At 72.2% G+C, this 202,092-nt stretch carries 201 protein-coding genes, 3 tRNA genes, 1 pseudogene and 1 riboswitch; of the genes and pseudogenes, 80 read left to right on the forward strand and 125 right to left on the reverse strand.

The genetic code is table 11. From position 1 onward, the window contains the following. The 6 genes from DRV84_RS03495 to DRV84_RS03520 all read left to right on the forward strand — a co-directional run. Positions 1-188, forward strand: a 188-nt coding sequence (locus tag DRV84_RS03495; RefSeq protein WP_147298823.1) for a sulfurtransferase TusA family protein, incomplete at its 5' end; no start/stop codon positions are given. A gap of 521 nt (positions 189-709) precedes the next feature. Further along, entirely contained in the window at positions 710-1,501 is a 792-nt protein-coding gene (gene trpA / locus DRV84_RS03500) for a tryptophan synthase subunit alpha (RefSeq protein WP_115978491.1), read from the forward strand. Positions 1,502-2,003: 502 nt separating this feature from the next. After that, positions 2,004-3,416 (forward strand): FAD-binding oxidoreductase, encoded by a 1,413-nt coding sequence (locus DRV84_RS03505; RefSeq protein WP_115978492.1) that lies wholly within the window; start codon positions 2,004-2,006, stop codon positions 3,414-3,416. Positions 3,417-3,539: 123 nt separating this feature from the next. Then, positions 3,540-4,709, forward strand: coding sequence for an alpha-hydroxy acid oxidase (locus DRV84_RS03510; protein ID WP_115978493.1), 1,170 nt, complete (start codon positions 3,540-3,542; stop codon positions 4,707-4,709). A 198-nt stretch (positions 4,710-4,907) separates the two neighbouring features. Next, a complete protein-coding gene (locus DRV84_RS03515) occupies positions 4,908-6,824 on the forward strand; it encodes a hybrid sensor histidine kinase/response regulator (protein ID WP_115978494.1) in 1,917 nt (638 codons plus the stop codon). Further along, positions 6,821-7,522, forward strand: coding sequence for a response regulator transcription factor (locus DRV84_RS03520; protein ID WP_115978495.1), 702 nt, complete (start codon positions 6,821-6,823; stop codon positions 7,520-7,522). Before DRV84_RS03515 ends, DRV84_RS03520 begins: the two co-directional genes overlap by 4 nt. Before the next feature lie 12 nt (positions 7,523-7,534). Here DRV84_RS03520 and DRV84_RS03525 read toward each other — a convergent pair whose 3' ends face one another. After that, positions 7,535-7,903 (reverse strand): PRC-barrel domain-containing protein, encoded by a 369-nt coding sequence (locus DRV84_RS03525; RefSeq protein ID WP_115978496.1) that lies wholly within the window; start codon positions 7,901-7,903, stop codon positions 7,535-7,537. 122 nt (positions 7,904-8,025) lie between these two features. Between DRV84_RS03525 and DRV84_RS03530 the strand changes: the two genes are divergently transcribed. Genes DRV84_RS03530 through DRV84_RS03540 form a run of 3 tightly spaced genes read left to right on the forward strand, consistent with a single transcriptional unit; the run spans position 8,026 to position 10,889 of the window. Then, positions 8,026-8,679 carry a histidine phosphatase family protein gene (locus DRV84_RS03530; protein ID WP_115978497.1) on the forward strand — a complete coding sequence of 218 codons (654 nt, stop codon included), beginning with the start codon at positions 8,026-8,028 and terminating at the stop codon, positions 8,677-8,679. 12 nt (positions 8,680-8,691) lie between these two features. Further along, positions 8,692-9,750: a saccharopine dehydrogenase gene (locus DRV84_RS03535; RefSeq protein ID WP_115978498.1), complete on the forward strand. Its 1,059-nt coding sequence runs from the start codon at positions 8,692-8,694 to the stop codon at positions 9,748-9,750. Beyond that, a complete protein-coding gene (locus tag DRV84_RS03540; RefSeq protein ID WP_115978499.1) occupies positions 9,747-10,889 on the forward strand; it encodes a saccharopine dehydrogenase C-terminal domain-containing protein in 1,143 nt (380 codons plus the stop codon). Before DRV84_RS03535 ends, DRV84_RS03540 begins: the two co-directional genes overlap by 4 nt. Positions 10,890-10,952: 63 nt before the next feature. Here the strand turns inward: DRV84_RS03540 and DRV84_RS03545 are convergent, their stop codons facing one another. The 7 genes from DRV84_RS03545 to DRV84_RS03575 form a co-directional block, all read right to left on the reverse strand. Beyond that, on the reverse strand, positions 10,953-11,354 hold the full coding sequence (locus tag DRV84_RS03545) for a hypothetical protein (protein ID WP_115978500.1): 402 nt from the start codon (positions 11,352-11,354) through the stop codon (positions 10,953-10,955). A 97-nt stretch (positions 11,355-11,451) separates the two neighbouring features. Beyond that, on the reverse strand, positions 11,452-11,769 hold the full coding sequence (locus DRV84_RS03550; protein WP_115978501.1) for a DUF3775 domain-containing protein: 318 nt from the start codon (positions 11,767-11,769) through the stop codon (positions 11,452-11,454). 39 nt (positions 11,770-11,808) lie between these two features. Beyond that, positions 11,809-12,540, reverse strand: coding sequence for an SDR family NAD(P)-dependent oxidoreductase (locus DRV84_RS03555; RefSeq protein WP_115978502.1), 732 nt, complete (start codon positions 12,538-12,540; stop codon positions 11,809-11,811). Next, on the reverse strand, positions 12,537-13,100 hold the full coding sequence (locus DRV84_RS03560) for a DUF3833 family protein (protein ID WP_115978503.1): 564 nt from the start codon (positions 13,098-13,100) through the stop codon (positions 12,537-12,539). The genes DRV84_RS03555 and DRV84_RS03560 overlap by 4 nt, the downstream gene beginning before the upstream one ends. Then, a complete protein-coding gene (locus DRV84_RS03565) occupies positions 13,088-14,329 on the reverse strand; it encodes an MFS transporter (protein ID WP_115978504.1) in 1,242 nt (413 codons plus the stop codon). Before DRV84_RS03565 ends, DRV84_RS03560 begins: the two co-directional genes overlap by 13 nt. Beyond that, positions 14,326-15,087, reverse strand: coding sequence for a DUF1365 domain-containing protein (locus DRV84_RS03570; RefSeq protein ID WP_115978505.1), 762 nt, complete (start codon positions 15,085-15,087; stop codon positions 14,326-14,328). Before DRV84_RS03570 ends, DRV84_RS03565 begins: the two co-directional genes overlap by 4 nt. Then, on the reverse strand, positions 15,084-16,376 hold the full coding sequence (locus DRV84_RS03575; protein ID WP_115978506.1) for an NAD(P)/FAD-dependent oxidoreductase: 1,293 nt from the start codon (positions 16,374-16,376) through the stop codon (positions 15,084-15,086). The genes DRV84_RS03570 and DRV84_RS03575 overlap by 4 nt, the downstream gene beginning before the upstream one ends. A 236-nt stretch (positions 16,377-16,612) precedes the next feature. Here DRV84_RS03575 and DRV84_RS03580 point away from each other — a divergent pair, with 236 nt between their 5' ends. Together DRV84_RS03580 and DRV84_RS03585 are read left to right on the forward strand one after the other, a co-directional pair. Then, positions 16,613-17,224, forward strand: coding sequence for a sigma-70 family RNA polymerase sigma factor (locus DRV84_RS03580; protein ID WP_115978708.1), 612 nt, complete (start codon positions 16,613-16,615; stop codon positions 17,222-17,224). A 5-nt stretch (positions 17,225-17,229) separates the two neighbouring features. Further along, on the forward strand, positions 17,230-17,889 hold the full coding sequence (locus DRV84_RS03585) for a ChrR family anti-sigma-E factor (protein WP_115978507.1): 660 nt from the start codon (positions 17,230-17,232) through the stop codon (positions 17,887-17,889). Between the two features lie 301 nt (positions 17,890-18,190). Here DRV84_RS03585 and DRV84_RS03590 read toward each other — a convergent pair whose 3' ends face one another. Beyond that, a complete protein-coding gene (locus DRV84_RS03590; protein ID WP_115978508.1) occupies positions 18,191-19,588 on the reverse strand; it encodes a DNA recombination protein RmuC in 1,398 nt (465 codons plus the stop codon). 25 nt (positions 19,589-19,613) lie between these two features. Continuing rightward, positions 19,614-21,488 carry a DNA mismatch repair endonuclease MutL gene (gene mutL, locus DRV84_RS03595; protein ID WP_115978509.1) on the reverse strand — a complete coding sequence of 625 codons (1,875 nt, stop codon included), beginning with the start codon at positions 21,486-21,488 and terminating at the stop codon, positions 19,614-19,616. Positions 21,489-21,602: 114 nt separating this feature from the next. On the opposite strand from mutL, the gene DRV84_RS03600 reads away from it, so the two are divergent. Both DRV84_RS03600 and DRV84_RS03605 read left to right on the forward strand, forming a co-directional pair. After that, positions 21,603-22,502, forward strand: coding sequence for an MBL fold metallo-hydrolase (locus DRV84_RS03600; RefSeq protein WP_115978510.1), 900 nt, complete (start codon positions 21,603-21,605; stop codon positions 22,500-22,502). Between the two features lie 10 nt (positions 22,503-22,512). Next, a complete protein-coding gene (locus tag DRV84_RS03605) occupies positions 22,513-22,890 on the forward strand; it encodes a rhodanese-like domain-containing protein (protein WP_115978511.1) in 378 nt (125 codons plus the stop codon). A gap of 95 nt (positions 22,891-22,985) precedes the next feature. On the opposite strand, the gene DRV84_RS03610 is transcribed toward DRV84_RS03605, so the two are convergent. After that, the gene (locus DRV84_RS03610) at positions 22,986-24,329 is read right to left on the reverse strand and encodes an ammonium transporter (RefSeq protein ID WP_115978512.1); all 1,344 of its coding nucleotides are present in this window, start codon (positions 24,327-24,329) and stop codon (positions 22,986-22,988) included. Positions 24,330-24,364: 35 nt separating this feature from the next. Next, positions 24,365-24,703, reverse strand: coding sequence for a P-II family nitrogen regulator (locus DRV84_RS03615; RefSeq protein WP_115978709.1), 339 nt, complete (start codon positions 24,701-24,703; stop codon positions 24,365-24,367). A gap of 257 nt (positions 24,704-24,960) precedes the next feature. Between DRV84_RS03615 and DRV84_RS03620 the strand changes: the two genes are divergently transcribed. Continuing rightward, on the forward strand, positions 24,961-27,102 hold the full coding sequence (locus DRV84_RS03620; RefSeq protein ID WP_115978513.1) for a transglycosylase domain-containing protein: 2,142 nt from the start codon (positions 24,961-24,963) through the stop codon (positions 27,100-27,102). Positions 27,103-27,105: 3 nt separating this feature from the next. Here DRV84_RS03620 and DRV84_RS03625 read toward each other — a convergent pair whose 3' ends face one another. Both DRV84_RS03625 and DRV84_RS03630 read right to left on the reverse strand, forming a co-directional pair. Continuing rightward, the gene (locus tag DRV84_RS03625) at positions 27,106-27,711 is read right to left on the reverse strand and encodes an MlaC/ttg2D family ABC transporter substrate-binding protein (protein WP_192881395.1); all 606 of its coding nucleotides are present in this window, start codon (positions 27,709-27,711) and stop codon (positions 27,106-27,108) included. Continuing rightward, on the reverse strand, positions 27,701-28,450 hold the full coding sequence (locus DRV84_RS03630; RefSeq protein WP_239994972.1) for an MlaA family lipoprotein: 750 nt from the start codon (positions 28,448-28,450) through the stop codon (positions 27,701-27,703). The genes DRV84_RS03625 and DRV84_RS03630 overlap by 11 nt, the downstream gene beginning before the upstream one ends. Positions 28,451-28,686: 236 nt before the next feature. On the opposite strand from DRV84_RS03630, the gene DRV84_RS03635 reads away from it, so the two are divergent. From DRV84_RS03635 to DRV84_RS03650, 4 genes are read left to right on the forward strand one after another with little or no spacing between them, the layout of a single operon-like run. Then, positions 28,687-29,151 (forward strand): RidA family protein, encoded by a 465-nt coding sequence (locus tag DRV84_RS03635; RefSeq protein ID WP_115978515.1) that lies wholly within the window; start codon positions 28,687-28,689, stop codon positions 29,149-29,151. Then, positions 29,148-29,912: a glycerophosphodiester phosphodiesterase family protein gene (locus tag DRV84_RS03640; protein ID WP_115978516.1), complete on the forward strand. Its 765-nt coding sequence runs from the start codon at positions 29,148-29,150 to the stop codon at positions 29,910-29,912. Before DRV84_RS03635 ends, DRV84_RS03640 begins: the two co-directional genes overlap by 4 nt. A gap of 47 nt (positions 29,913-29,959) precedes the next feature. After that, positions 29,960-31,147 carry a GNAT family N-acetyltransferase gene (locus tag DRV84_RS03645; protein ID WP_115978517.1) on the forward strand — a complete coding sequence of 396 codons (1,188 nt, stop codon included), beginning with the start codon at positions 29,960-29,962 and terminating at the stop codon, positions 31,145-31,147. Further along, positions 31,144-31,440, forward strand: a complete 297-nt coding sequence (locus DRV84_RS03650) for a 4a-hydroxytetrahydrobiopterin dehydratase (protein ID WP_115978518.1) — start codon at positions 31,144-31,146, stop codon at positions 31,438-31,440. Before DRV84_RS03645 ends, DRV84_RS03650 begins: the two co-directional genes overlap by 4 nt. Before the next feature lie 72 nt (positions 31,441-31,512). On the opposite strand, the gene DRV84_RS03655 is transcribed toward DRV84_RS03650, so the two are convergent. Further along, positions 31,513-31,998 carry a peroxiredoxin gene (locus DRV84_RS03655; RefSeq protein ID WP_115978519.1) on the reverse strand — a complete coding sequence of 162 codons (486 nt, stop codon included), beginning with the start codon at positions 31,996-31,998 and terminating at the stop codon, positions 31,513-31,515. Positions 31,999-32,088: 90 nt separating this feature from the next. Between DRV84_RS03655 and DRV84_RS03660 the strand changes: the two genes are divergently transcribed. Further along, positions 32,089-33,300, forward strand: a complete 1,212-nt coding sequence (locus tag DRV84_RS03660; RefSeq protein ID WP_115978520.1) for an NAD(P)/FAD-dependent oxidoreductase — start codon at positions 32,089-32,091, stop codon at positions 33,298-33,300. After that, positions 33,297-33,851 (forward strand): 16S rRNA (guanine(966)-N(2))-methyltransferase RsmD, encoded by a 555-nt coding sequence (gene rsmD / locus DRV84_RS03665; RefSeq protein WP_115978521.1) that lies wholly within the window; start codon positions 33,297-33,299, stop codon positions 33,849-33,851. Before DRV84_RS03660 ends, rsmD begins: the two co-directional genes overlap by 4 nt. A gap of 172 nt (positions 33,852-34,023) precedes the next feature. On the opposite strand, the gene DRV84_RS03670 is transcribed toward rsmD, so the two are convergent. Together DRV84_RS03670 and DRV84_RS03675 are read right to left on the reverse strand one after the other, a co-directional pair. Then, on the reverse strand, positions 34,024-34,674 hold the full coding sequence (locus DRV84_RS03670; RefSeq protein ID WP_115978522.1) for a YiaD family glycine zipper/OmpA-like lipoprotein: 651 nt from the start codon (positions 34,672-34,674) through the stop codon (positions 34,024-34,026). 112 nt (positions 34,675-34,786) lie between these two features. After that, positions 34,787-35,620 carry a bifunctional helix-turn-helix domain-containing protein/methylated-DNA--[protein]-cysteine S-methyltransferase gene (locus tag DRV84_RS03675; protein WP_115978523.1) on the reverse strand — a complete coding sequence of 278 codons (834 nt, stop codon included), beginning with the start codon at positions 35,618-35,620 and terminating at the stop codon, positions 34,787-34,789. Positions 35,621-35,721: 101 nt separating this feature from the next. On the opposite strand from DRV84_RS03675, the gene nth reads away from it, so the two are divergent. Further along, positions 35,722-36,366, forward strand: coding sequence for an endonuclease III (nth, locus tag DRV84_RS03680; protein ID WP_115978524.1), 645 nt, complete (start codon positions 35,722-35,724; stop codon positions 36,364-36,366). Next, on the forward strand, positions 36,363-37,349 hold the full coding sequence (locus DRV84_RS03685; RefSeq protein WP_115978525.1) for an adenosine kinase: 987 nt from the start codon (positions 36,363-36,365) through the stop codon (positions 37,347-37,349). Before nth ends, DRV84_RS03685 begins: the two co-directional genes overlap by 4 nt. A 112-nt stretch (positions 37,350-37,461) precedes the next feature. Here the strand turns inward: DRV84_RS03685 and DRV84_RS03690 are convergent, their stop codons facing one another. Next, positions 37,462-38,610, reverse strand: a complete 1,149-nt coding sequence (locus tag DRV84_RS03690) for an MFS transporter (RefSeq protein WP_239994973.1) — start codon at positions 38,608-38,610, stop codon at positions 37,462-37,464. Between the two features lie 149 nt (positions 38,611-38,759). Between DRV84_RS03690 and DRV84_RS03695 the strand changes: the two genes are divergently transcribed. Then, positions 38,760-39,392 carry a 50S ribosomal protein L25/general stress protein Ctc gene (locus tag DRV84_RS03695; protein ID WP_115978527.1) on the forward strand — a complete coding sequence of 211 codons (633 nt, stop codon included), beginning with the start codon at positions 38,760-38,762 and terminating at the stop codon, positions 39,390-39,392. 56 nt (positions 39,393-39,448) lie between these two features. On the opposite strand, the gene hmuQ is transcribed toward DRV84_RS03695, so the two are convergent. Further along, a complete protein-coding gene (gene hmuQ, locus DRV84_RS03700; RefSeq protein WP_115978528.1) occupies positions 39,449-39,760 on the reverse strand; it encodes a heme-degrading protein HmuQ in 312 nt (103 codons plus the stop codon). A gap of 79 nt (positions 39,761-39,839) precedes the next feature. On the opposite strand from hmuQ, the gene pth reads away from it, so the two are divergent. Continuing rightward, entirely contained in the window at positions 39,840-40,514 is a 675-nt protein-coding gene (gene pth, locus DRV84_RS03705; protein WP_115978529.1) for an aminoacyl-tRNA hydrolase, read from the forward strand. A 154-nt stretch (positions 40,515-40,668) separates the two neighbouring features. Next, positions 40,669-41,046: a DUF2237 family protein gene (locus DRV84_RS03710; RefSeq protein ID WP_115978530.1), complete on the forward strand. Its 378-nt coding sequence runs from the start codon at positions 40,669-40,671 to the stop codon at positions 41,044-41,046. A gap of 82 nt (positions 41,047-41,128) precedes the next feature. Here the strand turns inward: DRV84_RS03710 and trpB are convergent, their stop codons facing one another. The 19 genes from trpB to miaB form a co-directional block, all read right to left on the reverse strand. Beyond that, the gene (trpB, locus tag DRV84_RS03715; RefSeq protein ID WP_115978531.1) at positions 41,129-42,355 is read right to left on the reverse strand and encodes a tryptophan synthase subunit beta; all 1,227 of its coding nucleotides are present in this window, start codon (positions 42,353-42,355) and stop codon (positions 41,129-41,131) included. Positions 42,356-42,493: 138 nt separating this feature from the next. Next, complete coding sequence (locus DRV84_RS03720; protein ID WP_115978532.1) at positions 42,494-42,724, reverse strand: N-(5'-phosphoribosyl)anthranilate isomerase; 231 nt, start codon at positions 42,722-42,724, stop codon at positions 42,494-42,496. 48 nt (positions 42,725-42,772) lie between these two features. Further along, complete coding sequence (locus tag DRV84_RS03725) at positions 42,773-43,429, reverse strand: phosphoribosylanthranilate isomerase (protein WP_115978533.1); 657 nt, start codon at positions 43,427-43,429, stop codon at positions 42,773-42,775. A gap of 7 nt (positions 43,430-43,436) precedes the next feature. After that, positions 43,437-43,787 (reverse strand): lipopolysaccharide assembly protein LapA domain-containing protein, encoded by a 351-nt coding sequence (locus DRV84_RS03730; protein ID WP_115978534.1) that lies wholly within the window; start codon positions 43,785-43,787, stop codon positions 43,437-43,439. Then, complete coding sequence (ihfB, locus tag DRV84_RS03735; protein WP_115978535.1) at positions 43,788-44,075, reverse strand: integration host factor subunit beta; 288 nt, start codon at positions 44,073-44,075, stop codon at positions 43,788-43,790. Positions 44,076-44,274: 199 nt separating this feature from the next. Next, entirely contained in the window at positions 44,275-46,041 is a 1,767-nt protein-coding gene (gene rpsA, locus DRV84_RS03740; RefSeq protein ID WP_275668719.1) for a 30S ribosomal protein S1, read from the reverse strand. 139 nt (positions 46,042-46,180) lie between these two features. Continuing rightward, positions 46,181-46,570, reverse strand: a complete 390-nt coding sequence (locus DRV84_RS03745; RefSeq protein WP_115978537.1) for a DUF4168 domain-containing protein — start codon at positions 46,568-46,570, stop codon at positions 46,181-46,183. Between the two features lie 130 nt (positions 46,571-46,700). Continuing rightward, positions 46,701-47,324 (reverse strand): (d)CMP kinase, encoded by a 624-nt coding sequence (locus DRV84_RS03750; protein WP_115978538.1) that lies wholly within the window; start codon positions 47,322-47,324, stop codon positions 46,701-46,703. Positions 47,325-47,335: 11 nt separating this feature from the next. Continuing rightward, entirely contained in the window at positions 47,336-47,815 is a 480-nt protein-coding gene (locus DRV84_RS03755; RefSeq protein ID WP_115978539.1) for a hypothetical protein, read from the reverse strand. Beyond that, a complete protein-coding gene (gene aroA / locus DRV84_RS03760; protein WP_115978540.1) occupies positions 47,812-49,170 on the reverse strand; it encodes a 3-phosphoshikimate 1-carboxyvinyltransferase in 1,359 nt (452 codons plus the stop codon). Before aroA ends, DRV84_RS03755 begins: the two co-directional genes overlap by 4 nt. A 135-nt stretch (positions 49,171-49,305) precedes the next feature. After that, positions 49,306-50,058: a tRNA (guanine(46)-N(7))-methyltransferase TrmB gene (gene trmB, locus DRV84_RS03765; RefSeq protein WP_115978541.1), complete on the reverse strand. Its 753-nt coding sequence runs from the start codon at positions 50,056-50,058 to the stop codon at positions 49,306-49,308. Between the two features lie 136 nt (positions 50,059-50,194). After that, on the reverse strand, positions 50,195-51,361 hold the full coding sequence (gene metK, locus DRV84_RS03770) for a methionine adenosyltransferase (RefSeq protein WP_115978542.1): 1,167 nt from the start codon (positions 51,359-51,361) through the stop codon (positions 50,195-50,197). A 6-nt stretch (positions 51,362-51,367) separates the two neighbouring features. Beyond that, a riboswitch (SAM-SAH riboswitch) is annotated at positions 51,368-51,416 on the reverse strand. 42 nt (positions 51,417-51,458) lie between these two features. Next, positions 51,459-52,976: an apolipoprotein N-acyltransferase gene (lnt, locus tag DRV84_RS03775; RefSeq protein WP_115978543.1), complete on the reverse strand. Its 1,518-nt coding sequence runs from the start codon at positions 52,974-52,976 to the stop codon at positions 51,459-51,461. After that, entirely contained in the window at positions 52,969-53,868 is a 900-nt protein-coding gene (locus tag DRV84_RS03780) for a hemolysin family protein (RefSeq protein WP_115978544.1), read from the reverse strand. Before DRV84_RS03780 ends, lnt begins: the two co-directional genes overlap by 8 nt. Before the next feature lie 35 nt (positions 53,869-53,903). Further along, entirely contained in the window at positions 53,904-54,428 is a 525-nt protein-coding gene (gene ybeY, locus DRV84_RS03785; protein ID WP_115978545.1) for an rRNA maturation RNase YbeY, read from the reverse strand. Further along, positions 54,409-55,374, reverse strand: coding sequence for a PhoH family protein (locus DRV84_RS03790; RefSeq protein WP_115978546.1), 966 nt, complete (start codon positions 55,372-55,374; stop codon positions 54,409-54,411). The genes ybeY and DRV84_RS03790 overlap by 20 nt, the downstream gene beginning before the upstream one ends. Before the next feature lie 130 nt (positions 55,375-55,504). Continuing rightward, entirely contained in the window at positions 55,505-55,801 is a 297-nt protein-coding gene (locus DRV84_RS03795) for a hypothetical protein (protein ID WP_115978547.1), read from the reverse strand. A 10-nt stretch (positions 55,802-55,811) separates the two neighbouring features. Beyond that, entirely contained in the window at positions 55,812-56,324 is a 513-nt protein-coding gene (locus DRV84_RS03800) for an OmpA family protein (RefSeq protein ID WP_115978548.1), read from the reverse strand. A gap of 284 nt (positions 56,325-56,608) precedes the next feature. Beyond that, positions 56,609-57,937 carry a tRNA (N6-isopentenyl adenosine(37)-C2)-methylthiotransferase MiaB gene (gene miaB / locus DRV84_RS03805; RefSeq protein ID WP_115978549.1) on the reverse strand — a complete coding sequence of 443 codons (1,329 nt, stop codon included), beginning with the start codon at positions 57,935-57,937 and terminating at the stop codon, positions 56,609-56,611. Between the two features lie 95 nt (positions 57,938-58,032). Here miaB and DRV84_RS03810 point away from each other — a divergent pair, with 95 nt between their 5' ends. Next, the gene (locus DRV84_RS03810; protein WP_115978550.1) at positions 58,033-58,902 is read left to right on the forward strand and encodes a glycosyltransferase family 2 protein; all 870 of its coding nucleotides are present in this window, start codon (positions 58,033-58,035) and stop codon (positions 58,900-58,902) included. 15 nt (positions 58,903-58,917) lie between these two features. Here DRV84_RS03810 and DRV84_RS03815 read toward each other — a convergent pair whose 3' ends face one another. The 3 genes from DRV84_RS03815 to fabA are packed head-to-tail and all read right to left on the reverse strand — an operon-like array spanning position 58,918 to position 61,469. After that, complete coding sequence (locus DRV84_RS03815; RefSeq protein WP_115978551.1) at positions 58,918-59,709, reverse strand: enoyl-ACP reductase FabI; 792 nt, start codon at positions 59,707-59,709, stop codon at positions 58,918-58,920. Between the two features lie 9 nt (positions 59,710-59,718). Then, positions 59,719-60,948, reverse strand: a complete 1,230-nt coding sequence (gene fabB / locus DRV84_RS03820) for a beta-ketoacyl-ACP synthase I (protein ID WP_115978552.1) — start codon at positions 60,946-60,948, stop codon at positions 59,719-59,721. 14 nt (positions 60,949-60,962) lie between these two features. After that, positions 60,963-61,469 (reverse strand): bifunctional 3-hydroxydecanoyl-ACP dehydratase/trans-2-decenoyl-ACP isomerase, encoded by a 507-nt coding sequence (gene fabA / locus DRV84_RS03825; RefSeq protein WP_115978553.1) that lies wholly within the window; start codon positions 61,467-61,469, stop codon positions 60,963-60,965. Positions 61,470-61,642: 173 nt separating this feature from the next. On the opposite strand from fabA, the gene irrA reads away from it, so the two are divergent. Then, the gene (gene irrA, locus DRV84_RS03830) at positions 61,643-62,059 is read left to right on the forward strand and encodes an iron response transcriptional regulator IrrA (RefSeq protein ID WP_115978554.1); all 417 of its coding nucleotides are present in this window, start codon (positions 61,643-61,645) and stop codon (positions 62,057-62,059) included. A gap of 157 nt (positions 62,060-62,216) precedes the next feature. On the opposite strand, the gene DRV84_RS03835 is transcribed toward irrA, so the two are convergent. From DRV84_RS03835 to choX, 16 genes are all read right to left on the reverse strand, one after another. After that, the gene (locus DRV84_RS03835) at positions 62,217-63,581 is read right to left on the reverse strand and encodes an NADH-quinone oxidoreductase subunit N (protein WP_115978555.1); all 1,365 of its coding nucleotides are present in this window, start codon (positions 63,579-63,581) and stop codon (positions 62,217-62,219) included. Further along, on the reverse strand, positions 63,578-65,047 hold the full coding sequence (locus DRV84_RS03840; RefSeq protein ID WP_205026721.1) for a complex I subunit 4 family protein: 1,470 nt from the start codon (positions 65,045-65,047) through the stop codon (positions 63,578-63,580). Before DRV84_RS03840 ends, DRV84_RS03835 begins: the two co-directional genes overlap by 4 nt. After that, positions 65,026-67,029 (reverse strand): NADH-quinone oxidoreductase subunit 5 family protein, encoded by a 2,004-nt coding sequence (locus DRV84_RS03845; RefSeq protein WP_115978557.1) that lies wholly within the window; start codon positions 67,027-67,029, stop codon positions 65,026-65,028. Before DRV84_RS03845 ends, DRV84_RS03840 begins: the two co-directional genes overlap by 22 nt. Before the next feature lie 2 nt (positions 67,030-67,031). Next, positions 67,032-67,334: an NADH-quinone oxidoreductase subunit NuoK gene (gene nuoK / locus DRV84_RS03850; protein ID WP_115978558.1), complete on the reverse strand. Its 303-nt coding sequence runs from the start codon at positions 67,332-67,334 to the stop codon at positions 67,032-67,034. Further along, complete coding sequence (locus DRV84_RS03855) at positions 67,331-67,828, reverse strand: NADH-quinone oxidoreductase subunit J (RefSeq protein WP_115978559.1); 498 nt, start codon at positions 67,826-67,828, stop codon at positions 67,331-67,333. Before DRV84_RS03855 ends, nuoK begins: the two co-directional genes overlap by 4 nt. Beyond that, positions 67,825-68,340: an NADH-quinone oxidoreductase subunit NuoI gene (gene nuoI, locus DRV84_RS03860; protein ID WP_115978560.1), complete on the reverse strand. Its 516-nt coding sequence runs from the start codon at positions 68,338-68,340 to the stop codon at positions 67,825-67,827. The genes DRV84_RS03855 and nuoI overlap by 4 nt, the downstream gene beginning before the upstream one ends. Further along, a complete protein-coding gene (nuoH, locus tag DRV84_RS03865) occupies positions 68,337-69,293 on the reverse strand; it encodes an NADH-quinone oxidoreductase subunit NuoH (protein ID WP_115978561.1) in 957 nt (318 codons plus the stop codon). Before nuoH ends, nuoI begins: the two co-directional genes overlap by 4 nt. Continuing rightward, positions 69,290-71,893, reverse strand: a complete 2,604-nt coding sequence (gene nuoG, locus DRV84_RS03870) for an NADH-quinone oxidoreductase subunit NuoG (protein WP_115978562.1) — start codon at positions 71,891-71,893, stop codon at positions 69,290-69,292. The genes nuoH and nuoG overlap by 4 nt, the downstream gene beginning before the upstream one ends. Beyond that, complete coding sequence (locus DRV84_RS03875; RefSeq protein ID WP_115978563.1) at positions 71,890-73,197, reverse strand: complex I 51 kDa subunit family protein; 1,308 nt, start codon at positions 73,195-73,197, stop codon at positions 71,890-71,892. Before DRV84_RS03875 ends, nuoG begins: the two co-directional genes overlap by 4 nt. Further along, complete coding sequence (gene nuoE, locus DRV84_RS03880) at positions 73,194-73,670, reverse strand: NADH-quinone oxidoreductase subunit NuoE (RefSeq protein WP_115978564.1); 477 nt, start codon at positions 73,668-73,670, stop codon at positions 73,194-73,196. The genes DRV84_RS03875 and nuoE overlap by 4 nt, the downstream gene beginning before the upstream one ends. Then, positions 73,667-75,451: an NADH-quinone oxidoreductase subunit C/D gene (gene nuoC, locus DRV84_RS03885; protein ID WP_115978711.1), complete on the reverse strand. Its 1,785-nt coding sequence runs from the start codon at positions 75,449-75,451 to the stop codon at positions 73,667-73,669. Before nuoC ends, nuoE begins: the two co-directional genes overlap by 4 nt. A gap of 5 nt (positions 75,452-75,456) precedes the next feature. After that, positions 75,457-76,065: an NADH-quinone oxidoreductase subunit B gene (locus DRV84_RS03890; RefSeq protein WP_115978565.1), complete on the reverse strand. Its 609-nt coding sequence runs from the start codon at positions 76,063-76,065 to the stop codon at positions 75,457-75,459. Beyond that, positions 76,062-76,460, reverse strand: a complete 399-nt coding sequence (locus tag DRV84_RS03895) for an NADH-quinone oxidoreductase subunit A (protein WP_115978566.1) — start codon at positions 76,458-76,460, stop codon at positions 76,062-76,064. The genes DRV84_RS03890 and DRV84_RS03895 overlap by 4 nt, the downstream gene beginning before the upstream one ends. Positions 76,461-76,817: 357 nt before the next feature. Beyond that, positions 76,818-77,852, reverse strand: coding sequence for a choline ABC transporter ATP-binding protein (gene choV / locus DRV84_RS03900; RefSeq protein WP_115978567.1), 1,035 nt, complete (start codon positions 77,850-77,852; stop codon positions 76,818-76,820). Then, a complete protein-coding gene (gene choW, locus DRV84_RS03905; RefSeq protein ID WP_115978568.1) occupies positions 77,849-78,682 on the reverse strand; it encodes a choline ABC transporter permease subunit in 834 nt (277 codons plus the stop codon). Before choW ends, choV begins: the two co-directional genes overlap by 4 nt. Before the next feature lie 63 nt (positions 78,683-78,745). Then, the gene (gene choX / locus DRV84_RS03910; protein ID WP_115978569.1) at positions 78,746-79,672 is read right to left on the reverse strand and encodes a choline ABC transporter substrate-binding protein; all 927 of its coding nucleotides are present in this window, start codon (positions 79,670-79,672) and stop codon (positions 78,746-78,748) included. Positions 79,673-79,782: 110 nt separating this feature from the next. Here choX and betI point away from each other — a divergent pair, with 110 nt between their 5' ends. Genes betI through betA form a run of 3 tightly spaced genes read left to right on the forward strand, consistent with a single transcriptional unit; the run spans position 79,783 to position 83,542 of the window. After that, positions 79,783-80,400 carry a choline-binding transcriptional repressor BetI gene (gene betI / locus DRV84_RS03915; protein ID WP_115978570.1) on the forward strand — a complete coding sequence of 206 codons (618 nt, stop codon included), beginning with the start codon at positions 79,783-79,785 and terminating at the stop codon, positions 80,398-80,400. Beyond that, complete coding sequence (gene betB / locus DRV84_RS03920) at positions 80,397-81,857, forward strand: betaine-aldehyde dehydrogenase (RefSeq protein WP_115978571.1); 1,461 nt, start codon at positions 80,397-80,399, stop codon at positions 81,855-81,857. Before betI ends, betB begins: the two co-directional genes overlap by 4 nt. Positions 81,858-81,883: 26 nt before the next feature. Then, positions 81,884-83,542 (forward strand): choline dehydrogenase, encoded by a 1,659-nt coding sequence (gene betA, locus DRV84_RS03925; RefSeq protein WP_115978572.1) that lies wholly within the window; start codon positions 81,884-81,886, stop codon positions 83,540-83,542. Positions 83,543-83,871: 329 nt separating this feature from the next. On the opposite strand, the gene DRV84_RS03930 is transcribed toward betA, so the two are convergent. After that, positions 83,872-84,693 (reverse strand): sugar phosphate isomerase/epimerase family protein, encoded by an 822-nt coding sequence (locus DRV84_RS03930; RefSeq protein ID WP_115978573.1) that lies wholly within the window; start codon positions 84,691-84,693, stop codon positions 83,872-83,874. Positions 84,694-84,958: 265 nt separating this feature from the next. Between DRV84_RS03930 and DRV84_RS03935 the strand changes: the two are divergent. Further along, positions 84,959-86,266: pseudogene (locus DRV84_RS03935) on the forward strand (IS256 family transposase). A gap of 186 nt (positions 86,267-86,452) precedes the next feature. Here the strand turns inward: DRV84_RS03935 and DRV84_RS03940 are convergent. Then, a complete protein-coding gene (locus DRV84_RS03940; protein WP_115978574.1) occupies positions 86,453-86,782 on the reverse strand; it encodes a hypothetical protein in 330 nt (109 codons plus the stop codon). Positions 86,783-86,790: 8 nt separating this feature from the next. Beyond that, positions 86,791-88,389 (reverse strand): secretin N-terminal domain-containing protein, encoded by a 1,599-nt coding sequence (locus DRV84_RS03945; RefSeq protein WP_115978575.1) that lies wholly within the window; start codon positions 88,387-88,389, stop codon positions 86,791-86,793. 595 nt (positions 88,390-88,984) lie between these two features. Between DRV84_RS03945 and DRV84_RS03950 the strand changes: the two genes are divergently transcribed. From DRV84_RS03950 to DRV84_RS03960, 3 genes are all read left to right on the forward strand, one after another. Continuing rightward, complete coding sequence (locus DRV84_RS03950; protein WP_115978576.1) at positions 88,985-89,632, forward strand: hypothetical protein; 648 nt, start codon at positions 88,985-88,987, stop codon at positions 89,630-89,632. A gap of 115 nt (positions 89,633-89,747) precedes the next feature. Further along, positions 89,748-90,557 (forward strand): hypothetical protein, encoded by an 810-nt coding sequence (locus DRV84_RS03955; RefSeq protein ID WP_115978577.1) that lies wholly within the window; start codon positions 89,748-89,750, stop codon positions 90,555-90,557. Positions 90,558-90,630: 73 nt separating this feature from the next. Then, positions 90,631-92,241 carry a hypothetical protein gene (locus DRV84_RS03960; RefSeq protein WP_115978578.1) on the forward strand — a complete coding sequence of 537 codons (1,611 nt, stop codon included), beginning with the start codon at positions 90,631-90,633 and terminating at the stop codon, positions 92,239-92,241. 473 nt (positions 92,242-92,714) lie between these two features. Here the strand turns inward: DRV84_RS03960 and DRV84_RS03965 are convergent, their stop codons facing one another. The 14 genes from DRV84_RS03965 to DRV84_RS04030 all read right to left on the reverse strand — a co-directional run bounded on the left by DRV84_RS03965 (position 92,715) and on the right by DRV84_RS04030 (position 104,845). Continuing rightward, positions 92,715-93,071, reverse strand: a complete 357-nt coding sequence (locus tag DRV84_RS03965; RefSeq protein WP_115978579.1) for a hypothetical protein — start codon at positions 93,069-93,071, stop codon at positions 92,715-92,717. Between the two features lie 85 nt (positions 93,072-93,156). Beyond that, positions 93,157-94,488 carry a type III glutamate--ammonia ligase gene (gene glnT / locus DRV84_RS03970; RefSeq protein ID WP_115978580.1) on the reverse strand — a complete coding sequence of 444 codons (1,332 nt, stop codon included), beginning with the start codon at positions 94,486-94,488 and terminating at the stop codon, positions 93,157-93,159. 35 nt (positions 94,489-94,523) lie between these two features. Further along, positions 94,524-95,867, reverse strand: a complete 1,344-nt coding sequence (locus tag DRV84_RS03975) for an FMN-binding glutamate synthase family protein (RefSeq protein WP_115978581.1) — start codon at positions 95,865-95,867, stop codon at positions 94,524-94,526. Between the two features lie 2 nt (positions 95,868-95,869). Beyond that, complete coding sequence (locus DRV84_RS03980) at positions 95,870-96,556, reverse strand: GltB/FmdC/FwdC-like GXGXG domain-containing protein (RefSeq protein WP_115978582.1); 687 nt, start codon at positions 96,554-96,556, stop codon at positions 95,870-95,872. Further along, positions 96,556-97,449: a class II glutamine amidotransferase gene (locus DRV84_RS03985; protein WP_115978583.1), complete on the reverse strand. Its 894-nt coding sequence runs from the start codon at positions 97,447-97,449 to the stop codon at positions 96,556-96,558. Before DRV84_RS03985 ends, DRV84_RS03980 begins: the two co-directional genes overlap by 1 nt. Before the next feature lie 151 nt (positions 97,450-97,600). Beyond that, positions 97,601-98,191, reverse strand: coding sequence for a helix-turn-helix domain-containing protein (locus tag DRV84_RS03990; RefSeq protein ID WP_338052671.1), 591 nt, complete (start codon positions 98,189-98,191; stop codon positions 97,601-97,603). 400 nt (positions 98,192-98,591) lie between these two features. Beyond that, complete coding sequence (locus DRV84_RS03995; RefSeq protein ID WP_239994974.1) at positions 98,592-98,975, reverse strand: energy transducer TonB family protein; 384 nt, start codon at positions 98,973-98,975, stop codon at positions 98,592-98,594. Between the two features lie 65 nt (positions 98,976-99,040). Beyond that, positions 99,041-100,345, reverse strand: a complete 1,305-nt coding sequence (locus DRV84_RS04000; protein WP_115978586.1) for a TonB family protein — start codon at positions 100,343-100,345, stop codon at positions 99,041-99,043. 238 nt (positions 100,346-100,583) lie between these two features. Then, a complete protein-coding gene (locus DRV84_RS04005) occupies positions 100,584-101,057 on the reverse strand; it encodes an ExbD/TolR family protein (RefSeq protein ID WP_115978587.1) in 474 nt (157 codons plus the stop codon). Further along, positions 101,054-101,431 carry a biopolymer transporter ExbD gene (locus DRV84_RS04010; RefSeq protein ID WP_239994975.1) on the reverse strand — a complete coding sequence of 126 codons (378 nt, stop codon included), beginning with the start codon at positions 101,429-101,431 and terminating at the stop codon, positions 101,054-101,056. Before DRV84_RS04010 ends, DRV84_RS04005 begins: the two co-directional genes overlap by 4 nt. Beyond that, positions 101,415-102,062 carry a MotA/TolQ/ExbB proton channel family protein gene (locus tag DRV84_RS04015; protein WP_115978588.1) on the reverse strand — a complete coding sequence of 216 codons (648 nt, stop codon included), beginning with the start codon at positions 102,060-102,062 and terminating at the stop codon, positions 101,415-101,417. Before DRV84_RS04015 ends, DRV84_RS04010 begins: the two co-directional genes overlap by 17 nt. Further along, positions 102,059-102,496, reverse strand: a complete 438-nt coding sequence (locus DRV84_RS04020) for a hypothetical protein (RefSeq protein WP_115978589.1) — start codon at positions 102,494-102,496, stop codon at positions 102,059-102,061. Before DRV84_RS04020 ends, DRV84_RS04015 begins: the two co-directional genes overlap by 4 nt. Positions 102,497-102,516: 20 nt before the next feature. Further along, complete coding sequence (gene hemP, locus DRV84_RS04025; RefSeq protein ID WP_115978590.1) at positions 102,517-102,696, reverse strand: hemin uptake protein HemP; 180 nt, start codon at positions 102,694-102,696, stop codon at positions 102,517-102,519. A 31-nt stretch (positions 102,697-102,727) separates the two neighbouring features. Next, complete coding sequence (locus tag DRV84_RS04030; RefSeq protein WP_115978591.1) at positions 102,728-104,845, reverse strand: TonB-dependent receptor domain-containing protein; 2,118 nt, start codon at positions 104,843-104,845, stop codon at positions 102,728-102,730. A 169-nt stretch (positions 104,846-105,014) separates the two neighbouring features. On the opposite strand from DRV84_RS04030, the gene DRV84_RS04035 reads away from it, so the two are divergent. The 4 genes from DRV84_RS04035 to DRV84_RS04050 are packed head-to-tail and all read left to right on the forward strand — an operon-like array spanning position 105,015 to position 108,787. Then, positions 105,015-106,061: a hemin-degrading factor gene (locus DRV84_RS04035; RefSeq protein ID WP_115978592.1), complete on the forward strand. Its 1,047-nt coding sequence runs from the start codon at positions 105,015-105,017 to the stop codon at positions 106,059-106,061. Further along, positions 106,058-106,888 carry a heme/hemin ABC transporter substrate-binding protein gene (locus DRV84_RS04040; protein ID WP_115978593.1) on the forward strand — a complete coding sequence of 277 codons (831 nt, stop codon included), beginning with the start codon at positions 106,058-106,060 and terminating at the stop codon, positions 106,886-106,888. Before DRV84_RS04035 ends, DRV84_RS04040 begins: the two co-directional genes overlap by 4 nt. Positions 106,889-106,892: 4 nt before the next feature. Then, positions 106,893-107,963 carry a FecCD family ABC transporter permease gene (locus DRV84_RS04045; RefSeq protein WP_115978594.1) on the forward strand — a complete coding sequence of 357 codons (1,071 nt, stop codon included), beginning with the start codon at positions 106,893-106,895 and terminating at the stop codon, positions 107,961-107,963. Between the two features lie 8 nt (positions 107,964-107,971). Beyond that, entirely contained in the window at positions 107,972-108,787 is an 816-nt protein-coding gene (locus DRV84_RS04050; protein WP_115978595.1) for a heme ABC transporter ATP-binding protein, read from the forward strand. Positions 108,788-108,907: 120 nt separating this feature from the next. Here DRV84_RS04050 and DRV84_RS04055 read toward each other — a convergent pair whose 3' ends face one another. Continuing rightward, positions 108,908-110,968, reverse strand: coding sequence for a calcium-binding protein (locus DRV84_RS04055; RefSeq protein WP_115978596.1), 2,061 nt, complete (start codon positions 110,966-110,968; stop codon positions 108,908-108,910). 259 nt (positions 110,969-111,227) lie between these two features. On the opposite strand from DRV84_RS04055, the gene DRV84_RS04060 reads away from it, so the two are divergent. The 5 genes from DRV84_RS04060 to DRV84_RS04080 are packed head-to-tail and all read left to right on the forward strand — an operon-like array spanning position 111,228 to position 119,867. Next, positions 111,228-114,209, forward strand: coding sequence for an Ig-like domain-containing protein (locus DRV84_RS04060; protein ID WP_115978597.1), 2,982 nt, complete (start codon positions 111,228-111,230; stop codon positions 114,207-114,209). A gap of 52 nt (positions 114,210-114,261) precedes the next feature. Next, positions 114,262-115,065 carry a SapC family protein gene (locus tag DRV84_RS04065; protein WP_158547743.1) on the forward strand — a complete coding sequence of 268 codons (804 nt, stop codon included), beginning with the start codon at positions 114,262-114,264 and terminating at the stop codon, positions 115,063-115,065. Then, positions 115,062-116,393 (forward strand): TolC family protein, encoded by a 1,332-nt coding sequence (locus DRV84_RS04070; protein WP_115978599.1) that lies wholly within the window; start codon positions 115,062-115,064, stop codon positions 116,391-116,393. The genes DRV84_RS04065 and DRV84_RS04070 overlap by 4 nt, the downstream gene beginning before the upstream one ends. A gap of 2 nt (positions 116,394-116,395) precedes the next feature. After that, positions 116,396-118,567: a type I secretion system permease/ATPase gene (locus DRV84_RS04075; protein WP_115978600.1), complete on the forward strand. Its 2,172-nt coding sequence runs from the start codon at positions 116,396-116,398 to the stop codon at positions 118,565-118,567. Beyond that, positions 118,557-119,867: an HlyD family type I secretion periplasmic adaptor subunit gene (locus DRV84_RS04080; RefSeq protein ID WP_115978601.1), complete on the forward strand. Its 1,311-nt coding sequence runs from the start codon at positions 118,557-118,559 to the stop codon at positions 119,865-119,867. Before DRV84_RS04075 ends, DRV84_RS04080 begins: the two co-directional genes overlap by 11 nt. 503 nt (positions 119,868-120,370) lie before the next feature. Here the strand turns inward: DRV84_RS04080 and DRV84_RS04085 are convergent. The 3 genes from DRV84_RS04085 to DRV84_RS04095 form a co-directional block, all read right to left on the reverse strand. Continuing rightward, positions 120,371-120,447 (reverse strand) — tRNA-Arg (locus DRV84_RS04085). Between the two features lie 46 nt (positions 120,448-120,493). Continuing rightward, complete coding sequence (locus tag DRV84_RS04090) at positions 120,494-120,763, reverse strand: DksA/TraR family C4-type zinc finger protein (protein ID WP_115978602.1); 270 nt, start codon at positions 120,761-120,763, stop codon at positions 120,494-120,496. A 57-nt stretch (positions 120,764-120,820) separates the two neighbouring features. Next, positions 120,821-120,896: transfer RNA gene (locus DRV84_RS04095), tRNA-Ala, on the reverse strand. A 107-nt stretch (positions 120,897-121,003) separates the two neighbouring features. Here DRV84_RS04095 and DRV84_RS04100 point away from each other — a divergent pair. Beyond that, complete coding sequence (locus DRV84_RS04100; protein ID WP_115978603.1) at positions 121,004-121,246, forward strand: TFIIB-type zinc ribbon-containing protein; 243 nt, start codon at positions 121,004-121,006, stop codon at positions 121,244-121,246. Between the two features lie 122 nt (positions 121,247-121,368). Here DRV84_RS04100 and DRV84_RS04105 read toward each other — a convergent pair whose 3' ends face one another. Next, positions 121,369-121,749 carry a histidine triad nucleotide-binding protein gene (locus DRV84_RS04105; protein WP_115978604.1) on the reverse strand — a complete coding sequence of 127 codons (381 nt, stop codon included), beginning with the start codon at positions 121,747-121,749 and terminating at the stop codon, positions 121,369-121,371. Positions 121,750-121,760: 11 nt separating this feature from the next. Beyond that, complete coding sequence (locus tag DRV84_RS04110; RefSeq protein ID WP_115978605.1) at positions 121,761-123,338, reverse strand: DUF5928 domain-containing protein; 1,578 nt, start codon at positions 123,336-123,338, stop codon at positions 121,761-121,763. 126 nt (positions 123,339-123,464) lie between these two features. On the opposite strand from DRV84_RS04110, the gene DRV84_RS04115 reads away from it, so the two are divergent. Beyond that, a complete protein-coding gene (locus DRV84_RS04115) occupies positions 123,465-124,283 on the forward strand; it encodes a sulfotransferase family protein (RefSeq protein ID WP_115978606.1) in 819 nt (272 codons plus the stop codon). 81 nt (positions 124,284-124,364) lie between these two features. Here the strand turns inward: DRV84_RS04115 and DRV84_RS04120 are convergent, their stop codons facing one another. Both DRV84_RS04120 and DRV84_RS04125 read right to left on the reverse strand, forming a co-directional pair. Continuing rightward, positions 124,365-124,820: a GAF domain-containing protein gene (locus DRV84_RS04120; RefSeq protein WP_115978607.1), complete on the reverse strand. Its 456-nt coding sequence runs from the start codon at positions 124,818-124,820 to the stop codon at positions 124,365-124,367. Further along, positions 124,817-126,049, reverse strand: coding sequence for a TIGR03862 family flavoprotein (locus DRV84_RS04125; RefSeq protein ID WP_115978608.1), 1,233 nt, complete (start codon positions 126,047-126,049; stop codon positions 124,817-124,819). Before DRV84_RS04125 ends, DRV84_RS04120 begins: the two co-directional genes overlap by 4 nt. 41 nt (positions 126,050-126,090) lie before the next feature. Here DRV84_RS04125 and DRV84_RS04130 point away from each other — a divergent pair, with 41 nt between their 5' ends. Then, positions 126,091-126,402 (forward strand): HNH endonuclease family protein, encoded by a 312-nt coding sequence (locus DRV84_RS04130; protein ID WP_115978609.1) that lies wholly within the window; start codon positions 126,091-126,093, stop codon positions 126,400-126,402. Here the strand turns inward: DRV84_RS04130 and DRV84_RS04135 are convergent, their stop codons facing one another. After that, positions 126,403-127,017, reverse strand: a complete 615-nt coding sequence (locus tag DRV84_RS04135; RefSeq protein WP_115978610.1) for an enoyl-CoA hydratase/isomerase family protein — start codon at positions 127,015-127,017, stop codon at positions 126,403-126,405. Then, positions 127,014-127,766: an SDR family oxidoreductase gene (locus tag DRV84_RS04140; protein ID WP_115978611.1), complete on the reverse strand. Its 753-nt coding sequence runs from the start codon at positions 127,764-127,766 to the stop codon at positions 127,014-127,016. Before DRV84_RS04140 ends, DRV84_RS04135 begins: the two co-directional genes overlap by 4 nt. A 129-nt stretch (positions 127,767-127,895) precedes the next feature. Here DRV84_RS04140 and DRV84_RS04145 point away from each other — a divergent pair, with 129 nt between their 5' ends. The 4 genes from DRV84_RS04145 (at position 127,896) to xth (ending at position 132,450) form a co-directional block, all read left to right on the forward strand. Continuing rightward, positions 127,896-129,416, forward strand: coding sequence for a DUF2125 domain-containing protein (locus DRV84_RS04145; RefSeq protein WP_115978612.1), 1,521 nt, complete (start codon positions 127,896-127,898; stop codon positions 129,414-129,416). Positions 129,417-129,510: 94 nt separating this feature from the next. Continuing rightward, positions 129,511-130,860, forward strand: a complete 1,350-nt coding sequence (locus DRV84_RS04150; RefSeq protein WP_115978613.1) for a TldD/PmbA family protein — start codon at positions 129,511-129,513, stop codon at positions 130,858-130,860. Next, the gene (locus DRV84_RS04155) at positions 130,847-131,632 is read left to right on the forward strand and encodes a 3'(2'),5'-bisphosphate nucleotidase CysQ (protein ID WP_115978614.1); all 786 of its coding nucleotides are present in this window, start codon (positions 130,847-130,849) and stop codon (positions 131,630-131,632) included. Before DRV84_RS04150 ends, DRV84_RS04155 begins: the two co-directional genes overlap by 14 nt. Positions 131,633-131,661: 29 nt before the next feature. Continuing rightward, positions 131,662-132,450 carry an exodeoxyribonuclease III gene (xth, locus tag DRV84_RS04160; RefSeq protein WP_115978615.1) on the forward strand — a complete coding sequence of 263 codons (789 nt, stop codon included), beginning with the start codon at positions 131,662-131,664 and terminating at the stop codon, positions 132,448-132,450. Between the two features lie 122 nt (positions 132,451-132,572). Here xth and pnp read toward each other — a convergent pair whose 3' ends face one another. The 5 genes from pnp to DRV84_RS04185 all read right to left on the reverse strand — a co-directional run bounded on the left by pnp (position 132,573) and on the right by DRV84_RS04185 (position 137,459). Further along, positions 132,573-134,708 (reverse strand): polyribonucleotide nucleotidyltransferase, encoded by a 2,136-nt coding sequence (gene pnp, locus DRV84_RS04165; protein WP_115978616.1) that lies wholly within the window; start codon positions 134,706-134,708, stop codon positions 132,573-132,575. Between the two features lie 193 nt (positions 134,709-134,901). After that, complete coding sequence (gene rpsO, locus DRV84_RS04170) at positions 134,902-135,171, reverse strand: 30S ribosomal protein S15 (RefSeq protein WP_115978617.1); 270 nt, start codon at positions 135,169-135,171, stop codon at positions 134,902-134,904. 139 nt (positions 135,172-135,310) lie between these two features. Next, positions 135,311-136,498, reverse strand: coding sequence for a calcium-binding protein (locus DRV84_RS04175; protein WP_115978618.1), 1,188 nt, complete (start codon positions 136,496-136,498; stop codon positions 135,311-135,313). Between the two features lie 93 nt (positions 136,499-136,591). Further along, positions 136,592-136,918 (reverse strand): DUF5665 domain-containing protein, encoded by a 327-nt coding sequence (locus DRV84_RS04180; protein ID WP_239994976.1) that lies wholly within the window; start codon positions 136,916-136,918, stop codon positions 136,592-136,594. Beyond that, a complete protein-coding gene (locus DRV84_RS04185; protein ID WP_115978714.1) occupies positions 136,911-137,459 on the reverse strand; it encodes a DUF1643 domain-containing protein in 549 nt (182 codons plus the stop codon). The genes DRV84_RS04180 and DRV84_RS04185 overlap by 8 nt, the downstream gene beginning before the upstream one ends. 245 nt (positions 137,460-137,704) lie before the next feature. On the opposite strand from DRV84_RS04185, the gene DRV84_RS04190 reads away from it, so the two are divergent. The 4 genes from DRV84_RS04190 to DRV84_RS04205 all read left to right on the forward strand — a co-directional run bounded on the left by DRV84_RS04190 (position 137,705) and on the right by DRV84_RS04205 (position 141,957). Continuing rightward, positions 137,705-138,880 carry a MalY/PatB family protein gene (locus DRV84_RS04190; protein ID WP_115978715.1) on the forward strand — a complete coding sequence of 392 codons (1,176 nt, stop codon included), beginning with the start codon at positions 137,705-137,707 and terminating at the stop codon, positions 138,878-138,880. 118 nt (positions 138,881-138,998) lie between these two features. Continuing rightward, positions 138,999-139,973, forward strand: a complete 975-nt coding sequence (locus tag DRV84_RS04195) for a glutathione S-transferase family protein (RefSeq protein ID WP_115978619.1) — start codon at positions 138,999-139,001, stop codon at positions 139,971-139,973. Between the two features lie 126 nt (positions 139,974-140,099). Further along, positions 140,100-141,272, forward strand: a complete 1,173-nt coding sequence (locus DRV84_RS04200; RefSeq protein ID WP_115978620.1) for a lytic murein transglycosylase — start codon at positions 140,100-140,102, stop codon at positions 141,270-141,272. Positions 141,273-141,345: 73 nt separating this feature from the next. Then, the gene (locus DRV84_RS04205; protein ID WP_115978621.1) at positions 141,346-141,957 is read left to right on the forward strand and encodes an exopolysaccharide biosynthesis protein; all 612 of its coding nucleotides are present in this window, start codon (positions 141,346-141,348) and stop codon (positions 141,955-141,957) included. A 13-nt stretch (positions 141,958-141,970) separates the two neighbouring features. Here the strand turns inward: DRV84_RS04205 and hemF are convergent, their stop codons facing one another. Next, the gene (hemF, locus tag DRV84_RS04210; protein WP_420541604.1) at positions 141,971-142,852 is read right to left on the reverse strand and encodes an oxygen-dependent coproporphyrinogen oxidase; all 882 of its coding nucleotides are present in this window, start codon (positions 142,850-142,852) and stop codon (positions 141,971-141,973) included. A gap of 105 nt (positions 142,853-142,957) precedes the next feature. Between hemF and DRV84_RS04215 the strand changes: the two genes are divergently transcribed. Next, positions 142,958-143,338 carry a hypothetical protein gene (locus DRV84_RS04215; RefSeq protein ID WP_115978623.1) on the forward strand — a complete coding sequence of 127 codons (381 nt, stop codon included), beginning with the start codon at positions 142,958-142,960 and terminating at the stop codon, positions 143,336-143,338. A 212-nt stretch (positions 143,339-143,550) separates the two neighbouring features. Here DRV84_RS04215 and DRV84_RS04220 read toward each other — a convergent pair whose 3' ends face one another. The 3 genes from DRV84_RS04220 to clpS are packed head-to-tail and all read right to left on the reverse strand — an operon-like array spanning position 143,551 to position 145,732. Beyond that, a complete protein-coding gene (locus tag DRV84_RS04220; RefSeq protein ID WP_115978624.1) occupies positions 143,551-144,351 on the reverse strand; it encodes an SDR family NAD(P)-dependent oxidoreductase in 801 nt (266 codons plus the stop codon). Between the two features lie 21 nt (positions 144,352-144,372). Next, positions 144,373-145,368: a class I SAM-dependent methyltransferase gene (locus DRV84_RS04225; protein WP_115978625.1), complete on the reverse strand. Its 996-nt coding sequence runs from the start codon at positions 145,366-145,368 to the stop codon at positions 144,373-144,375. A gap of 10 nt (positions 145,369-145,378) precedes the next feature. Continuing rightward, the gene (gene clpS / locus DRV84_RS04230) at positions 145,379-145,732 is read right to left on the reverse strand and encodes an ATP-dependent Clp protease adapter ClpS (RefSeq protein ID WP_115978626.1); all 354 of its coding nucleotides are present in this window, start codon (positions 145,730-145,732) and stop codon (positions 145,379-145,381) included. 353 nt (positions 145,733-146,085) lie between these two features. On the opposite strand from clpS, the gene DRV84_RS04235 reads away from it, so the two are divergent. Beyond that, positions 146,086-147,402: a D-alanyl-D-alanine carboxypeptidase family protein gene (locus DRV84_RS04235; RefSeq protein ID WP_115978716.1), complete on the forward strand. Its 1,317-nt coding sequence runs from the start codon at positions 146,086-146,088 to the stop codon at positions 147,400-147,402. Between the two features lie 163 nt (positions 147,403-147,565). Here the strand turns inward: DRV84_RS04235 and ccoS are convergent, their stop codons facing one another. The 4 genes from ccoS to ccoG are packed head-to-tail and all read right to left on the reverse strand — an operon-like array spanning position 147,566 to position 151,819. Next, a complete protein-coding gene (gene ccoS / locus DRV84_RS04240; protein WP_115978627.1) occupies positions 147,566-147,724 on the reverse strand; it encodes a cbb3-type cytochrome oxidase assembly protein CcoS in 159 nt (52 codons plus the stop codon). Then, entirely contained in the window at positions 147,721-149,919 is a 2,199-nt protein-coding gene (locus tag DRV84_RS04245) for a heavy metal translocating P-type ATPase (RefSeq protein WP_115978628.1), read from the reverse strand. Before DRV84_RS04245 ends, ccoS begins: the two co-directional genes overlap by 4 nt. A 5-nt stretch (positions 149,920-149,924) precedes the next feature. Then, a complete protein-coding gene (locus DRV84_RS04250; RefSeq protein ID WP_115978629.1) occupies positions 149,925-150,386 on the reverse strand; it encodes a FixH family protein in 462 nt (153 codons plus the stop codon). Further along, positions 150,383-151,819, reverse strand: a complete 1,437-nt coding sequence (gene ccoG, locus DRV84_RS04255) for a cytochrome c oxidase accessory protein CcoG (protein ID WP_115978630.1) — start codon at positions 151,817-151,819, stop codon at positions 150,383-150,385. The genes DRV84_RS04250 and ccoG overlap by 4 nt, the downstream gene beginning before the upstream one ends. 384 nt (positions 151,820-152,203) lie before the next feature. On the opposite strand from ccoG, the gene DRV84_RS04260 reads away from it, so the two are divergent. Then, a complete protein-coding gene (locus DRV84_RS04260) occupies positions 152,204-152,827 on the forward strand; it encodes a hypothetical protein (RefSeq protein ID WP_115978631.1) in 624 nt (207 codons plus the stop codon). A gap of 34 nt (positions 152,828-152,861) precedes the next feature. On the opposite strand, the gene tnpC is transcribed toward DRV84_RS04260, so the two are convergent. The 5 genes from tnpC to DRV84_RS04285 all read right to left on the reverse strand — a co-directional run bounded on the left by tnpC (position 152,862) and on the right by DRV84_RS04285 (position 156,929). Further along, positions 152,862-154,457, reverse strand: a complete 1,596-nt coding sequence (tnpC, locus tag DRV84_RS04265) for an IS66 family transposase (protein WP_115978632.1) — start codon at positions 154,455-154,457, stop codon at positions 152,862-152,864. 68 nt (positions 154,458-154,525) lie between these two features. Next, positions 154,526-154,879 carry an IS66 family insertion sequence element accessory protein TnpB gene (gene tnpB, locus DRV84_RS04270; protein WP_115978633.1) on the reverse strand — a complete coding sequence of 118 codons (354 nt, stop codon included), beginning with the start codon at positions 154,877-154,879 and terminating at the stop codon, positions 154,526-154,528. After that, positions 154,876-155,370, reverse strand: a complete 495-nt coding sequence (gene tnpA, locus DRV84_RS16130) for an IS66-like element accessory protein TnpA (RefSeq protein ID WP_115978634.1) — start codon at positions 155,368-155,370, stop codon at positions 154,876-154,878. Before tnpA ends, tnpB begins: the two co-directional genes overlap by 4 nt. A gap of 135 nt (positions 155,371-155,505) precedes the next feature. Next, positions 155,506-155,706, reverse strand: coding sequence for a hypothetical protein (locus DRV84_RS16135; protein ID WP_115978635.1), 201 nt, complete (start codon positions 155,704-155,706; stop codon positions 155,506-155,508). Then, positions 155,706-156,929 carry an IS1380 family transposase gene (locus tag DRV84_RS04285; protein WP_115978636.1) on the reverse strand — a complete coding sequence of 408 codons (1,224 nt, stop codon included), beginning with the start codon at positions 156,927-156,929 and terminating at the stop codon, positions 155,706-155,708. The genes DRV84_RS16135 and DRV84_RS04285 overlap by 1 nt, the downstream gene beginning before the upstream one ends. A 231-nt stretch (positions 156,930-157,160) precedes the next feature. Between DRV84_RS04285 and DRV84_RS04290 the strand changes: the two genes are divergently transcribed. From DRV84_RS04290 to DRV84_RS04300, 5 genes are all read left to right on the forward strand, one after another. After that, positions 157,161-157,736, forward strand: a complete 576-nt coding sequence (locus tag DRV84_RS04290; protein WP_115978637.1) for a site-specific integrase — start codon at positions 157,161-157,163, stop codon at positions 157,734-157,736. A 713-nt stretch (positions 157,737-158,449) separates the two neighbouring features. Next, entirely contained in the window at positions 158,450-158,662 is a 213-nt protein-coding gene (locus DRV84_RS15385; protein WP_147298825.1) for a hypothetical protein, read from the forward strand. Next, positions 158,659-158,847: a hypothetical protein gene (locus DRV84_RS15390; RefSeq protein WP_147298826.1), complete on the forward strand. Its 189-nt coding sequence runs from the start codon at positions 158,659-158,661 to the stop codon at positions 158,845-158,847. Before DRV84_RS15385 ends, DRV84_RS15390 begins: the two co-directional genes overlap by 4 nt. Beyond that, positions 158,847-159,176, forward strand: a complete 330-nt coding sequence (locus DRV84_RS04295; RefSeq protein WP_147298827.1) for a hypothetical protein — start codon at positions 158,847-158,849, stop codon at positions 159,174-159,176. Before DRV84_RS15390 ends, DRV84_RS04295 begins: the two co-directional genes overlap by 1 nt. Before the next feature lie 153 nt (positions 159,177-159,329). Then, a complete protein-coding gene (locus DRV84_RS04300) occupies positions 159,330-159,929 on the forward strand; it encodes a tyrosine-type recombinase/integrase (protein ID WP_115978639.1) in 600 nt (199 codons plus the stop codon). Between the two features lie 41 nt (positions 159,930-159,970). Here DRV84_RS04300 and DRV84_RS15395 read toward each other — a convergent pair whose 3' ends face one another. Beyond that, positions 159,971-160,711 (reverse strand): hypothetical protein, encoded by a 741-nt coding sequence (locus DRV84_RS15395; RefSeq protein WP_147298828.1) that lies wholly within the window; start codon positions 160,709-160,711, stop codon positions 159,971-159,973. Between the two features lie 174 nt (positions 160,712-160,885). Between DRV84_RS15395 and DRV84_RS15400 the strand changes: the two genes are divergently transcribed. Continuing rightward, the gene (locus DRV84_RS15400) at positions 160,886-161,779 is read left to right on the forward strand and encodes a hypothetical protein (RefSeq protein ID WP_147298829.1); all 894 of its coding nucleotides are present in this window, start codon (positions 160,886-160,888) and stop codon (positions 161,777-161,779) included. A 373-nt stretch (positions 161,780-162,152) separates the two neighbouring features. Here DRV84_RS15400 and DRV84_RS15405 read toward each other — a convergent pair whose 3' ends face one another. Together DRV84_RS15405 and DRV84_RS04305 are read right to left on the reverse strand one after the other, a co-directional pair. After that, on the reverse strand, positions 162,153-162,599 hold the full coding sequence (locus tag DRV84_RS15405; RefSeq protein WP_147298830.1) for a hypothetical protein: 447 nt from the start codon (positions 162,597-162,599) through the stop codon (positions 162,153-162,155). Between the two features lie 285 nt (positions 162,600-162,884). Then, positions 162,885-162,960: transfer RNA gene (locus tag DRV84_RS04305), tRNA-Lys, on the reverse strand. A gap of 102 nt (positions 162,961-163,062) precedes the next feature. On the opposite strand from DRV84_RS04305, the gene dapF reads away from it, so the two are divergent. The 6 genes from dapF (at position 163,063) to DRV84_RS04335 (ending at position 169,303) form a co-directional block, all read left to right on the forward strand. After that, the gene (gene dapF / locus DRV84_RS04310; RefSeq protein ID WP_115978640.1) at positions 163,063-163,896 is read left to right on the forward strand and encodes a diaminopimelate epimerase; all 834 of its coding nucleotides are present in this window, start codon (positions 163,063-163,065) and stop codon (positions 163,894-163,896) included. Then, positions 163,893-165,140, forward strand: coding sequence for a tRNA (N(6)-L-threonylcarbamoyladenosine(37)-C(2))-methylthiotransferase MtaB (mtaB, locus tag DRV84_RS04315; RefSeq protein ID WP_115978641.1), 1,248 nt, complete (start codon positions 163,893-163,895; stop codon positions 165,138-165,140). The genes dapF and mtaB overlap by 4 nt, the downstream gene beginning before the upstream one ends. Positions 165,141-165,592: 452 nt before the next feature. After that, the gene (locus DRV84_RS04320; protein ID WP_115978642.1) at positions 165,593-166,204 is read left to right on the forward strand and encodes a glutathione S-transferase; all 612 of its coding nucleotides are present in this window, start codon (positions 165,593-165,595) and stop codon (positions 166,202-166,204) included. A 328-nt stretch (positions 166,205-166,532) separates the two neighbouring features. After that, the gene (gene petA, locus DRV84_RS04325; RefSeq protein WP_115978643.1) at positions 166,533-167,096 is read left to right on the forward strand and encodes a ubiquinol-cytochrome c reductase iron-sulfur subunit; all 564 of its coding nucleotides are present in this window, start codon (positions 166,533-166,535) and stop codon (positions 167,094-167,096) included. 12 nt (positions 167,097-167,108) lie between these two features. Further along, positions 167,109-168,449, forward strand: coding sequence for a cytochrome b (locus tag DRV84_RS04330; RefSeq protein ID WP_115978644.1), 1,341 nt, complete (start codon positions 167,109-167,111; stop codon positions 168,447-168,449). Between the two features lie 29 nt (positions 168,450-168,478). Then, a complete protein-coding gene (locus DRV84_RS04335; RefSeq protein ID WP_115978645.1) occupies positions 168,479-169,303 on the forward strand; it encodes a cytochrome c1 in 825 nt (274 codons plus the stop codon). Positions 169,304-169,367: 64 nt separating this feature from the next. On the opposite strand, the gene DRV84_RS04340 is transcribed toward DRV84_RS04335, so the two are convergent. The 4 genes from DRV84_RS04340 to ilvD all read right to left on the reverse strand — a co-directional run bounded on the left by DRV84_RS04340 (position 169,368) and on the right by ilvD (position 172,925). Continuing rightward, positions 169,368-169,736 (reverse strand): hypothetical protein, encoded by a 369-nt coding sequence (locus DRV84_RS04340; RefSeq protein ID WP_115978646.1) that lies wholly within the window; start codon positions 169,734-169,736, stop codon positions 169,368-169,370. A 10-nt stretch (positions 169,737-169,746) separates the two neighbouring features. Continuing rightward, a complete protein-coding gene (locus DRV84_RS04345) occupies positions 169,747-170,481 on the reverse strand; it encodes a DUF6478 family protein (protein WP_239994978.1) in 735 nt (244 codons plus the stop codon). 76 nt (positions 170,482-170,557) lie between these two features. Beyond that, positions 170,558-171,181 (reverse strand): dihydroxy-acid dehydratase, encoded by a 624-nt coding sequence (locus tag DRV84_RS04350; RefSeq protein WP_147298831.1) that lies wholly within the window; start codon positions 171,179-171,181, stop codon positions 170,558-170,560. Further along, positions 171,162-172,925, reverse strand: coding sequence for a dihydroxy-acid dehydratase (gene ilvD / locus DRV84_RS04355; protein WP_115978649.1), 1,764 nt, complete (start codon positions 172,923-172,925; stop codon positions 171,162-171,164). The genes DRV84_RS04350 and ilvD overlap by 20 nt, the downstream gene beginning before the upstream one ends. Positions 172,926-173,047: 122 nt before the next feature. On the opposite strand from ilvD, the gene DRV84_RS04360 reads away from it, so the two are divergent. Genes DRV84_RS04360 through DRV84_RS04370 form a run of 3 tightly spaced genes read left to right on the forward strand, consistent with a single transcriptional unit; the run spans position 173,048 to position 176,259 of the window. After that, a complete protein-coding gene (locus DRV84_RS04360) occupies positions 173,048-173,953 on the forward strand; it encodes a CPBP family intramembrane glutamic endopeptidase (RefSeq protein ID WP_115978650.1) in 906 nt (301 codons plus the stop codon). Positions 173,954-174,005: 52 nt separating this feature from the next. Continuing rightward, the gene (gene accD / locus DRV84_RS04365; RefSeq protein WP_115978651.1) at positions 174,006-174,953 is read left to right on the forward strand and encodes an acetyl-CoA carboxylase, carboxyltransferase subunit beta; all 948 of its coding nucleotides are present in this window, start codon (positions 174,006-174,008) and stop codon (positions 174,951-174,953) included. A gap of 22 nt (positions 174,954-174,975) precedes the next feature. Next, positions 174,976-176,259, forward strand: coding sequence for a bifunctional folylpolyglutamate synthase/dihydrofolate synthase (locus tag DRV84_RS04370; RefSeq protein ID WP_115978652.1), 1,284 nt, complete (start codon positions 174,976-174,978; stop codon positions 176,257-176,259). Positions 176,260-176,555: 296 nt separating this feature from the next. Here DRV84_RS04370 and zapE read toward each other — a convergent pair whose 3' ends face one another. The 6 genes from zapE to DRV84_RS04400 all read right to left on the reverse strand — a co-directional run bounded on the left by zapE (position 176,556) and on the right by DRV84_RS04400 (position 182,053). Then, positions 176,556-177,623 (reverse strand): cell division protein ZapE, encoded by a 1,068-nt coding sequence (gene zapE, locus DRV84_RS04375; protein ID WP_115978653.1) that lies wholly within the window; start codon positions 177,621-177,623, stop codon positions 176,556-176,558. Positions 177,624-178,017: 394 nt separating this feature from the next. Then, positions 178,018-178,935 carry an ornithine cyclodeaminase family protein gene (locus tag DRV84_RS04380; protein ID WP_115978654.1) on the reverse strand — a complete coding sequence of 306 codons (918 nt, stop codon included), beginning with the start codon at positions 178,933-178,935 and terminating at the stop codon, positions 178,018-178,020. Next, the gene (locus tag DRV84_RS04385) at positions 178,932-179,552 is read right to left on the reverse strand and encodes an HAD family hydrolase (protein ID WP_115978655.1); all 621 of its coding nucleotides are present in this window, start codon (positions 179,550-179,552) and stop codon (positions 178,932-178,934) included. Before DRV84_RS04385 ends, DRV84_RS04380 begins: the two co-directional genes overlap by 4 nt. A gap of 121 nt (positions 179,553-179,673) precedes the next feature. Then, positions 179,674-180,120: a YaiI/YqxD family protein gene (locus DRV84_RS04390; RefSeq protein WP_115978656.1), complete on the reverse strand. Its 447-nt coding sequence runs from the start codon at positions 180,118-180,120 to the stop codon at positions 179,674-179,676. Continuing rightward, positions 180,117-180,947 (reverse strand): S-formylglutathione hydrolase, encoded by an 831-nt coding sequence (gene fghA, locus DRV84_RS04395; protein WP_115978657.1) that lies wholly within the window; start codon positions 180,945-180,947, stop codon positions 180,117-180,119. The genes DRV84_RS04390 and fghA overlap by 4 nt, the downstream gene beginning before the upstream one ends. Before the next feature lie 179 nt (positions 180,948-181,126). Continuing rightward, a complete protein-coding gene (locus DRV84_RS04400; protein ID WP_115978658.1) occupies positions 181,127-182,053 on the reverse strand; it encodes an AEC family transporter in 927 nt (308 codons plus the stop codon). Positions 182,054-182,178: 125 nt separating this feature from the next. On the opposite strand from DRV84_RS04400, the gene DRV84_RS04405 reads away from it, so the two are divergent. Beyond that, the gene (locus DRV84_RS04405) at positions 182,179-184,200 is read left to right on the forward strand and encodes an NADPH-dependent 2,4-dienoyl-CoA reductase (RefSeq protein WP_115978659.1); all 2,022 of its coding nucleotides are present in this window, start codon (positions 182,179-182,181) and stop codon (positions 184,198-184,200) included. 129 nt (positions 184,201-184,329) lie between these two features. Then, positions 184,330-185,235 (forward strand): LysR family transcriptional regulator, encoded by a 906-nt coding sequence (locus DRV84_RS04410; protein WP_115978660.1) that lies wholly within the window; start codon positions 184,330-184,332, stop codon positions 185,233-185,235. Between the two features lie 81 nt (positions 185,236-185,316). On the opposite strand, the gene DRV84_RS04415 is transcribed toward DRV84_RS04410, so the two are convergent. The 4 genes from DRV84_RS04415 to DRV84_RS04430 form a co-directional block, all read right to left on the reverse strand. Continuing rightward, positions 185,317-187,065 carry a SulP family inorganic anion transporter gene (locus DRV84_RS04415; protein ID WP_115978661.1) on the reverse strand — a complete coding sequence of 583 codons (1,749 nt, stop codon included), beginning with the start codon at positions 187,063-187,065 and terminating at the stop codon, positions 185,317-185,319. Positions 187,066-187,366: 301 nt separating this feature from the next. Then, entirely contained in the window at positions 187,367-187,936 is a 570-nt protein-coding gene (locus DRV84_RS04420) for a peroxidase-related enzyme (protein ID WP_115978662.1), read from the reverse strand. A gap of 3 nt (positions 187,937-187,939) precedes the next feature. Further along, complete coding sequence (locus tag DRV84_RS04425) at positions 187,940-188,680, reverse strand: GNAT family N-acetyltransferase (RefSeq protein WP_115978663.1); 741 nt, start codon at positions 188,678-188,680, stop codon at positions 187,940-187,942. Next, the gene (locus DRV84_RS04430) at positions 188,677-189,399 is read right to left on the reverse strand and encodes a competence/damage-inducible protein A (RefSeq protein ID WP_115978664.1); all 723 of its coding nucleotides are present in this window, start codon (positions 189,397-189,399) and stop codon (positions 188,677-188,679) included. Before DRV84_RS04430 ends, DRV84_RS04425 begins: the two co-directional genes overlap by 4 nt. 48 nt (positions 189,400-189,447) lie before the next feature. Between DRV84_RS04430 and sfsA the strand changes: the two genes are divergently transcribed. The 3 genes from sfsA (at position 189,448) to DRV84_RS04445 (ending at position 192,123) form a co-directional block, all read left to right on the forward strand. Continuing rightward, positions 189,448-190,155, forward strand: a complete 708-nt coding sequence (gene sfsA, locus DRV84_RS04435; protein WP_115978665.1) for a DNA/RNA nuclease SfsA — start codon at positions 189,448-189,450, stop codon at positions 190,153-190,155. Between the two features lie 74 nt (positions 190,156-190,229). After that, positions 190,230-191,048, forward strand: coding sequence for a type I methionyl aminopeptidase (gene map / locus DRV84_RS04440; protein ID WP_115978666.1), 819 nt, complete (start codon positions 190,230-190,232; stop codon positions 191,046-191,048). Positions 191,049-191,580: 532 nt separating this feature from the next. Next, entirely contained in the window at positions 191,581-192,123 is a 543-nt protein-coding gene (locus tag DRV84_RS04445; protein WP_115978667.1) for an NADPH-dependent FMN reductase, read from the forward strand. A 235-nt stretch (positions 192,124-192,358) separates the two neighbouring features. On the opposite strand, the gene DRV84_RS04450 is transcribed toward DRV84_RS04445, so the two are convergent. Then, positions 192,359-193,396, reverse strand: a complete 1,038-nt coding sequence (locus DRV84_RS04450) for an NAD(P)/FAD-dependent oxidoreductase (RefSeq protein ID WP_239994979.1) — start codon at positions 193,394-193,396, stop codon at positions 192,359-192,361. Between the two features lie 59 nt (positions 193,397-193,455). Between DRV84_RS04450 and mnmC2 the strand changes: the two genes are divergently transcribed. Further along, the gene (mnmC2, locus tag DRV84_RS04455) at positions 193,456-194,118 is read left to right on the forward strand and encodes a tRNA (5-methylaminomethyl-2-thiouridine)(34)-methyltransferase MnmC2 (protein WP_115978669.1); all 663 of its coding nucleotides are present in this window, start codon (positions 193,456-193,458) and stop codon (positions 194,116-194,118) included. Next, positions 194,115-194,981 (forward strand): DMT family transporter, encoded by an 867-nt coding sequence (locus DRV84_RS04460; protein WP_115978670.1) that lies wholly within the window; start codon positions 194,115-194,117, stop codon positions 194,979-194,981. The genes mnmC2 and DRV84_RS04460 overlap by 4 nt, the downstream gene beginning before the upstream one ends. Before the next feature lie 79 nt (positions 194,982-195,060). Here DRV84_RS04460 and DRV84_RS04465 read toward each other — a convergent pair whose 3' ends face one another. After that, positions 195,061-197,019, reverse strand: a complete 1,959-nt coding sequence (locus DRV84_RS04465) for a lytic transglycosylase domain-containing protein (RefSeq protein WP_115978671.1) — start codon at positions 197,017-197,019, stop codon at positions 195,061-195,063. Between the two features lie 125 nt (positions 197,020-197,144). On the opposite strand from DRV84_RS04465, the gene dapA reads away from it, so the two are divergent. Beyond that, positions 197,145-198,020, forward strand: coding sequence for a 4-hydroxy-tetrahydrodipicolinate synthase (gene dapA, locus DRV84_RS04470; RefSeq protein ID WP_115978672.1), 876 nt, complete (start codon positions 197,145-197,147; stop codon positions 198,018-198,020). Positions 198,021-198,101: 81 nt separating this feature from the next. Here dapA and DRV84_RS04475 read toward each other — a convergent pair whose 3' ends face one another. The 4 genes from DRV84_RS04475 to lspA all read right to left on the reverse strand — a co-directional run bounded on the left by DRV84_RS04475 (position 198,102) and on the right by lspA (position 201,968). Then, on the reverse strand, positions 198,102-199,442 hold the full coding sequence (locus tag DRV84_RS04475) for a M16 family metallopeptidase (protein ID WP_115978673.1): 1,341 nt from the start codon (positions 199,440-199,442) through the stop codon (positions 198,102-198,104). Then, positions 199,439-200,842: a M16 family metallopeptidase gene (locus DRV84_RS04480; RefSeq protein WP_115978674.1), complete on the reverse strand. Its 1,404-nt coding sequence runs from the start codon at positions 200,840-200,842 to the stop codon at positions 199,439-199,441. The genes DRV84_RS04475 and DRV84_RS04480 overlap by 4 nt, the downstream gene beginning before the upstream one ends. 79 nt (positions 200,843-200,921) lie before the next feature. After that, a complete protein-coding gene (locus tag DRV84_RS04485) occupies positions 200,922-201,410 on the reverse strand; it encodes a DUF3035 domain-containing protein (RefSeq protein WP_239994980.1) in 489 nt (162 codons plus the stop codon). A 78-nt stretch (positions 201,411-201,488) separates the two neighbouring features. Beyond that, the gene (gene lspA / locus DRV84_RS04490) at positions 201,489-201,968 is read right to left on the reverse strand and encodes a signal peptidase II (protein ID WP_115978676.1); all 480 of its coding nucleotides are present in this window, start codon (positions 201,966-201,968) and stop codon (positions 201,489-201,491) included. Positions 201,969-202,092 lie beyond the last annotated feature (124 nt).

Genomic DNA, 202,092 nt, shown 5'->3' on the forward strand with positions numbered 1-202,092 from the left:
GCCCGCTCCCCGTCCTGCGGCTCCGGAAGCGGCTCGCCGGGGCGGCCCCCGGCGCGCGGGTCGCGCTGCTCGCCGACGACCCGATGGCGGCGATCGACGTGCCCCATTTCTGCGCCGAGGCCGGGCACACGCTCGAGGCGACGGAAGCGCAGAACGACCACACCCGCTTCACCGTGCGCAGGGGCTGAGGCCGGGCGGCGCGGCCCGCGCATGAGGGGCAGAATTCAGGCGCGACCGGCGCGTGGGAGGGTCCGCGGGACGCGAGCCCCGGTCCGGGCCCCGGACGGTGGGGCGGCCCTGCGCGGGGACTTGATCCCTACTCCGGGCCCGGACGGCGGCGCGCCCGGGGTGGCGCTGCGCGCGGCGAGGGCTCCGGCTTTTGCGGGGGCCTCCGCCGTCGCCTCGTCCTGCGCGGGTGCCTCGGCCGGCAGTGCAGCCGCGGCCTGTGCTGGAGCCTCGCCCGGCGCCGGTGCTTCGGCCTGCACTGGAGCCTCGGCCTGTGCGGGGTCTCCGCCTGTGCGGGGGCCGAGGTCTCGCGAAAACATCCCCTGACCGCCGACGCGGCGGCGGCGGCCCCCGGCCGCCGGTGTCCCGGCGCCCGCGGGGCCGCGCACCGGACGGCGCCCAGCGCGGCGCCCCCCGCGCGGCGCCCATTGATTTCCCCGCGGCGCTGGGGCAGAGCGATCGCCGCGAACATGGGAGGTCACCGATGAGCCGTATCGCCGCCACCTTCGAGAGGCTGCGCGCCGAGGGGCGCCGCGCCTTCGTCTCCTACGTGATGGCCGGCGACCCGGACGCGGAGACCTCGCTCGAGATCGTCAAGGGCCTGCCCGGCGCGGGTGTGGACATCGTCGAGCTCGGCGTGCCCTTCACCGATCCGATGGCCGACGGCCCGACGATCCAGGAAGCGGGCCAGCGCGCCCTCGCCGGCGGGCAGACGCTGGAGGGCACGCTCGCGATGGTGCGCGCCTTCCGTGCGGGCGACGACACGACGCCGGTCGTGCTGATGGGCTACTACAACCCGATCTACAACCGGGGCGTGGACCGCTTCCTCGCCGACGCGCGGGAGGCGGGCGTCGACGGGCTGATCGTCGTGGACCTGCCGCCGGAGGAGGACACGGAACTCTGCCTGCCGGCGCTCGAGGCGGGGATCGACTTCATCCGCCTCGCCACGCCGACGACCGACGCGAAGCGCCTGCCCAGGGTGCTCGAGAACAGCTCGGGCTTCGTCTATTACGTCTCGGTCACCGGCATCACCGGCGCCGCGGCGGCCGAGGCCGGGGAGGTCGGCCCGGAGGTCGCGCGGATCAAGGCCTCGACCGAGCTGCCGGTGGTCGTGGGCTTCGGCATCCGCTCGCCCGAGGCGGCGGAGACGATCGCGGGCGTCGCCGACGGCTGCGTCGTGGGCAGCGCGATCGTGGCGCAGATCGCCGAGGGCAAGCCGGTGGCCGAGGTGCTCGACTACGTCGCCACGCTCGCCGCCGGGGCGCACCGGGCCTGAGGCCGGCGCCCCGGGACAGCGCGCGCACCGCTCGGCGGGTGTACGCCGTGGGCGGCCGCGCTTGGTGCGACCGGCGCGGGTCCACACGCAAGTTGCGGTCGCGGCGCAGCACGCTGTGTTTTCCGGCGCGGTCGGGCGTAGGGCTCCCCGGCGCAGCGCAGCGGCGCTTTCGCGCCTCTGGCGTATCCCCACCCGCGCGCCTTCAGCTGAAACATCCTTGCCCCTCTCCGGCGTGACTGTACTCGCGCGCCCCCAGCGCAGCGCAGCGCCGCTTTCGCGCCTCTGGCGTGTCTCCGGCTGAGCGCCTCCAGCGTAAACATCCCTGCCCGCCGCCAGCGTGACCCCTCTCGCCCGCCCACGGCGTGACTACATTTGTCCGCCTCCGGCGCCACCCCATTAGCTCGCCCCAACTTTCCCCCCTCTTACGCGACTCCGGCGCGACCCCACTTGCGCGCCTCCGGCGCGACGGGCGACAAGAGCGCGCGATGGGTAGGAGGACGACATGGCGGAGGTGATCGGGGCGCTCGGGGAGATCGTGGGCGCGGCGCAGGTGCTGACCGGCGCGGAGGCGGCGGGTCACGCGCGCGACTGGACCGGCGCCTACGTCTGCGATCCGCTCTGCGTCGTGCGGCCCGCGACGACCGGGGAGGTGGCCGCGGTCCTGCGCCTCGCCAACGCGGCGGGCGTGCCGGTGGTCCCGCTCGCCGGCAACACGGGGCTCACGGGGGGCGGCGGCGCGGACGCGGCGATCCTCCTGTCGGTCGAGCGCATGCGGGCGATCCGCGCGATCCGCCCCGAGGCGCATGTCGCCGTCGTCGAGGCCGGCGTCGTCCTCGCCGATCTGCAGGCGGCGGCGGAGGCGCACGACCTCGCCTTTCCGCTGAGCTTCGGCGCGCAGGGCTCGGCGCGCGTGGGCGGGGCGCTCGCGACGAACGCGGGCGGGTCGAACGTGCTGCGCTACGGCAACGCCCGTGATCTGTGCCTCGGTCTCGAGGCGGTGCTGCCCACGGGCGAGGTCGTCGATCTGATGAGCGAGCTGCACAAGGACAACTCCGGCTACGACCTGCGCGACCTGCTGATCGGGGCCGAGGGGACGCTCGGCGTGATCACGGCGGCGGTGCTGACGCTCGTGCCGCGGCCGCGCGCCTACGCCACGGCGACGGTGGCGGTGGCGTCGGTGGAGGACGGGCTCGCCCTCCTGAACCGGCTGCAGCGGGAGACGGGCGGCGCGGTTGAGGCCTGCGAGCTCATGCCGGGGCGCTATCTCGACGCGCTCGCGGCGCATGATCCGGCGGTGCGGCCGCCCTTCGACGCGCGCCACGCGGTAAACCTGCTGATCGAGGTCGGCGCGACCGCGCCGCGCGACGCGACGCCCGGCCCGGACGGCGCGACGCCGGTGCAGGCGCAGCTCGAGGAGATCCTCGGCGATCTGTTCGAGGCGGGCGCGGTGCACGACGCCGTCGTGGCGCAGAGCGACGCGCAGCGCGCCGAGATGTGGGCGCGGCGCGAGCGCGCGGCGGAGGTGGTGCTCGCCCCCGGCCCGGTGGCGGTCAACGACCTCGCCGTGCCGCTCGACCGGGTGGGCGCCTTCCTCGCGCAGGCGGACGCGGCGGTGGCGGCGCGCGACGCCGGGGCGGTGCCGCTCGCCGTGGCGCACCTCGGCGACGGGAACGTGCACTACGCAGTGCGCCTCTCGCGCGACGACGCGGCGCTCAAGGAGGCGATCGTCGAGGCGGTCGAGGAGATCGTGCGCGAGATGCGCGGCAGCTTCTCGGCCGAGCACGGCATCGGGCGCGCGAAGCTCCCCTCGATGCGCCGGCGCAAGGACCCGGGCGCGCTCGCCGCGATGCGCGCGATCAAGGCCGCGCTGGACCCGGCCGGCGTGATGAACCCGGGCAAGGTGCTGCCCGACTGAGGGTCCGCGCCTCCGGGTGTCCGCCCGGCCCGCCCCCGCCGCGCGGCGATGCGCCCCGCCCATCGCGCTTGCCTCGCCCCGGGGGCGTTGCTAAGCGCGGAAGGAGCAGGGGGAGGAACCCGCATGCCCGCCGTCACCGACATCAAGGATCTGCGCCGGATGCACCGCCGACGGGTGCCGCGGATGTTCTACGACTACGCCGACTCCGGCAGCTGGACCGAGCAGACCTACCGCGAGAACACCGAGGACTTCCGCGAGATCCGCCTGCGCCAGCGCGTCGCCGTGGACATGCGCGACCGCTCCACCGCGACGACGCTCGTGGGCGAGGAGGTGGCGATGCCCGTGGCGCTCGCGCCCGTCGGGCTGACGGGGATGCAGAGCGCCGACGGCGAGATCAAGGCCGCCCGCGCGGCGGAGCGCTTCGGCGTGCCCTTCACCCTGTCCACCATGTCGATCTGCTCGATCGAGGACGTGGCGGCGCATACCGAGCGCCCCTTCTGGTTCCAGCTCTATACCATGAAGGACGAGGACTACGTCCGCCGCCTGATCCAGCGGGCGAAAGCGGCGGGCTGCTCGACGCTCGTCATCACGCTCGACCTGCAGATCCTCGGCCAGCGGCACAAGGACCTGAAGAACGGCCTCTCCGCGCCGCCCAAGCTCACGCCCGCGACACTCCTGAACCTCGCCACGAAATGGGGCTGGGGGATCGAGATGCTCTCGACCCGGCGCCGGCAGTTCGGCAACATCATCGGCCACGTCGAGGGCGTCTCGGACCCCGCCTCGCTCATGTCGTGGACGAACGAACAGTTCGACCCGGCGCTCGACTGGGGAAAGATCAAGGCGATCCGCGACCAGTGGGACGGGCCGGTGATCCTCAAGGGCATCCTCGACCCGGAGGACGCCAAGGCCGCGCTGAACGTGGGCGCGGACGCGATCGTGGTCTCCAACCACGGCGGCCGCCAGCTCGACGGCGCGCTCTCGTCGATCCGCGCGCTGCCCGCGATCCTCGACGCGGTGGGCGACCGGATCGAGGTGCATGTCGACAGCGGCGTGCGCTCGGGGCAGGACATCCTGAAGGCCGTCGCGCTCGGCGCGAAGGGCGTCTGGGTCGGCCGGGCCTGGGTCTACGGGCTCGGCGCGATGGGACAGGCCGGGGTGACGAAGGCGCTCGAGATCCTGCACAAGGAGCTCGACACCTCGATGGCGCTCTGCGGGCGCCGCCGGGTCGAGGAGCTCGACCGCGACGTGCTGCTCGTGCCGCGCGACTTCGAGGGCGTCTGGCAGACGGGCTGAGACGGCGCCCGGGTGCAGGGGGGCGCTGCCCCCCGTCGCGCGCGGGGCGCGCGCGACTCCCCCCGGGATATTTCCGCCAAGAAGAAGACCCGCGCCGCGGCGGCGCGCGGCCCGGCCCGATGCGCGACGGCGCAAGTGTGCGAGGCTTTGCGCCTGCCCGCGGGAGTGCTACGTCTGCGCGCGGGAGGAGACATCGCCATGGCCCAGCGCGCCGATCGCACGCAGGCCCTGATGACCGCCGGGCTGAACCTCATTCAGCAGGCGCTGTCGATCTACGACAGCGACCTGCGCCTCGCGGCGTGCAACCGCCGCTTTCAGGAGATGTTCGACCTGCCCGGGGATCTCGTGGCGCCCGGCGCGCGCTTCGAGGACACGATCCGGTTTCTCGTGCGCCGGGGCGAATACGGCGCGGTCGCCGACGAGGAGGAGGCGGTGCGCGCGCGGGTCGAGGTCGCGCGGCGCTTTCAGCCGCATTACATGGAGCGCACCCGCGCCAACGGGCGCACCATCAGCGTCGAGGGCACGCCGCTGCCCGAGGGCGGCTGGGTCTCGGTCTACACCGACATCACGCCGACGAAGCAGCACGAGGCGCTGTTGCGCGCGCGCTCGGAGGAGCTGTCGGATCAGCTGATCGCCCATGCCGAGGAGCTCGCCGCGGCCAACCGCGAGCTCGCCGCCACCAACGCGGCGCTGGAGGAGGCCTCGCGCGAGCTCGCCGCGATCGAGGCGCGCACGCGCCTGACCGCCGAGATGATGCCGGCGCATATCGCGCATGTGGACGAGGAGCGCCGTTACACCTATTCGAACCGGCGGCTGAGCTCGGTCATGCCGGGCCGCCCGCGCGAGATCGTGGGCCGGCCGATCGCCGAGACGCTCGGGCGCGCGGCCTATGCGCGGATCGCGCCGCATCTCGACGCGGCCTTCGCCGGGCGCGAGAGCGTCTTCGAGTTCACCGACGAGATCAGCGCGCGGCGCATCCGCGTGGCCTTCACCCCCGACCGGCGCGAGAGCGGGATCGAGGGGGTCTACATCCTTTCGATGGACGTCACCGAGGAGGCGCAGGCCCGCGCCGCGCTGCAGCAGACGCGGCGGCGCGAGATGGCGGCGCAGCTGACCTCGGGCCTCGCGCATGATTTCTCGAACCTTTTGACCATCGTGCTCGGCAGCCAGGCGCGGCTCGCCGAGATGACGCTGCCGGCGGAGGCGCGCCCGCACATCGACGCCACGCTCGCCGCGGCGCGGCGCGGCGGGACGCTGCTGGAGCGGCTGTCGCAGCTCACGGGGGCGCGCGACTGGCGCCCGGAGCCCTGCGCGACGGAGGATTTCCTCGCCGATCTGGACGTTCTGGCCCGCGCGGCGCTGCCCGGGGGCGTGACGCTGACGATCCGCAACGCGCTGCCGGGCGAGCGGCTGATGCTGGACCCGGGGCTCCTGCAGGACGCGCTCCTGAACCTCATCCTGAACGCGCGCGACGCCTGCGGGCCCGAGGGGCGGATCGGCGTCACGCTCTCGGCGCTGCAGGGCACCTGGGCGGAGTTCGCGGTCACCGACACGGGTCCCGGCTTTTCCGACGCGGCGCTGCATCGCGGGTTCGAGCCCTTCTACACCACGAAGGGGGCGGAGGGCTCGGGCCTCGGGCTCGCCATGGTCTACGACATGGCCAAGCTCGCCGGGGGGCGCGTGGTGCTGGGCAACACCTTCTCGGGCGCGCGGGTCGCGCTGCGCCTGCCGCTCCGCACCGCGCCGGCGGAGGCGGCCGGGCGGCTGGTGCTGCTGGTGGAGGACAGCGCGGAGGTCCGCGCGACGATCCGCGACATGCTGACCGAACTCGGCCACGCCGTGGCCGAGGCGGCGAGCGCAGCGGAGGCGCGCACGCTCCTCGAGACGCTGCCGGAGATCGGCGCGGTGCTCACCGATCTCACGCTCGAGGGGGAGGAGACGGGCCTCGACCTCGCGGAATCGCTCGGGCCGGGGGGGCCGCCGGTCTGGATCATGACGGCGCTGCCGGCCGACGACCCGCGCCACCGGGCGGCGCGCGCGCGCTGGCCGGTGCTCGCCAAGCCGTTCTCGGCCGCGCATCTGGCGCAGACGCTCGACGCGGGGCGCGCGGCATGAGCGCGCCGCTGGTCACCATCCTCGACGACGAGCCGGCGGTGCGCGACATGCTCGGCGCCGCGCTGGAGGAGGCGGGCTTCCGCACCATGGGCTTCGCGCGGGCGCGGGAGTTCGAGGCGGCGCTGCGCTCGGCGGCGCCGGACGTCTGCCTCGTGGATCTCGGGCTGCCGGACCGCGACGGGCTGAGCCTCGTGCATCGCCTCGCGCTCGAGAGCGGAGCGGCGGTGATCATCGTCTCGGGCCGGGGGCAGGTGCAGGACCGGGTGACGGGGCTCGACCTCGGGGCGGACGACTACATCGTGAAGCCCTTCGAGCCCGCCGAGGTCGTCGCCCGCGTGCGCGCCCGGCTGCGCCGGCACACTGGCCCCGAGGCGGGCGGCGAGACGGCGCGCTTCGCCGGCTGGACCGCGCATTTCGACCGCTACACGCTGGAGGACGCCGAGGGCGCCGAGACGCCCTTCAGCCACGCCGAGGGCGAGGTGCTGCGCCTCTTCCTCGAAAGCCCGCGGCGGCTGATGTCGCGGGCGCAGATCCAAGAGGCGCTCGGCGGCGCGGCGGGCGAGAGCTTCGACCGGGCGATCGACGTGCGCGTCTCGCGGCTGCGCACCAAACTGCGCGAGGACCCGAAGGCCCCGCGGCTGATCAAGACGATCTACGGGGCGGGCTACATCTTTCTCGGCGACGTCGAGTGGAGCTGAGCGGGGCGCGGCTCACTCGTCCCACGGCGCGAGGTTCTGGAGCTGCGTCTCGGTCATCTTGGTGACGTAGTGCGACTCGTCCCAGGTGAGCGAGGAGACCGGCACCTGCACGTCCCGGTCGAAGATGCCGAGGAAGCCGTCGATGGCCAGCACGTAGCCCGCCGGTCGGCCCTGCGCGTCGATCAGCGTCTCCTCGACGGTGCCGACCACCGCGCCGTCGGGGGTCTGCACCTCTGTCCCGGCGACGGCCTGCAGGAAGGCGGAATCGCGGCTCTCGACCGTGCCGGTGCGTCCCTCGGCGAGCGCGTCGTCCTGCGCGAGGGCGGGCGTGGAGGCGGCGCAGAGGGCGGCGGCGACGGCGAGCAGGGCGCGGCGGGGCATGGGTTTCTCCTCGGGCGGTGACAGGGGATCAACGCCGCGCGGCGCGGCGGCGTTCCCGGGGAAACCGGTTTGGCAAGCGCGGGGAAATCGCCTAACCGCGGGGCGGAAAGGAGATCCGCGACATGGGCGAGATCGTTCTCATCCGCCACGGACAGGCGAATTCGGCGGCCCGCGACGAGGCGAGCTACGACCGGCTCTCGGCGCTCGGGCACCGGCAGGCGGCCTGGCTCGGCGCGCACATGGCGGAAGCGGGCGAGCGCTACGACCGCGTGCTGATGGGCGCGCTGCGCCGCCACCGGGAGACGGCCGAGGGCCTCGGGGCGCTCGGCCCCGCGCCGGAGGTCGATCCGCGCCTCGACGAGCTGGATTACTTCAACCTCGGCAAGGCGCTGCGCGACATGCGCGGCGTGCCGCTGCCCGCCCGCGAGGAGGAGTTCGCGGCCCATCTCTCGCGCCTGCTCGCCGCCTGGCGCGACGCCGAGATCATGGGGCAGGAGACCTTCTCGGATTTCGAGATGCGGGTGACGGACGTGCTGCACGAGGCGGCCGAGCCGGGGCGCCGCGTGCTCTGCGTGACCTCGGGCGGCGTGATCGCGATGATGGTGCGCGCGCTTCTGGGGCTCGACACCGAGGGGCTCGCGCGGATCATGCTGCCGATCTTCAACAGTTCCGTGCACCGGCTCCTGGTCACGGATCACGGCACGATCCTCGCGGGGTTCAACGCCGTGCCGCATCTGGACCGGCCCGACCGGGCGCACGCGCGCACGCACTACTGAGAGGGAGGGGGCATGACGCATCTCTGGGTCCGGGCGGAGGAGCGCGCGAACGAGCGGCGCGTCGGCATCACGCCCGAGGGCGCCGCGGCGCTGCTGGAGCGCGGCGTCGCGGTGACGGTGGAGGAGAGCGCCGACCGCATCCTCCCGACCGGGGGCTACGCGCAGGCGGGCTGCACCATCGCGCCGCGCGGGGCGTGGCGGGAGGCGCCGCGCGACGCGCTGATCTTCGGGCTGAAGGAGCTTCCCGACGACGGCACGCCGCTCGTGCACCGTCACATCATGTTCGGCCACGCCTACAAGGGCCAGCACGCCGGGCGCGCGCTGCTCGCCCGCTTCGCCGCGGGGGGCGGCACGCTCTACGATCTCGAGTATCTGGTGGACGCGGAGGGCCGCCGCGTCGCCGCCTTCGGCTACTGGGCGGGCTACGCCGGCGCGGCGGTGAGCCTGATCGCCCGGGCGGCGCAGGCGCGCGGCGCGGCGTGCCCCGCCGTGGACGCCTTCCCCGACAAGGCGGCGATGGACGCCGCGGTGCGGGACGCGGCCGCGGGGCTGCCCGCGCCCTCGGCGCTCGTGGTCGGCGCGGCGGGGCGCGTGGGCACGGGGGCGGCCGACCTCTGCACCGCGATGGGGATCGCGCCGACGCGCTGGGACATGGCCGAGACGGCGCACGGCGGGCCGTTCCCCGAGATCCTCGCGCATGAGCTTTTCTTCAACTGCATCCTCGCGCGGCCGGGCACGCCGGTCTTCGTGCGGCCCGAGGACGCGGACCGGGGCGACCGCGCGCTCCGGGTGATCGGCGACATCGCCTGCGACCCGGACAGCGACTACAACCCCGTGCCGCTCTACGACGCGGCGACGACCTGGGCGGCGCCGGTGGTCCGGGTGCGCGAGAGCCCGCCGCTCGACGTCATGGCGATCGACAACCTGCCCTCGCTCCTGCCGCTCGAATCCTCGCGCGACTTCGCGGGGCAGCTCTTGCCCTCGCTGATGGCGCTCGACAGTCTCGACGCCGGCGTCTGGGGCCGCGCGGCGGCGGAATTCGACAGGCATGTGAGGGAGGTGAAGCCATGACGATTCACTGGTGCGGCACGGGGCTTTCGGCGGTTCTGGGCCTGCGGCGACTCATCGAGGAGGGCCGCGCGGTCACCGTCTGGAACCGCACGCCCGAGAAGGCGCGCGCGGCCGTGGGCGACCTGACCGAGGACATCCGCGCCTTCGATCTCGACGCGCTCGCCGCGGCGCTCGCGCCCGGGGACGTCGTGGTCTCCATGCTGCCCGGGGACTGGCACGTGCCGATCGCGGAGGCGGCGATCGCGGCGGGCGCGCATTTCGTCTCCTCCTCCTACATCGCGCCGGAGATGCGCGCGCTCGACGCCGCAGCGAAGGAGGCGGGTGTGGCGCTGGTCAACGAGGTGGGGCTCGACCCGGGCATCGATCACCTGATGGCGCACCGTCTGGTGGCGGACTACCGCGCGTCGGACGCCTTCGACCCCGCGAACACGCTCTCGTTCACGAGCTACTGCGGCGGCGTGCCGAAGCAGGCCAACGCCTTCCGCTACAAGTTCTCGTGGTCGCCTCTGGGGGTGCTCAAGGCGCTGAAGTCGCCCTCGCGCTCGCTCCGCGACTTCGAGGAGTTGCGCGTCGCGCGGCCGTGGGACGCGATCTCGAGCTACACCGCGCCGCTGCCCGCGCCCGAGCGTTTCGAGGTCTATCCGAACCGCGATTCGCTCCCCTTCATGGAGGAGTACGGCTTCGACCCCGACTGGCGGGTGAAGGACTTCGTGCGCGGCACCCTGCGGCTGGAGGGCTGGTCGGACGCCTGGTCCGACATCTTCCGCACGGTGGAAAGCCTGCCGCCGGGCGACGAGGGCGAGCAGGTGCTGCGCGACCTGTCGGAACGGCTCTGGCAGGCGCACGCCTACGATCCCGGCGAGCCCGACCGCGTGGTGCTCTGCGTCAGCCTCGAGGCCACCCGCGAGGGCGCGCCCGTCTGGCACCGCACCTACGTCATGGACGCCTGGGGCGACGAGGACGGCACGGCGATGGGCCGGCTGGTGAGCCACATGGTGGCGCAGGCGGTGCGCTCGGTCGCGGCGGGCGAGATCGGGCCTGGCGTCTCGGCCGCGCCCTCGGACCCCGCGCTGGTGGCGCGCTGGATGGACGAGGTGGCACGCCTCGCCCAGCATCTCGAGATCGTGCACCACGCCTGACACGACGAGGGCGCGCCGCGCGGGCGCGCCCCTGATCCTGTCGCAGTCGCGAAACGGGCGAGATCACTCGCCGTCGGCCGGGCGCTGCTGAAGCTCGATTTCCTCGTCCTCGGCCTGATCGTCCTCGAACTCGGTGACGTCCTGCACCGCGTCCGGATCGCCGGTCTCCTCGGCGCGCTCGGTGAAATAGTGCTCGGTCAGCACGAGCGTTTCCTGATCGCCCTCGACGGGCGTCTCGGCGGCGTCGCGGGCCTGTTCCTTCGGCGTCCGGATGTTGCCGATGAAGTCGCGCTCGGCCTCGTCGTAGTCCTCCGGCGCGACCTCGACGAGCGTCACCTCGTAGAGCTGGCCGTCGTCGTCGGTCATGTACATCCGCTCTTCGACGTCGACGTCCTGCGCGAGCGCCACGCCGGCGCCGAGGCCGAGGGCGGCCACGGTCGTCATCAGGGTCTTCACGGTTCGCATGATCGGCTCCTTTCCGTCGTGTCCGTTGTCGTCGGACACACAACGAAACGGGCCGGGCCGGGTTCCGTCGCGCCGCGCGAGCGGGGCGGCACGGGCGTCAGAGCAGGTCGTCTTCCGCCTCCTGCGGGGAGATGCCGAGCGCCTCGAGCCCGGCCTCGAGATTGTCCGACAGATGCGGCGTGCCGATCAGGTAGTCGGCGGTGGGCGTCGTCGCCTCGTGATAGGCGGTCGCCCGGGCCTCGTCCCAGTCCTCGGCCTCGAAGGCGCCGCGCCCGATCCACATGATCGCGACGAGCTCGGCCTGTTCGTCCTCATCCATGCGCTCCACGAAGGCGCGCAGCTCCGCCTCCGCGCGGTCGAGTTCGCGCCCCATGATGATGACCTGCGCGACCTTGCGGGGAGAGATTGTGGGCATCGGGGACCTCCTGCGGCTCACTCGGGAGCGCGCAGGATGTTACGAGAAGATGCGATAGTAAAGCCAGTCCGGCAGGAACTGGCCGCCACGGAAGAGCCACGAAAACACGGTCGGGAAGCTGTACTTTAAGCCGCCGCGCGACATGAACTCGAACATGCGCTGCGCCGCGTCCTCCGGCTCCATCAGGAAGGGCATGTGAAAGTCGTTCTTGTCGGTGAGCCGCGTGCGGATGAAGCCGGGATTGGCCACCTGCACCTCCACGCCGGTCTTGCGCAGGTCGCAGTGCATGCTCTCGGCAAGCACCATGACCCCGGCCTTGGACGGCGCGTAGCCGACCGCCCCCGGCAGCCCCCGGAACCCCGAGAGCGAGCCCGTCAGCACCACGTGACCGCGGTCGCGCGCGACCATCGGCGGCAGGGCGACGGAGACCGCGCGCAGCGCGCCTGTGAAGTTGATGTCGCCCATGACCTCCATCTGCTCGGCGTCGATCTCGCGCGCGCTGAAGGGCCAGTAGGCGCCGGCGAGGAAGATCATGCCGTCCACCTCGCCCGCTTCCTCGGCGGCCGCCTTCACGCTGTCGAGATCGCGCACGTCGAGCGGCACGGCCCGGGCCCGGCCGGGCAGGCGCTCGGCCAGCGCCTCGAGCTTGTCGCGCGAGCGGGCCGAGAGCACGAGCTCGACGCCGGCGCGGCTCATGCGCTCGGCGAGCGCCTCGCCGAGCCCCTCGCTCGCACCGATGAGCCAGTAGCGCTTGCCGGTCCAGTCCCTCACGCCGCATCCTTTCTTCGCATGGTGGCCACCAGTTCGGCCACCTTGATCCCGTATTTGCGAAACTGGCTCCGGTTCACGATGGTTCCGGCCGGAGTCAGGTACATCCAGTCCGTCGTGTCGAGCACATGGCCCCCCGAGGCCGCGGGCAGGCGCAGGCGGTATTTCAGCCGCACGGCGGCGCCCCTCTGCACGCCCTCGCCGTCGCCCACGACGTCCTCGGCCCGCGCCCGGATGCGCCCGTCGTTGCCCAGCGTCAAGTGCCAGGCGCGGTGCTGCACCGCGCCGCTGTCGTAGTCGAAACGCTCGCGCATCTCGCCGGTGTTCCCGTCCCAAGAGACATCGAACTCGCCCGTGAAGCGCGAGGCGACGCGCCCCGTCGGCCCGTAGATCACCCCGTCGCAGACGAGAGGGCCGTTCAGGTGACGGCGGATGTCGAAGCGCGGCTCGGCCGCGGCATAGTCCTCCGGCCGCTGGGCGAGAAAGCCCGCGAAGCGCGTGCGCGCCCAGACGAGGGCGATCGCCACGGCCGCCCCGAGGAGCGCGAAAATCAGCTGGTCCATGCGGTGTCCGTCCCCGTGTCGTCGTCCATCCGCTCGAGCGGCGCAGTGGCCAGAAGCGCGATGGCGATGAGTTTCAGCGCGCAGGGCAGCCCCGCGTAGAGGAGCGTGAGCGTCCAGAGCGCGCGCGCGTCGTTGTCGGTCCCGGCATCGAAGCCCGCCGCCTCGAGCGTGGGCAGGAGCGTCGCCGCCGCGACGGCGAGCGTGGCCTTGGTGACGAAGGACCAGAGGCCGAAGCCCTCCGCCGCGCCGGGCGCCACCGCCTCCAGCCGGCGCGCGAAGAGCGCCGAGAGCACCACCATGTCCGCGCCGAGCGCCGCGCCCGTCACCACGCAGATCACCGCGAAGGCCGGCCAGTCCCCGGCCCCGAGCCCCAGCGCGAAGACGAAGCCGAGAACCGAGGTGCCCATGCCGACGAGCAGCACCCGCCGCGCGCCGAAGCGGTCGGCCGCTTTGCCCCAGCCCGGCGCGCTGAGCGCCGCGGCGAGGAAGAACAGCAGGAGGAGCGGCCCCTCCATCCCCGGCGCCTGCAGGCGGCTTTCGACGAAGAACAGAAAGAGCGTCGAGGTCACCGCCACCGGCGTCGCGTTGACGAGCGCCACGAGCAACAGCCGCCGCGCCGCCGGGTCGCGCAGCACCGGCACGAAGCCCGCCGCCTCCGGCGCGGCGAGCGGCCCGCGCCACTCTCCGCGCATCGAGAGCCCGGCGGCGAGCGCCAGCGCCGCGAAGGCCAGCGCGAAGCCGGCGAAGCCCAGCCCCTCGGGCGCCACCGCCGCCGCGCAGACGCCGATGAGCGCCCCGGTCTCGCGCCAGCGCGCCACCCGCAGGTGCCCGCCCTGCCCGAGGTCGGCCGCCGTCGTCACGCCCTGCGCGTAGAAGGCAATGGTGAGGAAGCTGAACGACGAGAAGACCAGCGTCAGCATCAGCGCAAACCACAAGAGCGGCGCGACCGGCGGTGTCACCGCGAAGAGCCCGACCATCGCCGCCGCGATCACCGCCACGGCGACGCCCACCGCCTGCGCGCGCCGCGCCTCGAGCGCGGCGGCGAGCCGGCCCAGCAGCGGGTCCTGCACCACGTCGAGGAGCCTGAGCCCGAAGAGCACCGCGCCCAGCGCCGCGAGGCTCACGCCATAGTCGTCCACGTAGACCTTGGGCGCATGGATATAGAGCGGCAGGCCCGCCGCCGCGATCATCGCGGCGAAGAGCCCGTAGGCGGGCAGGCGATGGGTCATCGGGTGATCTCGGCCTCCGGCGGCTCGGGGCGCGGGTGAAAGCGCGCGCCCTTCCACCAGAGCTTGAGCGCCTGCCAGTGGATCAGCGCCAGCACCCGGCGCGAGCCGAAGGGCCGGCGCATCAGCATCGCCGCCAGCCCGCGCCCCGTCAGCGGCACGCGCCGCCCGACGAGCGTGGCGTAGAGCCCTCCGTCGTTGCCCGATCGGTAGTCGATCCAGACGCCCAGCCGGTCGGGCCGCACGTCGAAGCGGAAGGTGTAGCCGCCCTCCACCGGCTGAAACGGCGAGACGTGAAAGATCTTGCGGGCGGCGAGCCGGTCGGACGGGCCGATGGGCCGCAGGTCGTCGTGGTGGATCAGGTAACAGTGCCGGTCGCCGAAGGTGTTGTTGACCTCCGCGATCACGGCGCAGAACCGGTCTTCGGCGTCGTGGCAGAGCCAGAAGCTCACCGGGTTGAAGACGTGCCCCATCACCCGCGGCTGCGCCAGCAGGAGCACCCGGCCCGGCAGGTCGAGCCCCTGCGCCGCCAGCACGCCGCGCACCCAGGCCGCGCCGCGCCCGTGCCCGCGCGGGCCGCCGTGGTCGGCGTCATGCAGGGAGACGAGCCCGCCGCGGTTGCGCCGGAAGAGCGCGGGCGCCTCGACCTCCGCCGCCTCCGCGTCGATCAGGACGTAGTCCACCCCGTAGCGGAAGGCGTTGTCGATCGCGCCGTGCCGGCCGTGCCACGTGTGGCCCGCGAGATGCTCGACCCGGCTCATGCCGCCACCGCGCCCGAGCGGCCGAGCAGCGCCTCGGCGACGTCGTGCGCCGAGGAGAGGCCGTCCTCGTGGAAGCCGTATTTCATCCAGGCGCCGCAGAACCACGTCCGGTTGGCGCCGTTCATCGCCGCCACCTCGCCCTGCGCGGCGAGCGCGGCGGCGTCGTAGACGGGGTGGTCGAACTGCACCTGCGCGTGGATGTGCTCGTCGCGGATGCGGGGCGTCATGTTGAGCGAGACGAAGAGCGGATCGTCCTCGGGAATGGGCTGCAGCGAGTTCATCCAGTAGCTCACGCCGATGCGGTCCGCGCGCTGCCCCGCCGCCTCGGTGTAGTTCCACGACGACCAGGCGACGCGCCGGCGCGGCATCACCGCGGGGTCGGAGTGCAGCACCACGTCGTTCGGCTGATAGGCGATGCGGCCGACGGTCGCGCGCTCCTGCGGGGTGGGGTCGGCGATGATCCGCATCGCCTGGTCGGAATGGGTGGCGAAGATCACCTCGTCGAAGGCCTCCGGCTCGGCGCCGGGCGCCTTGACGGTCACGCCCTCGGGCGCGCGGCGCACCCAGTCGACCGGCGCGCCGGTGCGGATGCCGACGCCCACCCGCGCGAGCGAAGCCTGCAGCCGCTCCACGTATTGCACCGAGCCGCCCTCGACCGTGTACCACTGATGCTGTCCCGTCACCCCGAGGAGCGCGTGATTGCGGAAGAAGTCGAGCATCGTGCGCGCCGGGAAGTCGAGGATCTGCGCCTTGGGCACCGACCAGATCGCGCCCGAGAACGGCAGGAGGTAGTGCTCGCGGAAGCGCGCGCCGCAGCCGAGCCGCTCCAGCAGGGCGCCGACGGTCAGCCCGTCCTCGCGCGACAGGTCGTAGGCGCGCGCGTTGAAGCGCAGGATGTCGCGCAGCATCCCCCAGTAGCCGGGGTTCACGAGGTTGCGCCGCTGCGCGAAGAGCGCGCCGGGCGTGCGCAGCGCATACTCGAAGCGCCCGCCGTCGATCGAGACGCCGAAGCTCATGTTGGACTTCGCCACCGGCACGCCGAGCTCGTCGAAGAGCCGCGTCAGATGCGGGTAGTTCGCGTGGTTGAAGACGATGAAGCCCATGTCCACGGGCTGATCGCCGCGCTTGCCGGCGGTGATGGTGTGCGCGTGCCCGCCGAGGCGCGGCTCGGCCTCGTAGAGCGTGACCCGGTGCGCCCCCGCGAGGAAGTGCGCCGCGCCCATCCCGGAGATGCCGCCGCCGATCACGGCGATGCGGCGGGGGGCGGCGGGGGCGGATTCGAATGGCATCTGTCGTCTCTCCTCGGTCGGTGCGCGCGTCATGACTGTTACGGAGACGCAGCATATCCGGATGCAAAAGAAAATTCGCCGCGACACGTGATCCGGTCGCGTCGGACCTCCGTACCCGTTACATGTTAAGCAATGTCGACTGGCTGGACGAGAAGGCCGCGTGGCCCGTGGCGCCGCCCGACCCGCCCCCGGGTGCCGGGACGGTCGCGTTTCTGGGCGACGCCGCGTTGGCGCGGATGAGCGACACGAACAGGTCCGGGACGGAGGGCGCCGCGACAGGCGCGGGCGACGCGGCGGAGCCCAATGCCGCCGCGCGCGCGGCGCCGGAATGGGTCGAGCACGTCACGCGCATCCGCGACGCGCGCGACGAGGCCGCCTTCGCCGAACTCTTCGCGCATTTCGCGCCGCGGGTGAAGGCGTTCCTGATCCGCTCCGGCGCGGACGGCGCGCTCGCCGAGGAATGCGCGCAGGAGGTCATGGCGACCCTCTGGCAGAAGGCGCATCTCTTCGATCCCGCGCGGGCGAGCGTCTCGACCTGGGTCTTCACCATCGCTCGGAACCGCCGGATCGACGCGCTGCGCCGGCAGCGCCGGCCGGAGCCCGAAGACCTGCCCTGGGGTCCGGAGGCCGAACCGCAGCAGGAGGACATGCTCGCGCTGCAACAGGACAGCGAACGCCTCGCCGAGGCGCTGCGCGCCCTGCCCGAGAAACAGAGACACCTGATCGAGCGCGCCTACTTCGGAGAACTCTCGCACGGCGAGATCGCTGCGGAGACGGGACTGCCGCTCGGCACCATCAAATCGCGCATCCGGCTCGCGCTCGACCGGCTGCGCCACGCACTCAAGTGACGCCCATGAAGACCGAGATCACCCATCACCTGACCCCGCAGCTGCTGATGGCCTACTCGGCCGGCACGCTGCCCGAGGCTTTCGACCTAATCGTCGCCTCGCACCTGTCGCTCTGCGACGCCTGCCGCGCCGAGGCCGAGAGCTACGACGCCGTCGGCGGCGCGCTCATGGAAGGCGAGACGTCGGAGATGTCCGCCGGCAGCCTCGAGGCGACGCTGCGCATGATCCGCGAGGGCGGCGCGGCGGAGGCCGACGCGCCCTGCGCCGCGGCCCCGCCCGCGACGGCGGAGCTGCCCCGCCCGATCCGCGACTACATCGGCGGCGATCTCGCCGACGTGCGCTGGCAGGGCATGGGGATGGGCGTGCGGCAGGCGATCCTGCCCGTCGACGGCCCGGCGACCGCGCGGCTCCTGCACATTCCCGCCGGCGCCGAGGTGCCCGACCACGGCCACAAGGGGACCGAGCTGACGCTGGTGCTCAAGGGCGCCTTCCGCGACGAGGACGGCCGCTTCGGCCCGGGCGACGTGGAAGTGGCCGACGAGGCGGTGGAACACACCCCCGTCGCCGAAGCGGGCGAGGATTGCATCTGCCTCGCCGTCACCGACGCGCCGCTGCGCTTCGCCGGCCTGATGCCGCGGCTCGCGCAGCCCTTCCTCAAGATCTGAGCGGCGAAACGAAAACCTTTCGTACGAAAGGTTTTCGGAACCCGGGTGGAGACGGCGAAGAATTTTCGTACGAAAATTCTTCACCCCCGGCGGCGCCGCAAAGGGCGCAGCCGCGACCGTTGCGGGACGCGCGGCCCATCGGGTCGCGCGATGTCGCCCGCACACCCTGCGCGCGTGACCGGTGCCTGACGCGGGAGATGCACGTCCTGCCCCCGCGTGACCTCCGTTGAGCCGGCGCGGGTTGCCTCGGCACGCAGCCCGTCCGGCCCCGTCGCGCAGGCCGTCGCCGGCGCGCCGCGCCTCAGCCGTCGTCGAGGCGCGTCAGTTCCGGCGCGGTCAGGGGGCGCGGCTCCTCGTCGAGGGGGTCGAGCGCGGCGATCTCCTCCTGCGGGGCGACCACGCCGAGCCCCTCGAACTTGCGCGCCGAGGGCAGCACCCGCCCCTCGAGCGAGCCGACGGCGCGGTTGTAGGCGTCCACGGAGGACCGCAGACTGCGGCCGACGCGGCCGAGGTGATCGGCGAATGTGCCGAGGCGGTCGTAGATCTCCTTGGCGAGACGCTGCACCTCGGCGGCGTTCTCGGCCATCTTTTCCTGCTGCCAGCCGTAGGCGATCGCCTTGATCAGCGCCATCAGCGTCGTCGGCGTGGCGATCAGGACCTTGCGCTCGAAGGCGTATTCGATGAGCCCCGGATCGGCCTCCGCCGCGGCGGAGACGAAGGTCTCGCCGGGGATGAACATGACGACGAAATCCGGCGTCGTCGGGATCGCGTCCTGATAGGCTTTCGAGGCGAGCGTCTTGACGTGCGCGCGCACCTGCGCGGCGTGGCGGGTCAGGTGCTCGCCCTGCGCCTCCGGCCCGTCGGCCTCCAGCGCGTCGAGATAGGCCTCGAGCGGGGTCTTGGCGTCGACCACGATGCTCTTGCCGCCGGGGATGCGCACCACGGCGTCGGGCCGGCGCGCGCCGGCGTCGGTCTCCACCGTGCGCTCGGAGAGGTAATCGACGTGCTCGGCCATGCCGGCCATCTCGAAGACCTGGCGCAGCTGCATCTCGCCCCAGCGCCCGCGCGTCTTGGGCGCGCGCAGCGCCTGCACGAGGCGGCGCGTCTCCTGCCCGAGGGCGTGCTGGCCCTTCGTGAGCTCCTCCACCTGCGCGCGAATCGCGCCGTAGGCCTCGTTGCGGGCCTTCTCGATCTCGGCGATGCGCGCGTCGAAGTGGCCCAGCTTCTCGTCGAGCGGCTTGACGAGCTCGCGGATCGCCTTCTGCCGCGCGGCGAGGTCGGTCTCAGCGGTTTCCTTGTGCTTCTCGAACCGCTCGGACACGAGGGCGAGGAAGCGCTCGGAGTTGGCCTTGAGCGCGCCGGAGGCGAGGTGTGCGAATTTCTCCTCGAGCTCGGCCTTCATGCCGCGCAGCTCCTCGAGCCGGGCGGCGTGGCTTTCCTTGAGCGCGGCGAGCTCGGTCTCGCGCGCGGCCTTCTCGGCGCCCGCGGTCTCGAGCCGCGCGCGCGTCTCGGCGAGCTCGGCCTCCACGGCGGCGAGGCGCTCGGCGCGCGGGCGCAGGCCCGCGAGCTCCTCGCGCAGGGCCGCCACGTCGCGGCGGTTCCGCCGAAGCGCCGCGAGCGCGCGCAGAAGGACGAGCAGGAGCCCGCCCAGCGCGGCGAGCCCCCCGAGCGTCACCGGATCGAGCGTCCCGAAATCCATGCGTGCCGTCGCCCTGCCCCGCCGTTCAGCGCCGCCCGAAGAGCCGCTCGACGTCGGCGAGCTTGAGCTCGACGTAGGTGGGCCGGCCGTGGTTGCACTGTCCCGAAAGCGGAGTCGCCTCCATCTCGCGCAGGAGCGCGTTCATCTCCTCGGCGCGCATGCGACGGCCCGCGCGCACCGAGCCGTGGCAGGCCATGCGCGAGAGGACGGCCATGAGCCGCGCCTCGAGCCCCACGGCGGTGCCCGTCTCCTCCAGCGCGTCGGCCACGTCGGCGAGCAGCCCCCGCGCCCCCACTTCGCCCAGGAGCGCCGGGGTCTCGCGCACGGCGAGCGCCTCGCCGCCGAAGGGCTCGATCACGAGGCCGAGGCGGGCGAGATCCTCCGCCGCGTCGAGCAGGCGCCCGCGCGCCGGCTCGGGCATCTCGACCACCTCGGGGATGAGAAGCGCCTGCGCGGCGACGCCGTTCTCGGCGAGCTGCGCCTTGAGCCGCTCGTAGACGAGGCGCTCATGCGCGGCGTGGGCGTCCACGATCACGAGGCCGTCTTCGGTCTGCGCGAGGATGTAGGTCTCATGCAGCTGCGCGCGCGCCGCGCCGAGGGGGAGCGCCTCCGCCGGGGTCTCCTCGGCCCCGTGCGGGGCCTCCTCGACCGGCTCGACCCGCGCGCTCCACGCGCCGGCGGTCTCGGCGAAGCCGGGCTCGGCGCCGCCCGGCGCGGGCGCCTGCGCCTGATACGACGCGGCCCGCGCGGCGGCGGAGGGGCGGTCCATCTGGTAGCGCGGCGCGGCGGGTGCGCCGGGCGCCCCGGGCCGCGCGGCGCCGAGCGCGGCGCCCGCCACGGTGGTCGCCGCGCGGTGCCCCGCCTCGGCCAGCGCGTGGCGCAGCGCCGAGACGACGAGCCCCCGCGCCGTGCCGGGATCGCGGAAGCGCACCTCGCTCTTCGCGGGGTGGACGTTGACGTCCACGAGCTCCGCCGGGCAGTCGATGTAGAGCGCCGCGGCCGGGTGCCGCCCCGCCGGCAGCACGTCCATGTAGGCCGCGCGCAGCGCGCCGAGCAGCATCCGGTCCTTCACCGGACGGCCGTTGACGAAGAAGTGCTGCGCCACCGCCGCGCCCCTCGAATAGGTGGGCAGGCCCGCGTAGCCCGTCAGGCGCAGCCCCTCGCGCTCGGCCTCGACGCGCAGCGCGTTGCGGACGAACTCCGCGCCCAGAACCCGCGTCAGCCGCCCGGCCAGCGCGTCGAAGAGATCGCCGGTCTCGGCGTCGGCGCGGAAGCTCACCTTCTCGCCCCCGCCGGAGACATCCGTCAGCGTCAGGCTCACGAAGGGTTCGGCCATGGCGAGGCGGCGCACCACGTCGCCGATCGCCTGCGCCTCCGCCCGGTCGGAGCGCAGGAACTTCAGCCGCGCGGGCGTGGCGTGGAAGAGATCGCGCAGCTCGACCACCGTGCCGCGGCGCAGCGCGGCGGGCCGCACCTGCCCGACGCGCCCGCCCTCGACGGCGATCTCGGCGGCCTCGGCCCCGGCGGCGCGCGAGGCGATGGAGAGCCGCGCCACCGCCCCGATGGAGGCGAGCGCCTCGCCCCGGAAGCCGTAGCTCGCGATGTTGAGGAGGTCGGAGCCGTCGATCTTGGAGGTGGCGTGCCGCGCGACCGCCTGCGGCAGGTCCTCCGCCGGGATGCCGTGGCCGTCGTCGGTGACGCGGATCAGCGTCTTGCCGCCCTCGGCCTGCGCCACCTCGATTCGCCGCGCGTCCGCGTCGAGAGCGTTCTCCACGAGCTCCTTGACCGCCGCGGCGGGCCGCTCGATCACCTCGCCGGCGGCGATGCGGTTGACGGCCGCCTCGTCGAGCGGGCGGATCGCCGGGCGACCGCCGGGTATCTTGTGGCTCGCGTCGTTCATGGCCCAAGACCTAGCACGCCCTGCGCCCTTTTGACCAGCGTCGAGAGACCCCCTTGGAATCCGAACACATTCCATTAGGTGAATGCCAAACGAAGCATTCCGAACGGAGGACGCATGTTCACCCGCGAAAGCCCGTCGAAAGGCCCCAATTCGCCCCGCGTGGTCGGGTTCTACGAGAAGCCCTCGGGCAGCATCCAGTACGTCGTGATCGACGAGGCCACGAAGAAGGCCGCGCTGATCGACGTGGTGCTCGGCTTCACGCCGTCGGAGGCGCGCACCGACACCGCCGCCGCGCAAGAGATCCTCGACTTCGTGAAGGCCGAGGGGCTGACGGTCGAGTGGATCCTCGACACCCACCCGCACGCCGACCACCTGATGGCCTCGGCCTGGCTCAAGGAGCAGCTCGGCGCGCCGACGGCGATCGGCACGAAGGTGCGCGACATCGCGAAGCTCTGGGAGGGGTTCTACAACACGCCCGGCGCCCTCGACCCGGACCGGGACTTCGACCGCCTCTTCGCCGACGGCGAGACCTTCATGCTCGGCGATCTGCCGGTGCGCGTGATGCTCTCGCCCGGGCACACGCTCGGCTCGATTACCTACGTGGTGGGCGACGACGCGGCCTTCGTGCACGACACCCTGATGCATGTGGACGCGGGCACGACGCGCGCCGACTTCCCCGGCGGCTCGGCCTCGGAGCTCTACGATTCGCTCATGGCGATCCTCGCCCTGCCGGACGAGACGCGGCTCTTCGTCGGCCACGACTACCCGCCCGTCGGCGACCGCACCGACCCGGCGTGGGAGGCGACGGTCGCCGAGCACAAGGCGCACAACAAGCACCTCGGCGGCGGCACGCCCCGCGAGGACTTCGTGAAGATCCGCGAGGAGCGCGACGCGACGCTCTCGCTGCCGGACCGCATGCTCTACGCGCTGCAGGTCAACCTGCGCGGCGGGCGCTTGCCGGAGGCCGAGGACGACGGCAAGAGTTACTTCAAGATTCCCGCCAACACCTTCTGAGGAGCATGCGATGAAGACGGAGCACGTGGGCGACGCCACCTTCGAAACCTGGACGCCGGAGGAGGTCCACGCGGCCTGCCGCAAGGGCGAGATCGTCGTGATCGACGTGCGCACGCCGCAGGAATACATGTTCGAGCACGTCGAGGGCGCGCTCCTGATGCCGATGCCCTTCTTCGACCCCGAGATGCTGCCGGGCCAGACCGACAAGCGCATCGTGCTGCACTGCGGCTCGGGCGTGCGGAGCGAGAAGATGGCGCGGCTCGCCATGGAGAAGGGCCTCGGCCGCATCGCGCACATGGAGGGCGGCTTCGCCGCGTGGAAGGAGAAGAAGCTCCCCTACATGGGCACCGACATGGCCTCCGGCGCGCCCAAGCGGGTGGAGCCCTGAGCGGCCGACGGGCCGCGACGCCCCGGACGACCGGACAGGAAAAGGCCCGGGCGGCGCACCGCCCGGGCCTCTTTTTTTGTCGCATCAGGGCCGGATCAGGCCGAGCCGCCCCGCGAGAACTCGGGGTAGGCTTCCATGCCGAGCTCGGACGTGTCGAGGCCGTTGACCTCGGATTCCTCGTCGACGCGGATGCCCATCACGGCCTTCAGGATCAGCCAGACGATCAGCGACAGCACGAAGCTCGCGCCGATGATGCCGACCATGCCGAGGATCTGCGGCCCGATCGAGGAGGTGCCGGTCAGCACCACCGCGAAGGTGCCCCAGATGCCGGCGAAGCCGTGCACCGGGATGGCGCCCACCACGTCGTCGATCTTGAACTTGTCGAGCATCGGCACCGTCAGCACCACGATCACGCCGCCCACGGCGCCGATGATCCCGGCGAGGAACAGCGAGGGCGCCAGCGGCTCGGCGGTGATCGAGACGAGGCCCGCGAGCGCGCCGTTGAGCACCATGGTCAGGTCGACCTTGCCGTACATCACCTGCGTCAGGATCAGCGCGGCGACGGCGCCCGAAGCCGCGGCCATGTTGGTGTTCGAGAAGATGCGGCTCACGTCGGCCACGTCGCCCACCGACCCCATGGCGAGCTGCGAGCCGCCGTTGAAGCCGAACCAGCCGAGCCACAGGATGAACATGCCGAGCGTCGCGAGCGCGAGGTTGGAGCCCGGCATCGGGTGCACCTTGCCGTCCTTGTCGTACTTGCCCTTGCGCGGGCCGAGCACGATCGCCCCGGCGAGCGCCGCGGCCGCGCCGCAGGCGTGCACGACGGTCGAGCCGGCGAAGTCGGAGAAGCCCGCCTCGGCAAGCCAGCCGCCGCCCCACTGCCACGAGGCCGTGAGCGGGTAGATGAAGCCCGTCAGCACGATCGTGAAGATCAGGAAGGGCCAGAGCTTGATCCGCTCGGCCAGCGCGCCCGACACGATCGAGGCGGTGGCGGCGCAGAACATCAGCTGGAAGATGTAGTCCGACCCGGTCGAGGCGTAGGAGGCGTCGTCGGCCTCGGCCAGCGTCACGCCCACCGGCTCCAGCACGGCCCAGGCCGGGAAGAGCCCCGAGAACCAGCCCTCGATCGCCCAGTCGCCGAGCGGATACATCAGGTTGTAGCCGATCAGCCAGTAGAAGATCGCGGCGAGCGAGAAGAGCCCGACGTTCTTCGTCATCTGCATGGTGACGTTCTTCGAGCGCACGAGCCCGCCCTCGAGCATGGCGAAGCCCGCGGCCATGAAGAACACCAGGAAGCCGCCGATCAGGAAAAGAAGCGAGTTCATGATCCAGACGAATTCGTCGGTCGCCAGCGGCGGCGCCGCCTCGTCCTGGGCCAGGGCGAGCGCCGGCAGCGCCGTCAGCATCCCCGCCAAGGCAAGCGTTTTCGTGAGTTTCATCTTGCGTTTCCCCTCTCTTGTCGCTTGCGCGGCGCTCAGAGCGCGTCCGCGTCGGTCTCGCCCGTGCGCACGCGCACGGCCTGTTGCAGGTCGAGGACGAAGATCTTGCCGTCGCCGATCTTGCCCGTGCGCGCGGTCTTGGAGACGGTCTCGACCACCTGGTCGGCCATCGCGTCCTCGACGGCGATTTCCAGCTTGATCTTGGGCACGAAGTTCACGGCATATTCCGCGCCGCGGTAGATCTCCGTGTGGCCGGACTGCGATCCGAAGCCCTTGATCTCGGTCACCATCATGCCGCGGACGCCGATGGACGTCAGGGCTTCCCGGACCTCCTCCAGCTTGAACGGCTTGATTGTCGCTACGATCAGTTTCACCAGCACCCCCTTGGCTTGGACAGGCCCGCGCCTGCGACTGTGCACCTGCAGCAAAGGACAGCGACCGGGGCCCGGGAAAGCGCAGCGCGACGCCGCGCGCGCATCCGGCGGCTCATTCGCATAATTTTTGTGCGCTCAATATTTTTCGACTATTTTTTAATCACACATGAATCGTGCACGACGCCACGCGGCGCTCTACACGCGGGCGCGCAGCGGATACTCTGGGCAAAAATGACGAAGGCGAGGCGAGCAGAGCGATGAGCAGGAAAGGGCGGACGCCCCCGCGGCTGACGGCGACGCGCGGCGCGCCGGGCCGTCCGCGCAGCGGACCAGCGCGAGGCCGCGCACCCGACGCGCCCGGCAAGCGCAAACCCGCGCGCCGAACGACGCCGCCGCCCCGGCGCGGCGGGCCGGTTCGCGGCGCGCTGCGCGTCGTCCGGCGGATCGTCTGGGGCTTCGTCTGGCGCGTGAGCCTCGTCGTCGCGCTGATGATCGCGGGCGGCGTCGCCTATTACTACTCCACCCTTCCCGCCTTCGAGGAGCTGCTCGACGGCCGCCCGCGCGGCTCGGTCACGATGCTCGACCGCGAGGGCGAGATCTTCGCCTGGCGCGGCGCGCAGTTCGGCGGCGCGGTGACCGCCGGCAGCGTCTCGCCCCACCTCAGGAACGCGGTGATCGCCACCGAGGACAAGCGCTTCCACCTGCATCCCGGCGTGGATCCGATCGGCATCGCGGGCGCGATCCGCATCAACCTTTCCGAGGGGCGCGGCCCGCTCGAAGGGCACGGCGGCTCGACCATCACGCAGCAGACGGCGAAGCTCCTCTGTCTCGGGAACCGCTTCGACCCGGCCCGCCACGAGAGCGAACGCGCATTCGAGGCCGCCTGCCGCGAGACGACGCTCTGGCGCAAGCTGCGCGAGGCGCTCTACGCGCTGGCGATGGAGATCGAATACTCCAAGGACGAGATCCTCTCGATCTACCTCAACCGCGCCTACATGGGCGGCGGCGCCTACGGGGCGGAGGCGGCGGCGCAGCGCTTCTTCGGCAAGCCCGCGGCGCTCGTCGATCCGGCCGAGGCGGCGATGCTCGCGGGGCTCCTCACCGCGCCCACGGCGCTCGCGCCGACGAACAACCTTCAGCGCTCCCGCGACCGGGCGGCGGTGGTCCTGCGGCTGATGGAGGCGCAGGGCTACCTCACCGAGGCCGAGGCGGCGGCGGCCCGCGCCGAGCCGGCCGGCCTGTCGGACGCCGCGGAGGCGCGCGCCGGCGGCTACTTCGCCGACTGGCTCATGGCCTCGACGCCCGAGTACCTCACCCGCGACACGACCGAGGACGTGGTGATCCGCACCACGCTGGACCGCGATATCCAGCGGGCCGCGGAGGAGGCACTGACGCAGGTCTTCGAGGAGAAGGTCCGCGAGGGCTCGGAGGCGCAGGCCGCCATCGTGGTGATGAGCGCCGACGGCGCCGTGCGCGGGATGGTCGGCGGCCGGGCGCTGCGCGTCTCCGGCGTGTTCAACCGCGCCACGCAGGCCGAGCGGCAGACGGGCTCGGCCTTCAAGCCCTTCGTCTACGCCACCGCGCTGGAGCTCGGCTGGACACCCGGCGACGTTGTGGTGGACGAGCCGATTACCCTCGACATCCCGGGCTCGGGGCCGTGGTCGCCCACCAACTACACCGACGATTTCGCCGGACCGGTGACGCTGACCGAGGCGCTGGCGCGCTCGCTCAACATCCCCGCGGTCAAGGTCTCCGAGCGCGTGGGCCGCGAGAAGGTGCGCCGCGTCGCGGCCGATTTCGGGCTGGAGAGCGACCTCGCCGCCGGGCCGGCGCTCGCCCTCGGCGCGTCCGAATCGACCCTGCTGGAGATGACGGGCGCCTACGCCGGCATCCTGAACGGCGGCTCCTCCGTCGCGCCCTACGGCATCACCGACCTCAGGCTGAAGGGCGACGACACCGCCCTTCTCGACAACTCGGGCGGCATCGGCGAGCGCGTGATCCGCGAGGCGGCCGCGCGCCAACTGATCTACATGATGGAAAAGGTGGTGAGCGAGGGCACCGGCGGGCGCGCGCGACTGCCCGACCGCGAGGCCGCCGGCAAGACCGGCACCACGCAGGCCGCACGCGACGCGTGGTTCGTGGGCTTCACCGCCGATTACGTCGCCGGCGTCTGGATGGGCTACGACGACAACACGCCGCTCACCGGCGTCACCGGCGGCGGGCTGCCGGCCGAGATCTGGCGCGAGACGATGGCGCGCGTGCACGCCGACCTGCCGCCCCGCCCGCTGCCGATGCTGCGCCCGGCGCCGCCCGCGGAGCCGCGCGCGCGGAGCGGAAGCCCGGCCGAGACGGTCCTCGACCGGGTGCTGCAGGAGCTCGTCGGCGGCGGCCGGCGCTGAGTCTCAGCCCATCGTGCGCAGATCGGCGATCAGCCGGTCGAGGTCGCGCCCGCGCCGGTCGAGCATCGCGCCGATCTCCTCCCGCTCGGTCAGCAGCATGTTCACGCCCTCGATGAACATGTTGAAGAACCGCGGCTCGCCGGAGCGGTCCGAGACTTGGAAATCCACGAAGAAGGGATCCTCCCCGCGCAGATAGGCGGTGGTGCGCACCTGGTAGTAGCTCTTGATCCGGCGCACGCCCTCCATCTCGAGGCGGCCGCCGATGAAGTCGCGGAAGCGGGCTCCGTACTTGCGCGCGATGTAGCCGCGGAAGGCGTCGATGTAGGCGCGCTTCTGCGCGTCGGTCGCCGCGCGCCCGTCGACGCCGAGCGTGTAGAGCGCGACCGTGGGCACATCCGCGTAAGTGGCGAAGATGCGCTCGAAGTCGCGATACATGGCCGCCTCGGGCTTGCCGGAGGCGATCACGGCGTTGATGTCGTCCACGAGCGACTGCACCAGGTCGCGCGCCTGCGCCTCGGTCAGGGCCTGCGCCGCACGCGGCGCGAGCGCCAGCGCCGCGCCTCCGGCGAGCGCGGCGAGCGTGCCGCGCCGGGTCAGATCATTCGCCATAGAGGTCCTCGTAGGGATCGGTGAAATCGGCCTCCGACGGCGCCGCGTCCTCGCCCGCGAGCTCGAACCGCCGGTTCTGAAGGTAAATGAGCCGGGTCTGCGCGTAGCTGTCCGCGCTGTCGTAGAGAACCGAATCGACCGCGCCGCCGTAGCGGCCCCGCTCGATCACGCGCCCCGCTAGCCGGGCGGCCGCGGCGGCGCGGCGCTGCTCCGTGGAGAGCACGGAGCCCAGCGGATCGGTGAAGATGTCCACGACGCGCCCGGCCGTGCGCCGCTCGGTCGAGGGGCCGAGGAGCGGCAGCTCCTGGTAGGCGCCTTCCGGCACGCCCCAGACGTAGAGCGTCTCGCCGAAATCCGTGTCGTCCGGCGCGAGCCCCATGTCGCCGGCCACGTCGAAGAGACCGCCGAAGCCCAGCGTCGTGTTGAGCGTGAAGCGCAGGGCATTGCGCCCGGCGCGGCGCAGATCGCCCTGCAACAGCCGGTTCACCGCCTGCTGCGGCGCACCGAGGTTCTCGCCGAAGTTGACGACCACGACGGCGAGGTCCGAGGGTTCCGCCTCCGGGTCGCCCCGGAAGCTGCGCGAGACGGGGCGCAGCACCGCGCGGTCGACCCCGCGATTGAAGTCGTGAACCGCCCGGTTCTGCGCCTCGTAGGGGTCATGGACAGGCCCCGCGTCCTCCGGCGCCACGGAACAGCCCGCCAGCGCGAGCAGGGCGGCGACGAGCGTGGCGGCCGCCACGCTCCGGCGTTCGTGTCTGGCGTCTCGGGTCACGGCCTCGCCTCGCGGATGGATCAGGGATTCGTCGCGGTCCGAGACATAGCAGCCCCTGCGCCGAATGCCACGCGACAGCCGCGTGATCGGGCGCGCGATCGGGCGCGCGATCGGGGCGCCGCAGGGCGGGCCGCTTCGCCTTTCCCCCGCCGGCGCGACGCTGTAGCCTCTGCGCCGCGACATTTCGGACGAGGGAGGCGCGGATGGCCGGACACACGGCGCGACTGAAGGATCTTGGGATCGAGCTGCCGGAGGCGAGCGCCCCGGCAGCGAATTACGTGCCCTACGTCGAGGCGGGCGGGCTGCTCTACGTCTCGGGGCAGATCTCGATGGACGCCGAGGGCGCGCTCATCACCGGCAAGCTCGGCGCCGATCTCGACACGCCCGCGGGCGCGGAGGCGGCGAAGCGCTGCGCGCTGATGCTTCTGGCGCAGGTGCGCGCGGCCTGCGGCGGCGATCTCGACCGGATGACGCGGGTCGTGAAGCTCACGGGCTTCGTCAACTCCACCCCCGATTTCACCGAGCAGCCCAAGGTGATCAACGGGGCGTCGGATTTCCTCGTCGAAGCGCTGGGCGAGGCGGGGCGGCACGCGCGCTCGGCGGTCTCGGCCGGGTCGCTGCCCCTCGGCGTCGCGGTGGAGATCGAGGGCATCTTCGAGATCGCATGACGCATCTCCCGCCCGAGTTCCTGCGCCGCCCCGTCGCGCACCGCGCGCGGCACGGCGCAGGTCGCCCCGAGAACAGCCGCGCCGCGGTGCGCGCGGCGGTCGCGGCCGGCTACGCCATCGAGATCGACCTGCAACGCGCGGCCGACGGCGTGGCGATGGTCTTTCACGATTACGACCTCGACCGGCTGACGGAGGCGACGGGCGCCCTCGGCGCGCAGAGCGCCGCGGCGCTCGGGGCGATCCCACTTTCGGGCGGCGACGGCGAGGGCATCCCGCGCTTTTCCGAGGTGCTGGAGATCGTCGACGGGCGCGTGCCGCTCCTCGTCGAGATCAAGGATCAGGACGGCGCGATGGGCGGGCGGGTCGGCGCACTGGAGGAGGCCGCGGCGCGCGACCTCGCAGGCTACGCGGGTCCGGTGGCGGTGATGTCCTTCAACCCCCATTCGGTCGCCGCCATGGCCGAACACGCGCCGGAGGTGCCGCGCGGGCTGACCACCGCCGCCTTCGACCCGCATTACTGGGCGCATCTGCCCGAGGCGACGCGCGCGCACCTGCGCGAGATCCCGGATTTCGAGCGCACCGGCGCCGCCTTCGTCAGCCATCAGGCGAACGATCTCGACCGCCCGCGCGTGGCCGCGCTCAGGGCGCGCGGCGTGCCAGTCCTCTGCTGGACGATCCGCTCGGAGGCGGACGAGCGCGCGGCGCGGCGGCTGGCCGACAACGTCACCTTCGAGGGCTACGCCGCGGCCCTTCCGGCTTGATCCCGTCCCTGCGCAGCCCAGATTGTGCGGGGCGCGACGGAGGCGGGATGCGCGACGAGACCATCGAGATCAGCACCCTCAAGAGCCTCGGCGAGATTTCCGCCGCGGACTGGGACGCCTGCGCCTGCCCCGAGGCAGCCGACGGCGGCCGCCCGAACGACCCCTTCACCACGCATCGCTTCCTCAAGGCGCTGGAGGACAGCGGCTCGGTCGGTCCCGGCACGGGCTGGGAGCCGCACTACCTCACCGCACGGCGCGGCGACGAGGTGATCGCGGTCGCGCCGCTCTACGCCAAGGGCCACAGCCAGGGCGAATACATTTTCGATCACAAATGGGCGCACGCCTACGAGCGCGCGGGCGGGCGCTATTACCCGAAGCTGCAGATCGCCGTCCCCTTCACCCCGGCGACCGGCCGGCGCCTGCTGGTCCGGCCGGGGCACGAGGACGCCGGCCGCGCCGCGCTGCTGCAGGGCGCGACGCAGATCGCCGCCGACGCGGGGCTGAGCTCGGTGCACGTCACCTTCTGCACGGGCGAGGAGGCCGAGGCGGGCGCCGCCGCCGGCATGCTCCACCGCGTGACCGAGCAGTTTCACTGGCAGAACCGCGGCTACGCCGACTTCGACGCCTTCCTCGCCGATCTCTCCTCGCGCAAGCGCAAGACGATCCGCAAGGAGCGGCGGGAGGCCAACGCCTTCGGCGGCGAAATCCGCATGCTCACGGGCGACGACCTGCGCCCCGCGCACTGGGAGGCGTTCTGGACCTTCTATCAGGACACCGGCGCGCGGAAATGGGGCCGGCCCTACCTGACGCGCGCCTTCTTCGACCTCGCGCAGGAGCGGCTGCGCGACGACATCCTGCTGGTGATGGCCGAGCGCGGGGGCGACTGGATCGCCGGCGCGATGAACCTCGTCGGGCGCGAGACGCTCTACGGCCGCTACTGGGGCTGCACCGAGCATCACCCCTGCCTGCACTTCGAGGCCTGTTACTACCGCGCCATCGACTTCGCCATCGCGCACGGTCTCGCCCGGGTCGAGGCCGGCGCGCAGGGCGAGCACAAGCTGGCGCGCGGCTACCTGCCGGCCGAGATCCACTCGCTGCACTGGATGGCCGAGCCAGGCTTCGCCGAGGCGGTGAGCCGCTACCTCGAGGCCGAGCGGCGCGCGGTGGAGCAGGACATCGAGGTGCTCACGGCCTACGGGCCCTTCCGGAAAGCCAACGTGGAGGAACGCGAATGACCGAACTTCTGAGCGAAACCGGGCGCGAGACGATGCTGGCGCCGCTCTTCGAGGCGGGCTGGACCATGGTCGAGGGGCGCGACGCGATCACCAAGACCTATCAGTTCGACAATTTCGTGGAGGCCTTCGGCTTCATGACGCGCGCCGCGCTCTGGGCCGAGAAATGGGACCACCACCCGGAGTGGTTCAACGTCTACAAGACGGTGGAGGTGACGCTCTCCACCCACGACGCCGGCGGGCTCTCGGCGCTCGACGCCAAGCTCGCCCGCAAGATGGACCAGCTCGCGGGCTGATCGGGGGCTCGGTCGCGCCCGTGCGGGCGCTTCTCGCGAGGAGCCCCGCCGAGGGGCGACCGAGCGCACCGCTCAGAGCGCCTCGAGGATCGCCTCGCCCGCCGAGACGTCGCAGGCGCCGGGATCGTCCTCGACGTTCAGGTGGGTGACCTTGCCGTCCTCCACGACCATCGCGTAGCGCTTCGACCGCCCCATGAGGCCCACGACCGGCGCGTCGAACTGCATGCCGACGGCGCGGGTGAATTCGCTCTGCGGGTCGGCGAGCAGGGTGATGCCGGCCTCGCTCGCGCCGGAGGCGTCGCCCCAGGCGTCCATCACGAAGGGATCGTTGACCGAGACGCAGATCACCTCGTCGACGCCCTTGGCCTCCAGATCGCTCTTCGTGCGCACGAAGCTCGGCACATGGGCCGAATGGCAGGTGGGCGTGAAGGCCCCCGGCACGGCGAAGATCACCACCTTGCGGCCCTTCACCTTGTCCTGAAGCTCGACGGGCGCGGGCCCCTCGGCCCCCATCGCCAGAAGCGTCGCCCCGGGCAGCGTGTCGCCGACTGAAATCATCGTCGTCTCCCTCGTCGCGGAATTGTCTTTCGCACTCGGTCCCATATAGGCTCCGCCCCGGGCCGCGGCCAACGAAAAGGGGACGCCGGGATGGAGCATGTGGTCGTCGTGGGCGCCGGACAGGCCGGCGCCGCGCTGGTGGCGAAACTGCGCGCGGAGGGCTACGCCGGCCGGCTGACCCTGATCGGGGAGGAGCACGCGCCGCCCTACCAGCGCCCGCCGCTCTCGAAGAAATACCTCCTCGGCGAGATGGAGCTGGAGCGGCTCTACCTCCGCCCCGAAAGCTTCTACGCCGAGAACGGCATCGAGCTCCTGCGCGACACGACCGCCGTCTCCATCGACCGGGCCGACCGCCGCGTGATCGCGGGCGGCGCCGCGCTGCCCTACGACGCGCTCGCGCTCTGCACGGGCGCCGTGCCGCGCCGCCTGCCCGGCGCGATCGGCGGCGAGCTGCCGGACGTGCATGTCGTGCGCACGCTGGCCGACGTGGACGCGATGGCCCCCGCGATCCGCCCCGGCGCGCGCGCCCTCGTCGTGGGCGGCGGCTACATCGGGCTCGAGGCGGCCGCCGTCTGCCGCACCGCGGGCATGGAGGTCACCCTCGTCGAGGCGGCGCCGCGCATCCTCGGCCGCGTCGCCGCGCACGAGACCGCCGACCGGATCCGCGACCTGCACGCCGCGCGCGGCGTCACCATCCACGAGGGCACGGGGCTCGAGCGGCTCACGGGCGACGCGCGGGTCACCGGCGCGGTCCTCTCCGACGGCACGGAGATCGCCGCCGATCTCGTCATCGTCGGCATCGGCATCACGCCCGCCACCGCGCTCGCCGAGGCCGCCGGCCTCGAGATCGAGAACGGCATCCGCGCCGACGCGCTCGGGCGCACCTCCGACCCGGCGATCTGGACCGCCGGCGACTGCGCGAGCTTTCCCTGGCGCGGCGGGCGCATCCGGCTCGAAAGCGTGCAGAACGCCATCGACCAGGCCGAGGCGGTGGCGCGCAACATGCTCGGCGCCGAGGCGCCCTACGACCCCACCCCGTGGTTCTGGTCCGACCAGTACGACATGAAGCTCCAGATCGCCGGGCTCAACGCCGGATACGACCGCGTCGTGGTGCGCCCCGGCGCGACCGGGGCCTCCGCCTCTCACTGGTACTACGCGGGCGAGCGGCTCCTCGCCGTGGACGCGCTGAACGCGCCGCGCGACTACATGGTGGGCAAGCGCCTGATCGAGGCCGGCCGCTCCCCCGACCCGGCCGCGCTCGCCGATCCGGCGACCGACCTCAAGGCGCTGCTCGCGGGATGAGGATCGTCGGCGGCGCCTGGCGCGGCCGCGCGCTCGCCGGGCCGGGCGCGGCCGGGGGCCTGCGCCCGACGCAGGACCGCGTGCGCGAGAGCCTCTTCAACGTGCTCGCCGGCGGGCGCTTCGGCGACGCGGTGACCGGCGCGCGGGTGCTCGATCTCTTCGCGGGCACCGGCGCGCTCGCGCTGGAGGCGCTCTCGCGCGGCGCGGCGGAGGCCGTCCTCGTGGACGACGGCCGCGCCGCGGCGCGCCTCATCGCCGAGAACATCCGCGCCTGCCACGCCGCCGACCGCACCCGCCACCTCCGCCGCGACGCCCGCCGCCCCGGCCCCTGCCCCGAGGCGCCCTTCGACCTCGTGTTCCTCGACCCGCCCTACGGCAAATCCCTCGGCGAGGCCGCCCTCGCCGCCGCGCAAGCAGGCGGCTGGATCGCCCCCGGCGCCCTCGTCGTCTGGGAGGAAAGCGCCCCCGTCACCCCGCCCGCGGGCCTCGCCCTGCGCGACACCCGCCGCTACGGCGACACCACCCTCGCCTTTCTCGAGGCCAGCGCCTGACGGCCTTTCCCGTCACCGCCCCGCCCGCGCCGCGGGCCGCGGCAAGCGCGCGCCCCGCCCCGGACCGGCCGCGCCCATCATCTTGGCCCAAATACTCTCGGGGGGTGAATTGGCCGTCAGGCCAAGAGGGGGGCAAACAGCCCCCCTCCTCCGCCGGCCACCCGTAGCCGCCTCAGGCGTTCGTTGGCACGATCCGCACCTCGACGCGGCGGTTGAGCTGCCGGCCCTCGGGCGTCAGGTTGCTCGCCACCGGCTGCGCCTCGCCGGCGCCGCGCGTGACGACGCGGGCGGGCTGCACGCCCGCGCCGAGCAGCACACCGGCCACGGCGCCCGCGCGGCGCTCCGAGAGGCGCTGGTTGTAGCTCGCCTCGCCCGTGTTGTCTGTGTGGCCCGTGACGCTCACCCGCGTGCCCGGGTAGCGCTGCAGGCTCGCGGCCAGCGTGCGCAGCTCCCCCTGGAAGGCGGGCTTCACCGTGGCGCTGTCCACGTCGAAGAGGATGTCGTTGGTGAAGCTGACGACCAGTTCCTCGCCGGTGTTGTCGATGCGGACGCCGTCCTGCTGAAGCTCGCGGCGGAGTTCCGCCTCCTGCCGGTCGAGGAGCGAGCCCGAGACGCCGCCCGCGATGCCGCCGAGGATCGCGCCCGCGACGGCGTTGCGGCGCCGCTCCTCCGCGTCGTCGCCGGTCAGGGCGCCGAGCGCCGCGCCGATCCCGCCGCCGATCAGAAGGCCCTGGCGGGTGTTGCGGTTCGGGTCGTCGGGCGCGGTGGCGCAGCCGGCGAGCAGGAGCGCCGCGGCGGTGCCGGCAATGATCGGTCTCTTCATCGGGTGGTCCCTTTCCTAGCGCCCCGATCGCCGGGGCGGCCACAAGTTTAATCCACCTCCCGCACGAGAAAAACCGCTATCGACCGCGCCTGCGCGACGATCCGCGCGCCGCTCATGCCTCGGCGCGCGCGGCTTCCCAGGCGAGCATGGCGCGCTTGACGGGCAGACCCCAGTGATACCCCGTCAGCCGCCCCGAGGCCGCGATCGCCCGGTGGCAGGGGATGAGCCAGGCCACCGGGTTGCGCCCCACGGCCGCGCCCGCGGCGCGCGCGCCCGCCGGGGTGCCGGCGGCGGCGGCGAGCGCGCCGTAGGTCGTCACCTGCCCCGAGGGCACGGCGAGCAGCGCCTCCCAGACCTTGATCTGGAAGGGCGCGCCGAAGACGTGGAGCGCCGGCCGTCCGCCCGGCGCGAAGGCGGCGGCGACCCAGTCGGCGACCGCCTCCGGCGCGGGCTCCAGCCGCGCCTCGGGCCAGCGCGCGGCGAGATCGGCGAAGGCGGCCGCGCGCCCCACCTCCTCGGCGAAGGCGAGGCCGCAGAGCCCGTGCTCCGTACCCATCGCCAGCACCTCGCCGAAGGGGCTCGGGAACCAGCCGTAGCGCAGCGTCAGCCCGGCGCCGCGGCGCGCATGATCGCCCGGGCGCATCGCCTCCCACCGGGGGCAAAGATCGTGCAGCCGCCCGCCGCCCGAGAGCCCGGCGGCCTCTGCCGCTTCGGCCACCGACGCCCCGGCGGCGAGGCGCGCGCGGGCGTGGCCGGGGGCGAGATACGGCAGGTAGCGCTCGGGCGAGACGCCGGCCCAGCGCGAGAAGACGCGCTGGAAATGCGCCGCGCTCATCCCGAGGCGGGCGGCGAGGTCCTCGAGCGACAGCTCCCGCTCGGCGGTGTCGATCGCGTCGAGCGCCCGGCGGATGACGTGGTAATGATATGCGTCCGCGTCGGTTTCCATGCCGCCCCCTCCCGTTGCAGTCCTGCATCGTCTAGGGTCTGTCCCGCCTGTTCGCGACCCGGATGTTGCGGAGTCCGCCGCTGGCAGGCATGACGGGGCCCATGGCCGCACAGCTCGACTTTCAGTCCGTCCGCGAGATCTTCGCGCGTTTCCGCGCGGCGGAGCCGGAGCCGAAGGGCGAGCTCGCGCACGTCAACGCCTACACGCTGCTCGTCGCCGTCGCGCTCTCGGCGCAGGCGACGGACGCGGGCGTGAACAAGGCCACCGCGCGCCTCTTCGAGATCGCCGACACGCCGGAGAAGATGCTGGCGCTCGGCGAGGAGGGGCTCATCGAGCACATCCGGACGATCGGGCTCTATCGCAACAAGGCGAAGAACGTGATTAAGCTCTCCCGCATCCTCGTCGAGGACTACGGGGGAGAGGTGCCCTCCTCCCGCGCGGCGCTGCAGTCGCTGCCGGGCGTCGGGCGCAAGACGGCGAACGTCGTGCTCAACATGTGGTGGCGATACCCGGCGCAGGCGGTGGACACACACATCTTCCGCCTCGCCAACCGGAGCGGCATCGCGCCGGGCAAGGACGTGCTGGCTGTGGAGCGCGCCATCGAGGACCAGGTGCCGGCGGAGTTTCAGCTCCATGCGCATCACTGGATGATCCTGCATGGCCGCTACGTCTGCAAGGCGCGCAAGCCGCTCTGCGCGACCTGCCTCATCCGCGATCTTTGTGCCTACGAGGAGAAGAACCTGTGAAGACCTACAAGGTGGTCGGCATCGGCAACGCGATCGTCGACGTCATCAGCAACTGCGACGACGGTTTCCTGTCCACGATGGGCATCGACAAGGGTGTCATGCAGCTGATCGAGGGCGACCGCGCCGAGTTTCTCTACGACGCGATGCAGGACCGCTGGCAGGCGCCGGGCGGCTCGGTGGCCAACACGCTCGCCGGGATCGGCAACCTCGGGCTCAAGACCGCCTTCATCGGGCGCGTGCGCGACGACGGGCTGGGCCGTTTCTACGCCGACGGCATGGTCGAGGACGGCACCGACTTCGCCAACCCGCCGGTGGCGGCGGGCGAGCTGCCGACCTCGCGCTCGATGATCTTCGTCTCGCCGGACGGCGAGCGCTCGATGAACACCTACCTCGGCATCTCCGCCGAGCTCGGGCCGGAGGACGTGGACCCCGGCGTCGCGGGCGACGCGGAGATCCTCTTTCTCGAGGGCTACCTCTACGACAAGCCGAAGGGGAAGGAGGCCTTCCTCAAGGCCGCGCGCGCCTGCCGCGCCGCCGGGGGAATGGCGGGCATCACCCTGTCGGACCCGTTCTGCGTGGACCGCCACCGCGAGGACTTCCGCAAGCTCGTCACCGAGCTCGACTTCGTGATCGGCAACGAGCACGAGTGGGAATCGCTCTACGAGACCGACCTCTCCGCCGCGCTGGAACAGGCGGCGACCGAGAGCGGCATGGTGATCTGCACCCGCTCGGGCCACGACGTCGTGATCGTGCGCGGCGAGGAGGAGGCGCGCGTGCCGGTCGAGACGATCACGCCGGTGGACGCCACCGGCGCCGGCGACCAGTTCGCCGCGGGCTTCCTCTATGGCCTCTCCACCGGGCAGTCGCTCGAGGTGGCGGGCAGGATGGGCGTCGTCGCCGCGGGCGAGGTCATCAGCCACTACGGCGCGCGGCCCGAGGCAGACCTGAAGGCGCTCTTCGCCGAGGCCGGCCTGCCGGTCTGAGCCGCCGCGGGAGGGGGGCTGTCTGCCCCCCTCTTGGCCTGACGGCCAATTCACCCCCGAGGATATTTGCGCCAAGAAGAAGGGCGAGGGCGGTCCGGGGGCGGGGCGCGCGCTAGCCGCGGCCCGCGGCGCGGGCGAGCCAGGGGCCTAGGACGAGCGGCACGAGGGCGAGGCTCGCCGCGACGGCGGCGAAGGAGACCCGCAGGCCCTGCCACTCGGCGAGGAGCCCCATGAGCGGCGGGCCGAAGAAGAAGGCGCCGTAGCCGATGAAGGAGACGGCGGCGATGGCGCGGGGGCGCCCGGCCTCGCCCGCGCCGCGTCCGACGAGGGCGAGGCAGAGCGGCACCACCACCGAGGCGCCGAGGCCCATGGCCGCGAAGCCCGCGTAGGTGAGCGCGAGACCGGGGGCCGCGGCGGCGAGGGCGGTGCCGAGGGCGGCGAGCCCGGCGGCGGCGCGCAGGAGGCGCGCTTCGTCGGCGAGGCGCAGGAGCGCCTGCGCCGCGATCCGCCCCGTGCCGAGCGCGAGGCCGAGGATCACCGGCCCGAGAGCGCCCGCCGCCGCGCCGGCGCCGAGCGTGCGCTCGAGGTGGAGCGCGGCCCAGCCGTCGCTCGCGCCCTCGGCGAGGAAGCCCACGATCATCACCGCGCCCCCCGCGGCGACGAGGCCCGGCGCGAGGGCGGCGCGTGCGGCGGGCCGCGTCTCGGCGGCGCCGGCGTCGCCGTCGCGGCCCCGGATCGGGAGCGCGAGCGCGAGCGGGACGAGCGCCGCGGCGGCGAGGAGCGCGGGCAGCGCCGCGCCCGCCTCCCGCGCGAGGCCCGCGGCGAGCGCGGCGCCGGCGTAGGCGAACGCGTAAAGCCCGTGCGCGAGGTTCATCAGCCCGCGCCCCGCGAGCGCCTCGAGCCGGGCGAGGCGGAGGTTCACCGTCACGTCCAGCAGCCCCGTGGCCACGCCGCCGAGCAGGAGCGCGCCGGCGAGCGCGAGCGGCGTCGTCGCCAGCCCGAGGAGCGCGAGCGCGCCCCCGAGGGCGAGCGCAGCGAGGCGCGTCGCGCCGAGGCCGAAGGCGCGGTCGGCCCGGCCGGCCACGAGGAGCGCGAGCGCCGCGCCCCCCGTCGCCATCAGGAGCGCGAGGCCGAGCTCCGCGTCGCCGAGCCCGGCGCGCGCCTTGAGCGCGGGCGCCGTCGCCGCCACCGCGCCCCAGAAGACGCCCATCGCCGCGAAGGCTGCGGCGGGCGCGCGCGTCAGGCGGAGATCGGCGAGCATCTGCATCGCTCCGGCCTGCCACGCCCCGGCGCGGCCGGCAAGCGCGGGCGTTTCGCCCTTGCCACGGGCCGCGATCCCGGCTATCCGCGCGGCTTCACGCGGGGTGACAGCCTTGGAGGCACCCCGCCCTTGCATATCGGAGCGACATCATGGCTGGAGAAATTCCGGATCTTGTTGTCCAGGAACGGACGGGGTCGGGCAAGGGCGCCGCTCGTCAGGCCCGCCGAGAGGGCCTCGTTCCTGGAATCGTCTACGGCGGCGGGGCCGATCCCCTGCCCATTCAGCTGCCCTTCAACGAGCTGATGCGCAAGCTCACCAAGGGCCGCTTCCTCTCGACGCTCTTCAACCTGAAGGTCGAGGGTCACGAGGACGTGCGGGTGATCTGCCGCGCGGTGCAGCGCGACGTGGTCAAGGACCTGCCGACGCACGTGGACTTCCTGCGTCTGCGCCGGACGACGAAGATCAACCTGTTCATCCCCGTCGAATTCGTCGGCCACGACGACGCGCCGGGCCTGAAGCGCGGCGGCGTGCTGACGGTCGTGCGCCCGGAGGTCGAGCTCATGGTGACGGCGGGCGACATTCCGGATCACATCACCGTCGATCTCACCGGGCTGGAGATCGGCGACACGGTGACGATCTCCTCGGTGGACCTGCCGAAGGGCGCGAAGCCGACGATCGACCGCGACTTCGTGATCGCCAACGTGCAGGCGCCGTCGGGCCTGCGCTCCGCGGACGCGGAGGAGGAAGGCGAGACGGGCGAAGGCGAGGCCGAAGAGGGCTGAGCCCGCGCACCCGGGATTTCGAGCGGCGGGGTCCGGGCGGCCCCGCCGTTTTCGTGTCAGCCGAGCTTCTGCACCGTCTCGAAGACCTCGAGCTCCGGCGCCTCGAGGTAGAGGTCGGCACTCCCGCCCGCGCCCTTGTGCGCCTCGCGGAAGGCCTCCGAGCGGGTCCAGTCGCGGAAGTGATCCTCGCTCTCCCAGGCGGTGTGCGAGGCGTAGAGGCGGTAGCCGTCCTTCTCCGGGCCCTTGAGCAGGTGAAACGCCTTGAAGCCCGGCACGCTCTCGAGGTGGCTCTCGCGGCGGGTCCAGACCTCCTCGAAGGCGGCTTCCTGCCCGAGCTTCACCTTGAAGCGGTTCATCGTCAGATACATCGCGCGTCTCCCCGTCTGGCCTTTTGCGCCGTTTCCCGGCATCTAGACTCCGAGATACCGGCCAGCAAGGAGCGGCGGCATGCAACTCTTCGTGGGCCTCGGCAATCCGGGGGCGACATACGCGCGGAACCGGCACAACATCGGCTTCATGGCCGTGGACCGGATCGCGGAGGATCACGGCTTCCCGCCCTTCCGGGCGAAGTTCCAGGGCGAGGTGGCGGAGGGCCGGCTGGGCGGCGAGAAGGTGATCCTCCTGAAGCCCGCGACCTACATGAACCGCTCCGGGCAGTCGGTGGGCGAGGCGATGCGCTTCTACAAGCTCGGCCCCGAGGACGTGACCGTCTTTCATGACGAGCTCGACCTCGCGCCCGGCAAGGTCCGGGTGAAGCAGGGCGGCGGGCACGCCGGGCACAACGGGCTGCGCTCGATCCACGCCCACATCGGCGAGGCCTACCGCCGCGTGCGCCTCGGCATCGGGCATCCGGGCCGCAAGGAACTGGTCTCGGGCTACGTGCTGCACGACTTCGGCAAGGCCGACGCCGACTGGCTCGACGACGTGTTGCGCGGTGTGGCCGACGGGGCGCCGGACCTCGCGGCGGGCGATCAGAGCCGCTTCCAGAACGCCGTGGCGCAGCGCGCCGCCCCCGCGCGGACGGAGGCGCCGGCGAAACCGGCGCCTTCGGCTGCGAAGGAGGCCGAGCCAGAGGAGGACGCGCGCTCGCCGCTGCAGAAGCTGGTGGACCGCTTCAAGTGAGCGTGTCGGGGGCGACGGCCGCGGCGCGGCCGAGAGCGGCGCGCGGGTGGACGTGGCCGGGGGCCTACCGCGCGCAGGCGCACCCCTGAGCGCGGGCGGCTTGCCACGCCGTGGCGCGCCGCTACAGTTTCAACAGACGAGAAGGAAAGACGCCATGGAGATGGACCCCTCCGAGAACGTGCTGGGCGGCGCGCTCGCGCCCTGCTCGACGCAACCGCTGACTGGCTTTTTCCGCGACGGGCACTGCAACACCTGCGCCGCCGATCAGGGCAGCCACACCGTCTGCGCCGTGATGACCGAGGAGTTCCTCGCCTACTCCAAGTACGTGGGCAACGATCTCTCGACCCCGCGGCCGGAGTTCCGCTTTCCGGGGCTGAAGCCCGGCGATCACTGGTGCCTCTGCGCGAGCCGCTTCCTGCAGGCGCACGACGAGGGCTGCGCGCCGCGCGTGAACCTCGCCGCGACGCATGCCCGAGCGCTCGAGGTGGTGCCGATGGACGTGCTGGAAGCTTGCGCGCTCAGCGAAAGCTGAACGCGCGCGGGCTCGGTCGGGGCAGGCGCGGGGGACGGCGCCCCCGCGACCGGGCCGGAGGCGCCCCCGCGACCGGGCCGGATCAGCCCGAGATATCCACGCCGAGCGCGCGGGCGACGGTGAAGATGTCCTTGTCGCCGCGTCCGCACATGTTCATGCAGATGACGTGATCGGCCGGCAGCTCCGGCGCGATGCGCATGACGTGGGCGAGCGCATGGGCGGGCTCCAGCGCGGGGATGATGCCTTCCGTCTCGCAGCAGAGCTGGAAGGCCTCCAGCGCCTCGGCGTCGGTGACGGAGACATACTCCGCGCGTCCCGATTCGTGCAGCCACGCATGCTCCGGCCCGATGCCGGGATAATCGAGGCCCGCCGAGATCGAGTAGCCCTCGAGGATCTGCCCGTCGCCGTCCTGCAACAGATAGGTGCGGTTGCCATGCAGCACCCCGGGCCGCCCGCCGGTGAGCGAGGCGCAGTGCTCCATCTGGTCGTCCACGCCCTTGCCGCCGGCCTCGACGCCGACGATGGCGACATCCGGCTCGTCGAGGAAGGGATGGAAGAGGCCGAGCGCGTTGGACCCGCCGCCGATCGCGGCCACCAGCGTGTCCGGCAGCCGCCCCTCGGCCTCGGTGATCTGGTGACGCACCTCCTTGCCGATGATCGACTGGAAGTCGCGCACCATCGCCGGATAGGGATGCGGGCCGGCCACCGTGCCGATGCAGTAGAAGGTGTCGCGCACGTTGGTGACCCAGTCGCGCAGCGCGTCGTTCATCGCGTCCTTGAGCGTGCCGCGCCCCGAGGTGACCGGCACCACCTCCGCGCCCAGGAGCTTCATGCGGAAGACGTTGGGCGCCTGCCGCTCGACGTCGTGCGCGCCCATGTAGACCACGCACTTCAGGCCGAACTTGGCGCAGACGGTCGCCGTGGCGACCCCGTGCTGGCCCGCGCCCGTCTCGGCGATGATGCGGCTCTTGCCCATGCGGCGGGCGAGCAGGATCTGCCCCAGCACGTTGTTGATCTTGTGCGCGCCGGTGTGGTTGAGTTCGTCGCGCTTCATGTAGACTCTGGCGCCGCCGAGCCGCTCGGTCAGCCGCTCGGCGAAGTAGAGCGGGCTCGGCCGGCCGACGTAATGCGTCCAGAGGTCGTCCATCTCGGCCCAGAAGCTCGCGTCGTCGCGCGCGCGGTCGTATTCCGCCTCGAGCTCGAGGATGAGCGGCATCAGCGTCTCGGAGACGAAGCGCCCGCCGAAATCGCCGAATCGGCCCTGCGCGTCCGGCCCGCTCCTGAAGCTGTTGATCCGATCCTCTGGCATGGCGCGCTCTCCCGGTTGCCCGTGACGTTCTAGCGCCGCGACCGGGTGGCAACAAGCGCAAGGCGTTTCGAAACGCCTTGCGCCAAGCGGTTTCGAAACCGCTTGGCCGAAGCCGCTTGCAAGCGGCTTCGGCGGCGCTCATCGCAGGCGCCGGATGGGGCGGGCGTTGCAGAAGACCACCATGTGGCGCCCGTTCTCCACCGCTTGGAAACCGCGGCGCTCCACCTCCGCCAGGAACGCCGCGCGCCCGGCGATACGCTCCACGTCGCGGATCTGGCGCTTGACCACGCCGCCGCGGCGCGCCTCGCCCGACTCGAAGAGTTGGGCGAGCCAGCGGTCGGGCGTGAGATGGGCGGGCAGCTGCGGCATGCCTCCGCTTTCGCCCATCGCGGTTGAGACGGGGTTAACCGGCGCGGGTCAGGCGACCGCCTCCGCCGCCGCGTCGAGGAAGGCGCGGATGCGCGCCGGGTCCTTCTCGCCCGGCGCGCGCTCGACGCCGGAGGAGACGTCGAGCTGGCGCGCGCCGGTGCGCCGCACCGCCTCCGCCGCGGTCTCCGGCGTGAGCCCGCCGGCGAGCATCCAGGGCCCCCTCCAGTCGCGCCCGGAGAGGAGCCGCCAATCGAAGGCGAGGCCGTTGCCCCCGGGCAGCGCCGCGCCCTCGGGCGCCTTGGCGTCGACGAGGATCTGGTCGGCCACGGCGGCGTAGGCGTCGATCTGCGCCAGGTCGGCCGCCTCGCGCAGGCCCACGGCCTTCATCACCGGCAGGCCGAAGCGGGCGCGCACCTCCGCCACCCGCTCCGGGCTCTCGCGGCCGTGCAGCTGCAGGAGGTCGATCGGCCCCGTCTCGAGGATCGCGGCGAGGGCGGCGTCGTCGGCGTCCACCGTCAGGGCGACCTTGGCCACCCCCGGCGGCACCGCGACGGCGAGGGCGCGCGCGGCCTCCGGCGTCAGGTTGCGCGGGCTCGGGGGGAAGAACACGAAGCCGAGGTAGGCCGCGCCGGCGGAGACGGCGGCCGCCACGTCCTCGGGCCGGGTCAGGCCGCAGATCTTCACGCGCGGATCGGAGGGGGACACGACCGTCTCAGCCCGCCTTCTTGTCGACGAGGGCGAGGACGTCGTCGGCCTCCTCCCCCTTGACCTTGGCGCGGCGCAGCTCGCGGTGGAGGCGCTTCGCCTCGGCCTCCTGGCGGGCCTTCTCGGCGCGGTGCTTGTGCTCGCGGATCCACTCCCAGACGAAGCCGATCAGCAGGCCCGCGGCGACGCCGCCGAGGATCACCAGAAAGAGCGGCAGCTCGGCCGAGACGTTCCAGCCGGCGAGCTCCTCGAGCGCCTCGGGCAGCAGCGTGAGCGTGACGATCGCACGGTTGGCCAGCGCGACCGAGACGAGCACGATCGCGATGGCGGCGAGGATGGCATAGCGGATGTAGCGCATTCAGGGCTTTTCCCCGTTGAGACGTTCGCGGAGCATCTTGCCGCACTTGAAGAAGGGCACGTGCTTCTCCTCTACCTGCACCGCTTCGCCGGTGCGCGGATTGCGACCGATGCGCGCATCCCGCTTCTTCACCGAGAAGGCGCCGAAGCCCCGGAGCTCGACCCGGTCGCCGCGCTCGAGCGCGGAGGTGATCTCCTCGAAGATTGTGTTCACAAGACGCTCGACGTCGCGCTGGTAGAGGTGCGGATTTTCCTCCGCGATCTTCTGTATCAGTTCCGATCGGATCATTCGTCCGTCCCCCGCGGATCCTCGCTCCCTGCTTTTCTCTTGGCGCGACTATAGTCACAAACCGCCGCGCGCGGAAACACGAGGGGCGCCCGGTGGCGGCGGTTTCGGCGAAAAATTCGCCCCGCGCGCGGGGGCGCGCCACGAAAAAGGCCCCCCGCCCGGAGGCGGAGGGCCGATTCGCGGTCGCGTGGCGTCGCGCTCAGTCGTCGCCCTTGAGCGCCGCGCCGAGGATGTCGCCGAGCGAGGCGCCGGAATCGGAGCTGCCGTACTGCTCGACCGCTTCCTTCTCCTCGGCGATCTCGCGCGCCTTGATCGAGAGGCCCAGGCGGCGCGACTTCGGATCCACGTTGGTGACGCGCACGTCCACCTTGTCGCCGACGTTGAAGCGCTCGGGCCGCTGCTCGGAGCGGTCGCGCGAGAGGTCGGAGCGGCGGATGAAGCTCTTCATCCCCTCGTATTCGACCTCGATGCCGCCGTCCTCGATGGCGGTGACCACCACCGTGATGATCGAGCCGCGCTTCACGCCGCCCACGGCCTCGGCGAAGCGGTCGCCGCCCACGGCCTTGATCGAGAGCGATATGCGCTCCTTCTCGACGTCGACTTCCTGCACGACGGCCTGAACGACGTCGCCCTTCTTGTACTCCTGGATCGCCTCTTCGCCGCGCTGGTCCCAGCTGAGGTCGGAGAGGTGCACCATGCCGTCGATGTCGCCCGGCAGGCCGACGAAGAGGCCGAACTCGGTGATGTTCTTGACCTCGCCCTCGACCTCGGTGCCCGTCGGATGCGTCTCGGCGAAGACTTCCCACGGGTTGCGCATGGTCTGCTTGAGCCCGAGCGAGACGCGGCGCTTGGCCTGGTCGATCTCGAGGACCATGACCTCGACCTCCTGGGAGGTGGAGACGATCTTGCCCGGGTGGACGTTCTTCTTGGTCCAGCTCATCTCGGAGACGTGCACGAGGCCCTCGACCCCCGGCTCCAGCTCCACGAAGGCGCCGTAGTCGGTGATGTTGGTCACGCGGCCGGTGTGCACCGAGCCCAGCGGATACTTCGCGGCCACCAGATCCCAGGGATCCTCCTGCAGCTGCTTCATGCCGAGGCTGATGCGGTGGGTCTCCTTGTTGATCTTGATGACCTGGACCTTCACCGTCTCGCCGATCGACACGATCTCGGAGGGGTGGTTGACCCGGCGCCACGCCATGTCGGTGACGTGCAGCAGGCCATCGACGCCGCCGAGATCGACGAAGGCGCCGTACTCGGTGATGTTCTTGACCACGCCGTCGACCGTGTCGCCCTCTTTCAGCTTGGCGATCACCTCGGCGCGCTGCTCGGCACGGCTCTCTTCGAGGATGGCGCGGCGCGAGACGACGATGTTGCCGCGGCGGCGATCCATCTTGAGGATCTGGAAGGGCTGCTTGAGGCCCATGAGCGGGCCGGCGTCGCGCACCGGGCGCACGTCCACCTGAGAGCCCGGCAGGAAGGCCACGGCGCCGCCGAGATCGACGGTGAAGCCGCCCTTGACGCGGCCGAAGATCGCGCCCTCGACGCGGGCGTCGTCGGCGTAGGCCTTTTCCAGACGGTCCCAGGCCGCCTCGCGGCGGGCCATCTCGCGGGAGAGCACCGCCTCGCCGCGCGCGTTCTCGGAGGAGCGGAGATAGACCTCGACCTCGTCGCCGACGGAGATGTCGGGCGCCTCGCCGGGGCTCGCGAATTCCTTGAGTTCGACGCGGCCTTCCATCTTGTAGCCGACGTCGATGATGGCCTGTCCCGCCTCGATGGCGATGACCTTGCCCTTGACCACCGAGCCTTCGGTCGGCGTGTCCATTTCGAGGCTTTCGTTCAGGAGGGCCTCGAACTCCTCCATGCTAGTGTTCTGCGCCATGTGGCTGTGGGTTTCCTTCGGTTCGGTTTCTCTGGCCTGACGGTTGGGTCCGCCGGTCTTTCCATTGCCCCGGGAGACAGGCGCCAACGCGAAACAGGGGCCGGATCGTCACCGCCCCCCTGCATGCGTCACGATGTCGTCGGCGCGACCGCCCGGATAAGCTCGCGCGTATAGAGGCACCGCGCCGGGGAATCAAGCCCGAGCCCCCGGCGCGGCACGGGTGGCGTCACTCGCCGCCCTGCTGCATCTCCTCGAGGCGCGTGACGATCCGCGTCTGAAGCTCCTGATCCTCCGAGGCGGCCTGCGCGATCGCCTCGTAGTCCTCGAGCGTGAGCCCCTCGGTGCCCTCGATCGCCTCGACGATCTCGGCGTTGGCCTCCTCGATGAGCGCGCGCTGCTCGTCCTCGCTGCCGGCCGCTTCCAGCTGCGGGACGTACTGCTCGCGCAGGTCCATCACCTCGAGATAGGCCATGGTGAAGGCCTCGATCTGGTCCCCGCTGTAGTCCGCCGCGCTCTGCGCCGCGGCGCTCTGCGGGGAAAGGGCCGTCATCGCGCCGGCCGTGACCGCGAGGCCGAAGGCGAGGGTCGTGGCGGTCAGGGTTTTTCTGAGGGGCATGCATCCTCCGTTAGACAGGGTCGCAGTGCGCGCCGTCGCTCGCCCGCACCACGCGCAGACGTAGCAGTCCCCCGGCGCGACGCAAACAGATGGGCGGCACGCCGCCGATGACCCGGGCCGCGGGCCGGGGTCAGCCGTCCGCGCCCCCGGCCTGCCGCGCCGCCACCTCGGCCACCGCGCGCGCGATGGCCGCCGCCACGTCGAGCTCGGTAGTGTCGATGTGCACCGCGTCCTCGGCCGCCCGCATCGGCGCATCGGCGCGGCCCGCGTCGCGGGCGTCGCGGGCGCGGATGTCGGCGAGCACGTCCTCGAAGCTGGTGGCGTGCCCCTGCCCCACGAGTTCCTTGAAACGCCGCGCCGCGCGCGCCTCGGCCGTGGCGGTGACGTAGAGCTTCACCGGCGCGTCGGGGCAGATCACCGTGCCGATGTCGCGCCCGTCGAGCACCGCGCCCCCCTCGCGCGCGGCGAAGGCGCGCTGGAAATCGACGAGCGCGGCGCGCACCTCCGGGATCGCCGCGACCCTGGAGGCCGCCTCCGCCGCCTCCGGCCCGCGCAGGCCCTCGGCCTCGAGATCGGCGGCGCAGAGGGCGCGCGCCGCCGCGACCGGCGCCTCGCCGTCGAGCATGCGCCGCCCGACGGCGCGGTAGAGCAGACCCGTGTCGAGGTAGCCCAGCCCGAAACGCTCGGCCAGCGCGCGGCCGATCGTGCCCTTGCCGCTCGCCGCCGGACCGTCCACCGCGATCGTCAGTGCCATGCGCCTCTCCCTCATCGCCGCCGCCAGACCGCCCACAGAAGGGCGAGCGCCATGACGAGCAGCGCGTATTTGCCTTGCGTGACCGCGCTCGCCCCCGCGACCATCTCCGGCGTGACGCCCTCCGGCCCCGCCGCGATCATGGCGCGCACGCGCGCGTTTTCCCAGAGATCGGCGGCGGTGTAGAGCAAAGGCAGCGGCGCGAGCCAGGGCCGCCCGAGCCGCCAGAGAAGCCCGGCCAGCAACGCGCCCAGCAGCACCGGGTAGGCCGTGTCGAGCACCGCCACCGGCCCGAGGAGAAGCGCCCGGCCGCTCTCGGTCAGCGCAGCAAGGTAAGCCTCGGCCGCCGCGTGATCGTAGCCGAGCGGGCGCAGGTCGAAGGGCCTGAGGCCCCCGGCCTCCCGCATCGCCCGCACCACGCCGACCCAGACGAGCGCGGCGTGGACCGCCGCCGTGGCGAGCGCGAGCGCGAGGAGTGCGCCGCGCGCGCTCATGCCGCGACCGGCTCCGCCGCGATCCCTGCGCCGAGGCCGCGCATGAGGGGCAGGAAGTCGGGAAAGGAGGTGGCGATCGGCGCGGCGTCGTCCACCGTCACCGGCGCCTGCGCGGCCAGCCCGAGCACGAGGAACGACATGGCGATGCGGTGGTCGAGCCGGCTCGCCACCGTGGCGCCGCCCGCGACGCCGCCCGCGCCGCGGCCGTGGACGATCCACCAGTCCTCGCCCTCCTCCACCGGGACGCCGCAGGCGCGCAGCCCCTCGGCCATGGCGGCGATGCGGTCGCTCTCCTTCACGCGGAGTTCGCCGACGCCGCGCATCACCGTCGCCCCCTCGGCGCAGGCCGCCACGGCGGCCAGCACCGGGTATTCGTCGATCATCGCCGCCGCGCGCTCGGGCGGCACCTCGACGCCGCGCAGCCCGGGCGAGAAACGCGCGACCAGATCGGCCACCGGCTCGCCCCCCTCGTCGCGCCGGTCCTCGAAGGCGAGATCCGCGCCCATCTCGCGGAGCGTCTCGTAAAGCCCCGCCCGCGTCGGGTTGAGCCCGATCCCCGGCACGCGCACCTCGGAGCCCTCCGCGATCAGCGCCGCGCAGACCGGGAAGGCCGCGCTCGAGGGATCGCGCGGCACGGCGAGCGTCTGCGCCGAAAGCTCCGGCTGGCCGGTAAGCGTGATGACCCGGCCCTCCGCGCCGTCCTCCACCGCGACCTCGGCGCCGAAGCCGGCGAGCATCCGCTCGGTGTGATCGCGCGTCGCCTCGGCCTCGGTGACGACCGTGCGTCCCGGCGCGTTGAGCCCGGCGAGGAGGACCGCGGATTTCACCTGCGCCGAGGGCACGGGCAGCGTGTAGCGCACCGGCACCGGCTCCCGCGCGCCCACCACCGTCATCGGCAGCCGCCCGCCGGCGCGGCCCACGGCCTCTGCCCCGAAGAGCGCGAGCGGGTCGGTCACCCGCGCCATGGGCCGGCCCACGAGGCTCGCGTCGCCGGTGAAGGTGGCGGCGATCGGGCTCGTCGCCATGGCCCCCATGACGAGGCGCACGCCGGTGCCCGAGTTGCCGCAGTCGATCACCCGGTCGGGCTCGGCGAAGCCGCCGACGCCCACGCCGTGGACGCGCCAGCGCCCCGGGCCATCCCGCGTGACCTCGGCGCCGAAGGCGCGCATAGCCTCGGCCGTGCGCAGCACGTCCTCGCCCTCCAGCAGCCCGGAAATGCGCGTCTCGCCCACGGCGAGCGCGCCGAGGATCAGCGCGCGGTGGCTCACCGACTTGTCGCCGGGAATCTCGGCCGTCCCCGCGAGCGCCGCGCCGGCGCGGGCGGTCATCGGCTGGCGCGTCTCGCCTGCGGACATGGGGCCTCCCTCGTGATCGCGGCCTTCGATAGCCGAGGGGGCGGAGAGCGTCCAGCGCCGCGGAGCGCGGGGCGGTTTTTCGTACGAAAAACCGCAACGGCGCCCGGACGCTCGCAAGGTGCGGCCGGGGCGCGCTCAGGCTTCAGGAGATTTTTCGAACGAAAAATCTCCCTCCGCGGGCCGGCGGCGGAAGGTCAGGTAATGCGGCCGCCGCCCCTCGCGTAGGGCCTTGCGCTCGTAGCGGGTCGAGAGCCAGTCGTCCCAGGGCTCGCGCCAGTCGGCGGGCCGCTCGGCCAGCCAGTCGAAGCCGTGGCGCGGCACCTCTTCCAGCGTCTGGCGCACGTAATCGGGGATGTCCGTGGCCAGCCGCAGCTCCGCGCCCGGCGCCATCACCCGCGCCAGCGGCACGAGGTGCTCGGGCGTGACGAAGCGGCGGCGGTGGTGCCGCGTCTTGGGCCAGGGGTCGGGGTAGAGCACGAAGGCCCGCGCGATGGAGACTGCGGGCAGCACATCGAGCAGGTCGCGCACGTCGCCGGCGTGCACGCGCAGGTTGGTCGCGCCCGCCGTCCGGATCTTGCCCAGCGCCGCGGCGACGCCGTTGACGTAGGGCTCCGCGCCGAGGATGCCGACGTCCGGGCGGCGCGTCGCCTGGTGCACCATGTGTTCGCCCGCGCCGAAGCCGACCTCCAGCCAGACCGGGGCGCCGCCGAAGAGCGCGCCGAGGTCGAGCGGCCGGCGCTCGGGGTTCTCCTCCCGGCCCACCGGCCCGGGGGCGAGGCGCGGCAGGTCCTCCTCCAGCCAGCGGCGCTGGTTGGGCTTGAGCGGCTTGCCGTGGATGCGGCCGTAGAAGTTGCGCCAGGGCGCCGCGGGGCGATCATCGTCCGTCATGCCGCGCGATCTAGCGAGGCGGGCCGCCGGGCGCAACGCGCCGCGCCCCTGCCTGTCGTGACGGCCGCGGCGCCCCCGCCGCCCGGAGCGCCGGGGCCCGGCGGGCGCGGCGCGCACCGCCGCGCCGCGCGCGTCCTCACACGGCCTTCTTCAGCGCCTCGGCGAGGTCCGTGCGCTCCCACGAGAAGCCGCCGTCGGCCTCGGGCTCCCGGCCGAAGTGACCGTAGGCGGCGGTGCGGGTGTAGATCGGGCGGTCGAGGCCCAGATGCTCGCGGATGCCGCGCGGCGTGAGCTCCATCACCTGCGGGATCGCGCGTTCGATCGCGGCGTCGTCCACCTGCCCCGTGCCGTGGGTGTCGATGTAGATCGACAGCGGCCGCGCCACGCCGATGGCGTAGGAAAGCTGCAGCGTGCAGCGCCGGGCCAGCCCCGCGGCGACCACGTTCTTGGCGAGGTAGCGCGCGGCGTAGGCCGCCGAGCGGTCCACCTTGGTCGGGTCCTTGCCCGAGAACGCCCCGCCCCCGTGCGGCGCCGCGCCGCCGTAGGTGTCCACGATGATCTTGCGCCCCGTCAGGCCCGCGTCGCCGTCCGGGCCGCCGATCACGAAGGTGCCCGTCGGATTCACCCACCATTCGGTCTTGTCGGTGATCCACTCGGCCGGCAGCACCTCGCGGATGTAGGGCTCCACGATGGCGCGGATGTCGTCGGAGGTCTGGCCCTCGTGGGCGTGCTGCGTCGAGAGCACCACCTGCAGCACCTCGACCGGGCGGCCGTCCTCGTAGCGCACGGTGAGCTGGCTCTTGGCGTCGGGACGCAGCTCCGGCTCGCGCCCGGATTTGCGCGCCTCCGACAGGCGGCGCAGGATCTTGTGCGCGTACTGGATCGGCGCCGGCATCAGCTCGGGCGTTTCGTCCACCGCGTAGCCGAACATGATGCCCTGATCACCCGCGCCGTCCTTGTCCACGCCCTGCGCGATGTGGGCGGATTGTTCGTGCAGGAAATTCAGCACATGGCAGGTGTTCCAGTGGAACTTCTCCTGCTCGTAGCCGATGTCCTTGATGCAGTCGCGCGCGACCTGGCCGAAGCGGCCCATATAGTTCTTGAGAAGCTCGGGATCGGAGAGGCCGACCTCGCCGCCGATCACCACGAGGCCGGTGGTCGCGAAGGTCTCGCAGGCCACGCGGGCGTTGGGCTCCTCGGCGAGGAGCGTGTCGAGGATCGCGTCCGAGATCCGGTCGCAGACCTTGTCCGGGTGCCCCTCCGAGACAGACTCGGAGGTGAAGATGTAGTCGCCGCGTGCCATGGGAAATGCTCCATTGGGGTTGTCCCGCCACGCCAGGAAGCCGTTGTGACGGTCGTTTGTGTGTGTCCGTCCTGCCTAGAGCCGGCCCGACGAAAGGTCAACGTCCGCCCGCGCGGCGCGCGGCGGCGTGACCGAGCAGCGCGAGCATCGCGGCGACGGCGGGCCAGCCGCCGGTGCGCGCGTAGAGCGGGGAGGCGAGCGCGGCCGGAACCGGCGCGTCGGCGTAGCCCGCCGTGCCGAGCGGGATCGTCTCCGCCAGCCCGCCACGCGCGTCGATCACCGCAGAGACGCCGGTGTTGGCCGCGCGCAGCACCGGCACCCCCTGCTCCACCGCGCGGAGCCGCGCCTGCGCGAGGTGCTGATAGGGCCCGGAGAAGGTACCGAACCACGCGTCGTTGGTCAGGTGCAGAAGCATCGCGGGCCGCTCGGGCGTGCCCATGGCGTCCTCGGGAAAGACGGCCTCGTAGCAGATGAGCGGCAACGCGTGGCCGAGCGCGCCGAGATCCAGCGTGCGCGGCCCCGGTCCGGGCGTGTAGCCCGCCTCCGCCCGCGCGGCGAGGCCGGTGATGCCGAGCCTCGCCCAGAGCGCCGGAAGGGGCATGTATTCGCCGAAGGGCACGAGGTGGTGCTTGTCGTAGATGTCCCGCGCCTCGCCCTCCGGCCCGATCAGGACGGCGGAGTTGTAGAACCGCCCCGCCTCGCTCCGCTGGATGCCGAGCACGACGGGCGCGCCGCCGGCCGCCTCGGCGATATGGGCGAGCGGGCGCGCGGAGCGCTCCAGAAGCCCGGGCAGCGCCGTCTCGGGCCAGAGGATCAGATCCGGGCGCGGCGCGGCCATCGTGTAGCTCACCTGCCGCGCGTAGAAGACCGGGATGCGGTCCGGGTCCCATTTCTCGCGCTGGGGCGCGTTGGGCTGGATCAGGCGCGCCGTCTCCGCCCGCGGATCGGGCAGCGGGCGCGCCTCCCGCGCGAGGCCCGCGCCCCAGAGGAGCGCGAGACCGGCGGCGAGCGCCGCGCCCCCCGCCGCACGCCGCCCGGCGGCCCAAAGCGCGACGGGCGCGAGCGCCAGCGCCAGCGTGGCGAGGTTCAGCCCGTGCGGCCCGATCCAGGCCGCCCATTGCATCGCGGGCGTGCCGATCCAGGCGTGCGCCGGCATCGCCCATGGAAAGCCCGAGAAGAGATGCGCCCGCGCCAGTTCGGCCAGCGCGAGGAGCGCGGCGAAGCCCCCGAGCCCCAGCCGCGCCCGCGCCGCCGCCCAGCCGGCGAGCGCCCAGAAGAGCGCGAGCCCGGTCGCCATGAAGAAAAGCGCGAAGGGCGCCATCCAGCCGTAGAGCTCCGGCTCGACGAAGAAGGGCTCGACGATCCAGTGGAGCGCGACGCCGAAATACCCCGCCGCGAAGAGAAAGGCCGCCCGGCCCGCGGCGCGCGGGTCCGGCGCGGCCTGCCAGAGCGCGGCGAGCGCGATCAGCCCGGCGAGCGTCGCCGGCCAGACGTCGAAGGGCGCGAGGCCCAGCGCCGCGGCGGCCCCGGCCGCCGGCGCGGCGATGCGCCGCAGCGCCACGGCCCGCGCGGGCCGTGCAGCCGCCTGCCCGGCGGCCGCGCCCTCGTCAGACATCCGGCGTCTCGGGGATGCGGATGCGCAGGCGCTTGATCCGGCGGGGGTCGGCGTCGACCACCTCGAACTCGACGCCGGTGGGATGCTCGACCACCTCGCCGCGCGCGGGCACCCGTCCCGAGAGCATGAATACCAGCCCGCCGAGGGTGTCGATCTCCTCGGAGTCGATTTCCTCGGCCTCCGAGAGGCTGAGGCCGATCTCCTGCTCGAACTCCTCGACCGTGGTGCGCGCCTGCGCGAGGTAGCAGCCCGCCTTCTCGCGCACCCAGAGGCTGTCCTCGTCGGTGTCGTGCTCGTCCTCGATCTCGCCCACGACCTGCTCGATCAGGTCCTCGATCGTCAGCAGGCCGTCGACGCCGCCGTATTCGTCGATCACCAGCGCCATGTGCCGCCGCTCGGACTGCATCTTGGCCAAGAGCACGCCGATCGGCATGGAGGGCGGCACGTAGAGGAGCGGCCGCAGCAGCGCCTGAATGTCCACGTCCGGCCCGTCGCCGTTGAAGCCGTGCTTCAGCGCGAAGTCCTTGAGGTGCAGCATCCCCACCGGGGTGTCGAGCGTGCCGTGATAGACCGGCAGCCGCGTCAGCCCGCTTTCGCGGAAGACGCCCACCAGTTCGTCGCGGGTCACGCTGTCGGGGATGGCCACGATCTCGGCCTTGGGGATGGCCACGTCCTCGACGCGCAGGCGCCGCAGGTTGACGAGGCCGTGGGTCTGGCGCCGGTCGTCCGGCGCGCCCTCGGCGCCCTCCGCCTCGGCGTCCTCCTCCTCGCTCGCGGGGTTGAACGCGTCGAGGAGGCGCCGCCAGAGGCCGCCGTCGTGTGAATGCCCTGATTGCGGGGGGTCGTCCTGCGCGCCGTGCGCCGCGCTAGACGAATCGTCGCTTCCGTCCATCTCTCTCGTTCCAGACCGCGGCCTCGGGGCCGCCCTCATGAATATGGGTCAGAGAGCCCCAGTTTGCCAAGTATCTCCACCTCGAGCCGCTCCATGCGTGCCGCATCGGCCTCGGTTTCGTGATCGTGGCCGAGAAGATGCAGAATTCCGTGCACGATCAGATGCGTCGCGTGGTCGCCGAGCGGCTTGCCCGCCGCCGCCGCCTCGCGCGCGCAGGTATCGAAGGCGAGCGCCAGATCGCCGAGTTCCGGGTCGGCCGGGTCGGGGGCCGCCGGCGCGGCGCCGGGGCGCGCCGGGGCGCGGTCCTCCGACGGCCAACTCAGCACGTTGGTGGGCCGCGGCTTGGCCCGGAACGTCGCGTTCAGCTCCGCGATGCGCGCGTCGTCGCAGCCGAGCACCGCGATCTCCCACGAGGCCGGGTCGAGGCCGAGATGCGCGAGCGTCGCCGCCGCCGCGCGCGCGGCGCGCCCGGGCAGGTCGGCACCCTCCCAGCGCGGGTCCTCGACGAGCGTCTCGACGCCCGGCGCAGCCTCGGCCACCTCAGCCGGCGGCGTCGGCATCGTAGGCGTCGATGATCGCGGCGACGAGCGGGTGGCGCACCACGTCCTTCGCGGTGAAGTAGTTGAAGGAAATGCCCGGCACGCTCCCGAGGATGCGCTCGGCCTCGCGCAGGCCCGAGGCGACGCCGCGCGGCAGGTCCACCTGGCTGCGGTCGCCCGTGATGACCATCCGCGACCCCTCGCCGAGGCGGGTCAGGAACATCTTCATCTGCATCGAGGTGGCGTTCTGCGCCTCGTCGAGCACCACGAAGGCGTTCGACAGCGTCCTCCCCCGCATGAAGGCGAGCGGCGCGATCTCGATCGTCTTCTCCTCCATCAGCCGCGCGGCCTGCTTGGCGGGCAGGAAATCGTTCAGCGCGTCGTAGAGCGGCTGCATGTAGGGATCGACCTTCTCGCGCATGTCGCCGGGCAGGAAGCCGAGCCGCTCGCCCGCCTCGACCGCCGGGCGCGAGAGGATCACGCGGTCCACCCGCCCGGCGAGATACATCGAGACGCCCACCGCCACCGCGAGATAGGTCTTGCCGGTGCCCGCCGGGCCGATGCCGAAGGCGAGCTCATTGCGGAAGAGCGCGCCGACATAGGCGCGCTGCGCCTCGGTGCGCGGCTCCACGAGCTTCTTGCGGGTCTTGATCTCGACCGGGCCGGCGCCGAACATCTCCATCTGCCCGCCGGGCGCCTGGCCCGCGCGCAACTCGCGGTCCACGTCGGCGCGCTCGACGCTGCGGCCCTGTTCGAGCCGGCGGTAGAGCGATTCGAGCACCTCGACCGCCTCCTGCCGGGCCGCGTCCTCTCCGATCACGGCGAGCTGGTTGCCCCGGCGCATGATCTGGACGTGAAGCTTGGTCTCTATCTCCGCGAGATGGCGGTCGTGTTCGCCGCAGAGATCGATGAGGAGCCGGTTGTCGGGAAATTCGACGAGCGCCTCGGTCAGGGTGCCTGTGCTCACGCGGGTCTCCTCAGGCGGGGCTTTGGCGCAGGGTGCCAAGCGCCGCGCCGCGATGCAACACGGCCCGATGGCGCGCGGGGCCGCCCGGCGCTTTCCGGACGGCCCCGCGTCACGCCGGCGCGCCCGCCGCTCAGATCGCGTCCGGGATCGGCGAGCCCTCCTTGAACGGCCCGGTGGCCGTCTCCGGCGGCGCGACGCCCGAGCAGACGGGCTCCCCGTAGCGGTCGAGGCGGCGCGCCATGTATCCCTCGAACCCGTCGTCGGCGATCCAGTTGTCGCAGCCCTGCGGATCGACCCAGATGCCCCACTCGAGCTCCGAGAGGTTCTTGGAATCGATCCCGCGGTCGCGCGACTTGTCCGGGCCCGTGCTGCAGGCGGCGAGCGTGGCGGCCGCGGCGGCGAAAACGGCGAATCTGACGATTTTCATGACGCCCCCCTCAGCGCACGCACAGGATTTCGACGCGGCGATTCTGCGCCCGGCCCTCGGCGGTGGCGTTCGTGGCGCGCGGGCGGCGCTCGCCGTAGCCGCGCACGTCGATCACCCGCGCGCCGGTCTCCTGCGCGACCGCCGCGACCGCGTTCGCGCGGCGGAAGGACAGCCGCATGTTGTACTCGTCCGACGCGCGCGAGTCGGTGTGGCCGACGATGATGTAGCCGAAGGCCGTCGCCTGATCGAAGAACGCGCGCAGACGCTCGCGGCCCGCGGAGCCGATGTGGTGGCTGTCGGTGGCGAAGAACTGATCCGCGTTCATGGTGCCGCACACGTTGATCTCGCGGCAGACCGGCGTGCCGTCGGGATTGACGTTCGCCACGGCGTAGCCCTCGGCGCCGTCGTCCATCACCCAGACCTCGCAGCCGTCCGGCGTGATCGAGATGCCGGGCTCGTAGCGTTCGCCCTGCACCGTGCGGTCCTGCGTCGCGATCACCGGTGTCGCGCTCGCGGCCCGCATGTCGTGTGTCGTCCCGGCCGTCGCCCCCGGGGCTCCGACGCCGGCGCCTGTCAGCGCGACGGCGATCCCGGCGGCGACGGCGCGCAGCCGTCCGGCTCGTCTCCTGACCACGGACTCGTCCCCCTTTTCCCGATCGATCCGAACGATCGACGCCGCGCCGATCGTTCGACGTATAATCGAAAGTTTATCAAAGGCGCGGAGACTGTGAAGGAAAAACAGCCGACCTTCCCCCGCGCAGGGCGCGTGGAAACCGATTGTGCGCAAGGCGGAAACGGTCGCGGCGCTCAGTCCCCGACGAGCACGCCCGAGAGGGAGTTCGGATGGCTCTCGGTCACGCGCACGCGGCCGATGCTGCCCGCCTCGGCGCGCGGGTCCTCGACGTGGACGGCGTGCAGGTATTCGGACTTGCCCGCCATCTGCCCCGGGAAGCGCCCCGGCTTCTCGAAGAGGACCGAGACCTCGCGCCCGACCATCGCGTCCTGCACGGCGCGCTGCTGCCGCCCGAGGAGCGCCTGCAGCCGCTCGAGGCGGTCCTGCGCCTCGGCCGGGTCGACCTGCGCGCGCTCGGCCGCGGGCGTGCCGGGGCGGGGCGAGTACTTGAACGAGAAGGCGTAGCCGTAGTTCACCGCCTCCACGAGATCGAGGGTCGCGCGGAAGTCCTCCTCCGTCTCCTCCGGGAAGCCGACGATGAAATCGCCCGAGATCAGGATGTCGGGCCGCGCGGCGCGGATGCGCTCGATCAGGCGGATGTAGCTCTCGGCGGTGTGCTTGCGGTTCATCCGCTTGAGGATGCGGTCGCTGCCGGCCTGCACGGGCAGGTGCAGGTAGGGCATGAGCTTCGCGCAGTCGCCGTGCGCCGCGATCAGGTCGTCGTCCATGTCGTTGGGATGCGAGGTGGTGTAGCGGATGCGCTCCAGCCCCTCGACCTCGGCGAGCGCGCGCACCAGCCGCGCGAGCGACCATTCGCCCCCCTCCGGCCCCTCGCCGTGGTAGGCGTTGACGTTCTGCCCGAGCAGCGTGACCTCGCGCACCCCGCGCGCCACCAGATCGCGCGCCTCCGACAGGACGCGCGCGGCGGGGCGGCTGACCTCCGCGCCGCGGGTGTAGGGCACCACGCAGAAGGCGCAGAACTTGTCGCAGCCCTCCTGCACCGTCAAGAACGCGGTCGGCCCGCGCGTCGCCTTCGGGCGCTGCGGCAGGTGGTCGAACTTGTCCTCGGCCGGGAACTCCGTCTCGACGGCGCGGCCGCCCTCGCGCAGCTTCGCCTCGAGCGCGGGCAGGCGGTGGTAGCTTTGCGGCCCGATGACCAGATCGACCATCGGCTGCCGGCGCATCATCTCCTCGCCCTCGGCCTGCGCGACGCAGCCCGCGACGCCGATCTTGAGATCGGGGCGCGCGGCCTTCAGCGGCTTGAAGCGGCCGAGCTCGGAATAGACCTTCTCGGCGGCCTTCTCGCGGATGTGGCAGGTGTTGAGCAGGATCATGTCCGCGTCGTCGGGGCTGTCCGTGGCGACGTAGCCCGCCGGCGCGAGCGCCTCGGCCATGCGCTCGCTGTCGTAGACGTTCATCTGGCAGCCGTAGGTCCGGACGTAGAGTTTGCGCGGCTCGGTCATCTGGGGCTCCTGTTCGCCCTGCGTCTCTAGCGCGGACGGGGCCGCTCTTGCAATGTGGCGCGGGCTGGACGAGCGTCGCCGCCGGAGGGTCAGGGATGCACTACGACGGGCTGGAGGATTTCCTGCGCCGCGGCCGCGCGGCGCTGGCGCGGGGGCCGGTGGCGGTGGTCCTCGCCGAGGACGGCGCGGCGCTCGACACGACGCTGCGCCATCATCAGCAACTGGGCTTCCGCGCGGTTCTCTGCCTGATGCCGGACGCGCTCGCCCTCGCGCCCGACCTCGTCGAGAGCGTGCACCGCATCCGCCACGACCCCTGGGCGGAGGACGCGCTGACGCGCGCGGTGAACCGGCTGACCGACGCCGCGCCCGGCACCTGGTTCTTCTACTGCCACAACGCCGAGTTCCTCTTCTATCCCTTCTGCGAGACGCGCACGGTGGGCGAAATGCTTGCCTTTCACGCCGAGGAGCGGCGCGACGCGATGCTCACCTTCGTCGTGGACCTCTACGCGCCCGACCTCGCGGAGGCGCCGGACGCCGTCTCGCTCGATCACGCGATGCTGGACCGGACGGGCTACTACGCGCTCGCCCGGCTGGCCCCGGCGAACCACGGCCACCCGAAGGAGCGTCAGCTCGACTTCTTCGGCGGGCTGCGCTGGCGCTTCGAGGAGCACGTGCCCCCCGACCGGCGCAAGATCGACCGCGTGTCGCTCTTCCGGGCGAAACCGGGGCTCAGGCTGCGGGCCGATCACACCTTCTCGGACGAGGAATACAACACCTACGCCTGCCCTTGGCACAACAACCTGACGGCGGCGGTGGCGAGCTTCCGCACGGCGAAGGCGCTCGCCACGAACCCCGGCTCGCGGGACGCGATCCGGAGCTTTCGCTGGCGCAACTCGGTGCCCTTCGAGTGGCACTCCCGCCAGTTGCTGGATCTGGGACTGATGGAGCCGGGGCAGTGGTTCTGAGCGCGCCGCCCGGCGTCAGAGGTTCTCGATCTGCGGCATCCCCAGCACGTGAAAGCCGCCGTCGACATGCACGATCTCGCCGGTGGTGAAGGCCCCCGCGTCCGAGGCGAGCCAGACGGCGGTGCCGCCCACGGCCTCCAGCGTGGCGTTGGCGCGCAGGGGCGCGTTCGTCGCCGTGTGCTTGTAGGTGCGCCGCGCGCCGCCGATGGCCGCGCCGGCGAGCGTCTTCATCGGCCCCGGCGAGAGCGCGTTCACGCGGATGCCCTCGGGGCCGAGGTCGTTGGCGAGGTAGCGCGTCGCCGCCTCCAGCGCGGCCTTGGCGACGCCCATGACATTGTAGCTCGGCACGACGCGGTTGGAGCCCTGGTAGGTCAGCGTCATCAGCGCACCGCCGTTTTCCGCCATCAGCGGCTGCGCGCGCCGCGCCACGTCGATGAAGGAATAGGCGGAGATGTCCAGCGAGTGCTTGAAGTTGTCGCGGGTCGTGTTGATGAAGCGCCCCGTGAGCTCCGCCTTGTCGGAGTAGGCGATGGCGTGCACCACGAAATCGATCGTGGGCCAGCGCGCCGCGAGCGCCTCGAAGGCCGCGTCCATCGCCGCGTCGTCGGTTACGTCGCAATCCACGAGGAGGTCCGAGCCCACCGAGGCGGCGAGTGGCTCCACCCGCTTGCCGAAGGCCTCGCCCTGATAGGTGAAGGCGAGCTCCGCGCCCGCCGCGTGCATGGCCTGCGCGATGCCCCAGGCAATCGAGCGGTCGTTGGCGACGCCCATGATCAGACCGCGTTTGCCCGTAAGCTGCCCTGCCATCGCCCGTCCCTATCCGTGATACTTGCTCAGCAGCATCGCGCCGTTCGTGCCGCCGAAGCCGAAGCTGTTGGTCATGACCGTGTCGAGCGCGACGCCGTCCACCCGCTCCGTCGCGATCTCGCCTTGGGTGATTCCCTCGTCCAGCGTCTCGACGTTGATCGAGGGCGCGATGAAGTCGTGCTCCAGCATCAGGAGGCAATAGATCGCCTCCTGCGCGCCGGTGGCGCCCTGGCTGTGGCCGGTCATCGACTTGGTGGAGCTGATGGGCGGGGTGTTCCCCGCGCCCCAGATGCGGCGCACCGCCTCCACCTCGCCCACGTCGCCCACGGGCGTGGAGGTGCCGTGCGCGTTGATGTAGCCCACCTTGCGATCCTCCGGCAGCGTCTGCAGCGCGAGGCGCATGGCGCGCTCGCCGCCCTCGCCGCTGGGCGCCACCATGTCGTGGCCGTCGGAGGTCGCGCCGTAGCCCGTCACCTCGGCGTAGATCTTCGCGCCGCGGGCCTTCGCGCGCTCCAGATCCTCGAGCACGACGATGCCGCCGCCGCCCGAGATCACGAAGCCGTCGCGATCCGCGTCGAAGGCGCGGCTCGCGCGCTCGGGCGTGTCGTTGAACTTCGCGCTCATCGCGCCCATGGCGTCGAAGAGGCACGAGAGGGTCCAGTCGAGCTCCTCGCCGCCGCCGGCGAACATCAGGTCCTGCTTGCCCATCATGATCTGCTCGGCGGCGTTGCCGATGCAGTGGAGCGAGGTCGAGCAGGCCGAGGTGATCGAGTAGTTGATCCCCTTGATGCTGAAGGCCGTGGCGAGATTCGCGCTGATCGTCGAGGACATGCACTTCGGCACGGCGAAGGGACCGATGCGCTTCGGGCTGCCCTTCTCGAGCACCGTCTGATGCGCGGCGAGCATCGCGCTGGTCGAGGGGCCGCCGGAGCCCGCGACGAGGCCCGAGCGCTCGTTCACGATGTCGGCCTCCTCCAGCCCCGCGTCGGCGATCGCCTGTTGCATGGCGATGTGGGCGTAGGCCGCCCCCGGCCCCATGAAGCGCAGCGCGCGCTTGTCGACGTGTTCGCTCACGTCGATGTCGAGGGCACCGGCCACCTGGCTGCGGAAGCCGTGCTCCTTCATCTGCTCGTTGGCGGTGATGCCGGAGCGGCCCGCGCGCAGGGACGCGAGCACCTCGTCGGCGGTCGTCCCGATGGACGAGACGATGCCGAGCCCCGTGACGACGACGCGGCGCATTGGGGCGTCCTCCCTCAGTCGCTGAAAAGCCCGACCTTCATGTCGGTCGCGGTGTAGATTTCCTTGCCGTCGGCCAGCATCCGGCCGTTCGACAGCCCGAGCTTGAGCTTGCGGTCGATGACGCGGGTGAACTCGACGATGTAGGTCACCAGCGTCGTCGCCGGCGTCACCATGTCGGTGAACTTCACCTCGCCCACGCCGAGCGCGCGGCCCCGGCCCGGCATCCCGCGCCAGCCGAGGTTGAAGCCCGTGAGCTGCCACATCGCGTCGAGCCCGAGGCAGCCGGGCATCACCGGGTCGCCCGGGAAGTGGCACTGGAAGAACCAGAGGTCCGGCGTGATGTCGAGCTCGGCGACGACGTGGCCCTTGCCGTGCGCGCCGCCGTCGGCGGAGATCTCCGTCACGCGGTCCATCATCAGCATCGGCGGCTCGGGCAGCTGCGCGTTGCCGGGGCCGAAGAGCTCGCCCCGCGCGCACTGCAGCAGGCCTTCCTTGTCGAAGCTGGTCGGATGGTCCGCCATTCGGGCGCGCTCCTGCATCGTGGCCTGCGTGTCGGGCAGGCTCTAGCACCCGCCCGACAGGTCCCGCAAGTGCGCTCGCCCGCCGCGGGCGCGGTCACGCCGTCGCGGGTTTGACGTTGAAACCTGAGGGCCGCGCACTCTATATTCGGGGCATGGAGGAAAGGCCGACCGCGATGACCCCCGATGCGATGGACCGAGGCGGCGCGTGGCTGGCGCGCGCGGGCGTGCGCCCGACCCGGCAGCGGCTGACGCTCGCCGCGCTGCTCGTCGGCGACGGCGACAACCGGCACGTCACCGCCGAGAGCCTCTTCGCCGCCGTGCAGCAAAGCGGCGAGAAGGTGTCGCTCGCGACCGTCTACAACACCCTCCGCGCCTTCTGCGCCGCCGGCCTCATGAAAGAGATCACGGTGGACGGGTCGAAGAGCTACTTCGACACCAACACCCACGACCACCCGCATTTCTTCTGGGAGGACGACGGCCGCCTCTCGGACGCGCCCTCGGACGAGCTGGAGATTCGCCAGCTGCCGAGCGCGCCGGAGGGGGCCGAGATCTCCAAGGTCGACGTGGTGATCCGGCTGCGCCGCCGCTGAGGGCGGCGCCGGGACGCACCGGGCGCGGCTCCGTTTCATCAGCCCTTGCGAGGGGCACGCCCAAGCGGCGGGGCGCCCGCCCGCGCTGTCCGGCCCGGCCCGACCGCCCGCCTTGCGCGACCCCCCGGGGCCGTCCACCGCCCCGGGCGGCGCGCCCCTAGGGCGCCGCCGCCCCCGCCAGCGCGAGAAGCGGCTCGGGGTAGAGCCCGGGCAGCACGATCAGCGCCACCGCGACGGCGAGCGTGAGCCTGGCGCCGACCGACAGCGCGGGCGCGGGGGCGGTCTCCTCTCCCTCCGGCGCGGCGAGCGCCGCGATGCCGAAGCGCAGGTAATAGTAGAACGCCACCGCCGCGCCCACCGCCGCGGCGGCCAGGAGCGCCCAGGCCTCCGCCGCCGCGAGCGCGGAGAAGAGATAGACCTTGCCGATGAAGCCCACCGCCGGCGGCAGCCCGACCATCGACAGAAGCGCGAGGCCGAGGGCGAAACCGGCCAGCGGCTGGCGGCGCACCAGCCCGCGAAGCTCCGTCCGCGACACCCCGCCGAGCGCCGAGGCGACACAAAGCGCCGCGACGACCGCCGGCGCGTAGGCCGCGAGATAGACGAGCGTCGCCTCCCCCGCGAGCGGCCCGCCGGCGGCGAGGATCATGGCGAGATAGCCCGAATGCGCGATCGTCGAATAGCCCAGCATCCGTGCGAGGCTCTCCTGGCGGATCGCCACGATGTTGCCGAGGAGCGCCGCCGCCGCCCCCGCCGCGCCGAGGCCGAGCGCCCAGACCGCGCCGCCCGGCGCGACCTCAGCGAGGCGCAGGAGCGCGACGCCCGTGGCGACCTTGGAGAGCGCCCCGGCGAGCGCCGACGCCGAGGCCGGCGCGCCCGAGAAGAGGTCCGGCACCCACATGTGGAAGGGCGCGAGCGAGAACTTGAAGGCGAGCCCCGCCAGGAGGAGCGCCCCGCCCACCGCGGCGAGGCCGCCGCTCCCGCCCCAGTCGGCGAGCGCGAGCGAGCCGCTCCCCGCGAAGGCGAAGGCCGCGCCGAGCAGCAGCGTCGCCGCGCTGACGCCGCCCATGAGGAAGAGCTTGTAGCCCGCCTCGGCCGCCGGCGCGCTGCGCGGCATCAGGGTGAGCGCGACCATGGCGAGCGTCGTGATCTCGAGCCCGAGGATCAGCGCCGCGCCGTTCGTCGCCCCCGCGAGCGCCACGCCCCCGCTCGTGGCCAGCGCGACCAGCGCCGGCCCCTCGCGCGCGCCGTCCTCGTCGCGCACGAAGGCGAGGATGCCGAGCCCGGCGAGCAGCGCGAGCGCCGCCCCGAGCCGCGCCAGCGCGTCGTCGGCGAGGAGCGCGTAGGCCGGCGCGGGTGCCGCCCCGGCGCGCAGCGCGACGAGGGCGAGCGCCGCCGCCATCAGCGTCGCCGTCGTGCCACGGATCGCGCGCAGCGGCGCCACGGGCGCCATCGCCATCGCGGCGATCCCGGCGACCCCGGTCAGCGCCAGCGGCCCGAGCGAGAGAAGCGCCGCGCCCGTCATGGCTGCACGACGATCAGGGGCTGAAGCGCGGCCTCCACGGCCGTCCAGAGCCAGCCGATCAGGAGCTGCGGGAAGAGCCCGAAGACCAGCGCGCAGAGCCCGAGGATCGCGATCGGCCAGAGCTCGTAGCGGTGCAGGTCCGGCGCGTTCTCCACCGCCGGCTTCGGCGCGCCGAAGGCGATGCCGCCGATCAGCCGCGTGGCGTAGACCACAGAGACCACGAGCGAGACGAGCGCGATCGCGGCGAAGACCCAGTTGACCTGGAACATGCCGGTGATGACCAGCGCCTCGCCGAGGAAGTTCGCCGTCCCCGGCATGGCGAGCGCCGCGGCGAAGAAGAGCGCGAAGGAGGTGGCGAAGGCCGGCGCCGTCTTCTGCAGGCCGCCCAGCTCGCGCAGGTCGCGGGTGCCCGTGCGGTGCTGCAGCGCCCCGATCAGCAGGAAGAGCGCCGAGGAGGAGAAGGCGTGCGCGATCATCTCGACGCCCGCGCCGATCAGCGCGAAGTGCACCCCGCCGCAGACGCCCATCAGCACGATGCTCATGTGCGCGACCGAGGTGTAGGCCACGAGCCGCTTCGCGTCCGTCTGCCCGCAGGCGAGGATGCCGCCGTAGACCACCCCGAAGGCGCCGAGCGCCATGCCCCAGCCGGCGAGCGCCATGAGCGCGTCGGGAAAGAGCATCGGCGGAAAGCGGAAGAGCCCGTAGGCGCCCGTCTTGAGCAGAAGCCCGGCGAGCAGGATCGAGCCCGCCGTCGGCGCCTGCGTGTGCGCGTCGGGCAGCCAGGCGTGGAAGGGCGGCACCGGCAGCTTGACCATGAAGGCGAGCGCGAAGCCGAGCAGGAGCAGGATCTGCGCGGTCTCGGAATACTCCGTCTCGGCCAGCGCGAAGGCGTCGAAGGTCACCGGGTCCGAGGTGGCGCCCATCCAGAACACCGCCGCCAGCAGCCCGAGGCCCGCCACCGCGTTGAAGACGAGGAACTTGATCGCCGCCGCCTCGCGGTCGCCGTGGCCCCAGAGCGCGATCAGCAGGAAGGCCGGCACGATCATCAGCTCCCAGAAGAAGGCGAAGATCAGCAGGTCGAACGACAGGAACACCCCGTTCGCCGCCGCCACCGTCCAGCAGATCGCGGCGTGAAAGAGCGCCGAGCGATGCGTGACGTGCCACGAGATGAAGACCGAGATGATGCCGAGCCCCGAGGAGATCGCCAGCATCGCCGCCGTCAGCCCGTCCATCGCCAGCAGCACCTGGATGCCGAAGGAGGGCGCCCAGTCGGCCCGGTAGAAGGCGAGCCAGCGCCCGTCGTCGCCGAGGGCGACCCCCGCCGCGAGCGCCGCCAGCGTGGCCGCCATCGCCGCGATCGCCACCCAGCGCTCGCGGTCGCGGCCCGTTCGCGCCGCCAGAAGCGCGGCGAAGCCGCCGAAGAACGGAAGCAGTAGCTGCGCGATCAGCGCCATGTCATCCCCCATCCGATCAAGAGAAGCGCGGCGAGCCCGAGGGCCAGCGCCAGCGCGTAGTCGCGCACCCGGCCCGTCTGGAGCCGCCGCGCGCGTTCGGCGGCCCGCCCGATGCCGCGGGCGCCCTGCATCCAGGCCATGTCCATCCGGTCCGGCGAGAAGGGCAGCAGCAGGGCGCGCCAGACCCAGAGCCCGAGCACGACCGTCGCCTGTCCCACCGGGTCGGAGGTCGCGCCCTCCGGCTGCCGGGCGTGGCGCACCGCGCCCTCGAGCTCGCGCTCGACGCCCTCGGTCCCGCGCCCCGGCGCGACGACGCGGGTGACCCATTCGCCGCGCCCGCCCGAGAGGCGCCGCACGAACCGCCGGTAGGGCCGCACGAGAAGCGCGTAATAGCGCGCGTCCATCTGCAGCCCGGCGCGCAGACGCCGCGCCCGCGCCACGCGCCCGGCGAGCGCCGGCAGGAAGGTCACCGCGGCCGATCCCGCGATCCCGAGCAGCGCCGCCGCGGCCCCGGCGAGCTCGACCCAGAGCGCGGGATGCGGCGGGTGCCCGCCCAGAAGCTCGGTCAGCGGCTTCACGCCGAGCCCCCCGGCGAGCGCCAGCACGGCCAGCACCACGAGCGGCCCGACGGCGAGCCAGCTCTCGCGCCCGCGCGGCGTCTCGGTCTCAGGCGCGCGCAGCGCGGTGAAGACCGGGCGGAAGGCGTAGACCGCCGTCAGCGCCGCTGCGGTCAGCCCCACCGCCCAGACGCCGAGGCCGAGCCAGCCCGCCTCGAAGGCCGAGGCGAGGATCGCCTCCTTCGACCACCACCCGGCGGTGACGAGCGGCAGACCGGCGAGCGAGGCCGCCCCGGCGGCGAAGGCCGCGAAGGAGATCGGCGCGCGCCGCGCCGTGCCGCGCAGCGCCGCGATCGAGGTGCCGCCCGCGCCGGCGTGCGCGAGCACCCCCGAGGCCATGAAAAGAAGCGATTTGAAGAGCGCGTGCACGACGAAATGCGCCATCGCCACCGCCGGCACGCCGACGCCCACGGCGACGAGCATGTAGCCGATCTGGCTGATCGAGGAATAGGCGAGCAGCCGCTTCACGTCGGTCTGCGCCACCGCCGAGGCCGCCCCGAAGAGCGCGGTGACGACGCCCGCCACGGCCGTCGCCGCGGCGACGCTGTCGTTCGCCGCGAGCACCGGCGCGAAGCGCGCCAGCAGCACAGCGCCTGCGGCGACCATGGTGGCCGAGTGCAGAAGCGCCGAGACCGGCGTCGGCCCCGCCATCGCCGTGGGCAGCCACGTGTGGAAGGGAAACTGCGCCGACTTGCCCATCGCGCCCACGAGCAGGAGCGCCGCGATCAGCGGGCCGCGCGCGGTGTCGAGCGCCGCGCCCGCCGGGATCAGCTCGGCGAGGCGCACGGAGCCGGCCTCGAGGAACAGCAGCAGAAGCCCCGCGAGCAGCGCCGCGTCGGCGATGCGCGTGATGACGAAGGCCTTCTGCCCGGCCGCGAAGGCCCGCGGCGAGGTCATGTTGTAGGAGATCAGGAAGAAGGAGCAGAGCCCCATCAACTCCCAGCCGAGGAAGAAGGTGATCGAGTCGGCCGCGAGCACCATCGACAGCATGCCCGCCTGAAAGAGGTTCATCAGCGCGAAGAACCGCCGCAGGTCGGCGTTGCGCGCGCCCGACATGTAATCGAGCGCGTAGATCAGCACGCAGGCCGAGACGAAGGTCACCGTCAGCGCCGTCACCGCGCTCAGCGTGTCGAGCCCGACGGCCAGCGCGACCTCGTAGTTGCCGACGTGGAGCGTGAAGATCGGCGCGATCTGGTCGCCCCAGAACTTCGTGAGATGGGCGAGCGCCATCGGCGCCATCACCACGAGCGGCGCGCAGCCCGCCACCAGCGCCGCCGCGCGCACCGCGCGCCGGTCGAGCCGGTAGGGATCGAGCGCCAGCAGCACGAAGCCCGCGAGCGGCGGCGTCGGCACCAGAAGGAGAAGGTATGCCAGCATCGCTACCCCCTCAGCCGCCGCGCGGCGTCGGCGTCGCCGTCGCCCGCGTCACGGCGAAGCTGCAGGTAGATCGCCAGCCCGAGCGCCACCTCCGCCGCGGCGAGCGCCAGCACGATCAGGAACATCGCCGTGCCCTCGACCATGCCGTGATGCGCCCCCGCCGCCACGAAGGCGAGCGCCGGACCGGCCAGCATGATCTCGAGCGAAATGAGCTGCATCAGGATCGTGCGCCGCGCGAGTACGCCGAAAAGCCCCGCCGCGAAAAGCCCCGCCGCGATGGCGAGCAGGACGCTCACCCCCGTCATGGCCTGCCCCCTTTCTGCCGGCGGCGCAGGACGCGCACGCCGATCATCCCGGCGATCAGGAGGAGCGACAGGAGCTCCGTCACCACCGCCCAGTCGCCGAACATCAACCGCCCGAGCGCCGCCGCGCCCGCCGGCGCCGGCGCGCCTGCCCCCGCGCCGCCGAGGCGCAGGAGCATCGGCACCAGCGCGAGCGCCGCCACCGCCGCGGGCAGCTGCCAGGCGCCCGCGAAGAGCGCCCGCTCGCGCGCGCGGGCCGCCGCGCCCGCCTCCACCGTCATCACGACGAAGACGAAGACGGCCACCACCGCGCCCGCGTAGATCAGGAGCTGGATCGCCCCCGCGAAGGGCGCGGCGAGCGCGAAGAACGCCGCCGCCAGCGCCACGAGCGCGCCCAGCAGCAGGAGAAGCGCGTGCACGACCGAATCCCGCGTGACCGCGAGCGCCGCCGCGGCGAGGGCGAGCGCCCCCGCCCAGATCGCGATGGCCCAGCTCATGGCGTTAGGTCCTTCAGATCGACGGGCGCCGCCTCGTCCTCGGCCGCGCCCTTGTCCTTGCCGCCGATCGCCTTCCCGGCGACCGACCAGTAGCGATAGCCCTTCTGCTTGCCCTGACCCGCGATCAGCAGGTCGGCCTTGTCGTGAACGAGGCTCTCGCGCGCGTAGTCCGCGGTCTCGAAGTCGGGCGTCAGCTGGATCGCCTGCGTCGGGCAGGCCTCCTCGCAGAAGCCGCAGAAGATGCAGCGCGCGAAGTTGATGCGGAAGGTCTCGGGATACCAGCGCCCGTCGTCCGTCTCGCCCTTGACCACGTCGATGCAGTCCACCGGGCAGGCCGCCGCGCAGAGGTTGCAGGCCACGCAGCGCTCCTGCCCGTCCGGATCGCGGGTGAGCACGATGCGCGCGCGGTAGCGCGCCGGCAGCTCCGGTTTCACCTCCGGGTAGCCGGCGGTGTACTTGCGCGTCGCGAGCTTGGCGCCGATGCGCCCGAGGCTTTCGAGAATGCCCTTCATGCGCCCCCCTTCAGGACCACGACGGCCCCCGTCGCGAGCAGGTTCACCAGCGCGAGCGGCAGCGCGGCCTTCCACGCGAAGGCGACGAGCTGGTCGTAGCGCGGCCGCGGCAGCACCGCCCGGATCCAGATGAAGGCGAGCGCCAGCAGCCCCGTCTTGAGCCCGAACCACACCGGCGCCGGCAGCCACGGCCCGAGCCAGCCGCCGAGGAAAAGCGTCGTCGCCAGCGCCGCCACCAAGAGCACGGCAAGGTATTCGCCGAGAAAGAAGAGCGCGAAGCTCATGCCGGAGTATTCCGTCATGAAGCCCGCCACGAGGTCCTGCTCGCTCTCCTGCAGGTCGAAGGGCAGCCGGTGCGCCGCGGCGATCCCCGCGATGGCGAAGAGCGCCGCGCCCAGCGGCTGGAGCGCCACGAACCAGAGCCCCTCCTGCGCGGCGACGATCGCGCCGAGCTCGAGCGAGCCGGCGAGCATCACGACGCCCATCAGCGAGAGCCCGAAGAAGGCCTCGTAGGAGAGCATCTGCGCCGCCGCCCTGAGCCCGCCGAGCATGGCGTAGCGGTTGCGCGAGGCCCAGGCGCCGAGCACCATCGCGTAGACGGTGAGCGCCAGCATCGCGAGGATGAAGATCACGCCCACGTCGAGCGCGGCGAGCGTCCAGCCCGGCGCGACGGCGACCACCGCGAAGCCCGCGAGGACCGGCGTCGCTGCCAGCGCGGGCGCGATGCGGAAGGTCAGACGGTCGCCTCCCGGGGGCACCTCGTCGGCCTTGAACATCAGCTTCACCGTGTCGGCGATCCACTGGAAGAAGCCGAAGGGGCCGACGCGATTGGGGCCGAGCCGCTCCTGGAAGAAGCCGAGGCCGCGCCGCTCGACCCAAGTGAAGACGCCCGCCGCGACGAGAAGCGCCATGATCATGACGAGCGAGAGCCAGAGGGTGACGAGAACGCTCATGACGCCGCCTCCACCGTGACCGGGGCGCGCGCGCCGCGCGGCAGGACGCGCCCGACGGAGGCCGCGACGTGCCCGCGCGGAACGTCCCCGTCGAGCGTGAGCGCCACCGGCGCGGCGCCCGCCACCGCGACCGGCATGCCCGCGGCGAGCCCGCGCGCAGCCGCGTCCTCGGGGTGGAGCGCGACGACCGGCGCCGGGCAGCGATCGGCCAGACGCGCCGCGCGGCGGAAGAGCTCGTCGCCCGCGAAGGGATCGTCGAGGGCGAGCGGGATCAGCCCCGCGCCCGTCGCGGCGTCCTCGGGCACCGACGCCGTCTCCCGCGCGGGCGCGTCGACCCCTTGCAGCACGAAGGCGCCCGGGTCGCCCGCCTTGAGGGGCCCGCGCGGCCCGTCGGTCACGCGCGGCGCCGCGCTCGCGGAATGGAGGCCGGGCACGGCGTAGCCGGTGCGCAGCGCCGGCGGCGCGTCCGTCCCGTGCGCGCCCTCCATCGAGAAGGCGAGCGGCGCGTCGGTGTCCCGCGCCGGCGTGCCCTCCGGCACCCGCCCGGCGAGGTCGTGCGCCGTGCGCCCCGACATGCGCCAGGGCGCGCGCGCCACCTGCCCGAGCGGCAGGCGATGCGCGGCGTCGGGCGCGGCCGCCCGCGCGGGGGCGAGCTGCGGCAGATCGGCGGCCATCGCCGCCAGCATGTCGTCGAGCGTCTCCCACGCCGGGGCCGCGGCGCAGAGATCGCGGATCGCGCGCCAGCCGGCGGAGCGGCCGTTCGGGACGGCCGCGAAGCTGCGCTGCGCGCGGCCCTCGTGGTTGACGAAGGTGCCCGCCGCCTCGGACCAGTCCGCCACCGGCAGGACGATATCGGCGCGCCGGATTGTCTCGGTCTCGGCGCTGTCGAGCGCGACGACCGTCTCGGCGGCGGCGAAAAGCCGCTCGACGAGCTCGGCTTCGGCACGCTCGAAGAGGTCGGCCTCGGCGATGACGGCGGTCCGCGCCTGCCCCGCCTCCAGCGCGGCGACGGCGCCTTCGAGGCCGCCCGCGCCGGTCAGGGCGAGGCCGAGGCTGTTCGCCTCCGGCGGGAAGAGGGCGAGGCGCGCGCCGTCGCCCAGCGCCTCGGCGAGCGCCCCGGCGGCCTCCACGAGCGCGCCATCGGCGCCCACGACGATGAGCGGACGTTCCGCGCCGTGGAGCGCCCGGGCGATCCCGGCCGCCTCTTCGTCCGCCGCCGCGCCGCCCAGCGCCGCGGCGACGGCACGGCCGAGCGGGGCGATCTCCTCCGGCGCGCGGCGCAGCGCCCATGTCGCCACGTCGTCGAGCGCATCCGGCATCGGCGTGACGAGCGCGATGGGCGTCTTCCGCCCCTCGCCCGCCCCTCGCGCGGCGTTGTCGAGCCAGGCGGGCACGCCCTTCTCGGCGGCGAGCGCGTCGGCCGCGCCCCGCGCCGTCTGGCGCAGCGCGAGCGCCGCGCGCGGCGCGACGCCCGTGAGGTCCGCGCCCAGCACGAGCACGGCGTCGGCCTGCTCCATCTCCTTGAGCGAGGCGGCGCGCCCGGTGGCGAGCCACGCGGCCATGCGCCCGACCGCGCGCGCCTCGCGCTCCGGCACGGCGGCGAAGAACCGCTCCGGCCCCACCAGATGCCGGAGCGCCGCGTTGGTCTCGAGGCTCGCACGCGGCGAGCCGAGGCCCACCGCGCCCTGCGCCAGCGCCGCGCGCGCCGCGGCCGTGGCCTCGGCCACCGGCGCGGCCGTGCCGCCGACGCGCGCCGCGTCGAGCCTGTCCTCGGTCACGTGAAGCGTCCCGAAGCGGCCCCGGTCGCAGATGAAATGCCCGTTGATCGCCCCGTGATAGCGGTTCTGCACGCGCCGCACGCGCCCGTCGCGCTCGGCGGCGAAGAGGTTGCAGCCCACGGAACAGCCCGTGCAGATCACCGGCGTCGCGGCCATGTCCCACTTGCGCGCGTAGGTCTCCGACCAGCCCTTGTCGTTGAAGACGCCGGTCGGGCAGACTTCCGCGAGGTTGCCGGCGAAGGGGCTTTCGAGCGGCCCGTCCTCGTAGCGGCCGAAATAGACCCGGTCGTGCGCGCCGAAGACGTCGAGATCGCGGCCGCCCGCATAGCCCCGGTAGAACCGCGTGCAGCGGTAGCAGGCGATGCAGCGGTTCATCTCGTGCGTCAGCAGCGGCCCGAGGTCCTGATTGCGGTGGGTGCGCTTGGTGAAGCGGTAGCGGCGGCGGTGGTGGCCGGTCGCCACGGTCATGTCCTGCAGGTGGCAGGCGCCGCCTTCCTCGCAGACGGCGCAGTCGTGCGGGTGGTTGACCATCAGCCACTCGATCACGCGGGCGCGCATCTCGTAGGCCTCGGGATCGGCCAGTTCGACGCGCTGGCCCTCGGCCACCGGCGTCATGCAGGCCATCTCGATCCGGCCCGTCGTATCCTCCGCCCCGTCGTGGACGCGCACCGCGCAAAGGCGGCAGGCGCCCACCGAGCCGAGCGCGGCGTGCCAGCAGAAATGCGGCACGTCCACACCGAGGCCGAGGGACGCCGAGAGCAGGTCCTGCCCCGCCTCCACCTCGCGCTCGATGCCGTCGATGGTCAGGCGCACCTTGCTCATGCCGCCGCCCTCCCGTGGTCGCGGGCGATCGGGCAGCAGCCCTCGCGCACATGCGCCTCGAAGAGGTCGCGGAAGCGGGCGAGGCCGGTGCCCAGCGGGCTCATCGCGCCGCCCATCAGGTCGCAGAAGCTGCGGCCGCGCGGGCCGGCGACCTCCACCGTCATCTGCAGCACGTCGAGATCCTCCATCCGCGCGCGCCCGGCCTCGAGGTCGGCCATGATCTTCGCCACCCAGGGCAGCCCGTCGCGGCAGGGCGTGCACCAGCCGCAGCTTTCGCGGGCGTAGAAGGCCATGTGCCGCGCGATCACGCCGACCGGGCAGGCCGTCTCGTCCAGAACGATCATCGTGCCGGTGCCGAACATGCTGCCCGCCTGCGCCACGTGGCCGAAGTCGAGCGGCAGATCGAGCGCGTCCGGTTCGAGAAACCCGCTCGCGCCCCCGCCGGGCTGGAAGCACCTGAGCCGCCCGTTGCCCGAGACGCCGCCGGCGCGCGCGATCAGCTCGCGCGCCGTGGTGCCCATCGGCGCCTCGATCACCTGCGGGCGGTGCACCCGGCCGGAGACGGCGAAGACCTTGGTGCCGCCCTCATTGGTGCGCGACAGCGACTGGAACCACTGCGGGCCGTTCGCCACGATCGGCCCGACGCAGGAGACCGTCTCGACGTTGTTCACCGTCGTCGGCCGCCCCCAGAGCCCCGACTGCGCCGGAAACGGCGGGCGCTTGCGCGGGACGGCGCGCTTGCCCTCCAGCGCCTCGATCAGCGCGGTTTCCTCGCCTACGATGTAGCGCCCGGCGGAGGGGTGGACCCACATCTTCAGGTCGCGCCCGGTGCCGAGCACGTCGCGGCCGAGGTAGCCCGCCTCCTCCGCCTCCGCGATGGCGCGCGAGACGTTGCGGATCGCGTCGCGGTAGGCGTCGCGGATAAGGATCACGACCTCGTCGCAATGGGTGGCGTAGGCGGCGAGGATCGCGCCCTCGATCAACTGGTGCGGCAGCGCCTCCAAGAGGATGCGGTCCTTGAAGGCGCCCGGCTCCATCTCGTCGCCGTTGACGATGAAGTAGCTCGGGCCGTCGCCGGGCGCCGCGCCGCGCTTCGGCATGAAGCGCCACTTCTTCGCCGCCGGAAAGCCCGCGCCGCCGCGCCCGTTGAGCGCGGCCTCGTCCACCATGTCGAGCACGCGCTCGGGCGAAAGCTCCCTGAGCCCGCGCTCCACGGCCTCGTAGCCTCCAAGGGCCTTCCATTCCTCCAGCGTGTGCGGCCTCCGGTCGGGGCGCGCACGGCCCGTGAGCGGCTTCTCCGTCATCGCGCGTCCTCCCCGAAGAGCGTGTCCAGATCGTCGGGCGAGAGCGGGCCGACGAGCTTCCGGTCGCGCCCGATCACCGCGGCGGGTGCGTGGTCGCAGCCGCCGACGCAGCAGATGTTGACGAGGGTGTATTGCCCGTCCGGCGTCGTTTGGCCGAAGCCGATGCCGAGCCGCTCCATCACGCGGTCGCGCACGGCCTCGCCCCCGTTCAGCCAGCAGGACGCACCGTCGCAGAGCAGGATCAGTTTCTCGCCCACCGGCTGGCGGAAGATCAGCGAGAAGAAGGTCGCGACGTCCTCCATCTCGGCGGTGGTGACGCCGAGGGTGGCCGCGGCCTCCTCCAGGTGGGCGTCGGAGACCCAGCCGTGCTCCAGCTGGATCAGGCGCAGGCTCTCGACCATGGCCGCGCGCGGGCCGCCGTGGTGATCGCGGGCCTCCTCGATGGCGGCTATCAGCTCGCTGGACAGGCTCATTTGTCGACATCCGACATGACGTGGTCGATCGAGGCGAGGTACATGATGAAATCCGCGACGGTCATGCCCGGCGCGACCTCGGCGATCGGCTGGAGATTGGCGAAGGAGGGCGTGCGGATGCGGGTGCGGTAGGACCCGCCCTCGCCGTCCGAGACGATGGAATACTGCGTGAAGCCGCGCGCCGACTCGACCTGCCCCGTCGCCTCGCCCGCGGGCACCCGCGTGCCCCAGCCGGTGCCGACGAAGTGATGGATCAGCGTCTCGATGTCGTGCAGCGTGCGCTCGCGCGGCGGCGGGAACGCGAGCGGGTGGTCCGCCTTGATCGGCCCCTCCGGCATCCGCTCGAGGCACTGGCGGATGATCCGCAGCGACTGGCGCATCTCCTCGACGCGCACGCGCGTGCGGGCGTAGATGTCGCCCGCCTCCTCGACCGGCACGTCGAACTCGTATTTCTCGTAGCCCGAGTAGGGCCGCAGCTTGCGCATGTCCCACGGCATCCCCGCGGCGCGCAGGTGCGGGCCGGTCGCGGACCACTTGAGGCAGGTCCCGGCGTCGTAGACGGCGACGCCCCGCGTCCGGGCCTGAAAGAGCTCGGAGCGCATGACCATGCCCTCGTACTGGTCGAGCCGCTTCGGCATCCAGTCGAGGAAGTCGCGCACCAGCCCGTCCCAGCCCGTGGGCAGGTCCATCGCCACGCCGCCGATGCGGAAGAAGGCCGGGTGCATCCGCGCGCCGGTGATCGCCTCGATCACCTTGTAGGCCTTCTCGCGGTCCACGAACATGTAGAAGATCGGGGACATCGCGCCGGTGTCCTGCGCGAGCGTGCCGTAGAACAGAAGATGCGAGGTAATGCGGAAGAACTCCGACAGCATCACCCGGATGCACTGCGCGCGCTCGGGCACCTCGATGCCGCAGAGTTTCTCTACGGCCAGCAGATACGGCATCTCGGAGATGACGCCGCCGAGGTAGTCGATCCGGTCGGTGTAGGGGATGAAGCCGTGCCAGGTCTGGCGCTCGGCCATCTTCTCGGCCCCGCGGTGGTGGTAGCCGAGATCGGGCCAGGCCCAGACGATCTCCTCCCCGTCGAGGCCGAGCACGATGCGGAACACCCCGTGCGTCGAGGGGTGGTGCGGGCCGAGGTTGAGCGTCATGAGCTCCACCCCGTCGCGCTCCGTCGGCAGGCCGAGCTCGGCGGGGTCGATGGTGTTCGCCGCCTCGGTCTCCGCGAAGCTCTCGGGCGTCATGCGGAAGGGCGGCGTCTCCGTCGCGCGGGCGTGGTGCGACTTGCGCAGCGGGTGCCCGTCCCAGTCGTTCGGCATGTAGATGCGCCGCAGGGTCGGGTGCCCCTCGAACCGCACGCCGTACATGTCGAAGGCTTCGCGCTCGTACCAGTTCGCGCCGGGATAGACCGGCGTGACCGAGGGCGCGACAGGCGCGGCCGCGTCGCAGGCGAGCTTGAGGCGCACGTCGGCGTTGCGCTCGGGCGAGATCAGGTGGCTCGCCACCGTCACGCCCGAGGCGGGCTGCCCGGCGCGGTGGTGGCGCGCCGTCTCGTCGATGCCCCAGAGATCGGCGAGCAGCGTGAAGGGCCGCTCCATCCCGCGCAGGACGCGGTGCGCCTCGACCCAGTCCCCGGGCGCGATCCAGAGGACGGGGACCCCCTCGCCGGTCTCCTGTTCGGCGATCACGCGCGGCCCGAGCGCTTGCCGCACCGCGGCGGCGGTCTCGGGCGCAGCATCGGGCGCAGCATCGGGCGCGGCGAGACGCGGGGGGGACTGCATCTCGGTCATGGCGCCTCCGGATCGTCGAGATCGCGGACGGACATGCGCGCGTCGTGCAGCCGGTCCTTGCGCGGCTCGGGCTCGAAGCGCGGGGCCGGACCGCCGCCCATCGTGATGCCGAGCGGGCGGCTCTCGGTGCCCACCTTCTGTTGCAAGAGGAGCATCGCGTCGAGCACCTGATCGGGCCGCGGCGGGCAGCCGGGGATGTAGACATCCACCGGCAGGAAGGAATCGACCCCCTGCACCACGGAATAGATGTCGTACATGCCGCCCGAGTTCGCGCAGGCGCCCATCGAGATCACCCAGCGCGGCGGCTGCATCTGCTCGTAGAGCCGCTTGAGCGGCGCGGCCATCTTCAGGAACACGGTGCCCGAGACGATCAGCAGGTCGGCCTGCCGGGGCGTGGAGCGGATGACCTCCGCGCCGAAGCGCGCCTGATCGTAGACCGGCGTCAGCGCGCTCGCCATCTCGACGTAGCAGCACGACAGGCCGAAGTTGAACGGCCAGAAGCTGTTCTTGCGCGACCAGGCCACCAGATCGTCGAGCCGCGCGAAGAGTTGCCCGGCGGCCATGCCGACGCCCGGCGGCGGGGCGTTGCGGGGATCCTCGGTCATGCCGCGCCTCCTCTGCTTTTCGCGCCCACGTCGAGCGCCCCGTCCGCCCAGAGGTAGAAGAGCGCCGCGAGCAGGACGGCGATGAACACCCCCGCCGAGACGAGCCCCGCGAGCCCGGCCGCCGGCGCCGACATCGCCCATGTGAAGAGGACCGCCGCCTCGAAATCGAAGATCACGAAGAAGGCGGCGATCTGGAAATACGACGCCGGGACCGGCGCCACCGCGGCGCCGGCGGCGGGCGCGCCGCTCTCGTAGATGCCGAAGGCGCCGACGGCGCCGCCCGGCGCGCGCAGCACGCGAGCGAGCAGCAGCGCCACCGCCACAGTGACCGCCGCGGCGGCCGCGTGCACCGCGAGCGCCAGCCTCGGATCGAGCGGGATGAAAGCCTCTGGCACGGCGCCTCCGGTGTCGGTTGTGGCGCGACCGGACCGCCTGTCGGACTGCCGGGGGCCGGGCGCTCTGCCGGCATGTCACGCCCCCGGATGCCCAACTTTGAGGCAGATCAAATGACTGAACGTAAAGGGTTTTGTATTCCTTTGCATACCGAATGGCTGCCCCTGCGTCACCTCTGGCCGCGCGGCCGCCACGGCGAAGGTGCACGGTCAATACAGCAAGGCGCGCGTGCGGTGCGGTGGCCGGGCGGGGGCCGGGGGCGCGCGCCGCTCGCGGCGAAAGCGCGCCGACCGGCCCTGCGACGAGCCGCCACCCCCCGGCCGACGCGGCGCGGCGCGCGCGGGGCGATCCCGGGCGACTCAGCCCTCGCCGCGCGGGTCCAGAAGGCGGGCGAGAATGCTCTCGGCGCTGACGCGGCCGATCACCCGGCCGTCGCGCGCCACGGCCACCGGCCCGCCGGCGCGCTGCACCGCGTCCATCGCCGCGCGCACCGGCGCCTCGGGGGCGAGCGGCGCGGCGCCCTCCACGGCGGCGCCCTGCTCCATGACGTCCGCCGCCGAGAGCACGCCGAGCGGGTTCATGTGCGCCACGAAGTCCGCGACGTAGTCGGTGCGCGGGTTGGTGAAGATGTCCTGCGGCGGCCCGGCCTGCACGACGCGTCCGCCCTCCATGATGGCGATGTGATCGCCCAGCTTGAACGCCTCGTCGAGATCGTGGGACACGAAGACGATCGTGCGCCTGAGCCGTTCCTGAAGCTCCAGAAGCTCGTCCTGAAGCCGCGTGCGGATCAGCGGGTCGAGCGCCGAGAAGGGCTCGTCCATCAGGAGAATCGGCGCGTCGGTGGCGAAGGCGCGGGCGAGGCCCACCCGCTGCTGCATGCCCCCCGACAGCTCGGCGACGCGGCGCTCGCCCCAGTCGGCGAGGCCGACGAGCTCGAGCTGGCGGTCGACGCGCTCCCGCCGCTCGGCGCGCGGCAGCCCGGCGAGCTCGAGCCCGAGGCCCACGTTCTCGCGCACGCTGCGCCAGGGCAGCAGGCCGAACTGCTGAAAGACCATGGCGACGTGGCGCTGGCGCATCCGGCGCAGCGTCGCGGCGTCGGCGGCGGTGATGTCGACCATCGCCTCCCCGTCGCTCACGCGCACCGCGCCCCGCGTCACCGGGTTGAGCCCGTTGACCGCGCGCAGGAGCGTGGACTTGCCCGAACCCGACAGCCCCATGAGCACGAGGATCTGGCCCTCCTCCACGGCGAGCGAGCAGTCGTGCACGCCGAGCACCTGCCCGGTCTCGGCCTGGATCTCGCCGCGCGCGCGGCCGGCGTCCATCAGCGGCAGCGCGCGCTCCGGCGCCGGGCCGAAGACGATCGAGACCCGGTCGAATTCCACCGCGCGGCTCATTTGCGGTCCGCCCGGAGCATCCGGTCGAGCACGATGGCGACCACCACGATGATGAAGCCCGACTCGAAGCCGAGCGAGGTGTTGACCTGGTTGAGCGCGCGCACCACCGGCACGCCGAGCCCGTCGGCCCCCACCAGCGCCGCGATCACCACCATCGAGAGCGACAGCATGATGGTCTGGTTGAGCCCGGTCATGATCTGCGGCAGCGCGTAGGGCAGCTCGACCTTCCAGAGCGTCTGGCGCGGCGAGGCGCCGAAGGCCTCCGCCGCCTCCAGAAGCGGCTTCGGCGTCGAGGAGACGCCCAGATGCGTCAGCCGGATCGGCGCGGGCAGCACGAAGATCACCGTGGCGATCAGGCCGGGAACCATGCCGATGCCGAAGAACACGATGGCCGGGATCAGGTAGACGAAGGGCGGCAGCGTCTGCATCAGGTCGAGCACCGGGCGCATCGCCGCGTAGAGCCGCGGGCGGTGCGCCGCCGCGATGCCGATGGGCACGCCCACGGCCATGCAGACGAGACAGGCCGACAAGACGAGCGTGACGCTTTCCAGCGTCTCCTCCCAGTAGCCCTGGTTGAGGATGAAGAGAAAGCCGAGCGCGACCGCGCCCGCGATCTTCCAGCTGCGCTGCAGCGCGTAGGTCACCGCGACGAACCCCGCCACCACGATCAGCGGATGCGGCGTGGTGAGCGCCCAGAGGATCGCCTCGATCAGCGCGTCGAGCGCGTCGGCGAGCCCGTCGAAGAACCAGTCCCCGTTGGCCTGCAGCCAGTCGAAGAAATCGCCCGCGGCCTTGCCCACGGGGATCTTGTTGTCCGTCAGCCAGTCCAAGAGCCCCTCCCGTGCCGGATCGGATCAGGGGGCGGGCGGCCGCGCGGGCCGCCCGCGCGTGGCTCAGAGGCCCAGATCGGCGCGCAGCGCCGCGGCGGCGTCGCCGCCCTCGCGGGTCTCGACGCCCTCGACCCAGCTCATGACGAGGTCGGGGTTCGCGGCCATCCAGGCGCGGGCCGCCTCGGCCGGCTCGGCGCCGTCGTCGAGGATCGCGCCCATGATCTCGTTCTCCATCGCGAGCGAGAACTCGAGGTTCTCGAGGAACCGACCCACGTTCGGGCATTCCTCGGCGTAGCCCGCGCGCACGTTGGTGTAGACCGTCGCGCCGCCGAGGTTCGGGCCGAACCAGTCGTCCCCGCCGGTGAGATAGGTCAGGTCGAAGTTCGCGTTCATCGGGTGCGGCTCCCAGCCGAGGAACACGATCGGCTCGTCCGAGTTGGAGGCCCGGCGCACCTGCGCGAGCATCCCCTGCTCGGAGCTCTCCACGATGTCGAAGTCGCCGAGGCCGAAGGCGTCCGCCTCGATCATCTCCATGATCAGGCGGTTGCCGTCGTTGCCGGGCTCGATGCCGTAGATCTCGGCGTCGAGCGCCTCGGCGTGCTCGGCGATGGCGCCGAAGCTGTCGATGCCGAGCGCGGCGCCGGCGGCGTTGGTGGCGAGCGTGTACTTCGCGCCCTCGAGGTTCGCGCGCACCGTCTCGACCGTGCCGTCCTCGCGGTAGGGGGCGATGTCGTTCTCCATCGTCGGCATCCAGTTGCCGAGGAACACGTCCACGTCGCCCTCGGAAAGCGAGATGTAGGTCACCGGCACCGACAGCACCTTGGTCTCGGTGTCGTAGCCGAGCGCCTGCAGCACCTCGGTCGTCGCGGCGGTGGTGGCGGTGATGTCGGTCCAGCCGACGTCAGAGAAGACGACGGTCTCGCACTCGGCCAGCGCCGGGCCGGCGGCGGCCGTGACGGCGAGGGCGGAAAGGGTCGTTCGCAGGGTCATGTTCGCATCTCCCGTTGCGTCGTTTGTGGGCGTTTTTTATTGATTGACGCGTCAATAAAAAACCAAATACGGTTGCATTGCAACCATCGAAAACCGCACCCGGAGCCCGGATGCCCAGGATCGGCATGCAGCCCGTCCGCCGCAAGGCCCTCATCGCGGCGACGATCGACGAGATCGGCGCGCGCGGGTCGCTCGACGTGACCGTGGCCCGGATCGCGCGGCGCGCGGGCGTCTCCAGCGCCCTGGCACACCACTACTTCGGCAACAAGGAACAGCTCTTCCTCGCCGCGATGCGCCAGACGCTGAGCGACTACCGGGCCGAGGTGCGCGCCGGCCTCTCCGCCGCGCGCGGCCCGCGCGGGCGGGTCGAGGCCATCGTGCGCGCGGGATTTTCAGAGGACCACTTCCGCCCGGCGGTGCTCGCCGCGTGGCTCAACTTCTACGTCCTCGCCCGCACCTCGCGTCAGGCCGAGCGCCTGCTCACCGTCTATCACCGCCGCATCGTGGCGAACCTCTCGCATGCGCTGCGCCCGCTCGCGGGGGACGCGGCCCGCGACATCGCCGAGACGCTCGCGGCGGTGATCGACGGCGTCTACCTGCGCGAGGGGCTCGGCGAAGGCGCGCCCGACGGCGCGGCCGCGACGCGGCGGGTGCTGGGCGTGCTCGACGCCGAACTCGCGGCCCGGGGCGGGGCGGGGGCCCAGAACAAGGACCGGACAGGACCATGACGAAGACCATCCAGCCCGCGGCGAGCCACCATGTCGGCGGCGCGCCGCTCGAGGACACCGCCGGCGCCGAGATGCCCGTGATCCATCCCGCCGACGGGCGCGTGATCGCCACCTTGCACGCCGCCACGCCCGCGGTGATCGACCGCGCGCTCGAGAGCGCGCGCGCCGCGCAGGCGGACTGGGCCGCGCGCAGCGGCACGGAGCGCGGCCGCGTCCTGCGCCGCGCGGCCGACATCATGCGCGACCGCAACCGCGCCCTGAGCGAGATCGAGACGCTCGACACCGGCAAGCCGCTGCAGGAGACGCTCGTCGCCGACGCCACCAGCGGAGCGGACGCGCTGGAGTACTTCGGCGGCCTCGCCGCGAGCCTCGCGGGGCAGCACATCCCGCTCGGCGGGGGCGACTGGGCCTACACGGTGCGCGAGCCGCTGGGCGTCTGCGCCGGGATCGGCGCGTGGAACTACCCCACGCAGATCGCCTGCTGGAAGGCCGCGCCGGCGCTCGCCTGCGGCAACGCGATGGTGTTCAAACCCTCCGAGGAGACGCCGCTCTCGGCCCTCGAGGTCGCCGCGATCCTGACCGAGGCCGGCGCGCCGCCGGGGCTCTTCAACGTGGTGCAGGGCGCGGGGGAGGTCGGCCACGCCCTCGCCACCGATCCGCGGGTCGCCAAGGTCTCGCTCACCGGGTCGGTGCCGACCGGACGCAAGGTCTACGCCGCCGCCGCCGAGGGGCTGAAGCACGTCACCATGGAGCTCGGCGGCAAGTCGCCGCTGATCGTCTTCGACGACGCCGAGATCGAGGACGCGGTCGGCGGCGCGATCCTCGGCAACTTCTATTCCACCGGGCAGATCTGCTCCAACGGGACGCGGGTCTTTCTGCACCGCGCCATCCGCGACCGCTTCCTCGAGCGGCTGTGCGCCCGGCTCGAGGGCGTGCGCACGGGCGATCCGCTGGACGAGAGCGTGAACTACGGGCCGATGATCAGCGCGCGCCAACTGGAGATCGTGCAGGGCTACATCGCAAAGGGCCTCGAGGAGGGCGCGCGCCTCGTCACCGGCGGCCGGCGGCTTCAGCGCGAGGGCTTCTGGCTGGAGCCCACGGTCTTCGCCGACGTCGCCGACGACATGACCATCGCGCGCGAGGAGATCTTCGGCCCGGTGATGAGCGTTCTGGACTTCGACGACGAGGAGGAGGTCGTCGCCCGCGCCAACGCCACCGCCTACGGCCTCTCCGCCGGGGTCTTCACGCGCGACATGACGCGCGCGCACCGGGTGATCGGCCGGCTGGAGGCGGGCACCTGCTACGTCAACTCCTACAACGACGCGCCGGTGGAGATGCCCTTCGGCGGCGTGAAGGCCTCGGGCGTCGGGCGGGAGAACGGGACCGCGGCCATCGAGCACTACTCGCAGCTCAAGTCCGTCTACGTCCGCATGGGCCGCGTCGAGGCCCCCTACTGACGCGCCGCCAGACGCCGGAGACCCTGATGGAAGCCGATTTCGTCATCGTCGGCGCCGGCAGCGCCGGCTGCGCCATGGCCGACCGTCTGAGCGCCGCGGGGCGCTCGGTCGTCGTGATCGAATACGGCGGGTCCGACGCCGGCCCCTTCATCCAGATGCCCGGCGCGCTCTCCTACCCGATGAACATGGCGCGCTACGACTGGGGCTACCGCACCGAGCCCGAGCCGCACCTCGGCGGGCGCCGCCTCGCCTGTCCGCGCGGCAAGGTGATCGGCGGCTCCTCCTCGATCAACGGCATGGTCTACGTGCGCGGCCACGCGCGCGACTACGATCACTGGGCCGAGCAGGGCGCGACCGGCTGGGCCTTCGCCGACGTGCTGCCCTACTTCAAGCGGATGGAGTGCTGGGACGACGGCGGCCACGGCGGCGACCCCGCCTGGCGCGGCACGGACGGGCCGCTGCACGTCAGCCGCGGGCGGCGCGACAACCCGCTCGTCCGCGCCTTCGTCGAGGCCGGGCGGCAGGCGGGCTACGAGACGACGGACGACTACAATGGCGAGAAGCAGGAAGGCTTCGGCCCGATGGAGATGACCGTCCACCGCGGGCGGCGCTGGTCGGCGGCCAACGCCTATCTGAAGCCCGCGCTCAGGCGCGAGACCTGCACGCTCCTGCGCGGGCTCGCCCGCCGGGTGGTGATCGAGAACGGCCGCGCGACCGGCGTTGAGATCACGCGCGGCGGGCGCGTCGAGGTGATCCGCGCGCGCCGGGAGGTGGTGCTCGCCGCCTCGGCCATCAACTCCCCCAAGCTGCTGATGCTCTCGGGCGTCGGCCCGGCCGCGCACCTGCGCGAGCACGGCATCGAGGTGATCGCGGACCGCCCCGGCGTCGGGCGCAATCTTCAGGATCACCTCGAGCTTTACGTCCAGATGGCCGCGCGGGTGCCGGTGAGCCTCTACCGCTACTGGAACCTCCTCGGGAAGGCCTACGTCGGCGCGCGCTGGCTGCTGACCCGGACGGGGCCGGGCGCCTCCAACCAGTTCGAGAGCGCGGCCTTCATCCGGAGCGCGGCGGGCGTCGAGTATCCCGACATCCAGTTCCATTTCCTGCCGATCGCGGTGCGCTACGACGGCAAGGCCGCGGCCGAGGGGCACGGCTTTCAGGCCCACGTGGGGCCGATGCGCTCGGCCTCGCGGGGGGACGTGACGCTGCGCGCGCCGGACCCGGCGGCCCCGCCGCGCATCCGCTTCAACTACATGAGCCACCCCAGCGACTGGGCCGATTTCCGCACCTGCATCCGCCTCACGCGGGAGATCTTCGCGCAGGAGGCGATGGCGCCCTTCGTCCGCCACGAGATCGCGCCGGGCGCCGGGGCACAGTCCGACGACGCGCTCGACGCCTTCATCCGCGACCACGTCGAGAGCGCCTATCACCCCTGCGGCACCTGCCGGATGGGCCGCGCCACGGACCCCGACGCCGTGGTGGACCCGGAGTGCCGCGTGATCGGGGTGGAGGGTCTGCGCGTCGCCGACAGCTCCGTCTTTCCGCGCATCCCGAACGGCAACCTGAACGGCCCCTCGATCATGGTGGGCGAAAAGGCGAGCGATCACCTCCTCGGCCGCGCGCCCCTCCCGCGCGAGAACGCGCGGCCCTGGGTGCATCCCGACTGGCGCACCGCGCAGCGCTGACGGCGGCTCGACCCCCGCCCGTCCCCTGCGTCAGGTGCAGGGGACCGCCGGCCGGTCACGCACCGGCCGACATCGGGGAGAGCCCCCACGACGCGCGCCGCACTCGGCCTATCCAGCGACGCAGCGGCGGCGGGAGGGCACCGCGGACGGACCCGGAGGCAGCGGGGGCCCAGTCGTCCTGCCGATGGGCGCGGTGTCGTTCGCCCATAGCGCGACGACACGGGCGATCCGGCGCCCACCCCGCCGTCGCGCGTGCCGGAGGCCGCGCCGACCGACGCGTCGGGATCACCGCCGTGCCGGAGACCCGCTGGCGCGCGCCCGCCGCCCGGCTAGCGCCCCAATCCGCGGCTGCGCAGCGTCTCCATCGCCGCCGGGATCCCGTCCGGATCGCGCAGTTCGAGGAGCAGGCGGGGCCGCTCCGCCCGGCGCGCGAGGGCGCGAAAGACTGGCTCCCAGCGGATCGTGCCCTCGCCGATGGGCCAGTGCCGATCCGCGTGACCATCGGCGTCCTGCAGGTGGACATGCGCCAGCGCCGCGCCGGCGTCCTCGACGAAATAATCCACCGGCGGCGCGCCGCAGCTCGCGTGGGCATACTGCGCGTGTCCTGTGTCCAGCGAGAGCTTCACCCGCTCGGAGCCGAAGCTCTCGACCAGGCGGCGGCGCTCGCCCGGATCGACGTCAGCGACGTTCTCGACGACCAGCGTCACGCCCTGCGCCTCGGCGCGGCGCACCACCGCGGCGAGCGTCGCGTGGACGTCCTCGACGATCCGCGCGCGCGCCCCGGGCTGATCGCCGAAATTCGCGTGATCCCATGCGGTGTAGGGCGAGTGGATCACCATGTGATCGGCGCCCACGGCCGCGCAGACGTCGAGCCCCTGCATCAGCCGCCGCTCGACGAGGCGCCGGATCTCCGGGTCCGGCGCGTCGATCGCGAAGCCGCGGAACGGGCCGTGGATGCCGCGCCGGCCCTCGTGCCCGTCGAGCAGGCGCCGCGCCTCATCGGCCAGCGCCTGCCAGTCGCCGTCGAGCACCTCGGCCGTCTCGAAGCTCTGGAGCTCCACGTCACGGTCGGCCTCGAAGAGCCAGTCGCGAAAGTCGGCGAGGCGGTGAACCGGCAGGCAGGCGCCGATGACGGGGGGCTCGCTGGGCATCCGGGCATCCTTCTCGTGCGGGGGTCCCGCACGGCGCTACCGCCCGCATGTGACAGCGCAACGACAGCCCGGCCGTGCTCAACTCGCAGGCGACGGCGACAGGAGCACCCCCGTCATGGGCCGCGCCGGGTGGTGTCGCGGAGTTGGTGGAAATTCGAGGGCGGCGTAATCTCCGGGTGACCTGAAACCCACCCAACCGGCGGCGGCAACCGCCAGGGAGAGTGAGGGCCTGACGGCCACCGGTTCGAAGGAAGGCCCGAACGCCATGAACCAGATTACCGACACCGCGAGCTTCGCGCTACTGGACTCAGATGCCGGGTTCGACCCGATCGAGGAGCGGCTGCGGGCCAACGTGCGCGCTACCATCGAAGCCGTGTTCGAGGAGGAGCTTGCCAGCTTTCTCGGTCGCCTCCGCTACGACCGGGGCGACGGCCCGGCGAAAGGTTATCGCCACGGGCACCGGGAGCGGCAACTCACCGGTACCTTTGGGACAGAAACGGTGCGGGTGCCGCGCGCCCGGATCGAGGACGACACTGGAAAGGTGACGGAATGGCGGTCGAAGGCGCTGCCCCGTTACAAGAGGCTGACGAAGAAGGCCGAGGCGCTGATCGCAGCGGTCTACCTTTCCGGAACCAACACGTGCCGGGTCAAGCGGGCGTTGTTCGGGCTGTTCGAGGGCGCCGTCAGCAAGGACGTGGTCAGCCGCGCCTGGCCCAAGGTGAAGGTGGACTGGGACGCTTGGGTCGCGCGCGCAGCCTCGCCGACGAAGACATTGTCCGGTTCGCCCGCTCTCTCGGACGGATCGCGGTCGCGGGCTCACTCCTGGATGGCACCGTGATCAGGACCCGGTTGGACCGGAAAGCCACGAACATCTCGGTTCTGGCTGCGATCGGGGGCCGCCGCGACGGGCAAAAGGTGCTGTTATCCATCAGGAATATGGGTGGAGAGAGCACGGCCGCTTGGCGCCGTTCGGGCGGCTTGCATGGCCGCATTTGCGGCCACGGTCCGCCCTCACCTCGACGATCTGGACGCACGCGGCCTGAAGCGCCCCGACTTCGTGATCGTCGACGGCGCGCCGGGTCTGGAGGCCGCGCTCACCGCGCTGTGGGGCGCCGAGCTGCCGATCCAGCGCTGCACTGTGCACAAGCACCGTAACCTTCTCGGCCACGCGCCGAAGGCGATGCACGACGAGCTGACCGAGGACTATCGCGACATGATCTACGCCGAGACCGCCGCCGAGGTGGAGACCCGCCGCCGGGCGTTCCTGCGCAAATGGCGCCTGAAGTGCCGGGCGGTCGCAGACAGCCTCGAAGAAGCTGGCAAGCGGCTCTTCGCCTTCACGCGCCTCGATCCGTCGCAATGGAGATCGGCACGGACGACCAACGCGATCGAGCGGCTGAACGAGGAGTTTCGCCGCCGCATCAAGACCCAGACCGTGCTTCCCTGCGGCGCGACCGTACCCATGCTGCTGTGGGCGCTGCTCGCCTCCGGCCAGATCCAGATGCGCAAGGTCGACGGATGGGAGACCCTCTCTCAGCCCCTCGAGCCGATGCCCCTTCACCTCGCCGCCTGAAAAACGAACCCTTCACGAGCTCGGAGCGCTCCGCAAAGGAATTTCCACAGCATTCGCGACACGACCCGGATCCGGCCCGTCGGCGCGAGACCAGCCGCCGGACCGGTACGTGCGATCCCGCTGGAGCACCGCGGCCCGGCGGCCACCTGCGCGCCCCCGCCCTATGCGCCGCCGGCACCCGGACCGTCAGCCGGAGAGGTCGTGCACGTAGGTGCCGCCGCGGCGGCTGACGACGTAGAGGCTGCCGTCCATGACGGAAAAGAGCGCCGCCACCGCGCCGTCGCGGCGGAACTCGGCGCCCCCCTGCACGGCGAGCGCGTTGCGGATCGCCGGGCCGTGGTCGAGGATCTCCTGGCGCGTGAAGCCCGTGCGCGCCATGGTCTCGGCGAGATCCCGGGCGGGCACCTGCACCGTCTCGCGCCCGCCGGTCGCGACGACCGACCGGAAATCCTCCGTCACGTTGGGATCGCCGCATCCCCCCGCGGCGAGCGCGAGCGCGAGCGCGGCCTGCCTCACGCGCGCCCTCATTCCCGGTACCCCATCATATCGAGCGCGCCGGCGAGTTCGGCGCGGAACGCCGCCTCCTCGACCGTGCCGAGGGAGGGCGGCCGGCTGCGCCCGGTGCGGAAGCGCCGGTCCTCCGGGCCCACGAGCGTCGCGGTGACGAAAATCGCGACCTGCCGCGACTGGCTGCGCGCGCTGTCGGAGCGGCCGAGGAACGGCAGGAAGCGCAGCCCGGGCACGCCGCTCTCGCCCTGCTGGCGGCGCAGGTCCGACAGGCCCGCCACCGCCGCGGTGCCGCCGTTCTCGATCTGCACCGTGTTCTCCACCGTGCGGCGGTTGACGACCGGCAGGTTCTGCTCGCCCCGCGCGACGACATCGGAGACCTCGAGCTCCATGTCGAGGGTCAGCGTGCCAGCGCGGCCGACCTGCGGCGTGATGCGCAGGACGGTGCCGGTCTCGATCTCCTCGAGGTCGGAGCGGATGAAGCTGTCGTTCTCCTGCAGGATCTGGAAGAACTCAGCGGTGGTCACGCGGATGACGGACTCGAGCCCGTCCTGCGCGAGGACCTGCGGGCTCGCCACGACGGTCGCCTCATTGTTCTCCGACAGGAGGTCGAGCGAAAGCTGCAGCGCGTTGGTGAAGGCCCGCCCGCTGGTGTAGCCGAGCGCGATCTCCGAGATCTCGTTGCCGCCGTCGGTCCGGTTGAGCCCCGCGGCGAGGCCCGGGGCCTGCACGTTGGTGCCGATGTCGAGCAGCGCGTTCGTGTCGAGCACCACGACCCGCGCCTCGAGCATGATGTGCTCGCGCGGCTGGTCGAACTCCATGATGTCGGCGTGGATCTGGCGCGCGGCGTCGGGCGGCGCGCTGACCGAGATCGCGTTCGAGGTGGTGTCGGCGCGCACGTACTCCGAAAGCCGCTCGGGCAGCAGGTTCATCACCGCCTCTGCCGTGATGTGGTCGAGCTTGACGAGGCGGGTGTCGTAGACGTCGCGCCCGTCGGTGTTCTGCGGCGGCAGCGGCCGGTCGAGCCGGCGGATGAGCTCGATCGCCTCCTGCCGCGCGGCCGGCGGGCCGGAGACCGAGACGCTGTTGCGCTCCGCGTCCACGCGCACGTGGCGCTGCAGCCGCGCGGGCAGCAGCGCGCGCGCGTTCTCGGCCGAGACGTAGCCGAGCGCCATGAAGACCGTGCGCTCGGCCCCCGGCGCGTCGATCGCCGCCACGTCCTCGGCGATGATCTGCAGGAGCTCGGGCGGCGCCGTCGCCACGAGGCGATCGTTCTCGGCGTCCGCGCGCACGTATTTGCGCAGCGGCTCCACGAGAAGGGTGCGCGCGCTCTCGGCGCCGACGCGCCGCAGGGGGATCACCTCGGTCTGCGCGATCTCGGCGAAGAGATCGGTGCGAATGTCCGGGTTGTAGACGAGGAAATAGGCGGGGCGCTCGACGACCCGGAATCCCGTCCCCGCAAGGAGAAGATCGAGCGCCTCGGGCACGGTGGCCCCCTCGACCGTCGCCGTCACGATGCCCTGCACGCTCGGGTCGGCGACGATGGTCTCGCCGGTCTGGGCGGAGATGTCGTCGAGCGCGGTGCGCAGATCCGTTTGATAAAAGACATTGTCCACGAGGGGGGCGGTCTGCGCTCGCGCGGGTCCGGCGAGGGCCATGCCCAACGCGCATAGAAGGACCACGACACGCGCCGCGAGCGTCTGTCTGGGTTGCATCGGTCACTGCCTCAGGTTGCACCGGGTGGTCCCGGCCTTGTCGTCGCGCGCCGCCCGGCCTGCTCGACTGCTCTTCGGCGGCGCGCTGATTGACATTTCACATACCACGCCGCCCGCGTGTCGCAAAGTGCTCGGCCGAACTTTGGACACTTTTGAGCACGGAAAGTGTCGCGCCCAAGCCACGGCAGGTCGGCGTCGCAGGCCGCGGCCGTCGGCCGGGTGGCGCGCGTCGGGGCACGGGATTTCAGGGACTTATGGCGAATTGGCAACTACCCTGGGATGCGTTTTCCGTGACTTGCAATTTCAGGTTGCTGCGATCGGTGGCCCGGAAAGAGCGGCGCGCCACCCCCGCCACCTTCCTGAAATCGGGCCGGAAATGACCCGGGATGATCCAAGACCCGTCCATTTTTAGCCGCCTTTTCCCTCAATCTTACGGGTCATCGCGGCTCGGACAGCACCCCCGACGCCGGACCCGCAGCAGACGACGACCCGACCCATGGAGGACACGATGAAAGCACTTCTCTCGACCGCGGGCGCCCTCGCCCTGATCGCCACCAGCGCGGCGGCCAATCCGCCGACGGGAACGCCCGCAGCGTTCAACAACACCCAAGGCCCGAATGGGAGTGCCAAGACCGTCACGCTCTTCGCCGAGGTCTTCGACTACGTGGCCGTCTGGGGCGAGGAGGACTCGGCCGTTCTCAATGTGGCGGATGTCACGACGGACTCCAACACCTCCGGAAACAACAACGACACCAATGATGCGAGGACGGACAAGGCGCTCTTCACCGTCACCTCGAACGTGACGCACGACATCACGCTCGAGTGGGAGACCTGGGGGGATGTCAATCTGAGCAACCCGACAAACGACTTCGATCAGGCGAACTACTACAACAGCGCCGCCGAATGCTCCATCGGCGGCACCATCAAGCTCGACCCGAACCCCGCGCCCGAATTCTACAACGACGCAATTAGCGGCGGCGGCACGGGCACGATGACGCACGAGGACGCCGCGCCGACCTGGGCCCATGAATATGGCATCGGCACGGAAGCCTCGCCGGTCCACACCAACTGCCCCGGCGACATCGCGGCGCCCGGCACCTACTCGCTCGACGTGGACATCACGGTGAGCAAGGCGGGCGCCTGACCCCGGCGCACCACCGGCAGCATCCGGCGGAAGGGCCGCTTGGCCCTTCCGCCTCGTCGCGTGTAAGGATCGGAGATCGGCGCCGTGGCCGGCGCCGCAGCGGATCGGGGGACGCATGAGACCGAGAGCCTGGGCCCGCGCCGCCCTTCTCGCCGCGACGCTCGGCGCCGGCGGCGCGGCGGCGCAGGGGATCGACGCGGCGCTCTCCGGCCTCGACGACGCCACGCGCGCCGAGGTGCTGAGCCTTCTCGATCAGCTCGACATCGCGCAGAGCCGCGCGCGCCCCCTGCGCGAGGCGACCGCGCCGGGCGCGGACCGGGGCCGACCGTCGGACCCGCCGCCCGGCCGTGCCCTCGGCTGGACCGGCGGCATCGGAGAGACGACCGGCGACCCGCCGGGCCGCGCGCTGGGGCAGAGGCGCGCGGCCGGGGCGAGCGCCGGGCGCGGCGGCGGCCGCGCCCTCGGGCGGCAGGTCGCGCGCGCCGGACCGGCGTGGGGACGCGGCTTCGCCGTTCTCTTTCCCATCGATACCCAGGTGACATACGAGATCGCCGACCCGCGCAGCGGCGAGGTGGCGACCGGCGAGACGGCGAATTTCGTCGTGCTGGCGAGCCGTGGCTACACCGTCACGATCGACTTTCCGACCTGGGCGCCGCCCGCGACCCCGGGCCGGCGCGCCGCCTTCTCGAACGGCGCGCAGCGCATCGGCGGGCGGCTCTTCCTCGACCCGACGCCGCTCGACGGGAACGGCGATATCTTCGTGCAGCGCGAGGACGGCACCCTCGCCGTCGAGATCCCGCGCGGCGAATGGCGCCTCTGGGGCCTCGGCGCGCGGATCGACCCGCAGATCACCGACAGCCCCACGGGCATCGCCGCGGCGGGGACCTACAGCCTCGAGGCGACAATCACGCTCAGCCCTTGGTGAGCCGGGGCGCTTTACGCGGGGCCACCCGCGGGCTATCCCCACCCTGTTTCGCCGCAATCGAAAGGCTTCCGCCGTGCGCCTCGCGCCCCTCGCCCTTCTGCTCGCCCTCGCGCTCGTCGCGCTCGCGCCGCCGGCGCAGGCGCAAGGCTTCCAGGTCCGCCCGCTCTTCGTGGACGGCGAGGTGCCGCCGGGCGCCCGCGTGACGATCCCGGTGGAGATCACGCCCACGTCGCAGATCGAGGGCCGCACGATCGAGGTGGAGGTCGTCGAGCTCGCGCAGAACGACACCGGCGGGTTCCGCGCCCTGCCCTTCGAGCCGGGCAACGCCCTGCCGCGCTCCGCCGCGCCCTGGATCGAGGTGCCCTCCGAGGTGACCCTCGAGGCGCGGGAGACCGAGCTCATCGAGGTCGAGATGGCGGTGCCCTTCGCCGCACGCGGCAGCTACGCCGCCGCGCTCCTGCTCAGCGCGCCGCCGCCCGACGACACCGAGGGGCTGCGGCTCACCCTGCGGGTGCTGGTGCCGATCGTGGTCGGCACCAAGGGCCGCCCGGCGCGCCAGGACGTGCGCCTGTCGAACGCCGGCCTGCGCTACCGCATGGCCGAGGACGCGGCCGAGGACGGCGTGCCCGAGACGACGCTCGCCGAGACGCTGATCGAGAACGCGGGCGGCACCTTCTCGACGGTCGAGGGCGCGCTCTGGGTCGACGTGAAGGACGAGAGCGGGGACTGGCGGCAGGTGCGCCGCGTCGAGATCCCGCGCCGGCGCATCCTGCCCGAGACGGCGATCACCCTTCCGGTCGATCTGGGCCGGCTGCTGCCCGGCGGCGACTACCGCCTGCGCGGCGAGCTCTACGTGGACGGGCGGCGCACGCAGCCGCTGCGCCGCGAGATCGCCTTCGAGGGGCACCCGGAGGTGCAGGCGCTCGTCACCGACATCGACCTCGGCGTGGCGCCCTCGGTCTTCGAGTACACCTATCAGGCCGGGGCGACGCGGAGCGGGCGGATCGCTGTGAACAATCCGGCGATCGACCCGGTCGAGGTGACGGTGGGCGTGGACATCCCCGCCGGCATGGCCGGCCGGGCGAGCGCGACGGTGCGCGACACCGATCTTTCCGCCGCCGACTGGATCGAGGTGCGCCCCGCACGCTTCACCCTGCGCCCCGGACAGACCCGCAACCTGCGCCTGCTCGCGCGTTTCCCGGACGAGGCGCCCGCGCAACGGAACTACTACGCCGCGCTCGAGCTCACCGCGCACTACCGCGACGGGCAGCGCGCCGGCACGGCGACCGGCCTCGTGGAGGTGACGCGCCCCGAGGGCGAGGACACCCCCGCCGTCGCGCTGGAGCCGCCGCGTCTCGCCAGCACCGGGGACGCGGGGCAGTATGCGCTGGGCCTCAGGGCGACGAACACCGGCGACGTGCTGCTGCGCCCGGAGGTCGAGTACCGAGTGCTCGACGCGAGCGGGGCGAGCATCGCGGAGGGCGCGCTGACGGCCGAGGACGACGCGCCGCTCATGCCGCTCGGCGCGCGGCGCTTCGGCGGCACGCTGGACGCGGCCGCGCTGCCCGAGGGCGACCTCACGCTGCTGACGCTGCTGACGAGCGGCGGGGCGGAGATCGGCGAGGTCGTGCAGCGCCTCGCCAAGGACGCCGAGGGCCGGCTGACCCTGCAGACGACGCGTTAGGGGGCGGCCGGGGCCTCGGCCCCGGTGTTGCGCCCGGGGCGGGCAATGCGGGCCGGGCGCGGCCGCCATGACGGCCGAACCCCCGGACGGCGGCGCGGGTGAGGGGCCGGCTCGGCGTCTTTCCGGCGCGGGCGGCGCACGTCGACAGGACGATGCGGGCCGTGGGCCACAAGGCTTAGCGGAGGCGGCACCAGCTCGGCGCTCATCCGCCCTGTGGCACACCTTCGAACCCGCGGCCCGAGGACACCCACGCCCGCTCGGACGCCCGGGCACGGCGGCGCAGGTGAGTGACCGGTCCGCACCCGCCCGCGGGCACACCCTCGGACGGGCGGCCCGAGGACACCCACGCCCGCTCGGACGCCCGGCACGGCGGCAAAGGTGCGGCACCGGCCCTCGCCCATCCGGGGCAGCCCCTCGGACAGGTCCAATAACACGTACGGTCCCTCAGACGCCGCGCAGGAGCAGGCCGCGCCCTACTCCTCGGCGGGCAGCATCACCCGGAAGGTGCCGACGGCGACGCCGTGCTCCGGCGCGCCCCCGGCCTCGGCGAAGCCGAGGTCGATGCCCGCCTCGGCCGAGGGCGCGAAGACGGTGCAGGCGCCGCGGGCGAGCACGCTGCGCTCGTCGCCGACGGCGACGGCGACGCGCCGGACGTTGCCCGAGTCGAAGCAGATCAGGAAATCCCCCGAGACCCCGCGGGAGGCCAGCCGATAGGCGGCGTCCGCCGCCCCCTGTTCCAGCGTCCAGGTCCCGGCGACGGTGCGGCCCGCGTCGGCAGCGACGGCGAGCGGCAGGGCGCAGAGGCCCAGAGCGGCAGCGAAACGCAGCATTTTCAAACATCCCCCGATGCTCGAAGAAGCGTAGCCGAGCCGTCGCGGCGACGCCAGCCCCCGCGCGCCCCGATTTCGCCGCATTTCATATATCGAGGGCGTTCTCCCGCTCCCAGCGCGAGAAATGCGAGACGAAGCTGTCCCACTCCCGGTGCTTGAGCTTGAGATAGGCGGCGGCGAATTCCTCGCCGAGCGCGCCCTTGAACTCCGCGTCGCCGTCGAAGGCGCGCAGCGCGTCGAGCAGGTTGAGCGGCAGGCGCGGCGCGTCGGTCACCGTGTGGCCGTCGGCGTACATGTCGATGTCGAGACGCGGGCCCGGATCGGCCTCGGACCGAAGGCCCGAGAGCCCGGCCGCGATGATCGCCGCCTGCAGGAGATAGGGATTGGCGCCCCCGTCGGGCAGGCGCAGCTCGAAGCGCCCCGGCCCCGGCACGCGCACCATGTGCGTGCGGTTGTTGCCCGACCAGGTGACCGTGTTCGGCGCCCAGGTCGCGCCGGAATGGGTGACCGGCGCGTTGATCCGCTTGTAGCTGTTGACCACCGGGTTGGTGAGCGCGGCCATCGCCGTGGCGTGGCGCATGATCCCGCCGAGGAAGTTCGCCCCCGCCGGCGACAGGCCGACCTCGCCCGTGTCGCCCGGCGCGTCGCCGTCGGCGAAGACGTTCGTCCCCGCGCCTGCGCCGGGCGTGTCCCAGACCGAGACGTGGACGTGGCAGCCGTTGCCCGTCAGCCCCTCGACGGGCTTGGGCATGAAGGTCGCGCGGAAGCCGTGGCGCTCGGCCACCGACTTCACCATGAACTTGAAGAAGCTGTGCTTGTCGGCGGTGGCGAGCGCGTCGTCGAAATCCCAGTTCATCTCGAACTGGCCGTTCGCGTCCTCGTGGTCGTTCTGGTAGGGGTTCCAGCCCAGATCGAGCATGTAGTCGCAGATCTCGCGCACCACGTCGTAGCGCCGCATCACCGCCTGCTGGTCGTAGCAGGGCTTCTCGGCGCTGTCGTGCGGGTCGCTGATGACCTCGCCCGAGGGGTCGAGCAGGAAGTACTCCGCCTCGATGCCGGACTTGACGTGGAGCCCGCGCTCCGCCGCCGCGGCGACCTGGCGGCGCAGGACGTTGCGCGGGGCCTGCGCGACCTCCTCGCCCTCCATCATGCAGTTCGCCGCGACCCAGGCGACCTCGGGCTTCCACGGCAGCTGGATCACGCTCGCGGGGTCCGGCACGGCGAGCATGTCCGGATGCGCCGGCGTCATGTCGAGCCAGGTGGCGAAGCCGGCGAAGCCCGCGCCATCCACCTGCATGTCGGCCACCGCCTGCGCGGGCACGAGCTTCGCGCGCTGCCCGCCGAACAGGTCGGTGAAGGAGATCATGAAGTACTTGACGCCCCTCTCGCGGGCGAACTCGGCGAGGTCGGTGGTCATGCGCTGTCCCTTTCGGTCTGCCCTTCCCCGCGGCGTCAGAGCCCGCCGCCCGGCTTGCCCGGCCACCAGTCCGTGCCGGCGAGCGGCACGCGCGCCATGGCGGCGGCCTCCATCGTCACGGCGCAGAGGTCCTCGGGCTCGAGATTGTGCAGGTGATTGTGCCCGCAGGCGCGCGCGATGGTCTGCGCCTCGAGCGTCATCACCTTGAGGTAGTTCCTCAGCCGCCGCGCCGCCGCCTCCGGGTCGAGGCGCGCGGCGAGCGCGGGGTCCTGCGTGGTGATCCCGGCGGGATCGCGCCCCTCGTGCCAGTCGTCGTAGGCCCCGGCGGTGGTGCCGAGCGCCTGATACTCCGCCTCCCACTTGGGGTCGTTGTCGCCGAGCGCGATCATTGCCGCGCTGCCGATCGAGACCGCGTCGGCGCCGAGCGCCAGCGCCTTGGCCACGTCGGCGCCGGTGCGGATGCCGCCCGAGACGACGAGCTGCACCTCGCGATGCACGCCCAGATCCTGAAGCGCCTGCACGGCGGGCCGGATGCAGGCGAGCGTCGGCAGGCCGACGTGCTCGATGAAGACGTCCTGCGTCGCCGCGGTGCCGCCCTGCATCCCGTCGATCACCACCACGTCGGCGCCCGCCTTCACCGCGAGCGCGGTGTCGTAGTAGGGCCGGGTGCCGCCGATCTTCAGGTAGATCGGCTTTTCCCAGCCGGTGATCTCGCGCAGTTCGAGGATCTTGATCTCAAGATCGTCCGGCCCGGTCCAGTCCGGGTGCCGACAGGCGGAGCGCTGATCGACGCCCTTGGGCAGCGTGCGCATCTCCGCCACGCGGTCGCTGATCTTCTGGCCGAGCAGCATGCCGCCGCCGCCGGGCTTCGCGCCCTGCCCCACGACGATCTCGATCGCGTCCGCGCGGCGCAGGTCGTCCGGGTCCATCCCGTAGCGCGAGGGCAGGTACTGATAGACGAGCTGGCGGGAGTGGCCGCGCTCCTCCTCTGTCATGCCGCCGTCGCCGGTGGTGGTCGAGGTGCCCGCCATCGTCGCCCCGCGCCCGAGCGCCTCCTTCGCCGGGCCGGAGAGCGCGCCGAAGCTCATCCCCGCGATGGTGATCGGGATGTCGAGCTCCAGCGGCTTCGTCGCGTGGCGCGTGCCGAGCGCGACGTTGGTGTCGCAGCGTTCCCGGTAGCCCTCGAGCGGGTAGCGCGAGATCGAGGCGCCGAGAAACAGCAGGTCGTCGAAATGCGGCACGCGCCGCTTCGCGCCGCCGCCGCGGATGTCGTAGATGCCCGTCTCGGCGGCGCGCCGGATCTCGGCGTTGATCTCCGGCGAGAAGGTGGCCGACTGCACCGGCACGGTGCGGGCGCGCGGGGGGGTGTCGTCGCTCATGCTCAATAGGCCGATGCGTTGTCGATGTCGAAATTGTAGAGGCGCCGGGCCGAGCCGTAGCGGCGGAACTCCTCCGGGGCGGCCGGGGCTCCGGCGCGCTCCAGCAGATCGGCGAGAAGCGCGTGGTGCTCCGGGCGCATCTCCTTCTCGACGCAGTCGGCGCCGAGGCTCCGGACGCTGCCGCGCACGAAGAGCCGCGCCTCGTAGAGGCTGTCGCCCAGCGCCTCGCCCGCGTCGCCCAGCACGACGAGCGTGCCCGCCTGCGCCATGAAGGCCGACATGTGGCCGACGTTGCCGAAGACGACGATGTCGATGCCCTTCATCGAGATGCCGCAGCGCGAGCTCGCGTTGCCCTTCACGACGAGAAGCCCGCCGCGCCCGGTGGCGCCGGCGTACTGGCTCGCGTCGCCCTCGACGACGACGGTGCCGGACATCATGTTCTCGGCCACTCCCGGCCCGGCGGAGCCCGCGACCTGCACGGTGGCCTGCTTGTTCATGCCGGCGCAGTAATAGCCAGTGGAGCCCCGCACGGTGACCGAGAGCGGCCCGTCGAGCCCGACGGCGAGCGCATGCGCGCCGCGGGGGTTCACCACCTCCCAGGCGGTCTCGTTGCCGCCCGCGGTCGCGGCGGTCTGAAGCGTGGCGTTCAGCGTGCGCAGATCGCTCTGCGCGAGGTCGAGGGTCTGCATCAGCGGGTCCAGAAATAGACGGTTGCGGGTTCGGGCTCCCAGACGCGGGCCGCCTCGATGCCGGGCAGATCGACGAGCGCGCGATACTCGGAGCCGAAGGCGACATAGGCGTCGGTCTCGGCCATCACGGCGGGCTTGCAGGCGATCGGGTCGCGCACCACGCCGAAGCCGTCGCGGGTGCCGACGACGAAGGTGAAGAAGCCGTCCAGATCGTCGAGCGCCTGCTCCAGCGCGTCGCCGAGGCTCGCGCCCTCCTGCATCCGCCAGGTGAGATAGGCCGCCGCCACCTCGCTGTCGTTCTCGGTCTCGACAGCGACGCCCGCGCGGGCGAGCTGCCGGCGCAGGTTGTGGTGGTTGGAGAGCGAGCCGTTGTGCACGAGGCACTGGTCCGGCGCGGTGGAGAAGGGATGCGCGCCGCGCGTCGTCACCGCCGACTCGGTCGCCATCCGCGTGTGCCCGATGCCGTGCGTGCCCGCCATCCCGGCGACGCCGAAGCGCGCGGCGACATCGGCGGGCAGGCCGACCTCCTTGTAGATCTCGATCGTCTCGCCCCGGCTGGTGATCCGCATCCCCGGCCGCAGGGAGGCCAGCGCCGCCGGCGCCTCCCCCGCGCGCGCCGCGTCGAGGCGGAGCACCGCGTGGCTCCCCGCCGCCGAGAGCGCGACCGGCCCGCCCAGCGCCTCGGCGAGCGCGGTGTCGAGCCCCTCGAAGGCCGCGGGGTCGTCCGACTGCACGGTAATCTTGGCCACGCCGTTCTCCTGCGGGCCGTAGAGCGCGAGCCCCGCGCTGTCCGGCCCGCGGTCGGTCATGGTGACGAGCATCCCCGCCAGCATCTCGCCCAGCGCCGGCTCGAGCGCCGGATCCTTCAGGAAAAGCCCCACGATTCCGCACATGCGTGCCTGCCCCACTGGTGATCGCGCCGCGCGGCGCCGTCGCCCTTATTGGGAAACTTTCTTCACCAAGAGGCAATGCCGGGATGCGTCGCCCGCCGTGCGAGCGGGTATCAGAGCCCACATTTTGAGCAAATCGCCCATCAGGCAGGCATCACCCGGACTGCGGATAGGCGATGATCGACAGGTAGCGAATCGGCAGGCGGCGCAGCTCCTCCGGCCCGTGCGGCGCGTCGGCCTCGAAGAAAAGCGTATCGCCCGGGCGAAGCGCGAAGAGCCGCTCGCCGTGGCGGTAGCCCACCTCGCCCTCGAGCATGTAGATCGTCTCGACCCCCTCGTGCTGAAACACGGGGAAGAGATCGGTCTCCGCCTCCAGCGTGATGAGATAGGGCTCGACCGTCACGCCGCCCGCGTGGGCGCCGAGATGGCCGAGCAGGGTGTAGTTCTGCCCCGCCCGCGTGCCCGCGCGCTCGACGTCCACCCCTTCGCCCGCGCGGGTGTGCACGACGCGCCGGGTCTCCTCGTAGCGGCGGAAGAAGGCGGTGAGCGGCACGCCGAGCGCATGCGCCAGCGTCGCGAGCGTGGTGAGCGAGGGGGAGATGTTGCCGTTCTCGATCTTGGAGAGCATCCCCGTGGAGAGCCCCGCCGCCTGCGCGAGATCGGCCGCGGTCATCTCCTGCTGCCGGCGGAAGGCGCGCACCTCGCGCCCGATGGCGACCTCGAGCACCTTCTCGCGGTCGCGCACCCACCCGTGGGGGTCCTGATTGAATGCAGCCGTCCGTCGCGCCACCGCCCTGCCCCCGTGCCCGTCCTTGCCCGCCGCTTCGCCGAACCGTCGGCCGGCGTGGTCGGCAGCATGCCGGGGACGCGCCCCGGCGGCAATCGTCCGGAGGCGCGGCGGGCGCCGGCACCGCGCGCCGCACCCGGCGCGTCCGGGCCCTCCCGGCGCAGGCCGCCGTACCCGCTGCGGTCTGCCGCAATGCCCCGCTCAGCGCCCGGCGATCTCGATGGAAAAGCGCCGCTGCGCGCCGCGCGGCAATCGTCCGAAGGCGCGGCGGGCGCCGGCACCGCGCGCCGCACCCGGCGCGTCCGGTCCCTCCCGGCGCAGGCCGACGTGCCCGCTGCGGCCCGCCGCAGCGCCCCGCTCAGCGCCCGGCGATCTCGATGGAAAAGCGCCGCTGCGCGCCGCGCGGCGGCGCGGGGAAGGGCGCGGCGCGGCGCACGACCGTCAGCGCCGCCCGGTCGAGCCGCCCCGACCCGGAACTCCGCGCGAGCGACACCCCCGCGAGCGCGCCGGTCGGCGCGATGCGGAAGGCTACGAGCGCCGTNAATCGTCCGAAGGCGCGGCGGGCGCCGGCACCGCGCGCCGCACCCGGCGCGTCCGGGCCCTCCCGGCGCAGGCCGCCGTACCCGCTGCGGTCTGCCGCAATGCCCCGCTCAGCGCCCGGCGATCTCGATGGAAAAGCGCCGCTGCGCGCCGCGCGGCAATCGTCCGAAGGCGCGGCGGGCGCCGGCACCGCGCGCCGCACCCGGCGCGTCCGGTCCCTCCCGGCGCAGGCCGACGTGCCCGCTGCGGCCCGCCGCAGCGCCCCGCTCAGCGCCCGGCGATCTCGATGGAAAAGCGCCGCTGCGCGCCGCGCGGCGGCGCGGGGAAGGGCGCGGCGCGGCGCACGACCGTCAGCGCCGCCCGGTCGAGCCGCCCCGACCCGGAACTCCGCGCGAGCGACACCCCCGCGAGCGCGCCGGTCGGCGCGATGCGGAAGGCTACGAGCGCCGTGCCGGCGGCAGCGACGCGCGGGCGGCGCACCTGCGAGAGCGCGCGCATGACCTCCCCGGCGTAGTTGCGCGCGGCGGCGTTGCCGGTCGCCTGCGCCGCGCCGCCCTCCCCGCGCGAGACGGCCTCGGCCCGCTCCCGGCCGTCGGCCCGGCCCGCCCGCGCGTCGCGCTCGGCCGCGCCCTGCCGGGACGGGGCTGCGGGCCGTTCGGCGCGCCGCGTCTCGGTCTCGTTTGACCGGGTCTCGCGTGGCTCCGTCTCCAGCTCCGGGCGCCGCACCTGCGGACGCAGGGAGCGGGCGACCGCCGCGGGGCTCGCCTCCTCGGCGACGGGCTCCGCCGGTTCGGCCGCGGCAGGCTCCGCCGGTGCGGGCGCCTCGGCCGGGGTCGCCTCGCGGCGCAGTGCCTCGGTCACGGGCGCCCTTGTCGTGGTGTCCGGGCGCGGGGCCCTCTCCGGCGCCGGCCGCGCCGTCCGCGCGGTGTCAGGGCGCGGGGCCGCCTCGGGCGCGGGACGCCCGGCCGCCGTCGCCCCGGCGCGCGGGGGCGGAGGCTCCGCGGCCTCGGCTCTGGCCTGTTCCGGGGCCTGCACGCGCCCCTCTGCTGCGCTCTGTGCGGGGGCGGCTTCCGAACGCGGCGCGGCATCGTCCGCCGCCCGCGCGCGGGCTGTCGCGGGCGGCGTGGGGGCGGCCTCCGCCGCCGTCGTCTCGGCCGGCTGCGGGGCGGCGACATGCGCCGTGGCAGGGGCGGCCCGCGCCGTCCCGGACGCCGGTGTAGTCGCGCGGTTCGGGCGCATGGCATCGAGCGTCTCCACCCCGTCCGCCGTCTCCGGCGGCGGCGCCTCGGCCGTTGGTCTATCCGCCCGATTGGGCCGCGTGGCCTCGGGCCTCTCCACCGCGTCCGCCGTCTCCGACGCGGGCGGCGGCGGCGCGGCCTCGGTCGGCGGACGCGCGGCGAGGCGACCGGCGGCCATGTCGGCGAAGCTCGTGCCGAGGCGCACGTCGGCCGCGCCGGAGGCGCCCTCCATCTCGACCCGGGTCTCCGGCACGAGCGCGAGCGCGACGAGGCCGTGAAGCCCCAGCGCCACCGCCGCCGCGGCCGCCTTGGCGCTGCGCGAGCCGGGGATCATGCGCACGCCCCCGCCACGCCGCGCCGCCCAACCATGCGCGCACTGGCCGAGCCTCGCAAAACGGGCTGCCGCCACACCTGTCGCGCCGCCCCCCACGCGTCGCACTCGCGCCTCGGGACGCCCGCTCGTGCACTGAATGGCGCACGCAACCGAGCCCACATTCCCCGCCCCCGCTGGCCCGCTCCGTGCGGAGCGCGCGCGTGTCCCGGGACGCCGAGCCCTGCGCACCGTCCCGCGCTCATCCGCTCCCGCAGCCCATGACGACACCCGCACGCCCCCCGGGCCGACATCCGTGCGGCGCACGCGGCCTCACCCCGGCCGGCGCCCTGCCCGGCGCTCGTTGCATGCCCCGTTCGGTCACGACCAGCACGCGCTCCGCACCCGCGGCGCGGAGCGCGCCGGCCACCTCGACGAGGCGCGCGGCGGGCAGGTCGCGGTCGGGGACGAGGCGCACCGCGCCGCCCTCCGCCGCGAGCGCGGCCTCCGGCGTCTCCACCGGCGCGCCGCGCCAGTTCATGCGCCCGTCGGCGTGGAGCACGAGCGCGTCCGGCGGCGCGGCGCCGTCGAGGCCCTCGGTCCGCACGAGCCGCACCTCCCGGTCGAGCGGCTGCGCCACGGTACCCGCCACGAGGAAGAAGACGAGCATCAGGAAGACGATGTTGATGAGCGCGATCGTCGGCTCGCGCGCCGGTTTCCGCCGCGCGCGCCTCATGACGGCCCCAGCACCGTGGCGCGCACCTGCGGCAGACTGCGCAGGACGACCAGAAGGTCGGTGAGCCGCTGCGCCGTCACCTCGCCCCGGAGCGCGACGAGGACGGGGCGCGGCCCGTCGCCGGGCGGGAGCGCCGCGCCCAGGTCCGAAAGCGCCACCGGCGCCCCGTCGAGGGTCGCCCGCTCCGGCCCGAGCTGCAGGAAATGCGGCCGCGCCTCCGCCGTCGCGCCGGGGGCGCCGCCGGCGGCGAGCTCGACCTCGGAAAAGCGGGTGAAGGTCGACGTCAGCATGAAGAACAGCAACAGCAGGAAGATCACGTCGACGAGCGACGTCATCGAGATCCGGCGGCGGCGGGTCTCACGCAGGACGGACATGGCCCTCCGCCTCCCGCACCGCGCCGGCGCGCGGCGCGAGGAGCACGCGCAGCGCGCGCTCGGCGAAGACGCGCTCAGCCTCGATGCGCGCCTCGAGCCAGCTGAGACAGGCCGCCGTCGGCATCGCCACGGCGAGCCCCGCCGCCGTCGTCAGGAGCGCCACCCAGATGCCCCCGGCGAGCACCGAGGGATCGACCTGCGCGCCCGCATCCTGCAGCGCCTGAAAGGCCGAGATCATGCCGAGCACCGTCCCGAAGAGCCCGAGCAGCGGCGCGAGCTGCGCCACCGTGTCGAGAAAGCGAAAGCCCCGCTCGAGCCGGGCGAAACCGGCCTCCGCCTCGGCCTCGAGGCGGGCGGCGTCGCGGGGGCCGTCGAGCGCGAGGCCGAGCACCGGGCGCAGGTAGCTGCGCGCCGCGGAGAGTTCGCGCCGGGCCCGGTCGGGATCGCCCGCGTCCCAGGCGGCGACGGCGCGCGCGATCTCGCCGTGCCGTCCGACGCCGGAGGCGGCGAACTGCCAGAGCTTGTAGAGGACGACCGCCGCGCTCGCCACGGAGACGGCGAGCAGGATCACCACGACCGGCCCGCCGAGCTCGACCGCCTGGGCCAGCGCCTCGCGCAGCCGGCCGATCATCCGATCACCCCGATGTCGGCGCGGCTGCGCAGTTCCAGCCCGTCGGTGCAGGCCGCGGGGCCGAGATCGCCCACCGCGCACTCCGTCGCGCCGTTGAAGAGCACCTCGCCCAGCCCCTCGCAGGTGGTCTCGGGCAGCACGAACTGGCGCACGCGCGGCCGGCCCGCCGGGAGCGCGCCGAAGTCGAGCAGCGTCAGCCGCTCCACCCGGCCCTCGGCGTCGAAGAGCACCGCCTCGAAGACCGCCGCCTCGACGTCGCGCGCATGGCCGTTGATCGCGAGGAAACTGAGCTCGCAGTCGCCCTCGACGCTGCGCGCCGTGTTGAGCTCGATCGAGAGGCGCGCGCCGATCTCCTCCTCCGCCGCCGCGGCCGGTGGCGGGGCGGCGAGCGCCGCGGCCGCGCAGAGGGCCGCGATGCCTCGTCTGGCTTGCATGGGGCTGCCCTCCGGCCGGGTCACTTGGTCAGGATGAGCTTGCGCGCCTGCGTGATGCGCAGCGTGTAGACCTGATCGCCGAGCGCGATCTTCGCCAGCGTGCCGCCGCCGGTGAGCGTCAGCGCGTCGTGGCAGGGCGCCGGCAGGCTCGGGTCCGGGCGGATCGCCTCTTCGGGTGCGATGTCGCGTGTGTCCTTCATTCTCGCCTCCTTGGGGTTTGGCGTGCGGCGCTCACCAGGAAAACTCACGGGTGAGCGCCACCTTAAAGCTGCGCCCGGGCGCCTCGTCGAGTTGCAGGTTCGGGCGGTAGCTCGCGTCGGTCAGGTTCTCGACCGCGAGGTTGACGGTGACCCCCTCGAGCGGCCCGCGCTCCGGCGTCCAGTCGAGGAAGAGGTCGTGGGTGACGTAGCCGTCGGCGCTCGTCGCGTCGAACTCGGTCGTGATGTCGGCGGCCCATGTCCCGCGCCAGCCGTAGCGCAGCCCGTGCTCGGGCATCCTGCCGCCCAGGGTGAGCGCGAGGGTGTCGGCCGGCGTGTCGGTCAGCGTCTCGCCAGTCGCCTCGTCCTCGGAGCGCACGAGCGCATACGCGGCGCGGGAGAACCAGCGCTCCGCATCGTAGGCCGCCTCCAGCTCGGCGCCCCAGATGCGCGCCTCGTCGATATTGGAGAAATAGGGCACGGGCGCCGGGTTCGGCCCGGTGGCGCGCGGCGTGGTGCCGATCAGGTCGTCGATGGCGTTGTGAAAGGCGGTGACCTTCGCCTCGAGGCTGTCGCCCTGCGCCAGCACGTCCCGCCCGGCGTAGGCGAAGCCGAGTTCGGCGGTCGTCGCGGTTTCAGGATCGAGGGCGAGGCTCGGCTGCCGCGCGCTGAGGAAGGTGCCCGGCGCCCCGCGGACGGGCGTGGACCCCTGCGTCGAATAGAGCTCGTCCAGCGTCGGCGCCCGCTCGGTCCGCGCGAGCGATCCGAAGACCGACCAGCGCTCGTTCACCTCGTAGAGCGCCGCGATCTTGGGCGAGACGGCGGTGAAGCTTTCGTCCTGCCCGCCCGCGGCGGCGGCCGCGGCGCCCGGCTCCTGCTCGATGCGCTCGAGGCGCAGACCGGGGATCAGCGTCAGGCCGCTCTCGTGGATGAACTCGCCCTGCGCGTAGAGCGCGGCGCGCGTGTCCGTGCCCTCGGGGTGGAAGTCCATGGGGCCTTCGCTGCTCGTCGCGGTGCGCTCCTGCTCGGAGAGCTGCGCGCCGAACGTCAGGTAATTCTCCCAGGCGCCGCCGCCGAAGGCGACGGTGTTCTCGGCCTTCAGCGTCACCGTCTCGTAGGCCGCCTCGTTGTCGCAGAGAATCTGCGCGCGGCCCAGACCGCAGGCGAAAGCGTTGGAGAAGTCGTCCTTCACCACCTCGGTGTCGGACCAGGAAAGCGTGACCTCCAGGTCGAGCCACGGGTTGCCGGCCCCCGCGTGGGAATAGGCGACCACCGCGGTCTCGTCGCGCGTCTTGAAATCGGCAGTTCCAGAGAAGCCAATCGACCCGCCGGTCTGGTCTACAGTAGTATCCTCCTGATCCCCCTCGGTGCGCGAATAGGAGAGGCGCAGCGCCTGATCCTGCACCTCGCCGAAGCGGAAGGTGCCCTTCACGAGCCCCGACAGGCGGTCGAAGTCCGTGCCCGGGAGCGTCGCGCCGTCGCCGTCCTCGATGTCGCCGGAGGTGTCGCGGTTGAGCGCGAAGAGGAACTCCGCCCCCTCGCGCGGGCGCGTGGCGAAGATCACGCCGCCCCCCGCGCCGTCGCCGTTCGAGGCGTAGTCGCCCGAGAAGCGCAGCGCGCCCGTCTCGCCCGGCGCGAGGAAGTCGGCGGCGTCCTTGGTGGTGAAATTGATGACGCCCCCGATCGCGCCCGAGCCGTAGAGCGTCGAGGAGGCCGGCCCGCGCAGCACCTCCACCCGCTTGTAGAGCGCGGGATCGCCGAAGAAGGTGCCGGTGCGGTACTGCTCGAAGAACTTCGGCGTGCCGTCCACGTTGACGACGACGCGCGACTGGCTCGCCGGTTCGGCGTTGCCGATGCCGCGGATGTTGAAGGTCTCGCCCGTGACGCGGCTGGAGCCGCCGGCCTGCACGCCCGGCACGCTGTCGAAGAGATCGCCCGCCGTGCGCGGCTGTTCGCGGTCGATGTCCTCCTGCTCGAGCACGGTGACCGCCTGCGGCGTGTCGATCGCCACCTTCTCGGCGCCCGCGCCGAGGACCAGCCGCCCGAGCGGCGTCGCCCCCGTGGCCTCCTGCGCCGCGCTCTCGCCCGCCAGAAGCGCCGCCGCCGCGGCGCCGCAGATCAGGCGCACTCTGCACCCCCCGCCAGATCGCATGTCCCATCCCCTTCTTTGGCTGTCCGCGGCGGCGGCTGGCGGGAGGCTGGCGCGGCCGGGACGTGATTTCCGACTTGATGTGTCAGGAATGGAGCTTTAAGAATCCCGACGGAAGCAGTCAAGTAATTTCGGCGCAGCCTCACGCCACGCCGCACAGGAGGGACCGATCATGCCGCTCACCGATGCCCTGACCCCCGATGCGCTGCTGGAGGCGAAGGCCGCGCGCCCGGACCGCCGCGCGCGCGATCTCGCCACGTCGCTCGGCGTCTCCGAGGGCGCGCTGGTCGCCGCCGCCGTGGGGCGCGGCGCGACGCGCCTCGCACCGCACCCGAACGACCTGATGCCCGCCGTCGCCACGCTCGGCGAGGTGATGGCGCTGACGCGCAACGACAGCGCGGTGCACGAGCGCATCGGGCAGTATCAGGAGTATCACCCGGGCGATCACGCCACGATGGTGCTCGGCCCCGAGATCGACCTGCGGATGTTTCCGAAGCATTGGGCGCACGCCTTCGCCGTCGTCGAGGAGGGCGAGAGCGGCGTGAAGCGCAGCCTGCAGGTCTTCGACGCCGCGGGCGACGCGGTGCACAAGGTCCACCTGAAGCCCGCCTCGGACGTCGCGGCCTTCGAGCGGCTGGTCGCGGCGCTCGCCACCGGCGACGAAAGCCGCGATTTCGCCGCCGAACCGCGCACCCCGCCCGAGGGCGCGAAGCTCCGGGAGGACAAGATGGACCTCCTGCGCAAGGAATGGGACCGGATGACCGACACCCACCAGTTCCTGCGCCTCGTCTCCAAGCTGAAGATGAACCGCCTCGGCGCCTACCGCGGCGCGGGCGCGCCCTATGCCGAGCCGCTGGCGCCCGAGGCCGTCTCGGCCATGCTGGAGGGCGCGGCGGCCGAGGGCATCGAGATCATGCTCTTCGTCGGCAACGCGGGCTGCATCCAGATCCACGCGGGGCAGATCGAGACGATCAAGCCGATGGGCCCGTGGCAGAACGTGCTCGACCCGCGCTTCAACCTGCACCTGCGCGCCGATCAGGTGGCCGAGGTCTGGCGCGTGTGGAAGCCGACGCAGCGCGGGCCCGCGATCTCGGTCGAGGCCTTCGACGCCGAGGGGCGGCTGATTCTCCAGTGCTTCGGCAAGCGCAAGGAAGCCGAGCCGCTCGCCTGGAACGCGATGGTCGAGGCACTGCCGCGCGCCGTGGAGGCGCCGGCATGAAGGCGCTCGCCCTCGCCGCCCTGCTCGCCGCCGCGCCGCTCGCCGCTGGCGCGGCGGAGCGCATCGTCTCCGTCGGCGGATCGGTGACCGAAACCATCGCCGCGCTCGGCGCGCTCGACCGGGTCGTGGCGCGCGACACCACGTCGAGCTGGCCCGAGGAGGTGGAGGCGCTGCCCGACGTGGGCTACGTCCGCCGCCTCTCGCCCGAGGGGGTGCTCTCGGTCGCGCCGGACCTGATCCTCGCCGAGGAGGGCGCCGGCCCGCCCGAGACGGTCGCGGTGCTCGAACGCGCGGAGATCCCCTTCGTCACCGTGCCCGACGCCACCGACGCCGCCGGCGTCGCCCGCAAGGTCGAGGCGGTGGGCGTGGCGCTCGGCCTCGAGGCGCGCGCCGCCGCGCTCGCCGAGCGCATCGAGACGCGGATCGCCGAGACCGCCGCCCGCGCCGCGGCGGTCGAGACGCCCGCGCGCGTGCTCTTCGTCCTCTCGGCCGAGGGCGGGCGGCTCCTCGCCTCGGGCAGCGACACGGCGGCGGCCGCGATGATCGACCTCGCCGGCGGCGTGAACGCGGTCACCGGCTTCGAGGGCTACAAGCCGCTCACCGACGAGGCGGTGCTCGCCGCCGCGCCCGACGTCGTGCTGATGATGGAGGGCCGCGCCGAGGGTCACGGCGGCGCGGGCGTCCTCTCCCACCCGGCGCTCGCCGCGACGCCGGCGGGCCGCGCCGGCCGGCTCGTGGAGATGGACGGGCTCTACCTGCTCGGCTTCGGCCCGCGCACCGCGGAGGCGGTCGCCGACCTGCACGCCGCGCTCTATCCGGGGGGCTGAGGGGATGGTCGCGCTCTCCGAGGCCACGGGCCCCGTCGCGGGCGACCGCCGCCTCCGCGCGCGCCGCGCCACGCTGGCGCTCGGGGGGCTGGTGCTCGTCGCCGCCTGGGCGGCGCTCGCCACCGGGGCGGCGGGCGTGTCGCTGCCGCAGGCGCTCGGGCGGCTCGTCACCGGCGCCGGGCTCACCCTGCAGGAACAGGTCGTGCTCTGGGAGATCCGCCTGCCCCGGCTCGTCACCGGGCTCTGCGTGGGCGCGGCGCTCGCCGTCTCCGGCGCGGTGATGCAGGGGCTCTTCCGCAACCCGCTCGCCGATCCGGGGCTCGTGGGCGTCGGCGCGGGCGCGGGGCTGGGCGCGGTGACGGCGATCGTCCTCGGCGGGCTCCTGCCCCCGGCGCTCGCCGCGCTCGCCGGCATCTACACGGTGCCGATCGCCGCCTTCCTCGGCGGCTGGGCGGCGACGCTGATCCTCTACCGCGTCTCCACGCGCGCGGGGCGGACCTCGGTGGCGACGATGCTGCTCGCGGGCATCGCGCTCGGCGCGCTCGCGGGGGCGGTGACCGGGCTCCTGGTCTATGCCGCCGACGACCAGCAGCTGCGCGACCTCACCTTCTGGGGTCTCGGCTCGCTCGCCGGGGCGTCGTGGCCCAAGCTCGCGGTGGCGGCGCCGGTGATGCTCTTGGCGATGGCCGGCACGCTCTGGCTCGCCCGGGGGCTGAACGGCCTCGCCCTCGGCGAGGCGGCGGCGGCGCACCTCGGCGTGCCGGTGCAGCGGATGAAGAACCTCGCCATCCTCGCGGTCGCCGCGGCGACCGGCGCGGCGGTGGCGGTCTCGGGCGGCATCGGCTTCATCGGCATCGTGGTGCCGCATCTCCTGCGCCTCGCCACGGGGCCGGACCACCGCTACCTGCTGCCCAACGCGGCGCTTCTGGGCGCGGCGCTCCTCGTCGGCGCGGACATCGTGGCGCGCAGCGTCATCGCGCCCGCCGAGCTTCCCATCGGCATCGTCACCGCGCTGATGGGCGCGCCGGTGTTCCTCTGGATCCTGCTGCGCAGGCGCGGCGTCGTGGACCTCTGAGGCGCGCGATGCTGGAAGCGCACGACATCACCGTCCACCTCGGCAAGAGGCGGATCCTGCACGGCCTCTCGCTCGCCGCCGCGCCGGGGGAGGTCACGGTCATCCTCGGGCCGAACGGCTCGGGCAAGACGACGCTCCTGCGCGCTGTGACCGGCGACGTGCCGGCCGGGGGGCGTATCGCCCTCGACGGCGCCGACCCGCGCCGCCTCCGCCCGTGGGAGCTCGCCCGGCGGCGGGCGGTGCTCGCGCAGTTCGCGCGCCTCGCCTTTCCCTTCACCGTGCTGGAGGTCGTCCGCCTCGGCGCGGAGGCGGCGGGGGAGATCGGCGCGGCCGCGGCGGCGCGCGCCCGCGCGGCGCTCGCGCGGGTCGATCTGGCCGGCTACGAGGGCCGCCTCTATCAGGAGCTCTCGGGCGGCGAGCAGGCGCGCGTGCAACTCGCCCGCGCCCTCGCGCAGGTCTGGGAACCGAAGGGCCCTGAGGGGCCGCGCTGGCTCTTCCTCGACGAGCCGGTGGCGAGCCTCGACGTGGCGCATCAGCTTCAGGTCATGGAGATCGCCGCCGATTACGCCCGTCAGGGCGGCGGCGTGATCGCGGTGATGCACGACCTGACGCTGACGGCGCTCTTCGCGGACAGGGTCGTCCTACTGGAAGCGGGCCGCGTCGCCGCAGAGGGCCCGACGGCGGAGGTCATCCGCGCCGACCGCCTCGCCCGCGTCTACGGCTGCCGGATCGACGTGACGACGGCGGGCGATCCGCCGCGCCTGATCGTGACGCCGGTGCCGGAGAGACGCGGCGCTGCGGCGGGGGCGCGCGCCGGAGGCTGAACGCGCGACGACGGCACCGGGCCTGCCGCCCGCGTCCGTTTTACCCGGGGGCGATGCGGGCGGTCCGCGCCGCCGGCTCACAGGCCCGCGCCCAGATCGCCTGTCAGGATCGCCGCCGGCTCACAGGCCCGCGCCCAGATCGCCTGTCAGGATCGCCGCCGCGGAAAGCTCCCAGCTGCCTGTCTCCGACACGGTGAACGGCAAGCCCGCGCTCAGGCTGTCCGGGGCCGGCGCCTCGGGGTCGAGGATCACCCACTGCGGCGGCGTCTCCGTCTCGAGGCCCACGGCGACCCGCAGCACGTCGAGCGCGTCGTCCACGCCGATCTCGCCGTCTTGGTCGAAATCCGCGGCGAGCCGGTCGGCGGGGCGCGCCGGCCCGAAGCTCGGCTCCAGCCCCACGGCGAGGCGCAGCACGTCGAGCGCGTCCCCGACCCCGAGTTGCGGGTCCCCGCTCGCGATCGGGCGCGCGATCTCGACGTGCCCGCGCGTGCCCGCCGCGGCGGAGAGGTCGATCCGGCCCTCGGCGTCCGCGTCCACCACGAAGGCCAACCCGTCGTCCGGCCTGACGGTCGCGCGCGCCCCCGCGAACCAGGGCTCCGGCGCCTCCGAGCCGATCCGGAAGACCCGCGCGCCGTCCGGGCCGGCGCCGGGCGGGACCTCGGCGGGGTCCGGCGCCGGGGCGGGGTCGGGCGCGCGCGGCACGAGGGCGATGCGATCCGGCCACGGAAACGCCGGGCTGAAGAGGCTCTCCGGCGCGATCGGCCTGCCGTCTGCGCTGTCGATCCGCACCACGTCGTCGCGGAACGCCAGCCGGGCCCCGGTGTCCGTCTCCGCGCCCTCCAGCTGACCGGGGTTGCGCAACATCCTGAAGCCCGACAGGTCCAGCCGGTCCGTCCCCGGCTCGAAGTCCGTGATGCGCACGGTCGCGCCGCCGCCGGGCAGCACGAAGAGGTCCGCGCCGGCGCCCCCGGTCAGCCGCCCGCCGGCCGGACCGGCGACGAGGATATCGTCGCCCGCGCCCCCGCGCAGCGTGGCGTCGCCGCCCTCCGCGACGAGGAGATCCCGGCCCGGCCCGCCGTCCAGCGTCCCGTCGCCGCGCCGCACCACGCCCGGCGCGCCCATCGTCGCCCGGAGATGGGCGAGGCCGCCCGCGTCCTCGGTCGCGGCGAACACGTGCAGCGCTCCGTCCGCGACCGTCATGTGCAGCCCCGTCACGTCGTCGAGGCGCGCCCCGGTCGCGCTGGCGAGGCTGTCCAGATGGACGAGGCGCCCGCCGGGCAGCAGGGTGAAGAGGCTCACGCCGTCGTCGGCGCCCCCTGCGGCCACGAAAACCTGTCCGCCGATCTCGGCGGCCGCGACATCCTGCACCCCGCCGAATCGGGTCGTGCGCATATCGATCAGGTGATCGCGGACCGCGGTGCTGCCGTCCGCCGCGACCTCCACGACGGAGAGCGACTGGCTTCCGGCCGCCGCCACGAGGGCGAAATGCCCGCCGTGCGCCGCGACCATCTCGACCGCGGTCGGCGCGGCGATGGCGAGCCCGTCGCCCGGCCCCGTCGCATCGACCGGTTCGAGCGCGCCCGTGTCGGTGAGATGCGCGCCGAAAAGTTCCCTGTCCGAGAGCGCCGCGACCGTCGCGCCGTCCGGCCCCGGCCCGACCGCGACGCCCGCCGCTGCGCCCGCCGCCGGACCCGTCACCGCGCCGAGGTCCGAGAGCGCGCCCGCGGCATCGACACGGTAGAGCCGCAGCGCCCCCGCCCCGCCGAGCGCCAGCACTCCGCCGCCCGTCTCCTCCGCGCGGAAATCCAGCCGCTCGACCGTCCGCGGCCCCACCGGGAGGTCGAGGTCCGGCGCCGGATCGGCGAAGCGCCCGTCGGACCGCAGGGCGCGGGCCGTCAGCGCCCCGTCGGAGCCCCCGAAGAGGAGGACCGGCCCGCCGGGCCCGGGAACCACCGCGAGATCCTCCGCCGGGCGCCCAGTGCGGTCGGGCGCGTAGGCGGCGCGATCATGGAGCCGAAGCGGCTCCGCCGACGTCAGGTGGTAGGCGCTCAGCCCGCCGACCGCGCCCGTGGAGGTATAGACGACCACCGCGCCGTCCACCTCGGCCGAGGTGATCGCGCGAATGGCCGTGTCCAGCGTCTCCCGGCCGCTCGTCGCCCGGTTTTCGAACGTCAAGCGCATCTCAGCCCCCCATGCCTAAGCCGCAGGAGGGGAGACTGACCGCCGCGCCCGGCCGGCTCCCGGACGAAACCGTGTCGAAAATGCGGACAGTCCGGCGCGCTTTAGGAAAATGGCAACGGCTGGCGAGTCACAAGAGGACAAGCCGCGTTTCGCGCGGGGGCGCAGGACACACGCCGGACCTCCAGCGCGACGCGACCACGGATCGCCCGGCCGTCGCACAGCCCGCGCGCGCCGGACCCTGAATGGAAGGAGGCCGCCCGTGACGACCCATCGCCCCGCCCCCCCCGCGCCGGTGTCCGCCGACGATGCCGACCGCAAGGCCCACATCCGCAGGTGGATCGCCCGGCGGTCACGGGCGGCCGGGCGCGCCGGCGCCGGGCTGCTGGCCCCCCTGCTCACCCTGCCGGCCCTCGCCGCGGCGCAGGGGCGCGAGGGGTTCGTGACCGCCTCCGGCATCGACGGCGTGGAGGGGGTCGCGTTGCAACCCGATGGCTCCGCACGCCTCGAGATGGCCAACGGCGTCGACGTCTCCGTCCCGGCGGCGGACGTCCGGCTCGGCGCCGATGGCCGGGTGCTCGTGGCGGACCGCATCGTCGAGGTCGCCGCCGAGGTCCTCGCGGCGGAGGCCGTGGGCACGGCCGGCGCCGGCGGCGGAGCGGCCGGCGGGGGCGGCTTCGGCGGCGGCGCCATCGCCGCCGGCGGCGGGCTCGCGGCGGTGGCCGGCGGCGCGGCCGGTGGCGGCGGCGGCTCGGGCGGGGGCGGCGGCGCGACACCGCCCCCGCCCCCCGTGCTCGACAGCAGCCTTCTGAGCGCCGGCGGCTTCGCCAACGGCGACATCGACCTCGGCCCGGCGCCGGAGGGGACCGAGGAGCTCACGGTCACCCTCGCCGGCTCGGACGGACCCACGATCGAGCGGACGGTCACCCCGGACAGCGCGGGCGACTGGGTCTTTCCGGAGCCGCCGGACGGCTTCCCGCAGGGCGACCTGCGCGTGACAGCGATCGCGCGCGACGCGGAGGGCGCGGAAATCGACCGCGTCGCGCAGGACATCCGCATCGACACCGTGCCCCCGACCATTTCCCTCGATGACACCGGCGTGGGGGCCGACGGTGTTCTCGACATCGCGGAGCGGGACGCCGGCCTCACGATCAGCGGGACGACCGATGCGGAAGACGGCCAGACGGTGACGCTGACCCTCGGCACCGCGTCCGGGCAATTGGCCGAGGTCACCGCGACGGTCGCCGCGGGCGCCTGGAGCGCCGAGATCGCGCCGGAGGACCTCGCCGGCCTGTCGGACGGCGACGCGGTCACCGTCGAGGCCACGGTCGCCGACGCGGCGGGCAACCCTGCGGACACCCCGGCGACCGCCACTTTCGACGCGGATCTCGCCGCCCCCGAAATCGAGATCGACACCATCTCGGGCGACGACGTGATCGGCCTCGCTGACGCGACCGACGCCGACGGGCTGACCGTCACCGGGACCACGTCGGCCGGCGCCGGGCAGACGGTCACGCTGAGCTTCGCGGGCGCCGACTACACCGACACCGTCACCGCGGAGGCGGGCGGCGCCAACACCTGGGCCGTGACCGTGCCGCAATCCGCGCTCGAGAGCCTGCGGGCCGAGGCGGGGGCCGACGCGCAGATCTCTGGAATCACCCTCCGTGCGACGGTGACCGACGCGGCCGGCAATCCGGCGACCCCGGCCGAGACGACGATCGACGCCGATTTCCGCGGCCCGTCCATCACCCTCGACGCGATCGCCGGCGACGACCGCATCGACGTCGCCGAACGCGAGGGCGGCGTGACGATTTCGGGGCGGACGACCAACGTCGGCGAGGGCCGGACCGTGACCGTCACGATCGACGACCCCGACGTGGGCGACCTGACGGCCACCACCGACGCGACAGGCGCCTGGTCGGCCCTGCTGCCGCAAGCCAGCGTGGCGGCCCTCCCGGACCCCGGGACGGTGCAGGTCGAGGCCCGCGTGACGGATGCCGACGGCATCGCGGCGACCGCCACGACCGAGCTTTCGTCGAATTTTCAGCCGATCCTCACGCTCGACCAGATCGGCGAGGGAGGGGTGGTGGACCTGTCCGATACCGCGCCCCCGGAGATCACGGGGACGACGCTCGGGATCGAGGCCGGGCGCGCGGTGACCGTCGTCGCAAGCGATCCGGACGGTGAAATCCTCAACGCGACGGCCCCCGTGAACGCGGATGGCAGCTGGCGCCTCGAGGTGCGGCAGGCGACGATCGACTCGCTGGACGCGGGCGCGACCGTCGACGTGACCGCGACCGCCACCAACGCCGACGGCCGCGCCGCCGAGCCGGCGAGCGCGCAGGTGGAGATCTACCTGCCCGCGGCCTTCGTCGTCGCCGGCACGGCGGAGACCGGCGCGACCCTGACGCTGAGCGCCATCGCCGGCGAAACGCTGGACAGCAACGAGGGCGTCGAGACCACGATGACCTTCGACCCGGCGGAGGCGGAATACGTGTCGGGGAGCGCCGACGACAACTTCGATCTGTTCACCGTGAACGAAGACACCGCGTCCACGGGACGCGTCATCTTCACCGGCGGAACGGCCGGGACCCAGCTCGACGCAGGGGAGGTCATGTACAGCTTCGACATGACCGACCAGGGGGCCGGCCCGATCACCCTGCGCTTCAGCGACGACGTGCAGGGCGGCCCGACGGAGCTCCGGATCGGGACGGCGGGCGCGGATACCCTGACGGCCGGCGCGGGCGACTCCGTGCTGCAGGGACGCGGTGGCGACGACGCGCTCGACGTCTCGGCGAGCGGCGCGACCATCGTCGTCTTCGACAGCGACGCGGCCGCGAACGGCACCGACACGGTGACCGGCTTCACGACCGGCGACACGTCGCTGGCCGACACGATCGCCTTCACCGGGGCCGCGGATCTCCGCGGCGCAGGGGACACGGTGCAGGCGCTGGCGGGGGGCGCGGCCCTCGGCGCCGACACCGGCTTCGTCGTGTTCACCACCGCCCTCTCCGATACGCGCGACGCCACGCTGGAAGCCGCCGCCGAAGGCCTCGGGGGGACAACCGCCGGCGACGCCTTCTACCTGCTCGCCGGCGACGGGACGGACGCCGCCCTCGCGCGCGCGGAGATCGCGGGCCCGGACGATGCGAGCGTCGCGGTCATGGCCGGGTTCGAGGGCATCGGCGACCTCGCCGCGCTGCGCCCCGACGCGATCATCCTGCCCGACCAGACGCCGACCTGACCGCCGGCAAGAGATCGCCGCCGGACCGAAACCTGGACCAAGCGCCGCACCGATGACCGACGCCACGCCGCCAGCCCCGATCGCCGTCAGTCAGGCCCGCCACGCCGGCCGGTTCTGGCGGCGCTTCACCTCCTACGCGTTCGCGCGGCGCTGGCGCTGCGTCGACGTGGTCATGGCCGAGCTCGCCCCGGCGGCGAGCGCCTTTCCCCTCGTCTTCCGCCGAACGGCGTGGCAGGAGATCGTGCCCGTCGCGCTGCTCCGCCTCGGCGCCTCGGGCACCACGCCCTTCGTGACCGCGGAGGGGCGTTGGCGGGGCACCTACGTCCCCTCCGCGTTGCGCGCCCATCCGTTCAGCGCGCGGCCCGGGGCGCAGAGCGGCGAACTGGTGCTGATGGTCGACGAGACCACGGGCCTCGTCACCGACGACCCATCGGACGAGCCCTTCTTCACCGGGGCCGCCCCCGCGCCGCCGCTCGAGCAGGTGCTGGACTTCTTCCGCGCGCGGGCGCGCTCCGCGCAGCGGACGCGGGAGGCCTGCGCGGCGCTCGACGCGCAGGGGGTGCTCACGCCGCTGTCGCCTCTGCCGGGAATGCACGAGAGCGACGCGGCGGGGCTCCTCGCCGTCGATACCGAGCGGGTCGAGGCGCTCGACGGCCGCCAAATCCCCGCGCTCTGGCAGAGCGGCGCGCTCCGCCTCGCCGAGGCGCATCGCGTCTCGCTCCAGCACGCGGCGTGGATGGCGCGCGCCGTGCAGGCCTCCGCCGCGCGCGCGCCCGAGCCATCGCCGCCGCCCGACGACGGCCTGTCCGGCTTCCTCGCCGCGCTTTCGGACGACCGCGCGCGGAGCCAGCCGTGAGCCTGCGCCGCGCAGTCGCCCTGGTCATGGTCGCGCTGTCGGCCGCCGCCTGCACGGATGTGCCGGACCTCGCGCCCGTGAGCGCCCGCCTCGCCCCCGGCACCGCCGGGCTCGGCGCCGATCGCGTGCCGGACGACGCGGCGCACACCCCGTTCGGCCGACGGATCGCGCGCGCGGTGCGCGCCGCCCCGGCCCTCGGGCGGAGCTTGGCGGACCTGCGCGCGGCCCGCGCCGAGACCGCGGCGGCCGACGGCGCCCTGCGTCCGGACGTGAGCCTCGGCCTGCGCACCGAGGCCAGGCGCGTGGCCGGCGTCACCGCGCGCGACACCGCGCCCGTCCTGCGCGTCTCGCAACTCGTCTACGACGCCGGCGCCGCGCGCGCCGATCGCACGGCGGCCCGGGCCAGCGTCCTGCAAAGCCGCGCGCAGCAGATCGAGACCGCGGCGCAGACGACGCTCGCGGCGGTGGACACCTACCAGCGCCTGATCACCAGCCGGCGCCTGTCGGCGCTCGCGGAGGAGGAGCTGCGCAGCCTGCGCCGGATCGCGCAGCGGATCGAGGAACGCGCCGAACGCGGCGCCGCGTCGGGGGCCGAGACCCTCGTCGCGCGCAGCCGGATCGCCTCCGCCGAGACCCGGCGCGTGGAGGCGCGCGCGCGGCTGGACCGGGCGGCCGCCGCGTATCGGCGGAGCTTCGGCGCGCCGCCGGCGCATCTGCCGGCGCCGGTCCCCGCGCCCGCCCTGCCCGCCGCGGCGGGTGACGCCGTCGCCGAGAGCCCGCGCCTGCGCGCGGCCGCGGCCCGGCTCGAGGCGGCGGAGGCCGAGCTGGCCGCGGCGCGCGCCCGGCGCGCGCCCGCCGTGAAGCTCGACGCGACGGGGCGCCGCGCGCCCTCGGGCGACGGGCTGGACATCGGCCTCGACCTCTCGCTGAAGTACAGTCTCGACACCCGCGGCGCGCGCCGTGCCGCCGTCGCCGCCGCCGAGGCGCGGCGCGACGCCGCCCGCGCCGATCGCGACAGGCTGCGCCGCGAGGTGCGCGAAGCGCTCGCCGTCGTGCGCAGCGACCAAGCGGCCGGCACCGCCCGCATCGCCGCCGCGCGCGAGGCGGTGCGCGCCCAGGAGGCGCGCGTGGCGGCGGTGCGCGATCAGTTCCGCATCGGCCGGAGCCGGCTCGTCGACCTTCTCGACGCGCGGCGCGACGCCATCCGCGCGCGCGAGACGCTGATCCGCGCCGAGGCGGAGCGCGTGCTGACCGATTACGCGGCGCTCGCGCTGACGGGCGACATCCTCGACGTGTTCGACATCGACCTGCCGGAGGCGGAGCCATGAGCATGACCGGAACCGACCGCCGGGTGGTGCCGCTCGAACGGGACGCGCGCAGCCGGCCGGACGAGACGACCCCGCTCGAAGCCTGCCTCCTGCAGGCCGCCGCGGCGCTCGACCGGCCCCTGACCCTCGCCGCGCTGCAGGCCACGCAGTCCGCGCAGGCCGAGGGGGCGGGCGGCGTGCGCGCCGCGATCACCGCGGCCGAGCGCGCCGGGCTTCAGGCCGCCTTCGGCGCCCGGCGTCTGCGCGACTTCGACACGACCCTGACCCCGGCGATCCTGCTGCTGGAGGGCGAGCGGGCCGTGGTGCTCCACGAGGTGCGGCCCGAGGGCCGGCTCGCCGTCTACGACCCCGCGCTGGGCGAGGACCTCGGAGAGATCCGCCGCGACGCGCTCGAGGCTGTCTACACGGGCCATGCCATCCTCCTGCGCCGCGAGCACCGGGACGACATCCGCGCCGCCGACGAGGGACCGCGCGGACACTGGTTCTGGTCGGCGCTCCTCGCGAACCGGTGGTCCTATGCGCAGGTGCTGCTGGCCGCCGTTCTGGCCAACGCGCTGTCGCTGACCACCTCGATCTTCATCATGGTGGTCTACGACCGCGTGCTGCCGAACGAGGCGACCGAATCGCTCATCGCGCTCACCGTGGGGGTGGGCCTCGCGCTTCTGTTCGACTTCCTGATCAAGACCCTGCGGGCGAGCTTCATCGATCAGGCCGGGCAGCGCGCGGACATGGCGATCGGGCGGCGGCTCTTCGATCAGCTGCTGGAGATGCAGATGCGCGCGCGCAAGGGCTCGACCGGCGCGCTCACCAGCACCATGCGCGAATTCGAAACGCTGCGGGACTTCTTCACCTCCGCGACGCTCGTGGCGGTGGTCGATCTTCCCTTCATCCTTCTCTTCATCGGGGTGATCGCGGCGATCGGCGGGCCGCTCGCGCTCGTCCCGGCGATCGCGGTGCCGGTCGTGCTGGTCGTCGGGCTCGCCGTGCAACCCGTTCTCGCCCGTCTCGCCGAACGGAGCTTCGAGGACGGCCAGTCGAAACAGAGCGTCCTCGTCGAAACGGTGGCGGGGCTCGAAACGATCAAGGCCACGGGCGCGGCGGCACGGATGCGCGCGCGCTGGGAGGAGGCGATCGCGCGGCAGTCCGAGCACGGCGCGCGCGCCCGCACGGTGACGCAGGCCGCCATGAACGCGACCAGTTTCACCCAGCAGGCGGCGCAGGTGATGATCGTGTTTCACGGCGTCTTTCTCGTCACCGCGGGCGGGACGAGCATGGGCGCGCTGATCGCCAGCGTGATCCTCACCGGCCGCGCCCTCGCGCCGCTGGCGCAGCTCGCGCAGACGCTCACCCGCCTCAACCAGGCCCGCAGCTCCTACCGCAACCTCGACGCGCTCATGCGCGCGGACAGCGAGCGGCCGCCCGCCCGCCACTGGATCAGCCGCCCGCGGCTCGAGGGGCGCATCCGCTTCGAGGACGTGCATTTCACCTATCCCGACCAGACGCAGGCGGCGCTGAACGGCGTGAGCTTCACCATCGAACCGGGCGAGAAGGTGGCGATCCTCGGCCGTATCGGGTCGGGCAAGAGCACGGTCGCCCGGCTCCTCCTCGGGCTTTACGCCCCGGATCGCGGCGCCGTGCGGCTCGACGACACCGACATCCGGCAGATCGATCCGGGCGATCTGCGTCGCAACGTCGGCACGGTCCTTCAGGACGTCTGGCTCTTCTCGGGCACCATACGCGAGAACATCGCCATCGGGGCGCGCCGCCCGCGCGACGCCGAGATCCTCGAGGCGGCGCGCATCGCCGGGGTGGAGGATTTCGTCGCGCGGCACCCGTCGGGCTACGACATGCGGCTCGCCGAACGAGGCGAGGGGCTCTCGGGCGGGCAGAAGCAGGCGATCAGCCTCGCCCGCGCGCTCCTCGGGCAGCCGCCCGTCCTTCTCCTCGACGAGCCGACGAGCGCGATGGACGTTCAGAACGAGCGCGAGGTGATCACCCGTCTCGGCGCGGCCGCCCGGGATCGCACGATGGTCGTGGTCACCCACCGCACCAGCCTGCTCGACCTCGTGGACCGGGTCATCGTGCTCGAGAACGGCCGCGTCGCCGCCGACGGCGACAAGTCGATCCTCGCGCGGGGCGCGCGGCAGGCGGCGGGGGCTCGCGATGGCGCGTGACCGGGATCTGGACCGGCTGGCGCGCGAGATGCGCGGACGCCCGGCCCTGCGCGGGTCGCTCCTTCTCTTCGCGACGCTCGGCTTTCTCGTGACCGCGGCGATCTGGGCGGCCCGGACCGAGATCGACGAGGTCACGCGCGTGGACGGGCGCATCGTGCCCTCGGGCTCCGTGCAGGTGATCGAGGCGGCGGAGCCCGGCGTGGTGCAGGCGCTGCACGTCGCGGAGGGCGAGGTCGTCGGCAAGGGCGCCCTCCTGATGGAGCTCGACGGGACGATGCTCGACAGTCGTCTCGGTCAGGAGCGTCAGCGCGCCTACGGCCTGATGGCGCGGATCGAGCGGCTGCAGGCCGAAATCGACGGCGAACCGCTCGCCTTCAGCCCCGAGCTCGTCCGCCGGGCGCCCGACGTCGTGGCCTCTGAGACGGCGCTCTACCGGGGGCGCAAGGCCGAACTTCAGGCCGAGATCGACATCCTCGACCGCCAGCGCGCGCAGCGCCGCCAGGACCTCGAGGAGGGCCGCGCGGAGCTGCGGACCGCGGCGGCGACCCTCGCGGTGCTCGGCGAGGAGCGCGCGATCACGGCCCCCCTCGTGGAGCGCGGCATGGCGCCGGACACGACGCTGCTGTCGCTCCGCCGCAAGGAAGCGGAATGGCACGGCCGCGAACGCCGCGCGCGCGCCACGCTCGATCGCCTGCGCTCCGGCCTCGACGAGATCGACGACCGGATCGCGGCGCAGCGCAGTCGCTTCCGCAGCGCCGCGCTCGGCGATCTCGCGGCGGCGACCGCGGAGCTCGCCGCGTTGAAACCCGCGCTGCCCGCGCTCGAGACCCGGGCGGACCGCGCGCGTCTCCGCGCGCCGGTGCGCGGGATCGTCAACCGGATCCACAGCCCGACCGTCGGCGCGACGGCGCGGGCGGGCGAGCCGCTGATCGAGATCGTGCCGCTCGACGACACGCTGCTGGTCGAGGCCTACGTGCGCCCCGACGACATCGCCTTCCTCTATCCCGGCCAGCCGGTGAAGGTCGGCATCACCGCCTACGATCCCTCCCGCTACGGCACCCTCGACGGCGAGATCCTGCGCATCGGGGCCGATACCGTGACCCGGGACGACCGCAAACAGGACGACGTCTTCGTCGTCTCCATCCGCACCGCCGGCACCATCCTCGACGCCGACGGCGCGGAGGTCGAGATCATGCCCGGCATGGTCGCGCAGGTCGACATTCTGGCCGGGCGGAAAACGGTCCTCGACTACCTCCTGACCCCGGTCGTGCGGGTGAAGGAGCGCGCCCTCCGCGAATAGCCGCACAGGCCGCCGGGACGCCTCGGCCTTGCGTCGACAGGCCGGCGGCCCGCTCCGACCGCCTCGCGATGGGCCCGGGCGCTGCGGGCGCGCGCCGCCCCGACCGGAGACCGCGCCCGTGGCGCGTGCGACCGCCGCGGGCGTCTCCCGCGGATCGGCGCCACCGATTTCCGCTCGTCACAGGTGCGAGAGGGACCGGCGGCGGAAGAGGCAGCCCCGGCGTATCCGCCGGCCCGACGGTCCGCAACCGGCGTCCGATGACAGGCTGCGCCGCGCGTCCTCATCCTCCATCTCCCGCGCAACGACCCGCCGCGGGCCGACGGCGCGGGCCGCGGCGGCGGGCGCCCCGAACCGGCGCGAGACCTCGGGCGGCATGCGCCCGCGGCAGGCCGCGCCGGCCCACTGCGGCGCCGGGGATGCCCCACGGCGCGAGGCCCGCGCCGACCGCGACCGCCACGGCTGGTCGTTCTGACAAGAGCCCGCCACAGGCGCTTGCGCGGAAGTGGCGGTCCCGGGAGGACTCGAACCCCCAGCCTGCCGATTAGAAGTCGGCTGCTCTATCCGGTTGAGCTACGGGACCGCTGGGCCCGTTGTCCGCGATGCACGCGCGTTTGGCAAGCGGGGGCTCAGCGCAGCTGGCTGTCCTTGGGCGCGCGGCGGTCGGGCCCGCCGCGTGACGCGCGGCGCGCGTCGCGTTCCTCCTGGCAGTCGCGGCAAAGCGTCACGCCGGGGAGCGCGGCGCGGCGCGCCGCGGGGATCGGCTCCTCGCAGTCGGCGCAGGTCGTGCGGCTCTCGCCCACGGGGCGCCGGCGCGCCCTCAGGCGGTGGAGTTCGTCGGCGATCGAAGCCTCGATCTGCTCGTGCACCGCGCCGTCGCGCGTCCATCCTCCGGCCATGCGTCACCTCCGGCGGGCAGCGTGGCACGGCGGCGGAGGCTCTGCAACGGTGCGGGATGGTGGAGCCGAGGGGGATCGAACCCCTGACCTCGTCATTGCGAACGACGCGCTCTCCCAGCTGAGCTACGGCCCCGACGGCGCGGGGTATGCGTCGGTTCGGGGCGACGGTCAAGGGGCCTCGGCCTTGCCGCGCGGGGCATCCGGTCGCATCTTGGACAAGGAGCGACAGAGGAGAGATCCATGCAGTGCCCGATCGACGGAAGCGAGCTCGTGATGACCGACCGCAACGGGGTCGAGATCGACTATTGCCCGAAGTGCCGGGGCGTCTGGCTCGATCGTGGCGAGCTCGACAAGATCATCGAGCGCAGCGCGGCGCAGATGGCGCCCGAGCCCGCGCCCCGCGAGCCGCGCTACGACGACGACCGCGGCGACCGCAAGAAGAAGAAGCGCGGCGGGTTCCTCGACGAGCTCTTCGACTTCTGATCGCCCCGCGGCCGGCCGGCACGGCGTGAGACGGCACACCCCCGGGCGACCCGGCGCCACGTGAGAGACGTGGGCGCGCATGCCGCGCCCACCGCCGGCATCGCCCCCCGTCGTCGCGCCGATCAGCGGCGCAGGAGCATCGGGCCGAGCCGGCCGCCCGCGAAAACGTGGACGTGCAGGTGCGGCACCTCCTGCGCGGCGTCCTCCCCCGCGTTGGAGAGCAGGCGATAGCCCGTGCCCCCGGCCCCCGGCGCGACGCCGAGCCTGCGGGCGACCTCCCCCACCGTGCGGGTGAAATCCACGATCTCGGCGTCCGAGGCCTCGGCGGCGAAGTGGTCGTAGTTCACGTAGGCGCCCTTCGGGATGACCAGCACATGCACCGGCGCCTGCGGGTTGATGTCCTCGAAGGCGAGGCTGTGCTCGGTCTCCATCACGGTCTTGTTCGGGATCTCGCCCCGCAGGATCCTGGCGAAGACGTTCTGATCGTCGTAGGCGTAGCCCATCCGGCGCTCCCTCAGTCGGCGAAGAGGTTCTCGGTCGTGGCGATCTCTAGCGCCTCGTCGGGGCCGAGGCCAAGGAATTCGGCGAGCCGCGCCGCCGCCGCCTCCGGCGGGTCGCCCTCGCGGAGCTGCACATGCTGCGCGGCCCCCGTGTCGCGGATCCGCTCATGCTCGAGCGCGATCTCGTTGCGGATCGTCGGCAGCAGCCGCGCGAGCGTCTCAGGCCGCGTGCGCGGCCCGGCGAGACCGATGCGCCGCGCGTGCCCGACGAGGTCGTCGTCCGAGAAGCGGCACGCGACCTCGAGCACCCGCGTCCGCGCGGTGTCGCCGCGCAGGTCCTCGAGCAGGTCGAAATCCGCCGGATCGAGGCAGATCGCCATGCGTTCGACCTCGTGATACTCGAACAGCATGCGGAGCAGGGCACGCCGGTGGCGGTGGCGCTTCTCCAGCGTCGTCTCGATTCCGCCGAGATCCGGAAGGGGGCAGGACCGCTCGTTGAAGAGATAATCGATGCAGGGGATGTCCGTCGCCGCCTCGATCCGGGCGATGAGCCGCCGGGCGACGTGCCATTTCTTGCAGACGACGACCAGAAGCTCCCGCCCGTGCCCGAGCTTGCCCTCGGTTTCCCAGAACCGCGGGGCGGCGCGGCGCCCGATCCGCCCGCGCTGCGTCAGGAACGCATAAAGCCGCCGCCCCTCGTCCGAGACGACGACCTCGCGCCCGCCGCTGGCGTAGAGGGCGCCCAGCCGCCGGGTCAGCCCGGCGGCCTCGGGGCTGATCTTGCGGGCGAAGAGCGCGTCCTGGCTCAGCAGCAGGTCGTAGTGGTCGTCGTGGAAGACCACCGGCATCCCGTAGTCCGAGAACATCAGGAAGGTGAGCGTGCGGCTCTCGATCTCGGTCTCGGGGATCAGGTGGCGCACGAGCGTCTGGAAAAACGTCTCGTCCGGGATCCATGTCGTGCGGAAGAAGCGCACGACATCGGGCCGGCGCGCGATGAAATCGAGGATCGCCTCGATCGTGCCGCGACGCAGGCACCACCACTGGCTGCCGATCATGACCTGCAGGTCGGCGGGGATCGCCCGCTCGAGCCCCAGCCGCTTCTGCACGTCGAGCGCGGCATAGAAGAGGGCCTTGTTCCGGCGTTCGTTGAAGACGTGGCGGTATATGAGCCGCTCGTCCCGGAGGCCGGTCTTGATCCAGTCGGAGGCGAAGAAATCGAAGCTTTCGATGTAGTCGCGGTCGTGCGCATCGAGGAAGGCGTGCGCGTAATCGGCCGACTTGACCGGCATGCAGTCGCCCGAGAGCATGTAGAAATGCGTGGCCTCCGGAAAGGCCGCGACCGCGGCGCGCACCGCCTCCAGCGTGGCGGCTACGAGCGACCACTCGCCCCAGCCGCACTTCACCCGCTTGCGCGCGAAAGCAACGTTGGGGTTGTCCGCGAGCGCTTCCCGGATGCGGCGGAAATCGCGCGGATCGGCGCGCGCGTCGAAATGGATCGCCATGAAATCGCCCGCCGCGGTCAGGCGCTGCGCCTGTTCGACGATCGCCTCCGGATCCTTGTGACAGAGCAGTATGAAAGCGAGTCTGGCCATGCCGCGCGCGTCGCTCTCCCTCGCCCAGCGCCCGCGCTCCGGAACGGGCTTCCCTCGGCCGCCAGCTTGCGGCTAGGATGCCCGGAGCGCAACCGGACGCGGCGATCACGCAGGGCGGGACGAGCGATGGGCTTCCCCGGCACATGGATGACCGAGAGCGAAAGCGTGATCTATCGCGTGGTGCCGAAGTGCGCCTGTTCGACGATCGGGCAGATCCTCTACTATTCCGACCACGGCCGCTTCTACGACGGCGACATTCACGACGCCGACGAAGGGCTGCACAAATGGGCGCAGGAAGCGAGCCAGCCGGTCATCTCCCGCGCCGTGACCGAGCGCAGCGCGCCCGCCTTCACCTGCGTGCGCAATCCCTATACACGAATCCTGTCGTCCTTCTTCGACAAGATCTGCGGCGTTCAGCGCAACGGCAAGCGCTACCGCGGCAACCTCGTGCCGATGATCATGCAGAAATACGGGGTCGAGACCGGCGGCCCCGACGGGCAGGCCGAGTTCGACCAGATCCGCAGCTTCCGCCGGTTCCTGCTCTTCGCGCGCGACACGATCCGCTGGAAGAAACCGATGGAGCCGGACATTCACTGGTCCGCGGTCTCGGGGCACGTCGGGACGTTCATCGCCAACGGCGGGCGCTACGATCACATCTTCTGGACGGAGCGCTTCGCCGAGGGGATGCAGACCGTGCTCGACACGATCGAGACGCCGCACCCGGTCGACCTCGCCGCGATCCCGCGCTTCAACGAGAGCGCCGCGCACGGCCCCGAGCGCGCGCATCCGGTGGAGGACTACTTCGACGACCTCTCGATGCACCTCGTCTACGAGATCTACCACCGGGATTTCGAGCTCTTCAAATACGACTTCGAGAACCCGGCGAACAAGATGCCGGTGGGCGAGATCGACCTCGACGAAGTGCACGCCAAGCTCGGCGACTGAGCCGCCGCGAGCGCGCGTCGGGCCTTCGCGGCCCTCCTCGCTCCCGCGCCGCGCCGGGGGCGACCGGCGGGCGCCCGCGCCTCAGAGCCGCCCGAAGGTGTCGGCGAGGATCGCGCCGAGGCCCTCGGCGTCGACCTCTGCGAAAGCCGCGGGGCGGTCGCTGTCGATGTCGAGCACCGCGATCAGCCGCCCCGCCCCGTCGCGCACCGGCAGCACGATCTCCGACCGCGTGGAGGACGAACAGGCGATGTGGCCCGGGAAGGCCTCCACGTCGTCGACGATCTGCACTTCCCCCGTGCGCGCCGCCGCGCCGCAGACGCCGCGCGCGAAGGGGATGGTCAGGCAGCCGTGCCCGCCCTGGTAGGGGCCGATCTTCAGAAGCTCCGGCGCCACCACCCGGTAGAAGCCGGTCCAGTCGAAGCGGGCGTCGGCGTGGTGGATCTCGCAGGCGAGCGTCGCCATGAGCGCGACGGCGTCGCTCTCCCCCTCGGTCAGCGCGGCGATGCGGCGGCGGAGATCGGCGTAATCGCAGGTCATGGGCGCTCCTTCGGCTCGGCGCTCTCCTGCCCCGCCGCCGCGTCGCCCGCAAGGGGCCGGCCGGCCGCCGCGCGCCCCGCCCAGCGCCCCGTGGCGAGGCAGGCGGTCAGCAGGTAGCCGCCGGTCGGCGCCTCCCAGTCGAGCATCTCTCCGGCGGCGAAGACGCCGGGCAGGGCCCGCAGCCCGAGCCCCGCGTCGAGCCCCGCCCAGGCGACGCCGCCGGCGGTCGAGATCGCCTCGTCCATCGGGCGCAGGCCGGCGTGGCGCACGGGCAGCGCCTTGACGCGCGCGGCGAGCGCCTCCGCCTCCCGCGGGAGGGGGCGCGCGAACTCGTTCAAGAGCGCGAGGCGCACGGGATCGAGGCGGAGCGCCCGGCGCAGGTGGTTCGAGAGCGAGCGCTTGCCGCGCGGCCCGGCGAGCCGCGCCGCGACCGTCTCGGCAGCCAGATCGGGCACGAGGTCGAGCGTGAGCGCCGCCCCCGCGCGCAGCTCGGGCGTCAGCGGATAGAGCCCGCCGCCCTCCAGCCCGCGCGCGGAGATCACCGCCTCGCCCCGGACGCGGCGCCCGGCGGCCGTCAGGGCGAGCGGCTTCACCGGCCGGCCGAAATGCGGCGCCATGTGCGCGGACCAGTCCACCGAGAGCGCCGCGTTCGAGGGCGCGAAGGGCGTGACCGGCACGCCGCGCGCCGCGAGCCAGGGCGCCCAGGCGCCGTCGGAGCCGAGCCGCGCCCAGCTCGCGCCGCCGAGCGCGAGCACCGTGACGCCGGGGGCGAGGTCGCGCGGCCCCTCGGGCGTGGCGAAGCGCAGCGCCGCCCCCGCCCAGCCCTGCCAGCGCCAGCGGGTGCGCAGCCGCACCCCCTGCCCCTCCAGCCGCGCGAGCCACGCGCGCAGGAGCGGCGAAGCCTTCATCGCCACGGGAAAGACGCGCCCCGACGAGCCGGTGAAGAGCGGCTGGCCCAGCCCCTCGGCCCAGCGCTGCACCTCCTCGGGGCCGAAGGCGGTGAGCATCGGGCGCAGGGGCTCGGCGGCTTCGCCGTAGGCGGCGAGACACCGCGCGAGGGGCTCCGCCTTCGTCAGGTTGAGGCCCGACTTCCCCGCCATCAGGAACTTGCGCGCGACGGAGGGCTTCGCCTCGGCGACGACCACGCGCGCCCCGGCGCCGGCGAGCTCCCCGGCGGCCATCAGCCCGGCGGGGCCGCCGCCGATCACCAGCGCCTCGGGCTGCTCCATGCGTCTTGCCTCCCGGCGCGGGTGCGCCATTCTCGGCGTCGATGTCCGACGCCGGCCCCGATCCGATCTGTCCGCTCTGCCACCGCCCGATCCCTCCGGACGCGCGGCAGAGCCTGCATCACCTCGTCCCGAAGCTGAAGGGCGGCAAGGGCGGGCCGACCGTCCTTCTGCATCAGATCTGCCACGACGAGATTCACGCCACGCTTTCCGAGGCCGAGCTCGCCCGCGACTACGCGACGCCGGAGGCGCTGCGCGCCCATCCGCGGCTCGCGACGTTCATCGCGTGGGTGGCGCGGCGCCCGCCCACGTTTCACAGCCGCACGCCCGGCCCGCGTCGTCGGCGGCGGCGCTGATCAGCGGCAGAGCGCCTTGATCGCGCGCGCGTGCTCCGGCGTCGCGGCGAGCGTGTCGGCGGCGAGCGCCTGCGCCGCCTCCATGAGGTCGTCGCGCGGCACGATGCGGTCGAAGAGGCCCCAGGCCTGCGCCTCCTCCGCGCCGATCTTGGCGCCGCCCATGAGCATGAGCTTCGCGCGCGCCGGCCCCACCAGCGCGGCGAGGCGGCCGGGGTCGGAGGGCTGCGGCAGGAAGCCGAGCTTCATCACCGGGTAGAAGGCCTTGGCCTCCGGCACGGCGAGGCGCAGGTCGCAGGCGAGCGCCATGCCCATCGCGCCGCCCGCGACCGTGCCGTTGAGCGCCGCGATGGAAAGCCCCGGAAAGGCCGCGATCGCGCCCGAGAGCCGCTCCCAGACCGGCGAGGTGGCGAGCCCGGCGCGCGCGGCCTCCAGATCGGCGCCGGCGGAAAAGACCGTGCCCGCGCCGGTGAGCACGATCGCCTGCGCGCCGGCCTGTCCCGCGCCCTCGGCGAAATCGGCGAGCGCCTCGAGCATCTCGAGCGTCAGGGAGTTCGCCTTGTCGGGGCGGTCGATGACGGCGGTGTGCAGCGCGCCGTCGCGCGCGGTGCGGATCATGCGAGCCCCAGTTCCGCGCGGACGCCCGGATCGCGGAGCGAGATCTCCTGCCCGCGCCACGCGTCGGCCTCCGGCCCGCACATCCAGACGAGCGCCTTCGCCGGCCACTCGGGCGGGATGTGGTCGGACCAGTCGAGCCCGCTCACCGGGTTCACGCCGCTCGCCTTGATCTCGCGCTGCATCTCGGTCGCCACGGTGCCGGGGCTGAGACCCATGGCGCGGATGCCCTGCGCGCGGCCCTCCAGATCGCAGGAGCGGGTCAGCATCGCCGCCCCGGCCTTCGAGGCGCAATAGGCGCTCCAGCCCTCGAGCGGGTTGTGCGCGGCGCCCGAGCTCACGGTCAGGATGCTGCCGCCGCCCGCCTCGGCCATGACGGGCATCGCCGCGCGCATGCCGTTGAAGACGCCCTTCAGGTTGACGTCGATCGCGGTGGACCAGGCGTCGGGGTCGGCCTCGGCCAGCCCCTCGATCGGCTGGATCACGCCGGCGTTGTTCACCAGCACGTCGAGCCGGCCGAAGGCCTGAAGGCAGGCGCGCACCGCCGCGTCCATGTCGGTGAAGCGCGCGACGTTGCAGGGCACGGCGATGGCGTTCTGCCCGATCTCCCCGGCGATGTCCGCGATCTCCGGCCCCGACCGCGCGAGGAGCGCCACCTGCGCGCCCGCCGCGGCGAAGGCCCGCGCCGCCGCGGCGCCGATCCCCCGGCTCGCGCCCGTGATCATCACCGCCTTGCCGTTCAGCTCCGCCATGCCGCCCTCCTGCAGTTGCGGCCCCGTGATACGCACAGCGCCCCGGCCCGGTCCAGCCCTCGGCGCTTGACCTTTGCCGGGTGGTGTGCGGATGCTGCGCGCGAGCTTTCAGGCCGAAGGACAGGACCCATGCGCGCATTGACATCCATCCCGGCGGCGGCGCTTTCCGCGGCGGCCCTCGCCGCCCCGGCCGCGGCCGAGGTCACGGCCGAGCAGGTGTGGGACGACATGCGCGGCTACCTCTCTTCCTTCGGCTACACGGTCGAGGCGACCGAGACGCGGGCCGGCGACACGCTGACCGTGCAGGACGTGACCGCGCGCGTGACGCTGCCCGAGGACGGCGGCACGCTGACCGTCGAGATGCCGCAACTCGCCTTCGCGGAGCGGGGCGACGGCACGGTGGCCGTGATCTATCCCGACGCGGCCGAGATCCGCATGTCCGCCCGCCCCGAGGGCGAGGAGGCGGTGGACGCGACCGTGCAGGTCGCGCAATCGGGGATGGACGTGACCGTCTCCGGCGACGACACGCAGATGACCTACGACTACGCCGCGGACCGTCTCGGCCTGACCCTGTCGGACCTCGTCGTGGACGGCACGCCGGTGGCGTCGGAAAACCTCTCGGGCACCTTCGTCATGCGGGGCATGTCCGGGCAATCGGTCGTCACGCCGGGCGATCTGCGCGGGCTCGACCAGACGGTGACCGCGGATCAGGTGAGTTACGATTTCTCCGTCGTGCCACCCGAGGAGGACGGCCGCGCCGACATCTCGGGCAGCATGGAGGGGCTCGCCTTCACGGGCACGGCCCGCATCCCCGCCGATCTGAACATGGAAGACCTCGCCGCCACGCTCGAGGCCGGCTACGCCTTCGACGGGCGCTTCGGCTACACCGACGGGCGCACCGAGTTCCTCGTCGAGGAGAACGGCGAGACCATGCGGGGCACGACCCGCTCGGACCGCACGGAGTTCAACGCCGCGATGGACGCAGAGCGGCTCGCCTACGGCATCTCGGGCGCGGGCACGGAGATCGCCCTGCAGAGCCCGGAGATCCCCTTCCCGGTCGAGGCGGCGATGGGCTCCTCCGGCGTCTCGATCGCCATGCCGGTCGGACAGACGGACGACCCGCAGCCCTTCGCCTTCGAGGTCTCGCTGCGCGACTTCACCATGGGCGAGGAAATCTGGGCGATGGTCGATCCGACCGGGATGCTCCCGCGGGAGCCGGCGGACCTCGTTCTCGACCTGTCGGGCGAGGCGCGGATCCTCGGCGCGCTCTTCGACCCGGAGGCGATGCAGGGCATGGCCATGAGCGGCGAACGCCCGGCCGAGTTGCACGCCCTCGACCTCGCGCAGCTTCTGGTCTCGGCCGCGGGCGCGCGCCTCACCGGCGAGGGGTCGTTCACCTTCGACAACACCGACCTCGAGACCTTCCCGGGCATGCCGCGTCCGGAGGGCAGCGCCTCTTTCCGCCTCGAGGGGGCGAACGCGCTCCTGGACACGCTGATCGAGATGGGCGTGCTGCCGCAGGAGCAGGCGATGAGCGCGCGCATGATGATGGGCATGTTCGCCGTGCCCGCGGGCGACGACGCGATGGAATCGACCCTCGAAGTGACCGGTGAGGGCCGCGTGCTCGCCAACGGGCAACGCATCCGCTGACGCGCCGGGCCACCGCCCGCGCCTTGCAAGGGGCGGGCGGGCGGTCTACCTCCGCGGAGTGCCGCCGCGGCGGCGTCCCCGGAAGGAGCGCGCGATGACCCAGCCATCCCCCGACCGCCTCGCTCATGCCCTGCTGGAGGCCGCGCGCCGCGCGGGCGCGAAGGCGGCCGATGCGCTGGTGATCGCCGACCGTTCGGTCAACGTGGACATCCGCGGCGGCGCGCTCGAACAGGCGGAGCGGTCGGAGTCCACCGACCTCGGCCTGCGCGTGCTGATGGGGCGGCGGCAGGCCTGCGTCTCGGCCTCCGACCCGCGCGACGAGACGCTGACCGCGATGGCCGAACGCGCCGTCGCCATGGCGCGCGAGGCGCCGGAGGATCCCTTCGCGGGTCTCGCCGAACCCGTGCAACTCTCCGAGCGGCGCGACGCGCAAGGTCTCGACCTCGCCGATCCCTCGGACGAGCCCGCGCCCGAGGCGCTTCAGGACGCGGCCGCCCGGGCCGAGGCCGCCGCGCTCGCCGTCGAGGGCGTCACACAGGTGCAGTCCGCCTCCGCCGCTTATGGCCGGCGCGAGATGCACCTCGCCGCGACGAACGGCTTCTCCGGGGGCTACGCGCGCACCGACCACGGCCTCTCCTGCGTGGCGATCGCGGGCGAGGGGCTCGGCATGGAGCGCGACTACGACGCCGACGGGCGCATCCACGGCGCCGACCTGCGCGACGCGGCGGAGATCGGCACGACCGCGGGCCGCCGCGCCGTCGCGCGGCTGAACCCCCGCCGGCCGAAGACCGGCGCCTACCCGGTCGTCTTCGACGAGCGCATCGCGTCCTCGCTGATCGGGCACCTGCTGGCGGCGGCGAGCGGCACCGCGGTGGCGCGCGGCGCGTCGTGGCTGCGCGACGCGGAAGGATCGGCGGTGCTGCCCGCCGACCTCTCGCTGATCGAGGACCCGCACCGCCCGCGCGTGCAGGGCTCGCGCCCCTTCGACGCCGAGGGGCTGCCGACCGCGCGCCGCGCCATCGTGGAGGGCGGCACGCTCACCGGCTTCACCCTCGACCTTGCCACCGCGCGCAAGCTCGGCCGCGCGCCCACCGGCAACGCCGCGCGCGGGCTCTCGTCGCCGCCGGCGCCCTCGAACTGGAACTTGGCGCTGACGCAGTCGGATCTCTCGCAGGCCGACCTCCTGCGCGAGATGGGCACCGGGCTGCTGGTCACCTCGATGATCGGCGCCACGATCAACCCGAACACCGGCGACTATTCCCGCGGGGCCTCCGGCTTCTGGGTCGAGAACGGCGAGATCGCCTGGCCTGTCAACGAATGCACCGTCGCCGGCACCCTGCGCGAGATGCTGGCGAGCCTGCGCCCCGCGAACGACGCGCGGCCGTGGCTCAGCCGCGTGGTGCCCTCGCTCCTGGTCGAGGGGCTGACGATTGCCGGAGAGTGACCTCGCCCTCCTGACCCGCGCCGCGCGGGAGGCGGGCGCGGTCGCGCTCGGCTACCACGGCCCCACGGCGAAACGCTGGGACAAGCCCGGCGGCGCCGGGCCGGTGACGGAGGCCGACCTCGCGGTGAACGCCGCGCTGCGCGCGATCCTGCTCGGCGCGCGGCCCGACTACGGCTGGCTCTCGGAAGAGGACTCCGACACGCCCGAGCGCCTCGACCGGCCGAAGATCTTCCTGCTCGACCCGATCGACGGCACCACCGGCTTCATCGAGGGCTCGTCGAGCTGGTCGCTGTCGCTCGCCGTGGTGACCGACGGCGAGATCACCGCGGCGGTCGTGCACCTGCCCGCCGACGGCGGCAAGCTCTACGCCGCCGCCGCGGGCGAGGGCGCGACGCTGGACGGCCGGCCCATCCGCGCCACGACGCGCGAAAACGTGGAGGGCGCGCAGGTCCTCGCCACCCGCGCCGCGATGGAGCCCGCGAACTGGCCCGGCGGCGTGCCGGGGTTCCGGCGCCACCACCGCCCCTCGCTCGCCTACCGCCTCGCGCTGGTGGCCGAGGGCCGCTTCGACGCGATGATCACGCACCGCGACAGCTGGGACTGGGACATCGCGGCGGGGCTGCTGATCTGCCGCGAGGCCGGCGCGGTGGTGACCGACCGGGCGGGCGATCCGCCGCGCTTCAACACCGCCGACCCGCGGACGCCCGGCATCGTCGCCGGCGGGCGCGCGGTGCACGCCGGGCTGATTGCGGCCATGCGCCCGCGCGGGTAGCCTCGGCGCGCCCAACCCGGAGCGCGCCCATGCCCCTCACCCTCACCACTTGGAACATCAACTCCGTCCGCCTGCGTCAGGGCCTCGTCGAACGGCTCCTGACCGAGGAGGCGCCGGACATCCTCTGCCTGCAGGAGTGCAAGAGCCCGGTGGAGAAGATCCCGCGCGAGGCCTTCGCCGCGCTCGGCTACCCCTACATGGTCGCGCGGGGGGAGAAGGGCTACAACGGCGTCGCGATCCTGTCGAAACGCCCGATCGAGGAGGCCGGCACGCTCGACTTCGCGGGGCTCGGCCACGCGCGCCACGTCGCGGCGCGGCTCGAGACCGGCGTGGTGCTGCACAACTTCTACGTCCCCGCGGGCGGCGACGTGCCGGACCGTGAGGCGAACGCGAAGTTCGGGCAGAAGCTCGACTACCTGACCGACCTGCGCGACTGGCTGCACGAGGAACGGCCGGAGAAGTCGATCCTCGTGGGCGACCTGAACATCGCGCCGCTGGAAGAGGACGTCTGGGACCACAAGAAGATGCGCAAGGTCGTCAGCCACACGCCGGTGGAGGTCGAGCACCTCGGCTCCGCGCAGGAGGCCGGGCGCTTCGTCGACGTCACCCGCCGCGACATCCCCGAGGGGCGGCTCTATTCGTGGTGGTCCTACCGCGCGAAGGACTGGGACGCCGCCGACCGCGGCCGCCGGCTCGACCACATCTGGGCCACCCCCGACATCGCCGGCGCCGCCCACAACAGCCGCATCCTGCGCCACGCCCGGGGCTGGGAGAAGCCCTCTGACCACGCGCCGGTGTTCGCGGAGTTCGATTTGTAGGGGGGCGTGCCCCGGCGGATTTGTGTGGAAGGAAACAACGTCTCCCGCCGATCCGCGCGAAAGAAAAACGGGCGCCCCCACAGGGACGCCCGCTCACTCTTAACAACGATAAGCCGAAGGCCTCAGCCCTCCGCCTTCTCCGTCGGCTTGATCTCTTCGCCGGTCTCCTGGTCCACGACCTTCATCGACAGCCGCACCTTGCCGCGGTCGTCGAAGCCCAGCAGCTTGACCCAGACTTCCTGCCCTTCCTTCAGCTCGTCGGAGGGGTGGTTGAGCCGCTTCGGCGCGATCTGGCTGACGTGCACGAGGCCGTCGCGCTTGCCGAAGAAGTTCACGAAGGCGCCGAAATCCACCAGCTTGACGACCTTGCCCTTGTAGATCTTGCCTTCCTCGGGCTCGGCCACGATCGAGTGGATCATGTCGTAGGCGCGCTGGATGGCCTCTCCGTTCGGCGAGGCGATCTTGATGATGCCGTCGTCGTTGATGTCGACCTTGGCACCCGATTCCTCGACGATCTCGCGGATCACCTTGCCGCCCGAGCCGATCACTTCGCGGATCTTGTCCACCGGGATCTGCATCGTCTCGATGCGCGGGGCGTGCACGCTGAACTCGCCCGCGGACGACAGCGCCTTGTTCATCTCGCCGAGGATGTGCATCCGCCCGTCCTTCGCCTGCGCGAGGGCCTGGGTCATGATCTCGGGCGTGATGCCCGCGACCTTGATATCCATCTGGAGCGAGGTGATCCCCTTCTCGGTGCCGGCCACTTTGAAGTCCATGTCGCCGAGGTGATCCTCGTCGCCGAGGATGTCGGTGAGCACGGCGAAGCGGCCGTCGGGCTCGAGGATGAGGCCCATGGCGACGCCGGCGACCGGCGCGCGCAGCGGCACGCCCGCGTCCATCATGGAAAGCGACGCGCCGCAGACCGTGGCCATCGAGGAGGAGCCGTTCGACTCGGTGATCTCCGAGACGAGGCGGATCGTGTAGGGGAACTCCGTCGGCGCGGGCAGCACCGCCTGCAGCGCGCGCCAGGCGAGCTTACCGTGGCCGATCTCACGCCGTCCCGGCGGGCCGACGCGGCCCACTTCGCCGACCGAGTAGGGCGGGAAGTTGTAGTGCAGCATGAAGTTCTGCTTGAAGGTGCCGTGCAGCGCATCGACGAACTGCTCGTCGTCGCCGGTGCCGAGCGTGCTGACCACCAGCGCCTGCGTCTCGCCCCGGGTGAAGAGCGCCGAGCCGTGCGTGCGCGGCAGGAGGCCCACCTCGCTGACGATCGGGCGCACCGTGGCGCGGTCGCGCCCGTCGATGCGCGCGCCGCCCTCGATGATGTCGCCGCGCAGGATCTCGGACTCGAGCTTCTTGAAGGCGTCGCCGAGGTTCTCGTGCGCGAGCTCCTCCTCGGTGAGCTCGGCCTTCACCGCGGCGCGGGCCTCGGCGATGGCGGTCGTGCGCTCCTGCTTGTCGGTGAGCGCGAAGGCCGCACGCATCTTGGCCTCGCCAAGCTCCTTCACACGCGCGGCGAGCGCCGCGTAATCCGGCGGGGTGAAGTCGAAGGGCTCCTTCGCAGCCTCCTCGGCGAGGTCCACGATCAGGTCCACCACGGGCTTGATCTGCTCGTGGCCGAACTGCACCGCGCCCAGCATCTCGTCCTCGGAGAGCTCGTAGGCCTCGGATTCGACCATCATCACCGCGTCGCGGGTGCCGGCGACCACGAGGTCGAGGCGCTGCTCGGGATCGAGGCGCAGGTCCTGCATGTCCTCGACGTCGGGGTTGAGGACATACTCGCCGTCCACGTAGCCCACGCGGCAGCCCGCGATCGGCCCCATGAAGGGCACGCCCGAGACGGTGAGCGCGGCCGAGGCGGCGATCATCGCCACGATGTCGGGATCGTTGACGAGGTCGTGGGACAGCACCGTGCACATCACGAGCACTTCATGCTTGAAGCCGGGCACGAAGAGCGGCCGGATCGGCCGGTCGATCAGCCGCGCGGTCAGCGTCTCCTTCTCGGTCGGACGCGCCTCGCGCTTGAAGAAGCCGCCCGGCACCTTGCCGGCGGCGTAGTATTTCTCCTGATAGTGGACCGTGAGCGGGAAGAAGTCCTGCCCCGGCTTCGCCGCCTTCGCGAAGGTGACGTTGGCCATGACGGAGGTCTCGCCCAGCGTGGCGATCACGGTGCCGTCGGCCTGACGGGCGACCTTGCCCGTCTCCAGCGTGAGGGTCTCTTCCCCCCACTTCATCGATTTCGTCGTAACGTCGAACATCTCGTATCCTTGGCTGGCCGTCGGGGCGCCTCCCCTCGGGCCGTTTCGCGTCGGAAGGCGCCCTCGCCCTCCGGCTCCTGTCGTCCTCCTGCCGCGCCGTGGAGCCGGCGGCGCGGTGCGGCGGTTGGATCGCGCCCGGCCGGGGCCGGATGCGAAAAGGGCGCGGGGTCGCCCGCGCCCTGTCGTTCCGTGCTCAGCGGCGGATGCCGAGGCGCTGGATCAGCGCCCGGTAGCGCTCCACGTCTTTCCCCTTGAGGTAGTCGAGCAGCTTGCGCCGCTGCGCCACGAGCTTCAGCAGCCCGCGGCGGGAATGGTTGTCCTTCTTGTGCGTCTTGAAGTGCTCGGTGAGCGCCTCGATCCGCTTGGTGAGGATCGCGATCTGCACCTCGGGCGAGCCGGTGTCGCCCTCCTGGGTGCCGAAATCGCGGATGACCTCGGCCTTCTTCTCGGCAGTGATCGACATCGGGTCTCCTTTCGGGTCGGATACGGCACGAGCCGGGATGTCGTCCAGCACGGCCAATAGACATATGGTCCCGCGCCGGTGCGGTGCGGGACTGCGCGTACATAGGCGATGCAGCGGCCGAAGGGAAGGGGCGCGCGCCTCAGCCCGCGCGCGGGATCAGGGTCACCGCCTCCGCCGTGAGGCCGGAGGCGGCCGGCAGCGTCGCGATCTCCGCGCCGTCGAGGGCGAGGCGCAGCGTCTCGGGGTCCTCCGGGTCGGGGGCGAGCGTGATCTCGGGCGCCGCGTCGGCGTCGTGCCGGATGGCGACGCGGTCCTCCGCGGAAAGGTCGAGAAGCTCCGCCGGATGCCCGGCGCGCGCGGCGTCGAGCACGACGGTATCCGCCCCCGCGCCGGTGGTCACCACGTCGCCGCGCCCGGCGTGGAGCGTGTCCTCCCCCGCGCCGCCGTTGAGGTAGTCGGGCGCGTCGGTCCCGTCCCCGGCCGCGTCGAAGATCACGTCGTCGCCCCGCCCGCCGAAGAGGCTGTCGGCGCCCGGGCCGCCGGCGAGCGTGTCGTCGCCGTCGTGGCCGTGCACCGCGTCCGCCCCCGCGCCGCCGGCGAGGAAATCCGCACCGCCGCCGCCCTGCAGCGAATCGGCGCCGGCGCCCCCGGCGAGCGTGTCGTCGCCGATGTGGCCGAAGAGGCTGTCCGCCCCGGCGCCGCCGGCGAGCAGGTCGTCGCCCCGGTCGCCGTCGAGGCGATCGCCCCCCGCGCCGCCCGCGAGCGTGTCGTCGCCCGCGCCGCCGCGCAGGTGATCGGCACCGCCCTGCCCCGCGACCGCGTCGTCGCCGCCATATCCGTCGATCCAGTCGTCGCCGCCGCCGCCCGCGATCAGGTCGCCCGCCGCCCCGCCCGAGAGCGTGTCGGCGCCCTCCGACCCCTGCAACGCGTCGGGCATCCCCGGCTCGGCAAGATCGGCGGCGGCCATCGGCCCCGTCGCCATGACACCGCCGAGGCCGGGGTCGGACGCCACGCCGTCGCCACCTGCGGCCGGCGGCGCCGCCTTCGGGGCGGCCATGTCCTCATCCGCCGAGCCGGGCGCGGGGCCGCGGTCGGGCTCGGGGCCACGGTCCGACTCGGCTGGCGTCGGTGCCGCCGCCGCGTTGTCGCCCTCGCTTTCCCCGAGGAGCGCCATCAGGCCCGCCGCCCGATCCTCCGCCGCGGCGGCCTCCGGATCGTCCGGCGTCTCCGGGCTCGACTTCGCGTCGGCGTCGTCGGGCGACTCGCCGCCCAGCAGCATGATCGAGCCCATGAGGGCCACACCCGTCACCCCGGCCAGCAGCAGCATCCCACCATTCCTCTCACACGCCCCCATGCGCAGGGTCGGACAGGGAGAGGCGCCGGGACAAGTCTTTCCCGATCAGGTGGTTAACGCGTCGACTCAGGGCGGCGGCTGGCCCTGCGCCTCCTCGATCTGCTCGATCACGCGGCCCGCGAGATCGCCCAGCAGCGGCACGAACTCGATCCGGGCGAGCACCGCGACGAGGACGGAGACGAGGATCGACGCCCCGATCACCGTGCCGAGGCCGAAGGCGAGCCCGCGCATGAACTGGAAGAGCATGACCTTCAGCACCGAGTCGTGAATGCGCACGATCCGGTGGCCGACGATCTCCTCGAGCGCGCGGGCGAGGCGGCGCCCCGTCTCCCGGTCGAGGGGCGCGCGGTCGAGAGGGTCGCTGTCGCGCGATCCGCGCGGGGGTTCAGCCATGGGGTGCGGCCTCCGTCCCGGGGTCTGGCTTGGGGTCCGACCAGGGTTCGGGCTGACGTGCGTAGGCGACGTAGAGCGGATGACGCGGATGTCCGGCCTGCGTCAAGCCGAGGTGGTGAAGCGGGACGCCCGCCGCCGCCAGCAGCCGCGCCACCGCCCGCCCGCGGTCGAGATGCGCGCCGTGCGCGCCCCAGGCCGCGACGGTGCGGTCGGCGGCGCGGGCGGCCTCGCGGATGGCGCGGTCGTTCTCGGGGCCGACCGGATCGGCGGCCCGGCGCATCGCCTTGGGGTCCGTGTCGCGCCAGGCGAAGATGTTGGTCACGGTGAAGCCGCCGTAGCCCAGCGCCCGCGCCCGCCGCTCGCAGCGCTCGACGGTGGGGTCGTTCTGCACCTCGGTCGCCGTCGAGGGGTTGAGCATGACGAAATGCACGTGCCCGCCGGCCGCGTCCCAGACCCGGGTGAGCAGGTAACGATAGCGCAGGCAGGGCGAATAGACGGCCACCGACTCGGCGTCGCCCTTGCGGTGCCTGCGCGTCACCAGCCCCGCCTCGTCGATCATGGCCACCCTTTCCCTGCGGTGCGCCTTCGGCGCGCCCCCGTTTCCGGCGCGGCGTGCGCCGCGCGTGCCTCCGGCGGGGATATTTCCGCCAAGAAGAAGCCCCGGGGCGCGTCGCCGCCGGTCGGCGCGGACGATAACGCGGCGACGGGCGCGCCGCTACCCGCGCCACGGCTTGCGCCCGGGGCGCGATCGCGGCAGGTCGGTGGGGAACGGAGGGACCCATGCAGATCGACTTCGACGAAATCATCGACCGCCACGGCACCCACAGCATGAAGTGGGACCGGATGGAGGCGCTTTACGGCGTGCCGGCCGCGGACGGGCTGGCGATGTGGGTGGCGGACATGGATTTCCGCCCGCCGGCCTGCGTCACCGAGGCGGTGCGGCGCATGGCCGATCACGGGATCTACGGCTACTTCGGCGACGACACCGCCTATCTGGAGGCGATCCGCTGGTGGCTGTCGGAGCGCCACGGCTGGGACGTCGCGCCCGAGTGGATCCTGACGACGCACGGCCTCGTGAACGGGACGGGGATGTGCGTCGAGACCTGGACGGCGCCGGGGGACGGTGTGGTGCTCTTCACGCCGGTCTATCACGCCTTCGCCAAGGTGATCCGCGCCGCGGGCCGCGAGGTGGTGGAATGCGAGATGCCCATCGAGGACGGGCGCTACGTGCTCGACATCGCTGCCTGGGACGCGCAGATGACCGGGCGCGAGCGCATGGTGATCCTCTGCTCGCCGCACAATCCGGGCGGGCGCGTCTGGAGCGCGGGGGAGCTGCGCGCGGTGGCGGATTTCGCGGCGCGCCACGACCTGATCCTCGTCTCCGACGAGATCCATCAGGACCTCGTCTATCCCGGCGCGCCGCGCCACGTGCCGATGCCGGTGGCCGCGCCGGAGGCGCTGGACCGGATGGTGGTGATGAACGCGACCACCAAGACCTTCAACATCGCGGGCGCCCATCTCGGCAACGTGATCGTGCCGGACGAGCGGCTGCGCGCCGACCTCGCGCAGCGGATGCTCGCGCTCGGGATCAGCCCCAATTCCTTCGGCCTGCACATGGCGACGGCGGCCTATTCGCCCGAGGGCGCGGAATGGGTCGATGCGCTCATGGCCTATCTCGACGGCAACCGGCAGGTCTTCGACGCGACGGTGGCGGAGATCCCGGGCCTCGCCTCCATGCCGCTGGAGGCGACCTATCTCGCCTGGGTGGATTTCTCGGGCACCGGCATGCCGCGCGAGGATTTCACCGCCCGCGTCGAGCAGGGCGCGCGGATCGCGGCGAACCACGGCCCCACCTTCGGCACCGGCGGCGAGAGCTGGCTGCGCTTCAACCTCGCCATGCCGCGCGCGCGGGTCGAGGAAGCGGCGGCGCGGCTGGCGGACGCCTTTTCCGACCTCCAGTAGCGGGCCGTCGCGGGCCGTCGCGGGCTGTGCGCCCGCGCAGGGCGCGCCCTGCGGGCGTCGCGGGTTTCCGCGGCGCGGGCGCGCCCCTACCTCCCGTCGCAGGCCAAGGGAGCACGCGATGGGACTTCTGATCGACGGCGAATGGCGCGAGCGCGCGCTGGTGAGCACCTCCGACGACGGCGCGTTCCAGCGGGCCGAATCGGTCTTTCGCGACTGGGTGACGCCCGACGGGGCGCCCGGCCCGGCCGGCGCCGGCGGCTTTCCGGCGGCGTGCGGGCGCTATCACCTTTACGTGAGCCTCGCCTGTCCCTGGGCGCACCGGACGCTGATCTTCCGCCGGCTGAAAGGGCTCGCGGAGCACATCGGCGTCTCGGTCGTGCATCCCGACATGCTCGGCGACGGCTGGAGCTTCGCGACGGATTTCCCCGGCGCGACGGGCGACCGGCTTTACGGTCTGCCCTTCATGCGCGACGTCTATCTCAAGGCGCAGCCGGACGCGACGACGCGGGTGACGGTGCCGGTGCTCTGGGACACCGAGCGCGAGACGATCGTCTCGAACGAAAGCGCCGAGATCATCCGGATGCTCAATTCCGCCTTCGACGGGCTCACCGGCAACACGGACGACTACTGGCCCGAGGACCTGCGCGCCGCGATCGAGCCGGTGAACGCGCGGATCTACGACACGGTGAACAACGGCGTCTACAAGGCGGGTTTCGCGCAGTCGCAGGCGGCCTACGAGGCGGCCGTGCTGCCGCTCTTCGAGACGCTCGACTGGATCGAGGACCGGCTGGGCGACAATCGCTACCTCATGGGCGACCGGATCACCGAGGCGGACTGGCGGCTCTTCACCACGCTGATCCGCTTCGACACGGTCTATCACGGGCATTTCAAGTGCAACCGGCGGCGGATCGTGGATTACCCGAACCTCTGGGCCTACACGCGCGAGCTCTACCAGTGGCCCGGCGTGCGCGAGACGGTGGATCTCGAGCACATCCGGCGCCATTACCACTACAGCCACGAGAGCATTAACCCCTACCGCATCGTGCCGGTGGGCCCCGCGCTCGACCTCGACGCGCCGCACGGGCGGGGGTGAGCGGGGCCGGGGCGCCGCGGAGGGCGGTGCCAGCGCGCAGGCCCCCCGCGCCGGACCTGTCGCAAGACCCTTGCGCGGCGGCGTGACGCGCGTAGCCTCTCGAGGCAGAGCGACGGAGGCCCGGCCATGCGCGCCCTCATCCTGATCGCGGCCCTGCTGGGCGCCGCCCCGGCGACGGCGGAGACACCCTGCGGCGGCGCCTTCTCCGCCTTCGTGGCGGAGTTGAAGCGCGAGGCGGTCGCCCGCGGCCATGCGCCCGCGACGGTGGAGCGCTTCTTCCGCGGCGTGCGCCGGGATCAGGAGGTGCTCGCCGCGGACCGGCGGCAGGGGGTCTTTCAGCTGCCCTTCACGGAGTTCGCCCGGCGGCTCATCAGCCGGAACCGGATCGAGAACGGCCGGCGCAACGCCGAACGGTGGGACGCGATCTTCGACCGGATCGAGCGCGACTACGGCGTCTCTCGGGGGATTCTCCTGTCGTTCTGGGCGTTCGAGACGGATTACGGCGCGGTGCAGGGCGATTACAAAACGCGCGACGCGCTGGTGACGCTCGCGCACGACTGCCGGCGGCCCGGGATCTTCCGCCCGCAGGTCTTCGCCGCGATCGAGCTCCACGCGCAGGGCGATTTCGACCCGCAGACCACGACCGGCGCCTGGGCGGGGGAGATCGGCATGGTGCAGATGCTGCCCGAGGACATCCTCGAAAACGGCGTGGACGGCGACGGCGACGGGCGCGTGACGCTCAAGACCTCCGCGCCGGACGCGCTGATGTCGGGGGCGAACATGCTGGTCGATCTGGGCTGGCGCGCGGGCGAGCCATGGATGACCGAGATCGAGGTGCCCGCCGGCTTCGACTGGTCGCTCTCGGGGCTGCCGGTCGAGAAGACGGTCGCCGACTGGCGCCGCCTCGGCATTCGTGCGCGCAGCGGCAATCTCGGGCCGGCGACGCTCCCGGCCTCGGTGATCGCGCCCGAGGGGCACCGCGGGCCGGCCTTCCTCGTCTATCCGAACTTCCGCGTGCTCTTCGAGTGGAACAGGAGCTTCGTCTACGTCACCACCGCCGCCTATTTCGCAACGCGGCTCGAGGGCGCGCCGGCTTTCGACGCGGGCGATCCGGAGCCGGGGCTGTCCGACGCGCAGATGAAACGGCTGCAGCGCCGGCTCGTCGATCTGGGGCACGACGTGGGCGGCGTGGACGGCATCCTCGGCGCGAGGACCCGCGCCGCGGTCCGCGCCGAGCAGGCCCGGCGCGGCCTGCCGCCGGACGGCTGGCCGACGCCCGCGTTGCTGAACCGGCTCTGAGGCGGATTGCCGCGGGCGCGGCGGATGCCTATCTGCGAAGAGCGCCGCGCAGGCGTCCCAGCGCAGAGGCCGCATGGCTCACTCCATCCCAGCGCCGGACCCGGGTCCGGTCAGCATCGGCGAGATCGTCGCCCGCCTCGACCGGCTCGCGGCGCGCGATTCGGTCACGCTCGGCGACATCCTCGCGAGCTTCGGACAGGCGAGCTTCGTGCCCGCGCTGATGCTGCCGGCGCTCCTCGTCTTCTCGCCGCTCTCGGGGATTCCCTTCTTCTCGTCGATCTGCGGGCTGACCATCGCGGCCGTTTCGGCGCAGATGCTCGTGCGGCGGCGCCACATCTGGCTGCCGCGCGTCCTGCGCGAGCGGGGGTTGAGCGGCGCGCGCCTGCAGCGGGCGCTCGGCGCGATGGCGCGCACCGGGCGCTGGATCGACCGCAACACCGGCGACCGGCTGCGCCTGCTGACGGCGCAGCCGATGGCGAGCCTCTTCACCCTCGTCTGCCTCTGCGCGGGGCTCGCCATGCCGTTTCTGGAGCTGGTGCCCTTCTCCTCCTCGATTCTCGGGCTCGCGGTGCTGCTGATCGCGGCGGCCTTCCTGACGCGCGACGGGCTCTACGCGCTCGCCGGGCTCGGCGTCTTCGCGGCGGCGCCGATGATCCCGCTCGCGCTCTGGATCGGTCTGGTCTGACGGCGCCCGCGCCTCAGACCCACTTGGCGAGCGGCGGCAGGCTCATCAGCACGGCGTCCGGGTCGTGCCCGGTGGCGAGGCCGAACTTCGTGCCCCGGTCGTAGACGAGGTTGTACTCGGCATAGACACCCCGGTGGACGAGCTGCACCTCCTTGTCGGCCTCGGTCCAGGGCGTCATGCGCCGCCGCTCCACCAACGGCAGGAAGGCCGGCAGGAAGGCGCGGCCGATGTCGCGCGTCAGCGCGAAGTCCGCCTCCCAGTCGCCGGTGTTGCGGTCGTCCATGAAGACGCCGCCCACGCCCCGCGCCCGCTTGCGGTGGGGGATGTAGAAATACTCGTCCGCCCAGGCCTTGAGCTCGGGATAGAGATCCGGCCCGTGCGGGTCCAGATACGCCTTCTGCGTGGCGTGGAAGTGCTCCGTGTCCTCGGCGTACTCGATGCAGGGGTTGAGGTCCGAGCCGCCCCCGAACCACCAGGCGTTCGGCGTCCAGAACATCCGCGTGTTCATGTGCACCGCCGGGACGTGCGGGTTCTGCATGTGCGCCACGAGGCTGATGCCGGAGGCCCAGAAGCGCGGGTCGCTGTCCATCCCCGGCACGCCGCGCTGCGCCATCGCCGCCTGAGCGGCCTCGCCCAGCGTACCGTAGACGGTCGAGACGTTGACGCCCACCTTCTCGAACACGCGCCCTTCGCGCATCACGCTCATCAGCCCGCCGCCGGCGTCCGAACCGTCGTCGGAGGTGCGGCGCGTCTCGGTGACCTCGAAACGCCCCGCCGCGTGATCGGAGAGGGGCCCCTCCGTCTGCGCGTCCTCCACCGCCTCGAAGGCGGCGACGATCTCGTCGCGGAGTTCGCGGAACCACTCCGCGGCGCGGGCGCGCTCGGCCTCGAGCATCTCGGTCATGGGCGGGTCTCCTCCATTACGGAAAGATCTGGTATCAAGGCATCTTCACCTTGGAAAGCCGCGCGGCCGGACCGCGCCGCGAAAGGGAGTTCCGCCATGGCCCGCCGCGCCCTCCTCGCCCTCGGTCTCGCCGCCGCGCTCGCGGGCTGTTCCGCGCGCGATCTCTGCATCGCCGAGGCCCGGTCCGACCTGCGCACCCTCGACCGCCTCATCGCCGAGACGCGCGCCACCATCGCCCGCGGCTACGCCGTCGAGGACCGCACAGTGCCCGAGCGCATCTTCACCCGATGCCGCGACGCCGACGGGGAGCTCGGCCCCTGCTGGGTGACCGTGCCGCGCACCGAACGCCGCCCGGTCACCGTCGACATCGCAGAGGAACGCCGCAAGCTCGCCCAGCTCGAGGCGCGCCGCGCCGAGGAGGCCGCCGCCGCAGCCGAGCGCATCCGCCGATGCCGTGCGCGCTACCCGGCGGGCTGAGCAGGTTGCACGCGTCCGGAGAGGGGGGCTGTCTGCCCCCCTCTTGGCCTGCGGCCAATTCACCCCCCGAGGATATTTCGGCCAAGAAGAAGAGTCGGGAGCGGACCCATCATCTTGGGCCAAATACTCCGGGGAGCGCGAGGGGCAGCGCCCCTCGCCCGAAAGGGAGCTCTTGCGGCCGCGAGGCCGCGCCGCTGGATCACGGGGAGGCGTCAGTGCGCCGGGGCGGCGACGGGATCGAGGAGGGTGCGGCCGCCGTCGACGGTCATGATCTGGCCGGTGACGAAGCCCGCGCCCTCGGAGGCGAGGAACTGCACCGCCTCGGCGAGTTCGCCCGGCGCGGCGATGCGGCTGAGCGGCGTGTGGTCCTCGATGTCCTCGCGGTAGCCGGCGTTCTCCTGCAGCGCGCCCTTGAGGCTCGAGGACATGACCGAGCCGAAGGCCACCGCGTTGACGCGGATCCGGTGCGGCGCGAGCGCGACGGCGAGCGAGCGCGTCATCTGGTCGAGCGCGGCCGAGGACACGGAGTAGGCCATGAGGTCGGGGTGCGTGCGCCGGGCGGCGATCGAGGACATGTTGACGATCGCGCCGACCTGCCCGGCCTCCTGTCCCTCGGCCTGCTTGATCATGCGCCGCGCGACGATTTGGCTGAGGCGCAGGCTCGTCAGGACGTTCTGTTCGATCAGCGCCTCGGTTGAGTTGTCCTCCGGGTCGAGGGGATCGGAGGCGAGCATCTGCCGCGAGGCGTTCACGAGGATGTCCACCCGGTCGAAGGCGTCGATCGTGGCCGAGAGCAGGTTGGCGAGCGTCAGGCGTTCGCGCAGGTCGCCGGCGAAGTAGCGGACGGCGTCCTCGTCGACGCGGGCGCCGAGTTCGTGGGCGAGCGCCGCCTCGTCGATGTCGGCGAACATGACGTTGGCGCCGCGGTCGGCGAAGTGGCGCCCGACGGCGAGGCCGATGCCGCGCGCGGCGCCGGTGACGATGGCCGTCTTGCCCTCGATGGAAAAACTCATGTGTCTGCCTCTCGTGGCGGGTCATCGCCCAGGACGGGTGGGGCGCGCGGCCTCCAGCACCTTGAAGCGCGCGTCGCCCGCGATCTCCTGCGCGGTGCGGAAGCGCCGCGCGAGCTCGGCCTCGTAGGGCAGATGGCGGTTGGCGACAAGCCAGAGCCGGCCGCCGGGGGCGAGGATCTCCGCCGCCGCCGCGACGAAGGCCCGGCCGAGGTCCGGGTCCGGCGCGCGGCCCTCGTGGAAGGGCGGGTTCATGACCACGCCGCCGGGCGCCGTCTCGGGCCGCCAGGCACGCGCGTCGGCCCAGTGGAAGCGGGCGCGCGGGTCGGTGACGTTCTCGCGCGCGCAGTCGAGCGCGGTGCGGTCGGCCTCCACGAGGTCGAGGCGCGCGACGCGGTCGTGCGCCAGCACGCGCGTGGCGAGATAGCCCCAGCCGGCGCCGAGGTCGGCCATGTGCGTCGGCAGCTTCGCCGGAAGCGCCCCGGCGAGCAGGACGGAGCCCGGATCCGGGCCGTCGGCGGAGAAGACGCCCGGCGCGGTGACGAAGCCCTCCGGCGTGGTCTGCCGCGCGGGGCGGCGCCAGTCGCCGAGGGTGCCTTCGGCCGGAAACCAGAAGAGCTTGCCGTGCGCCTTGGACACGGGCGCGGAGACCGAGACCCGCCGGCGCAGGTCGCGCAGGATCGATTCGACGCCGTCGGTCTTCTGCCCGTCGACGATGACGGGCCCGCCGGGGGCGACCGCCGCGTCCGCCGCGGCGACCAGATCGCGGGCGAGCGCCTTGGCGCGCGGCAGGACCACGAGTGCGGCGGCATACGGCCCGTCGAGTTCCGTCGTCACGTCGAGGCCCTGCCGGGCGCGCAGGTCGTGGGCGGGCTGGCGCGGTTCGATCACCTGCACGCGGGCGGCGGGAAGCGCGCTCAGGTCCGTGGTCTCTCCGGGGTGGAGGACGGCCACGCGCCCCTCCGCCGGGAGCGGCAGGGCGCCGTCCTCCAGCGCGAGGGTCAGGCGGGGTGCGGACACCGGAGCGCGCCTATTCCTTTTCCATCGTGCACTGGAGCGGGTGCTGATGGCGCCGCGCGAAATCCATGACCTGCGCCACCTTGGTCTCGGCGATCTCGTGACTGAAGACGCCGACGACGGCGACGCCTTTCTTGTGGACGGTCAGCATGATCTCGAAGGCCTGCGCGTGGCTCATGCCGAAGAACCGCTCGAGCACGTGCACGACGAATTCCATCGGCGTGTAATCGTCGTTGAGAAGCAGCACCTTGTAGAGCGGCGGACGCTTGGTGCGCGGCTTGCTCTCGATCACGACGTTCGTGTCCGCCCCGTCCCCGTCGTCGGGCGGGCCGGACATCGCGGTTGGGGTCCGGATCGCAAAGCTCATGGGACTGTCGTGCGTTAGGGCCACTCGCGCGCAATATAGCCGCTGATCCGCGCGAGAAAAGAGGGGGCCCGACACGGTGCACGGCACGGCGCGCGGCACGGTGCGCGGCGCGGCGTGGTGCGACGGGGCGCCGCCGTCACCGCTGCGCCGCTTCGCCACGAAAATGCCGACATCGTCAGGCTTTGTCGCATGCGGCTGTTGTGGTAGCGTATCCGCAAAACAACCAGCGGTCGGGCGCGACGACTCGACCCGAGGCAGACGAGGCAGAGACAGTGAGCGAGGGGTACCGCCTGCGGCCCGTGCGGGCCTGCGTCATTTTCGCGCTTTCCCTTTGGATCGCGGCGCTCGCGCCCATGGGCGCGGCGGCTGCGCCCTATGCCGCGCTGGTCATGGACGCGCGCAGCGGCGAAGTGCTGCACGCCGAAAACGCGGACACGCGGCTGCATCCGGCCTCCCTGACGAAGATGATGACGCTCTACGTCGTCTTCGAGGCGGTGGAGAACGGCGAGATCGACCTCGACGACAAGGTGACGATCTCCCGCGCCGCCGCCGCGGAACCGCCCTCCAAGCTCGGTCTGCGAAGCGGGCAGGAGATCAAGCTGCGCTATTTGATCCGCGCGTCGGCGGTGAAATCGGCCAACGACGCGGCCACCGCGCTCGCCGAGGCGATCTCGGGCTCCGAAGCGGCCTTCGCGCGGCGCATGAACCGCACGGCGAAGGCGCTCGGCATGAGCCGGACCACCTTCAAGAACGCGCACGGGCTGACCGAAAAGGGCCATCTTTCGACCGCGCGGGACATGACCGTGCTGGGGCGGCACCTCTTTTACGACTACCCGGAGTACTACAACCTCTTCTCGCGGCGCTCGACGCACGCGGGGATCAAGTCGGTGCCGAACACCAACCGGCGGCTCCTGAACGCCTACCGCGGCGCCGACGGGATCAAGACCGGCTACACCCGCGCCGCGGGCTTCAACCTCGTCGCCTCGGCCGAACGCGGCGGCGAGCGCGTGATCGCCACGGTCTTCGGCGGCCGCTCCACGGCGACGCGGAACAAGCGCGTGGCGGAACTGCTCGATCTCGGCTTCCGCAAGGCGCCGTCGCGCGTCGCGGTGCGCCGGCCGGCGCGCCCGCCCTACCTCGGCCCGGTCGGCCACGGCCGCGCCGGCAAGACCGTCCGCGTGAGCGGGCTGGTGACGCGCTCGCTCCGGCCCATGCCGCGCCCGGGCGCCGGGGAGGACGTCGCGGTCGCCGTCGCCATGTCCGTGCAGGCGCCCGCGATCGAGGCCGGCGTGGACGTGGCGCAGGGCGCTGCCGACGCCGGGGCCGCGCCCGCCCCCGCGGCGCGGCCCGCGCAGCTCGCCGCGGCGGCGGGCCCCGCGACGCCCGCACCGGCGCCCCGCCCCGAGGTTCTGACCCGCGTCTCCACCGCCGGGGGCGGCGACTGGGCCGTCAATCTCGGGCGCTACCCGTCGCGCTATCACGCCGAGAAGGCGCTCCTGACGACGGCGCTGACCGACATCGCCGCGCTCGACGGCGCGCCGCGCGAGGTGGTGCGGCGCTCGGGCGGGTTCGACGCGCAGTTCGTCGGGCTGACGCGCGAGGGGGCGGACCTCGCCTGCCGCCGGCTGCAGGCGCGGGAGATGACCTGTTTCACGGTCGCGCCCGGCTGAGCCGGCGGCGAGGGGGCGCTGCCCCCTCTTGGCCTCGCGGCCAATTCACCCCCGGAGTATTTGGACCAAGATGATGGGCGGGTGCGCGGGGCGCCCGGTTGATCGCCGGGCCCGGGCGGTCGCGGCGCGAACGCGCGCGCGACGGCGTGCGGAGCTGGCTCGCTCAGGGCTTCGGGTGGTCGTCGTAGTCGTCGCTGAGGATGCGGCGGGCGTCGCCCTCGGGGTCGTCGTACTGCCGCGAGCGGACGGTGAAGATGAAGAAGGCGAGGCCGAGCCCGCCGAGGAACACCGAGATCGGGATCAGATAGGCCAGAACGTTCATGCCCGCCCCTTCAGCCTGAGCGCGTTGAGCGAGACGGTAATCGAGGAGGCCGACATCGCCAAGGCCGCGACGAGGGGCGTCGCCCAGCCGACGACGGCGATCGGCACGGCGATCACGTTGTAGAGCGTGGCGAGGCGGAAGTTCTCGTGGATGCGCCGGTTGGCCGAGCGCGCCACGGTGAGGGCGTCGCCCACCGGCGCGAGGTCGCCCCCGAGGAGCACGATGTCGGAGGCCACGCGCGCCGCGTCGAGCGCCGAGGCGGGCGAGATGGAGACATGCGCCGCGGCGAGCGCGGCGGTGTCGTTCAGCCCGTCGCCCACCATGAGGACATGCGCGCCCGCCTCTTCGAGGGCGCGGATGCGGGCGGCCTTCTCCTCGGGGCGCACGGCGGCCTGCCATTCGGCGATGCCGAGCCGGCGGGCGAGGTCGGCGACCGGCGTCTCCGAATCGCCGGAGAGGAGGAGGAGGCGCTTGCCGTCGGCCGTCAGCGCGGCGACGGCGGCCTCGGCCCCCTCGCGCAGGCGGTCGGTGAAGGCGAAGGGCACCGGCGGCGCGTCCCCGACGGCGAGCCAGGCCTCGGTCGTCGCGCCCGGCGTCGCGCCGAGCCAGTCGGCGCGGCCGAGGCGCACGCGCCGGCCCTGCCAGAGCGCCTCGGTCCCCTGTCCCGGGATCTCGCGGAGGTCGCTCACGTCGGCCGCCGCGACGCCGCGGGCGGCGATCGCCTGCGCCAGCGCCTGCGAAAGCGGATGCGCCGACCCCTCGGCGAGGGCGCGGGCCAGCGCGAGCTCCGCCTCGCGCCGCGCGTCGAGGTTCACGGGCTCGGGCGTGCCGGCGGTGAGCGTGCCGGTCTTGTCGAAGACGACCGTGTCCACCGCCGCGAGGCGCTCGAGCGCTGTGGCGTTCTTGATCAGGAGCCCCTTGCGGAAGAGCCGGCCGGAGGCGGCGGTGGTCACCGCCGGCACGGCGAGGCCGAGCGCGCAGGGGCAGGTGATAATGAGCACGGCGGCCGCGATGTTGAGCGAGACGCGCAGGTCGCCCGACCAGATCAGCCAGCCGAGGAAGGAGAGCCCGGCGAGGATGTGCACCCCCGGCGCGTAGAGCTTCGCCGCCTTGTCGGCGAGCGGCGTGTAGCGAGCGCGCCCCGATTCGGCGACGGCGACGAGCTCGGTCATGCGGTGGAGCGAGGTCTCCTCGCCCACGGCGGTCGCGCGCAACGTCAGCGGGCCGGTCAGGTTCACTTCGCCCGCGCTGACGGCGAGGCCCGGCTCGGCGCGCACCGGCACCGTCTCGCCGGTCAGGAGGGAGCGGTCGAGCTCCGAGGTGCCCTCGACGATCTCGCCGTCCACCGGCATCCGCCCGCCGGGGCGGACCCGCACGAGATCGCCCGCGGCGAGATCGGCGACGTCCACGGTCTCCTCGGCGCCGTCGCGGAGGCGGATCGCGCGCGGCACCTCGAGCGCGGCGAGTTCCTCGGCCGCCGAGCGCGCGACGGCGCGGGTACGGTGGTCGAGCCAGCGGCCGGCGAGCAGGAAGAAGGTCAGCGCCACCGCCGCGTCGAAATAGGCATGCGCCCCGGAAAGCGCCGTCTCCCAGAGCGACGTGACCACGGCGAGGCCGATGGCCAGCGAGATCGGCACGTCCATGTTGAGCCGGCCCGCGCGCAGCGCGCTCCAGGCGTTGCGGAAGAAGGGCTGCGCCGAGAAGGCGATCGCCGGCAGCGCGATCGCCGCCGAGACCCAGTGGAAGAGGTCGCGCGTCGGCCCCTCCGCCCCGGACCAGACGGCGATCGAGAGCAGCATGACGTTCATCATGGCGAAGCCCGCCACCGCCATGCGCATCAGGAGGTCGCGGCCCGCACGGTCCGTCTCGGTCGCGGCGAGCGCGCCGGGGTCGAGTTCGTGCGCCTCGTAGCCCGCGCGCTCCAACACCGGGATCAGGTCGGCCGCGGTCACGCCCGGGTCGGCGTCGATCGTGGCGCGCTTGAGCGTCAGGTTGACCCGCGCCGCGCGCACGCCCGGCGCGGCGTCGAGCGCGCGCTCGACGCCCGCGATGCAGCCGGCGCAGTGGATCTTCGGCAGGGAGAGCGCGACGCGCGCGCCGGTCCGGTCCGCCGCCTTCTCGGCGATCTCGACCGCGGCGGGCGCCGCGGAACAGGCCGGACAGGCCGAGGCGCCGGGCGCCTGAAGCGTGCTCACGGTCGTCAGCCCCTCACGCTCAGTTGCAGACGTTTCTCGAAGGGCGTGCCGTCGGCGGCCTCCGCCTCGACCCGGACGGTCCAGTAGCCCTCGCCCAGATCGGCGGGCGCGACGTAGTCCCGCCCGTTGAAGTCGAGCGCGGCGGCGAAATCCGCGCGCTTGTGCGTGGGCCGGCCGACCACCGCCTCGAGGGCGGCGGGGCGCACCGGCTCGCCCGCCGGGCCGCGCAGCGACAGCACGAGATAGCCCTCGTCGAAGGTCGCCTCGGCCTGCCAGCCGAGCGCCTCCTGCGCGGCGCGGCGGTCGTCGAAGCTCTGCGAGGCGATGTAGGGGTTCTTCTCGGTCAGCCCCGGAAAGGTCGAGACCGCGTTCCACGCCATCGCCAGATTGACCGTGATGATCACCCCGAAGGCCCCGATGAAAATGGCAGCGGCGTGCTTGCCGGTCAGCTTGCGCTCGTCGCTCACTGGACGTCCCTCCCGAAGAAAACCGTGTCGTTGTGCGCCCGCTCCGAGTTGGTCAGGTCCTCGACCCAGAAGCGGAACTCGGTGCGCTCGGCGTCGGCCGGCCCGGAGTTCGGCGGCGCGACGACGTAGACCCGCTGAAGGTAGGTCTGGTTCGCCGGCACGGTCACCGTCTCGTAGGGCGTGCCCTCGAGCTGCACGCGCAGTTGCGGATGCCCCGTCAGCGTGATGCGGAAGGGCCGGTCCTCCCCGTGCTTGTTCAGCAGCCGCACGTCGTAGGTGTTGCGCACCGACCCGTCGGAGAGGATCACGTTGACCGGGTTGCGCTCCGGCGCGACGGTCATTTCGATGTCCGGCCGGATGAAGAGCGCGAAGAGGAGGCCGAGCCCCACGAGCGCCCAGAGCCCGGTGTAGAGCATGACCCGCGGGCGGAAAACGTGCTTCCAGACCGGCTTGGGCGCGCCACCCGCGCGTTCGCGGTCCTCGTCCGAGAGCGCGATGTAGTCGATGAGCCCGCGCGGCTTGCCGATCCGCTCCATCACGTCGTCGCAGGCGTCGATGCAGAGCGCGCAGGTGATGCAGGCGAGCTGCTGGCCGTCGCGGATGTCGATGCCCATGGGGCAGACGTTGACGCAGGCGTTGCAGTCGATGCAGTCGCCGAGGTTTTCCGCCCCCTCGCCCTTGCGGTGCTTGCCGCGCGGCTCGCCGCGCCAGTCGCGGTAGGCGACGGTCAGCGTCTCTTCGTCCATCATCGCCGCTTGGATGCGCGGCCAGGGGCAGGCGTAGATGCAGATTTGCTCCCGCGCGAAGCCGCCGAAGAAGAAGGTCGTCCCGGTCAGGATGGCGATGGTGATGTAGGCCGCCGGATGCGCGTCGAGCGTCACCAGATCGCGCGCCAGCGTCGGCGCGTCGGTGAAGTAGAAGACCCAGGCACCCCCCGTCGCCACCGCGATCAGGAGCCAGGTCGTCCACTTCGTCAGCCGCAGCCGCACCTTGCGGAAGTCCAGCTTCTTCTGGCGATGGAGCCGCAGGCGCGCGTTGCGGTCGCCCTCGATCCAGCGCTCGACGAGGATGAAGAGATCGGTCCAGACCGTCTGCGGGCAGGTGTAGCCGCACCAGACGCGCCCGAGCGCCGAAGTGAAGAGGAAGAGCCCGAGACCCGCCATGATCAGGAGCCCCGCGACGAAGTAGAACTCGTGCGGCCAGATCTCGATCCAGAAGAAGAAGAAGCGCCGGTTGGCGAGGTCGATCAGAACCGCCTGATCCGGCAGCTGCGGGCCGCGGTCCCAGCGCAGCCAGGGCGTCACGTAGTAGATCCCCAGAGTGACGATCATGATGATCCACTTGAGGTTGCGGAACCGGCCCGAGACACGGCGCGGGAAGATGGGCTCGCGCGCTTGGTAGAGCTTCGGGGCGTCGCTGTCGGTGCTGCTCACGGGGATTCGCTCCGGAAATCTGGCTATCCGTCGCAGGTTTTCTCGCAGCCCCCGCCGGGCGCGGCCTTGACCTGCATCAATTCCTTCATCTGTGATCCATCTATCCCCGGCGCGCTGCGTCACCGTGCCGCAGAGGAGGATGCCGCAGGGGCGTGCCGCGCGCACGCAGGCCTGCGGGCCGCGCCCCTCGGACACACCAGCGCAAGGCGCGCCCCATGCGTGCGCCGCACCGACCGATCTCGTGGAGTTTTCAGGTAACGTGGTGAGCCGTGCAGGATTCGAACCTGCGACCCAATGATTAAAAGTTGATCGGGATTGTTGCCATATCAAGCGGTTAAGTGCTACTTTAAACCTACGGTTTATAACTTTTGGGACGATGCGAGCGTGTCCAAGCCAGCGATCAACATCTACCGCGGGCTCTCGATCTACAAGGTCAAGAACTCGAAGAACTGGCAGATGAGGGTCTGGGACCGGAAGCGCAAAAAGTACGTGACGCGCTCCACCGGCGAGGCATCCTCGATCGAAGCGAAGAAGGTCGCGGTCGAGTACGGCTTGACGCTGCTCCAGACCGAGCGGCTCGTCGAGACCGAGTTCACGTTCAAGCACTACGCGATCAAGTTCCTGAACCAGTCTCGCCAGCGCGTCGCGAAGCAAGAGCGCAGCGAGGGCTACTACAAGTCCTCCCTCTGGGCGATCCAGAACGAGGACTGGGGGCTCGTCCGGGAGTTCGGCGACAAGGACGTCCGCAAGCTCCGCACTGTGGACTACCAGAACTACATCGACCGTCTGTCCGAGAAGCGCCCCGACGTGACCGCGTCCACCAAGAACACGCTCATGGCTGCGTTCCGGAACGTGCTGAAGGTTGCGCGCGATGAAGGGGTGATCGACGTCATCCCCTCCACACCGCGCACGAAACAGCGCGACAACCCGCGTCCGTTCTTCCGCTTCGCTCCCCTCGTTGCGAAGTCTGACGACGCGTACAAGAAGCTCATAGCGACAGCAGAGTAAGCGGCCGCCCATCACCCATCGCGGTGGGGATTGACTATTCGGAGAAGGTCCACGGCATGAGGTCCTCGATATCGCGCGTCATGTGCTGGTCGAGGATCTTGCGAAGCGTGGCGGCGATGTAGGCGTCCGGGTGCACGCCGTTGAGCCGGCATGTTCCGATGAGCGAGGCGATGCGTGCCCATGTCTCGGCCCCGTCGTCGGAGCCCGCGAAGAGCGCGTTCTTCCGTGTAAGGGGGATCGGCCGGATGGCGTTCTCGACCCCGTTGGTGTCCATCTCGAGGCGGCCGTCTGAGAGGAAGCGTGTCAGGCCGTCCCATCGCTTCAGCCCGTAACGGATATGCCGCGCGAGGTCGCTGGCCGAGGGCAGTTCCTGCAGGCGGGCCTCCAGCCATGGCCGCAGCGCATCGACGATGGGCTTCGACAGCGTCTGCCGAGCCGCCTGTCGAGCGTCGGGGGCCTTGCCCCGGACCTCCTTCTCGACTGCGTAGAGCTGGGCGATGCGTGCGACCATCTCCTCGCAGATCGGCGATGGCGTGTCCTGCCCGAACTTCACGAAGCGGCGGCGCCAATGCGTCCAGCAATAGGCGATGTCCCACGGCCGCGCCGTCTGCTTCGGATCGGCAAGACTGTCATAGCCCGTATGGCCATCGACCATCAGCGTGCCGCCGGCAAACCCCTTCAGCAGATCCCGAGCGACCTTGCCGCTGCGACTTCGGGAGTGGTGGAACACCACGACGGGCGGGTCCGTGCCGCCCCACCCACGCTGATCGCGCAGGATCGCCCAGAGATAATCCTTCCGGACCGTGCCCGTCCCCGGCGCCAGCACAGGCACGGTGGTCTCGTCCATCTGCAGGTGGCCGGACCGTTTCAGCGACGTGATCATGTGGTCGATGATCGGATCCAGAAGCTGCGCCGCGCGCCCGGACCAGTTCGCCAGCATGGACCGATCGAGATCGATCCCTTGCCGGCGGTAGATGTCCGCCTGACGGTAAAATGGCAGATAGTCGCCGAACTTCGAGACCATGGTGTGCGCCACCAGCGCCTCCGTCGGCAGACCGCGCGGCACCAGCCATTCGGGCGCTGGTGCCTGGACATGCGAGGCGCCGTCGCAGGACCGGCAGACGTATTTCGGGCGCACCGTGACCAACACGCGGAACCGCGCCGGGATGACATCCAGCCGCTCGCTCCGATCCTCGCCCACCTTGACCATCTCGCCGCATCCGCACGGGCACAGGGTGCTGTCGGGCTCGATCACCCGTTCGACCCGCTCCAGATGGGGCGGCAGGTGCCCCTTGTTCCGCCGGGACGTGCGGGCGGCCGTCTTCTCGTTCCCGGTGGCCTTGGCGGCCGCGTCGCTGGCTTCGGCGAGCCGGCCTTCGGCGACTTCCACATCCTCGAAGGGCAGATGCTGCTGGTCGGGATCGGACTTCTCGGACGTCGCGCCGAATTTGTCCCGGCGCAGCTGCGCGATCATGCGCTCCAAGCGCGCACGGGCTTCCTCGGAGGTGGCGAGACGGCTCTCCGCCTCGGCACGAGCGGCCTCGGCAGAGGTGCGTGCCGCCTCGGCGACGGCGAGCTGCCGCTCGAGATCGGCCACCCGGGCCGCGCTGATCGCTCCGCTCGATGCCATGATCCGATCATATCACCCGGGCCAGGCCGATACCCCCATAAAGCAAGGCCCGAGTCATCCTGTCGCAGCTACCCCGCGCGCGTCGGGCGGGGCCGGCGCTCCGCTCGAACCGCGCGCCAGTCGATGCCCTCGAACAGCGCCGAGAACTGCGCCGGCGACAACCGGATCGTGCCATCTGCCGGCGTCGGCCACTGGAAGGCGCCCCCTTCCAATTTCTTGTAAATCAGCACGAGCCCCGTCTGGTCCCAGACCAGGCATTTCATCGCGTCGCCCCGCTTCGAGCGGAAGACGAAGACCGCGCCGCTGAAAGGGTCATGCCCCAGGACCTCCTGCACGATCAGCGACAACCCGGCATGCCCCTTGCGGAAATCCACCGGCCGCGTCGCCAGATAGACCCGATGGGGCCCGCCCGGCAGGATCACGATGCGCCTCGAACGGCCGCGATCACCCTGCTCAGGTGCGTCGGGTCGAAGGTCGGCGGGACGTCGATGCGGATGTCGCCTATCTCGAGCGTCAGCGGCCCCGATCCTCCATCAGGCAGATCCCCGGCCGCCTCGGAGACCGACACAGGCAAGAACGCGAGCGCCTCCTCGTGCGGCATCGGCAAAAGTCCGTCACGCGCAGCGCGACGCCAGGCGTGCAGTTGCGGGGCGGAGATCTCGTGCCTACGCGCGACCTCCGCAACCGTCACCCCGTCACGATACGTCTCGAGGACGATCGCCGCCTTCACGTGCTCGGGCCAGCGTCGACGACCCGTCGGACCGCTCACGACCTCGATACGCCCACAGTAACCGTCGCCGTCACTATGAACCCGCAATATTCGCCGAACGCGGCGCAGGGGCCTGTTTGATGGCCCGGCGCAGGGGGTGACGGGGCATCGAGAATGCACGGGCGACTGGTGGACGGCGGTCATACACGCATAGCCTGCGGGTTGGCTCCTCCTGGCAACGAACGCGTGTTCCGGAGGGAATGACCTCGCATGCGCGATGACGCCGCGTGGTCAGGCAGCGTTCACTTGTGGCTTGAAGGACGGTCGGCCGGAGCGGGCTCAAGGACCGGCCCAGTGCATCCGGGCGATCCGCGGCCAGAGAAGGGACCAGAAGGGCGCGGCGCTGCTGGAGAGCGCGAGCGTCATCCGGCGGCCTGAGAGGACGAGCCGGGCGCCGGCGCGGAGCACGCGCTCGCGCAGGCGGCGCAGGCTCCAGCCGGGCCAGGTGGCGTGGGCCATGGCGCGGCGGGCGATGTGCATCAGCTGGTAGGCGAGGACGAAGATGAGCAGCCGGACCTCGTGTGCGGGGCGAAGGCATCGACGGCCTCGGAGGCGCTCGGAGGCCTCCGACCCCGCCAGTGCGACTTCGGCCGGTTGGTCGACGAGAGCGCGGGGGCGAGGACGTCCTTCAGTTCGCCCATATGACCCTCAGCGGTGCCGCGCTCGCGGTAGTGGTCGAGCACCTCCTGTCGGCTCATCTGACCATGATCCAGCGAGGTCACGAGGAAGAAGCGGTCGAGCAGCAGATCGTCCTCGCGCTCCTTGACGACGAGCACGATGCGGCGGGCCCGCTCCCAGCTCTCGGCCTGGTAGGTGAGCGAATGCAGCCACATGCGCGGCTCGGCCGGGCGCCGGCCTGGAGGCCGCTTCATGTAGGGCGCCGCGAGGCGGTCGAGCGCGGGGTTGGCGCGTAGGCGCGCGACGTAGTCGATTCCGCGCTCTTCGAGGCCGGCGAGGAGCCCGGCGGAAGGAAAGCCGGCATCGATGCGCACCATCGCCACGTCGCAGAGGCTGGCTTGTGCCTGATCAACCACGTCGAGGATTACCTCGGTCGCGCCGTCAGCGGTGCCGACAGCGCCAGGGCGCAGACGCGCGTCGAGCATGTCGCCGGTTTCAGCGACGGAGGTGACGAGGGGGTGGTAGATCCGTCCCCGATAATGGCCATTCCACTCGGCCTTGGGCTGGTGCCCATGTACATCGATTGGAAGGCTGTCGACATCGAGGGTCAGCCGCCGGGGCCGCTTGCCGCCCCGCTCGGCGCGCGCGGCCCGAGCACCGAGTTCGAGGGCGGCCTTGCGCAGCACCGACCGGTTGGACGGCTCGGCCATGATGGCGGTGAAGCGCGACAGCGTGGGCTGCGAGGCGAGGCCATGCGGGCGGTCGAGCGGGGTCCGTCCGGAGGCCGAACTGGCCGCCAGCCGGAAGGCGGGGTCGTCCCTGAGCGCGTCCGCGTCGTCGTGGTCACGCCAGCCCTGCGCGGCGAGCAGAACGCTCGTCCGGATGAGCGAGGGGAGGTCATGGACGACATCCTCCCGCCGCCGCGGATCGGTCAGCTGAGGGTTCATCCACTCAACGATGCCGCTTCGCTCCATGATTTCGCGCAGCACCACGGCCCCGGCGTCACTGGTCAGCCGCTCGGCCCGGCTCTCGACGCGCAGGGACCTGTTGAACCCCGCAGCGACCGGCTGTAGCGTTTCACCCATGGCGTGCTCCGAACGTTGCTGTCGGGTTTCGTGTAGCAACTTGATTCTACAGAGCTTTCGCGGGCACGCCAGCCATTTCCCCCAATTTCGATGAATAAGGTCGGATGAAAACTTCCGGAAGTTTGTACGTCATCAGCCATGCGAGACCTCCTGCTCAGGCAGGCGTCATCTCGGCCGACAGGCCCTGTCAAACAACACGGGTGATGGGCGGCCGCTTACACAGCAGACGCGATGGCGAACGAGCACGTCGAAGTGCGCGGGCTGCCGGTCACGCACGAGCTCTACGACTTGATCCTGTTCATCGTGCACTCCTTCGTCCGCCCCACGACGACCGAGCTCTACGCGCTGCGCCACAACGACGTCGTTGTCGCGGACGACCCGAAGCGACTGATTCTGACCGTGCGCAACGGTAAGACCGGCTATCGAGCCGCGAACACGATGGAAGCCGCTGTCAGCGTGTATCAGCGCATCTGCGAACGATACCCCGACGCGTCCGGCGAAGACTTCTTGTTTCTACCTGACTACGCGAACCGGACGACCGCGTCGAAAATCATTCAACGTCAGTTCCACGCGCTGTTGAAGCGCGCGGAAATCGAAACCGACATCTTCACCGGCAAGAACCATACCCTGTACTCGCTTCGTCACACCGCGATCTGCATGAGGATCATCCTGAGCGGCGGCAAGGTGAACATCTACAATCTCGCAAAGAACGCGGGAACGAGCGTCGACCAGATCGAACGCTTCTATGCGAAGCACCTGCCTCTCTCACGCGAAATGGCGGAGAACCTCCAAGCCTTCGCGGACTAAAAAATTTCCATCAATGAAGGATTTTTTCGGGAAACCGACCGCAAGCGCATATAAATAAAAGCATCAGGACGTAACCGGCATTTACCCCTGACCATATCTGATCATCGTGAGTGATGGTCGACGAACCTGTTGTTCGAGGGTGAGGAACAACACGCATAGAAGCGCAGAGGATTGCGTGGAGCTAGTCGACCCCCATGAGTGCGATGATCCCTCACCAGCAGCAAAGTTGGGAATGCTGCTTCAACAACCTACCCTTCACGACGCGGGCAACGCGACCACTTGCGACCCGCACACGCGCTTTTAGTCGCCTCATTGGCTGAAGATGCGTGACCGCTGGGAGAAGCGATGCTTCTTGAAGCTGAGCATAGGATGAGACCGCCCAACCGCCATCCGTCGCGTTAATCGTGAATTGCTCAAATGAGGTGCGTTATGCTGGAACGCCTTCGCCCGGTCGGAGGGTGAAGTGCGTCAACACCACAAAACAAAAAAATAATAAAATCACCATGACCCTGAGCGAAGCGAAGCTCATACGAACGAAGTGAGTATGAGTATCCAGAACAAGCTTCAAAAGATCCTGAAGAATATAAAGTGCTTTGCTCGCTTCGCTCGCAAAGACTTCGTTGCACTTCCTGGCTGGGTTGCCGGTATTATGTCTCGGGATAAAAGAAATATAAATAATTTACGATAAATCATTTCCACAACGGAGCTTCAAAATGCACTACCCTACAGTTCTTGTGAACTACCGCATTCCTGTTTCGCTGAAGCGGGACTTCGAAGACGCGTGTCGTCGGCTCAACGTGCCGATGACCGCGCAGATCAACCTGCTCATACGCCAGTTCGTGCGCGAACAAAAGCGAGAGCGACAACAGCCGACTGATAGCTTTGAACCACTCAACTTCTACAGCACAGAGGAGATCAACACATGATACGCAAAGCAGCTTTTCCCCGCACGCACGAAGACTTAGTCCGAGCGATCGCTCGCATGGACATCAGCGAGTTCGACGTCATCGAACCCGTGTCTCCGTCCGAAACGAAGAACGTCACCGACCAGATCAAGACGTTCGCGCAAAACGGCGATAACGTAACAATCATCTTGGTCAGATCGTCATGATGCGCTTCAAGACCTTCATCGAGACCGAAGACGCTCAAGAGCAAGAGCAGCTGGACGAAAGTATCCTCCGCACCGGAGCGCTCACCACATACGCGACGAAAGCGCGTTCAGCTGGCAATAAGTCAGAGCAGGCGTTCAAAGCTGCACGAAGCGAGCTCCAACGTCCGCTTTCGGACGATACGCTCGAAACGCGTGTCGAGCGAATCGACAAAGCGCTCGACAAGATGCTCGAAGGACTTCTCCATCAACGCGAGCAGATCGGCAACGGCGTCGCTGTCGACTACGCTGGGCATACCTTCGCACAGCGCCAGAGCCGGAAGTCGCGGTAACCGACCTCGATTCCACTCATGACATAATGTTCCTTTCTAAACGAGTCCGACTAAGCCACTCATTTTAGTCGGACTTTTTTTGCGCCCTTGTGGAACTTCGGTTTCCAGTCATGTTGGAACTCGACAAAACGACCATTTTACAATGGGTTAGATATGGCACTCGGCAAGCAAGCGAAGATCCTCACGAAGAAGCAGATCGACCAGCTCACCTGGTATGTCGGCACGCTACGCCATGGCGTGCGCAACCAGGTGATCGTCATGCTCTCCGTCAAAGCTGGTCTTCGGGCGAAAGAGATCGCGTCGCTCACGTGGGCGATGGTCACCGACGCGGACGGCGACATCGCCGACGTCATCGCGCTCACCGATAAAGCAGCCAAAGGACGTAGCGGACGCATCATCCCGATGAACATGCAGCTACGTCACAAGCTCGAGGACTTGCTCGACGCTAAACGTGCGCGTGACGACTTCGACCTCGCGTCCTCGCACGTCATACGCACAGAGCGCGCGTCTCGCACGTCCCCACAAGCTGTCGTCAACATGTTTACGCGCTGGTATACCGACCTCGGACTGGCAGGTTGCTCGTCACACTCGGGACGTCGCACCTTCATCACGAACGCCGCGAAGAAGATCAGCACCGTGGGAGGCTCGCTCCGCGACGTCCAAGCGCTCGCGGGACACTCATCCCTCACCGTCACGCAGCGCTACATCGAAGCCGAGGGCGAAGCACAGCGGAAGATCGTCGACCTCATGTGACGCGTGCGTGCAGCACGCCAAGGACTTGTCGCGAGCACGCTTCAATACTTGCCGGGAAAAACCCCGCTCGCGGCGTTCGTCGCGAGATTACGCGCTTTTTGTAGGTACCGCATGAACTGCCTACGGTTCCGACTTTGGCTCGTGTCCTTTCCAGCCATAATCTCCTCTGCGTAGAATCGCACCGCAGCCGGGAACATAGGACGCGTATAGCGATACCCACGCTCGCGGATCCAATCGTCGCGCCCTTTCGCCCACCGGTAGAAATCTAAAGCTGTGCCACTTATACGTCCCCGCTTATCACCCTCAGCATGATCGAGCCAGATACGATATAACCGCAGCATCATGTTAGCTCGATCAAGATATTTGAGGAACGCTCTCTCGTAGCCCTCGCTTAGCGCGAATTTTCCCGACGCCGAAATGGCGAGAGCAGCACCAGCGCCATGTTCCTCGAGCAACTGCGACACGTCCTTCAACGTCTCGCGCGGTTCCTTTTTGAGCGGAATACGCACAACGATCGAGTTTGCGTCAGTTTCCACTATCTCCCCGTGCTGCACCACCCGAACTCCAAGGTCGGCAGCGAATAGCTCACGCCACCTTCCCGAACCCCACCATTCATTGAATGGCATCTCCCAGATCGAACCCCATTCCTTGTAGTGCTCATAATCGACGTCGATTTCTGGATCGACGTGCGCAAGCTTCAAGAACTCGAACCACAACCGATAGGGTTCGACCTGTTTCGCCGGCAATTGAAAGGCTCCATCGCCCGACCACTTTTTCGGCATGAACGCCCTCCATTTCCACTGGAAACCCAAAGTGGACAACCCGAAGTTCGGCAAGCCCAGCTCGTCTTGTCACTCAAAACACAGCTACAAACAACTATATTATAATTGTCAGCGGGCGACACAGCAAAGGCTCGATCTGGCACTTCCAACCACCACTATTGAAAGGAAATGAACATGTCTACGAACAACCTTCCCGTCCTCGCCAGCAACCAAGTCGACGTAGAGAACTTCGTCGATCGAATCAAGAAGCATATGAGCGATGCTACCTTCGCCTGGCGTCAAATCTCCGAAATTCTCGCTGAAGCGGCAAATGAATTCGGTTGCGACTCTGACAAGATGAAGTCCCTGCGCAAGCAGACTGGCTTCAGCAAGAGCAAGGTCTCAAAGTTAATCGCCATCGCTACGAGCAAGCGTCTCTCTGAAAATTACGCGCTCTTCCAAACGACTCACGCGTGGACAGTTCTTTATGAAGTCACGAAGTTGACCGATGAAGAATTCGACACCCTCCTTGAAAATGTCAGCGTTGGCGACATCATCACGCAGAGCACAGTCAACAAAGCGCGCAAAAAGACTGTCAAAGAGCCAGATCCTTACAAGACTGTGTTCAATCTCCAGATTGACTTGAACGCCCTCAAATCTGGCATGTTCAGCGGGACAGATTACGAAGAGCTGTACAATGCCATCGAGAAAATCCAGAACACGCTGAACTACGTGCGTGTTGTCGAGACTAATCAGTTCGAAAATGACGCAGCACGTTATGTAGCAGAAATCGAGCGAGAGTTCGACAAAGCAGTGCGTAAAGAGTATTCAGCTGCTCTAAGTTCCTACAAGTCTCGTTCGAGCGACAAAACCATGTTTGGAGCTTACACGAAAGAAGAACTTAATCAGCTAATGCGCGATAAAGACTACGCTGCCGCATTCGACGCTCTGGACAGCGATCGCTTTGATCAGGCACGCCTCTACGAGGAAGCGTCAAGCAAGGTCGAAGCGAAACGGGCAAATAAGTTCGGTCCCCTTGTCCGTCCGCACAATGAGTTCGCAAACACTGAAATTCAGAGCGCAGCATAAAATACAAACTCATCGTAACTTCTCGAAGCGCTGCTCCATGCAGCGTTTTTTTGTATCGAGCAGAAATTCGCGTTTCCACTGGAAAAAGAGGGCGCACATGTCGCTAGAAGCGGATAGGCTCAAACCTCACGCTCAAGCTGGGAGACGACTCGTCGAAGTAGTCGATCGAGCTATTCGTCTCGGTGTAGCCCGCGACGACATCGATGTTGCGTCCTCACACGTCATCCGCACAGAGCGCGCGTCTCGCACTTCCCCACAAGCTGTCGTCAACATGTTCACGCGCTGGTATGCCGATCTCGGACTGGCAGGTTGCTCGTCACACTCGGGATGTCGCACCTTCATCACGAACACAGAAAAGAGGATCAGCATGTTGTTACGGCTCAACCAGCCGAACCTCGCACTGCCCTGTGAAGACATCCGTATAAAATCCAAACAGTTGCTTTGTGATGGTGAGAGTAGCATTTCCCGTCATCATATCAATTGAGTAGACTTCCAGTATGTCAGCAGGCTGAGTTTCAATCGTTAGGTAAGATTTGCTGCCCCGGTATATGTACCGAACTTCCCCTTGATACACACGGTCCTCGCCGTACTTGACATGAACTGTATTGCCGACCTGTGGCGCGTATTCATCAAGAACAAACAAGGTCTCTTTTAGGTTTTGGAAGTTTTGATCATTTTCTAACTCACCATCATCCCGAAACCCCACACGTTGCCCTGTCCATTGCTGAGCTTCACATAAAATAACGAGCAGACCAGCAGAAAAAACGGGGCTAGCGCAAAAACACGATATAAAAGCGATAAACGCAAAAAGAGGTTTCACTGTACCACTCCTGCAATCAAGCATTATGTCGTACAAGTGAGCAAATAGCATGTCAAGCACCGCACGACGTCGAGCTGCGGTGAAAGTTGCTCGGTTTTCAGGTTGTTCGATGTGGTCAAACCGTTAGGTCGGCTACGAGTGCGTTGCACACACTCCGCACGCGCCGCGCATCAAGCGACTCAGTCAGCACGCACACCCACACCACCTTTATAGGTGTTTACAACTTTAAGCTTGAAAGGTGCTGCGCCCCGTGTGCACCAAAAACCCTTGATTTCCTTGGGTTTTTGGTGAGCCGTGCAGGATTCGAACCTGCGACCCACTGATTAAAAGTCAGTTGCTCTACCAGCTGAGCTAACGGCCCACGTGGAGCGCTTCTAGAAACAGCGCGGGGGGCGGTCAACCCCCGAAACATGCGCTCCGCGCGCCACTGGAAAGCTGCCGTCGCGGGGCGTATATCCGGCGCATGGATCGTCGCGCGGACACCGGCCTGCCCTTCATGAAGATGCACGGGCTCGGCAACGACTTCGTCGTGATCGACGCGCGCGCCCGCGCCGTCGAGGTCACGCCCGCGCTCGCCCGGGCGCTCGCCGATCGCCACCGCGGCGTGGGCTTCGATCAGCTCGCGCTGATCCGCGCGGACGCGGCGGCCGACGCGCGGCTCGAGTTCCTGAACGCCGACGGCTCGCCCTCGGCCGCCTGCGGCAACGCCACCCGCTGCATCGCCCGCCACCTGATGGAGGAAACGGGCCGCGACGCGCTGCGCCTCGCCACGGCGCACGGGGTCCTCTCCGCCGAGCGGCGCGGGGCGCTCACGGCGGTCGACATGGGGCCCCCGGGGCTCAACTGGCGCGACGTGCCGCTGGCCGGGGCGATGGACACGCTGGAGCTCCCTCTCGAGGGCGCGCCGACGGCGACCGGCATGGGCAACCCGCATTGCACCTTCTTCGTCGACGACGCCGAGGCCGTGGACCTCGCCGCGCTCGGCCCCCGGATCGAGCATGACGCGCTCTTCCCCGAGCGCACGAACGTCCAGGTGGCGAGCCTTGCCGGCCCCGACCGCCTGCGCGTGCGCGTCTGGGAGCGCGGCGCCGGCGTCACGCTGGCCTCGGGCTCGTCCTCCTGCGCCGCCGCCGTGGCGGCGGCGCGGCGCGGGCTCACCGGGCCGCGGGTGACGGTGATCCTCGACGGCGGCACGCTCGAGATCGACTGGCGCGCCGAAGGCGTCCGGATGACCGGGCCGACGGCGCATGTCTTCTCCGGCACCCTGACGCCCGCCTTCCTCGAGGCGCTGGCATGACGGCGCCGCGCTTCACCACCTTCGGCTGCCGCCTCAACGCCTACGAGACGGAGGCGATGCACCGCATGGCGGAGGACGCGGGCCTCGACGACGCCGTGGTGGTCAACACCTGCGCCGTCACCGCGGAGGCCGTGCGCAAGGCCCGGCAGGAGATCCGCCGCCTGCGCCGCGACAACCCGGAGGCGCGCATCGTGGTCACCGGCTGCGCCGCGCAGACGGAGCCCGGGACCTTCGCCGCCATGGAGGAGGTCGACCACGTCCTCGGCAACGCCGAGAAGATGCGCCCGGAAACCTGGGGGGCGCTCGCCGGCACGCCGGACACCGAGCGCGTGCAGGTGGACGACATCATGTCGGTGCGCGAAACCGCCCATCACCTGATCGACGGCTTCGGCACCCGCGCGCGCGCGCACGTCCAGATCCAGAACGGCTGCGACCACCGCTGCACCTTCTGCATCATCCCCTACGGCCGCGGCAATTCCCGCTCGGTGCCCGCGGGCGTCGTGGTGGACCAGATCCGCCGCCTGCGCGACGCGGGCTACAACGAGGTGGTGCTCACCGGCGTGGACCTGACGAGCTGGGGCGCCGATCTGCCCGGCCGTCCGCCGCTCGGCGATCTGGTGCGGCGCATCCTGAAGCTGGTGCCGGACCTGCCGCGCCTGCGCCTTTCCTCGATCGATTCGATCGAGGCGGACCCCGCGCTGATGGAGGCTCTGGCGACCGAGCCGCGGCTCATGCCGCACCTGCATCTCTCGCTGCAGCACGGTGACGACCTGATCCTCAAGCGCATGAAGCGCCGCCACCTGCGCGACGACGCCATCCGCTTCTGCGAGGAGGCGCGCCGCCTGCGCCCCGACGTGGTCTTCGGCGCCGACATCATCGCGGGCTTCCCGACCGAGACGGAGGAGGCCTTCGCCAATTCCCTCCGCCTCGTCGAGGAATGCGGCCTCACCTGGCTGCACGTCTTTCCCTTCTCGCCGCGCGCCGGCACCCCCGCCGCGCGCATGCCGCAGCTCGACGGCGCCACGATCCGCGACCGCGCCCGCCGCCTGCGCGCCGCCGGCGCGCGCCGCCGCACCGCCTGGCTCGCCGCGCAGACGGGCTCGGAGCAGCGCGCCCTCATGGAAAGCCCGCGCCTCGGCCGCACGGAAGGCTTCGCCGAGGTGACCTTCGACGCCGACCACCCCGTGGGCGAGATCGTCCCGGCCCGCATCACCGGCCACGACGGCACCCGCCTGACCGCCTGACCGCCCGGCCCCCGCGCCGGGCACAAGAGCCATCGGCCCACCCATGCGCGGGGCCGAGGGGCCTGCCACCAACCGCCAATCAGCCCCGAGGGGCGACGCCTCCCCCGCAGACCGCCCCCGTCTCACCCCGAACAGCCGGGGGCGACCGGCCGCAGGTCGGGCCGCAGCGCCTCCGCACGAGCGTCGAAGCCCCCGCCTGCACGCCGCCGCACGGCCCGGCGCCGTCGAAAACCACAAGGCCCGCGGCCGGCACTCCCTTGCGTCCCCCTTGGAGACGCCCCGAAGGCCCGGACACCTCCCGCCCCATCATCTTGGTCCAAATACTCCGGGGGTGAATTGGCCGCAGGCCAAGAGGGGGCAGCGCCCCCTCCTCCCGTCCCCGCTCGCGCCCCGCGTTGACAGCTCCGCCCCCGCGGCGCAGCCTGCATGCGATCGACAAGAGAGACCGCCCGATGCTCCAGCTTCATGCCTCCGCCGCCTCGCCCTACGTGCGCAAGGTGCGCGTCGCCGTCCGCGAACTCGGCCTGGACGCGGAGGTGGAGGAGATCGACACCGCGACCACGCCCCTCGGGACCGACCCGCGGCTCGCCACGGTCAATCCGCTGGGCAAGATCCCGGCGCTCGTGCGGGACGACGGGCCGGCGCTCTACGACAGCCGGGTGATCTGCCGCTACCTGAACGACCGCGCCGGGGGCGCGCTCTATCCCGAGAGCCGCATCTGGGAGGTGGCGACGCTCGAGGCGACGGCGGACGGCATCCTCGACGCGGCGGTGCTCATGGTCTACGAGACGCGCTTCCGGCCCGAGCCGCACCGCTCCGAGGACTGGCTCGAGGCGCAGTGGGCGAAGATCGCCCGCGCGCTCGACGCGCTCGGCGGGCGCTGGATGAGCCATCTCTCGGGCCGGCTCGACATCGGGCAGATCGCGGTGGGCTGCGCGCTCGGCTACCTCGATTTCCGCCACCCGGAGCGCAACTGGCGCGAGGGCCGCGGCGCGCTCGACGACTGGTTCGCGGTCTTCGCCAAGCGGCCCGCGATGGTCGCCACGCGCCCGCCGGCGCCGTGAACGTCGGGCGCCCGGGCTGACGAGCGGCGCGCCGCCGTGGCGGCACCGCGCCTGCCCTCGGCAGGGCCGGCGCCCCCGACCGTCCGGGCCGGGCGAGCGAAGACGCGCCGCCATCGACAGCCCGACGACCGGAGCGCGAGAGGTTATACCCGGCCCGCGCCGGCCTCAAGAAGCGCCGCCGCGGCATCGGCGCCGCGGGGGCGCGGCATTGTATCGCTGGACGGCTCCCGCGCGGCTCGCTACATAGCCAAACGATGACGCCCGGACCGCGCTGCGGTCGGGCGTGGCATTGATCCGGCCCGAGCCGGCCCAGAGATGGAGAAGCCGCATGTCCCACGCTGAGGACCATCAGGGAACCAGACGCGATTTCCTCTACTACGCGACGGCCGGCGCGGGGGCGGTGACGGCCGGCGCCGCCATCTGGCCCCTCGTCGACCAGATGAACCCCTCCGCCGACGTCGAGGCGCTGTCGACCATCCGCGTCGACATCTCGACGCTTCAGCCCGGCACGCAGCTCACGGTGAAGTATCTCGGCAAGCCGGTCTTCATCCGTCGCCGCACCGCCGAGGAAATCGCCGCCGAACAGGACGTCGACGTCGACAGCCTGATCGACCCGATCGCGCGCAACCCCAACGTCGGCGGCGACGCGCCCGCCACGGACGCCAACCGCGCGCTCGACGCGGACGGCGAGTGGCTGGTGCAGATCGGCGTCTGCACGCACCTCGGCTGCGTGCCGATCGGCGACGGCGCGGGCGACTACAGCGGGTGGTTCTGCCCCTGCCACGGCTCGCACTACGACGGCGCCGGGCGTATCCGCAAAGGCCCCGCGCCCGAGAACCTGCACATCCCCGTCGCCGAGTTCGTCGACGAGACCACGATCAAGCTGGGCTAAGGAGGCGCACCGATGTCCGGAATTCCGCACGACCATTACGAGCCCGCCTCGGGCGGCGAGAAGTGGCTGCATCGGCGTCTGCCGATCGTCGGCCTGCTCTACGACACGATCATGATCCCCACGCCCAAGAACCTCAACTGGATGTGGATCTGGGGGATCGTGCTCACCTTCACGCTGGTGCTGCAGATCGTCACCGGCATCGTGCTGGTGATGCACTACACGCCGCACGCCGACATGGCCTTCGCCAGCGTCGAGCACATCATGCGGAACGTGAACGGCGGCCACATGCTGCGCTACATCCACATGAACGGCGCGTCGCTCTTCTTCGTGGCGGTCTACGCGCACATCGCGCGCGGGCTCTACTACGGCTCCTACAAGGAACCACGCGAGATCACCTGGATCATCGGCATCCTGATCTACATCCTGATGATGGCCACCGCCTTCATGGGCTACGTTCTGCCCTGGGGTCAGATGTCCTTCTGGGGCGCGACGGTGATCACCGGCCTCTTCGGCGCGATCCCCTTCGTGGGCGATTCGCTGCTGGTGTGGCTGCAGGGTGGCCCGGCCGTGGGCAACGCGACGCTGCAGCGCTTCTTCTCGCTGCACTACCTGATGCCCTTCATCATCCTCGGGCTGTCGATGGTGCACATCTGGGCCTTCCACACGACGGGCAACAACAACCCGACGGGTGTCGAAGTGCGCCGCACCTCGAAGGCCGAGGCCGAGAAGGACACCGTGCCCTTCTGGCCCTACTTCGTGATGAAGGACCTCTTCGCGCTCGGCATCATCTTCATCGTCTTCCTCGCCATCGTCGGCTTCATGCCCAACTACCTCGGGCACCCCGACAACTACATCGAGGCCGATCCGCTCGTGACGCCCGCGCACATCGTGCCGGAGTGGTACTTCCTGCCCTTCTACGCGATCCTGCGCGCCTTCGACGACTCGGTCTGGATCGTGCAGTTCGCGGGCTTCATCACCGGCGGCATCATCGACGCGAAGTTCTTCGGCGTGCTGGCCATGTTCGGCTCGATCATCGTGGTTGCGCTGGTGCCGTGGCTCGACACCTCGAACGTGCGCTCGGGCCGCTACCGGCCGATGTTCAAGTGGTGGTTCGCCCTCTTCTGCGTGGACTTCTTCGTCCTGATGTGGGCGGGCGCCATGCCGGCCGAGGGCATCTATCCGACCATCGCCCTGATCGGCGCGACCTACTGGTTCGCCTTCTTCCTGGTGATCCTGCCGCTGCTCGGCGTCTTCGAGAAGCCGGCGCCGCAGCCCGCGACCATCGAGGAAGACTTCAAGGAACACCTCGCGCCCTCCGGCGGGACCAAGATCGCCGAGACCCCCGCCGAGTGACCCGGGCCGACAGAAAGGAACCGCGAGACATGTTCAGAACCTTCGCCATCGCCGCTGCCACCGCGCTCTCCGTGGCCGGCAGCGGGGCCTTCGCCGCCGGCGGCGCGGGCGAGGTGACCGACTACGACTTCTCCTTCGAGGGGCCGTTCGGCACCTACGATCAGGCGCAGCTGCAGCGGGGCCTGCAGGTCTACACGCAGGTCTGCGCCTCCTGCCACGGGCTGGAGCACGTGCCGATCCGCACGCTGTCGAGCGAGACGGGCCCGGGCATGCCGATGGATCAGGTCCGCGCCTACGCGGCGGACCTGATGGTCATCGATCCGGCGGCCAACCCGGATATCGTCGATCCCGACACCGGCGACGTGCAGGAGCTCAAGCCCGTCAACCACTTCCCCGCGAACGAGAGCCAGGGCGCGCCCGACCTCTCGCTCATGGCGAAGGCGCGCGCGGGCTTCAGCGGCCCCTACGGCACCGGCCTCAACCAGCTCTTCAAGGGCATGGGCGGCGCCGAATACATCGCCTCGCTGCTGATGGGCTACACCGGCGAGGACAAGCTGGAGGCCGGTGCGCTCCTCTACGAAAACAAGGTCATGGATGGCGGCTGGATCAACATGGCGCCGCCGCTCTACGAGGGCGCGGTCGAGTATCAGGATGGCACCCCGGCCACCGAGGAGCAGATGGCCAAGGACGTCGCCGCCTTCCTGATGTGGACGGCCGAGCCGAAGATGATGGAGCGCAAGCAAGCCGGCTTCACCGGCGTGCTGTTCCTGACGGTGCTGACCGTGCTGCTCTACCTGACGAACAAGCGCATCTGGGCGCCGATCAAGGCCCGCGCGAAGTCCGACGAGAGCTGAGCGCGGCAGGATCGCCCGCGAAACGCCCCTGCGCCGCCCGGCGCGGGGGTTTTTTCTTGCCCGTTCAGCCCTCGCGCAGGTGCCGGCGGAAGGCCCGCTTCAGAAGATCGAGCTCGGCGCGCAGGCGCCCGACCTCCGCGCGCAGATCGTCCTCGAGCGCCTCGCCCGCGGCGAGCGTCACGCGCTCCAGCGTCTCGCCCGTCCCGGCCGCGCGAATCACGAGGGTATGCACCCCCTCCCCCACCAGCGCCGGCGGCACGGGCACCCGCAGGTGCCAGCGCCCGGCCTCGTCCGCGGTGAGGCGGACCTCCGGCACCGGGCGGCCCGCGTGCAGCACCTCGACCGCCGGGCGGTCCGCGCCGGCGCCCTGCACCTCGCCCTCCCAGACGCCGTTGGCGAATCGGGTGCGCGTCACGCTGAGGCCGTCGGTCATGGTTCCTCCCTCACAGCGCGGCCCGCGGGTGGCGCGAGAGCACCACGTCGCCGAGCGCGATCCGGTTCATCGCGGGCCGCTCGAAGATCAGGTCGAGCCAGAGCCGCTCCACCCGCTTCTCGTTGAGCGCCGAATAGGCGAGGTCGAATTCGACCACCGCGGGCGCGTCGGCCACGGGCACCTCGCGCAGGATCTGCTCGGTGTTGGGGCCGTGGCGGATGTTGAGCCGCGCGTAGACGGCGAGCGGCTCTTCCAGCGCGAGCGTGAGCGCGGCGCGCACCACGTGGCGCCGCAGGAGCCCCTCGGCCGCGTCCCTCGGCAGATCGAGGGCGAGGGACAGGTAGCTTCCGGCGAAGCCGAACACCTCGACGGCGAGCGCGCAGGGCGCGCCCTCCTGCCCCCATGGGCCGTCCTGCGCGATGGCGATCTCGCCCAAGGGGCAGTCGTGAAAGAGCGCGAGATCGGCGCCGAGCCGCACGCCTGAGACGGGCGTCACGCCCGACGCCGACGCAAGGGGCGCGCGCCACGCCTCGGGCCGCCAGGCCCAGTCGGTGCCCGGCACGGCCACATCGGGCGCCGCCGCCGCGTCGGCCGCGAGCCGCCGGTCCGCCACGGCGAGGAACTGCCCCAGTGCCCGGTGAAGCGGCAGGGCGCGCGCGCGACCGTCGCGCAGCGCCGCGAGCGGCGCCGTCTCCGCCCGCCGCGCCGCGCGGCGCCATTGGCGCAGCGCCGCGTCCTGCCTCATGCGGCCGATCGGTCCGTCGTCGCCCATCCCGCCGATGTCCTGTCCCTCGTGTCGACGTCGTAGCAGGGAAACCGTTTCAGTTGAACAAACCGGCGAACATCGTGCCGACACCGTCGGGCTCCAGCGCCTCGGCCGGCGCGACGGCGCGCGTCTCGATTCGCGCGGCGAGCGCGGCGAGCAGGTTCGCCCCCGCCTCCCCGGCGAGCGGGCTGTCGGTCGGGGCGTAGAGCGCGAGCCCCACGACCCGCTCGCCCGCGCGCGCCGCCCCGCGCCAGTGGCGCGGATCGCCCCCCGGCAGCACCTCGGCGCCGCCCTCGGCGAGATGGGCGAGCGCGAGCGCGCCCCGCTGGCGCGCGGCGAGCACCTCGACCGGCGCGGCGGCGGTGAGCGCCGCGGCGTCCGGCGGGGCGAGCGCGGGATCGGCGGCCGAGACGCTGACGGTCATCAGCGCCGGCAGCGCCCGCGGCCCCTCGCTCTCGGGGGCGAGGCTCGCGCAGCTCGCCAGCAGCACGAAACTGCCGGTCGCGCTGTCGCGCACCGCCGCGCGGTCCACGCAGTAGCCGGGCGGCGCCTTGACCACCACCGCGCCCCGCGCGACGACCGCCTCGCGCGCGGGCGGACCGCCGGGGCGGGCCGCGTCGCAAGCCGCGAGGGCGAGCGCCGCGCCGGCGAGCGCGGCGCTAGATATCCATGTAGACATGCGTCTCGGCTTTGGCGCCGGGATGGGTGACCGCGCCCTTGTAGGTCGGCCCCACCGTCTGCGCGAATTTCCAGACCGCGCCGGAGGCGTAGTTCGTGGGCCGCGGGCCGGCCCAGTCCTTGCGCCGCGCCGCGAGCTCCTCGTCGGAGAGCGCGACGGAGAGCGCGCCCTCGACCGCGTCGATGGTGATCATGTCGCCGGTCTTCAGAAGGGCGATCGGCCCGCCCTGCGCCGCCTCGGGGCCGACGTGGCCCACGCAGAAGCCGCGCGTCGCGCCGGAGAAGCGGCCGTCGGTGATCAGCGCGACCTTCTTGCCCATGCCCTGCCCCGAGAGCGCGGCGGTGGTGGCCAGCATCTCGCGCATGCCGGGGCCGCCCTTCGGGCCTTCGTTGCGGATGACGAGCACCTCGCCCTCTTCGTATTCGCGCGCCTTGACGGCGGCGAAGGCCTCTTCCTCGGAGTCGAAGACGCGCGCCGGGCCGGTGAAGACCTGGTTCTCCGGGGCGATGCCGGCGACCTTCACGATGGCGCCCTCGGGGGCGAGGTTGCCCTTCAGCCCGACGACGCCGCCGGTCTTCGTGAGCGGCTTTTCGATCGGGTGGATGACGCGGCCGTCGGCCTCGTAGCTGACGCGGTCGAGCGACTCGCCGATCGACTCGCCGGAGGCGGTGACGCAGTCCTCGTGGATGAGGCCCGCCTTGCGCAGTTCCTTCATCACCACGGGCAGGCCGCCCGCCTCGTAGAGGTCCTTCGCGACGAACTGCCCGCCGGGCTTCAGGTCCACGAAATAGGGCGTGTCGCGGAAGATCTCGCAGACGTCGTCGAGGAAGAAGTCGATCCCCGCCTCGTGCGCGATCGCCGGCAGGTGCAGCCCCGCGTTGGTCGAGCCGCCGGTGCAGGCCACGACGCGCGCCGCGTTCTCGAGGCTCTTGCGCGTGACGATGTCGCGGGCGCGGATGTTCTTCTCGATGAGGTCCATGACCGCGCGGCCCGAGGCCTCGCCGTACTGGTCGCGGCTCTCGTAGGGGGCGGGCATGCCCGAGGAGTTGAAGAGCGCCAGCCCGATCGCCTCGGAGACGCAGGCCATGGTGTTCGCCGTGAACTGCCCGCCGCAGGCGCCCGCGCTCGGGCAGGCGACGCGCTCGAGGATGGCGAGCGCGGCGTCGGAGAGCTCGCCGTTCTGGTTGCGGCCGACGGCCTCGAACATGTCCTGCACGGTCAGGTCGCGGGTGCGGAAATCCTCGGGCACTTCGGGGTCGTTCGGCGCCTTCCCCGGCAGGATGGAGCCGCCGTAGATGAAGACCGAAGGCACGTTCAGCCGGACCATCGCCATCATCATGCCCGGCAGCGACTTGTCGCAGCCGGCGAGCCCGACGAGCGCGTCATAGCAGTGCCCGCGCACCGTGAGCTCCACCGTGTCGGCGATCGCCTCGCGCGAGGGCAGCGAGGAGCGCATCCCCTCGTGGCCCATGGCGATGCCGTCGGTCACGGTGATGGTGGTGAACTCGCGCGGGGTGCCCGAGCCCTCCTTGACGCCCATCTTCACCGACTGCGCCTGCCGCGCCAGCGCGATGTTGCAGGGCGCGGCCTCGTTCCAGCAGGTGGCGACGCCGACGAGGGGCTGGTGGATCTCCTCCTCGGTCATGCCCATCGCGTAGTAATACGAGCGGTGCGGCGCGCGCGCGGCGCCCTCCGTCACGTAGCGGCTCGGCAGTTTGGACTTGTCGAACGGACGCTTGAGCATGCACGCCTCCCTGATCGCTCACGCAGGGGAATAGGGAAAGCCCCCCCGCCGCACAAGGCCGTTCGGGGCCGACCGGGTGCGGCGAGATTGCGCCGGGGCGCCCGGCGCCCTAGCTCTGCGCCATGACAGTCGCCTACGCCCCGCACGACGCCTATGTCGCCCCCGCCCGCGCCCGGCCCGAGATCTGGCGCCTGATCGCGGGGCTCGTCGTCGTGGCGGCAGTGCTCTTCGGCCTGCAGAGCGCGCTGCGCGCCGCGCTCTACGCCCTCGCGCCCGAGACGCTCTACGCCGAGCTCACCATGGGCGAGGGCACCGGCACCACCCCGGCGAGCGCGCTGATCCTGCTCGGCAGCTTCGCCTTCATGGCGCTCGGCGCGGTGGCCGCGGCGCACCACCTGCACGGGCGCAGCGCGGCGAGCCTGATCGGCCCCTCCGTCGCCCGCGCGGTGCGGGACTTCTTCCGCGTGGTGGGCGCGCTCGCGCTGCTCTACGCCGCGGTGGCGGTGCTGCCGCCCTGGGCCGGGCCGGGCGGCGCGGAGCCGGAGCCCAACCTCGCCCCCGGCGTCTGGGCGGCGCTGTTGCCGCTGACGCTCGCCGCGCTGGTGATCCAGACGGGGGCGGAGGAGCTTCTGTTCCGCGGCTACCTGCAACAGCAGCTCGCCGCGCGCTTCGCCTCGCCCCTCGTCTGGATGGGGGTGCCCGCGGCGCTCTTCGCGGCCGGGCACTACGTGCCGGCCGACTTCGGCGACAACGCGGCGCTGGTCGCGCTCTGGACCGGGCTCTTCGCGCTGGCGCTCGCCGACGTGACGGCGCGCGCCGGCAACCTCGGCCCCGCCGTGGCGATGCACTTCATGAACAACGTCTTTCCCATCGCCTTCACGGCGATGGAGGGCGCGCTCTCGGGGCTCGCGCTCTACACCGTCCCGGGGGCGAGCGAGGACCCGGGGATGCTGCGCGCCGCGATGCCGGTGGAAATGGGGATGCTCGTCTGTTCGTGGCTCGCCGCGCGCGTGGCGCTGCGGCGCTGATTGCATTCCGCGCGGGGCGGGCTTATCTCCCCGCCACGGTCAGCGAGGCGCCATGAACTGGATCTCCAATTACGTCCGCCCCCGCATCAACTCCATCTTCTCCCGGCGCGAGATGCCGGAGAACCTCTGGACGAAGTGCGACGAGTGCGGGACGATGCTCTTTCACCGCGAGATCGCGGAGAACCTGAACGTCTGCACCTCCTGCGGCCATCACATGCCGATCGCGCCGCGCATGCGGTTCCGCGCGCTCTTCGACGCCGGCGTCTTCACCGAGGTCGAGGTGCCCGCGCCGGTCGCCGATCCGCTGCAGTTCCGCGACCAGAAGAAGTATCCCGACCGCCTGCGTGCCGCGCAGCGCGCCACCGGCGAGAAGGAGGCGATGCTCGTCGCCGAGGGCGAGATGGGGCGCACGCCCGTCGTCGCCGCGGCGCAGGATTTCTCCTTCATGGGCGGCTCGATGGGGATGTACGTGGGCAACGCGATCATCGCCGCCGCCCGCCGCGCGGTGGAGACGAAGCGCCCGCTGATCCTCTTCTCCGCCGCGGGCGGCGCGCGGATGCAGGAGGGCATCCTCAGCCTGATGCAGATGCCGCGCACCACCGTCGCCGTCGAGATGGTGAAGGAGGCAGGACTGCCCTACATCGTGGTGCTCACCCATCCCACCACGGGCGGCGTCACGGCGAGCTACGCGATGCTCGGCGACATCCAGATCGCGGAGCCGGGCGCGCTGATCTGCTTCGCCGGGCCGCGCGTGATCGAACAGACCATCCGCGAAAAGCTGCCCGAGGGCTTCCAGCGCGCGGAATACCTGCGCGACCACGGGATGCTCGACCGCGTGACCCACCGCCTCGAGATGCGCGACGAGCTCATCACCGTGACCCGGATGCTGATGGGGCTCCCCCCGGCGGTGAAGGGCGACCTGCCCGCCCCCGGCCCGGCCGTGCCGGAGCCGGAGGCGGAGGCGCCGGAGGACACGACCGAGCGGCCCGCCGAGGGCTGACGCGCGAAAGGACCGCCCGCCCATGACCGCGCAGGACGCCGCGCCCTCCGACCTCGTGCTCGCGCGGCTGATGTCGCTGCACCCGAAGGTCATCGACCTGACGCTCGACCGGGTGTGGCGGCTGCTCGCCGCGCTCGACCACCCCGAGCGCGCGCTGCCGCCGGCGATCCACCTCGCCGGGACGAACGGCAAGGGCTCGACGCTCGCCTTCCTGCGCGCGGGGATCGAGGGCGCGGGGCAGCGCGCGCACGCCTACACCTCGCCGCATCTCGCCCGCTTCCACGAACGCATCCGCCTCGCCGGGGAGCTGATCCCCGAGGCGGAGCTCACAGCCGTCCTCGACGAATGCGAGGCGGCGAACGGCGGCGCCCCGATCACCTATTTCGAGATCACGACCTGCGCCGCCCTTCTGGCCTTTTCCCGGCGCGCAGCCGAGTGGACCCTGCTCGAGACCGGCCTCGGCGGGCGGCTCGACGCGACGAACGTGCTCGACGCGCCGGAGCTCACCATCATCACCCCCGTGGCGATGGATCACGAGCAGTTCCTCGGCGACACGCTCGAGAAGATCGCCTTCGAGAAGGCGGGCATCCTCAAGCGCGGCACGCCCTGCGTCGTCGGCCCGCAGGAGGACGCCGCGCGCGAGGTGATCGCGCGGCAGGCCGCGCGCACGGGCGCGCCGCTCCTCCTTCACGGCGAGCATTGGCACGTCGGAGAGGAGCGCGGGCGCATGGTCTTTCAGGACGAGCGCGGGCTTCTCGACCTGCCGCGCCCCGCCCTGCCCGGCGCGCATCAGCTCGCCAACGCGGGCGCGGCGGTGGCCGCGCTGCGTCACCTCGGCTTCGGAGAGGACGCCTGCGCGGCGGCGGTCGCGCGGGCGGAGTGGCCCGCCCGGATGCAGCGCCTGCGCCGCGGCCCGCTGGCCGAGGCCGCGCCGGAGGCCGAGCTCTGGCTCGACGGCGGGCACAACCCCGCCGCCGGCGCCGCGCTCGCCGCGCATCTGAAGAGCCTCCCCGCCCGGCCCACGCATCTGATCTGCGGGATGCTCTCCACCAAGGACGCCACCGGCTACCTCGCCCCGCTCGCCGAGGCGGCCGAGAGCTTCACCGCCGTGCCGATCGCGGGCGAGGCCGCGGCGCTCGACCCCGAGGCGCTCGCCGCCACGGCGGAGGCCGCGGGCCACAGGGCGCGCACGGCCACCAGCCCGGCCGAGGCCCTCGCCGCGATCACCGCCGAAACCCCGGCGGCGCGCGTCTTGATCTGCGGCTCGCTCTACCTCGCCGGGCAGATCCTGCGCGAGAGCGGCTGAACGGGGCGACGGCCGGACGCGGGGCGCCCGACCGCACCGGCCTGCTGTCGCAAGAGCCGCCGACCTGGCGCAGCCCGGGGCTTTCGGCGGGTCCGCTACAAGGCGGCAGGCGCGGGCGCACGGGCGAGGCGCGGTCGGTCGCGCTCTCGCAAGATCCGACGCGCCGGGGCCTTCGGCACAACCGCGGAAAGGTGGAGCCGGACAGCGCACGCGGCGCTCGGCGCCGCCCAAGGTTAGACGACCCGCAAGTGTCGAACGGAGCCCCGAAACGAGCGCCAAGGCACGGCGAAGCCGCCTCAGCCCTCCGCCTGCCCCCAGCCGTGGCTCATCATCTCGCGCAGGCGGCTCGCGGTGCGGGCGAACTCGAAGCTGCCCTCGCCCTCGACGTAAAGGCTTTCCGGCACGTCGGCCGCCGAGGCGATCAGGCGCACGCGCGCCTCGTAGAGCGCATCGATGAGCGTGACGAAGCGCTTCGCCTCGTTGAAGTTCGACCGCGAGAGCCGCGGGATGTCGTCGATCACCAGAAGCCGCACCGCCTCCGCCACGGCGAGGTAATCCGCCGGGCCCAGCGGCTGGCCGCAGAGGTCGTGAAACCGCACGCGCGCCGCGCCGTTGTGAAACTCCGGCAGCACCACGTCGCGCCCCTTCACCCGCAGGGTGAGCGGCGCCGTCTCGCCGCCGGTCAGCCCCTGCCAGATCGCGTCGATCCGCGCGCGCGCCTCCGCGTCGGCGGGCGTGAAATAGACCGGGCTCCCGGCGAGGCGGCCAGAGCGATAGTCGGTCCCGCCGGCGAGCTCCTGCACCACCATCCGCTCCTTCAGGAGCGCGATGAAGGGCAGGAAGAGCGCGCGATTCAATCCGTCCTTGTAAAGGTCGTCCGGCGGGCGGTTGGAGGTCGCCACCACCACGACGCCCGCGCCGAAGAGCCCCTCGAAAAGCCGGCCCACGATCATCGCGTCGGTGATGTCGGTGATCTGCATCTCGTCGAAGGCGAGGCAACGCACCTCGTCGGCGATGCGTTTCGCCACCGGGGTGACCGCGTCGTCCACGCCGCGGGCGCGGGCCTCCGCCATGCCCGCGTGTACCTCCTGCATGAAGGCGTGGAAATGCACGCGCCGCGCGGGCACGGGCACCGCCCCCGCGAAGAGATCCATCAGCATCGACTTGCCGCGCCCGACCCCGCCCCAGAGGTAAAGCCCCTTCGGCGGCGCGGGCGCGCGCCGGAAAAGACCGCGCCGCACCGGCTGCGCGAGCCCCTCGAGGATGCGCTCGAACTCCGGCAGCGCCGCCTCCTGCGCCGGGTCCGGGTCGATCGCGCCGGAGGCCACCTTCTCCGCGTAGAGATCCTGCATCACCGTCGCCATGCCCGCCTCCCTAGCGCGGCGCGCGCGCGACGGAAAGACGGCGCGGCCGGCCGCACGGGGCCGGGCGGGAGCCCCCGGCCCGCCGCAGCACGTCGCGCGCAGCGCCGCCCCCGGCGCACGTGGACCCGCACAGGCCGGCCGCTTCCGGCCGGAGTGCGCAGGGCCGGGCGCGCGGCGGCGCATCAGGCACGGCAGGGACCGGGGAGCGCGCCCGGCCCCCGCACGCACCGCCCGAGGCGCCGCAGGCACATGCCCACGCGCCGCGCGGGGCGGAGCGCACCCCATCATCTTGGCCCAAATACTCCGGGGGCTCGGGGGCAGCGCCCCCGAAACCGCACGCAGTGCCCGAGATCGCGCGCGCGAGCGCGCACCACCACACGCAGGCCGGCCGGTATCAGCCCGCCTGCCAGCGCTCCAGGATATAGCGCGCGCACATCAGGTCGAGATGCGCGCCGCCGCCGTTCTTGAAGAGCGTGATCTCGTCGTCCGTCGCGCGGCGGAAGGTCTCCGGCGGGTCGTAGTAATCCGCCACCACGTCCTCGGCCCGGAAGGTGCCCGCCTCGACGGGGATCTTCAGCTCGCCGATGTGGCCGATCGTCGTGTCGCGGCTGTCCACGAAGACGCGCGCGCGGGCGAGCGCCGCATCGTCGGCCTCGCGCATGTCGGGGCGGAAGGCGCCGATCAGGTCGAGGTGCTGGCCCGGGCGCAGCCAGTCGCCCCGGATCAGCGGCGTCGTCGCCATGGTGGCCGAGGCGACGATGTCGGCGCCCCGCACGGCGGCCTCGAGGTCGTCGGCGACCGCCATGCCGGGGAAATCGGCGGCGAGCGCCTCGGCGCGGGCGCGCGCGCGGTTCCAGACGGTGAAGCGCGCCCCGGGGAAGGCGGCGGCGTAGGCCTCGCGGAGCGAGCGCGCGACGGTGCCGGCGCCCACGATCAGGATCTCGCGGGCGTCCGGGCGGGCGAGGCGGCGCGCGGCGGTCAGGCTGTCGCCCGCGGTCTTCCACTTGGTGACGAGGTGGAAGTCCACGATCGCCTCCAGCACGCCGGTGTCGTCGGCGTAGAGGCTCACGCCGCCGTTGACGCTGGGCAGACCCCACTCGCCGTTGCCGGGAAAGATCGTCGCCGATTTCACCGCGAGGCCCAGCCCGTCGATCCAGGCCGCGCGCGACAGGAGCGTGTCGGCCCCGCGATAGAGGAAACTGTCGGCGATCTCGGCCCGCGGCAGGCGGTGGCCCGCCTCGAAGGCGTCGCAGAGCGCGAGCCAGTCGAGCCGCGCCTCGCCGGCCTCGAAGGGGATCACGGGGACGCTCATGCCGCCTCCCGTTCGTCGAGAAGCCCCGCCGCGACCAAGCGGTGCGCCCAGCCCTCGGGGCCGGTGAAGTGATGCGTCTGCCAGCCGCGCGCCGCCGCCGCGGCGATGTTGTCGGCGCGGTCGTCTGTGAAGAGCAGCCGCTCGGGCGCGAGGCCGCAGTCGGCCTCGACCCGCGCGTAGATCTCGTCTTCGGGCTTGATGACGCCCATGTGCCCCGAGACGTAGGCGCGGTCGAAGGCGTCGAGGAAGGGGTAGTGCGCGCGCGCCACCTCGAAGCTGCCGACGCCGAAGTTGGTGAGCGCGAAGACCGGCACGCCGCGCGCCTGCAGCGCGCGCATCAGCGCGACGGACCTCGGGATCTCGGGCCGCGCGAGCTCGATCCAGCGGTCGTGCCACATGCGGATTTCCGCGCGGAATTCCGGGACGGCCTCGGCGGTGGCGTAAATCGTTTCGCGGAAGTCGGCGCCGCGGTCCACCTCGTCGTTCATGGCGTGCAGATCGACGGCCGCGAACAGGGCGCGGCGCCGCGCTTCGCCCACCTCGGCGTCGTAGAAGCGCTCGGGGCGCCATTCGATCAGCACGTTGCCAATGTCGAAGATCACCGCGTCGGGTCTCATGCCGCTCCTTTCGGTCGCCGCCGGGCAAGGCGCTTCGAAGCGCCTTGCAAACCCCTTGCAAGGGGTTTGCGCACCGCTCCGGCGTCAGGAAACGCGAGCCGCGCGGCGTTGTAAAGCCGCGCTAGTGCCGCGCCGCGCGGAGCGCGCGCTCCAGCGCGTCGAGAAAGCGCGACCGGTCGGCCTTGCCAAAGCTGCGCCCGCCGCCCTGCCGGAAGGGATCGGCGGCGCGCAGGTCGGTCATCAGGTCGCGCATCGCCAGCGCCTCGCGCACGTTCGCCTCGGTCAGCGCCGCGCCGTCGGGCTTGAGCACCTGCGCGCCTGCCTCGACGCAGCGCGCGGCGAGCGGCATGTCGGCGGTCACCACCACGTCGCCCGGCCCCGCGCGTTCGGCGATCCAGAGGTCGGCGGCGTCGGGGCCCTCGGGCACCGTCACCACCTCCACCAGCGGGTTCTCCGAGGGGCGCAGCCCCCCGTTGGACACCAGAACGAGGGGCACGCGATGCCGGGTCGCCACCCGCTCGGCCTCGGCCTTCACGGGGCAGGCGTCGGCATCGACGTAGACGGTCACGCGCCGAGCGCCTCGGCGTGGAAGGCCACGTGATCGGCCATGAAGCTCGCCACGAAGAAGTAGCTGTGATCGTAACCCTTCTGCAGCCGCAGGCGTCCCGGCTGCCGGCGGGCCGCCATCGCCTCGCCCAGCGCCTCGGGCTTCAGCGTGTCGATGAACTGATCCGAGAGCCCCTGATCGATCAGCACCTCGCCGTCGAAGCCGCGCGCGCGCATGGCGAGCGTGGAATCATGCGCCGCCCATGCGCCCTCGTCCGGGCCGAGGTAGGCCGCGAGCTGCTTGCGTCCCCAGTCGGCCGAGGTCGGATGCGCGATCGGCGCGAAGGCCGAGACCGAGGCGTAGCGCCCCGGCAGCCCCATGGCGAGCGTCAGCGCGCCGTGCCCGCCCATGGAATGCCCCGTGATCGCCTGCCGCTCAGGATCGACGGCGAATTGCTCGGCGATCAGGCCGGGCAGCTCCTCGGCCACGTAATCCCACATGCGGAAATGCGGCGCCCAGGGCGCCTCCGTCGCGTTCACGTAGAAGCCCGCGCCCTGCCCGAGGTCGTAGTGCGGATCGTCGGCGACGCCCTCGCCGCGCGGGCTCGTATCCGGAAAGACGACGGCGAGCCCGTGCCGCGCCGCCCAGCCCTGCGCGCCGGCCTTGATCATCGCGTTCTCGTGCGTGCAGGTCAGCCCCGAGAGATACCAGAGCACCGGCACCGGCCCGCGCGCGGCCTGCGGCGGCAGGTAGAGACCGAAGGTCATGTCGCAGGAACAGGCCTCGGAGGTGTGGGTGTAGACCCCCTGAACGCCGCCGAAGGCGCGGTTTTCGGACACGGTCTGCATGGGCGGGCTCCTCAGCTGCGGTTGCGCGCCTCTCCTAGCAGCGCNCGGAGGTGTGGGTGTAGACCCCCTGAACGCCGCCGAAGGCGCGGTTTTCGGACACGGTCTGCATGGGCGGGCTCCTCAGCTGCGGTTGCGCGCCTCTCCTAGCAGCGCGGGGCGCGGGCGCAAACGGGCGGCGCTCAGCCCGGAAGCTGGGCGATGACGAAGGTCACCGTGAGGATGCTCGCCGCCGTGGAGAAGAGGATCGCCGCCGAGACGCGCTGCGGCGCGACGCCGTAGTGCTGCGCCAGCATGTAGACGTTGCCCGCCACCGGCAGCGCCGCGGCCGCGGTCACGACGCCGGCCTGGTAGGGCTCGACCGGGAAGACCACGAAGACCGCCAGCGCCACCGCCGCCGGGTGCAGCACGAGCTTGGCGACGCTGAGCCAGGCGGCGACCGAGACGCGCTCGGCAGATTTCGTCGCGAGCGAGGCGCCGATGGCGAAGAGCGCGCCGGGCGTCGCCGCCGCGCCGAGGAGCGCGAGGAAGGCGTCGGCGGGCTCCGGCAGCGGATGGCCTATCGCCGACCACGCGAAGCCGAGCGAGATCGCCACGATCATCGGATTGCGCAGCAGCCCCATCCCCACCGTGCCGAGCACGCGCACCGACATGCGCCCGTCGCGCGGGCCGGTGATCAGGATCACGATCAGGCTGGAAAAGACGATCAGGTCCACGGCGAGCGCCATCATCACCGGCCCGATCGCCTCGGCGCCGAGCAGGAGCGTCAGCATCGGCACGCCGAGAAAGCCGGTATTGCCGATCGCCGCGCATTGCGCCTCCACCGCCGCGGTCGGCGTGTCGAGCCCGCGCAGGAACGCCACCAGCATCGCCAGCGCGTAGACGGCCGCCGTGCCGCAGAGATAGGCGCCCACCAGCCGCCAGTTCAGCACCTCGCCGAGCGACAGGTTGGCCGCGAAGCGGAAGAGCATCGCCGAGAGCGCGAAGTAGAAGACGAACTTCGTCAGGTAGGCGGTCGCTTCGGCGGTGAAGAATCCCGTCCGCCCCGCGCCGTAGCCGAGGCCGATCAGCGCGAAGAAGGGCAGCGTCTCGAGCAGGATGTCCAGCATCGCACCGTCGTAAGGCCGCGGCGGGCGGGCGGTCAATCTGGCATCGCTCCCGGACCGCGACGCGGCGTTTTCCCGTGACACGATCGCCCGCGCGCGCCATGTCTTGGCCCGAAGAGGGAGGGACCATGGCCGATTATCCGCACCTGCTGCGCCCGCTCGACCTGGGGCATACGACGCTGAAGAACCGGGTGATCATGGGCTCGATGCACACCAACCTCGAGGAGGTGGGCGACTGGGACCGCATCGCCGCCTTCTACGCCGAGCGCGCGCGCGGCGAGGTCGGGCTGATGGTGACCGGGGGCATGGCGCCCAACCGCGAGGGCGCGGTCTTTCCGGGGGCGGCGGGGCTCTTCTCGGAGACCGACATCGCCAACCACCGGATGGTGACGGACCGCGTCCACGAGCACGGCGGGAAGATCGCCATGCAGATTCTGCACGCCGGCCGCTACGCCTACGGCAAGGACTGCGTCGCGCCGTCGCCGGTGAAATCGCCGATCTCGCGCTTCACGCCCACGGAGCTCGACGCCGCAGGCATCGAGAAACAGATCGCCGATTTCGCCACGACGGCCGCCCGCGCGCGCGAGGCGGGCTATGACGGCGTCGAGATCATGGGGAGCGAGGGCTATTTCATCAATCAGTTCCTCGTCACCCACGTGAACAAGCGCACCGACGACTGGGGTGGTCCCTACGAGAACCGGATGCGCCTGCCCGTGGAGATCGTCCGCCGCGTGCGGGAGGCCGTGGGGCCCGACTTCATCGTGATCTACCGGCTGAGCATGATCGACCTGGTGCCCGAGGGCTCGACCCACGAGGAGGTCGTGCAACTGGCCAGGGCGGTGGAGGCCGCGGGCGCCGACATCATCAACACCGGCATCGGCTGGCACGAGGCGCGGGTGCCGACCATCGCCACCTCGGTGCCGCGGGCGGGCTTCGCCTGGGTCACCAAGCGGCTGATGGGCGAGGTCTCGGTGCCGCTCGTCACCTCGAACCGGATCAACACGCCCGAGGTCGCGGAACGCGTGCTCGCCGAGGGGTGCGCCGACATGGTGAGCATGGCGCGCCCCTTCCTCGCCGATCCGCATTTCGTGAAGAAGGCGATGGAGGCCCGCGCGGACGAGATCGCCCCCTGCATCGCCTGCAACCAGGCCTGCCTCGACCATACCTTCGCGCTCAAGGTGAGCTCCTGCCTCGTCAACCCGCGCGCCTGCTTCGAGACGGAGCTGGTGGTCGCGCCGACGCCGGCCGCGAAACGCGTCGCCGTCGTGGGCGCGGGGCCCGCGGGGCTCTCGGCGGCGATCACGGCGGCGGAGCGGGGGCACGCCGTCACGCTCTTCGACCGGGACGACGCGATCGGCGGGCAGCTCAACATGGCGCGCGTGATCCCCGGCAAGGAGGAGTTCGACGGCCTCGTGGACTGGTATGCGCGGATGCTGGAGGTGCACGGCGTGACGCTGCGCCTCGGCCGGGCGGTGGGCGCGGCGGATCTCAACGGCTTCGACGAGGTGGTGATCGCGACCGGCGTGACCCCCCGCGATCCCGGCATCCCGGGACAGGACGCCCCCAACGTCGTGAGCTACGTCGACGTGCTGCGCGGAAAGGCCCCGGTGGGCGCGCACGTCGCCATCGTGGGCGCCGGCGGCATCGGCTTCGACGTGGCGGAGTTCCTCGTCCACGAGGGCGAGAGCCCGACCGAGAACCTCGCGCTCTGGCGCGCGGAGTGGGGCGTCGGCGATCCGGCCGAGACGCGCGGCGGGCTCGCCCAGCCGCACCCGGAGCCGCCGGCGCGCAAGGTCACGCTCTTGCAGCGCAAGGCGGAAAAGCCTGGCAAGCGCCTCGGCAAGACGACGGGCTGGATCCACCGCATGAGCCTTCGGATGAAGGACGTCGAGATGGTCTCGGGCGTCAATTACGAGCGCATCGACGCCGACGGCGTGCATGTCTCCTTCGGCGAGGCGCGCGAGCGGCCGAGGCTGATCGCGGCGGACACCGTGGTGCTCTGCGCGGGTCAGGAGAGCGAGCGCAGCCTCGCCGACGCGCTCGCCGCCCGCGGCGTCGCGGTGCACGTGATCGGCGGCGCGGAGGTGGCCGCCGAGCTCGACGCCAAGCGCGCCATCGACCAGGGCACGCGCCTCGCCGCGGCGCTCTGAACGCCGAGCGGCGTTTCGGTTTGCGCGACACAGCGGCCGGCTCCCCTGTATTGTCGGCTCCGGGTCGCAAAACCGCCTGATTTCCGCGCCAAACCGGGCCCCAGACACGCACGGGCCGAGAGGTGAGGCATGGACAGGCTGACGGAGATGGAGGCGTTCGCGACCGTGGTGGACCAGGGCGGGTTCACCGACGCCGCGAAGAAGCTCGGTCTCTCGAAGTCCGCGATCTCCAAGCACGTCGCGAGCCTCGAGGCGCGGCTGGGCGCGCGGCTGCTGAACCGCACGACGCGCCGCGTCAGCCCGACGGAGATCGGGCTGGCCTATTACGACCGCGCGCGGCGCGTGCTCAACGACGCGGGCGAGGCCGACGCGCTGGTGACCTCGATGCAGTCGGCGCCCTCGGGGCTCCTGCGGATCTCGGTCGCCACGGATTTCGGGGTGAACCACCTGTCGCCGATCCTCGGCGACTTCCTGCACGAGTTTCCGGACATCAGCGTGAACATGGTGCTGAACAACCGCTACGTGGAGCTCATCTCGGAGGGCTTTGACATGGCGGTGCGCATCGGCGACCTGCAGGATTCGAGCCTGCGCGCCCGCAAGCTCGCCGAGACGGCGAAGCGCATGGTCGGCGCGCCTTCCTATTTCCAGCGCCACGGGCGGCCGACGCGCATCGACGACCTGAACGACCACAAGCTTTTGCACTATGCGAGCCCCGCCTCGGGCAGCGCGTGGCGCATCACCGCGCCCTCGGGCGAGAAGCGTCAGGTGCGCACCGCCGGCTGCCTCAGCGTGAACGACGGGCAATCGCTGCTGAACGCCTGCGTCGCCGGGCTCGGCATCGCCTATCTGCCCGCCTTCCTCTACGCGCCGGCCATGGCGGAGGGGCGGGTCGTGGACGCCATCCCCGAACTGCCGCTCGAGACGCAGGGGATCTACGCCGTCTATCCGCCGGGCCGCTTCACGCAGCCCAAGGTGCGCGCCTTCATCGATTTTCTGGCCCACGCCTTCGCCGGCAAGGGGCCGAAGGACTGGTGACGCGCGCCGCCGGTCGCGACCTCCCTCGACTGCTCCCGGGCCGGCGACGGTCCGGGGGCTTTTCCGTGACCGTGGCGGCGATCACTCGGCGGCGTCGCGCCCGTCGTCGGGCAGAAGCGCGCGCATCGCCTCGTGCTGCGAGAGGAACACCCGCCCCGTCAGGTTGTCGAGGAAGTGGCTCCGCTTCAGCCGGTCCATCACCGGCCCCTTCACCTCGGACAGGTGCAGGCGGATGCCCATGCTGTCGAGCCGGGTGTTGATCGCCTCGAGGCTTTCGAGCGCCGAGAGGTCCACCTCGTTGACCGCCGAGAACATCAGCACGACGTGGCGCACCGCGTCGTCGCCCACGACGCGGTCGTAGACGTAATCCTGCAGGAAGGCCGCGTTGGCGAAGTAGAGGCTTTCGTCCACCCGGAGCGTGACGATCGCGGGGTGCGTCTCGACCGCGTGGCGGCGAATGTTGCGGAAGTGCTCGGTCCCCGGCACGCGGCCCACCTCGGCGACATGCGGGCGCGAGGTCTTGTAGAGATGCAGCGCGATGGAGAGCGCCACCCCCGAGGCGACGCCGATCTCGACCCCGAAGCCCAGCGTCAGGAGGATCGTCGCCGAGACGGCGGCGAAATCGACCTTAGAGTAGGTCCAGGCGTGCCGCACGACCGAGAAATCCACGAGGCTGAGCACCGCGACGATGATCGTCGCGGCGAGCGTGGCGGTGGGCAGGAAGAAGAGAAGCGGCGTCAGCAGCATCGCTGCGACGAGGATGCCCACGGCGGTGAAGGCGCCCGCCGCCGGCGTCTCGGCGCCCGCGTCGAAGTTCACGACCGAGCGCGCGAAGCCGCCCGTCACCGGGTAACCCCCGGTCACCGAGGCCGCGATGTTCGACGCGCCGAGGCCCACGAGCTCCTGGTCGGGGACGATGCGCTGGCGCTTCTTGGCGGCGAGCGTCTGCGCGACGGAGACCGATTCGACGAAGCCGATGATCGAGATCATCACCGCCGGCACGAGAAGCTGCGCGACGAGGTCGAGGTCCAGCCGCGGCGCGGTCAGCGGCGGCAGGCCCTGCGGCACGGTGCCCACGATGTCCACGCCCCGCTCGCCGAGGCCGAAGGCGAAGGCGGCGAGCGTGGTCACCACCACCGCCGCCACCGGCCCCGCCTTGGCGGCCAGATCGGCGGCGCGCGGCTTGAGCCCAATGCGCGCGAGCAGCGGCTTCAGCCCCTTGCGCACCCAGAAGAGAAACGCCGTCGCCCCCACGCCGATCACCAGCGTGTAGGGGTTCGTCTCGGGCAGATGCGCCCAGAGCGACGAGACGAGCGCGGGCAGCGTGTGCCCCTCCGCCTCGATCCCGAGGATGTGCTTGAGCTGCGAGGTGGCGATCAGGATGCCCGAGGCGGTGATGAAGCCCGCGATCACCGGATGGCTCAGGAAATTCGCCAGAAAGCCGAGGCGGAAGATCCCCAGCACCGTCAGCAGCGCCCCCGAGAGGAAGGCGAGCGTGATCGCCGCCGCGGCATACTCGGCCGGGTCGGTGATCCCAAGGTTCGAGATCGCCGCCGCGGTCATCAGGCTGACCACCGCCACCGGCCCCACGGCGAGCGCCCGCGAGGTGCCGAAGATCGCGTAGCCCACGAGCGGCAGGATCGAGGCGTAAAGCCCCATCTCCGCCGGCAGCCCCGCGAGCAGCGCATAGGCCAGCGACTGCGGGATCAGCATGATGGTCACGATCACCGCCGCCACGAGGTCGGAGGTCAGCGTCTCGCGCGTGTAGGCGCGCGACCATTGCAGTATGGGCAGATGCCGCTCCAGCGCGGCGAGGCTCGGCAGGGTCATGGCGCGCGCTCCCGTCGCGGGTCTCCGGCGTGGGCGGTATATATTCCAAAAGACGAATAAGTAAAGGGGCGACCCACGCCAGCGCGCGGTGCCCCGCCTCCGTCAGGTTGCCCGCCACTGGCGCTCGGCGGTCGGGATCGATGCGGTGCAAACGCCGTTGCGCCCGGAGCGTGCGATCACCAGCAGCCTGATTTCCGCCCGCCGCCGCGCGCCGGGTCCCGGCGGGAAGGACATGAGCGCCGGGCGCGGCGCGCACCCCGGCAGGCAGGCCCGCGCAGGCGATCAGGCCCGCCGCGCGCGTTCAGCGGGCCTGCGCGTGATAGGCCGCGTTGGGGATCATCCCCGTCGCGCTGGCCACCCGGTTGGTCATGTTGAAGAACCCCGCGACCGCCGCGATGTCCCAGATGTCGCGGTCGGAGAAGCCGACGCTGCGCAGCGCCTCGCGGTCGAGTTCGGTGATCTCGGCGCTGGCCTTCGTCGCCTTCTCGGCGAAGGTCAGCATCGCGGTCTGCCGCGCGTCGAGATCGGCGACGCGCCAGTTCATCACCAGCATCTCGCCCAGCTTCGGGTCGCCCGACAGCCGGCGCACCGCCGCGCCGTGCGCCGTCAGGCAGTAATAGCACCGGTTCACCGCCGAGACGACGACCGCGATCATCTCGCGCTCGAGCTTCGAGAGCCCCGAGTCCCCGAGCATCAGGTCGTTGTACATCGCCGTGAAGGCGTCGAGCTTGGTCGTGTCGAAGGCGTAGGCGCGCAGGACGTTCGGCACCATGCCGAGCTTCTCCTCGCAGACCTCGAAGTATTTCCGCGTCGCCTCGGGCAGCGGATCGACCGGGGGCAGGTCGAGCGCGGTCGGTCGGTCGTCGTCCATCTCTCAGCGCCCCTCCGCGGGCTTGATCCGGTAGTGATAGGCGCCAGCCTGCCGCATCCCGAGCGCCGCATAAAGCCCGGCCGCGGCGGCGTTGTCGCGCGTGGCGGCGGCGGCGATCTCGCGCGCGCCCTGCGCCGCGGCCCACTGCGCGGCGCCGCGCATGACCCACTGCGCCGCGCCCTGCCGCCGCTCGCGCGGGACGACGACGAGCGCATGCACCATCGCCACGCCGTCGGCCACGCAGACGAAGCCGGTGCCCGCCGGGTGATCGTTCTGCCGCGCGAGAAGCCCCGTCTTGGGCTGCGGCGCGCGCTCCATCACCGCCTGCCGGGCGGGGCCGACGCCGTGCTCGGCCCAGATCTCGCGCATGATCTGCAGGGGCTCCCAGACCGTGAGCGCGGAAAGGCGCGGCACCGCCCGGTCGGTGAGCTGCTCGATCGGCGCGTGCCAGATCACGCTCGGGTCGAGCCGGTCGTAGCCCGCGCGCTCCAGCATGGCGTCGAGCGCCGCCTCGCCGGGGCGGACCATGACGAGCGGCGCCTGCCGCATCTCCGCCATCGCTGCCTCGGCCTCGGCCAGCGCGGCGGCCTCGGGCACCGCGCCGGGCTCGGCCACCGTCGCCGCCGAGACACGCTTGCCGCCACCCTGCCCGACGCGCAGCACCCATGGCCCGAGCGTCCAGCGCCGCGCCGGGGGCCAGGTCGCCTCGCCGGCCTCCAGAAGGCGCAGCGCCTCGGCGGTCATGCCTCCAGCATCCCCGCGAGCCGGGTGACGGCGGCGTCCACCTGCGCCTTGTCGGTGCCGCGCACGACGACGCGCACCCCGTGCACGCCCCCCTGAATGAAGGGGTAGGAGCCGACGGAAAGATCCGGGTAGGCCGAGGCGATCTCTTCGAGGAGGGCCGCGACGTCCCCCTCGCCGCGCTCGACCGTCAGCGTCTGCGACAGGAGCGGCGCACCGCCCACCAGCGTCGGCAGCACGCTCGCCACCATCGCCTCGAAGATGGTGGGCACGCCCGCCATGACGTGCACGTTCTCGAGCGTGAAGCCCGGCGCGGCGGAGATCGGGTTGTCGATCAGCGTCGCGCCCTCGGGAATGCGCGCCATGCGCAGCCGCGCCTCGTTCAGTTCGAGCCCCTGCCGGTCGTAATGCGCCTGCAGGATCGCGCGGGCGTCGTCGCGCACGTCGATCGGCAGGCCGAAGGCCGCGGCGACCGCCTCTGCGGTGATGTCGTCGTGCGTCGGCCCGATGCCGCCCGAGGTGAAGACGTGATCCCAGCGCGCGGCGAGCGCCTGCACCGCCTCGACGATGGCGCCGTGGTCGTCGGCCACCACCCGCGCCTCGCGGAAGTCGATGCCGCGCCGCGTGAGCTCCCCGGCGAGGTGGTACATGTTCGAGTCGCGCGTCCGGCCCGAGAGGATCTCGTCCCCGATCACGAGCATCGCGGCGGTGGGGTTGGACATGGGCTGCGCTCCTTGCCGGGCTTCACCCGTCCTTGTAAGCGGCGCCCCATGCGCTTTCAAACCCCTCTGGTGCCGGCGCGCCTGCTCCGCCGCTACAAGCGTTTCCTCGCCGACGCGCGCCTCGAGGACGGGCGCGAGGTGACCGCGCATGTCGGCAACCCCGGCTCGATGATGGGCCTCGCCGAGCCCGGCGCGCGCATCTGGCTCGAGTCGAACGACGACCCCAAACGGAAGCTCAAGTACGCCTGGCGGCTGGTGGAGCACGCGGACGGCCATTTCACCGGCGTCGATCCGGGCGCGGCCAACCGCATCGTGCGCGAGGCGCTGGAGACCGGCGCGGTCGAGGCGCTCGCCGGCCACGCGACGCTGCGCGCCGAGGTGCGCTACGGCGAGAAGAGCCGCATCGATTTCCTCCTCTCCGGCGGCGGGCAGCCTGAGACCTATGTCGAGGTGAAGAGCGTCACCCTCTCCCGCGCGCCGGGGCGGGCGGAGTTTCCCGACGCCGTGACCGCGCGCGGCGCGAAGCATCTGGCCGAACTCGCCGCGATGGCGGAGGCCGGGCACCGCGCCGTCATGCTGTTCCTCGTGCAGCGCACCGACGCCGCCGAGGTCGGGCTCGCCGCCGACATCGACCCGGCCTACGCCCGCGCCTTCGCCGAGGCGCGCGCGGCGGGGGTCGAGGCGCTCGCGCTCAGCACGCGGATCGACCCGGAGGGCATCGCGGCGGCGGGGCCACTGCCGCTCGTCCTGCCGTGACGGCGGCGCACTGGCCCTTGGCCGGAAAATTGCCTAAATGGGCGCGCAGACCGAGGCCGCCGAGGGAGCGCGACGTGAACCAGGACCACCGCGGACGTCTGACCCGCGACGGCATCCGCATCCACGAGCCGGGTGATTTCGCCGGCATGCACACGGCCGGGCGCCTCGCCGCCGAGATCCTCGACGAGGTGATCCCGCTGGTCACCCCCGGCACGACGACCGGCGCGATCGACGAGTTCATCACCCGCCGCATCGAGGCGGCCGGCGCCGAATCGGCGACCATCGGCTACAAGGGCTACCGCCACGCCTCCTGCATCAGCGTGAACCACGTCGTCTGCCACGGCATCCCCGGCGACAAGGTACTCAAGGACGGCGACATCCTGAACATCGACGTCACAGTGATCGTGGACGGCTGGTACGGCGACACGAGCCGCATGTACGTCGCCGGCAAGCTCCCGCGGAAGGCCGAACGCCTGATCGAGGTGACGCACGACGCGCTCATGCGCGGCATCGAGGCGGTGAAGCCCGGCAACACCTTCGGCGACGTGGGCTACGCCATCCAGACCTTCGTGGAGGCGAACCGCATGTCGGTGGTGCGCGACTTCTGCGGCCACGGCCTCGGCCGGGTGTTCCACGCGCCGCCCAACGTGCTGCACTACGGCCGCCCCGGCACCGGCCCGGTGCTGGAGGAGGGGATGTTCTTCACGATCGAGCCGATGGTGAACCTCGGCCGCCCCGAGACCAAGGTGCTCTCCGACGACTGGACCGCCGTGACCCGCGACAAGTCCCTCTCGGCGCAGTACGAGCACTCGGTCGGCGTGACCAAGGACGGGGCCGAGATCTTCACCCTCTCGCCGGCGGGGCGCTTCCACCCGACCTATTCGCAGGACTGACGCCGGTCCGGGCGCAGGCGGGCGGTGCAAGATCGCCGGACGGCCCATCGTGACAGGCGGCGCGGCCACGCCCGACGGCAGCGAAGGACCGGCGGCGCGGTCACGTTCGCCGGCCGGAGGTGGCCCATGGGCCGCGACGGGCGGCCGGGACCGGGCGCGGGCCAAAGCGCGAGAGCGAGCGCCTCACGGAGTATCGTGACAGGCGATCGGGCCACGCCTGACGGCACGAATGGTCCGGCGCCGAGGCCACGGGCGGGCAGGACCGCGCGGGGCCGGAGCGGGCCGCCCCTCTTGAGCGAAGCGCAGGGCGGGCACCCGCGGCGTCTCCGCCGCCCGCCGACCCCGGGCGCCGCGCCCCCGGCAAAGCGCGGGCGCCGAACCTCGGCGTTCGGCGCGGCCGGCCGCCCCGGACACGCCGCCACCCGGTCCCCTGACACGAGCGCGCCGCGCGGGCGGGGCCCGCGGCGCCCTCCCCTTGCCCCGGATGCCCCCGTGCCCCAGCTTTGGCGGAGCGAACGACACGGGGGACCACATGGCCGATCTTACGCTTCTCGGCATCTCGGGCTCGCTGCGCGCGGGCTCCTACAATCGCAAGCTCCTCGCCGAGGCGCGGGCGCGCTTCGCGCCGGCGCGGTATCTCGAGGGCGACCTGCGCCTGCCGCTCTACGACGGCGACCTCGAGGAGCGCGAGGGCGTGCCGGAGGCCGTGACGCGCCTGACCGACCAGATCGCCGAGGCCGACGCGATCGTGATCGCCGCGCCCGAGTACAACAAGGGCGTGACCGGGGTGATGAAGAACGCCCTCGACTGGATCAGCCGGGTGCCGGGCTTCCCGCTCGCCGACAAGCCGACGGCGCTGATCTCCGCCAACGCCGGGCGCACCGGCGGCGAGACGGGGCAGTTCATGCTGCGCGCCTGCCTCGTGCCGCTGCGGCCCTCCGTGCTCGAATACCCGACCGTGATGGTCGCCGGCGCGAGCGAGCATTTCGACGCCGAGGACCGCCTCGTCACCGAGAGCTACGCCAAGGCGCTCGACGCGGTGATGGCGAAGCTGCGCGAGCGCGCGGGCGGCTGAGCGTCCCCCCTTCGGCAGGCTCGCCTCGGGGCGCCCGAGCGGCGCGGGCCGCCGCGAGGGGGCCCACCCGCCGCCATCGCCGTCTCGCGCGCGGGCCGCGCTCCCTTCGTCAGACGCCCCGCGCAGGCGCAGAGCGGCCTGCGGACACGGCGCCTCCGCCCGAGCCCGGCGTCGCGCGGACCTTGGCCGGCGACCGCGCGCTTTGACCGGCGGCACGCGGCGGGGCGGGCGCGCCTCAGCCATTCGGCAGGCTCGCCTCGGGGCGGAAGCCCTGCGGGATGCGGTCGTGCCCCTCGAGCAGCAGGTCGGCCATGACCTCCCCCGCGAGCGGCGCGACGCCGAAGCCGATCTTGAAGCCGCCGTTGGCGATGAACTGCCCGGGCCGCGTCGGATGGGCGCCCAGCACCGGCGCGCGCGACCGCGCCCGCGGCCGCAGCCCCGCCCAGCGCTCCACGATCCGCGCCCCGGCGAGAAGCGGCATCGCCTCCAGCGCGCGCGCGATCACCGCGTCGAGCTGCGCGTCGGTCGCCGCCGGATCGTCGAAATCGGTCTCGGCGGTGGAGCCGACGGCCACCGTGCCGTCCACGTGCGGCACGACGAAGAGCCCCTCGCCCATGACGAGCGGCTGATCCCGCGCGTCGAGCCCCAGCACTGCCGCCTGCCCCTTCACCGCGCGGCCGAAGCCGCCGCCGATCTCGGCAAGCCCCGCGGCACCCGTGGCGTGCACGACCTGCCCCCGATCCGGCGCCTCGGCCTCGACCCGGCCGCCCTCTGCCCGGATCGCCGCGGCGAGCGCGGCGCAGGCCCGGCGCGGCTGCACCCGCGCGGTCAGCGTGTCGCGCACCAGCCAGCCGCTGGGCGAGACGGGCGCCCAGGGGCCGGCCTCGGAGGCCGCGATCACCTCCCAGGTCGCGCGCCCGCCCCAATGCGCCGCCGCGCCTTCGGCCCGCGCGCGCGACCGCTCCAGCGCGGCGGCGTCGGCCACCGGCTGCAGCCGCCCGCAGCGCGCGAAGCCCGGATCGACGCCGCCCGCCGCCTGCACCGCGCCCCACCAGTCGCCCGCCATGCTCAGGCTCTCGAACTGGAAGGCCTTAGCCTCGGTCCAGTTTTCCGGCGCATGCGGTGCGAGCGCGCCGACGGGCCCGCCCGAGGCCCCGGCGCCCACGCCGGCGGGGTCCACGACCGTCACCGATGCGCCGCGCCGCGCGCAGGCCCAGCCCACCGCGAGCCCGAAGACCCCGGCTCCGCGCACCGTCACCTCGGCCATTGCCATCGCCGCCCCCCTTCGCCACTCTCCGGCCGTTTCCCGGGCGAGCAGTAGGACAGCGGCGGATGGAGGACCAGAGCACCGGAGTCGCATGGCAGGGCGCGGTGCCCGTCTCCGCGCGCTTCGACGATCCGTATTTCTCGCTGGCCGACGGGCTCGCCGAGACGCGGCACGTCTTTCTGGCGGGCAACGACCTGCCCGCGCGCTTCCGCCCCGGCTTCCAGGTGGCCGAGCTCGGCTTCGGGACGGGGCTGAACCTGCTCGCGGCGCTCGCGGCCTGGCGCGAGAGCGGGCAGACCGGCGCGCTCGTCTACACGAGCTTCGAGGCCTTTCCGCTCGCCGCCGGGGAGATGCGGCGCGCGCAGGCGGCCTTCCCCGCGCTCGCGCCGCTCGCCGAGGAGCTGGCGCCGCACTGGGGCGCGGCGGAGATCCACCTGCCCGACCTGCGCTTCACGCTGATCGCGGGCGACGCGCGCGCGACGCTGCCGCGCTGGACGGGGCGCGCCGACGCATGGTTTCTCGACGGCTTCGCGCCGGCGAAGAACCCCGAGCTCTGGGAGCCCGCGCTCCTTCGGGCGGTCGCGCGCCACACCGCGCCGGGCGGCACCGCGGCCACCTACACCGCCGCGGGCCACGTGCGCCGCGCGCTCGCGCAGGCGGGTTTCACGGTCACGCGGGCGCCGGGCTTCGGGGCGAAGCGGCACATGACGCGGGCGCATCTGGCGTGAGGGCGCAGGACATCCGCCTCGGCGTCGCGCTGATGGTCGCGACGACCTTCATCTTCGCGGTGCAGGACGGCCTCTCGCGCCACCTTGCGAGCGAATACAACGTGCTGATGGTGGTGATGATCCGCTACTGGTTCTTCGCCGCCTTCGTCGCCGCGCTCGCCGCCCGGCAGGCGGGCGGGCTGCGCGCGGCGGCGGCGACGCGGCAGCCGGCGCTTCAGATCTTCCGGGGCGCGCTGCTCGCGCTCGAGATCTGCGTCATGGTGCTCGCCTTCACGCTGCTGGGGCTGGTGGAAAGCCACGCGGTCTTCGCCGCCTACCCGCTGCTGATCGCCGCGCTCTCCGGGCCCGTGCTGGGCGAGCGGGTGGGCTGGCGGCGCTGGGCGGCGATCGGCGTGGGCTTCGCGGGCGTCCTCGTGATCCTCGAGCCCGGCTGGGGCGTCTTCGCGCCCGAGGCGGCGGTGCCGCTCCTCGCCGCGCTGATGTTCGCGCTCTACGGGCTGCTCACGCGCTTCGCCGCGCGCGCCGACGATGCGGCGACGAGCTTCTTCTGGACGGGCGTGGTCGGCGCGGGGGTGATGACCGCCGCGGGCCTCTGGACGTGGGAGGCGATGACGCCCGGCGACTGGATCTGGATGGGGGGCCTCTGCCTGACCGGCGTGCTCGGGCATTTCACGCTGATCAAATGCTACGAAGTGGCCGAGGCGAGCGCGGTGCAGCCCTTCGCCTATCTCCAGCTCGTCTTCGCGAGCGCCATCGGCCTTCTCGTCTTCGGCGAGACGATCCGCCCCAACGTCGCGCTCGGCGCCGCGCTCGTGGTGGGCGCGGGGCTCTTCACCCTCTGGCGCGCGCGACGTCAGGCCTGAGGGCCGCGAATTTTCGTACGAAAATTCGCACCCCGGACAGCGCGAGGGCGGAGATTTTTCGTACGAAAAATCTCCCGCGTTATTCGGCGTGCAGCGTCGCGCCGGCGAGCTCCTGCGTGAAGGGCACCGGGTGCGGGTCGCGCCCGAGGCGCGCGCGATAGACCGGCAGGCTCTCGGTGACGCGCATCACGTAGGCGCGCGTCTCGCGGAACGGGATCGCCTCGATCCAGTCCACGATGTCCACCCCCGGCGCGCGCGGATCGCCGAGCGTCTCGATCCAGCGCAGCGCGCGCGAGGGGCCGGCGTTGTAGGCGGCGGCGACCAGCACCGGGTTGCCGTCGAAGCGCGCGACGAGCTCGGCGAGATAGGCGGCCCCGAGGCGCGCGTTGTAGCGCCAGTCGGTGAGCAGCCGGTCGTGGTCGTAGGCCAGCCCGAGCTCCGCGGCGAGGTCGCGCGCCGTGCCGGGCATCACCTGCATCAGCCCGCGCGCGCCGGCGGGGCTGACCACCGCCGGGTCGAACTCGCTCTCGCGGCGCGCGACGGCGAGGGCGAGCTCGGCCGGCACGGGCAGCCGCGTCTCGCGCATCGGATGGAGCGCGTAATAGGGCCCCGGCAGGACGAGACCGCGCCGCGCCGCCCGCTTGCCGACCCTCACGGCGACATGGGGCGCGCCGATCTCCTCGAGCATGGCGCCGAGGCGCGCGGCCTCCCCCGCGGGCAGGCTTTCGACCAGATGGGTCAGGAACCGCTCGCCGAGGTCCCGCTCGCCCGCCGCCAGAAGCTGCACCCCGGCGCGGTAGACCGAGCTCTGCGTGAAGGCGGCGCCGCGCCAGTCGGGCAGGGCGCCCCGCGCGGCGAGCGCCGCGTCGAAGGGCAGGCCGGCGCGCTCCGCCGCGAGCAGGCCGTAGAAGCTCGTCTGATGCGCGGCGGCGCGGGCGTAGGCGGCCGCGGCGGCCTCGGCGTCGCCCGCGGCCTCCTGCGCGCGGCCGAGCCAGTAGCCCGCCCGCGCGCGCGAGATCGGCGTTTCCACGGCCTGCGCGAAGCGCCGGAAATGCGCGACGGCCCGCGCGGGCCGGTCGAGCCGGCGCAGCGCAAGGTAACCCGCCTGCCACTCGAGCGCGGCGTGGGCGTAGCCCGCCGCGGCGGTGGTGTGATGCGTCGCCGCCACCGCGTAGGCCAGCGCGTCGCGCCCGTCCTGCATCAGGAGGCGGGCGAGCGTGCGCCGCAGCGGCGCCCAGCGCGCGGGATCGCCGAGAGCGGCGGCGCTGTCGCTGCGCGCCAACAGGAGCTCGGCGGCGTCGCCGTCGCGCCCGCGCCGCATCCGCCAGGCGAAGCGCTCGAAGGCGAGGCCGGGGTCGTCGGCCAGCGCCTCGGGCACCGCCGCGATGCGCGCGTCCACGCCCGGCGCGTCCTGATGCAGCGCGAGCCGCGCCGCGGCGAGCCGGCGCCAGCCCTCGGGCACCAGCGGCAGCATGGCGCGGGCGTTCTCCTCCCAGCCCTGCCAGAGCGCCATGTCGAGGCGTGCGACGTGATGCGGCGCGAGGCGCGCGCCATGGCGCGCGAGGAAGCGCGCGTGCGTCTCCTCCGAGAGCGGCAGCGTGCGCCAGGCGCGCACCACCTCCGCCTGCGCCGCGCCGCGCTCGCCCGCCGCCTCCAGGCGAGCGGCGTGGGCGAGCGCGCCGGCCCCGGTCTGCGGGGCGCGCGCCGCGAAAAAGGCACGCACCGTCGCGGGATCGGCGGCGGCGATCGCCTCTTCGGAGCGCCGCCGCAGCAGCGGCAGGCCCGGCCAGTCGGGATTGCGTGCGAGGAACGCCGTGACCTCGGCGGCGGTCCCCCGCCCAGCGCGCAGGCGGTGCCATTCGATCACGTCGGCCGCCGCCGGCCCGTCCGCCTGCGCCAGCCGGGCCGCGCGCGCCCAGTCCCCTGCTCGCATCGCGTCGAGCGCCACGGCGAGCGGGCGCGGCGCCTCGGCCACGGCGGCCTGCGCCAGAAGGAGCGCCGCGAGGAGCCCCGCGCGCAGGGCGGTTACGGCTTGCATTCCGGCCTCCGGCGCAACATAGACGCGCGCGTGTCACCGCGGCGCGCGCCCCCGTCGGGCGCGGCCGTGCCGCCCGGGCGTGGCGCACGCCGCGCCCGCCACGGAGCGAGAAGAAGGAGCGCGCCATGATCCAGGGATCGCTGCCCGCGCTGGTCACGCCCTTCCGGGACGGGGCCGTCGATCACGCCGCGCTGGAGCGGCTGGTGGACTGGCACGTGGCGGAGGGCAGCCACGGCCTCGTCGCCGTGGGCACCACCGGCGAGAGCCCGACGCTCACCCACGCCGAACACGAGGCCGTGGTCGAGGCCGTCGTCCGCTTCGCCGCCGGCCGCATCCCGGTGATCGCGGGGACGGGATCGAACAACACCGACGAGGCGGTGCGCTTCACCCGGCACGCTGCCTCGGTCGGCGCCGACGCCGCGCTCGTCGTCACGCCCTATTACAACAAGCCGACGCAGGCGGGCATGATCGCGCATTTCCGCGCCTTGCACGACTGCGCCGATCTGCCGATCATCATCTACAACATCCCCGGCCGCTCGGCCGTGGACATGACGCCCGAGACGATGGCGGAGCTCGCGCAGCTGCCGCGGATCATCGGGGTCAAGGACGCGACCGGCGATCTCGACCGGGTCTGCCGGCAGCGGATGCTCTGCGGGCCGGAGTTCCTGCAGATCTCGGGCGAGGACGCGACGGCGCACGGCTTCAACGCGCAAGGGGGCCGCGGCTGCATCTCGGTGACGGCGAACGTGGCGCCGCGGCTCTGCGCGGAGCTGCAGGAGGCCTGCCTCGCCAACTATTACGCCCGCGCGCTCGAGATCCAGGACCGGCTGATGCCGCTGCACAAGGCGATCTTCGCCGAGCCGGGGCTGGTGGGCGCGAAATACGGGCTGTCGGTGCTGGGCCACTGCGCCCCCGACACGCGCCTGCCGCTGGTCGAACTGACCGAGGCCGCGCAGGCGCGCGTGCGCGAGGGGATGCGCCACGCGGGCCTCATCGACTGAGGCCCGCCGCGGGGCGCGCGCCCGCCGTGCGGCGGCGCGGCGCCCGGCCCGGTTCACTGCGCCGCCCTCACCGCGAAACCCTCACTGCGACACCGCCGCGGCGTCCTCCAGCCCCTCGGGCTGGCCCGCCACGACGAAGGTCAGCCGCTCGGGATCGAAGAGCTCGGCGGCGACGCGGTCGATCTCCTCGAGCGTGATGGCCCGCACCCTGTCGTTGCGCGTCTCGACGTAGTCCATCGGCAGCCCGTCGAGCTGCATCGCCACGAGGATGTTCGCGATCGGCCCGTTCCCGTCGAAGCGCAGCGGATAGGCGCCAGTGAGATAGGTCTTGGCGTCGGCCAGTTCCTCCTCCGTCACGCCGCCAGCGGCCACGTCGCGCCAGATGTCGCGGATCACCGATATCGCCTCGGCGATGCGGTCGTTGGAGGAGGCGACGCGGCCCAAGTGAAGCGCCGCGTGATCCTTCGGCGCGAGGAAGGAATAGACGCCGTAGGTCAGCCCGCGCTTCTCGCGGACCTCCTGCATCAGCCGGCTCTCGAAGCCGCCGCCGCCGACGATATGGTTGAGCACGTAGGCCGGGAAGAAATCCGGATCGTCGCGCGCGAGCCCCGCGTGCCCGAAGACCGCGACCGACTGCGGCGTGTCGAACTCCACCACGCGCGTGCCGCCCGGCATCTCGACCGCGACATCCCCGGGCAGCGGCGCGCCCTCGGCCGGCAGATCGCCCAGCAGATCGTCGAGAAGCCGGCCGAGCTCCTCGGCGGAGATGTCGCCGGCCGCGCCGACCACGACCCGGTCGCGCGCGAGCGCGGCGTCGTGCGCCGCCACGAGATCCTCCCGCGTGAGGGCCTGCACGCTCTCCAGCGTGCCGTCGGCCGGGGTGGCGTAGGGATGGTCGCCGAAGGCCAGCCGGTCGAAGGCGCGACTGGCGAGCACGCCGGGATCCTGCTGGTCCGAGCGGATCGCCGAGAGCGCCTGCGCGCGCACCCGCTCGATCGCCTGCGGATCGAAGCGCGGCGCGACGAGCGAGGCGCGCAGCAGGTCCACCGCCTCGTCCCGCGTCTCGGTGAGGAAGCGCGCGGAGACCGACACCGTGTCGTCCCCGGCGCTGTAGCTGAAATCGGCGGCCACGCCCTCGACCGCGCGGGCGAAGCCCTGCGCGTCCATCTCGCCCGCGCCCTCCTCCAGCAACCCGGTCATCAAGCGCACCGCGCCGCGCTTCTCCGGGGCGTCGAGCGAGGCGCCGCCGCGAAAGCGGATCTCGAGCGCGGTGAAGGGGATGTTGCGATCCTCCACGAGCCAGGCGTCGATGCCGCCGGGGCTCGTGACCTGCTGGATCTCCACCTGCGCCCGGAGCGGCAGGGCGGCGGCGAGCGTGAGGGCGCAGGCGAGCGCGAGGCGCGACAGGCTCCGGCGGATCATTGCATCACCTCCTCGGGCGCGACCGCCCCGCTCTCGCCCGGCACCGCGGGCATCTCGGCGTCCTCGGCCCGCGCGCCGCCCGCGGTCAGCACGCCGGTCACGGAGCGTTCGGGCCGCAGCACCTCGCGCGCAGCGGCGAGGATGTCCTCCTCGGTCACCGATTGCAGCACCTCCGGCCAGGCCTCGATATCCGCGAGCGTCAGCCCGGAGGCCAGCGCGCGGCCGTAGCGGTTGGCGAGCGACTGCACGTTGTCCTGTTCGTAGATGCGCGACGCGCGCAGCTGGAACTTGATCCGCTCGAGTTGCTCGGCATCGACGCCCGCCTCGAGGAAGTCCGCGACTGCGCGGTCGAGCGCCGCCTCGGCCTCCTCGGGGCTCACACCCTCCCGCGGCACCGCGACGAGGGAAAAGCTCGACCCGTCCCGCCGCGTCGCGCCGTAATAGGCGCCGGCGAAGACCGCGACCTGCTCCTCGAACTGGAGCTTGCGGGTCAGCACGGAGGTCTGCCCGCCGCCCAGGATTTCCGCCAGGAGCGTCAGCGCCGCCGCGCGCTCCTGATCGCCGGGCGCGCGGGCGGGGGCGAGATACTGCCGCTGCAAGAGGGGTTGCGCCACGCGCGGATCCTCCATCGCCACGCGGCGCGCCGCGCGATGCGGCGGCTCCTGCGGGCGGGCGCGCGGGCCGACCTCCGGGTTGGCGGAGATCGCGCCGTAGTGCTCCTCGGCGAGGGCGCGCACCTCTTCGGGCGTGGTGTCGCCCGCGACGATCAGGATCGCGTTGTTCGGCGCGTAGAAGCGGTCATAGAACGCCTCGGCCGCCGCCTTGTCGAGCGCCTCGATCTCGTGGCGCCAGCCGATCACCGGCGTGCCATAGGGATGGTTCAGCCAGAGCGCGGCTGCGGCCTGCTCACGAAAGAGCGACGACGGCTCGTTCTCCACCCGCTGGTTGCGCTCCTCGAGGATCACGCCCCGCTCGGTCGCCACGTCCTCGGGGCGGAGCGCGAGGTCGGTCATCCGCTCCGCCTCCATCTCCATCATCAGGCCGAGGCGGTCGGCCGCGACCCGCTGGAAATAGGCGGTGTAATCGTAGCTCGTGAAAGCGTTGTCGCGCCCGCCCTGCGCCGCGACCGTCGCCGAGAACTCCCCGGGGGCGAGATCGTCGGTGCCCTTGAACATCAGGTGCTCGAGGAAATGCGCGATGCCCGAGCGCCCCGGCGGCTCGTCCGCGGCGCCCGCGCGGTACCAGACCATGTGCACGACGAGCGGCGCGCGGTGATCCTCGATCACCACGACCTCCATCCCGTTGTCGAGGGTGAAATCCGTCACCGTCTCGGCGGCGGCGGCGACCGTCGCCCCCGCGGCGGCGACGAGCAGGGCCAGTGCGGCGAACGCGCGGCGCATCGCAGTCCTCCTGTTCCGACAGCGCAAAGATGTGCCGCCGCGCGGCCGCTTCAAGCCTGCCCCACGGCGTCGTGAGCGCTCACCGCGCCTCGGGCGGCGCCGACGGCGTGCGCAGCCCCTCGGCCCGGTAGCGCCGGTGCGCCGCGAAGGCGTCGAGCGCTTGCCCGGCATACGCCTGATTGTAGCGATCCACCGGCACGAGCCGGATGTTGGCGAACCGCGCCTTGCCCCGGCGGAAGGCCGCGTCCTCGGCGGCGAGCTGCGCCCGGATGTCCTCCGGCACACCGAACCGCGACACCGCTGCGACGAGCGTCCGGTCGCGCGCGGGCACCGCCCCGGGCTCGAGCCGCGCCGGATCGCCCCCCAGCGCCGCCACCGCGTCCACCCGCGGCGTCAGGTCCGCCCGATTGCGCCCCTCTGGCACGGGCGGCGGAAGCTCCGACACCGAGGGCGGCGTCTCGAGCGGCTTGTTGGGCACGATGCCGAACTCCTCCGGCCCGCCCGGCGTGTTGGACAGGTCGCGCAGCCGGCCGTCCCCGCCGCAGGCCGCGAGACCCAGAAGCGCCACTCCGAAACACGCCGCGCGCATCGCTCGCATACTCACCTCCCAAGCTCGGCGCAGGTGTATCCCATCCGTCCCACGCCGTCACGGGGCCTTTTCGCCGCCGCCCTCGCCGGTGAACACGACGAGCCCCAGCGCCCCCGCGAAGATCGCGATGTCGGCCACGTTGAAGGAAAACGGGTTGTCGATCCCGCAACAGGACATGTTCAGGAAATCCGCCACCGCGCCGTAGACGACGCGATCGACCACGTTGCCGAGCGCCCCGCCGATCAGCAACCCGGCCGAGACGAACCCCGCCCGCCCCGGCGGGTCGCGCCGGATCCAGACGGCGACCGCCACGGAGATCGCCAGCGCGATCCCGATCAGCCCCCAGCGCGCGGCCTCCGCGCCGCCCGCGAAGAGCCCGAAGTTGATCCCCGTGTTCCACGCCATCCGCAGGGTCAGATACGGCGGCCAGACGTCGATCGCCCGCACCTCCGCCAGCGCGAGACCATGCACCACGTAATACTTCAGCGCCTGGTCGATCGCGAAGACCGCCGCCGCCACCCAGCCCATCAGCCGCATGTCCCCGCTCCCTCTCGCCACGCCGCGCCCATCATCTTGGCGCAAATACTCCGGGGGGAGTCCGCGCGCCCCGCGCGGACGGGGGGCAGCGCCCCCCCCCCCCCCCCCCCCCCCCCCCCCCCCC

This window comes from Rhodosalinus sediminis (assembly GCF_003385555.1).
Classification (GTDB): Bacteria; Pseudomonadota; Alphaproteobacteria; order Rhodobacterales; family Rhodobacteraceae; genus Rhodosalinus; species Rhodosalinus sediminis.

Bases quoted from the DNA above. Each gene is read 5' to 3' on its own strand.
- DRV84_RS03605 (WP_115978511.1), top strand. From the start codon at position 22,513: ATGAAGACGGAGCACGTGGGCGACGCCACCTTCGAAACCTGGACGCCG.
- DRV84_RS03510 (WP_115978493.1), top strand. From the start codon at position 3,540: ATGCCCGCCGTCACCGACATCAAGGATCTGCGCCGGATGCACCGCCGA.
- DRV84_RS03635 (WP_115978515.1), top strand. From the start codon at position 28,687: ATGGCCGGACACACGGCGCGACTGAAGGATCTTGGGATCGAGCTGCCG.
- DRV84_RS03655 (WP_115978519.1), bottom strand. From the start codon at position 31,998: ATGATTTCAGTCGGCGACACGCTGCCCGGGGCGACGCTTCTGGCGATG.
- DRV84_RS03620 (WP_115978513.1), top strand. From the start codon at position 24,961: ATGAGCAGGAAAGGGCGGACGCCCCCGCGGCTGACGGCGACGCGCGGC.
- DRV84_RS03550 (WP_115978501.1), bottom strand. From the start codon at position 11,769: ATGCCCACAATCTCTCCCCGCAAGGTCGCGCAGGTCATCATCATGGGG.
- trpA (WP_115978491.1), top strand. From the start codon at position 710: ATGAGCCGTATCGCCGCCACCTTCGAGAGGCTGCGCGCCGAGGGGCGC.
- DRV84_RS03720 (WP_115978532.1), bottom strand. From the start codon at position 42,724: ATGCCGCAGCTGCCCGCCCATCTCACGCCCGACCGCTGGCTCGCCCAA.
- sfsA (WP_115978665.1), top strand. From the start codon at position 189,448: ATGCGCTTTCAAACCCCTCTGGTGCCGGCGCGCCTGCTCCGCCGCTAC.
- nuoH (WP_115978561.1), bottom strand. From the start codon at position 69,293: ATGAGCGTTCTCGTCACCCTCTGGCTCTCGCTCGTCATGATCATGGCG.
- metK (WP_115978542.1), bottom strand. From the start codon at position 51,361: ATGGCACGCGGCGACTACATCTTCACCTCCGAGTCTGTCTCGGAGGGG.
- nuoK (WP_115978558.1), bottom strand. From the start codon at position 67,334: ATGACGGGGGTGAGCGTCCTGCTCGCCATCGCGGCGGGGCTTTTCGCG.
- DRV84_RS16135 (WP_115978635.1), bottom strand. From the start codon at position 155,706: ATGCACATCGCCCGCCGCGCCATGGCCCACGCCACCTGGCCCGGCTGG.
- fabA (WP_115978553.1), bottom strand. From the start codon at position 61,469: ATGGCGGACCATCCGACCAGCTTCGACAAGGAAGGCCTGCTGCAGTGC.
- DRV84_RS03745 (WP_115978537.1), bottom strand. From the start codon at position 46,570: ATGCCCCTCAGAAAAACCCTGACCGCCACGACCCTCGCCTTCGGCCTC.
- lspA (WP_115978676.1), bottom strand. From the start codon at position 201,968: ATGCGGCTGATGGGCTGGGTGGCGGCGGCGGTCTTCGCGATCGACCAG.
- fabB (WP_115978552.1), bottom strand. From the start codon at position 60,948: ATGCGCCGCGTCGTCGTCACGGGGCTCGGCATCGTCTCGTCCATCGGG.
- DRV84_RS03975 (WP_115978581.1), bottom strand. From the start codon at position 95,867: ATGAGCGACGACACCCCCCCGCGCGCCCGCACCGTGCCGGTGCAGTCG.
- pnp (WP_115978616.1), bottom strand. From the start codon at position 134,708: ATGTTCGACGTTACGACGAAATCGATGAAGTGGGGGGAAGAGACCCTC.
- DRV84_RS03965 (WP_115978579.1), bottom strand. From the start codon at position 93,071: ATGCTGCGTTTCGCTGCCGCTCTGGGCCTCTGCGCCCTGCCGCTCGCC.
- DRV84_RS04145 (WP_115978612.1), top strand. From the start codon at position 127,896: ATGCGCGCATTGACATCCATCCCGGCGGCGGCGCTTTCCGCGGCGGCC.
- DRV84_RS03545 (WP_115978500.1), bottom strand. From the start codon at position 11,354: ATGCGAACCGTGAAGACCCTGATGACGACCGTGGCCGCCCTCGGCCTC.
- DRV84_RS04040 (WP_115978593.1), top strand. From the start codon at position 106,058: ATGAAGGCGCTCGCCCTCGCCGCCCTGCTCGCCGCCGCGCCGCTCGCC.
- DRV84_RS03710 (WP_115978530.1), top strand. From the start codon at position 40,669: ATGGAGATGGACCCCTCCGAGAACGTGCTGGGCGGCGCGCTCGCGCCC.
- DRV84_RS04400 (WP_115978658.1), bottom strand. From the start codon at position 182,053: ATGCTGGACATCCTGCTCGAGACGCTGCCCTTCTTCGCGCTGATCGGC.
- DRV84_RS03575 (WP_115978506.1), bottom strand. From the start codon at position 16,376: ATGCCATTCGAATCCGCCCCCGCCGCCCCCCGCCGCATCGCCGTGATC.
- glnT (WP_115978580.1), bottom strand. From the start codon at position 94,488: ATGACCACCGACCTCGCCGAGTTCGCCCGCGAGAGGGGCGTCAAGTAC.
- DRV84_RS04010 (WP_239994975.1), bottom strand. From the start codon at position 101,431: ATGTCCGTCCTGCGTGAGACCCGCCGCCGCCGGATCTCGATGACGTCG.
- DRV84_RS04150 (WP_115978613.1), top strand. From the start codon at position 129,511: ATGACCCAGCCATCCCCCGACCGCCTCGCTCATGCCCTGCTGGAGGCC.
- DRV84_RS04110 (WP_115978605.1), bottom strand. From the start codon at position 123,338: ATGGCCAGACTCGCTTTCATACTGCTCTGTCACAAGGATCCGGAGGCG.
- DRV84_RS04020 (WP_115978589.1), bottom strand. From the start codon at position 102,496: ATGCAAGCCAGACGAGGCATCGCGGCCCTCTGCGCGGCCGCGGCGCTC.
- xth (WP_115978615.1), top strand. From the start codon at position 131,662: ATGCCCCTCACCCTCACCACTTGGAACATCAACTCCGTCCGCCTGCGT.
- mnmC2 (WP_115978669.1), top strand. From the start codon at position 193,456: ATGGAGGACCAGAGCACCGGAGTCGCATGGCAGGGCGCGGTGCCCGTC.
- hemP (WP_115978590.1), bottom strand. From the start codon at position 102,696: ATGAAGGACACACGCGACATCGCACCCGAAGAGGCGATCCGCCCGGAC.
- betI (WP_115978570.1), top strand. From the start codon at position 79,783: ATGCCCAGGATCGGCATGCAGCCCGTCCGCCGCAAGGCCCTCATCGCG.
- DRV84_RS04405 (WP_115978659.1), top strand. From the start codon at position 182,179: ATGGCCGATTATCCGCACCTGCTGCGCCCGCTCGACCTGGGGCATACG.
- DRV84_RS03840 (WP_205026721.1), bottom strand. From the start codon at position 65,047: ATGGGGGATGACATGGCGCTGATCGCGCAGCTACTGCTTCCGTTCTTC.
- DRV84_RS15400 (WP_147298829.1), top strand. From the start codon at position 160,886: ATGTCTACGAACAACCTTCCCGTCCTCGCCAGCAACCAAGTCGACGTA.
- DRV84_RS03980 (WP_115978582.1), bottom strand. From the start codon at position 96,556: ATGCAGACCCTCGACCTCGCGCAGAGCGATCTGCGCACGCTGAACGCC.
- DRV84_RS04000 (WP_115978586.1), bottom strand. From the start codon at position 100,345: ATGATCCCCGGCTCGCGCAGCGCCAAGGCGGCCGCGGCGGCGGTGGCG.
- DRV84_RS04125 (WP_115978608.1), bottom strand. From the start codon at position 126,049: ATGGAGCAGCCCGAGGCGCTGGTGATCGGCGGCGGCCCCGCCGGGCTG.
- DRV84_RS04120 (WP_115978607.1), bottom strand. From the start codon at position 124,820: ATGACCTGCGATTACGCCGATCTCCGCCGCCGCATCGCCGCGCTGACC.
- DRV84_RS03570 (WP_115978505.1), bottom strand. From the start codon at position 15,087: ATGAGCCGGGTCGAGCATCTCGCGGGCCACACGTGGCACGGCCGGCAC.
- betB (WP_115978571.1), top strand. From the start codon at position 80,397: ATGACGAAGACCATCCAGCCCGCGGCGAGCCACCATGTCGGCGGCGCG.
- DRV84_RS04360 (WP_115978650.1), top strand. From the start codon at position 173,048: ATGACAGTCGCCTACGCCCCGCACGACGCCTATGTCGCCCCCGCCCGC.
- DRV84_RS04385 (WP_115978655.1), bottom strand. From the start codon at position 179,552: ATGAGACCCGACGCGGTGATCTTCGACATTGGCAACGTGCTGATCGAA.
- DRV84_RS03950 (WP_115978576.1), top strand. From the start codon at position 88,985: ATGGAGGACACGATGAAAGCACTTCTCTCGACCGCGGGCGCCCTCGCC.
- DRV84_RS15395 (WP_147298828.1), bottom strand. From the start codon at position 160,711: ATGCCGAAAAAGTGGTCGGGCGATGGAGCCTTTCAATTGCCGGCGAAA.
- DRV84_RS04180 (WP_239994976.1), bottom strand. From the start codon at position 136,918: ATGGCTGAACCCCCGCGCGGATCGCGCGACAGCGACCCTCTCGACCGC.
- nuoE (WP_115978564.1), bottom strand. From the start codon at position 73,670: ATGAGCCTGTCCAGCGAGCTGATAGCCGCCATCGAGGAGGCCCGCGAT.
- DRV84_RS03690 (WP_239994973.1), bottom strand. From the start codon at position 38,610: ATGCTCGCCGATCTCCGCCTGACGCGCGCGCCCGCCGCAGCCTTCGCG.
- ilvD (WP_115978649.1), bottom strand. From the start codon at position 172,925: ATGCTCAAGCGTCCGTTCGACAAGTCCAAACTGCCGAGCCGCTACGTG.
- DRV84_RS03955 (WP_115978577.1), top strand. From the start codon at position 89,748: ATGAGACCGAGAGCCTGGGCCCGCGCCGCCCTTCTCGCCGCGACGCTC.
- DRV84_RS03540 (WP_115978499.1), top strand. From the start codon at position 9,747: ATGACGATTCACTGGTGCGGCACGGGGCTTTCGGCGGTTCTGGGCCTG.
- DRV84_RS03675 (WP_115978523.1), bottom strand. From the start codon at position 35,620: ATGGAAACCGACGCGGACGCATATCATTACCACGTCATCCGCCGGGCG.
- DRV84_RS04140 (WP_115978611.1), bottom strand. From the start codon at position 127,766: ATGGCGGAGCTGAACGGCAAGGCGGTGATGATCACGGGCGCGAGCCGG.
- DRV84_RS03610 (WP_115978512.1), bottom strand. From the start codon at position 24,329: ATGAAACTCACGAAAACGCTTGCCTTGGCGGGGATGCTGACGGCGCTG.
- DRV84_RS04330 (WP_115978644.1), top strand. From the start codon at position 167,109: ATGTCCGGAATTCCGCACGACCATTACGAGCCCGCCTCGGGCGGCGAG.
- DRV84_RS04220 (WP_115978624.1), bottom strand. From the start codon at position 144,351: ATGAGTTTTTCCATCGAGGGCAAGACGGCCATCGTCACCGGCGCCGCG.
- DRV84_RS03530 (WP_115978497.1), top strand. From the start codon at position 8,026: ATGGGCGAGATCGTTCTCATCCGCCACGGACAGGCGAATTCGGCGGCC.
- DRV84_RS04050 (WP_115978595.1), top strand. From the start codon at position 107,972: ATGCTGGAAGCGCACGACATCACCGTCCACCTCGGCAAGAGGCGGATC.
- DRV84_RS04350 (WP_147298831.1), bottom strand. From the start codon at position 171,181: ATGTCTACATGGATATCTAGCGCCGCGCTCGCCGGCGCGGCGCTCGCC.
- dapF (WP_115978640.1), top strand. From the start codon at position 163,063: ATGGATCGTCGCGCGGACACCGGCCTGCCCTTCATGAAGATGCACGGG.
- DRV84_RS04005 (WP_115978587.1), bottom strand. From the start codon at position 101,057: ATGAGGCGCGCGCGGCGGAAACCGGCGCGCGAGCCGACGATCGCGCTC.
- nuoG (WP_115978562.1), bottom strand. From the start codon at position 71,893: ATGAGCAAGGTGCGCCTGACCATCGACGGCATCGAGCGCGAGGTGGAG.
- DRV84_RS04175 (WP_115978618.1), bottom strand. From the start codon at position 136,498: ATGCTGCTGCTGGCCGGGGTGACGGGTGTGGCCCTCATGGGCTCGATC.
- DRV84_RS04195 (WP_115978619.1), top strand. From the start codon at position 138,999: ATGGGACTTCTGATCGACGGCGAATGGCGCGAGCGCGCGCTGGTGAGC.
- DRV84_RS04035 (WP_115978592.1), top strand. From the start codon at position 105,015: ATGCCGCTCACCGATGCCCTGACCCCCGATGCGCTGCTGGAGGCGAAG.
- irrA (WP_115978554.1), top strand. From the start codon at position 61,643: ATGACCCCCGATGCGATGGACCGAGGCGGCGCGTGGCTGGCGCGCGCG.
- DRV84_RS04345 (WP_239994978.1), bottom strand. From the start codon at position 170,481: ATGAGGCAGGACGCGGCGCTGCGCCAATGGCGCCGCGCGGCGCGGCGG.
- petA (WP_115978643.1), top strand. From the start codon at position 166,533: ATGTCCCACGCTGAGGACCATCAGGGAACCAGACGCGATTTCCTCTAC.
- hmuQ (WP_115978528.1), bottom strand. From the start codon at position 39,760: ATGTATCTGACGATGAACCGCTTCAAGGTGAAGCTCGGGCAGGAAGCC.
- choV (WP_115978567.1), bottom strand. From the start codon at position 77,852: ATGAGCCGCGCGGTGGAATTCGACCGGGTCTCGATCGTCTTCGGCCCG.
- ihfB (WP_115978535.1), bottom strand. From the start codon at position 44,075: ATGATCCGATCGGAACTGATACAGAAGATCGCGGAGGAAAATCCGCAC.
- DRV84_RS04065 (WP_158547743.1), top strand. From the start codon at position 114,262: ATGACCGACGCCACGCCGCCAGCCCCGATCGCCGTCAGTCAGGCCCGC.
- DRV84_RS03930 (WP_115978573.1), bottom strand. From the start codon at position 84,693: ATGCCCAGCGAGCCCCCCGTCATCGGCGCCTGCCTGCCGGTTCACCGC.
- choX (WP_115978569.1), bottom strand. From the start codon at position 79,672: ATGACCCTGCGAACGACCCTTTCCGCCCTCGCCGTCACGGCCGCCGCC.
- DRV84_RS04450 (WP_239994979.1), bottom strand. From the start codon at position 193,396: ATGGCAATGGCCGAGGTGACGGTGCGCGGAGCCGGGGTCTTCGGGCTC.
- DRV84_RS04205 (WP_115978621.1), top strand. From the start codon at position 141,346: ATGGCTCACTCCATCCCAGCGCCGGACCCGGGTCCGGTCAGCATCGGC.
- DRV84_RS15385 (WP_147298825.1), top strand. From the start codon at position 158,450: ATGCACTACCCTACAGTTCTTGTGAACTACCGCATTCCTGTTTCGCTG.
- DRV84_RS04100 (WP_115978603.1), top strand. From the start codon at position 121,004: ATGCAGTGCCCGATCGACGGAAGCGAGCTCGTGATGACCGACCGCAAC.
- nuoC (WP_115978711.1), bottom strand. From the start codon at position 75,451: ATGCAGTCCCCCCCGCGTCTCGCCGCGCCCGATGCTGCGCCCGATGCT.
- DRV84_RS04415 (WP_115978661.1), bottom strand. From the start codon at position 187,065: ATGACCCTGCCGAGCCTCGCCGCGCTGGAGCGGCATCTGCCCATACTG.
- rpsO (WP_115978617.1), bottom strand. From the start codon at position 135,171: ATGTCGATCACTGCCGAGAAGAAGGCCGAGGTCATCCGCGATTTCGGC.
- mtaB (WP_115978641.1), top strand. From the start codon at position 163,893: ATGACGGCGCCGCGCTTCACCACCTTCGGCTGCCGCCTCAACGCCTAC.
- hemF (WP_420541604.1), bottom strand. From the start codon at position 142,852: ATGCTCGAGGCCGAGCGCGCCCGCGCCGCGGAGTGGTTCCGCGAACTC.
- DRV84_RS04235 (WP_115978716.1), top strand. From the start codon at position 146,086: ATGGGCGCGGCGGCTGCGCCCTATGCCGCGCTGGTCATGGACGCGCGC.
- DRV84_RS04115 (WP_115978606.1), top strand. From the start codon at position 123,465: ATGGGCTTCCCCGGCACATGGATGACCGAGAGCGAAAGCGTGATCTAT.
- DRV84_RS04370 (WP_115978652.1), top strand. From the start codon at position 174,976: ATGACCGCGCAGGACGCCGCGCCCTCCGACCTCGTGCTCGCGCGGCTG.
- DRV84_RS04300 (WP_115978639.1), top strand. From the start codon at position 159,330: ATGGCACTCGGCAAGCAAGCGAAGATCCTCACGAAGAAGCAGATCGAC.
- nth (WP_115978524.1), top strand. From the start codon at position 35,722: ATGGCCGCACAGCTCGACTTTCAGTCCGTCCGCGAGATCTTCGCGCGT.
- zapE (WP_115978653.1), bottom strand. From the start codon at position 177,623: ATGGCGACGGTGATGCAGGATCTCTACGCGGAGAAGGTGGCCTCCGGC.
- DRV84_RS03505 (WP_115978492.1), top strand. From the start codon at position 2,004: ATGGCGGAGGTGATCGGGGCGCTCGGGGAGATCGTGGGCGCGGCGCAG.
- DRV84_RS04215 (WP_115978623.1), top strand. From the start codon at position 142,958: ATGGCCCGCCGCGCCCTCCTCGCCCTCGGTCTCGCCGCCGCGCTCGCG.
- DRV84_RS03810 (WP_115978550.1), top strand. From the start codon at position 58,033: ATGCACTACGACGGGCTGGAGGATTTCCTGCGCCGCGGCCGCGCGGCG.
- DRV84_RS15390 (WP_147298826.1), top strand. From the start codon at position 158,659: ATGATACGCAAAGCAGCTTTTCCCCGCACGCACGAAGACTTAGTCCGA.
- DRV84_RS03730 (WP_115978534.1), bottom strand. From the start codon at position 43,787: ATGCGCTACATCCGCTATGCCATCCTCGCCGCCATCGCGATCGTGCTC.
- DRV84_RS03625 (WP_192881395.1), bottom strand. From the start codon at position 27,711: ATGGCGAATGATCTGACCCGGCGCGGCACGCTCGCCGCGCTCGCCGGA.
- DRV84_RS03800 (WP_115978548.1), bottom strand. From the start codon at position 56,324: ATGCGGGCCGCGAGCGCGACACCGGTGATCGCGACGCAGGACCGCACG.
- DRV84_RS04410 (WP_115978660.1), top strand. From the start codon at position 184,330: ATGGACAGGCTGACGGAGATGGAGGCGTTCGCGACCGTGGTGGACCAG.
- DRV84_RS04320 (WP_115978642.1), top strand. From the start codon at position 165,593: ATGCTCCAGCTTCATGCCTCCGCCGCCTCGCCCTACGTGCGCAAGGTG.
- DRV84_RS03890 (WP_115978565.1), bottom strand. From the start codon at position 76,065: ATGACCGAGGATCCCCGCAACGCCCCGCCGCCGGGCGTCGGCATGGCC.
- DRV84_RS04105 (WP_115978604.1), bottom strand. From the start codon at position 121,749: ATGGGCTACGCCTACGACGATCAGAACGTCTTCGCCAGGATCCTGCGG.
- tnpA (WP_115978634.1), bottom strand. From the start codon at position 155,370: ATGACCGCCGTCCACCAGTCGCCCGTGCATTCTCGATGCCCCGTCACC.
- DRV84_RS03755 (WP_115978539.1), bottom strand. From the start codon at position 47,815: ATGAGCGCGCGCGGCGCACTCCTCGCGCTCGCGCTCGCCACGGCGGCG.
- accD (WP_115978651.1), top strand. From the start codon at position 174,006: ATGAACTGGATCTCCAATTACGTCCGCCCCCGCATCAACTCCATCTTC.
- DRV84_RS04335 (WP_115978645.1), top strand. From the start codon at position 168,479: ATGTTCAGAACCTTCGCCATCGCCGCTGCCACCGCGCTCTCCGTGGCC.
- DRV84_RS04445 (WP_115978667.1), top strand. From the start codon at position 191,581: ATGGCCGATCTTACGCTTCTCGGCATCTCGGGCTCGCTGCGCGCGGGC.
- DRV84_RS03600 (WP_115978510.1), top strand. From the start codon at position 21,603: ATGTTCACCCGCGAAAGCCCGTCGAAAGGCCCCAATTCGCCCCGCGTG.
- DRV84_RS03585 (WP_115978507.1), top strand. From the start codon at position 17,230: ATGAAGACCGAGATCACCCATCACCTGACCCCGCAGCTGCTGATGGCC.
- dapA (WP_115978672.1), top strand. From the start codon at position 197,145: ATGATCCAGGGATCGCTGCCCGCGCTGGTCACGCCCTTCCGGGACGGG.
- DRV84_RS04295 (WP_147298827.1), top strand. From the start codon at position 158,847: ATGCGCTTCAAGACCTTCATCGAGACCGAAGACGCTCAAGAGCAAGAG.
- fghA (WP_115978657.1), bottom strand. From the start codon at position 180,947: ATGCAGACCGTGTCCGAAAACCGCGCCTTCGGCGGCGTTCAGGGGGTC.
- DRV84_RS03875 (WP_115978563.1), bottom strand. From the start codon at position 73,197: ATGACGGAGAAGCCGCTCACGGGCCGTGCGCGCCCCGACCGGAGGCCG.
- DRV84_RS04285 (WP_115978636.1), bottom strand. From the start codon at position 156,929: ATGGGTGAAACGCTACAGCCGGTCGCTGCGGGGTTCAACAGGTCCCTG.
- DRV84_RS04075 (WP_115978600.1), top strand. From the start codon at position 116,396: ATGACCGGAACCGACCGCCGGGTGGTGCCGCTCGAACGGGACGCGCGC.
- miaB (WP_115978549.1), bottom strand. From the start codon at position 57,937: ATGACCGAGCCGCGCAAACTCTACGTCCGGACCTACGGCTGCCAGATG.
- nuoI (WP_115978560.1), bottom strand. From the start codon at position 68,340: ATGAAGGGCATTCTCGAAAGCCTCGGGCGCATCGGCGCCAAGCTCGCG.
- DRV84_RS03525 (WP_115978496.1), bottom strand. From the start codon at position 7,903: ATGCCCCGCCGCGCCCTGCTCGCCGTCGCCGCCGCCCTCTGCGCCGCC.
- DRV84_RS04055 (WP_115978596.1), bottom strand. From the start codon at position 110,968: ATGCGCTTGACGTTCGAAAACCGGGCGACGAGCGGCCGGGAGACGCTG.
- aroA (WP_115978540.1), bottom strand. From the start codon at position 49,170: ATGTCCGCAGGCGAGACGCGCCAGCCGATGACCGCCCGCGCCGGCGCG.
- DRV84_RS03780 (WP_115978544.1), bottom strand. From the start codon at position 53,868: ATGGACGGAAGCGACGATTCGTCTAGCGCGGCGCACGGCGCGCAGGAC.
- DRV84_RS03560 (WP_115978503.1), bottom strand. From the start codon at position 13,100: ATGGACCAGCTGATTTTCGCGCTCCTCGGGGCGGCCGTGGCGATCGCC.
- DRV84_RS03640 (WP_115978516.1), top strand. From the start codon at position 29,148: ATGACGCATCTCCCGCCCGAGTTCCTGCGCCGCCCCGTCGCGCACCGC.
- DRV84_RS03750 (WP_115978538.1), bottom strand. From the start codon at position 47,324: ATGGCACTGACGATCGCGGTGGACGGTCCGGCGGCGAGCGGCAAGGGC.
- DRV84_RS04340 (WP_115978646.1), bottom strand. From the start codon at position 169,736: ATGACCGACGGCCTCAGCGTGACGCGCACCCGATTCGCCAACGGCGTC.
- DRV84_RS04135 (WP_115978610.1), bottom strand. From the start codon at position 127,017: ATGATCCGCACCGCGCGCGACGGCGCGCTGCACACCGCCGTCATCGAC.
- DRV84_RS03670 (WP_115978522.1), bottom strand. From the start codon at position 34,674: ATGAAGAGACCGATCATTGCCGGCACCGCCGCGGCGCTCCTGCTCGCC.
- DRV84_RS04475 (WP_115978673.1), bottom strand. From the start codon at position 199,442: ATGATCCGCCGGAGCCTGTCGCGCCTCGCGCTCGCCTGCGCCCTCACG.
- DRV84_RS03985 (WP_115978583.1), bottom strand. From the start codon at position 97,449: ATGTGCGGAATCGTGGGGCTTTTCCTGAAGGATCCGGCGCTCGAGCCG.
- trmB (WP_115978541.1), bottom strand. From the start codon at position 50,058: ATGACGGACGATGATCGCCCCGCGGCGCCCTGGCGCAACTTCTACGGC.
- DRV84_RS03650 (WP_115978518.1), top strand. From the start codon at position 31,144: ATGACCGAACTTCTGAGCGAAACCGGGCGCGAGACGATGCTGGCGCCG.
- DRV84_RS03580 (WP_115978708.1), top strand. From the start codon at position 16,613: ATGAGCGACACGAACAGGTCCGGGACGGAGGGCGCCGCGACAGGCGCG.
- DRV84_RS03535 (WP_115978498.1), top strand. From the start codon at position 8,692: ATGACGCATCTCTGGGTCCGGGCGGAGGAGCGCGCGAACGAGCGGCGC.
- DRV84_RS04030 (WP_115978591.1), bottom strand. From the start codon at position 104,845: ATGCGATCTGGCGGGGGGTGCAGAGTGCGCCTGATCTGCGGCGCCGCG.
- DRV84_RS04290 (WP_115978637.1), top strand. From the start codon at position 157,161: ATGGCGAACGAGCACGTCGAAGTGCGCGGGCTGCCGGTCACGCACGAG.
- rsmD (WP_115978521.1), top strand. From the start codon at position 33,297: ATGAGGATCGTCGGCGGCGCCTGGCGCGGCCGCGCGCTCGCCGGGCCG.
- DRV84_RS04380 (WP_115978654.1), bottom strand. From the start codon at position 178,935: ATGAGCGTCCCCGTGATCCCCTTCGAGGCCGGCGAGGCGCGGCTCGAC.
- DRV84_RS04420 (WP_115978662.1), bottom strand. From the start codon at position 187,936: ATGGACGACGACCGACCGACCGCGCTCGACCTGCCCCCGGTCGATCCG.
- pth (WP_115978529.1), top strand. From the start codon at position 39,840: ATGCAACTCTTCGTGGGCCTCGGCAATCCGGGGGCGACATACGCGCGG.
- DRV84_RS04130 (WP_115978609.1), top strand. From the start codon at position 126,091: ATGTCCGACGCCGGCCCCGATCCGATCTGTCCGCTCTGCCACCGCCCG.
- DRV84_RS03795 (WP_115978547.1), bottom strand. From the start codon at position 55,801: ATGAAAATCGTCAGATTCGCCGTTTTCGCCGCCGCGGCCGCCACGCTC.
- DRV84_RS03515 (WP_115978494.1), top strand. From the start codon at position 4,908: ATGGCCCAGCGCGCCGATCGCACGCAGGCCCTGATGACCGCCGGGCTG.
- ybeY (WP_115978545.1), bottom strand. From the start codon at position 54,428: ATGCCGACGCCGCCGGCTGAGGTGGCCGAGGCTGCGCCGGGCGTCGAG.
- DRV84_RS04045 (WP_115978594.1), top strand. From the start codon at position 106,893: ATGGTCGCGCTCTCCGAGGCCACGGGCCCCGTCGCGGGCGACCGCCGC.
- DRV84_RS04200 (WP_115978620.1), top strand. From the start codon at position 140,100: ATGCGCGCCCTCATCCTGATCGCGGCCCTGCTGGGCGCCGCCCCGGCG.
- DRV84_RS03590 (WP_115978508.1), bottom strand. From the start codon at position 19,588: ATGGATTTCGGGACGCTCGATCCGGTGACGCTCGGGGGGCTCGCCGCG.
- DRV84_RS03520 (WP_115978495.1), top strand. From the start codon at position 6,821: ATGAGCGCGCCGCTGGTCACCATCCTCGACGACGAGCCGGCGGTGCGC.
- DRV84_RS04015 (WP_115978588.1), bottom strand. From the start codon at position 102,062: ATGATCGGCCGGCTGCGCGAGGCGCTGGCCCAGGCGGTCGAGCTCGGC.
- DRV84_RS03855 (WP_115978559.1), bottom strand. From the start codon at position 67,828: ATGAGCTGGGCCATCGCGATCTGGGCGGGGGCGCTCGCCCTCGCCGCG.
- DRV84_RS03695 (WP_115978527.1), top strand. From the start codon at position 38,760: ATGGCTGGAGAAATTCCGGATCTTGTTGTCCAGGAACGGACGGGGTCG.
- DRV84_RS04080 (WP_115978601.1), top strand. From the start codon at position 118,557: ATGGCGCGTGACCGGGATCTGGACCGGCTGGCGCGCGAGATGCGCGGA.
- DRV84_RS03815 (WP_115978551.1), bottom strand. From the start codon at position 59,709: ATGGCAGGGCAGCTTACGGGCAAACGCGGTCTGATCATGGGCGTCGCC.
- clpS (WP_115978626.1), bottom strand. From the start codon at position 145,732: ATGAGCTTTGCGATCCGGACCCCAACCGCGATGTCCGGCCCGCCCGAC.
- DRV84_RS04090 (WP_115978602.1), bottom strand. From the start codon at position 120,763: ATGGCCGGAGGATGGACGCGCGACGGCGCGGTGCACGAGCAGATCGAG.
- DRV84_RS03835 (WP_115978555.1), bottom strand. From the start codon at position 63,581: ATGACGGGCGCGGCGCTTCTCTCGCTCGGGCCGCTGGCGCTGACCGGG.
- DRV84_RS03660 (WP_115978520.1), top strand. From the start codon at position 32,089: ATGGAGCATGTGGTCGTCGTGGGCGCCGGACAGGCCGGCGCCGCGCTG.
- betA (WP_115978572.1), top strand. From the start codon at position 81,884: ATGGAAGCCGATTTCGTCATCGTCGGCGCCGGCAGCGCCGGCTGCGCC.
- DRV84_RS04425 (WP_115978663.1), bottom strand. From the start codon at position 188,680: ATGACCGCCGAGGCGCTGCGCCTTCTGGAGGCCGGCGAGGCGACCTGG.
- tnpC (WP_115978632.1), bottom strand. From the start codon at position 154,457: ATGGCATCGAGCGGAGCGATCAGCGCGGCCCGGGTGGCCGATCTCGAG.
- DRV84_RS03845 (WP_115978557.1), bottom strand. From the start codon at position 67,029: ATGCTGGCATACCTTCTCCTTCTGGTGCCGACGCCGCCGCTCGCGGGC.
- lnt (WP_115978543.1), bottom strand. From the start codon at position 52,976: ATGTCTGACGAGGGCGCGGCCGCCGGGCAGGCGGCTGCACGGCCCGCG.
- DRV84_RS04480 (WP_115978674.1), bottom strand. From the start codon at position 200,842: ATGCGCCGCGCGTTCGCCGCACTGGCCCTGCTCGTCGCCGCCGCGGGG.
- DRV84_RS04430 (WP_115978664.1), bottom strand. From the start codon at position 189,399: ATGTCCAACCCCACCGCCGCGATGCTCGTGATCGGGGACGAGATCCTC.
- DRV84_RS03645 (WP_115978517.1), top strand. From the start codon at position 29,960: ATGCGCGACGAGACCATCGAGATCAGCACCCTCAAGAGCCTCGGCGAG.
- trpB (WP_115978531.1), bottom strand. From the start codon at position 42,355: ATGCCAGAGGATCGGATCAACAGCTTCAGGAGCGGGCCGGACGCGCAG.
- ccoS (WP_115978627.1), bottom strand. From the start codon at position 147,724: ATGAACGTTCTGGCCTATCTGATCCCGATCTCGGTGTTCCTCGGCGGG.
- mutL (WP_115978509.1), bottom strand. From the start codon at position 21,488: ATGAACGACGCGAGCCACAAGATACCCGGCGGTCGCCCGGCGATCCGC.
- DRV84_RS04465 (WP_115978671.1), bottom strand. From the start codon at position 197,019: ATGCAAGCCGTAACCGCCCTGCGCGCGGGGCTCCTCGCGGCGCTCCTT.
- DRV84_RS03565 (WP_115978504.1), bottom strand. From the start codon at position 14,329: ATGACCCATCGCCTGCCCGCCTACGGGCTCTTCGCCGCGATGATCGCG.